General features: G+C 39.1%; 190 protein-coding genes, 8 tRNA genes and 2 pseudogenes (2 of these 200 only partly in view). 134 read left to right on the forward strand and 66 right to left on the reverse strand.

Translation table 11 applies throughout. From position 1 onward, the window contains the following. Together H6607_00480 and H6607_00485 are read left to right on the forward strand one after the other, a co-directional pair. Positions 1-227: the 3' portion of a leucyl/phenylalanyl-tRNA--protein transferase gene (locus H6607_00480; GenBank protein ID MCB9260841.1), read on the forward strand. Its footprint begins 343 nt before the window's first position; 227 of the gene's 570 nt are visible here — the last part of the coding sequence; its start codon lies off the left edge, out of view; the stop codon is at positions 225-227. Between the two features lie 12 nt (positions 228-239). Further along, positions 240-2,126 carry a hypothetical protein gene (locus H6607_00485; protein ID MCB9260842.1) on the forward strand — a complete coding sequence of 629 codons (1,887 nt, stop codon included), beginning with the start codon at positions 240-242 and terminating at the stop codon, positions 2,124-2,126. Here H6607_00485 and H6607_00490 read toward each other — a convergent pair. Both H6607_00490 and H6607_00495 read right to left on the reverse strand, forming a co-directional pair. Beyond that, the gene (locus tag H6607_00490) at positions 2,110-3,051 is read right to left on the reverse strand and encodes a chorismate-binding protein (GenBank protein MCB9260843.1); all 942 of its coding nucleotides are present in this window, start codon (positions 3,049-3,051) and stop codon (positions 2,110-2,112) included. The genes H6607_00485 and H6607_00490 overlap by 17 nt on opposite strands. A gap of 95 nt (positions 3,052-3,146) precedes the next feature. Next, entirely contained in the window at positions 3,147-3,569 is a 423-nt protein-coding gene (locus H6607_00495; GenBank protein MCB9260844.1) for a hotdog fold thioesterase, read from the reverse strand. A gap of 11 nt (positions 3,570-3,580) precedes the next feature. Here H6607_00495 and H6607_00500 point away from each other — a divergent pair, with 11 nt between their 5' ends. Further along, positions 3,581-4,204 (forward strand): histidine phosphatase family protein, encoded by a 624-nt coding sequence (locus tag H6607_00500; GenBank protein MCB9260845.1) that lies wholly within the window; start codon positions 3,581-3,583, stop codon positions 4,202-4,204. A gap of 11 nt (positions 4,205-4,215) precedes the next feature. Here H6607_00500 and H6607_00505 read toward each other — a convergent pair whose 3' ends face one another. From H6607_00505 to H6607_00520, 4 genes are read right to left on the reverse strand one after another with little or no spacing between them, the layout of a single operon-like run. Next, positions 4,216-4,977, reverse strand: a complete 762-nt coding sequence (locus H6607_00505; GenBank protein MCB9260846.1) for a fumarylacetoacetate hydrolase family protein — start codon at positions 4,975-4,977, stop codon at positions 4,216-4,218. Positions 4,978-4,980: 3 nt separating this feature from the next. Continuing rightward, positions 4,981-5,997, reverse strand: a complete 1,017-nt coding sequence (gene dmpG, locus H6607_00510) for a 4-hydroxy-2-oxovalerate aldolase (protein ID MCB9260847.1) — start codon at positions 5,995-5,997, stop codon at positions 4,981-4,983. Between the two features lie 15 nt (positions 5,998-6,012). Next, positions 6,013-6,537 carry an SRPBCC family protein gene (locus H6607_00515; GenBank protein ID MCB9260848.1) on the reverse strand — a complete coding sequence of 175 codons (525 nt, stop codon included), beginning with the start codon at positions 6,535-6,537 and terminating at the stop codon, positions 6,013-6,015. After that, a complete protein-coding gene (locus tag H6607_00520; GenBank protein MCB9260849.1) occupies positions 6,534-7,892 on the reverse strand; it encodes a dipeptidase in 1,359 nt (452 codons plus the stop codon). The genes H6607_00515 and H6607_00520 overlap by 4 nt, the downstream gene beginning before the upstream one ends. 141 nt (positions 7,893-8,033) lie before the next feature. On the opposite strand from H6607_00520, the gene H6607_00525 reads away from it, so the two are divergent. The 5 genes from H6607_00525 (at position 8,034) to H6607_00545 (ending at position 13,178) form a co-directional block, all read left to right on the forward strand. Next, positions 8,034-8,921, forward strand: coding sequence for an Omp28-related outer membrane protein (locus H6607_00525; protein MCB9260850.1), 888 nt, complete (start codon positions 8,034-8,036; stop codon positions 8,919-8,921). Positions 8,922-8,972: 51 nt separating this feature from the next. Then, positions 8,973-9,683: a 16S rRNA (cytidine(1402)-2'-O)-methyltransferase gene (gene rsmI, locus H6607_00530; GenBank protein ID MCB9260851.1), complete on the forward strand. Its 711-nt coding sequence runs from the start codon at positions 8,973-8,975 to the stop codon at positions 9,681-9,683. Next, the gene (gene lnt / locus H6607_00535) at positions 9,683-11,272 is read left to right on the forward strand and encodes an apolipoprotein N-acyltransferase (GenBank protein MCB9260852.1); all 1,590 of its coding nucleotides are present in this window, start codon (positions 9,683-9,685) and stop codon (positions 11,270-11,272) included. Before rsmI ends, lnt begins: the two co-directional genes overlap by 1 nt. Next, positions 11,248-11,913: a lipoyl(octanoyl) transferase LipB gene (gene lipB, locus H6607_00540; protein MCB9260853.1), complete on the forward strand. Its 666-nt coding sequence runs from the start codon at positions 11,248-11,250 to the stop codon at positions 11,911-11,913. The genes lnt and lipB overlap by 25 nt, the downstream gene beginning before the upstream one ends. A gap of 131 nt (positions 11,914-12,044) precedes the next feature. Next, positions 12,045-13,178: an ATP-binding protein gene (locus H6607_00545; protein MCB9260854.1), complete on the forward strand. Its 1,134-nt coding sequence runs from the start codon at positions 12,045-12,047 to the stop codon at positions 13,176-13,178. Between the two features lie 3 nt (positions 13,179-13,181). Here the strand turns inward: H6607_00545 and meaB are convergent, their stop codons facing one another. From meaB to lpxK, 4 genes are read right to left on the reverse strand one after another with little or no spacing between them, the layout of a single operon-like run. After that, the gene (meaB, locus tag H6607_00550; protein ID MCB9260855.1) at positions 13,182-14,168 is read right to left on the reverse strand and encodes a methylmalonyl Co-A mutase-associated GTPase MeaB; all 987 of its coding nucleotides are present in this window, start codon (positions 14,166-14,168) and stop codon (positions 13,182-13,184) included. Then, positions 14,169-15,521 carry a magnesium transporter gene (gene mgtE / locus H6607_00555; GenBank protein ID MCB9260856.1) on the reverse strand — a complete coding sequence of 451 codons (1,353 nt, stop codon included), beginning with the start codon at positions 15,519-15,521 and terminating at the stop codon, positions 14,169-14,171. A 3-nt stretch (positions 15,522-15,524) separates the two neighbouring features. Then, positions 15,525-16,304 carry a 16S rRNA (adenine(1518)-N(6)/adenine(1519)-N(6))-dimethyltransferase RsmA gene (gene rsmA, locus H6607_00560; GenBank protein MCB9260857.1) on the reverse strand — a complete coding sequence of 260 codons (780 nt, stop codon included), beginning with the start codon at positions 16,302-16,304 and terminating at the stop codon, positions 15,525-15,527. Further along, positions 16,289-17,269: a tetraacyldisaccharide 4'-kinase gene (lpxK, locus tag H6607_00565; GenBank protein ID MCB9260858.1), complete on the reverse strand. Its 981-nt coding sequence runs from the start codon at positions 17,267-17,269 to the stop codon at positions 16,289-16,291. The genes rsmA and lpxK overlap by 16 nt, the downstream gene beginning before the upstream one ends. 44 nt (positions 17,270-17,313) lie before the next feature. Between lpxK and H6607_00570 the strand changes: the two genes are divergently transcribed. From H6607_00570 to fabD, 5 genes are read left to right on the forward strand one after another with little or no spacing between them, the layout of a single operon-like run. Further along, positions 17,314-18,414, forward strand: a complete 1,101-nt coding sequence (locus H6607_00570) for a Nif3-like dinuclear metal center hexameric protein (GenBank protein ID MCB9260859.1) — start codon at positions 17,314-17,316, stop codon at positions 18,412-18,414. Positions 18,415-18,424: 10 nt separating this feature from the next. After that, positions 18,425-19,207, forward strand: a complete 783-nt coding sequence (locus H6607_00575) for a hypothetical protein (protein MCB9260860.1) — start codon at positions 18,425-18,427, stop codon at positions 19,205-19,207. 36 nt (positions 19,208-19,243) lie between these two features. Beyond that, positions 19,244-20,755 carry a hypothetical protein gene (locus H6607_00580; GenBank protein MCB9260861.1) on the forward strand — a complete coding sequence of 504 codons (1,512 nt, stop codon included), beginning with the start codon at positions 19,244-19,246 and terminating at the stop codon, positions 20,753-20,755. A 25-nt stretch (positions 20,756-20,780) separates the two neighbouring features. Further along, a complete protein-coding gene (locus tag H6607_00585) occupies positions 20,781-21,335 on the forward strand; it encodes a hypothetical protein (GenBank protein ID MCB9260862.1) in 555 nt (184 codons plus the stop codon). Between the two features lie 5 nt (positions 21,336-21,340). Beyond that, on the forward strand, positions 21,341-22,219 hold the full coding sequence (fabD, locus tag H6607_00590; GenBank protein ID MCB9260863.1) for an ACP S-malonyltransferase: 879 nt from the start codon (positions 21,341-21,343) through the stop codon (positions 22,217-22,219). A gap of 32 nt (positions 22,220-22,251) precedes the next feature. On the opposite strand, the gene H6607_00595 is transcribed toward fabD, so the two are convergent. Continuing rightward, the gene (locus tag H6607_00595; GenBank protein ID MCB9260864.1) at positions 22,252-22,533 is read right to left on the reverse strand and encodes a septum formation initiator family protein; all 282 of its coding nucleotides are present in this window, start codon (positions 22,531-22,533) and stop codon (positions 22,252-22,254) included. Between the two features lie 86 nt (positions 22,534-22,619). Beyond that, positions 22,620-24,146, reverse strand: a complete 1,527-nt coding sequence (locus tag H6607_00600; protein MCB9260865.1) for a glutamate--tRNA ligase — start codon at positions 24,144-24,146, stop codon at positions 22,620-22,622. Between the two features lie 464 nt (positions 24,147-24,610). Here H6607_00600 and H6607_00605 point away from each other — a divergent pair, with 464 nt between their 5' ends. The 15 genes from H6607_00605 (at position 24,611) to H6607_00675 (ending at position 43,175) form a co-directional block, all read left to right on the forward strand. After that, positions 24,611-28,897, forward strand: a complete 4,287-nt coding sequence (locus tag H6607_00605) for a PKD domain-containing protein (GenBank protein MCB9260866.1) — start codon at positions 24,611-24,613, stop codon at positions 28,895-28,897. A gap of 266 nt (positions 28,898-29,163) precedes the next feature. Beyond that, the gene (locus H6607_00610; protein MCB9260867.1) at positions 29,164-33,447 is read left to right on the forward strand and encodes a PKD domain-containing protein; all 4,284 of its coding nucleotides are present in this window, start codon (positions 29,164-29,166) and stop codon (positions 33,445-33,447) included. Positions 33,448-33,544: 97 nt separating this feature from the next. Further along, positions 33,545-34,324, forward strand: a complete 780-nt coding sequence (locus H6607_00615; protein ID MCB9260868.1) for an enoyl-CoA hydratase/isomerase family protein — start codon at positions 33,545-33,547, stop codon at positions 34,322-34,324. Between the two features lie 2 nt (positions 34,325-34,326). Continuing rightward, entirely contained in the window at positions 34,327-35,091 is a 765-nt protein-coding gene (locus tag H6607_00620; protein ID MCB9260869.1) for a TatD family hydrolase, read from the forward strand. Between the two features lie 15 nt (positions 35,092-35,106). After that, positions 35,107-35,193: transfer RNA gene (locus tag H6607_00625), tRNA-Ser, on the forward strand. An 11-nt stretch (positions 35,194-35,204) separates the two neighbouring features. After that, positions 35,205-35,510 (forward strand): DUF4286 family protein, encoded by a 306-nt coding sequence (locus H6607_00630; protein MCB9260870.1) that lies wholly within the window; start codon positions 35,205-35,207, stop codon positions 35,508-35,510. 111 nt (positions 35,511-35,621) lie between these two features. Next, positions 35,622-36,221, forward strand: coding sequence for a DUF4294 domain-containing protein (locus H6607_00635; protein MCB9260871.1), 600 nt, complete (start codon positions 35,622-35,624; stop codon positions 36,219-36,221). Between the two features lie 204 nt (positions 36,222-36,425). After that, the gene (locus tag H6607_00640) at positions 36,426-37,163 is read left to right on the forward strand and encodes a T9SS type A sorting domain-containing protein (GenBank protein ID MCB9260872.1); all 738 of its coding nucleotides are present in this window, start codon (positions 36,426-36,428) and stop codon (positions 37,161-37,163) included. Positions 37,164-37,165: 2 nt separating this feature from the next. After that, complete coding sequence (locus H6607_00645; GenBank protein ID MCB9260873.1) at positions 37,166-37,885, forward strand: T9SS type A sorting domain-containing protein; 720 nt, start codon at positions 37,166-37,168, stop codon at positions 37,883-37,885. A 48-nt stretch (positions 37,886-37,933) separates the two neighbouring features. Then, complete coding sequence (gene bshB1 / locus H6607_00650) at positions 37,934-38,659, forward strand: bacillithiol biosynthesis deacetylase BshB1 (GenBank protein ID MCB9260874.1); 726 nt, start codon at positions 37,934-37,936, stop codon at positions 38,657-38,659. Between the two features lie 95 nt (positions 38,660-38,754). Beyond that, positions 38,755-39,519 carry an outer membrane lipoprotein-sorting protein gene (locus H6607_00655; GenBank protein ID MCB9260875.1) on the forward strand — a complete coding sequence of 255 codons (765 nt, stop codon included), beginning with the start codon at positions 38,755-38,757 and terminating at the stop codon, positions 39,517-39,519. A 3-nt stretch (positions 39,520-39,522) separates the two neighbouring features. After that, complete coding sequence (locus H6607_00660; protein ID MCB9260876.1) at positions 39,523-40,740, forward strand: ABC transporter permease; 1,218 nt, start codon at positions 39,523-39,525, stop codon at positions 40,738-40,740. Beyond that, positions 40,737-41,951, forward strand: coding sequence for an ABC transporter permease (locus H6607_00665; protein ID MCB9260877.1), 1,215 nt, complete (start codon positions 40,737-40,739; stop codon positions 41,949-41,951). Before H6607_00660 ends, H6607_00665 begins: the two co-directional genes overlap by 4 nt. Positions 41,952-41,970: 19 nt before the next feature. Beyond that, positions 41,971-42,657 carry an ABC transporter ATP-binding protein gene (locus tag H6607_00670; protein ID MCB9260878.1) on the forward strand — a complete coding sequence of 229 codons (687 nt, stop codon included), beginning with the start codon at positions 41,971-41,973 and terminating at the stop codon, positions 42,655-42,657. A 44-nt stretch (positions 42,658-42,701) separates the two neighbouring features. Further along, positions 42,702-43,175, forward strand: a complete 474-nt coding sequence (locus tag H6607_00675; protein ID MCB9260879.1) for a biotin transporter BioY — start codon at positions 42,702-42,704, stop codon at positions 43,173-43,175. Here H6607_00675 and H6607_00680 read toward each other — a convergent pair. The 5 genes from H6607_00680 to H6607_00700 form a co-directional block, all read right to left on the reverse strand. Then, complete coding sequence (locus H6607_00680; GenBank protein ID MCB9260880.1) at positions 43,139-43,459, reverse strand: rhodanese-like domain-containing protein; 321 nt, start codon at positions 43,457-43,459, stop codon at positions 43,139-43,141. The genes H6607_00675 and H6607_00680 overlap by 37 nt on opposite strands. Positions 43,460-43,544: 85 nt before the next feature. Continuing rightward, positions 43,545-44,570 (reverse strand): response regulator, encoded by a 1,026-nt coding sequence (locus H6607_00685; protein MCB9260881.1) that lies wholly within the window; start codon positions 44,568-44,570, stop codon positions 43,545-43,547. Positions 44,571-44,829: 259 nt separating this feature from the next. Then, complete coding sequence (locus H6607_00690; protein MCB9260882.1) at positions 44,830-45,405, reverse strand: hypothetical protein; 576 nt, start codon at positions 45,403-45,405, stop codon at positions 44,830-44,832. A gap of 478 nt (positions 45,406-45,883) precedes the next feature. Further along, positions 45,884-46,357, reverse strand: a complete 474-nt coding sequence (locus H6607_00695; protein MCB9260883.1) for a hypothetical protein — start codon at positions 46,355-46,357, stop codon at positions 45,884-45,886. 165 nt (positions 46,358-46,522) lie between these two features. Then, positions 46,523-47,182, reverse strand: a complete 660-nt coding sequence (locus tag H6607_00700) for a hypothetical protein (protein ID MCB9260884.1) — start codon at positions 47,180-47,182, stop codon at positions 46,523-46,525. Between the two features lie 380 nt (positions 47,183-47,562). Here H6607_00700 and H6607_00705 point away from each other — a divergent pair, with 380 nt between their 5' ends. From H6607_00705 to H6607_00750, 10 genes are read left to right on the forward strand one after another with little or no spacing between them, the layout of a single operon-like run. Then, a complete protein-coding gene (locus H6607_00705) occupies positions 47,563-50,031 on the forward strand; it encodes an HAD-IC family P-type ATPase (GenBank protein MCB9260885.1) in 2,469 nt (822 codons plus the stop codon). Further along, a complete protein-coding gene (gene ccoS, locus H6607_00710; GenBank protein MCB9260886.1) occupies positions 50,028-50,198 on the forward strand; it encodes a cbb3-type cytochrome oxidase assembly protein CcoS in 171 nt (56 codons plus the stop codon). Before H6607_00705 ends, ccoS begins: the two co-directional genes overlap by 4 nt. Further along, positions 50,179-52,338: a cytochrome-c oxidase, cbb3-type subunit I gene (gene ccoN, locus H6607_00715; protein ID MCB9260887.1), complete on the forward strand. Its 2,160-nt coding sequence runs from the start codon at positions 50,179-50,181 to the stop codon at positions 52,336-52,338. Before ccoS ends, ccoN begins: the two co-directional genes overlap by 20 nt. Positions 52,339-52,347: 9 nt before the next feature. Further along, positions 52,348-52,521, forward strand: coding sequence for a hypothetical protein (locus tag H6607_00720; GenBank protein ID MCB9260888.1), 174 nt, complete (start codon positions 52,348-52,350; stop codon positions 52,519-52,521). After that, complete coding sequence (locus H6607_00725; protein MCB9260889.1) at positions 52,511-53,422, forward strand: c-type cytochrome; 912 nt, start codon at positions 52,511-52,513, stop codon at positions 53,420-53,422. The genes H6607_00720 and H6607_00725 overlap by 11 nt, the downstream gene beginning before the upstream one ends. Continuing rightward, positions 53,419-54,825 carry a cytochrome c oxidase accessory protein CcoG gene (gene ccoG, locus H6607_00730; protein ID MCB9260890.1) on the forward strand — a complete coding sequence of 469 codons (1,407 nt, stop codon included), beginning with the start codon at positions 53,419-53,421 and terminating at the stop codon, positions 54,823-54,825. The genes H6607_00725 and ccoG overlap by 4 nt, the downstream gene beginning before the upstream one ends. Beyond that, positions 54,826-55,233: a FixH family protein gene (locus H6607_00735; protein ID MCB9260891.1), complete on the forward strand. Its 408-nt coding sequence runs from the start codon at positions 54,826-54,828 to the stop codon at positions 55,231-55,233. After that, entirely contained in the window at positions 55,230-55,904 is a 675-nt protein-coding gene (locus tag H6607_00740; GenBank protein ID MCB9260892.1) for a sulfite exporter TauE/SafE family protein, read from the forward strand. The genes H6607_00735 and H6607_00740 overlap by 4 nt, the downstream gene beginning before the upstream one ends. 1 nt (position 55,905) lies before the next feature. After that, positions 55,906-56,064 carry a hypothetical protein gene (locus tag H6607_00745; GenBank protein MCB9260893.1) on the forward strand — a complete coding sequence of 53 codons (159 nt, stop codon included), beginning with the start codon at positions 55,906-55,908 and terminating at the stop codon, positions 56,062-56,064. A gap of 6 nt (positions 56,065-56,070) precedes the next feature. Then, a complete protein-coding gene (locus H6607_00750; protein ID MCB9260894.1) occupies positions 56,071-57,591 on the forward strand; it encodes a hypothetical protein in 1,521 nt (506 codons plus the stop codon). Between the two features lie 12 nt (positions 57,592-57,603). Here H6607_00750 and H6607_00755 read toward each other — a convergent pair whose 3' ends face one another. Further along, entirely contained in the window at positions 57,604-59,187 is a 1,584-nt protein-coding gene (locus tag H6607_00755) for a PAS domain S-box protein (protein MCB9260895.1), read from the reverse strand. 737 nt (positions 59,188-59,924) lie between these two features. Here H6607_00755 and H6607_00760 point away from each other — a divergent pair. Both H6607_00760 and msrA read left to right on the forward strand, forming a co-directional pair. After that, positions 59,925-60,377 (forward strand): methionine-R-sulfoxide reductase, encoded by a 453-nt coding sequence (locus H6607_00760; protein ID MCB9260896.1) that lies wholly within the window; start codon positions 59,925-59,927, stop codon positions 60,375-60,377. 2 nt (positions 60,378-60,379) lie between these two features. After that, complete coding sequence (msrA, locus tag H6607_00765; protein MCB9260897.1) at positions 60,380-61,048, forward strand: peptide-methionine (S)-S-oxide reductase MsrA; 669 nt, start codon at positions 60,380-60,382, stop codon at positions 61,046-61,048. Here the strand turns inward: msrA and H6607_00770 are convergent, their stop codons facing one another. Genes H6607_00770 through tilS form a run of 3 tightly spaced genes read right to left on the reverse strand, consistent with a single transcriptional unit; the run spans position 61,049 to position 64,918 of the window. Continuing rightward, positions 61,049-62,419, reverse strand: coding sequence for a T9SS type A sorting domain-containing protein (locus tag H6607_00770; GenBank protein ID MCB9260898.1), 1,371 nt, complete (start codon positions 62,417-62,419; stop codon positions 61,049-61,051). A 4-nt stretch (positions 62,420-62,423) separates the two neighbouring features. Continuing rightward, complete coding sequence (locus H6607_00775) at positions 62,424-63,539, reverse strand: T9SS type A sorting domain-containing protein (protein ID MCB9260899.1); 1,116 nt, start codon at positions 63,537-63,539, stop codon at positions 62,424-62,426. Positions 63,540-63,586: 47 nt separating this feature from the next. Next, positions 63,587-64,918, reverse strand: a complete 1,332-nt coding sequence (gene tilS, locus H6607_00780) for a tRNA lysidine(34) synthetase TilS (protein ID MCB9260900.1) — start codon at positions 64,916-64,918, stop codon at positions 63,587-63,589. Between the two features lie 23 nt (positions 64,919-64,941). Here tilS and H6607_00785 point away from each other — a divergent pair, with 23 nt between their 5' ends. The 7 genes from H6607_00785 to H6607_00815 all read left to right on the forward strand — a co-directional run bounded on the left by H6607_00785 (position 64,942) and on the right by H6607_00815 (position 73,041). Then, complete coding sequence (locus H6607_00785) at positions 64,942-66,519, forward strand: hypothetical protein (GenBank protein ID MCB9260901.1); 1,578 nt, start codon at positions 64,942-64,944, stop codon at positions 66,517-66,519. Positions 66,520-66,542: 23 nt separating this feature from the next. Further along, the gene (locus H6607_00790; GenBank protein MCB9260902.1) at positions 66,543-66,893 is read left to right on the forward strand and encodes an aspartate 1-decarboxylase; all 351 of its coding nucleotides are present in this window, start codon (positions 66,543-66,545) and stop codon (positions 66,891-66,893) included. Next, positions 66,890-67,903: a flippase-like domain-containing protein gene (locus H6607_00795; GenBank protein ID MCB9260903.1), complete on the forward strand. Its 1,014-nt coding sequence runs from the start codon at positions 66,890-66,892 to the stop codon at positions 67,901-67,903. Before H6607_00790 ends, H6607_00795 begins: the two co-directional genes overlap by 4 nt. Further along, a complete protein-coding gene (gene rfaE2, locus H6607_00800; GenBank protein ID MCB9260904.1) occupies positions 67,878-68,378 on the forward strand; it encodes a D-glycero-beta-D-manno-heptose 1-phosphate adenylyltransferase in 501 nt (166 codons plus the stop codon). Before H6607_00795 ends, rfaE2 begins: the two co-directional genes overlap by 26 nt. 77 nt (positions 68,379-68,455) lie before the next feature. Beyond that, complete coding sequence (locus H6607_00805; GenBank protein ID MCB9260905.1) at positions 68,456-71,323, forward strand: histidine kinase; 2,868 nt, start codon at positions 68,456-68,458, stop codon at positions 71,321-71,323. 2 nt (positions 71,324-71,325) lie between these two features. Beyond that, on the forward strand, positions 71,326-72,057 hold the full coding sequence (locus tag H6607_00810; GenBank protein MCB9260906.1) for a response regulator: 732 nt from the start codon (positions 71,326-71,328) through the stop codon (positions 72,055-72,057). A 39-nt stretch (positions 72,058-72,096) separates the two neighbouring features. Next, on the forward strand, positions 72,097-73,041 hold the full coding sequence (locus H6607_00815) for an EamA family transporter (protein ID MCB9260907.1): 945 nt from the start codon (positions 72,097-72,099) through the stop codon (positions 73,039-73,041). Here H6607_00815 and sprA read toward each other — a convergent pair. Both sprA and ruvA read right to left on the reverse strand, forming a co-directional pair. Next, entirely contained in the window at positions 73,033-80,145 is a 7,113-nt protein-coding gene (gene sprA / locus H6607_00820) for a cell surface protein SprA (protein ID MCB9260908.1), read from the reverse strand. The genes H6607_00815 and sprA overlap by 9 nt on opposite strands. 104 nt (positions 80,146-80,249) lie before the next feature. Then, positions 80,250-80,834 (reverse strand): Holliday junction branch migration protein RuvA, encoded by a 585-nt coding sequence (gene ruvA, locus H6607_00825; protein MCB9260909.1) that lies wholly within the window; start codon positions 80,832-80,834, stop codon positions 80,250-80,252. Between the two features lie 226 nt (positions 80,835-81,060). Between ruvA and H6607_00830 the strand changes: the two genes are divergently transcribed. The 6 genes from H6607_00830 (at position 81,061) to H6607_00855 (ending at position 85,585) form a co-directional block, all read left to right on the forward strand. Beyond that, a complete protein-coding gene (locus tag H6607_00830; protein ID MCB9260910.1) occupies positions 81,061-82,116 on the forward strand; it encodes a class I fructose-bisphosphate aldolase in 1,056 nt (351 codons plus the stop codon). 27 nt (positions 82,117-82,143) lie between these two features. Next, positions 82,144-83,022, forward strand: a complete 879-nt coding sequence (locus H6607_00835; GenBank protein ID MCB9260911.1) for an acetyl-CoA carboxylase carboxyltransferase subunit beta — start codon at positions 82,144-82,146, stop codon at positions 83,020-83,022. 42 nt (positions 83,023-83,064) lie between these two features. Next, entirely contained in the window at positions 83,065-83,445 is a 381-nt protein-coding gene (gcvH, locus tag H6607_00840) for a glycine cleavage system protein GcvH (GenBank protein MCB9260912.1), read from the forward strand. A 4-nt stretch (positions 83,446-83,449) separates the two neighbouring features. Beyond that, complete coding sequence (vanZ, locus tag H6607_00845) at positions 83,450-83,851, forward strand: VanZ family protein (protein MCB9260913.1); 402 nt, start codon at positions 83,450-83,452, stop codon at positions 83,849-83,851. Between the two features lie 68 nt (positions 83,852-83,919). Then, complete coding sequence (locus H6607_00850) at positions 83,920-84,618, forward strand: energy transducer TonB (GenBank protein MCB9260914.1); 699 nt, start codon at positions 83,920-83,922, stop codon at positions 84,616-84,618. 256 nt (positions 84,619-84,874) lie between these two features. Continuing rightward, positions 84,875-85,585, forward strand: coding sequence for an energy transducer TonB (locus H6607_00855; protein ID MCB9260915.1), 711 nt, complete (start codon positions 84,875-84,877; stop codon positions 85,583-85,585). A gap of 58 nt (positions 85,586-85,643) precedes the next feature. Here the strand turns inward: H6607_00855 and paaJ are convergent, their stop codons facing one another. The 7 genes from paaJ to H6607_00890 are packed head-to-tail and all read right to left on the reverse strand — an operon-like array spanning position 85,644 to position 90,682. Continuing rightward, a complete protein-coding gene (gene paaJ / locus H6607_00860) occupies positions 85,644-86,123 on the reverse strand; it encodes a phenylacetate-CoA oxygenase subunit PaaJ (protein MCB9260916.1) in 480 nt (159 codons plus the stop codon). Then, positions 86,124-86,891: a phenylacetate-CoA oxygenase subunit PaaC gene (gene paaC, locus H6607_00865; protein ID MCB9260917.1), complete on the reverse strand. Its 768-nt coding sequence runs from the start codon at positions 86,889-86,891 to the stop codon at positions 86,124-86,126. Positions 86,892-86,896: 5 nt separating this feature from the next. Beyond that, positions 86,897-87,274 carry a 1,2-phenylacetyl-CoA epoxidase subunit B gene (gene paaB / locus H6607_00870; GenBank protein MCB9260918.1) on the reverse strand — a complete coding sequence of 126 codons (378 nt, stop codon included), beginning with the start codon at positions 87,272-87,274 and terminating at the stop codon, positions 86,897-86,899. Beyond that, complete coding sequence (locus tag H6607_00875) at positions 87,271-88,644, reverse strand: T9SS type A sorting domain-containing protein (GenBank protein MCB9260919.1); 1,374 nt, start codon at positions 88,642-88,644, stop codon at positions 87,271-87,273. The genes paaB and H6607_00875 overlap by 4 nt, the downstream gene beginning before the upstream one ends. 49 nt (positions 88,645-88,693) lie before the next feature. After that, complete coding sequence (gene paaA, locus H6607_00880; GenBank protein ID MCB9260920.1) at positions 88,694-89,680, reverse strand: 1,2-phenylacetyl-CoA epoxidase subunit A; 987 nt, start codon at positions 89,678-89,680, stop codon at positions 88,694-88,696. A gap of 26 nt (positions 89,681-89,706) precedes the next feature. Then, a complete protein-coding gene (locus tag H6607_00885) occupies positions 89,707-90,081 on the reverse strand; it encodes a four helix bundle protein (GenBank protein MCB9260921.1) in 375 nt (124 codons plus the stop codon). Between the two features lie 34 nt (positions 90,082-90,115). Beyond that, positions 90,116-90,682, reverse strand: coding sequence for a TetR/AcrR family transcriptional regulator (locus H6607_00890; protein ID MCB9260922.1), 567 nt, complete (start codon positions 90,680-90,682; stop codon positions 90,116-90,118). 143 nt (positions 90,683-90,825) lie between these two features. On the opposite strand from H6607_00890, the gene H6607_00895 reads away from it, so the two are divergent. After that, positions 90,826-95,058: a hypothetical protein gene (locus tag H6607_00895; protein MCB9260923.1), complete on the forward strand. Its 4,233-nt coding sequence runs from the start codon at positions 90,826-90,828 to the stop codon at positions 95,056-95,058. Position 95,059: 1 nt separating this feature from the next. Beyond that, a complete protein-coding gene (locus tag H6607_00900) occupies positions 95,060-96,880 on the forward strand; it encodes a hypothetical protein (GenBank protein MCB9260924.1) in 1,821 nt (606 codons plus the stop codon). Here the strand turns inward: H6607_00900 and H6607_00905 are convergent. Together H6607_00905 and H6607_00910 are read right to left on the reverse strand one after the other, a co-directional pair. Beyond that, positions 96,870-97,136 carry a hypothetical protein gene (locus tag H6607_00905; protein MCB9260925.1) on the reverse strand — a complete coding sequence of 89 codons (267 nt, stop codon included), beginning with the start codon at positions 97,134-97,136 and terminating at the stop codon, positions 96,870-96,872. The two genes, H6607_00900 and H6607_00905, sit on opposite strands and share 11 nt — an antisense overlap. After that, complete coding sequence (locus H6607_00910; GenBank protein MCB9260926.1) at positions 97,136-97,741, reverse strand: sigma-70 family RNA polymerase sigma factor; 606 nt, start codon at positions 97,739-97,741, stop codon at positions 97,136-97,138. Before H6607_00910 ends, H6607_00905 begins: the two co-directional genes overlap by 1 nt. 139 nt (positions 97,742-97,880) lie before the next feature. Here H6607_00910 and ald point away from each other — a divergent pair, with 139 nt between their 5' ends. Further along, positions 97,881-98,996, forward strand: coding sequence for an alanine dehydrogenase (gene ald, locus H6607_00915; protein MCB9260927.1), 1,116 nt, complete (start codon positions 97,881-97,883; stop codon positions 98,994-98,996). A gap of 78 nt (positions 98,997-99,074) precedes the next feature. Next, a complete protein-coding gene (locus tag H6607_00920) occupies positions 99,075-99,767 on the forward strand; it encodes an alpha/beta fold hydrolase (protein ID MCB9260928.1) in 693 nt (230 codons plus the stop codon). 73 nt (positions 99,768-99,840) lie between these two features. Here H6607_00920 and H6607_00925 read toward each other — a convergent pair whose 3' ends face one another. Next, on the reverse strand, positions 99,841-100,248 hold the full coding sequence (locus H6607_00925) for a hypothetical protein (GenBank protein ID MCB9260929.1): 408 nt from the start codon (positions 100,246-100,248) through the stop codon (positions 99,841-99,843). 200 nt (positions 100,249-100,448) lie between these two features. Further along, a complete protein-coding gene (locus H6607_00930; protein ID MCB9260930.1) occupies positions 100,449-103,361 on the reverse strand; it encodes an insulinase family protein in 2,913 nt (970 codons plus the stop codon). A 158-nt stretch (positions 103,362-103,519) separates the two neighbouring features. On the opposite strand from H6607_00930, the gene H6607_00935 reads away from it, so the two are divergent. After that, on the forward strand, positions 103,520-105,496 hold the full coding sequence (locus H6607_00935) for a carboxypeptidase regulatory-like domain-containing protein (GenBank protein MCB9260931.1): 1,977 nt from the start codon (positions 103,520-103,522) through the stop codon (positions 105,494-105,496). Positions 105,497-105,519: 23 nt separating this feature from the next. Here H6607_00935 and H6607_00940 read toward each other — a convergent pair whose 3' ends face one another. Next, positions 105,520-105,702, reverse strand: a complete 183-nt coding sequence (locus H6607_00940; GenBank protein ID MCB9260932.1) for a hypothetical protein — start codon at positions 105,700-105,702, stop codon at positions 105,520-105,522. 117 nt (positions 105,703-105,819) lie between these two features. Continuing rightward, the gene (locus H6607_00945; protein ID MCB9260933.1) at positions 105,820-106,833 is read right to left on the reverse strand and encodes a WYL domain-containing protein; all 1,014 of its coding nucleotides are present in this window, start codon (positions 106,831-106,833) and stop codon (positions 105,820-105,822) included. A gap of 164 nt (positions 106,834-106,997) precedes the next feature. On the opposite strand from H6607_00945, the gene H6607_00950 reads away from it, so the two are divergent. From H6607_00950 to H6607_01040, 19 genes are all read left to right on the forward strand, one after another. Next, a tRNA-Leu gene (locus H6607_00950) sits at positions 106,998-107,079 on the forward strand. Between the two features lie 28 nt (positions 107,080-107,107). Beyond that, positions 107,108-107,180 (forward strand) — tRNA-Phe (locus H6607_00955). A gap of 620 nt (positions 107,181-107,800) precedes the next feature. Beyond that, positions 107,801-108,892 (forward strand): slipin family protein, encoded by a 1,092-nt coding sequence (locus H6607_00960; GenBank protein ID MCB9260934.1) that lies wholly within the window; start codon positions 107,801-107,803, stop codon positions 108,890-108,892. 136 nt (positions 108,893-109,028) lie between these two features. Further along, entirely contained in the window at positions 109,029-110,264 is a 1,236-nt protein-coding gene (locus H6607_00965; protein ID MCB9260935.1) for a M48 family metalloprotease, read from the forward strand. Beyond that, positions 110,264-115,705: a DUF4011 domain-containing protein gene (locus tag H6607_00970; GenBank protein MCB9260936.1), complete on the forward strand. Its 5,442-nt coding sequence runs from the start codon at positions 110,264-110,266 to the stop codon at positions 115,703-115,705. The genes H6607_00965 and H6607_00970 overlap by 1 nt, the downstream gene beginning before the upstream one ends. Further along, positions 115,705-116,565: a hypothetical protein gene (locus H6607_00975; GenBank protein ID MCB9260937.1), complete on the forward strand. Its 861-nt coding sequence runs from the start codon at positions 115,705-115,707 to the stop codon at positions 116,563-116,565. The genes H6607_00970 and H6607_00975 overlap by 1 nt, the downstream gene beginning before the upstream one ends. A 224-nt stretch (positions 116,566-116,789) precedes the next feature. Next, positions 116,790-117,107 (forward strand): hypothetical protein, encoded by a 318-nt coding sequence (locus tag H6607_00980; GenBank protein ID MCB9260938.1) that lies wholly within the window; start codon positions 116,790-116,792, stop codon positions 117,105-117,107. A gap of 202 nt (positions 117,108-117,309) precedes the next feature. Next, positions 117,310-118,077 (forward strand): nucleotidyltransferase domain-containing protein, encoded by a 768-nt coding sequence (locus H6607_00985; protein ID MCB9260939.1) that lies wholly within the window; start codon positions 117,310-117,312, stop codon positions 118,075-118,077. Then, on the forward strand, positions 118,068-119,123 hold the full coding sequence (locus H6607_00990; GenBank protein MCB9260940.1) for a nucleotidyltransferase domain-containing protein: 1,056 nt from the start codon (positions 118,068-118,070) through the stop codon (positions 119,121-119,123). The genes H6607_00985 and H6607_00990 overlap by 10 nt, the downstream gene beginning before the upstream one ends. 72 nt (positions 119,124-119,195) lie before the next feature. Beyond that, a complete protein-coding gene (locus H6607_00995) occupies positions 119,196-120,362 on the forward strand; it encodes an RtcB family protein (protein ID MCB9260941.1) in 1,167 nt (388 codons plus the stop codon). Positions 120,363-120,435: 73 nt separating this feature from the next. Further along, a complete protein-coding gene (locus tag H6607_01000; GenBank protein ID MCB9260942.1) occupies positions 120,436-121,125 on the forward strand; it encodes an NUDIX hydrolase in 690 nt (229 codons plus the stop codon). 63 nt (positions 121,126-121,188) lie between these two features. After that, complete coding sequence (locus H6607_01005) at positions 121,189-122,025, forward strand: ribose-phosphate pyrophosphokinase (protein MCB9260943.1); 837 nt, start codon at positions 121,189-121,191, stop codon at positions 122,023-122,025. Beyond that, positions 122,006-122,530 (forward strand): O-acetyl-ADP-ribose deacetylase, encoded by a 525-nt coding sequence (locus H6607_01010; GenBank protein ID MCB9260944.1) that lies wholly within the window; start codon positions 122,006-122,008, stop codon positions 122,528-122,530. Before H6607_01005 ends, H6607_01010 begins: the two co-directional genes overlap by 20 nt. A gap of 20 nt (positions 122,531-122,550) precedes the next feature. Then, positions 122,551-124,011, forward strand: a complete 1,461-nt coding sequence (locus H6607_01015) for a nicotinate phosphoribosyltransferase (GenBank protein MCB9260945.1) — start codon at positions 122,551-122,553, stop codon at positions 124,009-124,011. A 117-nt stretch (positions 124,012-124,128) separates the two neighbouring features. Continuing rightward, on the forward strand, positions 124,129-127,167 hold the full coding sequence (locus H6607_01020; GenBank protein MCB9260946.1) for a hypothetical protein: 3,039 nt from the start codon (positions 124,129-124,131) through the stop codon (positions 127,165-127,167). Positions 127,168-127,342: 175 nt separating this feature from the next. Next, positions 127,343-129,784, forward strand: coding sequence for a gliding motility-associated C-terminal domain-containing protein (locus tag H6607_01025; GenBank protein MCB9260947.1), 2,442 nt, complete (start codon positions 127,343-127,345; stop codon positions 129,782-129,784). A 54-nt stretch (positions 129,785-129,838) separates the two neighbouring features. Beyond that, positions 129,839-131,380, forward strand: coding sequence for a peptidase C1 (locus H6607_01030; GenBank protein MCB9260948.1), 1,542 nt, complete (start codon positions 129,839-129,841; stop codon positions 131,378-131,380). A gap of 2 nt (positions 131,381-131,382) precedes the next feature. Next, positions 131,383-132,924, forward strand: a complete 1,542-nt coding sequence (locus H6607_01035) for an FMN-binding glutamate synthase family protein (GenBank protein MCB9260949.1) — start codon at positions 131,383-131,385, stop codon at positions 132,922-132,924. 5 nt (positions 132,925-132,929) lie between these two features. Further along, positions 132,930-133,760, forward strand: a complete 831-nt coding sequence (locus H6607_01040) for a hypothetical protein (protein MCB9260950.1) — start codon at positions 132,930-132,932, stop codon at positions 133,758-133,760. 212 nt (positions 133,761-133,972) lie between these two features. Here H6607_01040 and H6607_01045 read toward each other — a convergent pair whose 3' ends face one another. Further along, positions 133,973-136,408: a CHAT domain-containing protein gene (locus H6607_01045; protein MCB9260951.1), complete on the reverse strand. Its 2,436-nt coding sequence runs from the start codon at positions 136,406-136,408 to the stop codon at positions 133,973-133,975. 65 nt (positions 136,409-136,473) lie between these two features. Then, positions 136,474-138,057, reverse strand: a complete 1,584-nt coding sequence (locus H6607_01050) for a T9SS type A sorting domain-containing protein (GenBank protein ID MCB9260952.1) — start codon at positions 138,055-138,057, stop codon at positions 136,474-136,476. Positions 138,058-138,221: 164 nt separating this feature from the next. Here H6607_01050 and H6607_01055 point away from each other — a divergent pair, with 164 nt between their 5' ends. The 6 genes from H6607_01055 (at position 138,222) to H6607_01080 (ending at position 146,617) form a co-directional block, all read left to right on the forward strand. Continuing rightward, positions 138,222-138,947, forward strand: coding sequence for a sigma-70 family RNA polymerase sigma factor (locus H6607_01055; GenBank protein MCB9260953.1), 726 nt, complete (start codon positions 138,222-138,224; stop codon positions 138,945-138,947). A 1-nt stretch (position 138,948) separates the two neighbouring features. After that, positions 138,949-139,668 (forward strand): tetratricopeptide repeat protein, encoded by a 720-nt coding sequence (locus tag H6607_01060; protein MCB9260954.1) that lies wholly within the window; start codon positions 138,949-138,951, stop codon positions 139,666-139,668. A 70-nt stretch (positions 139,669-139,738) separates the two neighbouring features. Further along, positions 139,739-141,916 (forward strand): hypothetical protein, encoded by a 2,178-nt coding sequence (locus H6607_01065; GenBank protein ID MCB9260955.1) that lies wholly within the window; start codon positions 139,739-139,741, stop codon positions 141,914-141,916. Beyond that, complete coding sequence (locus H6607_01070) at positions 141,913-143,904, forward strand: hypothetical protein (GenBank protein MCB9260956.1); 1,992 nt, start codon at positions 141,913-141,915, stop codon at positions 143,902-143,904. The genes H6607_01065 and H6607_01070 overlap by 4 nt, the downstream gene beginning before the upstream one ends. A 68-nt stretch (positions 143,905-143,972) precedes the next feature. Beyond that, the gene (locus tag H6607_01075) at positions 143,973-145,679 is read left to right on the forward strand and encodes an OmpA family protein (protein ID MCB9260957.1); all 1,707 of its coding nucleotides are present in this window, start codon (positions 143,973-143,975) and stop codon (positions 145,677-145,679) included. Between the two features lie 20 nt (positions 145,680-145,699). Continuing rightward, on the forward strand, positions 145,700-146,617 hold the full coding sequence (locus H6607_01080; protein ID MCB9260958.1) for a hypothetical protein: 918 nt from the start codon (positions 145,700-145,702) through the stop codon (positions 146,615-146,617). A gap of 29 nt (positions 146,618-146,646) precedes the next feature. Here H6607_01080 and H6607_01085 read toward each other — a convergent pair whose 3' ends face one another. Genes H6607_01085 through H6607_01100 form a run of 4 tightly spaced genes read right to left on the reverse strand, consistent with a single transcriptional unit; the run spans position 146,647 to position 151,960 of the window. Next, on the reverse strand, positions 146,647-148,092 hold the full coding sequence (locus tag H6607_01085) for an O-antigen ligase family protein (GenBank protein MCB9260959.1): 1,446 nt from the start codon (positions 148,090-148,092) through the stop codon (positions 146,647-146,649). A 6-nt stretch (positions 148,093-148,098) separates the two neighbouring features. Then, positions 148,099-149,112 carry a hypothetical protein gene (locus H6607_01090; GenBank protein MCB9260960.1) on the reverse strand — a complete coding sequence of 338 codons (1,014 nt, stop codon included), beginning with the start codon at positions 149,110-149,112 and terminating at the stop codon, positions 148,099-148,101. Between the two features lie 37 nt (positions 149,113-149,149). Beyond that, the gene (locus tag H6607_01095) at positions 149,150-150,610 is read right to left on the reverse strand and encodes a polysaccharide biosynthesis C-terminal domain-containing protein (GenBank protein ID MCB9260961.1); all 1,461 of its coding nucleotides are present in this window, start codon (positions 150,608-150,610) and stop codon (positions 149,150-149,152) included. Between the two features lie 3 nt (positions 150,611-150,613). Then, positions 150,614-151,960 carry an FAD-dependent monooxygenase gene (locus tag H6607_01100; protein MCB9260962.1) on the reverse strand — a complete coding sequence of 449 codons (1,347 nt, stop codon included), beginning with the start codon at positions 151,958-151,960 and terminating at the stop codon, positions 150,614-150,616. 305 nt (positions 151,961-152,265) lie between these two features. Between H6607_01100 and H6607_01105 the strand changes: the two genes are divergently transcribed. After that, a complete protein-coding gene (locus tag H6607_01105; protein MCB9260963.1) occupies positions 152,266-153,024 on the forward strand; it encodes a YebC/PmpR family DNA-binding transcriptional regulator in 759 nt (252 codons plus the stop codon). Between the two features lie 172 nt (positions 153,025-153,196). On the opposite strand, the gene H6607_01110 is transcribed toward H6607_01105, so the two are convergent. After that, entirely contained in the window at positions 153,197-154,252 is a 1,056-nt protein-coding gene (locus H6607_01110) for a hypothetical protein (protein MCB9260964.1), read from the reverse strand. A gap of 196 nt (positions 154,253-154,448) precedes the next feature. Between H6607_01110 and H6607_01115 the strand changes: the two genes are divergently transcribed. From H6607_01115 to H6607_01135, 5 genes are read left to right on the forward strand one after another with little or no spacing between them, the layout of a single operon-like run. Beyond that, a complete protein-coding gene (locus H6607_01115) occupies positions 154,449-155,996 on the forward strand; it encodes an acyl-CoA carboxylase subunit beta (GenBank protein ID MCB9260965.1) in 1,548 nt (515 codons plus the stop codon). A 1-nt stretch (position 155,997) separates the two neighbouring features. Further along, a complete protein-coding gene (gene glf / locus H6607_01120; GenBank protein MCB9260966.1) occupies positions 155,998-157,119 on the forward strand; it encodes a UDP-galactopyranose mutase in 1,122 nt (373 codons plus the stop codon). Further along, positions 157,106-157,837 carry a glycosyltransferase family 2 protein gene (locus tag H6607_01125; protein MCB9260967.1) on the forward strand — a complete coding sequence of 244 codons (732 nt, stop codon included), beginning with the start codon at positions 157,106-157,108 and terminating at the stop codon, positions 157,835-157,837. The genes glf and H6607_01125 overlap by 14 nt, the downstream gene beginning before the upstream one ends. After that, a complete protein-coding gene (locus H6607_01130; protein ID MCB9260968.1) occupies positions 157,834-158,481 on the forward strand; it encodes an aquaporin in 648 nt (215 codons plus the stop codon). The genes H6607_01125 and H6607_01130 overlap by 4 nt, the downstream gene beginning before the upstream one ends. Next, positions 158,441-158,851 (forward strand): arsenate reductase ArsC, encoded by a 411-nt coding sequence (locus tag H6607_01135; GenBank protein MCB9260969.1) that lies wholly within the window; start codon positions 158,441-158,443, stop codon positions 158,849-158,851. The genes H6607_01130 and H6607_01135 overlap by 41 nt, the downstream gene beginning before the upstream one ends. A 59-nt stretch (positions 158,852-158,910) precedes the next feature. Here H6607_01135 and H6607_01140 read toward each other — a convergent pair whose 3' ends face one another. Then, entirely contained in the window at positions 158,911-160,173 is a 1,263-nt protein-coding gene (locus H6607_01140; GenBank protein ID MCB9260970.1) for a hypothetical protein, read from the reverse strand. 69 nt (positions 160,174-160,242) lie between these two features. Continuing rightward, positions 160,243-161,424: an FmdC precursor gene (locus H6607_01145; GenBank protein MCB9260971.1), complete on the reverse strand. Its 1,182-nt coding sequence runs from the start codon at positions 161,422-161,424 to the stop codon at positions 160,243-160,245. 318 nt (positions 161,425-161,742) lie between these two features. On the opposite strand from H6607_01145, the gene H6607_01150 reads away from it, so the two are divergent. From H6607_01150 to H6607_01250, 21 genes are all read left to right on the forward strand, one after another. Then, positions 161,743-163,431, forward strand: a complete 1,689-nt coding sequence (locus H6607_01150; GenBank protein ID MCB9260972.1) for a Na/Pi cotransporter family protein — start codon at positions 161,743-161,745, stop codon at positions 163,429-163,431. 109 nt (positions 163,432-163,540) lie between these two features. Then, positions 163,541-164,680, forward strand: coding sequence for an acyl-CoA dehydrogenase family protein (locus tag H6607_01155; GenBank protein ID MCB9260973.1), 1,140 nt, complete (start codon positions 163,541-163,543; stop codon positions 164,678-164,680). A gap of 105 nt (positions 164,681-164,785) precedes the next feature. Continuing rightward, positions 164,786-164,968: a 30S ribosomal protein S21 gene (locus H6607_01160; protein MCB9260974.1), complete on the forward strand. Its 183-nt coding sequence runs from the start codon at positions 164,786-164,788 to the stop codon at positions 164,966-164,968. Positions 164,969-165,021: 53 nt separating this feature from the next. After that, positions 165,022-165,894, forward strand: coding sequence for a tyrosine-type recombinase/integrase (locus H6607_01165; protein ID MCB9260975.1), 873 nt, complete (start codon positions 165,022-165,024; stop codon positions 165,892-165,894). 11 nt (positions 165,895-165,905) lie between these two features. Further along, on the forward strand, positions 165,906-166,208 hold the full coding sequence (raiA, locus tag H6607_01170) for a ribosome-associated translation inhibitor RaiA (protein ID MCB9260976.1): 303 nt from the start codon (positions 165,906-165,908) through the stop codon (positions 166,206-166,208). 132 nt (positions 166,209-166,340) lie between these two features. Beyond that, positions 166,341-166,413 (forward strand) — tRNA-Thr (locus H6607_01175). Positions 166,414-166,421: 8 nt separating this feature from the next. Then, positions 166,422-166,502, forward strand: a tRNA-Tyr gene (locus H6607_01180). A 269-nt stretch (positions 166,503-166,771) separates the two neighbouring features. Then, positions 166,772-166,844 (forward strand) — tRNA-Gly (locus H6607_01185). Between the two features lie 6 nt (positions 166,845-166,850). Beyond that, positions 166,851-166,922 (forward strand) — tRNA-Thr (locus H6607_01190). An 87-nt stretch (positions 166,923-167,009) separates the two neighbouring features. Beyond that, entirely contained in the window at positions 167,010-168,197 is a 1,188-nt protein-coding gene (tuf, locus tag H6607_01195; protein ID MCB9260977.1) for an elongation factor Tu, read from the forward strand. Between the two features lie 57 nt (positions 168,198-168,254). After that, positions 168,255-168,327: transfer RNA gene (locus H6607_01200), tRNA-Trp, on the forward strand. 30 nt (positions 168,328-168,357) lie between these two features. Then, positions 168,358-168,552 carry a preprotein translocase subunit SecE gene (gene secE, locus H6607_01205; GenBank protein ID MCB9260978.1) on the forward strand — a complete coding sequence of 65 codons (195 nt, stop codon included), beginning with the start codon at positions 168,358-168,360 and terminating at the stop codon, positions 168,550-168,552. Between the two features lie 28 nt (positions 168,553-168,580). After that, complete coding sequence (nusG, locus tag H6607_01210) at positions 168,581-169,132, forward strand: transcription termination/antitermination factor NusG (GenBank protein ID MCB9260979.1); 552 nt, start codon at positions 168,581-168,583, stop codon at positions 169,130-169,132. A 7-nt stretch (positions 169,133-169,139) separates the two neighbouring features. Next, entirely contained in the window at positions 169,140-169,583 is a 444-nt protein-coding gene (gene rplK / locus H6607_01215) for a 50S ribosomal protein L11 (GenBank protein MCB9260980.1), read from the forward strand. A 20-nt stretch (positions 169,584-169,603) separates the two neighbouring features. Beyond that, a complete protein-coding gene (locus H6607_01220) occupies positions 169,604-170,302 on the forward strand; it encodes a 50S ribosomal protein L1 (protein MCB9260981.1) in 699 nt (232 codons plus the stop codon). 19 nt (positions 170,303-170,321) lie between these two features. Next, the gene (locus H6607_01225) at positions 170,322-170,843 is read left to right on the forward strand and encodes a 50S ribosomal protein L10 (GenBank protein MCB9260982.1); all 522 of its coding nucleotides are present in this window, start codon (positions 170,322-170,324) and stop codon (positions 170,841-170,843) included. A 35-nt stretch (positions 170,844-170,878) separates the two neighbouring features. Beyond that, positions 170,879-171,262, forward strand: a complete 384-nt coding sequence (rplL, locus tag H6607_01230; protein ID MCB9260983.1) for a 50S ribosomal protein L7/L12 — start codon at positions 170,879-170,881, stop codon at positions 171,260-171,262. Between the two features lie 119 nt (positions 171,263-171,381). Continuing rightward, positions 171,382-175,188, forward strand: a complete 3,807-nt coding sequence (rpoB, locus tag H6607_01235) for a DNA-directed RNA polymerase subunit beta (GenBank protein ID MCB9260984.1) — start codon at positions 171,382-171,384, stop codon at positions 175,186-175,188. A 49-nt stretch (positions 175,189-175,237) separates the two neighbouring features. Beyond that, a complete protein-coding gene (gene rpoC / locus H6607_01240) occupies positions 175,238-179,566 on the forward strand; it encodes a DNA-directed RNA polymerase subunit beta' (protein MCB9260985.1) in 4,329 nt (1,442 codons plus the stop codon). Between the two features lie 74 nt (positions 179,567-179,640). Next, positions 179,641-179,958: a DUF3467 domain-containing protein gene (locus tag H6607_01245; GenBank protein ID MCB9260986.1), complete on the forward strand. Its 318-nt coding sequence runs from the start codon at positions 179,641-179,643 to the stop codon at positions 179,956-179,958. Between the two features lie 80 nt (positions 179,959-180,038). Continuing rightward, complete coding sequence (locus H6607_01250) at positions 180,039-180,626, forward strand: DUF937 domain-containing protein (protein MCB9260987.1); 588 nt, start codon at positions 180,039-180,041, stop codon at positions 180,624-180,626. Positions 180,627-180,884: 258 nt separating this feature from the next. On the opposite strand, the gene H6607_01255 is transcribed toward H6607_01250, so the two are convergent. The 7 genes from H6607_01255 to H6607_01285 are packed head-to-tail and all read right to left on the reverse strand — an operon-like array spanning position 180,885 to position 188,058. Next, positions 180,885-182,309 carry an AAA family ATPase gene (locus H6607_01255; protein ID MCB9260988.1) on the reverse strand — a complete coding sequence of 475 codons (1,425 nt, stop codon included), beginning with the start codon at positions 182,307-182,309 and terminating at the stop codon, positions 180,885-180,887. A gap of 13 nt (positions 182,310-182,322) precedes the next feature. Then, positions 182,323-183,156 (reverse strand): ABC transporter ATP-binding protein, encoded by an 834-nt coding sequence (locus tag H6607_01260; protein MCB9260989.1) that lies wholly within the window; start codon positions 183,154-183,156, stop codon positions 182,323-182,325. Next, on the reverse strand, positions 183,153-183,926 hold the full coding sequence (locus H6607_01265) for a hypothetical protein (GenBank protein ID MCB9260990.1): 774 nt from the start codon (positions 183,924-183,926) through the stop codon (positions 183,153-183,155). Before H6607_01265 ends, H6607_01260 begins: the two co-directional genes overlap by 4 nt. 19 nt (positions 183,927-183,945) lie before the next feature. Beyond that, positions 183,946-185,760, reverse strand: a complete 1,815-nt coding sequence (locus tag H6607_01270; protein MCB9260991.1) for an OmpA family protein — start codon at positions 185,758-185,760, stop codon at positions 183,946-183,948. An 18-nt stretch (positions 185,761-185,778) separates the two neighbouring features. Next, positions 185,779-186,900: a hypothetical protein gene (locus H6607_01275; protein ID MCB9260992.1), complete on the reverse strand. Its 1,122-nt coding sequence runs from the start codon at positions 186,898-186,900 to the stop codon at positions 185,779-185,781. A gap of 10 nt (positions 186,901-186,910) precedes the next feature. Continuing rightward, complete coding sequence (locus tag H6607_01280) at positions 186,911-187,573, reverse strand: hypothetical protein (protein ID MCB9260993.1); 663 nt, start codon at positions 187,571-187,573, stop codon at positions 186,911-186,913. Positions 187,574-187,584: 11 nt separating this feature from the next. Then, the gene (locus H6607_01285) at positions 187,585-188,058 is read right to left on the reverse strand and encodes a hypothetical protein (GenBank protein ID MCB9260994.1); all 474 of its coding nucleotides are present in this window, start codon (positions 188,056-188,058) and stop codon (positions 187,585-187,587) included. Positions 188,059-188,254: 196 nt separating this feature from the next. Between H6607_01285 and H6607_01290 the strand changes: the two genes are divergently transcribed. From H6607_01290 to H6607_01305, 4 genes and pseudogenes are all read left to right on the forward strand, one after another. Continuing rightward, complete coding sequence (locus H6607_01290) at positions 188,255-189,859, forward strand: DUF1800 domain-containing protein (protein MCB9260995.1); 1,605 nt, start codon at positions 188,255-188,257, stop codon at positions 189,857-189,859. 18 nt (positions 189,860-189,877) lie between these two features. After that, positions 189,878-191,476, forward strand: a complete 1,599-nt coding sequence (locus H6607_01295) for a DUF1501 domain-containing protein (protein ID MCB9260996.1) — start codon at positions 189,878-189,880, stop codon at positions 191,474-191,476. A 229-nt stretch (positions 191,477-191,705) separates the two neighbouring features. Continuing rightward, positions 191,706-192,553, forward strand: a pseudogene (locus tag H6607_01300) (hypothetical protein). Between the two features lie 196 nt (positions 192,554-192,749). Next, positions 192,750-193,925 carry a DoxX family protein gene (locus tag H6607_01305; protein ID MCB9260997.1) on the forward strand — a complete coding sequence of 392 codons (1,176 nt, stop codon included), beginning with the start codon at positions 192,750-192,752 and terminating at the stop codon, positions 193,923-193,925. Positions 193,926-193,936: 11 nt separating this feature from the next. Here the strand turns inward: H6607_01305 and H6607_01310 are convergent, their stop codons facing one another. Both H6607_01310 and H6607_01315 read right to left on the reverse strand, forming a co-directional pair. Then, entirely contained in the window at positions 193,937-194,707 is a 771-nt protein-coding gene (locus H6607_01310; GenBank protein MCB9260998.1) for a DUF2807 domain-containing protein, read from the reverse strand. Positions 194,708-194,713: 6 nt separating this feature from the next. Beyond that, positions 194,714-195,790, reverse strand: a complete 1,077-nt coding sequence (locus H6607_01315; GenBank protein ID MCB9260999.1) for an acyloxyacyl hydrolase — start codon at positions 195,788-195,790, stop codon at positions 194,714-194,716. A 383-nt stretch (positions 195,791-196,173) separates the two neighbouring features. Between H6607_01315 and H6607_01320 the strand changes: the two genes are divergently transcribed. From H6607_01320 to H6607_01335, 4 genes are all read left to right on the forward strand, one after another. Beyond that, entirely contained in the window at positions 196,174-197,037 is an 864-nt protein-coding gene (locus tag H6607_01320) for an RNA polymerase sigma factor RpoD/SigA (GenBank protein MCB9261000.1), read from the forward strand. A 117-nt stretch (positions 197,038-197,154) separates the two neighbouring features. Further along, positions 197,155-199,056, forward strand: coding sequence for a DUF4836 family protein (locus H6607_01325; protein MCB9261001.1), 1,902 nt, complete (start codon positions 197,155-197,157; stop codon positions 199,054-199,056). Positions 199,057-199,061: 5 nt separating this feature from the next. Next, positions 199,062-199,691: an ATP-binding cassette domain-containing protein gene (locus H6607_01330; protein MCB9261002.1), complete on the forward strand. Its 630-nt coding sequence runs from the start codon at positions 199,062-199,064 to the stop codon at positions 199,689-199,691. Between the two features lie 2 nt (positions 199,692-199,693). Then, entirely contained in the window at positions 199,694-200,875 is a 1,182-nt protein-coding gene (locus H6607_01335) for an ABC transporter permease (protein ID MCB9261003.1), read from the forward strand. A 3-nt stretch (positions 200,876-200,878) separates the two neighbouring features. Here the strand turns inward: H6607_01335 and H6607_01340 are convergent, their stop codons facing one another. Further along, a complete protein-coding gene (locus H6607_01340; protein MCB9261004.1) occupies positions 200,879-201,730 on the reverse strand; it encodes a pantoate--beta-alanine ligase in 852 nt (283 codons plus the stop codon). 99 nt (positions 201,731-201,829) lie between these two features. Here H6607_01340 and H6607_01345 point away from each other — a divergent pair, with 99 nt between their 5' ends. From H6607_01345 to H6607_01365, 5 genes are all read left to right on the forward strand, one after another. Continuing rightward, positions 201,830-202,645 (forward strand): glycogen/starch synthase, encoded by an 816-nt coding sequence (locus tag H6607_01345; GenBank protein MCB9261005.1) that lies wholly within the window; start codon positions 201,830-201,832, stop codon positions 202,643-202,645. Then, positions 202,620-204,002, forward strand: a complete 1,383-nt coding sequence (locus tag H6607_01350) for a DUF4270 family protein (GenBank protein MCB9261006.1) — start codon at positions 202,620-202,622, stop codon at positions 204,000-204,002. Before H6607_01345 ends, H6607_01350 begins: the two co-directional genes overlap by 26 nt. Before the next feature lie 35 nt (positions 204,003-204,037). Then, the gene (gene aroF / locus H6607_01355; protein MCB9261007.1) at positions 204,038-204,904 is read left to right on the forward strand and encodes a 3-deoxy-7-phosphoheptulonate synthase; all 867 of its coding nucleotides are present in this window, start codon (positions 204,038-204,040) and stop codon (positions 204,902-204,904) included. A gap of 147 nt (positions 204,905-205,051) precedes the next feature. Further along, complete coding sequence (locus H6607_01360) at positions 205,052-206,047, forward strand: aspartate-semialdehyde dehydrogenase (GenBank protein MCB9261008.1); 996 nt, start codon at positions 205,052-205,054, stop codon at positions 206,045-206,047. 21 nt (positions 206,048-206,068) lie between these two features. Next, the gene (locus H6607_01365) at positions 206,069-207,130 is read left to right on the forward strand and encodes a 2Fe-2S iron-sulfur cluster binding domain-containing protein (GenBank protein ID MCB9261009.1); all 1,062 of its coding nucleotides are present in this window, start codon (positions 206,069-206,071) and stop codon (positions 207,128-207,130) included. Positions 207,131-207,140: 10 nt separating this feature from the next. Here the strand turns inward: H6607_01365 and H6607_01370 are convergent, their stop codons facing one another. Genes H6607_01370 through H6607_01380 form a run of 3 tightly spaced genes read right to left on the reverse strand, consistent with a single transcriptional unit; the run spans position 207,141 to position 209,502 of the window. Further along, positions 207,141-207,917, reverse strand: a complete 777-nt coding sequence (locus H6607_01370; protein MCB9261010.1) for a diaminopimelate epimerase — start codon at positions 207,915-207,917, stop codon at positions 207,141-207,143. A gap of 7 nt (positions 207,918-207,924) precedes the next feature. Continuing rightward, on the reverse strand, positions 207,925-208,926 hold the full coding sequence (locus H6607_01375; protein MCB9261011.1) for a hypothetical protein: 1,002 nt from the start codon (positions 208,924-208,926) through the stop codon (positions 207,925-207,927). A 3-nt stretch (positions 208,927-208,929) separates the two neighbouring features. Next, positions 208,930-209,502 (reverse strand): sigma-70 family RNA polymerase sigma factor, encoded by a 573-nt coding sequence (locus H6607_01380; GenBank protein ID MCB9261012.1) that lies wholly within the window; start codon positions 209,500-209,502, stop codon positions 208,930-208,932. 218 nt (positions 209,503-209,720) lie between these two features. On the opposite strand from H6607_01380, the gene H6607_01385 reads away from it, so the two are divergent. Continuing rightward, complete coding sequence (locus H6607_01385) at positions 209,721-211,172, forward strand: Do family serine endopeptidase (GenBank protein MCB9261013.1); 1,452 nt, start codon at positions 209,721-209,723, stop codon at positions 211,170-211,172. Positions 211,173-211,344: 172 nt separating this feature from the next. Next, positions 211,345-212,760: an MBL fold metallo-hydrolase gene (locus tag H6607_01390; GenBank protein ID MCB9261014.1), complete on the forward strand. Its 1,416-nt coding sequence runs from the start codon at positions 211,345-211,347 to the stop codon at positions 212,758-212,760. A gap of 1 nt (position 212,761) precedes the next feature. On the opposite strand, the gene H6607_01395 is transcribed toward H6607_01390, so the two are convergent. From H6607_01395 to H6607_01415, 5 genes are all read right to left on the reverse strand, one after another. Further along, positions 212,762-213,505 (reverse strand): hypothetical protein, encoded by a 744-nt coding sequence (locus H6607_01395; GenBank protein ID MCB9261015.1) that lies wholly within the window; start codon positions 213,503-213,505, stop codon positions 212,762-212,764. Continuing rightward, positions 213,505-214,137: a YdcF family protein gene (locus H6607_01400; GenBank protein MCB9261016.1), complete on the reverse strand. Its 633-nt coding sequence runs from the start codon at positions 214,135-214,137 to the stop codon at positions 213,505-213,507. Before H6607_01400 ends, H6607_01395 begins: the two co-directional genes overlap by 1 nt. A gap of 106 nt (positions 214,138-214,243) precedes the next feature. Beyond that, positions 214,244-216,088 carry a glutamine--fructose-6-phosphate transaminase (isomerizing) gene (glmS, locus tag H6607_01405; protein MCB9261017.1) on the reverse strand — a complete coding sequence of 615 codons (1,845 nt, stop codon included), beginning with the start codon at positions 216,086-216,088 and terminating at the stop codon, positions 214,244-214,246. Positions 216,089-216,109: 21 nt separating this feature from the next. Beyond that, on the reverse strand, positions 216,110-217,381 hold the full coding sequence (locus H6607_01410; GenBank protein ID MCB9261018.1) for a methionine adenosyltransferase: 1,272 nt from the start codon (positions 217,379-217,381) through the stop codon (positions 216,110-216,112). A 123-nt stretch (positions 217,382-217,504) separates the two neighbouring features. Then, the gene (locus tag H6607_01415) at positions 217,505-219,961 is read right to left on the reverse strand and encodes a M1 family metallopeptidase (GenBank protein ID MCB9261019.1); all 2,457 of its coding nucleotides are present in this window, start codon (positions 219,959-219,961) and stop codon (positions 217,505-217,507) included. Between the two features lie 100 nt (positions 219,962-220,061). Here H6607_01415 and H6607_01420 point away from each other — a divergent pair, with 100 nt between their 5' ends. Further along, complete coding sequence (locus H6607_01420) at positions 220,062-220,478, forward strand: hypothetical protein (GenBank protein ID MCB9261020.1); 417 nt, start codon at positions 220,062-220,064, stop codon at positions 220,476-220,478. 19 nt (positions 220,479-220,497) lie between these two features. Continuing rightward, complete coding sequence (locus tag H6607_01425; protein ID MCB9261021.1) at positions 220,498-220,923, forward strand: DUF2071 domain-containing protein; 426 nt, start codon at positions 220,498-220,500, stop codon at positions 220,921-220,923. Here H6607_01425 and H6607_01430 read toward each other — a convergent pair. Then, a complete protein-coding gene (locus H6607_01430) occupies positions 220,824-221,279 on the reverse strand; it encodes an AAA family ATPase (protein ID MCB9261022.1) in 456 nt (151 codons plus the stop codon). The two genes, H6607_01425 and H6607_01430, sit on opposite strands and share 100 nt — an antisense overlap. A gap of 121 nt (positions 221,280-221,400) precedes the next feature. On the opposite strand from H6607_01430, the gene H6607_01435 reads away from it, so the two are divergent. From H6607_01435 to H6607_01450, 4 genes and pseudogenes are all read left to right on the forward strand, one after another. Next, complete coding sequence (locus H6607_01435) at positions 221,401-222,540, forward strand: hypothetical protein (GenBank protein MCB9261023.1); 1,140 nt, start codon at positions 221,401-221,403, stop codon at positions 222,538-222,540. Then, positions 222,537-223,249: pseudogene (locus tag H6607_01440) on the forward strand (DUF2071 domain-containing protein). Before H6607_01435 ends, H6607_01440 begins: the two are co-directional and overlap by 4 nt. Before the next feature lie 97 nt (positions 223,250-223,346). Beyond that, positions 223,347-223,532 carry a type II toxin-antitoxin system HicA family toxin gene (locus H6607_01445; GenBank protein ID MCB9261024.1) on the forward strand — a complete coding sequence of 62 codons (186 nt, stop codon included), beginning with the start codon at positions 223,347-223,349 and terminating at the stop codon, positions 223,530-223,532. Positions 223,533-223,541: 9 nt separating this feature from the next. Next, positions 223,542-223,931 carry a type II toxin-antitoxin system HicB family antitoxin gene (locus tag H6607_01450; GenBank protein MCB9261025.1) on the forward strand — a complete coding sequence of 130 codons (390 nt, stop codon included), beginning with the start codon at positions 223,542-223,544 and terminating at the stop codon, positions 223,929-223,931. Positions 223,932-223,981: 50 nt separating this feature from the next. Here the strand turns inward: H6607_01450 and H6607_01455 are convergent, their stop codons facing one another. Both H6607_01455 and H6607_01460 read right to left on the reverse strand, forming a co-directional pair. Beyond that, on the reverse strand, positions 223,982-224,749 hold the full coding sequence (locus H6607_01455; GenBank protein ID MCB9261026.1) for a hypothetical protein: 768 nt from the start codon (positions 224,747-224,749) through the stop codon (positions 223,982-223,984). 9 nt (positions 224,750-224,758) lie between these two features. Beyond that, positions 224,759-225,226 (reverse strand): VOC family protein, encoded by a 468-nt coding sequence (locus H6607_01460; protein ID MCB9261027.1) that lies wholly within the window; start codon positions 225,224-225,226, stop codon positions 224,759-224,761. Between the two features lie 204 nt (positions 225,227-225,430). Here H6607_01460 and H6607_01465 point away from each other — a divergent pair, with 204 nt between their 5' ends. The 3 genes in view from H6607_01465 to H6607_01475 are tightly spaced (at most 29 nt apart) and all read left to right on the forward strand, a layout consistent with a single transcriptional unit that may run on beyond the window. Continuing rightward, a complete protein-coding gene (locus H6607_01465; protein MCB9261028.1) occupies positions 225,431-227,557 on the forward strand; it encodes a hypothetical protein in 2,127 nt (708 codons plus the stop codon). 29 nt (positions 227,558-227,586) lie between these two features. Beyond that, positions 227,587-229,827 (forward strand): T9SS type A sorting domain-containing protein, encoded by a 2,241-nt coding sequence (locus H6607_01470; GenBank protein ID MCB9261029.1) that lies wholly within the window; start codon positions 227,587-227,589, stop codon positions 229,825-229,827. 17 nt (positions 229,828-229,844) lie between these two features. Continuing rightward, a protein-coding gene (locus H6607_01475) for a hypothetical protein (protein ID MCB9261030.1) crosses the window boundary here: on the forward strand, positions 229,845-230,686 show its 5' portion. It continues 625 nt past the right edge of the window; only the first 842 of its 1,467 coding nucleotides appear in the window; its start codon is at positions 229,845-229,847; its stop codon lies beyond the right edge, outside the window.

Raw genomic sequence — 230,686 nt, forward strand, 5'->3', positions numbered from 1 at the left:
GGCTGTATGGTGTATCAATAAAAAAGGCATTTTTTGGCGAAAGCATGTTTAGCATTGTGCCAAACAGCAGCAAACTTGCTCTTATTTTTTTGGTGGAGTATTTGAAAGAAAACGAATATCTACTGTTGGATATTCAATATCTAAACGACCACACAAAGCAGTTTGGCGGAATTGAAATATCCGACGAAAAATATTTAAAAATGCTAAGTAAAGCAATCGCAGATTAGTTATTATTGCCTGTGATAAAACTTAAAATAAATCAAATATGGAAAGCGGTAGTTCTGTTTTTCATATTCTTTGGTGCAAACAAAGCCTGGTCTCAAAGCCTGACTATAGATTATAGCGATACCGTATATCTAAATACGTCCAACAACAAGTTTCTTGGCTATTCTGTCATGGATTCAAATGAAATAGCCACAAAAAGGGTATTTTTAGCAGGAGAAAATCATACTTTTTTAGAAAGCAACAGCTTGCTGTGGGTGCAAAACATAAAATATTTGCATAGCAATGCAGGGGTTAGAAATGTATTGATGGAAGCCGGAGGGTCTATTGGTTGGCTTGTCAATCAATATGTTCAAACTGGAGATACATTCTATTTATCGGCCATTACCGAATACACGTTTGATGAGTACAGCGAGAGTTTTAAGTCGTTAAAAAGATTTAACAATAAGCTTGACAGCACCGAAAAGATAAAGGTTATTGGCATTGATTTGGAGCGTTCGGCACCATTGGCACTCAAAGTATTGAGCATGCTAATGCCCAAAGATAAAACCCCGCACGACAGCATTTCATTGCATATTGAGGCCATAGAAGGAATGGTAAAATATCAAGAAATAGAGAAGTTGGAAGAATCGGAAGAAGATAAGCAAGATCCTTTCAAAATATTTAAATACTTGGGCAAATCGTATAGAGAAAGACCAACCATAAGAAGAGTTATTGATAATTTTTATGGTCATAAAGAATATTACAAAGATTTTTTGGGAGATAATTTTAACCAGTTTGAAGATGTTGTTTATGGATTAAAAAAAGCTCTTGAGTGGTTTGATATGGAAGAAGATGATGCCACACAAGGCTATATTTTTAGAGAGCAATATATGTTTGGCCGATTTCGGGAGGTGTATGATTCGAATGCAGGCGGCTATTATGGCCAGTTTGGTAGATGCCATACAACCAAAACTAGAGTAGATCAAAATACCTGCAAATGGTATGCCTTTAAAAGTTTTGCCAACCGATTGTCGGAAGACCCAAACCTGGGGTTGGCCGACAAAGTCTTTACCATGGGCATTCTATATAAAAATGGTGATGAAGATGAGGATTTTGGAGAAAGCACCGAGAAGGTAAATGAAATATTTTATGAAATGGATGAATTGCGAGTTTTGTTGGTTGATTTCAAAACCAATGAAGTGCTGGCCTCCACCTTTGAAGCTAATTTTGACATGCTATTTTTCAACACGTGCTTTCCTTCTGAGAAGCATCCGTACTTTCATCGATTTGATGACCCAACAACTTTCAATATATTGGCAGGTCAATACTATTCTTACGATTTTGACCTTACCTCTTTAGCTCAATCCATTCCGGGGGCGATACCTTCAGAATATAGCAATCCAATAACGCTTTATGCCTTTTCGTATTCAAACAAAAATTATTCAGAATCAGGAAGAGTTTTCATGAGCCGATCAGTGATAGGTGGTTTCAAATCCGTAAATCAAAGTACAACTGCAGGAAACTCTACCAAATTGTCCGGATTTATGTGGAACACACACTACTTGTTTGATTTGTTACCAAATGTAAAGGCCGTTGACATTGCACCGGGTCTTAGTTTAGGATACACAAGGCTAAAACTAATGGTGGATAGAACCGATGCAACAGGAACAGCGAGTTTAGACGATGGATTTTTGGGTACCGAGAGCAAATCGATATACTATAATCCTGCAATTACAACGGGTTGGATATTTTCGGTAGGCTTTAATCTGGGAGCATTAAGTTTATTTGGCGAGATGGGTCAGCAATTTGATTTAAGCAATAAAAATTGGAGAGGAAACGGACAATTGCTAACCGGAGGACCTGAAACCAGCATTTCTGGCAAATTTTTTAGTGTTGGTATTGGTTTTAATTTTGAGGGTTAGTGGCAATCAAATTTCCCATTACTTCCATTTTTCGGTTTATTTCTTCCCACTCGGCAGTGGGGTTTGAGTCTTTGTTTATACCGGCTCCGGCATACAGGTTTAGGACATTTCTACCAATTTTCATACAGCGGATATTGACGAAAAATTCGGATTTATGGGTATTTACAATGCCCAAATAACCACCGAAAAGTTCACGGTCAAACAATTCATTTTCGCCAATAAAAGCAATTGACTTTTCTTTTGGGAAACCCGCCAAGGCCGGTGTTGGGTGCATTTTTTCCACCAAATCATCACTGTGCAAATTAACAGGCCATTCGGCAGAAATGTGGGTGCAAAGGTGTTGAATGGTTCCCAAATTTTTGTTTACCGCTTGATGTTGGGCTATTTTTTTAAAACCGTTTTGATGGAGTAAATCTGCAATATATTCACCCACAATTTGATGCTCATCAATTTCTTTTTGACCCCACGAGGTTTGCGTTTCAAATCGGGTTCCGGCCAAAGCCATAGTTTCAAAATGGCGATTTTGAAGTCGAAAAAGAAGCTCGGGGCTTGCCCCAAGCCAGACTTCATTTCTTATTTTCAGCAAATAACAATACGAATTTGGTATGAGTACACAAGCCCGATACCAATCAAAAACATCGATTTCTGAAATAGAAATATTGCGAAGGCCGCCAACCACCACTTTTTCAATTTTGTTTGATTTACACTCATTTATTGCTTTTTCGACAATGGACTCATACTGGCTTTGACTCGTAGTTTCGGTTATTTCTATTTCCGATAAAAGCGTGTTAAGTAGAGAAAATTTCATAATAGCATCCGAGTCAATTTCTATCGAATACGTTATAGATAATTTATTGATTTGTCGTCCATTAAAGGGGCAAAACGCAAAATAAGGAGAGTCGTCAACCACAGTTTTTTCACCCAAAATATAAACTTCAATTTTTGTGGAATCTGGCCTTTTTAAACAGAAGAAACTCTTGCCTTGGAAAATTTCAGAAGAAAAAATGGCTAAATCATTTGTCATTTTTTGTCAATTACAGCCGCAGTAAATCTTGATTTGCAAACCATTTCTCCACTCTCATCGGTTATGTCGATGTTCCAAACCTGAGTGCTTTTGCCCAAATGAATGGCGGTAGCTTTGCCAAAAACCCAACCGGAGCGAACAGACCGGAGATGATTACCGTTTATTTCAAGTCCAACACAAATTTTGTTTTGATTTTGTAAATAAATATTTCCGGCAAAACTGGCCACCGTTTCGGCCAAGGCCATGCTGGCACCGCCATTTAAAAGTCCGTAAGGCTGCACGGTTCTGCGGTCAACGGGCATTTTTATGGTCAAAAAATCAGACCCAATTTCCACCACTTCCATACCCAAAGCCTCAGATAGGGTGTTGCTCAAAAAATGTTGTAGCTCTTCAATTTTAATATTTTTGTGGTCGAACATTTCGCAGAATATTGACTACAAATAAAACGATTTATCTTATCAGACATGGTCAAACCGACTACAATAAGCAAGGAATTATTCAGGGTAGCGGCATTGACAGTGATTTGAACGAAACCGGCGTGCAACAGGCCTATGCTTTCTATAAACAGTACAAGCATGTGGATTTTGAGCAGATTTACATTTCTGAATTAAAACGAACCTTTCAAAGTGTAAAACCTTTTGTGGATGCGGGTTTTAGCCATGCCGTTTTGCCTGAATTGAACGAAATAAACTGGGGAATATATGAAGGCAAAAAGGCTACTTATGAGTTTACACAACGATACAATGAAGTGGTAAATAGTTGGCGAAAAGGTGAATTGCACACGCCCATAGAGGGTGGCGAAAGCCCAATGGAAATGTTTAATCGCCAAAAAATAGGTTGGCAAAGAATTATGGAAGAATCTCACGAAAACGTTTTGATTTGTATGCATGGTAGAGCAATGCGGAGTTTTTTATCACTTATTTTAGAAACACCCCTCAGCCGAATGGACGACTACGACCACAGCAACCTATGCCTCTACAAAATTGAAATAAAAGGGAAGCACAAAAGGTTGGTGGAGGCTAATAATATTAAGCATTTGGCGGGGTTGAGGTAGGAATCCTGAATTTACTCAAAACGCACCCCCACCATCCCCAATCCTTCCACCTCGGCAGAAACAAGGGTGTTAGGGTCAATAAAAACGGCAGGTGTGGCAGCTCCGGCCAATAAAATCGAGCCTTTTGGAAAAGGTTGATTGTATTTTGAAGCCAATCGTGAGGCATTGCAAATGGACAACAACGGGTTATCTAAAATAGCATTGCTACTGTCCGATTCTTTTATTTCCCCATTAAATAAAAGACTCATTTTCAAATCGTTTAGAGATTTGGGGAGAGATTGCCACTCACCTAATACGAAACCGCTTGATGAGCAATTGTCGGCAATAACGTCGGCCAATGAAAATTTGAAATTCTGGTATCGCGAGTCAATTATTTCAATGGCAGCACATGCCGATTCAATGTATTCGGGAATTTCTTCCAAGCTAATTTCTCGGTCAATGTCTTTCTTTACCAAAAAACCGATTTCGGGTTCGGCACGAGGATGTATAAATTTTGATAATGAGACAGTTTCGCCGTCTTTGAACCACATATTTTGCGTAAGCCTTCCCCAAATCATATCATGCACACCCATTTGCTCCATTTTGGCAAAACTGGTAAAACCCAGCTTTAATCCTACAAAACAATCGCCGCGTTTGTATCGCTCTTCCATGGAAAGACGTTGAATTTCGTAAGCATCCTCTTCTGTAATGTTTTGAGAAATAGTTATTTGCTCGATGGCCGTGCAATTGATGGCCGCCGTATCTAGTTTTTGTGCAATATCAATAAAATTCATGTTTTATTTTTTATTTGATGAGTTCAACAAGTCAAGAGCCACGTCAATAATCATGTCTTCTTGGCCGCCAACCATTTTTCGGTTGCCAAGTTCGGTCAAAATTTCTCGGGTATCGAGGCCGTATTTTTGAGCGGCACGTTCGCTGTGAAGCAAGAAACTTGAATAAACTCCGGCATAGCCGAGGCTCAGCGTTTCTCTATCCACCCGAACGGGTCGGGTTTGCAACGGTCGGATGACATCATCTGCCAAATCCATCAACATAAATAAATCGGAACTGTGCATAGCCTCCATTTTGTTTAAAACAGCTATCAACACTTCCAACGGGCAATTGCCCGCACCTGCTCCCATACCTGCCAATGAAGCATCGAGCCGAGTGGCACCGTGCTGCATGGCCACAATAGTGTTGGCCACACCCAAGCCGAGATTGTGATGACAGTGAATGCCAATTTCGGTTTCAGGTTTCAATGTATCTTTAAAGGCTTTCATTCTGTCAGCCACTTCGTCCATTAATAAGGCTCCGGCACTGTCTGTAACATACACGCAATCAGCACCATAGCTTTCCATCAAAACAGCCTGTTCAGCCAGTTTAATTGGTTCGTTCATGTGAGCCATCATTAAAAACCCGCCTACATCCATGCCTAATTTTTTGGCGGCCTCGATATGTTGTTTCGAAATATCGGCTTCGGTGCAATGTGTGGCAATTCGCACAGAGCGGACACCCAAATCGTACGCTTTTTTTAAATCATCAATAGTGCCAATGCCCGGAATGAGCAGGGTAGTTAAAACCGCATGATTCAAATTTTCGGCCACACCTTCCAACCAATCCCAGTCGGTATGTGCCCCAAACCCATAATTAAAACTTCCGCCTGCAAGTCCGTCTCCATGTGCAATTTCAATGGCATCTACATTGGCTTTATCCAATGCAATAGCCAAGTCTCTGATTTGTTGTTTGCTGTATTGATGACGAATGGCGTGCATTCCATCACGAAGCGTAACATCTTGTATGTACAGTTTCTTCATTTTATCTGAAAAAATTTACTTTTTACTTTTTAACAATTCTTCCAATCGTTTCATTTCTGCTTTTCTTTTTTCATCGATGGCCTGGCTTGCCCCATTTAGCATAAGTTTGTAGTACCAACCTTTTGGAGTGAGTTTTGTTTCAGCATTAACGGTGGTAATGCTATCATGCTGCTCCAGGTTAAAAATAGTTTCCATCACTATTTTATTGGCCAAGTTGGTTTGGGTAATGGCTTTTTTTTCTGAAATGACAGAGTCAACCGTATAAATGGCTCGTGAGCGGATTCGTCCATCCAAAAAGTACAAATTTGCTTCAAATGCCGGTTGATTGTAATCCGAACCAATGGCTTCTGTTTTTTCTAATTGATCCATCCATTGGGTAAAATATTCCGGATTCAAGCACATATCCAAACACTGATTGGCCGACATTTTCACCGAAAATGAGGACTGACTTTTGTGCGATGTTTTTACGAAAAGCATGGCTATAGCAGTACCTACAAAAGCAAAAATGACAAAAATGATGAAGAATTTTAATAACTTCATTCGGCAAAATATTTAAAGAAATAAGGGATGGTTTCAATGCCTTTGTAATAATTGAAAATACCAAATTTCTCATTGGGGGAGTGAATGGCATCGCTGTCTAAACCAAAGCCCATCAATACGGTTTTTAAACCCAAAGCTTCTTCAAAAAGAGCTACAATAGGGATGCTTCCTCCACCGCGAGTTGGAATGGGTTTTTTACCAAAAGTTTGTTCCATAGCTCTGCTCGCTGCAATATAGGCTTTGCTGTCGGTGGGTGTCACTGCAGCTTCTCCTCCATGATGAATGTCCACCTTAACTTTTACTGATTTTGGGGCAATACTTTCAAAATGATTTTTGAACAATTCAGCAATTTTGCCCGATTTCTGGTTGGGTACCAACCGCATCGAAATTTTTGCATTTGCCTTGCTGGGCAATACTGTTTTTGCTCCTTCGCCTGTATATCCACCCCAAATGCCATTCACATCAAGCGTTGGCCTAATTCCGGTTCGTTCAATGGTGCTAAAGCCTTTTTCGCCCATCACGTCATTTATTTCTAACTCATTTTTATAGGCTTCCAAATCAAACGGGGTTTTGGCCATTTCCGCACGGTCAGAGGAACTCACCTCCATCACATCGTCATAAAATCCGGGAATAGTAATATGTCGGTTTTCGTCGTGCAAACTACTTATCATATCGCAAAGCACATTGATAGGATTGGCCACCGCACCTCCGTACGTGCCACTGTGCAAGTCGATATTTGGCCCGATTACTTCCACCATAACGTAGCTCAACCCACGCAAACCCGTGTCGATACTCGGTATGTCGTTGGCAATCATGGCTGTGTCAGAAATCAAAACTACGTCGGCAGATAGTTTTTCGGCATGGCTACGCACATAATCTCCCAAATTTATCGAACCAACTTCTTCTTCTCCTTCCAACATAAACTTTACATTGCAATCAAGCGAATTGGTTTGCATCATCGTTTCAAAAGCCTTTACGTGCATAAAGGCTTGACCTTTATCATCGCAAGCTCCACGGGCATAAATGTTACCGTCTTTTATGGTTGGTTCAAATGGAGGTGTGTGCCACAATTCGTTTGGCACAGACGGTTGCACATCGTAATGGCCATAAACCAAAACAGTTGGTTTGGAGGGGTCTATTATTTTTTCGCCATACACAATGGGGTTGCCCGGTGTTTCTTCTAAAACCACATTATCGGCTCCGGCCAATTTTAATTTTACGGCCACATATTCAGCCGCTTTTCGAACATCATTTTTAAAGGATTTATCTGCACTAATGCTCGGTATTTTCAACCATTCCATTAGCTCGTTTAAAAAGCGTTCTTTGTTTTTGTTGATATAATCTTGTTGTGTCATTGCTTAATTTTTGGGCGAAATTAGGGATTAAATCAGTATTGGAATTTGTGGGATAACTTTTAAAAAAAATAGAACTATTTGAAATTTGAGATATAACACTATATTCGTGCTTTATTTCAAAAAATATTGTATAGATAGAATATGAAAAAGTTAATTTTACTAAGTGCCTTATTTGGCACAATGCTGTTTGGCTGTAAGGAGGATAACGGTACAGACACAACTCCAACTCAGGAAGAATTTTTAGCGTCAACTGAAAAACAAAATCGTAATGTTGTTTTGGAAGACATGACTGGTGTGCGATGTGGGTATTGTCCTGACGGACATCAAAGAGCAGCAGATTTGTTGGCTGCAAATCCAGGCAGAGTTTCGGTAGTTGCTGTTCACACAGGAAGTTATGCCGACCCTCAAGCTGGTTGGGGAAATTACACCAACAGTTATGGCAATGACATTCGTGCCCAAACAAAACTGACAGGATACCCAGCAGGTACTGTAAATCGTCAATATTTCGCCTCTTACAATCAAGGTGGCGGTACGGCAATGAGTAGAGGTCAGTGGGCTACGGCAGCCGCAGAAATAATGGCTGAAGCTTCTCCGGTAAACTTGGGTGCAAAAGCAACTTACAATTCTACAACTAAAGAATTGGCAGTAAAAATTGATATGTACTACACTGGAGATCAAAGTGCCAACGAAAACAGATTGAATGTTGCACTTTGTCAAAACAACATGAAAACAACACACGCTGATTACAGTTTACCATCTCCTTACATTCATAATGATTATGTTATGAATCATACAATGAGAGATTACTTGACCGGACCTTGGGGCGAGTTGGTTCCTTCGGAAAAAACAACTGAAGGTTCAAAATATTCGGTAACATACAAATATGACGTTCCCGGTGATTACAATGGTGCAACAGTTCCTCCAGGTGGTGGCGAAGTAGTTCCTGCTGATTTAGAGGTTACGATTTTTGTTGCCAAAGGACAACAAAATATTATTACAGGTATTACTGTTCCTGTAACTGTTCAATAATTTTAAATACATTTCATAAAATACAGGGCCATCGAAAGATGGCCTTTTTTTATGCCTATTTTCAAAACTGATTACCTTTGCTGCGTGTCAAAAGAAACATCACTTTATTTGGTTCCAACGCCTATCGGCAATTTATCAGATATTACCTTTCGGGCAATCGAAGTGTTAAAATCGGTTGATTTGATATTGGCCGAAGATACCCGCGAAACCAAAAAGCTTTTGACCCATTTTGAGATTAGCAATGCCATCGAATCTTTTCATCAAAACAATGAACACCAACGGGTAGCGGCAGTTATTTTCAAAATGAATGAAGGCAAAAAGATTGCCTTTTGCAGCGATGCCGGCACGCCGGGCATTAGCGACCCAGGATTTTTGTTGGTTAGAGAAGCTGTTAAAAATAATTTTAAAGTAGAATGTTTGCCAGGTGCAACAGCCTTTGTCCCGGCATTGGTAGTGAGCGGTTTGCCATGCGAACGCTTTGTTTTTGAAGGATTTTTGCCCCATAAAAAGGGCCGACAAACGAGGTTGCAAAATTTGCAGGAAGAAATCCGAACCATCGTTTTTTATGAAAGTCCACACCGATTGCTAAAAACACTTTATCAGTTTAAAGAATATTTTGGAGAAGAAAGACAAATTTGTGTGAGTAAAGAAATTAGCAAAATGTTTGAAACGCACTATAGAGGCACGGTAAATGAGGTAATTGCCCAATTAGAAGTAGCCACAATAAAAGGGGAATTTGTAATTTGTGTTTCTGGAAAATAATGAGCCAACGTTTCAAATATCTACTCATTCCGTTGCTCGGCGGAGCAATGTTGGGTTTAGCTTGGCCACCAAATAGTTTGCCTTTTTTGCTGTTTTTGGGCTTCGTTCCATTTTTTATTTTAGAAGACTTTTTTACTACCCCAAAAAGCGGAAAATATTTCTTTGGATACCTTTATCTGGGATTATTTCTTTTCAATTTTATTACCACTTGGTGGGTATGGTATGCATCACCCGGTGGAGCAGTTTTTATGCTAATTGCCAACACGGCTTTGATGACCTTGCCCTTTTTGGCTTATCGAATTTTGAAAAGAAACGTGGGGCTTGGCCGAGCGTTATTTGGCTTTATTTTGGCATGGCTGAGCTTCGAGTATTTTCATTTTCGATGGCAACTTAGCTACCCGTGGCTCACACTCGGAAATGCCTTTGCCACCACACCCAATTTGGTGCAGTGGTATGAATATACAGGAGTTTTGGGCGGCTCATTATGGATTTTAGCCGTAAATAGTTTTTTGTTTTACATCGGTAAAAATTACAGAAAACGGCATGTTTGGATAACTGTAGCTTTACTTGTTTTTCCAATATTTTTATCAATCGTGATTTGGTTTGTCGAAATTCTTCCGCATAAAGGAAACCAAGGCAAAAAAGTTTTAATCATTCAACCCAACATTGACCCGTACAATGAAAAGTTTGCCGATGGTGGTGTGGAGGGGCAATTGGAGAAGTTTTTTATGTTGTGCGACCAACAACGAGATGAGCATATCAACCTAATTGTGCTGCCTGAAACCGCTTTGGCCAATTTGATTGACGAAGAGGAATTAGAAAATTATTTTGCCATTCGTCGAATAAAATCGTATCTAAAAAATTACCCAAACCCCGATGTAAAAATGCTCATTGGTGCATCTACCATGAAATATTTACCTAAAACAGAGCAGCCAAGTCAGTTTACCCGAATCAATCCATACAACGGCCAATATTATACATCATACAACACTGCGTTGTTGATTGACAAAAACGGTGTTCAGAAAATATACCACAAATCAAAGCTGGTGCCGGGGGTAGAGGCTTTTCCGTTTCCAAAATTCTTTGCTTTTTTTGATAAACTCTTGCATCTTGATTTGGGTGGCGAGGCCGGAAATTTAGGCAGAGACAGCAGTGCCGTTTGTTTTAATGTAGAAGATGTTTCGGTGGCACCATTAATCTGTTATGAGTCAATTTATGGCGAATATGTGAGCGATTTTACCAATCAACAGGCCGATATGTTAGCCGTGATAACCAACGACGGATGGTGGAAAAATACGGCAGGACACAAACAACATAAGCATTATGCTCGATTGCGAGCCATTGAGCAACGGCGTTGGGTGGTGCGGAGTGCAAACACAGGTATAAGCTGTGTTATTGACGATGCGGGAAACGTGCACCAGGAACTTGGATGGTGGCAAGAAGGTATCATAACGGAATATATTCCAGAGCGAACCAAAACTACATTTTATTCAAAATCAGGCGATTATATCGGAAAAATAGCACAGTATCTTTTTGTATTACTCATGTTGAGTGTTTTTGTAAAATGGAAAGTAAGACAAGGGAAATAAAAGTTGAAGACCTTGGTTTGATTGATTATCAAACGGCTTGGGATAAGCAAAAGGAAATGGTGATAGCTCTTCAGAACGATGAAAGTTCGAATACTGTTTTGCTCTGCGAACACAACCATGTTTATACTTTTGGTAAAAGTGCCAATCGTAATAACTTGTTGATTAACGATTCTTTTTTAAATCAAATTGGAGCTCAAAAATTTGAAATAGAGCGGGGAGGAGACATTACCTATCACGGACCCGGGCAGTTGGTGGGCTATCCAATTCTAAACCTGCATCAATTGGGAATGGGAGTGAAGAAATATGTGGATGTATTGGAAGAATCTATCATTGAAACACTTTTAAAATTTAATATAAAAACCGAAAGAATGGAGGGCTTGACAGGTATTTGGCTTACAGAAGGATTGCCAAGAAAAATTGCCGCAATAGGTATAAAAGTAAGTCGAGGAATTACCATGCATGGTTTTGCATTAAACGTAAACACGGATTTGAGTTATTTTAATCACATGATTCCATGCGGCATTGCTGATAAAGGTGTTACCTCCATGCAAAAGGAATTGCATCGAGCAATCGAAATGAAAGCCGTAAAAGAGGCGTTTGCCAAAGCATTTCTAAAGAATATTGCTAATAATAATTTCTAACAAAAACAAAATTAAGTCATACAATTGACCAAATTAGTATTAATTGCGTCACAAATATTTTTTAATTAATATTAATTAGGGTTGCAATTTGATTAAATTTATATAAATTGCGTCAAATTTGTGACGGCATTATGGAATACTTGCATAGAAAAATAGTAGAAAACATTATGAACAAGCTACAACCCAACAAAGTTGTGGTATTGTTTGGTGCCAGAAGAGTGGGTAAAACAGTGCTACTAAAAGAGGTGTTAAAACAGATTAATGAGCCGATACTTTCTTTAAACGGAGAGGACATAACTGTGCATCATTTGCTTGAGGTGCGAAGCATCGAAAACTATACGCAACTTATTGGAAACCACAAAGTTTTGCTAATAGACGAAGCTCAAAAAATACCGGAAATTGGCCAAAAATTAAAGCTGATGGTGGATGAAATAGAAGGTCTAAAAATCATCATTTCAGGCTCATCGGTGCTGGATGTGGCCAACGATGCAGGCGAACCGCTGACCGGAAGAAAATATACATTTAATCTATACGGACTTGCAGAAAGTGAGTATAACCAAATTGAAAACAGCATCGTAAAACCTGATAAATTAAGGGAACGATTGGTGTTTGGTAATTACCCCGAGCTGTTGCATTTGCCTAATCAGTCGGATAAAATTGATTACTTGAAGGAGTTGGTAAGTTCGTATTTGCTCAAAGATATCCTTGTTTATGAAAACATAAAAAACGCTCAGAAGATATACAATTTGCTTCGAATGATTGCTTTTCAAATTGGGGGGGAGGTTTCCTTACAAGAACTTGGAAATCAATTGGGTATAAGCAAAAACACTGTTGAAAAGTACCTAGATTTATTGAGTAAAGTGTTTATCCTACACAAAGTGGAAGGTTTTAGTAGAAATTTGAGAAAAGAAATAACAAAAAGCTCTCGGTGGTATTTTCTCGATAATGGAATTAGAAATGCGGTTATAACCAATTTTAATATGCCCGAATTGCGAAATGACGTTGGCCAACTTTGGGAAAACTATGCCATCGCTGAACGAATCAAGTATTTGGAATACAACAAAATTTCATCCAGCAATTTTTTTTGGCGAACTTACGACCAACAGGAAATAGACTGGGTAGAGGAGAGAAATGGTGGGTTATTTGGATATGAATTAAAATGGAAACAGGAAACAATAAAAATACCTCCCCAATGGAAAAAGGCTTACCCCGAGGCAGGTTTCGAACTCATAAATCAGCGAAATCTTGTCGATTGGGTGTCTTAACGACTACCCAACCAACATACTTTTTACGAGCTGCACCGCGGCCGTTTTTGGGGATATTTTACCCTCTAAAACGCTGTTAGATAGTTGGTTGTATTTTATTTTCACTTTTTCGTTTTGAAATAAAATCATGTTAAAAACCTCTCCAAGTTGCATTTTAAACTGGGCTACGGCTTGTTTTTGTCGGTTTTTTTGGAACGTGCCATTTTCGGTTGCCAGCATTACATATTGCTGAATTTCATCCCAGATGGTTTCCAAATTTTTACCCGAAATAGCATCCGTCAACAACACTTTTGGTTGATAATTTTGCCGATGTTGAGGCATAAACATGAGGGCATTTTGGTAATGTTTTAGGGCTTCGGCAGCCAAAATTTGGTTTTCTTCGCTTTTATTTATGGCAATCAAATCGGCCATTTCTACAATACCTCTTTTTATACCCTGCAAATCATCGCCGGCACCCGGCAAAAGCAGCAACAAAAAGAAATCGACCATGTTGTGAACCATTGTTTCACTTTGGCCAACACCCACCGTTTCTACCAATAGAACATCAAAACCAGCCGCTTCACAAATTACAATGGCATCCTGTGTTTTGGATGCAACCCCACCTAGCGTTTCACCATTGGCCGATGGGCGTATAAAGGCATTTTTTTGGGCAGAAAGTTCAGTCATCCGGGTTTTGTCTCCCAAAATACTTCCGTGTGAGTTTCTGCTGCTTGGGTCTATTGCCAAAACGGCCACTTTTTTACCATACTCTTCAATAAGCAAATTGCCAAATTGATTGATAAAGGTGCTTTTGCCCACACCCGGAACTCCGGTTATCGCAATTCTTATGGATTTTCCGCTGTGGGGTTGGCAATAATCTAATATTTCCAACGCAGTTTGTTGGTGTTCGGGTTTGGTGCTTTCTGTTAGAGTTATGGCTTTGGAAAGTGCCACAATATCACCTCCGATAATTTGATTACAAACTTCTGCAACATTCATGGAATGAATCATTTATAATAGAAGTTTGCCAATGGTAAAATATAAAAACAAGCCCAGCAAATCATTACTTGTGGTAATAAAAGGCCCCGTGGCCAACGCCGGATCTATATCAAATCTATCCAAAACAAGTGGTACAATAGTGCCGATGACGGATGCAAAAAGAATGACAGACATTAAAGCGATGCTAACGGTGGTCATAATTTCTTGCGAATTGCCGCTGATAAAACCATATCCCATAAGCAAAGCCGAGCAAACCAAACCGTTGATTAGGGCCACCATCAACTCTTTGCTTATCTTTCCCCAAACATCATTGCTGGTAATCGTGTTATTGGCCAAACCTTGCACAATAATGGATGAAGATTGCACACCAACATTGCCTCCCATGGCCATTATGAGTGGCATAAACAAGGCTAATTGTACATTTTCTAACAAATTTCCTTCAAAATTGCCGATAACCAACGAACTGAGAATGCCCCCAAATAAACCCACTACCAACCACGGCAGTCTGGCTTTTGACAATATCCATACGCGGTCGTTTACCTCTACCGATTGAGAAATACCAGAAAGCATTTGATAATCTTTGTCGGCCTCTTCTTTGATATAATCTACGGCATCATCAATAGTTACGCGGCCTACCAGTCGTTTTAGAGGGTCAACAATGGGCAATGCCACCAAGTCGTATTTATTCATGGTGTTCGCAATTTCTTCGGCAGGTGTATAAACATTGCCATAAAGCACATTGCTGTCAAAAATTTGGGATATTTTGGCATTAGCTCTCGATAAAAGTATCTTTTTCAGCGATGCCCAACCCAACAAAATATCATTGTCGTCCACCACATAAACCGTATAAACCCGAGTCACCTCTTCGGCCTGTTTTCTGATTTCTTCGGTGCATTGAGCCACTGTCCAGTCAATGTTTACCTTAATAAGCTCCCCGGCCATCAGGCCACCGGCGGTATCATCAGGATACCTAAGCAGCGTGGTTAAAAACATTGAGTGCGACTTGTCGGGAAGCAACGAAATTATTTCCGAGGCTTGTTCTGACGACCAATCGCTTAATATATCCACCGCATCGTCGGTTTCCATATATTGAATAAACTCTAAAGCTATTTGCTCTTTGGTGTATCCTTCATAAAAGCGTTTTCGTACATCGGGTTCTAATTCGGCAAGCATATCCACCTTTTTGCTCGATGGAAGTAGGGAGGTGATGTAAACCGCCTGTTCAAGGTTTAATTCGTCAAAAAGTTCGGCAATATCTGCGGGGTAAAGCATCTCCAAAGTGGCATACAATTCCTCCTCATTTCTTGATTCGATATGAATCAAAAACTCATCAACAAACTCTTTATTTAGTTGGAAATTTTCCATTGCTCATACCCGATTTTTCTCAATGAAATCAGTGAGTTTATCAAAATCCTGAACCGATAAATTTTCAGCCCGCAATTTAAACAATTCATTTTCTGAAACCCGTTCTTTGGGTAGGTTAAATTTTTTTAAAGCATTCGACAACGTTTTTCTGCGTTGCTGAAACGCCGTTTTCACCACGTCAAAAAATAATTCGGAGTTGCAGTTTATCGACTGGTTTATTTTTTTACCTGAAATGACCACCGATTGCACTTTGGGTGGCGGACTGAAAACAGAGGGAGGAATTTGAAATTCGAGTTTAACTTCATAAAAAGCCTGTACCAAAACAGATAGAATACCATACGCTTTGCTGTGCGGTTTTGATGCCACACGTTGGCCAACTTCGAGTTGAAACATGCCCGCAAAGGCTGGAATTTTGTCTCTATTTTCAAGAATTTTGAATAAAATCTGAGAAGATATGTTGTACGGAAAATTACCGATTACACCAAAATCCGCAGGAAACAAATCGGAAATATCCGTTTTTAAAAAATCGGTTTCCAAAACGGTTAATTGAGGCATGTTTTCGGATAAATAAACCACCGATTCCGTATCAATTTCGACAGCCTTTAATGCAATATCTTTTTTAATTAAGAATTGGGTGAGAACGCCCATGCCAGGGCCAATTTCCAACCAATTTTTTAAGGGATAATTGTCAACCAAATTGGCCGTTTTGGCGGCAATATTTTCGTCCTTTAAAAAATGCTGACCAAGATGTTTTTTAGCTCTGACTTTCAATTTTTTAGTGATGCTATTAACCAATTTCGAAAAGTTTCTTTTTCCAATATCTCAGATTTTACAGGCAAAATAAAAACGCTAAAATCAGGATTTATTTTATCAATCAGTGGTTTCAATTTCACCCAATCTTTGGCCGTGGTAACGATGTTTTTATCAAATTCTGAGGCCATTTTTTCGAGTCTTTTTACGGTGGATGGGTAATAGTTGAAATGATCTTTAAACGAAATGGTTTTAACTGTATCAACATGTTTTTTTACCTCATATTCAAATGATTGAGCATTGGCCAATGCACTCACGGCGAGGCATTTAGTTGGCAATTCACTTTGGCCATAAACAGGTTTCAATTCATCATAAACTAACGTTGAGTGAAAAACTGGAATGTTAAAACCAGCCAATTTTTGGCCGTTAAAATCAGTAAAAATGATGGCATCGGCACGTTTATAATTGAACCAAAACTCTCGCAATCGGCCTGCCGGCATCACCAAGTCTTTATAAAATGGTTTGTTGGCTTTTGATAAAAGTAGAGATATTTTGGGTTTAACATACCGGTGCTGAAATGCATCGTCTAAAATAATGAGGTTGAGTGTGGGAGAAGAACCGATGAGCTCCGAAATGCCCAAAACGCGATTTTCGCAAACGGCCACTTCAACAGATGGATAGGCATTTTTTATTTCGAGTGGCTCATCTCCAAATTGCTCTGCCAAACCACCTTCGGCAACATTCAAGAAACCTTTTGTTTTTCTACCATACCCCCGGCTCAAAATCCCAATTTTATAGTCGTTTTGCAACATTCCTATAAGTGTTTTTACCATCGGTGTTTTGCCCGAGCCACCCACGGCCAAATTGCCAACGCTGATAATAGGTATCTCAAATTCTACCGATTTTAGAATTTTTCGTGCAAAAAGAAAATTGCGAATTTGCATGACACTTCCGTATAAAAAGGCTAACGGCCACAAAAGGTATCTCAACAAATTCATGGTGCAAAGGTGGCAAATTTTGGGGAGTTCTTTAATTTCGCCACATGCTGATTTCTGAGGTTATCGAAATATTAGAAAAAATTGCTCCGCCAACATTGCAGGAGAGCTATGACAATGCCGGATTAATAGTTGGGAGCAAATCAACAATAGTTACAGGAGTGTTGGTCTCGCTTGATGCAACAGAAGACATTGTTAGTGAGGCAATGGCCCAAAATTGCAATTTGATAGTGGCTCATCATCCCATCGTTTTTAAGGGTTTGAAGCAATTGAACGGAAAAAATTATGTGGAACGAACTGTTATCAAGGCTATTAAAAACGACATAGCCATATACGCCATTCACACCAATTTGGACAATGTCTTGCACAGTGGAGTAAATCAAAAAATTGCTCAAAAAATTGGATTGACGAATGTGCAAATTTTACAAAAACGAAAAGGAGATTTGCTCAAACTAAGTGTTTTTGTGCCTCAAAAAGAGGCCGAAAAGGTAATGAATGCCATGTTTGATGCAGGTGCCGGGCATATTGGCAATTACGATGAATGCAGTTTTAAAACAGAAGGAATCGGAAGTTTTAGAGCCGGCAGCGGAAGCAATCCAAGCATTGGCACAGTAGGGGAGAGGCACTATGAAAAAGAGACAAAAGTAGAAGTGGTGCTTCCGGCGTATGCCGCAAAAAATGTGGTAAAAGCTATGCAAAAGGCTCACAGCTATGAGGAGGTAGCCTACGACTTGGTGGCTCTTCAAAACGAATGGAACGCTGTGGGAGCGGGCATTGTTGGAGAACTTTCTGAACCCATAGAGGTTCAACATTTTTTAAAACATCTCAAGCAAAATTTGAGAGCAGAGGTAATAAAGTTTACATCAACCGATAAAAATTACATTCAAAAAGTAGCGGTGTGCGGCGGTTCGGGAAGTTTTTTAATAGGTGCGGCGATGGCCTCAGGTGCAGATGCCTATGTGACAGGGGATGTAAAATATCATGAGTTTTTTGACGGAGAAAATAAGCTGATGATATGTGATGTAGGCCATTATGAAAGCGAGCAATTTACAATAGAACTTTTAGGAGAAATTTTATTGGAAAAAAATTCTAATTTTGCAGTCATTTTTTCAAAAACGGTCACAAACCCGATAAAATACTTTTATTAAGAAATAATAAATGGCAACAGTAGAAGAAAAACTTCGCAGTTTATGGAACCTTCAGTCTATTGATAAGCAAATGGACAACCTGCGTGCAGTTCGAGGAGAATTGCCCATGGAGGTTGCAGATTTGGAGGATGACATTGCTGGTTTAAAAACTAGACTCGTAAATTTTGAACATGAAATCGAGCAGTTTGAGTCGGCAATAAGCGGAAACAAAGAGCGAATCAGTCAAGCAAAACAGCTTGAGAAAAAATATAACGAACAGCTAAACAGCGTTAAAAATAATCGAGAATATGATGCCTTGACAAAGGAAATCGAAATTCAAGGTTTAGAGGTGTTGGCTGCCGAGAAAAAAATCGGCGAATTGCAAAACAGCATTGTGAGCAAGAAAGAATTGATTGAGGAGGTTAAGCACGAGCTTGATGGCCGAAATATTGATTTGGACAACAAGAAAAAAGAGCTTGAAGAGATAACCGGAGAGACTGAAAAAGAAGAATCGAAGGTTGGCCAATCTCGCGAAAAAACGGTGGGAACAATGGATGAAAAATTGTTCAAGGCCTACGATCGAATCAGAAAAAATGTATTCAATGGTTTAGCTGTAGCACCAGTTTTGAGAGGTTCTTGCGGTGGGTGTTTTGCCAAAATTCCACCACAATTGCAATCAGACATTCGTCAACGCAAGAAAATAGTTATTTGCGAACATTGCGGAAGAATTAACGTTGACTCTGACTTGGCAGGCATTGTTGAGGAAGCAGCGGAAGAAAAACCAAAATCAAGAAGAAGAAGAAAAGCTGATTAAAAAGTCGGCATCATTCTTGATTCATTTTCCACCCATGTGAAAAGTGGAATTACATATATCGGTTTTAGGTTTTCAGTAGCCCTAACCTTTCTGATTTTTTTTGGGAAGGGTTTTGCCAAAAATTCAATTGTTTTTAATCAAAAATGTTTGAATGCTCAGCAAGAAATCTATGCTTTCAAATTAACCAGTGCCAACACAACGCTCAATATTGAAGAGCAAATTAATCCCAGTAATGCGGCCGCAGCTTATTTAAAAACAATGGTAAGCGTGCTAAAATACTTGGCCACCGAATCGAGCGGAGATTTTAGCATGATGGAGTCAAACAAAAAGAAAGCTCTCGACTTGTTGGCCGATTGTGACGAGCTATCAGGTTATCGAGATTTTTTGAAAGCAGAGATTTATTTCTATTCATCTGTGGCAAATGGCAAAAAGGGCAATTCACTATCTGCCGGAAATGATATAAGGCATGCCTACAACTTTGCCAATGACGTTTTGAAAAAATATCCAAACTTTGTGGCGGCCAACAAAACTAAAGGCATTATTTCTTCGGGATTGGGCAGTCTGCCCGAAACGTATCGAAAATTGGTAAACGTGTTGGGTTATAGCGGAGGCATGGATGAGGGCATCAGTCTCATCAACAAGTTTAGAAATGCACCATCTTTAAAACCCGAGTTTAAATTGATGCAGGAAGAGGCAAATTTCTATTTGGCTTCCATATATTTATACCTAAAAAATGATGCCACCAAATGCTGGGAAATAGTTGATTCTTACACAAAAAACTTCGCAAATAATCCTTTAAAAGCATTTGCAAGAATACATTTTGCAGAGAAATGCAAAAAAAACGAAGAGGTTATCCGAATTGCCGAACAGTTTCCAAAAGGTTCTGATTTTCAGAAGATTTCATACATTCATTTCGTTCATGGCAAGGCCAAATTGCAACGATTGGACAAAGATGCAGATGTAGTGCTTAAAACATTTATTAAGGAAAATACCGGAAAAAATTACATCAAAAGTTGCTATCAAAAGTTGGCTTGGCATGCATTAATAAATGGCAAAACGGATCAATACAACGAGTATATTTTAAAACTTTCGGGCAACGGAAATACCAACTTAGAAGAAGACGAGCAGGCTCAAAAGGAAGCAGAAAGTAGCGTGAAACCAAACGCTGTATTATTGAAAAGCCGATTGCTTTTTGATGGTGGATATTACCAAAAAGCATTGGAAGGATTGAATGGATATAAGTCGGAAAATTTTGCAACCATAGAGCTAAAAACAGAATACGCCTACCGCAAAGCCAGAATTTACGATGCATTGCACTATGACCCTCCTGCTATAGAATATTATAAAGCAACGATACAAGCCGGGGAGAAATTGAGCAACTATTATGCCTCGTATGCCTGTATATATTTAGCCGAAATTTATGAGCGACAAAAGAATAAGAACGAGGCAATAGCTTATTACAAAAAGGCAACCACCTTTTCTGCCAACAAGGAATACAAAAAAAGTATTGAGTTGAAAGCCAAAAACGGACTCGAACGTTTGAAATAAGGCTTTTGATATTAATTTTGACGCATTGAAAAACAGTACCTACATATTGATTTTAGTTGTGTTGGTAAGTTGCGGAAGGTCAACAAATACGCAACCAAATTCGTTGGAATTGGTTGATTTTCCGGAATTTTTAAGCAAAGAAAAAGAAGCTGTCATGCAGCATAAAACATGGGTTTTGAAGCGGGTAAGGTGGCAAACTTACACCAAGCAAGATTCCATAAAAATAGAAGATTTTGATTGGGATAAAGAGTTGGCTCTTTTTTCTGCAATACACATTAAGCCCTTAGTTTGGAAAAGTGATTTTGAACTGCTCGACTCTATGGATGATGATGGTATGAGATGTTTTCGGTTGGTAGCCGTAAACAAAAAACAACGGATAAAAAATATAGAGTTATACAAATCGTTGCAGACGGGGCAGTTGGTAAGATATGAGGTGGATTTGAATGATGAAGGTAAAATTTCGAAATCCAATCAAAAGTTGAGCTACACAAAAAACGTGGGATATACCATTGTCGGAAATAAAAAAAATGCCATGATGGAAGACGAAACCTATCAAATAGTTGTACAATTTTATCAGTAGAAGGAATGAAAAAGGCTTATGTTTTTCCCGGACAAGGGGCACAATTTTCAGGAATGGGCAAAGACCTATATGAAAATGCGGAAGCAAAAAAGTTGTTTGACAAAGCAAACGAAATTTTAGGTTTTCAAATTACGGATGTTATGTTTAATGGCAGCGATGAAGATTTGAAACAGACAAAAATAACGCAACCTGCCGTTTTTCTTCATTCGGTCATTTTGGCCAAAACAAAGCCTGATTTTAAGCCTGATATGGTGGCAGGGCATTCGTTAGGAGAAATATCAGCCCTTGTTGCAGCGGGTGTTTTGAGTTTTGAAGACGGTTTAAAATTGGTCAGTATTCGGGCTATGGCCATGCAAAGGGCTTGTGAGCTGAATCCGTCAACAATGGCTGCCGTTTTAGGTTTGGATGATGAAGTAATTGAGCAAGTGTGCAGCCAAATAAATAATGAAGTGATTGTAGCCGCAAACTACAATTGCCCGGGGCAGTTGGTCATTTCAGGTTCAAACGAAGGTGTGCGTATTGCCTGCGAAATGCTTTTAGAAAAAGGAGCAAAGAGGGCTTTACCTTTACCCGTTGGTGGTGCATTTCATTCACCGTTAATGGAGCCGGCTCGTGAGGAATTGGCTGCTGCCATTAATGAAGCCGCTTTTAATACACCGGTTTGCCCAATTTATCAAAATGTTTCAACGGTAGCCGAAACCAATCCGGAAACCATAAAAGCAAATCTGATTGCCCAACTGACAGCACCGGTAAAATGGACGCAAAGCGTTCAAAACATGGTGTCAGATGGTGCAACGGATTTTGTAGAAGTTGGTCCCGGAAAGGCTTTGCAAGGCATGATTAAGAAAATACACCGAGAAGCTGAGGTAAGCGGAATAAGCTAAAACTTGAAGTTGTTTGGTTCTAAAAAGACCATTTATTTCTCATCGAGCAGATATAAATCTTCGTCCGGTTTTTTCATCAAATATTCTTCACGTGCAAAGGCTTCGAGCGATTCTAAGTCAGATTCAAGTTGTTTCTTTTTTATTTTAAAAGCCTCAATATCAGCTTTATAAAATTCCTTTTCTTCGTTTAGAATTTTTATTTCTTTACCCAATTTGTATTGATGAACCAAGTTGTGCTCATCAAAAAAAGAAATCCATAACACAAACACGGTAAGGATAATGAGGTATTTGTATTTGACCAAAATGCGATTCATAGCACAAAGCTAAAAGGAATCAAAGAGGAGTAAATTATTTAGAAATAAACACTCGGTGGGAGGTGTCCAAAATTGTATCTACGAAATTACTTCAGCGTGTCAACCGCAAGATTAATTCGAGATACAACTTTTTCTTTACCAAGCAGTTGAAGCATTTCGAATATTGGCGGGCCTCCAGCCATTCCACTTACTGCAAGCCTTAAAGGCTGCATCAAACTGCCAGGAGAAACACCGTTTGTTTCTGCAAATTGTTTAAAACTATCTTCAACAAAAGAAGAAGAAAAGTTGGTCAGATTCTGGAAATGGTCAGCCAATTTAGCCATTAATGCAGGCACATGATCCTTCCATTTTTTGGCCACAACCGCGGTGTCGTATTCTTTTGGATTTTCAAAAAAGTATTGGCTAAGCGGAACAATATCTTGGGCAAAATCCACTTTTTCTTTGAGCAACCCAACAATGGCTACTAGATAATCTTCATTAGAAATATCCCACCCATTGGCCGAAAAATGGGGCTTTATGAGGTTGACTATCTCTTTATTATCCATGTTTTGAAGATATCGATTATTAAACCAGCGAGCTTTGGTGGCATCAAACTTGGCACCACTTTTCGATACTTTTTCTAACGAAAATGCTTCAATAAGTTCGTTCAAATTAAAGATTTCCTGATTGTCGCTAGGGTGCCAGCCCAATAAGGCCAACATATTAATAACCGCATCGGGCAAATAACCCGTTTCTCTGTATCCCGAGCTAATTTCATTGGTTTTAGGGTCGGTCCACTGCAACGGAAAAACAGGGAAACCCAGTCTATCTCCATCTCTTTTGCTCAATTTGCCTTGTCCATCTGGCTTAAGTAATAGAGACAGGTGGGCAAAAGTAGGCATGGTTTCTTCCCACCCCAAATAGCGGTACAACATCACGTGCAACGGGGCAGAGGGCAACCATTCTTCCCCTCTTATCACGTGGGTAATTTCCATTAAATGGTCATCAACCACATTGGCCAAATGATAGGTTGGCAGGCCATCGCCTTTAAGCAAAACTTTGTCATCCATTTGTGTGGTGTTTACCACTACCCAACCCCGAACAGAGTCGTGAAAACGAACTTCTTCTTTGCGTGGAAGTTTGATTCGGATGACATAAGCATCGTTATTGTCTAAACGCTTTTTAACCTCGTCTTCGCTCAGCGTAAGCGAATTTTTCATGCTCATGCGTGAGGTGGCATCATATTTGGCCGACATGCGTGCTGCCTCCATTTTTTTACGCATTTCATCCAATTCTTCGGGTGTATCAAAGGCATAATAGGCATGGCCATTGGCTACCAGTTGGTCTGCATATTGTCGGTATATGCTCATGCGTTCGCTTTGACGATAGGGTGCATGTGAACCTCCTTGTCTCACTCCCTCATTTGGAGCAATACCAAGCCATTCAAGTGATTCGTTGATATAATCTTCCGCACCCGGAACAAAACGCGTTTGGTCGGTATCTTCTATACGAAGCAAAAAATCACCGCCATGTTTTTTGGCAAATAAATAATTATATAGTGCAGTACGCACTCCGCCGATATGCAACGGCCCCGTGGGGCTTGGGGCAAATCTTACTCTAACTCTTCTGTCCATTTGAGGCCGCGAAGATACCAATTAGTTTTTCTATTGGTAGGTGTGGGTATTGCTTTATTTCAAAAAAAAACTAGAGTTTCAGAAGTGGATTTAACACTTGAATTGACAACGAATGTTTCAACAGAATATCTTTTTTGTTTTATCGGGAGTTTAAAGATGTTTTGGTTTCAATAATCTTTTAACAATGCCAAAAGCAAAAATTGAATTTTTTTAATCATGTTTTAGTGTGTTTTGGGAAGAAAAAAATGGGAGTTCTGAGTATAGGATTGTCATTTTTTTCTTAAAGTGGCAGTAGTTATTTTTTAACTTATTTATTTTCATTTAGTTATGATTGATTTTGGATGAAAAAAAAATAAATCTTTTTTGAAAAAAACGTTTGGAAAATGACAGAACTCATTGCACATTTGACGGATTGATGTAGTATTCAACTCATCAATAGTAGGTATTAATTTTAAGTTTTATTAATGAAAAAGCATTACAATTTCACAAAATGGCTTTCGACCCGTTTTACGGGACTTCTTATGTCGGCTGGTTTGCTAATGGCAGGCAGTTCGGCAATGGCTCAGTTGAGTGGTACGTACACCATTAACTCTGCTGCAGCTACTACCGGCACAAACTTTGCATCTTTTACGGCTTTCGCCTCGGCTATTAACACAAGCGGTGTTAGCGGCCCAGTTACTGTAAACGTTGTGTCTGGGTCTGGTCCTTACTATCACACTGCTACCACTACTTTTAACCAAATTTCTGGGGCAAGTGCTACAAACACGATTACCATCAACGGAAATGGTGAAAAGGTGTCATCTAATGCAGGTGCTGCGGTGTTTACACTCTACGGTACAGATTACATGACTTTTAAAAACCTAAAGGTAGAGGCATCGGCAAATGCGGCAAGTGTTAAATGTTTCCACATTTACAATGCTGCCAATTACAACACCATTGACGGTTGTGAGTTGATTATTTCTGCATACACGGGAACGGCAAACTCTACAGGTTACATTGTAATGTCAGCGTCAACAACTGGTAACTCAGCCGGATTGCACGGATCACACAACACATTCAAAAACAACAAAATGTGGAATGGTGGTGCAACGGGTGCCGTAGGCCCTTACTACGGCGTTTGTGAGTATGGTTCATCATCATACTATACTACCACCGGAAACAACCAAGTGTTGAACAATGAGGTGAGAGACGTTTATTATTATTACAACTATTTCTATTACACAAACGGTACAAGAATTGATGGAAATAAATTTCACACGAGCCGTTCTGATGCTTCATACACTTATGTTACGTATCTTTACTATACACAAACTACTACTCACCAAATCAGTTTTAGTAGCAACGAGGTTTATAACTTAAAACCAACCAGCTACTTGTATATGTATGGGTATTATAACACTGGAACAGCTTCAATGCCTGTTTTGTATAATGATAACAAAATTCATGACAATACAGTGGGTTCTTATCTTTACAATTATCTTGGTTACTATGGTCAAAACGTACGTTTTGAACGCAATAAGATATACAATAACACGGTAACAAATTACTTGTATAACCTATATTGTTGTTACTACTCTACCAATGCAATTGTAAGAGATAATGAATTGAACAACAATTATGCAGGATATTACATCTACGGTCTTGGTGCATACTACGGAACCAATGCATTGGTAGAGCGAAATGCAGTTCACGACAACTCAGCAGGTTACGGTGTTTATGGGTACTATATCTACTATATGCAAGGAGATTTTATCAATAACTTGTATTACAACAACAAAGGAGACTATTACAACTACGCTATGTTGGCTGGTTATACGCAAACATCATTACACGTTGCACACAACACATTTGTATTAAATAATGATGTGACGTATTATAGTTATGGTATCTATATGTATATGTATTATTCATTTACAGATGTAGTTTGTAAAAACAACATTTTAGCAATGACTGCCGAAGCCGGCTCTGGATATTACAATTACGTGGTATATATGCCATACAACTACCAAGATATGGAAATTGAGAACAATGACTTTTATGTAAACAACTCATCCACTAATTATTACTATACGAACGGAACTAATACCACAGCGGCAGCCTTTGCAGCGAGTATTGGTAATACCACCAACTTAAACATCGACCCACAATTTACGAACTTAGCTACTGGTGATTTGACACCGAAAAACCCAGCCATTGCCAACTACGGACAACCCGGGTATGCAACATTGGATTATAAAAAGGCAACAAGAACAGCTTGTGGTCCGGATATAGGTGCTTTTGAATTTTATATTGACCACAATGCGTCAAACTTAGTTTTTACAGGTACTAACGAGTGTGGTGGCTACCAAGAACCAATTGGTTTTAGATTTAACAACGGTTCAACAGTTGCTTTAAAAAATGCAAAGGTTTACTATACCATCAACGGTGGAACACCTGTGGTAGAAACCATTGCTAATATCAATGCAAACTCGTATGTTGATTATGTATTCAAAACCATTCCTGAGTTTCACGAGCCGGGCATCAACACAATTGTAGTAGGTTTGTTCTGCGATGACAATTCTTCGAACAATACTGTAACAACTACTATCAAAATTACTCCGGCTCCACATAGCTTTGAGTTGTCAGAAGGTACTGCATTTGCCGGATACTACCAAGCTGGCGGATCAGGCGGTACTAAAAAGAACCCCGATGTAACAGCAGCAAATGTGCAAGTGAATTACAACGTAGAAAACCCAACCAAATATGCAAATAGTGCTTACGGTTCAGGATGGAGTATGTCTATTAACGCTAAAACAAGTGGCGGAACAGCCGTTACCAGTGGAGTAACCTTAGTTTCACCAACCTCAAGCACAAAAGGAAAGATTCAGTTCAAACCTGCAAAATCGTTGGTTGATTCGACAGTATTTTTAGGTATTACTGTAAAAGACAACAACACAGGATGTGACTCAACATTTGGAAGATGGGTATATGTAGCAGCAACACCTGAACTTTCTTGGAATGCACCAAACGCTTGTGACGGTGACGTTATAGCGTTCTCAAATACAACCACCCAAGCAGTAGGAATAGCCGAATACTCATGGAATTTTGACGATCCATCAACGGGAGCGGACAATGTATCGACCATCAGTGACCCAGTACACAAATTTTCGACCTATGGTTCGTATGACGTAACAGTAACTGCATGGAATCATGATTATCCAAAATTCCAATACACATTGACAAAAACAGTAAACGTATCACCTGTACCAACGGTTGACTTTACCGTAAAAAATGCATGTGAGGGAACAGACATTACCTTTACGAATGGTTCAAAATTGCCAACAGGAGTAACCGGATCAATTGATTACACATGGAACTTCGGAGACGGCAGTGCCAAAGTAAAAACATTGAACACCACGCATAAATATGCAAAAGCAGGTGGCTACAAAGCCAGCTTGACAGCATCATTGAACGGCTGTGCAGCGACATTGGTAAAAAATGCAAACCAATTTGCTACACCGGATGCAAACTTTAGCGTAAAAGGCAACTGTAACTTAGAAGATGTAGAATTTACCAATGCATCAACTATTTCGTTAGGAAAAACAGGATACAAATGGGATTTCAACGACGGAACAGTATCAAACTTGTCAAACCCAATGCATGCTTTTGCAGCAGCAGGCTCACACAGTGTAAAATTGGTAGCAATCTCAGAATTTGGATGTAAAGATGAGATAACCAAAAGCTTTACATTGAATGAGTCACCAAAAGCAGACTTTAGCTTCAGTGACCCATGTAGCGAGACAGCAGTTAACTTTACAAGAGGTGGCACATTGCCAGCCGGAGCAACATCAATCTTTGAGTGGGATTTTGACGGAGAGAAAATTTCGACAAAAGAAAACGACAGCTACAAATTCTCGACAGTTGGAGTGAAAACAGTAAGTTTGAAAGTATCATCAAACAATGGCTGTTCAGATATGATCAGCAAAGACATCGTAGTAAAATTGCAGGCAAAAGCAGACTTTGTAGCCAACAACGTATGTGAAGGCGAAGAGGTAGTATTTACCAACAAGTCAGAAGTAGCAGCAGGCAACTTGAACTATGAGTGGAGATTTGGAGATTCAAAAACATCAAACTTAACATCCCCACGACATGCTTATACCTTGAGTACAGTAGGCGAGACAGAGTCATTCCAAGTGACGTTGTTGGCCATAGTACCGGGCGGATGTTCAGACTCAATAGCACGAACAGTAACAGTGAATGCAGCAGCAGACGCAAGTTTTGATGCTAAGATAGATTGGAGGGTATTGAAGATAACCAACCAAAAAACAACAGATCCTGTAAACCACGTTTACAACTGGAGATTTGGAGATGGTGGTCGATCAAACCAAGTAACTCCATCATACAAATACATCACAGATGAAGGCGAGTACACTGTATGTTTGGCCATCATCAACCCAGCAGGCTGTATCAGCGAGCATTGTGAGGATGTGTACCAAGATCCTACAACAGGCATCAACGATGTAATAGCTAACAATCTATTCAGCGTATATCCAAATCCGAACACCGGATTGTTTACCGTAAAAGTTGACGAGCCAAAAGGTATGGTGAACATCACCATCATGGATGCAACAGGCAAAACAGTATGCACCATTGCAGGTGATGCAAGCGGCGAGTACAGTATTGACTTGAGCGAAGTAGCAGGCGGAGTTTACATGGTTCAAGTAACCAATGGTGGCAACACTGCAATGCAACGGGTAACTGTTGCTAAATAAGCAAGAGAATAATTATTTCAATAATTGATTCAGAGCCCCCGCTTAGCGGGGGCTTTTTTTTGACCATTTTAAACTAAAATTCGCATTTTATGAACTCCCTTATGCTTGGTAGTTTTAAAGCCCTAAATTGTTACTAAAAAACCTACAAAATGTCATTTTTTTGATTTTAATCATTTGACATTAATTATAAATGGAGAAACGCATTTATATTCGACCCATCGATATGTCTTAGGTATCGATAAGTAGGTAATTTTTAAATTTTATTAATGAAAAAGCATTACAATTTCACAAAATGGCTTTCGCCCCGTTTTACGGGACTTCTTGTGTCGGCTGGTTTGCTAATAGCAGGCGGTTCGGCAATGGCTCAGTTGAGTGGTTCATCGTACACCATCAACTCGGGTGCAGCAGCAAGCAGCACCAACTTTACGTCTTTTAGCAGTTTTGCAGATTCTCTAAATACTCTAGGAGTAAGCGGAGCTGTAACTGTAAATGTAGTATCAGGTTCAGGACCTTACAGTGAGAAAGTAAGTTTCAATCAAATCTCAGGAGCAAGTGCCACCAACACCATTACTATCAATGGTAATGGAGAAAAGATTGTAAACACTGCCTCATCAGCCACCATTACTTTGAAAGGTACCGATTACATGACCGTAAAAGGTTTAAAAGTAGAAGCAGCCGGAACGGGAACAGGTGTAAGATGTTTTCACATCTACAGTGGAGCAAACTACAACACGGTGGATGGTTGTGAGTTGATTGTTTCTGCATACACAGGAACATCAAACTCTACAGGCTACATTGTGATGTCAGCATCAACAACCGGTAACTCAGCGGCAGCACACGGCTCGCACAACACGTACAAAAACAACAAAATGTGGAACGGTGGGGCATCAAGCTCAGTAGGCCCTTACTACGGTGTTTGTGAGTATGGCTCATCAGCTTACACAAGTACTACCGGAAACAACCAAGTGTTGAACAACGACATGCAAAACGTTTATTACTATTGGAACTATTTTTATTATACAAATGGAACTCGGATTGATGGTAATAAATTCCACAATGGAAGAAGTGGGGCAACCTATGCCTATGTAGTTTATCTTTACCGGACAGAAACAACGACACATCAAATTAGCTTTAGCGGAAATGAAGTGTATAATTTAAGTCCGTCGAGCTACTTGTATATGTATGGGTATTACAACTCAGGTACCTCTTCAATGCCCGTAATGTATAATGACAACAAAATCCACGACAATACGGTAGGTTCTTATTTGTACAATTACTTAGGATACTATGGTACTGAAATTCGATTTGAACGAAATAAAATCTATAATAACTCAGTAGGTAGCTATTTGTATAATATCTATTGCTGCTACCGCTCAAGCAACCCGATTGTTAGAGATAACGAACTGTACAATAATAGTGCAGGATATTATGTATATGGTTTGGGGGCATATTACGGATCCAATGCATTGGTAGAGCGTAACTCTGTTCACGACAACACCGCTGGTTATGGTGTTTACAGCTACTACATCTACTATATGGATGGCGACTTCATTAATAACCTTTCTTATAATAACAAAGGAGATTATTACAACTATGGTATCTACGGAGGTTACACTCAAACAAGTTTGAATGTTTGCCATAATACCATTGTTATTGACGACAACGTGGATTATTATAACTACTGTTTGTATTTGTATATGTACTACACGTTTACTGATATGAATGTGAAAAACAACATTATTTATGTAACTGCTAATGCGGGTTATTATAACTATGTTGTGTACACTCCATACAACTACCAAGATATGGGTATTGAGAATAATGACATTTACGTAAACAATTCATCTACTAACTATTACTACACAAATACGACGAACACAACGTTATCAGCGTTTGCATCAAGTATTGGTAATAGCACCAACTTAAACATCGACCCACAATTTACGAACTTGGCAGCAGGAAACTTAACACCGAAAAACCCTGCCATTGCCAACTACGGACAACCCGGGTATGCAACATTGGACTACAACAAAGCAACAAGAACAGCTTGTGGTCCGGATATAGGTGCTTTTGAATTCTTTATTGACCACAACGCGTCAAATTTGGTATTTACTGGTACTAACGAGTGTGGTGGCTACCAAGAGCCAATTGGTTTTAGATACAACAACGGTTCATCTGTTGATTTGATTGATGCTAAAGCGTATTACACCATCAACGGTGGAACACCTGTGGTAGAAACGATTGCTAAAATCAGTGCAAACTCGTATGTGGATTATGTATTTACCACAATACCTGAGTTTCACGAGCCAGGCACCAACACAATTGTGGTTGGATTGTTGTGCGATGACAATTCAGCAAACAATACATTGACAACTACCATCAATATTACCCCTGCTCCACATAGCTTTGAGTTGTCAGAAGGCAGTTCATTTGCAGGATACTATAAAGCAGGTGGTTCAGGCGGATTGATGAACAATCCTGACGTAACAGCGGCAAATGTTCAGGTGGATTACAACGTAGAAAACCCGACCAAATATGCAGATAGTGCGTATGGCACCGATTGGGGAATGACAGTAAATTCATGGACAAGTGGTGGAATGGCGGTAACAAGTGGATTGACTTTAGTTGCTCCAAGTGGAAGCAGCAAAGGTATGATTCAATTTACTCCAAGTCCGTCGTTGGTGGACTCAACCATTTTTGTGGGTCTTACCGTAACGGATAACAACACAGGATGTGATTCAACATTCGGAAGATGGGTATATGTGGCAGCTACACCAAATATTTCATGGAGTGCTTCTGATGCTTGTGATGGTGACGTTGTGGCAATAACTAATACAACCACCCAAGCAGTAGGAATAGCCGAATACTCATGGAATTTTGACGATCCATCAACGGGAGCGGACAATGTATCTACTATCAGTGACCCAGTTCACAAATTTTCGACCTATGGTTCGTATGACGTAACAGTAACTGCATGGAATCATGATTATCCAAAATTCCAATACACATTGACAAAAACAGTAAACGTATCACCTGTACCAACGGTTGACTTTACAGTAAAAAATGCATGTGAGGGAACAGACATTACCTTTACGAATGGTTCAAAATTGCCAACAGGGGTAACCGGATCAATTGATTACACATGGAACTTCGGAGACGGCAGTGCAAAAGTAAAAACATTGAACACCACACATAAATATGCAAAAGCAGGTGGCTACAAAGCCAGCTTGACAGCATCATTGAACGGCTGTGCAGCGACATTGGTAAAAAATGCGAACCAATTTGCTACACCGGATGCAAACTTTAGCGTAAAAGGCAACTGTAACTTAGAAGATGTAGAGTTTACCAATGCATCAACTATTTCGTTAGGAAAAACAGGATACAAATGGGATTTCAACGACGGAACAGTATCAAACTTGTCAAACCCAATGCATGCTTTTGCAGCAGCAGGCTCACACAGTGTAAAATTGGTAGCAATCTCAGAATTTGGATGTAAAGATGAGATAACCAAAAGCTTTACATTGAATGAGTCACCAAAAGCAGACTTTAGCTTCAGTGACCCATGTAGCGAGACAGCAGTTAACTTTACAAGAGGTGGCACATTGCCAGCCGGAGCAACATCAATCTTTGAGTGGGATTTTGACGGAGAGAAAATTTCGACAAAAGAAAACGACAGCTACAAATTCTCGACAGTTGGAGTGAAAACAGTAAGTTTGAAAGTATCATCAAACAATGGCTGTTCAGATATGATCAGCAAAGACATCGTAGTAAAATTGCAAGCAAAAGCAGACTTTATAGCCAACAACGTATGTGAAGGCGAAGAGGTAGTATTTACCAACAAGTCAGAAGTAGCAGCAGGCAACTTGAACTATCAATGGAGATTTGGAGATTCAGATACATCAAACTTGACATCCCCACGACATGCTTATACCTTGAGTACAGTAGGCGAGACAGAGTCATTCCAAGTGACGTTGTTGGCCATAGTACCGGGCGGATGTTCAGACTCAATAGCACGAACAGTAACAGTGAATGCAGCAGCAGACGCAAGTTTTGATGCAACAATTGATTGGAGAGTATTGAAGATAACCAACCAAAAAACAACAGATCCTGTAAACCACGATTACAACTGGAGATTTGGAGATGGTGGTCGTTCAAACCAAGTAACTCCATCATACAAATACATCAGCGATGAAGGCATGTACACTGTATGTTTGGCCATCATCAACCCAGCAGGCTGTATCAGCGAGCATTGTGAGGAGGTAGATCAGCCAGATATTAAAAATGCAGGCATCAACGATGTAATAGCTAACAACCTATTCAGCGTGTACCCAAATCCGAACACCGGATTGTTTACCGTAAAAGTTGACGAGCCAAAAGGTATGGTGAACATCACCATCATGGATGCAACAGGCAAAACAGTACGCACCATTGCAGGTGATGCAAGCGGCGAGTACAGTATTGACTTGAGCGAAGTAGCAGGCGGAGTTTACATGGTTCAAGTAACCAATGGTGGCAACACTGCAATGCAACGAGTAACTGTTGCTAAATAAGCACTTAAGTAAGAATGCTTTTTTAAAGCATTTAAAATTAATACCACATATAAGGCCAGCCGGGAGGCTGGCCTTTTTTTATTGCTAACTTTGCCCAATGCAATATGTAATCTGGAAAATTAATTCAGACGGAGTTGGTACAATCACCCTAAACCGACCCGAAAAACGCAATGCGTTGAATGAACAATTGGTAATAGAACTTAAAGAGGTACTGGATCTTGCCAGAACCGATAACAGCTGCAAGATTGTCGTCATAGAGTCAAGTGGAGAGGCCTTTTGTGCAGGAGCCGATTTGGAATACTTACAAAAATTGCAAAAAAACAGTTTTGAAGAGAACGTACAAGACAGCACCAACCTGATGGAATTGTTTAAAACCATTTACACATTCCCCAAAATTATTATTTCCAAAGTTGATGGACCCGCCATAGCCGGAGGTTGTGGCTTAGCCACCGTAACCGATTTTTGCTTTGCATCAAACAAGGCAACGTTTGGTTATACCGAGGCAAGAATTGGCTTTGTTCCGGCCATAGTTATGGTGTTTTTGTTGAGAAAAATTGGAGAGGGAAAAGCAAGAGAAATACTGCTGACAGGAGAAGTTTTTGGAGCAGACCGAGCCAAACATTTGGGTCTTGTCAACGAAGTGATAGACGCAGCTGAGCTGAACGACTATGTAAATCATTTTGCAATAAACTTGGTTTCAAAAAACTCAGGCCGGAGTTTGGCTTTAATCAAAGAAATGATTGCAACCATTCCTGAAAAGAACTTAAATGAGGCATTGACGTATGCCGCTCAAAAAAATGCAGAAATGCGAGAGTCTGAGGATTGTAAAAAAGGAATTTCTGCATTTTTAAACAAAGAAAAAATAAGTTGGCGATGAAGTTGATAGACACACATTCGCATCTTTATCTACCCGAATTCAACGAAGATTGGGATGAGGTTATGGCTCGCCTAATGCTTGCAAACGTTGAAAAGGTGCTGCTCCCAAATGTTGATGTGGAATCAATAGAATGGATGAAGACAACAGTTTCAAAGGCACCAAATGTGTTTAAACCCATGATGGGGTTGCATCCGTGTTCGGTAAAAAAGGAAACATTTACGAAAGATTTAGAAGCCATAAAAAATGAGCTTTTTTCGGGAAACTATATTGCCGTTGGCGAGATAGGAATGGATTTGTATTGGGACAAAACCACCAAAGATATTCAGGAAGAGGCACTTAAAATGCAATGTTTTTGGGCAAACGAGCTAAGAATTCCGGTGGCATTGCACACCCGAAACGCCACCAAGGAAGTAGTAGAAATTGTGAAGCAATTAAATCTTGAGGACTTAACCGGAGTATTTCATTGTTTTGGTGATGGAGTAGAAGAGGCCCACCAAATAATTGATTTAGGATTTAAACTGGGAATCGGAGGTGTGTTAACCTTCAAAAATAGTGGTTTGGATAAAGTTTTAGAAAAAATAGACTTAGAGCATTTGGTGTTAGAAACCGATTCGCCCTATTTGGCTCCCGCACCACACCGAGGCAAACGCAATGAATCTTCCTATACTTTTTTGGTGGCTCAAAGGTTGGCAGATGTGAAGCAGGTTAACCTAAATGAAGTGGCAGAAATAACTACAAAAAACGCACAAGAACTTTTTAAGATTTAATACCTTTGCCGCATTGGAGAGATGCCGGAGTGGTTGAACGGGCTACCCTGGAAAGGTAGTATATTCGCAAGGGTATCGAGGGTTCGAATCCCTCTCTCTCCGCTCATTAAGCTATGATTTTATACAACGTTACCTGTTTGGTAGAAGACGAAATTCACGATGAATGGCTCGAGTGGATGAAACAAGTACACCTGCCTGAAGTGATGGCCACCGGAAAATTTATTTCCAATAAAATGTACAGAATAGACCCACACGAGGGTGGCGACAGCGGAACGAGCTACAGCGTGCAATACCACCTCGAAACCCGGGATCATTATGTGGATTATGCACAGAATTTTGCCCCTGCTCTAAAGGCTAAAACCCTTGCCAAATATGGAGATAGGGTTATGGCATTTAGGACTATTTTAGAAGAAATATAAAATTGGTAAAATGTTTAATGGCCATTATTTCACAATAATTGGCATATCATTTGAGATAAAAACAACGTTCGTTTGAGCAAAAGATTAGTTTAACTTTTAACGGGTAAAAAGATGAAAAAGAGTATTATTTTAACATTGTTTATCGCTGTTTTCGCAGTAAGTGCATTCTCGCAAAACACCGTGAAGAAAACAGAAAATAAAAAAGATTCATTCGACATTGTTCAAATTTATATTGATTCGGTAACCGGCGATACCATGTTTTATTACAAATTTGAGGAAGTGGTAATAAAGGATTTTCAGACACCCGAGCAACGTGCTGAATATGCCAAGCTTAAACGAAACGTCAAAAAAGTATTGCCTTATGCCAAACTTGCAGCCTTTCGTATTCAACTAATGGAAGACAACTTGGCCATGATAAGCGACCCCAAGGCTAAAGAAAAATACATTAAAGAAACAGAAAAAGCCATAAAAGACGAATTCATGGAAACCATGAAAAACTTCTCTCGTTCGCAAGGTTTGCTGATGATAAAACTCATACACCGAGAAACCGGAAAAACCACCTACGAAATACTAAAAGGCTACCGTGGCAGCACCGAAACATTCTATTGGAGCATGTTTGCCAAAATGTATGGTGCCGATATAAAAATGGAATACGACCCCATTGTCGATTACCAAATCGACTTGATTATTCGGTCGTTGAACATGGAGTAGCAGGGTCATCTTTTTGTCATTTAGCCTTGATGAATTTGCAAAATGACAGAATGGCTCAGAGTTTTGATGTAATAAAAACCATCATTATGAAATCATCAATCTGGGCTTTTTTATTTAATTTTCCATTTATTTCGAACTCAAGGCCCGTCAACAGAACCGGTAAAACAAGGAATAGAAAATGGCCTCATTAAAAATTAAATGAACATGAAAAAGCATATTAAAAGTTTGTGGTTATTGGGGTTCGTTTATCTACCTAGTATGGTTTTTGGTATTCGTGTCGTTGACCTAAAAACAAATCTATTATCACCCCGGACGGATCAATATATTTATTCTCCTGCGGAAGTTACCTTTGAATATAGGGTGTATAATCAAGGTCCAGATACACTTTTCCCAACAGACACTTTTTTTGGTGCGGTTATATACTATGATAGCAGTCGGCCAAGAGCAAAAAATATCTATCAACCAGTAGGAAGAATAATTGTACCTGGCGATTCCATTGATTTTAAAACAGTTCGGTATTTTAATTTACCTCAATCCGACCCAAAATTAATCGCATACGTTTTTGTCAATTGCCGTGGAAATGAACCAGTTAAAGGAGATAATCGCTGGTTAAGTGGGGAGTTTCACAATACGATAGCTGATAATTCGGCGTATGTAAGGCTAAAACACATAGGAAGCAAAAATTTGGGCATTCATACCATAAAGGATGGAGTTCAAATTTACCCTAACCCGAGCAATGGCTTGGTCTATTTTGTGAGTAAAGATATTGAAATTAGGCAGTGCAAATTATTCAATAAATTTGGTGTAGAAGTAGAGGTAAATCAAATTCAAAATGATTCTGGTTGGGTTTTGGATATTTCCAGTTTATCAAGTGACTTGTACTTTATCAAAATCGAAACTAACGAAGGAATCATAGAAAAGAAAATTTTAAAAATAGAATAAACATGAAAACAAGACAAAAACTATTAATGCTGCTGATGCTATTGCAATCGGCAGCATTTGCACAGCGGGTTGTAGATGCCATTCCGGTTATTCTGTCACCACCAGAGGGATATACATTTAGAAGTCCAAGTGTTGAACGAATAAAGGTTGGTATAATCAATTTGGGGACAGACACTATAAAAAATCACGATGGATTTAGCATGAAATTCAAATTTGGAGGAGTGAATCCGTCTCCAAAGTTTGAAACTTTTGGTAGATGGGTTTCTCCTGGTGACACATTTATTTACGAGCAGGATATTAAGGTAAACTGGGTCGGAAACGTTGATAGCAGCCCAATGTGTGCAGAAGTGACAATTTTTAATTGGAACAGAGGGCAATCTGATAGCCTTGTTATAGAAACCGGAAAGGAGAAAGAAAACAACAAAGTTTGCCAAAATACCAATCACCGAGATTCTACGTCAAAGGTTGGAATTTTAGGAGAGGAATTAACAAATCAGATAATATTTCCTAATCCAGTTAACGGTAACTTTATTCACTTTAAAAGAGAAGTTTCGAGTGTAAAGGTGCTTGATTTTCTCGGTAAGGAAGTTATTAATTATCGAGAAGAACTAGGGCTCGGCCTTAACAAGATTGAAATAGCAAATTTGCCAAATGGTGTTTACTTCGTAATGTATCAAATGGGTGTAAAATCATATACTTCCAAAATAATTGTTAATAGATAAACCCCAAAAACACCTCAACAAAAAATGCCGTAGCTTTGTTAACTCACTATGGCAGCAGAAAAACTTGATATTTTAGCCTTTGCGGCTCATCCTGACGATGCAGAATTGGCCTGTAGCGGTACGCTGCTAAAGCACGTTAAACAGGGCAAGAAAGTGGGTGTGGTTGATTTAACTCAAGGAGATTTAGGCACCCGCGGAACGGTAGATATCCGGATGAAGGAAGCAGAAGATTCTGCTAAAATTTTGGGTCTTACGGTTCGGGAAAACCTAAAAATGCCTGATGGTTTTTTTGAAGAAACGAATGAGAATTTGCTCAAAATTATTTCAGCAATAAGAAAATATAAACCAGAAATTGTGTTGGCCAACGCCGTTGAAGACAGACATCCTGACCATGGACGTGGTGGAAAAATTGTGTCGAGAGCCTGTTTTTTAAGCGGATTGAGGAGAATTGAGACCCGAGCAGATGGGGAAATTCAACAACCGTGGAGACCCAAAAATGTGTATCACTACATTCAATTTCGATATATAAAACCTGATTTTGTGGTAGATATTTCCGGCGAGTGGGAGCAAAAGGTGGCAGCAATAAAGGCATTTAAAAGTCAATTCTACAATCCGGAATCGGATGAACCTGCCACACTAATTGCTTCCGAAAATTTTATGCGTTATATAGAAGCAAGGGCTTTAGAAATGGGTTCGGTAGGAGAGGTAAAATATGGAGAAGGTTTTACAGTAGAGCGACCGATTTTGGTCAACGATTTGTTCAATTTGGGGTAAAATATTTTTGACCCCTATCGGTTAACTTTTGTCGATTTAACTTTTATAACCAAAAAATTATTGCAAAACTTTGAAGCAATCAATTGGCAAAAGCAATGAGATTGAGAAGAAAGTATGCAATTGTTTTGAGTGTGGTTGCACTTATTAGCATGGCATTTACACAGGGTACAGAACCCACGGCAGAGGAGATAATAAAAAAAATGGAGGCCAAGTTGACTTCGCCTCAAATGACTGCCCAAATGAAAATAACCACCATTCGCCCTAAAAAAACCAAAACAATGGAGGTAAAAGTGTGGCAAAAAGGCACAACCAATAGTATGACGTTGATTTTGTCTCCCGAACGCGATAAAGGAACGGTTTACCTAAAAAAGGGAAGTGAAATGTGGAACTATTTGCCCAATATAAACAAAACTGTAAAATTGCCGATGTCCATTCTCAGTCAAGGCTTTATGGGGTCTGATATTTCTGGAGAAGAGGTAATGAATGGAAGTGCCTTGTCGAAAGATTTTACCCATAAAAAATTAGGCAAGGACACCATTTCCGGAAAGGCATGCTATAAAATTGAATCGAAACCCAAGCCGGGTTCTTCTATTTTATGGAGCAAAGTAGAAAGCTGGGTAGATGTGAAAGATTATCTATCTATGAAAACCAAGATATATGATGAAGATGGAAAACTGCTCAGCACCATTACCAGCAGCGAGGTAAAAATGCTCGGAGGTAAAATGATTCCGACAAAAATCACGATAGTTCCTTCGGGAAAGACAGGCTATAGCACTATCGTGCAATACATTTCAATGGATGTGACAACCGCCATTCGCGATGATTTTTTCACTGTAGATAACATGAAAAAGGTAAAATAGACCATGATATTTAAACTTGCGTGGCGAAATATCTGGCGAAACAAGAGGCGAACGTTTATTACTGCCGCCATGATTGTTATGGCCGTAATGTTGAGCATTGTTATGCAAAGTGTTCAACGCGGGGTGTACGATAAAAACATCGAAAACCTCGTCAATTTTACCACGGGGTTTATTCAAATTAATGCCATAGGTCATCAAGAGGATATGAGCCTCGAAACCTCGGTGGAAGTTTCGGATGAGTTGATAGAGAAAATTTCAAAAACAGAGGGAGTAAGCAAAGTCTTTCCAAAAATTCAAACAGGTGGTTTGTTGGCCAACGATAGCAACAGCAAACCCGTTATTATACTTGGTTTTGATACGAAATTGGAGAAAGACCAAACCGATTTACCCAAAAAAGTGATTGCCGGAAGCTATTTTTCTGAAAATAGCAACGGAATACTCGTGTCTTCCGGTTTGGCAAGTTTGATGAACATCTATCCGGGAGATAGCCTAATTATCTTATCGCAAGGTTATGAAGAAAGCAGTGCCAACGGAATATTTAAAGTAGAAGGCATTGTAGAATTAGGTTCTCCGGAGTTGAACAAACGTACAGTGTATATGACGTTGCAAACCGCTCAGGAATTGTTTTATTTAGATGGAATGGCCACCAATTTAGCCATTAAGTTAGATAATAACAGAAACTTTCAGTCGGTGGCTGATGAGTTGACTTCAACACTTGATACTGCTGAATACGAGGTGAAAACATGGAAACAGTTGACCCCGGAATTGGCACAATTGGTTGATGGCGACAAAGCCAGTGGGATGTTGGTGATGATGGTATTATACCTCATTATTTCATTTGGTGTATTTGGCACTATATTGATGATGCTTGCCGAACGAAAACGAGAATTTGGAGTAGTTACCTCAATAGGTATGAAAAGAAGCCGATTGGCGTTGGTGGTAGTGCTGGAAAACTTTATCATCTCCATCATGGGAGCCTTTATTGGCTCCGTAATTGCCTGGCCAATTATTGCCGTTTTGAAAGCAAAACCCATCAGCCTGGCAGGCGATATGAAAGAAGCCTACGAAAAACTGGGTTTCGAACCCGTAATAACAGCCGATTTTTATACGGATGCCTTTATTAACAATGCCTCGCAGGTTTTTATAATTGCCATTTTACTCTCCATCTATCCATTGATTAAAATAATGAAAATAAAGCCCATTGAATATTTAAGAGCGTGATTTTACAGATAGCTTGGCGAAATATATGGAGAAATAAAAACCGCAGTTTGGTGGTATTTTTTGCAGTGGTTGTAGCTACAGTTGCTGTTTTGTTTATGATGGCATTTTCATGGGGAATGACTGAAAGCCGTGTGAGGGATATTATTGAAAAAGAAATTGGCCACATTCAAATTGCCGATACCAATTTTGTAGAAAAACAAGAAGCCAAATACACTGTAAACAGCATCAACAAAATAGACAAATTACTAAAAGCCGACAAACGGTTGAAAGTATACTCACGCCGCGTTGCCACAAACGCCATGGCCTCTACTTCACGCAATATGTTTCCGGTGGAGGTGCTTGGGGTAAATAAACAGGAAGAATTGGCGGCACTAAATCTTGATAAAAGTATGGTTGAGGGCAGTTTTTTTTCTGAAACAAACTATACCTCAGCAGTTATTGGAGAAGATTTGGCAGAGGAGCTAAAACTGAAAATCAATGATAGATTTTATCTAAAATTTCAATCTGTAAATGGACAATTGGTAGAAGAATTGGTAAAAATAAGCGGCATTTTTAAAACAAATAATTCAAAATACAACAAAACAACCTTGTTTGTGCCAATAGATAGATTACGTGCAAAATTGGGCATAAACAACGGATACAACCAAGTGATAATGCTTGCCAAAGATGATGGAGATTTAACAAGCATAGTAAATGATTATAAAATCGACTCAGCCAATGCAGTTCGTAGCTGGAAAGAAATTTCTCCGGAAGTAGCCATTGCCATTGATTCATTTGATAAATCGATGATGATAATTGTTTTCATTTTCTTTTTTGCCGTGGCCATGGTGGTGGTAAACATTATGCTAATGGCTGTTTTAGAACGTGTTAGAGAGCTTGGAATGCTGATGGCTGTAGGTATGAACAAATTGCGGGTTTTTGGAATGATTATGCTCGAAACGGTTTTTTTAGCACTCATTGGGTTGCCCGTGGGTATGTTTTTATCCAAGTTATTAATAGACTCTACCGGCAAATCAGGCATAAACCTAACCAAAATGTATGGTGAAGGATTTTCTGCCATGGGGTATGACAGCATTATCTACCCGAGTTTGCCAACAAAAATCTATATAAATTTGGCCATAACCGTTTTAATCATCGTAATGCTGGCGGCCATTTTGCCGGCTTATAGAGCTGTTAGACTTCGTCCGGCAGAAGCCGTTCGACAATTGTAAAATGTGAAAGAGAGGAGAAATGAATGTTATTGAAACCCATAAGTTAAGCAAAGTTTATGCATCAAAATCAGCGGTTGATGTGAATGCATTGAACCAAGTAGATTTGGTAATAGAAAAAGGGGAATTTACAGCCATTGTGGGGCCAAGCGGTAGCGGAAAAACAACGTTGCTCAATATTATTGGCGGCTTGGATCATGCCACGAGCGGAGCTACAAAGGTTGGTGGAACGGATATTAGTCAACTTTCAGACAATCAATTAATTGATTTCAGGTTAAAAAATATTGGTTTTGTTTTTCAGGCCTACAATCTCATTCCGGTACTTTCGGCCAAAGAAAATGTGGAGTTTATCATGCTGATGCAAAAGTTTCCGAAAAAGGAAAGAGAGGATAGAGCAATTGATTTGCTCAAATCTGTGGGTTTAGAAGAACACATAGACAAAAGACCATTACAAATGAGTGGGGGGCAACAGCAACGGGTGGCCGTGGCACGGGCGTTGGCCAGCAAGCCTCAGTTTGTATTGGCCGATGAGCCTACTGCAAATCTCGACTCCAAATCAACCGCCAACTTGCTTGATATTATGGCCAAATTAAACCAAGAGGAGGAAATGACCTTTGTATTCTCTACCCACGACCAACGGGTTATTGACCGAGCACGAAGAGTTATAACCCTTGAAGACGGCAAAATTGTGCATGACGAAAGAAGATAATGTTGAAGCAAAAAGCTATTCAATTTCTTCTCGCTTTTTTATCGATGATTTTGATAGCCCCGTTATCTATTTCGGTTTATGAAATACCCTTTACACTTCAAACCTTAATCATTTTTGCCAACATATTTTTCTTTAGAGAAATAGGCTTTTATGCCGTATTGGCCTATGTGGTGGTTGGTTTTGTTGGGCTTCCTGTTTGGAGCGGCTATCGGTCGGATACCCACATTTTGCACACCGTTTCGGCAGGGTTTGTTATTGGCTTTTTGGTGGTGTCGGCTCTGCTTCTTATTCTTGTTAAAAAAAAACCGGAAATGGTATTTTGGCAAATGGCTTACAGTTTGTGTGCTGCACACATAACACTGCTAATTTTTGCGTTTTGTTATAACGAATTTATGAATTTGCCGCCGCTGGATTTAGAAAAATTGTTCGTCAAATTTGTCCCGGTGGCAATGGTTAAAAGCCTTTTGGCAGCGGGTTTGGTTTATGCAATTAAAAGCTCTTCTATTTTGCCGGAATAATTGAGTATGCCACCAATAAGATGATAAATGGAACTAAAACCCAACTGATCCATCAATTTTACTGCCGACTTGCTGCGAACGCCCAATGTGCAATACACCAAATAAAGTTGAGATTTGTCCAGTTCGTTTATTTTTTCCATCCAATTGCTATCCATCAAATCTAAATGAAGGGCGTTGGGCAACCGAAACTGACTGAATTCATGTTTTGAGCGAACATCGATAATTATGCAATCGGTTGACTTTAAAAAATCAATGCACGAATCGGTATTTAGCTCAATAATCATGAAATACGGAGGTAGCGAAGTAAGGAATAAGGCAGCATAAAACAACTGACGGAAATCAGTTGTGCAACTGATTGTATTCTGATGATTAGTAAGGGGCAGTTTTCAACTTTTGATAGTTTACCACTGTAATTGTAGCCTTATCCACCTCCACCAATCCATCTTTTTTAAACTCCGAAAGCATTCGAATGGCCGATTCTACAGATGTCCCCGCAATTCCGGCCAAAGTTTCTCTTGAAATGGCCATGCTAAAAGGTTTTGAAGGGTCAGATGTATATGTGTCGGCCAAATAAATCAGGGCGTTAGCCACACGTTTTCTAACCGATTCGTATGCCAACTCCACAATTTTGTATTGCTGCACCAACAGGTTGTTGCTCAGCATTTTTATGAATTTTGAGGCTACATCGGTCTCGCTTTCAATCAATTTTTTAAAATCATCGGTTGGGATAAGCAGTACTTTTGAATCTTCCAAAACTTCCGCATTTTCGGTAGTTTCGGTTTGTTGCAATACCGACCAATACCCAAAATAATCGCCGGGTTTTAGCAAGTCCAAGACCATCTCTTTTCCGTCAGAACTTAGTCGGGTAAGCTTTATTTTGCCACTGATTAGCTTGTAAACATTGGTGGCAGTTTCGCCTTCATGGTACACCAATTCTTTGCGGTCGAATATTTTTTCGTAGCTGTTTTCAAAATCAAACGAAACCTGATGTTGAGCAGATGTTGGTTTGGTATTTTGGCTAATAAGTTCATATTTTTTTAAGCGGTTTTCGATTGCCAAAAGCAAATCCGTTTCGTCAAAAGGTTTTACGATATAGTCGTCTGCACCCAAACTCATTCCCTTTCTAATGTCAACTTTTTCTGTTTTTGCAGTTAGAAAAATAAACGGAATACGCATGGTCATTGGATTACGGCTAAGCATGTGAATAACGCCATAACCATCTAAATTGGGCATCATAATATCACACAAAATCAAATCAGGAAGATGCTCCTGAGCCAGAGCCACGCCTTGTTTTCCGTCTTCGGCAGAAATAACATTGTATCCGTCCAATTCCAAAATTTCGGTAAGGTTTTCCCTGATTTCGAGGTTGTCCTCAACTACCAAAATCGTTTTCATATCAAAACTATTTTATGTTACAAAGTTAGCTACACAATCAAATTTTATGATAAATATCAGGATTTTAATTGGATGAGATTGGGCAGGTGGATGTATGACGAACATCAGTTATGGGCCGTTGTGAAATTTGCAAGCAAAAATTTTTAACTTAAACCGTTACGTTACAAGACATGAAGATGGGGATTTTAATAGTAGATCTATGAAATAAAAAAAGACCCCAAATTCTTTTGGGGTCTCTTGCAAAGGTTCTTAAATTAGTTTATTGACCAAATAAATAGAGTAGTTGCAGAGAAAGCATATTTCTAGAATCCTTTGAGTAGGTAATATCAGGTGTATTCCCTTCCTTATTGAGTCCGATGGTGAAAGCTGCTCTAAGTTTAACCAAATTTTGTTGAACCTCAAACTGTGCTCCACCTGAGAGTTGTGGCCCAAGAATTGAGCCAGACCAGTATTCATCAGCCGCAGCACCAAATGCAAAACCAAGTCCGGCAAATCCTCCTGCATCGGTTACATCTCCAAAGAAAAGTTCACCAACAACAGGCAGTTCAAAACCAAGAGAGCCACCAGATCGTGAATTTAGATTAAATCCTAACATAGGGTAAGCAGCAATGTTGAATGCTGTTTTTCGGTTCACATCAAATGATAGAAAAGGGTTGTAAACGAATCCAGGAATTCCTGTGCTTCCTGATTCATCGGCATCAACAAAAGCAGTTTTGTAGGTTTGATGGTAGATAATGGAAGACAAGCCTACACCACCAGCATGATAAAACGACTGTGAAAATCCCTGAAACGAGATTATCAGCATTGCAGACAGAATTAATAATTTTTGTTTCATATTTCATTTTTTACTAACAATACTAATTTCTTAACCTCAGTTATGAAAGGCTATGTCTCCCAACCCTTTGAAATAAACTCCGAAAAGTGATCAGGTTTTTTTTCTGAATTTCATGTTGCTGGGTTCGCACCTAAAAGTTAACCCAAATATGTTAATTGTTAGTTATTGTTTTCCCCATTTTATTTTTCCAAAGTGCAGTTTTTCTTCTACCATCAGCCGTGTGGTTTATATTTGGCGAGGATAATGTCTGCACTAATAACTTGAATGTTTCACTTTGTTTTAAGAACTTCCATGAAACTGAAAGTAAATTATCCCGAAGGGATAACATATCTATAACAACGCTTGAAAATGGATGTGTGCGACCCCGAAGGGGTCGAATGTACAACTGCCAATTTTTCTATAAACATTTGAATCCTTCGGATTCGGTTTTAGTTGCGATCCTCCGCACTCCCAAAAGACGTTGGTAGAGGTAATATTATTATAATGTTTGATTTTCTATTTCATTTAGAATTTGGTTTATTTTTACCACGAGCAAATTGAACTTTTTAGCGGTATTTAAACCCGTATTCCAATTGGGGATAAACACAAAATCCCCATCTTGTTTAAACTTCTGGGTTTTTAGAACACGTTTAAGGTTTGTGTGGTTGTTCAGTATGGGTTTGTTCGATAAATCAATTTTGAGTAAGAATTTTACCTTCGACTCGCCCTTTACCTCTACAATTAGCTCAATTGGATAACCATTTAGAGTGCCTTTTACTATTCGCTCATCCTCTATTTTAAATCCTAATTCTTTAAAACATTCTTGGTTCTCATATCTATGAATTAAATCGGATTTAACTTTTTTGTTTACCCAAGATTGAAGAAGGTTGAGTCCGGTATATAAAACTCCAACCCCAATCCCGTATAAAATAGATTCCCAAAAGGAATTGTTAATGAGGAATAGTAATATCATAAAAGCCGAAATAATTGCAATTGAATGCAAAATTTTCTTTGGGGATTTTCTCCTAGCTAACACTATAAGGTTATCAACGTTTCATATCAGGGCATGTTGAAGATTTATTATCAACAAGACAATCTGTTTTTTCTTTGTTATACCAGCAAAAGAAAATGACTTTCGTCACTTATAGTGCAATTTGAATTTTTCGAATGTGCTCTGTCCTGGAATGTTTAAAGTCATTATATAATACCCATCTTCTTTAGACAATACTTGATAGACAATTTTATCACCCTTGATGCTAAAGTTCGATCTCGACTCATTATTGCTTTCAACAAAAACCAATTCAAACTCGGTTTCGTTTATCCAATTATAAGTCAAATTAGAAAATGTTTTGTTCGTAAATGAATCTACCCAATTCCCATTTTGCATCTTTACAAAGGTTGTGTCTCCGGCCACTTCAAAATAATAAAATTCATTTCGTTCTTTAAACTTCATTAGATCCTCTGCGGAAATTTTAGATTTAGGCTTTTCCGTTATTCTAACAACTCCTTCCTTTGGAGGTTCTATTTTGTCTAAAATATTTCTAAACTCAACGCAATTACGTTGAAGTCTAAAATAGACTTGTTGACCAATTTTTTCAGTTTTTGATGGTTCGATTGTGGATAGATACGGGAAAAGTTGATTTTGGTATAGAACATTCATTTTGACCGTATCATTTTTGATTCTTAAATTTTTTAGGTAGTCACACATTACGTTTGAGACTGAATCTATCTCTTCGATTGTTTGAGAAAAGGCAGCATTAAAAAGGCTGATGAACAGAATTATGAATAGGTTTTTCATTTTAAGTAAATTAAAGGTGTAGGACGAAAAAAAAATCTTAAATCTTTTGGGTGCTTTTTATAGTCAACAGTTTCGGAGTATAAAGTTGATTTGACGAACATCAGAATAAAACCAATTAAACCAGCCAAAACAAATTCTAAAAGCCAATTTTGAAAGTGACTTTCTAATTTTACAACGGATAGAGTGACTAATTTTTTCAATGTCCAAAATAATTAGAAGAGGATATTATAAACTCAAAAATACTAATAAATCGACAAAAAAAATTGGCTGCATAAAAATTTAAACTTGGGTCGTAGTAAAACAAAAAACGCAAAAGTCAACCTATATTATGATAATCGTCAGTTTTTGTATATTGCCCCCGCTCAACCTTTGCACACTTTATGAAGCCTACCACTTCACATATTAAAAACAACACCAATGACGTGATTTGCGTTTACTGCCACGCCGTTTGCCTGCCAAACGATTTAGTGGTAAAAAACGAAAAACCGTTTTGCTGTCATGGGTGTGCCACACTCTATGAAGTGGTATCTACCAACGGAGAGGGTTTTTTAGACCAAGAAATTTCGATTGAATACAAGCAATTTGATTTGCCTGAAGTTTTCAATCAGTTGGTTGATTTTCAGACGGACGAAATATATAAAATTGAGGTAAATACTCCGGCCATTCACTGCTCATCGTGCGTGAGTTTGTTGGAAGATTTGCCAGAGATAAATCCGCTGATTCATCGTGCCAATGTAAATTTTGAAGAGCGAAAATTGACGGTGGTGGCCGATAAAAAGTTTCCGCTATCTGGGTTGGCCATGTTGCTCAGCAAGTTGGGGTATCCACCCCAGTTTGATGTATCAAAAAAAGCGGCTTTAAAACAAAAAGAACAACAAAAAGTATTGCTCCGCAAGTTGGCAGTGGCTGGTTTTGCATTTGGCAACATTATGATGTTCAGCATGCCCCATTATTTTGGGTTAAAGGTGGGGAGTGACAGTTTTTTTGAAGGTATTTTTAAATATTTCAATGTTGCGTTGTCAATTTTGGTGTTGTTTTATCCGGCACAGGATTATTTAAAGACTGCCTATCAATCACTAAAAGTTAGAAAAAATCATATTGATATACCTATTGCCATTGGCATTTTGGCTATTTGGGGTTGGAGCATGTTCGAGATTTTTACTAATAAAGGTTTTGGCTATCTCGACTCGTTGGCAGGGCTTATTTTCTTTTTGTTGATTGGCAAATGGTATCAATCAAAAATGTATGCAAAAATCAGTTTTGAACGAAATTTGACTGATTTTCTGCCCATTTCTGTTCGCAAAAAACACAACGAAAATGTGCTTTGGCAGCGTGTTGACGAGTTGCATCCTGGCGATGTGGTGGTGGTTAAAAACGGCGAAATTATTCCGGTAAACGGAAATGTGGTATCAGGCAAAGCATTGGTTGATTATAGCTTTGTTACCGGAGAATCTATTGCCGAAAAGGTGGGTATGAATAAACCCATATACATTGGAGGCAAGCAAACCGCTGGAGTCATTGAAATACAAATTACCGAACGTCAGGATTTGAGTAAAATTTGGGCTGCTTGGAAAACTCCAAAAACCAAAAACCACGAAGAAGTTCACTGGACATCGGTGGTGAGTAAATATTTTACTCCTGCGGTATTGATTATTGCCCTTTCCGCTTTGGTGGTTTGGTTTTTTATTGATGCTCAAAAGGCATTGTTTGTGTTCAGTTCGGTGCTTATAGTGGCTTGCCCATGTGCATTGGCCTTAAGTTCTCCGTTCACTTTTGGCAGCATCAGCCGTGTGTTGGGCAAACGGTTTTTCTATTTAAAAAATGCCAATATTGTCGAAAAACTTGCGGGCATCAATCACATTGTTTTTGATAAAACCGGAACATTGACCGATGCAGATAGCGTGAGTGTTTCGGCACTAATTTATAAACTAAATGAGCACGAAGAGAGCATTTTAAAATCGGTTGTTTCTCAATCAACTCATCCACTCAGCCAACTAATTTTTGGAAAATTAAAAGATGCAGAAATTCAAGAAATTGATTCGTTTGAAGAAATAGACGGGCTGGGTATTTTGGCCAATGTGAATGGTATTTCGGTAAAATTGGGTTCTCAATTGTTCATAACTGGCCAACAGGCACAAAATGAAACATCAGTTTTTGTTGAAATGAACGGGGAAGTCAAAGCCAAATTTGTTTTTGCGAATAAATACAGAAAAGGACTTGCGGAATTGCTCGGCAAATTGGGCGAGAATTATAAATTATCTGTACTCTCTGGCGATAACGATGGCGAAGCCGAAAACCTTAAAAAATTGTATCCAAATTTTGAGGTTATCAGTTTTTACAACACACCCGAAAGCAAAAAACAATTTATAGATAAATGCCATGCCAACGGTGATAAAACATTGATGATTGGCGATGGCCTGAACGATCAGGTGGCACTAAACCACAGTGATGTTGGATTGGCGGTGGCTCATAACATAAACGGATTTTATCCGAGCAGTGATGGTATTTTGTTGCCATCCGGTTTTGACCAATTAGCCGAACTTTTACAATTGGCTAAATATTCAAAAAATATATTGAAAACAAGTTTAGCATTTTCTGTTTTTTACAATTTGTTGGGAATAGCCTTTGCGGTTACAGGGGTTCTTACCCCGGTTGTGGCGGCCATACTCATGCCGCTCAGCTCAGTATCTGTGGTAGGTTTGGTAACCGCTTTGGTTTCCCTCAAAAGTAAGAATTTAAACATGAGACAGGAAATGTTAGAGGAGGTGAGTGTCAACACAACAGTCTCATCCCGATTGCAATCGGGACTATCATCTAATGTTTCGGGTCTAAAATCAATCACAAAATGAAAGTGTTAATATTACTCATATCGGCAAGTTTGTTTATGGCATTACTTTTTTTAGCTTTGTTTTTTAAAGCTTTAAAGGCAGGACAATTTGACGACTTAGAATCGCCATCTTTTAGAATTTTAAACGAAAAACAAAAAACTGGTTATAATGCAAAAGGAAAAGTTTAGTTACGACAACGCGATTGTTAGAAACTTTGCAATCGCAACAATGGTTTGGGGTTTGGTCGGCATGTTGGTCGGCCTGTTAATTGCGTTTCAATTATTTGAACCGGCCGCAAACTTTGGCACACCCTACACAACGTTTGGCCGTATTAGGCCCTTACACACCAATGCAATTATTTTTGCATTTGTGGGTAATGCCATTTTTATGGGCGTTTATTACTCACTTCAAAGGCTGTTAAAAGCCCGTATGTTTAGCGACACGCTTAGCCGCATTCACTTTTGGGGATGGCAGCTCATTATTGTGTCGGCGGCCTTAACACTTCCATTCGGTATTACCACTTCAAAAGAGTATGCTGAGTTGGAATGGCCTATCGACATTGCTATTACGTTGATTTGGGTAGTGTTTGGTTGGAACATGATTGGCACCATCTTTAAACGACGTGAAAAACACATGTATGTGGCCATTTGGTTCTATTTGGCAACCTTCCTCACAGTGGCGTTGTTGCACGTGGTAAACTCATTCGAGCTACCCGTTACTTTCTTAAAAAGTTATAGTTGGTATGCCGGTGTGCAAGATGCCTTAGTACAATGGTGGTATGGACACAATGCGGTGGCATTTTTCTTAACCACGCCATTTTTAGGTTTGATGTATTACTATATGCCAAAATTGGCAGATAGACCGATTTATTCTTACAAGTTGTCTATCCTTCACTTTTGGTCGTTAATTTTCTTATACATCTGGGCAGGTCCTCACCACTTGTTATACTCTTCGTTGCCCGATTGGGCTCAAACATTGGGTGTTGTTTTCTCTGTAATGCTTATTGCTCCAAGCTGGGGAGGTATGCTTAACGGATTGCTAACGCTACGTGGTGCTTGGGATAAAGTGCGGGATGATGCCCGATTGAAATTTATGGTGGTTGGTTTGACAGGTTATGGTATGGCTACTTTTGAAGGCCCTATGCTTTCGTTGAAAAACGTAAACGCTATTGCCCACTTTACCGACTGGATTGTGGCACACGTGCACGTTGGAGCCTTGGCATGGAATGGTTTCTTAACCTTTGCCATTCTCTACTATTTAATTCCAAAAATATTCAACACCAAATTGTATTCTAAAAAAATGGTATCAACCCACTTTTGGTTGGGTACATTGGGTATAGCGTTTTATGCCATCCCAATGTATATCGCCGGATTTACTCAAGGTATGATGTGGAAACAAGTGGCAGAAGGCGGCGAGATGCTAAAATATGGCGAATTTTTGCAAACAACAACCGAGATATTGCCCATGCACATGCTGCGGGCAGTAGGCGGATTGCTATATTTTACAGGAGCTATTATGATGGTTTACAACCTTGCTAAAACCATGAAATCAGGTAGTTTGATTGCCAACGAAGAAGCGGAGGCTTACCCATTGGTACAAGAAGAACCAGGTATGATTACGGCAAGCTACTGGCACAGATGGATTGAAAAAAGACCAACCCAATTTATTGTTATGTCCTTTATAGCCGTTGCCATTGGTGGTGCGGTAGAGTTTTTGCCAACATTCTTAGTTGAATCGAATATCAAGAAAATAGAGTCGGTAACACCATACACGGCATTGGAGCTCGAAGGCAGGGATATATACATACGGGAAGGATGTAATGCCTGCCACAGCCAATTGGTTCGACCGTTTAGGTCAGAAACTATGCGGTATGGAGAATATGCAAAAGCCGGCGAAAACGTTTATGATCACCCATTTTTGTGGGGTTCAAAACGTACCGGACCCGATTTGTCTCGTGGTGGTGTAAAAGGAGCAACCACCTATAAAGATGCAGTTTGGCACTACCAACACATGAGAGACCCACGTGAAACCTCACCTGGATCTATCATGCCTAATTATAAGTGGCTCTTAACAAATAAAATAAATACAGCCAACACGGTGGCAAAAATTAAAGCCATGCGAACCTTAGGCGTAGATTATGAGGAGGGCTATGAAAATGAGGCTTTGGAAGACCTTGCCGCACAAGCTGGTGCAGTTCGTCAAGAAATAATGGGTAAAGACGAAAATGCAGAGGTGGTAGAAAATGCTGAAGTATTGGCTCTGATAGCATATTTGCACAAATTAGGAAGAGATATTTCGGTAATGGACGAAACAGCACAAGCCAAATAGTAAAAGGATATGTCAGAGTTAATTGGATACGTAAAAGGAGCTGATTTCTATTTGATTTTGTCCCTTGTCATTTTTATATTGGTATTTGTTGCGGCAACCATATATATGATAGTTATACCAAAAGAAACCGTGAAAACCATTTCAGAATTACCACTAAAAGACAGTATAAGTTATGAAAAGTAAAATGTCAAAAATAGCGGCACTCATAGCCGGATTGTTTATAACCAACGTTGGTTTTGCCCAAAGCTCGGCCGATTTGGCTGCAGCCGGAAACAACTCAATGCACATTACGCTTGCATGGGTAATAGTTGTGGTGGCAGTAGTCATGCTTTTTATAGCATGGGCTATGCTGCGAGTGGCTTCACACCTAAACCGATATGCCAAAGGCGAATTGGCAAAAGAGGGAAAAGATATTCAACCATTTTGGGAGAAAGTTTTTCAGGTTAAGCCCGTTACCAGTGATAAAGACACAGTTATCAACCACCCACACGATGGAATTTATGAGTTGGACAACCCTCCTCCACCGTGGTTTATGTTCTTGTTTTATGGCACTATTTTGTTTGCAGTAATCTATTTTATCCGTTTCAACTTCAGCGAGTCAGGATACACTCAGGCAGAAGAATACAAAGCTGAAATGGATGCGGCTAAAGCCGAAATGGATGCTTTTAAAGCTTCAAAAGGTGGAAGTTTGTTGGATGAAAGCACAGTAAAACTCTTAACGGATAAAGCCGATTTGGACAAAGGTGAGAAGATATTCAAATCAACTTGTGCTGCATGCCATGGAGAGTATGGAGAAGGTAAAATTGGTGTAAATCTTGCCGATGATTATTGGAAATATGGTGGCGATATTAAGAGTGTTTTTGCTACTATAAGCAATGGAACAAGCGGCGGTATGCCTCCACAAAAAATGGCTCTTGGCCCAGAACAGCGGCAGTTGGTATCAAGCTATGTTATTTATCTCGACGAAAAAAATATACCCGCAGGGGTAACTAAAAAGGCCCCGGAAGGTAAGTTGGAGCAAGCAGGCGGAGAGAAAACACCATCAGACAGCACAGCTGCACCCGCCGACAGCACTGGTAAATGAGTAGCGAGATACATAATACCGACAACTATAGAGAGCATTTAGCCAACGTTACCCAAAAAGGGAAACGTATTTGGATATATCCAAAAATAATAAGAGGAAAGCTATATAAAATCAGGTCATATTTGAGCTGGTTTTATTTAGCTTTCTTTTTTGCAGGCCCGTTTATAAAAATAAACGGAAACCCACTTTTACTTCTAAATGTAATGAAACGGCAGTTCGTAATTTTCGGACAGCCATTTTGGCCACAAGATTTTCTTTTGGTCGTACTTTTACTATTGAGTTTAGTGGTTTTTATTGTACTTTTTACTGTTATTTACGGAAGGGTGTTTTGCGGCTGGGCTTGCCCTCAAACCATTTTTATGGAAATGGTTTTTCGCAAAATTGAAAATCTGATAGAAGGCAATTCGGTAAAACAAAAAAAACTGAATGCCATGCCGTGGAACCGCGAAAAAATAACCAAGAAATCACTCAAGTTTGTGGCGTTTTTTGGCATATCATTTCTTATTGCCAATACCTTTTTGGCTTATATTATTGGTTGGGAAAACCTTTGGGCAAAAATAACAGGGCCATTTATGGAGGGTTTTCCTACACTTATAGGCTTGTTGATTTTTACAACGGTTTTCTATTTGGTTTTTGCCAAAGTACGCGAGTTGGTGTGCATTATGATTTGCCCTTACGGCAGGCTGCAAGGTGTAATGTTAGACCCCAACAGTATGGTGGTGGCATACGATGACGTGCGAGGCGAGCCACGAGGAAAAATTAGAAAAAATGAAAACCAAAACGAAAAAGGTGATTGTGTTGACTGTAGGTTGTGTGTGGATGTTTGCCCAACGGGCATAGACATTCGCAACGGCACACAGTTGGAGTGTATAAACTGCACCGCATGCATAGATGCCTGCGATTCGGTAATGGAAAAAATAAATAAACCATTGGGTTTGGTGCGAATCGACTCAGTAAATAATATCAAAAATAAAGTTGGATTTCGGTTTTCACCGAGGGTAATTGCCTATACGGTTGTTATGGTGTTGCTCATGGCTTCTTTTGGTTTTTTGTTAGCCAAACGAACTGATGTAGAAGCACATGTTTTTAGAAAAAGAGGTCAAACCTATTTTCAAGAGCCCAACGATACCATAAGCAATATGTATGAGTTGGGTATGGTAAACAAAACCTTCGAAAACAAAACGTATGAATTAAAAGTAACTACCCCCGGCTTTAGTGTAAAGTTTGTAGAACCAAAAAATATCATAGAAGCCAACTCGGAGGTAAATAGACTATTTTTGATAAAAAAACATAAGAGCGATTTAGAAAAGGCAACCAGCAATATTGAGATGGAAATATATATTGATGGGAAGTTTGTAAAGAAAACGGAAACTACTTTTTTAGCACCTCGTAAAAAGAAATAAATGAATTGGGGCAAAGGTTTGGCCATAGCAATGGCTCTGTTTATAGCGTTTATTGTGGTGTTGGGTATTTTTATGATGCGAAGCACCGACAGTTTAATTGACAAAGATTATTACGAACAGGGCGAAAACCACACCCAAATAATGGAAATGGAAAAATGGGGAAAAAAAGTAATCACTCCTTTTGAAAACAATGTGTTGGAAGTGCAATTTCAAGAAGATGGTGGAGTTGTAAAAACCATCGAACTCAAACATATTGCCGATAGCCGAAACGACCGCATAATAAATAACCAAAACGGCAGTCGAAAATTCGACCTGAGTGGAATGGCCAAAGGGCACTATCAGGCCGAAATAAAAGGAGAAACGGAAGGGCATGCCTTTTTAAAGAAAATTCAACTATCGATACAATGATTTGGACGGCATTTATTTTGGGTTTAGCCGGATCGTTGCATTGTGCTGCCATGTGTGGACCACTTATTTTTTCGGTTCAAGGCAAGTGGGGTGTAAAAGGAATCAATCCCGAAATTTTGCTGTATCATCTTTTTAGAGTGTTGGGTTATGTAGCCTTAGGTTTGGGATTTAGCTTGGTCAAAATTCCCATAAAATTGTTCAACGCACAGCAGTATATCGCCCTGTTTTCGGGTATTTTCTTATTGTTGTTTGTTTTTAAGAACAAAATAAAACCATTGCGTTGGTTTTTTGACGGCATTTCAAAACGACTTTCAATAGCCATGAATATGGGGCAGAAAACCAAATTTGGGCTGCCCATTCTCGGTTTTTTAAACGGCCTTTTGCCATGCGGATTGAGTTATGCAACGGCTGCGGTTTCCATCAACCAAACAGGATATGCCAACATTGCCCTCTTTATGTTTTTCTTCGGAATTGGCACACTGCCGCTGTTTTTGGTAGGTTCTTTTGCAGCCCAAAAAATAAAGTTTCAGTTTTTCAACCGCATCAATCAATACATGAAATACGCACTGGTTTTTACGGGCTGCCTACTCGTTTTAAGAGGTGCAGGCTTTGGCATTCCATATCTCAGTCCAAAAGTGCAACAGGAAAAAGTGAGTTGTTGCCATAAGTAATTTGGCTTTTCCTATTGCCTATTACGAATTAGTCTATTCCGGAAACCATTTAAACGAATGGAGACCCGAAGCTGTGGGAACGTACGCCTATTATATCAAACTAATTGATATTTTTGGAAAGGTGCAATTTCGAAGCGGGGTTGTGACTGTTTTAAAATAATCAGATATGAGAAATTTCGTAAAATCAATCTACAAGGGTGTTCTGCTTTTTGCAGCAATTAGTGTGGCCACCGTATCAAACGCTCAAGACTATGATTTAAACAATTACAAGTTTCGATACCAAAAATATAGGGGCTTAAGCTTTGATTTTTCTTTAAGCAGTGGAGGCAGACAGGAATTTAACAATTCCCAAAATGTGAAAGACAGCAGTGAAGTCTATCAAAATAATGGAACAAACAATAACGGTTTTCGCATAATGCCAACCTATTTTTTGTATGAAAATACTGACAAACTACAACGCAGCACAAGCATCTCTGTGGAAGAAGATTTTGTCGGCACATTCTCCAAACAACGTGTGCCGGGTACTCTTGACAGCCGAAAAACAGGAAGTAACATCCTGAATATTACTTATTCAACAAACAATCGATTTTACACCGGAAATCGGTTTAAATACTTCTACTTCTACTCACGCAATGGAATAGATTTGAATTCAAGTTCCTATAAAGGCAAATCAAATATAGGGGTAGATTCGAAAAGTAAAGGGCAAAGCGTGGGTTATTCTAACAATACCAATGTGTCGTACGGCTTTGGCACCGGAAGGCTAGAATATGTAACGGACGCTGTGCAGGCCATGTTTATTGCAGAAAATCTTAACCTCATAGGAAAGGAGACTCTTACAAATAACCAAATAGAAAAGGTTGCACAAGGAATAACTCAAATAAGAAATGCCCGGTATCTTGACTACCGAATTGGATATAAAACGCAACTGACCATGTTGGATAGTATTTTGCAGGCCAATGGAATATCGGGTGAAAAATCCATTGCTTATTTCACTGTATTGAGTGATAATTGGTTGTATGCCAATAGAATTGGGCGGTTTTCAGGAGCTCGTTGGACTCATTTTATCAATGTCAATGATGATTATCACTTTGTGAAATCGAATAGTTACAGCAAATCTGTATCAGAAGATTATTACTACAATGTTTATCAATCTGCAAATCCCAAAATTACCTTGAACACATCCTACTCAAATTCAACTCAAAAGTCGTTGCATGTTGAGAGAAGCTATGGATTCAATGTTCGCGGAGGCATTGTTTACAACCACATACAAGAGGCGTCTGTCAATCAATCGAGCACTCCCATAAATAAGGATTCATTAAAACTCGGAATTGGAAGTGAGTGGATGATGGCTGAGGTATATTTGGGTGGAAACTATAGTTATCTATTTCAATCTAACACGCGAAATTATTTTACTGTAAATATCTACCCATCAATAACATACAGAACTCGATTGCCGAAATATTCCGGTTCATCAACGTATCATGCACGTGTTATAGAACCAAATTTGGTCATGAGTGCTACCTACTATCATTGGTTTTCGCCCAATTTGGCAATAAATGGTAATTTTAATATTGGCACAAACAATAATCAGTTTAGTGATGCATTCGATGAAAATTGGCATGTAAAAGGCCAAAGAATTAATCCATACTACAATTTGTTTGTTGGAGTGGTGTATCAATTGTTTTAAGGAAATATGGCTTTAGGCAACCCCAATTTCAAACCCAAAAACACTGCCCTTGCCAAGTTCGCTCTTAAAATAAAGTCGTCCGCCAATAAGGTTTATGTAGCGTTTTACGATGTGTAAACCAAGACCTGTTCCTTGAACATTGCCGGCATTAGATGCCCTAAAAAAGCGATTGAACAGCTGTTCTTGGTCTTCTTTACTTATGCCTATTCCGTTGTCTTTTACTTCAATGGTTACACTATTTTGTTGTTGGCAAACACACAGCTCAATTTTGGCCTTATCACCGGAATATTTGATGGCATTGCTTACCAAATTTATCAGTGCGTTTTGGATGATAAACCGATCGGAATGCACCAGAATGTGTTCGTCATTATGAATAAGCTCAATTTGTTGTTCTGTTTTTTTCAAAATCATCATATCGTCGGTCAATTCTTTGATACTTTCTATCAAATCAAATGTTTCGAAACTGGCTGATATGCCTTGATTTTCGAGCTTTTCGAGCGACAAAAAATCATTCAGAATCATGGTTAGGTTTTTAACATTGTTGCCTATGCGTTGGGTATGTTTCGTAATGTTTTCAGTTTGATTTTTTTCGGCATATTTTTTAATAAGCGAGGCCGAACTTTGAATGGTGCTGAGCGGTGTCCTAAACTCGTGCGATGCCATACTCACAAATTTTGATTTTAGTTCATTCAGTTCTTTTTCTTTTTGAAGAGAATTGTAAATGTCCTGCTCTGCATTTTTTTGTTGGGTAATGTTGCTTTCTACCACCAAAATGCGGTTGGTTTCGCCATTTTCGTCGGTAAGAGCCACCGCTCGTACCCTAAAAATAAGGTGTTTAATGCTTATTTCGAAGTTTGTTGGATGGCCTTCAAACACGGGAAGAAGTTGTTGTTTTACATCGTTTTGCACTTCTTCGGGCAAAAGCGAAATAAAGTTTTTGCCAATTAAATGTTGCCCATTGTAGTCCAAATCTTTCAAACCCTGTCCATCGACAAACAAAAAATTAAGGTCTTTGTCCAACACATTTATGGTACCATTCGGGAAATTGTGTGCAATGGCTGCAAACATTTTTTGGCTGTCCATTAGAGCATGTTGAGCATGCACTTTCTCGGCAATTTCCTCTTGCAGAATAGCGTTGGTTTTTGCCAAAAGTTCGGTTCGTTGCTCCACCATTTTTTCCAAATTTTCGGCATATTCTTTCAGCTTGAGTTGTGCTTCTTTTTCGGTAGATAAATCATGAATAATGCCTGTAAACATTCTTTTTCCTTCCAAATTTATTTCACTCACAGCCAGTCTGAACGGAAAGGTTGTTCCGTCTTTTTTCAAGCCATTTACCTCTCTACCAATACCAATTATTTTTGCTTTTCCCGATGCCAAATAATCAGAAAGATACCTGTCGTGCCTTGATGAGTCGGGTTCAGGTATAAGGATGTTTATATTTTTTGAAAGTAATTCAAGTTTGTCAAACCCAAAAAGATTTAAAGCTGCCTGATTGATGTCTTCTATAATTCCACGTTCGTTAATGAGAATGATTCCATCAATGGCACATTCAAAAACAGATTGAAATTTGAGCAATATACTTTTTGATTCAGGCACTTTTTATTTTCAAAGATAAATGCTTTGGATTAGGCATAAAAATTTGTTTATAACCAACTTTGCAGGCAAATGTGTCAGTAAATCAAATCCAAAGCGAACTAATGATTGTTAAACAAAAAAAGATGAAATTCATAAAAAAAACGTTAGGTGCAGCCCTCGGAGTTTTGCTTCTGGTGAATTGCACAAATCAAAAACAACAAAATGCAAATGGTTATATGAACAGCACTGATTTTAAATTGAAATTGGGTAAAACATTAAAAATGGATATAGACAGTTTAAAAAACGTTAATCCAGAATATAAAGCTTGGGCAGATTCTCAGAGTTTTGATGATAAGAATTTTATGGCGAATATTCCCCAAAAGACCCAATTACAAATGGTTTCTCAAACCATAGATGGCTGGAAAATCGGCCAGCCCTACTTTGTTTGTTTTGTTGGCAACCCCGAAGATGAGTTTTATAAAAGAGCCATTGGTTTTTATAAATCATTTTCGGAAAAAATGAGAGAATTTGGTTTGCACGTGGTAGTGGTTTCAAATAAGAAGGTGCCTGAAGTTTCGGAAAATAATTTTAGGCTGGTTTCCGACCCTGAAAATAAACTTGCAGAGAAATTAAAACTCGAAATAAATATTCCTGATGGCTGGATGTCGTTCATGTCTTACAAAGTTGAGGAACTAAAAAGCAGCAGCTATGCTTTTTTAATGGGCGGAAATTACGAAGTATTAAAAACATGGGAGAGTATGGATTATACCGATTTTGCCGAACCGGTAGCTATAAAAACGCAATTGCTTCAACATCTGTTTGATATGCGGGATGGTTCGGTGCAGCGGCCATACAATGATTTGAATGACTTTGAAACGTATGTTATTGAAAATAAGGGTACAGAGAGGGCTTTTACCGGAGAGTTTTTTGATAATCATGCCGAAGGTTTGTACAGCTGCCGACGATGCAATGCCCCGCTATATTGGAGCAAAGATAAATTCGACTCTCGTTGTGGTTGGCCCAGTTTTGACGATGAAATTGAGGGCATGGTGGTTAGAAGTGTAGATGCCGATGGAAGCAGAACAGAGATAACTTGTGCCAACTGTAAGGGTCATTTAGGGCATGTTTTTTTGGGCGAAGGTTTTACCGAAAAAAACACCCGTCATTGTGTTAATTCATCTTCCTTAAAATTTTCCCCGTTAAATAAATAAAAATGAGAACAACGCTTGTTTATTTCGCACTGATTTTGATGTTGCCCTTAGTTGGGTGTTCTCAGAATAAAAAAATAAAAGAAAACAAAGTAGAAATGAGTGATTCAGAAGAAAATTTAGATACCACAGATATAAAAAATATGGATACCGCCACCTTTGGTGCAGGATGCTTTTGGTGTGTTGAGGCTGTTTTTCAAATGATGAAGGGAGTAGAAAAAGTGGAGTCTGGGTATGCAGGTGGACATTTGAAGAACCCAAGCTATAAGGAGGTTTGTTCTGGCAATACGGGTCATGCCGAGGTGGCTCGGATTTGGTTTGATAGTTCAATCATAAGCTATGAAACCCTATTGGATATTTTTTGGCATGCCCACAACCCAACCACATTAAACCGACAGGGAAACGATGTTGGAACACAATATCGGTCGGTTATTTTTTATCATAACGAAAAGCAAAAGGAAATAGCCGAAAAAAGTAAAATAGCAACCGACAGCAGTGGCTTATGGCCAGATTCTATTGTTACAGAAATTTTGTCCGTTCCCGACTATTATTCTGCCGAAGATTATCATCAAAACTATCTCGAGAATAATCCCGGGAACCCTTACTGTTCGGCAGTTGTAGCTCCGAAGGTGCAAAAAATCCGTCAGAAGTATAAAGCACTTTTGAAGGAGTGATTAGTAGAGGATAATAATTTTTCTCTCTAAAGATATTCCCTGAGGGCTAATTATTTCCACAACATAAAATCCATTGGAAGCAAATTTGCTAATATCAACCCCCTGTATTGAACCATTCAGAGAGGTTTGATATATCAGTTGCCCTATGTCGTTGACAATTTTTATTCGGTAACCATTTAGGCTACACCCCTGTTTCGAGTCAATAAAAACAAAGTCATTGGTGGGGTTCGGGTAGATTCTAATTTTACAACTTTTCTGTCCACCTCCAGAGGGATCATCAATATTTATGAACAAGGTGTCCGTGACAGAAATATATACCTTTTCATAAGTGACAACGGTATCATAGGTTGTGTACTTTATGGTGTCGTAAAGAGGAATAATGACATAGGATGTATCATATACTTTTATTTGAATAGTATCATAAACAAATTTCGTTAAATATGTTGTATCAAATACAATAACATGAGTAGTGTCGTATAAAGTAACATAGGTCGTGTCGAAAATTTGAATATGAGTTGTATCATAAACCATGGTGTGGGCGGTGTCATAAACATGAGTTGTATCGTAAAAATGATAAAAGGTAGTATCATTAATAGTTACATAATTTGTGTCAGTCCTTATGCACACTTCACCCATATATAATTTCATAACTTCAATGGGCGTAAGAACCCGATTAAATAGCATAATGTCATCCAAAGAGCCTTGATAATATCTTGGCCCTGCGTTAATTGTGCTAGAAAAATATTGGCTGTGAGCACCAAAAATCCAATGATCAGTGCCGTTGTGCTGTAAACTGTCTTTCCCGTTGGTAAAACCATACCTTTGGTGAGTTTTAGCCGTAACAAAACATCCATCTATGTAAACGTTAAATGAGTTATCTATGGCAGAGTATGTTGAGGTAAACATATGCCACTTATTATCAGCATAAGACTTATTTGTCCTCGCTGACAACCAAGCATCATTTGCCCCACCAGACAAACCGGCTTGAATGCCGCCGTTTGGTTCAAACTTGTATGCGGCTCCCCATTCCCCGCTATTTGAGTTGGCATCGTTGACCATTACTTGAATTTTGGTTGTGTCACTGTTGTACTTAAACCAAAAATTTGTTGTATTAGTGGAAACAAATAAACTTGAGTTATTCCCGCAATCAATGTAGTCTCCATTGCCATCGAAATAATAAGCAGAGCTTGTGTCACCGAAGCGGTCTGTTGTTAATGTTGCATTATAAACCGTCCCATTATTGCTGTTTGAGCTCTCGTCGTTGGCGTTGCCATTAAATGGCCAATAACCAATTAGCCCATTAGAAATTAATTGTCCTTGGGCAAAGAAATAGTTCGTTATGAGGGAAATGGTAACAATGAAAATTCGCATACAACTAGTATATAACAATTTTTTTGGTAGAAATAACGCCTCCTGATGGATCCGAAATTTCTACATAGTATATCCCTTTGGCGGTAAAGTTGGTAAGGTTGACTGTTGTTGTGGTTGATGTGATGGATGATTGGTAAATTGATTTTCCAACATTATCTCTTATTGTTAAGGAATAACCACTGGCAAAAGAGGGAATTTGAGCATCAATATAAATCAAGCCAGAACTTGGATTTGGATACACTTTAACACTTGCAAGAGATTTGTTTCCACCGGTAGAACCCACATTAAATTTGATGTATAAGGTGTCGGTAACTGCCAAACTAATGGTATCGTAATATTTTATGGTATCGTAGATGGTAACCTCTGAAATGCAAACTTCTCCAACATAAAGTTTCATAATTTCTTTTGGGGTTAGTGGGCGGTTGAAAAACATGATGTCATCTAATGAACCGTTGTAATATCTCGGTCCGGCATTGTTGGTAGAAGAAAAATACTGGCTATGAGCACCAAAAATCCAATGATTACTTCCATTGTGAATTAGACTGTCTTTGCCTAGTTTAAATCCGTATCGTTCATTTGTTTTGCCTGTAAAGAAACAGCCGTCTATATAAAGTGCAAAGTAGTTAGTTTTTGCATTATATACACTGGTAAACATATGCCAATCATTATCTGCAAATGATTTTTTTGAGTTAGCTGAAATCCATGCATCGCTTGAGCCTCCACCCATCCCAGACAAAATCCCCCCGGTTGGATCGAATTTAAATGATGCACCAAATTCACCATTAAGCGAATTGGCATCGTTTATCATTTCTTGAATTTTTGTTGTATCGCTGTTGTATTTGAACCAAAAATTTACTGAATGCGTTGAAATCATCAAACTTTTGTCATTTCCACAGTCTATATAATCCCCATTCCCATCGAAATAATAGGCGGAGTTGGATATTCCAAATCTATCGGAGGTAAGTGTTGCTCCAGTAACAGTGCCATCATTGCTGTTGGTGCTTTCATCGTTGGCATTGCCATTAAAGGGCCAATAACCAACCAACCCATTGGTAATTATTTGGGCATTAGAAAAAATGGAAGTAGCCGAAAGTATAAGTAGAATTAGAATGCGTTTCATATTGTTACTTTTTAGTGTGTTGAACATTGATACGAATATATACAAACTTATTTTTTTAAATCAATTCTAAATCTCCCAAAGGTTTTTTCTGTTCTCCCTCTTGCTGAAAATCTTAGTTTTTCGGACGTATTTAATCCTCCAATCCAAATTATTTCGTTGTCAGAATCACAAAAAACGGGAATGTTCTTTTTGTCGAACAATGCAATTTTGTTATCAACTAATATATCGCTCACTAATTTTTTGCCTTTCATTCCAAATGGTTGAATTTTGTCTCCTTTTTTCCATGCTCTCACCAATATCGGGAGTATAGTTTTATTCATGTCAAAAAAACAGGAGCAACAGTCGGAAAAGTCAACTTCTGATTCCGGTATTTTACTAAACTCAATTTGCACATTTTTCCATGTATAAATACCGAGAGTGTCAATTTGGATACTTTCTTCTGATGATTTTAGTGGTTTTATGAAATAACATTCACGGTCAATATTCAGTTTGTGGGTGTGCGAATGGTAAACGGAACCTACAGTTATGTTTTGAGTAATTTCGATACATTGGGCAATACTAAAGCCAAAAGTGTTTAACAAATCATACAACACTAAATGGCTTTGTGGAAAACGTTTAATCTCTACTTTTGGAATTTTAAACTGTTCGCCTTCTTCTATCAAAAGCGGTCTGATTTTTTCGCTTAATAGAAAATTGTAAAGCTCAATATGTTCGGTCACTTTTTGGCTGTTTTTAAAAACAATTTCCTCAATATTAGGTTCAATTTTGGTCAATACGGGCAGCAATTCTTGTCTTAGTTTATTTCTCAAATATTTGTCTGAATCATTGCTCGAATCATTGCGATATTCCCAATTATTTTTGGCGGCAAAAGTTCTTATTTCGGAAGAAGTAAAGCTCAATAATGGACGGATTATTTTTCGATTAAAATCATGCCCTATGCCTTTAAAACCGTGGATACCGCTACCTCTAATCTGATTGATAAAAACCGTTTCGAGATTGTCAGTTTTGTTGTGAGCTACGGCCAAATACAAAAAGTTATGTTCTCTTAACAGCTCAAAAAACCAATTGTATCTCAAGTTTCTTGCAGTTTCTTGTATGGTTTTCTTTGTTCTTTTGGATTCTAATTGTGTGTCAAATGACTGAATGAAATAAGGAACATCGAGTTTCTTGCAAAGCTCGATGACAAATTTTTCGTCACCATCGCTTTCTTCTCCTCTTAAACCAAAATTGCAATGTGCCACCGAAACGTCAATACCAATGGTTTTCATCAATCGCAAAAGCACTACGCTATCAGCCCCACCACTAACGGCTACAAGAATTTTGTCGGATTTTTTCAAACCGAGGTCATTAAAAAGTATTTGCTCCAATTGTTCTTGCACTATTTTTGCCGCTCTGCAATTGTATGAGATTTACAAAAATCGTATTTTCAACGGTCATTTGGTTGGCTTCTTTCAAAATTGCTTCGGCACAGCAACGAAGCGTTATAGAACTTTTGGATGCTGAGTCTATTGAATTTGACCAAGATTTTGTAGATGCCGAGCGGGTAAAGGGGCATGTAAAGTTTAGGCAAGACAATGTGTATATGGATTGCGATAGTGCTTATTTTTACAGAAAGCAAAACCGAATTGAGGCCTTTGGACACATTTATATTCGCCAACAAGATACGCTGAACCTTTGGGGTGATTATGCCGAATATGACGGCGACAAAAAGATTGCACATCTGCGAAAAAATGTGCGATTGAAAGACCAACAAATGGAACTGACCACCGATTTGTTGCAATATGATTTGAACACGAAGACAGGATATTATACCACCGGAGGCAAAATAAACAATGGGCAGGACAAGCTGGAAAGTCGCATAGGTCGCTATCATAGCCGGAGCAAGGAGTTCTTTTTTAAGGATAAAGTAAAGTTAAACAATCCGGAATATACCATGACAAGCGATACGCTGCGATATAACACGGTTTCTAAGGTGGCCTATTTTTACGGGCCAACCTATATTAAAAGTAACGAAAACACGATTTTTTGCCGAAATGGGTGGTATGATACCCGCAACAACACCAGTCAGTTTAGCAAAGGAGCCTGGATAAGCGGAAAGGATAATAAACTCATAGCCGATAGTTTGGCATACAACAGAAACACGGGTGTTGGACAGGCATTTCGCAACATTACTCTTATAGATACGCTTGAACAAATAAAACTACGGGGAGAATATGGCATTAATTACCGAAATGAAAAAAGGACGTTGGTTTCTGGCAACCCGCTGGCTATAAAATATTTAGACGGAGATAGTTTGTTTTTGAAGGCTGACACGTTGATTGACATAACCGAAACTGACGGCGACAGAAAATTGCTGGCCTTCCATCACACCAAAATCCATAAAACCGATATGCAGGGTGTTTCAGATTCGTTGGTTTATAATTTTACTGATAGCACCATTAGTATGTTTGGTCAACCAATTATTTGGACAGAAAACAATCAGGTATCAGGTGATACAATAATTGTTTACAGAAAAGTAGGAGGGTTAGATAAAATGCACATTTTAAACGATGCCTTCATCGCCTCGCAAGAAAAAGAGGATGCGTTTAACCAAATCAGTGGCAGAAATATGTTTGCTTATTTTGTTTCAAACAAACTGAATAGGGTGGATGTGAAAGGCAATGGACAAAGCATATACTATGCAAGAGAAGAAGATTCGAGCTACACAGGTGTAAACCATATTATTTGCAGCGATATGCTTATTTTTTTGGAGAATAATAAGGTAAATGAAATAACCTTTTACACAAAACCAAGCGGAGGGTTTTATCCTGTAAACCAGCTTCCAGAAGATAAAAAACGATTGCCAGATTTTGAATGGCATGATGACAAACGACCCACTTTGCAACAGTTTTTGGAGCAAAAACAACAACAAGAAGACAATTTGCCCGAAGGAGTAAAAGACTTAAACGGCAACAGAAATAAGCCTATTCCCAAATTTTAAAAACAACTACCTTTGCAGCCGAAATGATGATAGAAGTCCTAAAATCGAAAATTCACAACGTAAAGGTTACACAAACCGAATTGCGGTATGTGGGCAGCATAACCATTGATGAAGATTTGCTGGATGCCGCCAATATGATTGAGGGAGAAAAAGTGTTGGTTGTAAACAACAACAATGGCGAGCGTTTGGAAACATACATCATAAAAGGTGAAAGAGGTAGCGGTATGGTTTGCCTAAATGGGGCTGCCGCAAGAAAAGCCCAATGGGGAGATCAACTCATCATTATTTCATTTGCACACATGGATTTTGAGGAAGCCAAAAGGTTTACCCCATACATTGTTTTTCCGGATGCCAATAATCGCATAAATCATTGAAAAAAAGTACGTTAGATATTCTTAAAAAGATATTTTACCCTGTGTTGGCCATCGGCCTTATGGTTTGGGTAGTTTATAAAATTGAGGATAAAGAAAGTGCTTGGAATGCCATAAAAGAAGCCAATTATTTATGGGTTTTGTTGGCAGCCTTTGCAGGCTTTTTAAGCCATTTAATCAGAGCAATACGCTGGAAAATGCTGATTGAGCCATTGGGTTATGAGTCACGAATAAAAACCGGGTTTTATGCCATCATGGTTGGTTACATGGTTAACTATGTGACACCCCGTTTTGGAGAGGTAATGCGGTGTGCTTTAAAAAACAGAACCGACAAAGTGCCAATTGACAAACTTGCCGGAACTGTGTTTACTGAGCGGGTTTTTGATTTGATTATTACAGCCTTGATTACTTTGGCCGCCATTATTTTTCAGTATGATTTAATTTGGAATTTTTTGGTTGACCAATTCAATCAAAACCAACAAAATGGGACTATAAAACTGATTATTTTGGGTGCATTGCCTTTAATGGGAATAGTGGGAATAATTATTTTTAACAAAATAAAATCAAAAGAAATAGCAAATCCCGTGGTTAAAAAGGTAATTGATTTTATATCAGGGTTGCTGGATGGAGCCAAGAGTATTTTTAAACTAAAAAGGCCTTTTCTTTTTATTTTTTATACACTGGCTATTTGGTTCATGTATTTAATGGTTTCATACCTAATCTTTTTTGCGGTTGATGGGACTTCACATTTAGGGATGGATGCAGCCCTTACCACACTGATAATGGCAACAATTGCAGTAATAATACCAGCACCAAATATTGGTGGATTTCATTATTTTGTTCCATTAGGTTTGGCTTCGCTGTATGGCATAAATAAAGATATTGCAACCAGCTATGCTATTATATCCCATGCCAGTCAAATGCTGATGATTTGTATAATTGGCGGTATTTCGTTTTATCTTGTAGGAATAGAAGAAAAAAGAAAAAATGTCATTGCACAGAACATTGATTGATTCAAAAATTGTGAATCAAGAGTCGTTGGTTCAAAAAATTTCGGATTGGAAAAAGTCGAATTTAAGAATCGTATTTACCAATGGTTGTTTTGATTTACTGCACAAAGGTCATGTTGATTATTTAGCAAAGGCTGCTGATTTAGGCGATGTTTTAGTGGTTGGTTTGAATTCGGATGCTTCCGTTTCAAGACTAAAAGGAAAAAACAGACCTATTCAAAATCAAGATAGTCGTGCAGCCATAATGGCATCGCTTGAGTGTGTTTCGGCGGTGTGCATTTTCAATGAAGAAACACCTGAAAATTTGATACAAAAGGCAAAACCTGATGTTCTGGTAAAGGGAGGAGATTATACAATTGAGACCATTGTTGGGGCAGATTTTGTTTTGAGCCGTGGAGGAATGGTAGAGACCATACCATTTCTCGAGGGGTTTTCTACCTCGGCTATTGAAACCAAAATATTACACTCAAAAAAATGATTCGGGGTGTCAACATCAAATTTTATATTTGAGGGTTGACAAAAAAAAATAGGCATATAACCCAATTAGCTTTGCTGGTGATTTGGCTTTTAGCAAACACCACCTTCGTTTTTTCGCAAGAAACAAGATACGTCAACTATACAGTTGAAGACGGTTTACCGAGTGCTGAAGTATATTTTGCCCAAGAGGATATAAACGGATATATGTGGTTTGGCACCGATAGAGGTTTGTGCCGATATGACGGGTATAAGTTTACAACCTTTACCAGCGAAAATTCTGCACTAACCAGCAACACTATTTTTAAATGTTATGAAGCCCCAAATCATGATTTATGGTTTACGTGCTATGATGGGAGTATTGTGGTGTATGATATAGATGTTGGTAAATTGATTCAAAGCCCATTAACAGAGCATCTACAGAGTATTCGATGGTGGACAAAACGTTTAGAATTCAGGGGCGATTTTATTTATGTTCATTTAGTTTTTGATACACAAGGTTTTTATGAGTATTCCACTTCTAAAAAAACGTTCCGAAGAATAGAGTTCGATGAAAATAATATAAGTAATCCAATCAATATTGCAGGAGCTGATTTTTCCATTCGAAAAGATAGGGTTTTACAGGATATATACCTCTACAATTACCCCTTGAAAGAGAATTTTTTCCTGACTGAATTCAGTTTGAAAAAAGATAGCATGGTCTATTTTTTTAATCAAACAACAGTAATGAAAACCGACGGAAAGACTGCTGAATTTGTGGCTGAACTAGATGGGAAGGTCAATACACTTTTTGATTATCAAGGCCAATTGATGGCTGCAACAGAAAAGGGTATAATTAATTTTTCGCAAAAGGACAACTTGCCCATATTGCCGGATGTTAAATTTACATATGTATTCAAAAGCACCGACGGCATAGTTTGGGCAACAAGTTTAAACGCTGGAATTTTTTCTTTTCCACTGCTAAGTTTTAATAATAAAAAAATACAGTTTCAGGATTATAATGATTTGAACACTGGTAAAATAACTTCATTGAAGGCCGTTTCAAACAAACTCATTATTGGCACCTCAGAAGAAAAAATTTATCAGTATTCGGATGTTGGAATGAGGCAGGTGATTGATAAAGTTTATCACAGACCCGAAAGGCTTTCCATTTTGCAAATCGATGTGCGTGGTGATGAATTTTATATAACCGGTCAGTTTAAATACAGGCTTATAAACAACAATTTTACACCACAAAGAATTCATCATCACAGTGCCGGAATCAATTTCCCGCTCAGAGGAGGAAAGATTATTTGTACAGGTTATTCTCCTGGATACATAGTGTTTGGGGGTGCAAAGGATTCGGTCAATGTTGAAACTGAAAATGAAAGATTGATTTGTGTAGATCAGGATGAAAACGGAGTTGTGTGGTTTGGTGGATTGCATGGGCTTTGGTTTGCATCTGAAAACAACCTGACAAAGCCTCAAAGGTTCACAGAATATCAACCACTTAAAACACGAATTAACAATGTTGTGCACAGTAAACAGAATGTCATTGTTTTTGGAACAAGTGCAAACGGATTGATACTAAAAAAGGGAAATGACTACATGATACTAAATCAAGAAAGTGGTTTAAATAGTAATTTTATCAATAGTCTTGAGTTCGAAAACGACAGCATCCTTTGGGCCGGAACCAACAAAGGCATTAGTAAAATTTTACTTAAACCTTCAATATCTCAGTCCAAAGTACTTTTTAGCATGAATACCGATGATGGTCTAAAGTCAAACTTTATAAATGCACTTACCGTTTGGAATGATGAACTTTGGATGGGCACTGATAAGGGATTACAATACTTTAACCTTAAAAATTTAGTACCTACCAACGTCGCACCCCGCCTCAATTTAGAGCGAATCATTGTGGCACAGCAGGATAGTTTTACCTTTTCGGATAATGTTTTTCAGTATTATCAAAACGATATTTCTATTCAGTTTGTAGGAATATGCTTTAAGAAGCCTGTTGGCGAATTTTATAAGTATCGGCTTATTGTTGATGGTGATACTTCTACAGCTTTTACTTTTACAAACAACACCCAGGTAGATTTCTTTAACCTATTGCCCGGGAAATACCGATTTGAAGTTTTATGCCGAAATAAAAATGACCTGTGGAGCGAGGCCAAAGTGTACAATTTTACAATAGTCCCACATTTTAGCGATACGCTTTGGTTTAAGTTATTGATGACTTTTATTGGGCTGGTCATAGCAGGCATTGTCATCTATTGGCAATACCGAGAAATAAAGTCGAAAAATGAAAAGCTAAACCAGATTCGTGAACTTCAGTTTAAGTTTAAAGATTCGGAACTTGCCACCTTGCGAAGCCAAATGAATCCACACTTTGTGTTTAATGCGTTAAACTCAATTCAGTCATACATTTTAGATAATAACACAAAAATAGCGGCCAATTATGTGCAACGATTTTCATCTTTGATGCGTGCCGGGTTGGAATATTCACGTTCAGAATACATTGCTTTAAACAAAGAGATGTCGTTTTTGGATAATTATTTGACCATCGAGCAATTGCGTTTTCCGGATAGATTTACATTCAAAATAGAATTGTTGGGCGATTATGATGCGGAAGACTATTTGGTGCCACCCTTATTGATACAGCCAATTGTAGAAAATAGTGTGAAACATGCCTTTAAACCAGATGAAACCAACGGAAAAATTCTTATTACATTTGAACCAAGAGAAAACTATGTGTTGTGCACGGTTACTGATAACGGAGTAGGAATTAATTCGGGAGGCACAACAAGAAAGGTAAAACATCGTTCATTAGGTATTGAAGTGGTGAAAAACCGCTTAGAATTGCTTGGCAATGAACATTTTAAACCCTCCATAAACTACACCGACCTGAGCGAAGAAAATGAAAATATAACTGGAACAAAAGTGGAAGTGACTTTACCTATTGGTTGATTATGCGTGTAATATTAGTTGATGACGAGATTAACAGTATCAAACTTTTAAAAAACTATTTGGCCGACTACGATGAAAACCTAAAAGTAGTCGGTGAGTTTACAAACCCTGAAAAAGCTATTGAGGAAATAAATTTATTAAAGCCGGATTTAATTCTACTGGATATTGAAATGCCCCAAATTAGTGGTTTTGAACTCATTGAGCGGGTAAATTTGTCGAACACCGAGATTATTTTTATAACCGCCTACGAACAGTATGCTATTCGGGCAATTAAATGTTCTGCAATAGATTATATTTTAAAACCCATTGATTTTGAAGAACTTAAAAATGGTTTGGACAAGGCTAAATTATCGCTTCAAAACAATTCCCTACGATTGGAAGCACTCAAAGATGAAGCCCACAAAGAAACTCCTGATTATATAGTCATTCCGTCACGTTCAGAATACCTAAAACTATTTTTGAGCGATGTGCTTTATGGCGAAGGTGAAAGGGGAGGATACACTACTTTTTATTTAAAGAATGGTTCTAATGTAGTGGCTTCCAAATCATTAACTTTTTATGATGAGCTTCTGGTTCCAAATAACTTTTTAAAAGTTCAACGAGCTGTTATTGTCAATTTGGATGAAGTAAAATCTTTCAATGAACGAGACAGGCAATTGATTTTTAAGAACGGAAAAACGGTCGGAGTCTCCGATGGGAAGCGAAAACATCTGCTGGAGTACTTCAAAAATTAAATCTTTTTTTAGCTCATTATTTTCTTGAATATTTGAGCCATGCTTGATAGGGAGACAAGAGTGGCCTATATAAAAATGCACATGGCCGTTGTGCTGTTGGGTCTTACGGCCATTTTTGGCGAGTTTATTTCGTTTCAAGCACTTCCACTTGTCTGGCATAGACTATGGATAGCTGTTTTGGGGCTACTATTTATTCCGGGAATAGCTATAGGAATAAAAAAAATAGAGCCAAAACAAATACTTATTTTCGCTTCTATTGGTTTTGTAGTGGGCATACACTGGATATGTTTTTATTCCAGTATAAAAACCGGTAACGTAAGCATTGCTTTAGCCAGTTTTTCAACCAGCACCTTGTTTATATCCATACTCGAACCAATCATAACCAAATCAAAATTTCAATGGGTTGAAGCCTTTTTAGGCATTTTGGTTATAGTGGGGCTACTGCTTATTTTAGATGTTGGCAAACTTTATTATACATCCATTATTTGGGGGTTGTTGGCCGCTATCACTTCGGCCTTTTTTTCCACGTTAAACAAAAGATACATTGGCCATTATAATGTATTGTCGATATCTTTAATTCAGCTTGCCGCAGCATTTTTGCTCATTACGGTTATCCTTGGTTTTAAATCAAATTTCAATTTTAGCAACTATTCAATATTCAACTCCAGCCAAATTTCTGAGCACAAATTGTTTGGAGTGTATCTGCACTCGTTTTGGTATTTGTTGGCGTTGGGTTTGCTCTGCACTTCGGTGGCCTATGTGTTGGCTATGTCGGCCTTAAAAAATTTATCGGCATTTAGTGCAGGACTTGCCGTAAATCTTGAACCGGTATATGGCATTTTAATGGCTATATGGTTTTTTAGCGAACACAAATCGCTACCATCCACGTTTTATTTTGGCACGGCCTTAATTCTTCTTTCCGTGTTTTTGCACCCAATTATTTTGCGGGTGCAAAAACGAAGAAATCAAAAAAAATTATTGTAATGTGTATCGCAATGAAACCCCAAAATCAGTAAGTGCCGTTGGAAAACTTGCCGTGTTGGCAGGCTCAGTAACCGTTCGGTTGTAGAAAATTCTGAGGTTGGCATTGTCATTAATCTTATAATCGATATTCGGTTTTATGGTAACAATTCTGTTTCCGGCTTGCGGACTATTGGTTCCCAACTCAATATCTCGTTTAATGGTAATACCATCTCTGATAGATAAATCGAACCGAATGTTTAGATTGTTTTCCAGATAGATTTTTGAACCTCGGTATTTGATAGGCAATCGAACACCTTTGGTTACATAGCCCGTTCCAATTACCCATTCTTTGTTTCGTTGTTCAATCATTTGGAAAGTATTCATAAACAGCGTAACATTTCTATCTCGTTTATATTCTAACTTTAAGGTCAAACCATTTTTCAGGGTCATGTCAATACCCAAAACAGGTGTAAGTCTTTCAATAAGCGAAACACCTTGCTGAAAAATAAACTTCGATTTAAGATTTGCGGTATCCGAAAGGGTATCTATTCCGTAGCTTAATTCGCTATAGTAGCTGTTCAAATTCAGGTTCGAGCTATAGGCGTGTTGCAAACTGATGTTGGTAAAATGTTTTTTAAGACCAAACATGTCTTTTAAACCATTATAGTTTATTTGCCAAGATGGTGCAGGCATTCGTTTAAAGGCATTGAGTGTAATGCTTTTCGCATCTTTGCCACCATAGGCAGAAAGGAATGAATAAAGCAGAACATCTTGTTGGGTTTTGCCATACCCCACGGCATATCCGGTGTTGGGGTCAAGTTCGCCTTTACGGTCGGCATATCTCGAATTTCCTGTGCTAAATTCTTGATCTTGCAATCTCTTAGAAATCTCCAAACGATTGTTTTTAAATTGATCAAAAACATCGGATTGATAATTGTTTTTCTCGTTGCCTAATTTGTCGAACGCCGAGCCCCACGACATAAAAGTAACTGTATATTGCCCCAACTGTTGCAACCCATAATCATCAAAGTCTTGCAAAGATTCAGAATATCTAAAGGTGCTTGACAGGGTATTGCTTGTCCTTTTGGTCATGTTTAGGGTAATCCTAAAATTGTTGAAAGGCTCCAAGGTTGCTCTGCCATTAAAATCTTGAGAACTCGTTTCCATGTATCGGTTAAACTGCAAGGTGTCGTTCGACAAGAATCCGTTTCGAGCCAAATCATACCGAATATTCGGATCTTGCAGCCCAAGAATAAAAGGCCATGAAGGGGTGTTTAAATCAAAGTTATTTCCAAGATACTGAATTTTTTCAGAAAATCCAGGTAGCATTGTTCCATTGGTTTCTGTATAGGTCAGGTTTACCTGCTTCAACATCAAGAAAAAACCGCCTATATTTTTTGCCATTGGCGAGAGTTCGCCTTTCTTTTTGTCTTTCGATGATGGGTCTTTTGGGTCTGTGGCATCTACTTCATCAGTTGTATTCTTCTTTGCGGGTTTTGCCTTTGATACAGTTGTTCGAGCCACAAAGGGTTTTAATTTTTTTGATTGATTATAGAAGTTAGTGAAATTAAGCTGGGTAGTACCGTTCAGAGTTTGACTGTTTTGAATAGTATTTCCAATGCTCGGGAAAGTTGGTGGAGCTATTCCCCAGCTATAGTTTCCACCATATTTAACAGCTGCAGTAATCCATCTTAAACTTTTTATTTGGTTAAACGGGAGTTGATAATTCAAATCAAATGTTTGGTTGAAATTTCGCATAGTACCCAGATTAAGAAAACTTTGCATAATGGAATCTTTCTGCTCCTGAGTGGTAATGGCACCAAAAGGTTCTTTAACCCAAGCATCTGCAATGGCGTTATAATTAAATTTTAAACTTTTAGTAAAGTTCCAGCGGGTGCCGTATGTACGTTTCAAAGTAAACGATTTGTCGTAAAATCTAGGAACAATGGCATCAAAATTATCATTGCTTCGGTTTTGAAGTTCACCGTATCTACGGTCGGCATCAAACTGCACGTTTACACTTTGTGGCAATAAGTTTAGATTGAAGTCCTTAATCAAACTCAATTTATTTGATTTAATCGCTTTTTTAAACGGCTCCCAGGCTTTCATGGAGTTGTTGTATTGATAAGCCAAACTTGCCCTGTGGGTGTTTACAAAGTTTTCTTCCACAATTTGATTTCTTCTATAAATCTTTTGGTAAGAATAGCTGGCGTTGAAATTTTCCAAATCCCAAAGATGCGATTTGCCACCTCCGGTTTTATTTTTCTTAACGTTTGTAAAATTCAAACTGTATCTGCTGGTATAGTCTTGGCTGGTTTGCTTAATTTTAGTTCTTTCTTCTGGTGTCAACGCATTTTGCAACACTTGTTTAAACAAAATGTCGGGGTTTAGTGGGTAATATTTTGGGTTGATAAAGTTTTCATTCCAACCAATAAACATTGGGATTGTAATACCAGATTTTGCCGGAAAGAATTTGCCTAATTCAACGTTCGATGCAATGTCGTATTGAAAAGTTTGATTCAGGCTTCGTTCATTCAAGGTTTTATCAATGCCGCCAAACCCAATGGCAGTATAGTTGCCCGATGCTGTAACCCTGGCAAAGTCGGCCAATTTTGTTGTCATACGGGCGGTGGCAGCCCAGCCGCCTTTGTTGGCAATACCAGAAACACGCAATTCGTCAAACCAAACCTCAGCACAAAGTTTATCTTGACTCGTGGTTCCATCCGGATTCATAATACCAAGCATCATGGTTCTTACTTGACTCAAATCAGGCAATCCAACCACACGCATAACATGGCCATTACCAACTTGCTTTTCATAAGTGGCTGTTTTGCTTCCGGTGGCTGTTTCTCTTTCCAATTTTAGGTCAAACAAATCTTGCAATGCAAAATCTATGTTATTCGTTGTTGGCCAAACATCGTCTTGCAGAGATGCTCCAAACGAGGTAACATTTAGTGGAAGTTTATACTCATAATAGTTGTTTTCAAGGTCGGTACCAATACGTATAAAAGCCCAAACATCCCCATTTTGAAGGTTTTCGCCTTCGGCGTGCAAAAACATTTTCATTCGTTCGTAGTTGCGAATGTCTATTTCTGTAACTCTAAAAGCACCGCGGGCATCACCTTTTTCAAGTCCGCATACTTTTAACGAAAGCGATTGCTCATTTTGCAAAACCTGCGTGGGTTGTGTTGGGTCAACCTCTCTCGACAAACCTGGAGGCAAAACATAAGGAATAGGAACTCGTCGGCTATTTTCTTCAATATTTACGGTACTTACCACAAACTCAACGGGGTCGTTGGGGTCTGGCGGCAATCCAACCGTAGGCGGATATTTGAGGCTTCCGGCATATCGTCTCCAATCGGCACGAATCATTTGCATGTTCAACATTCTCAGAACAATGCTGTCTTCAAAACCTGTCAAAAACAATCGCATAAACCGAATAGACTTAAAGTTGGTAATTCCTCCAACTCGTTTTTGATATTCTCTTATCGGAATTTTTAATTGATAATAGGTTATGCTGTCTGGTTTTTCGCCATTATCTTCCCTCTGTGCCAAAACGCGAATTGAGTCGTAAACATAGCCTTTACCTACCACTAAATCTTCTGCACTGAGGTCAATTTTGTACTGAAAATATTCCTCTGCTTGGTCTAAAGTGTTGTCGCTGTTAATATCTTCATCGTCAGGGTAGGTAGAGATAGATTTTGGTGTTTGGTCGGCCAATCGATCTAAATTGGAGTTGTTTTCGCACTGGTTGTAGTATAAATATCGATGCAAAACAGAGGTTTTGTTTTGATCGTAGGTCTGATCTCTGTGATGAATAAAATTATCTCCCGAAGGGTCTTTGAAAGCATTTTGATAGGCCAATGAATTGTTGCCATGCTTTAATTCTATTTTATTAAGATACGTACTGTCGAAGAAGTTTCTTTCCAAGTCATCACTCAATCCGTCAAGACCTACGTCTTGTGCCAATCGGGCAGCGGGGTCGTTGTCAAAACCATTTACAATGGGTTGAATAAGGCCTACCAATCCACATTCTGTCTTTTCTACGGGCGAATTTGTGCTGTTGGCCGTCGGTAGAGAGTTTTCCATAGAGCGGCGTTTGTCTGGCAAAACGTCCTCGCTGATGCTTCCAATATTAATATAAAGCTGACCAGAATTTTTTGGAGAACCTAAATGTTTTTCGAAAACAAACGGATCCATCATCCAAATTTCGATATAGTCGTAGTTGGCTGCCTCAAAATCGGTGTTTTCAATACGACGGCTAATACCTGCCCAATTGGCCGATGGGTTTTCCAACGTGCCATCTGCATTTAGATTGTCCACTCCATAATTGTATGGGCCTCTTCTGTTTGGATAAAAAGCGAGATCAAAGGTTGGGATTGTTTTGGCAGATGTTTGCTGTATATTTTTTTGAGGAAATGGCTCGTCATAAGGAATGGCTCTCACAAAATGACCTGAACGTTGAGTTGGGTCATTTTTTAAATGTTCGGGCATCCTATCCTGAGCGTTTTGAAGCACTGGGTCTATGCTGTACCAAGCAAATAATGCCCTCCTATTGTTTGGGGCTTTTAAATTACCGGTTGCGGCATCCGGAAACAAATCGGGCTGATGTTGCGGCACACTGGCCAAATGCCAGCGGCTTGGTGTTTTTATTTCATAAGGTGTTTCGGCTCCTTCAAAGTCATCAATCATGGATGTGCCTCTTTCCAATTCTCCAATGCTAATGGGTTTGTGTGGAATAAGGTGGGCAAATTCCCAAGTCAAACCAAAGGTTGATTCTTCTTTAGTTTCAATTAAGGGCAATTTATCAACCCATCGGGTAAGCATTCTTGATTTTGTATTAAACGCCCCGTCAAAGCCATAAATGGTGTTGAGCAATGGCTCTTCGCCAATATTTGTTTTAGGTGTAAGAGGTCTTTCCGTTAAATGCAAAACGGTTCCACCCACAAGCAATTTGTCGGATATTTTATAATCCAACCTCGTGCCCACAAGTGATTTTTGTTGAAGATTAAACAACGAATTGCTTTCGCAGCTTGCTTTTATCAATGCTCCAGAACCCAAAATCCCTTCGTTTATAATGGTTACCATACCAATGGTATAATCAACAATATAATCTACTCCCTCATTCAAAAGAGAACCATTGGCCGTAACCTTCACAGAACCTTTTGGTACATTGAAGCATTGCAGTCTTATTTGGTTGCTTGATGAACCCTTGTAACTTCCTCTCAAGAAAAATTTGTCGTGCTGCACATCTTGCTGGGCATCCCACTTGGTGCTGTCATACAAGGCATCAAAGGCATAGTAGTCGGCATTTTTTCCTTTGGGGTCAATAAATTTATCTCTGGTAAATTGGCCAAAGGGCTGCCGCATGGGGAAAATAATTCTACCCTGGGCGGCTTGTATGGTCACACCCTCAATTAAGTCAAACAATCCATCTGGTTTTGGCTCTTGAAGCCTATTCATGTTGTCGAGGTTATATACGGCATTTAGCTGCTTTTGATACCATTTTGTTTCCGAACTTGAAACCGGTAAATAGCCCAAATCGCCGCCACCTTTGTCGTCCGCATACACTACGTTAAAGTTAAAATCCTCTGTTTGCATATTGTATGCACCGAGGCTGTATATGTTTTTCATCATCAAATTCCATGTTGGCAAATGGGTTTTGATGAGGTTTGATTTTATCAGTTTAACGGTAAGGCTTACCGGAGTTTGGCTGGTTGGTGGCTTATCTCGGGCAAATTCCCCAACAGTATAAACAATACCATTGTAATCATATTGATAGGCCACTGCTAAAACTTCATCTGTATTAAGTGCTTGATTTAAAGAAATATAACCAAGCTGTGGATTGTAGGTAAATTCTTGTGGAGATAATTGTCGGGCATTGCTCAAATCCACATATTCAACACCTACTTTCAATTCATCTCTCAGTCCGTCGGCATTTGTTCGGGCGGCATTAAAGAGGTTGTTTACGTAGTTGTCAGGATATGGGGTGCTGGTGGGCAATTGATATTTGGAGTTGTATGGCTCGGCTTCTCCCAAATCCATAAGTGCCATTAAATTGCCGGTATTACTGTAGCTTGATGCACGGTTGGTTACCCACACTTCGATATACGTAATCCGGGCACTGCTTTGCACAACTGGTAGTCTTGAAAGTGCATTGTCATAATTATCGGCAAAATATTGAGACAAAAAGTAGTGACGGTTAACATCGTAGTCGCTGGCTTGAATGTTGAATTTGGTTATTTGAGCACCACCGTTAACCTCTGTCTCTCTGGTTTCTCCTTTTTGCTGTGTGGCAATAGAAGTAACCGTTAGTTTGCCAAATTGCATTTTTGTCTTAATCCCAAAAAGGCTTTGTCCACCTTGAATTAAGCTGCCGTTCAAGGGCAACGAAACGTTTCCAAGTTCTAATGATTTTAGAATGTCGTCATCTTTTCCTTGCCAGCCAACCCCAGTTTGGTTTTCAAACTCAAAGGTGGCTTCGGTGTCGTAGTTTGTGTTAATTTTTACTTTATCGCCAATTGTTCCTGTAACGTTTACCTGCATTTTGAGTTTAAAATCAAAATTGCCGTTTTTCTGTTGTCGTCGGGTATATATTGGGTTGTCAATTCTGTTAAAATTTCCTCCAAAAATCAATTCTGCCGAACCGCTTGGTCTTATGTCCACCAAGCCATCCATCATTTTGTCATCAAATTTATCAGGAGAAAGTTTTAAATCAGGCAAAAAACCGTTGCTGCGAGTATTGTTGCTCGCCGTAGCTTTTTGTCGGAAGTATTTGTTTAACTCTTCGCGGTTTTGGGTTTTGAGGTAATCCTCGAATGATTGGCTGGTGGGCGAGCCAAGACTTTGGTCGCCTATTTTTCGCTGAACACTATAGGAACTATCATTTGGGTTGTATGATATTTCATTGTGCAGATTCTCCGGATCTTTGAGGTCAAACTGGTGTATCCTCCTGTATTCGCCCGGTTTCCTATCTCTGATAGGATATTTCAACGAATCCTTTTTAGTAGAATCGGTTTCTGAGGTTTCTGTAAAAAGGAGCAAATTAGATTTACTTCCGGCTATTAGATTCAATGCCGCAAAACTGACGGTAACCGCAAGCAATGCTTTTAAACTTTTTTTCAAAACTTTACTTTTTTAGCGTTTCAACAAACTAATTGAATACGTTCTTCAATTCAAATGAGAGTACAATTTTACCTTATAAGCTTGCAAATCAGTTTCGGACAAATTTATAATAATTTTAAACAATTCTTAATAATGTTCTCAGTTGTGGCATTTTCACCCAAATCACTCATCACTTTGTAGGCCACTTTTTCGGCTGCCGCACGGGCAAAACCCAATGCAGTTAAAGCCTCAAGGGCTTCGTAAATATTACCTGATGATGAATTTGATTTTACGAGATTGGTATCGTCAATTTTACCAACTTTATCCCTTAATTCTAATATCATTCGTTGTGCTGCTTTGGGGCCTATGCCTTTAATTGCTTTTAACAACGCCTCATTGCCATTCAATATTGCACCAATTATTTCTTTATGATTTAAGGCAGACAAAACCATTCGGGCGGTGGCAGGGCCAATTCCGCTCACACTAATTAAATGACGAAACAACGACCGTTCGGCATGGTCGTAAAAGCCAAAAAGTGTATGACTATCTTCTTTTACCACCAAATGAGTGAGCAACCTCAGTTTCGATTTACCATTAAATTTTTCAAACGCATTTAACGAAATATGAGCCAAATAACCAACCCCGTTGGCATTAATAACCACTTGGGTTGGAGATAATTCGGCAATTTCCCCTTCAATAAATTCAAACATTTCGGTTGCAATGATAAGGCAAAATGACAAAATCAAATATTTTGGATGTGTGAATAAAAATGCAACGGATGATTAAAAATGGTGGATTTTAAGTGGATGAAGGTGGCAATGACTGGATAATTTCGGAGCCATTGCTCCATAGAAGTTTTCTGTTGTAGTTCGGTGAATAAAAAATTCTATTTTTGCCGACTATTTCAACAGAAAAACGTAAATATTTTATATAAAAATGAGCATTTCTTCAATAGAAAAAATTCTCGACAAAGAAGCCGAGTATCTTTTAGGACACCAATCTAAAACCATTTCAAAAGACCGACTGCATCTTCCTGGTCCAAATCATTTGGACAACGTTTGGGGCGTTTCAAATCGCAGCCCACAAGTGTTGAGAAGTTTAAATCAAATAATGAATACAGGTAGATTGGCAGGTACAGGATATGTTTCAATATTACCAGTAGATCAAGGAATTGAGCACTCGGCGGGGGCAAGTTTTGCACCAAATCCGGATTATTTTGATCCGGAAAATATTGTAAAGTTAGCCATAGAAGGTGGCTGCAACGCTGTTGCTTCTACTTACGGCGTGCTGGCTAGTGTATCAAGAAAATATGCTCACAAAATTCCATTTATCGTAAAAATCAATCACAACGAATTTTTGAGCTACCCGAATAAATTTGACCAAATCATGTTTGGTTCGGTTGAGGAAGCCTGGAATATGGGTGCTGCTGCCGTGGGAGCAACTATTTATTTCGGTTCTGACGAATCGAGCCGACAAATAATAGAGGTGGCTCAAGCCTTTGAAAGAGCTCACGAGCTTGGTATGGCAACGGTGTTGTGGTGCTACCTCAGAAACAGTGATTTCAAAAAAGATGGAGTGGACTATCATGTGGCAGCCGACCTTACCGGACAGGCAAACCATTTGGGTGTAACACTTCAGGCCGATATTATTAAACAAAAATTGCCCGAAAATAATGGTGGATATACGGCTATTAATTTCGGAAAAACGCACAACAAGGTGTATAGCGATTTAAGCTCAGACCACCCAATTGATTTGTGCCGATACCAAGTGGCAAACTGCTATATGGGCAGAGCGGGTTTGATAAACTCTGGCGGTGCTTCGGGCAGCAATGATATGTTTGATGCCGTTAAAACAGCCGTAATAAACAAGAGAGCAGGCGGTTGTGGGCTAATTTCTGGCAGAAAGGCTTTTCAAAAACCGCTGAAAGACGGTGTGCAACTGCTCAATGCAATTCAAGATGTATATCTTACCAATGAGGTAACAATTGCCTAAATTCATAGTAGTTTAAAATCAAAAAATATGAGTTGGTTCAAACGTGTAAAAGACGGCATTCTAACAAAAACGCAAGACAAAAAGGCTACCCCCGATGGTCTTTGGGTTCAATGTGCAGAGTGCAAAGCACCTCAGGCCAGCAAAGATTTTAAGCAAAATTATTATGTTTGTTCCGAGTGTGGGCATCATTCTAGAATAGGTTCTGAAGAATATTTCAGCATATTTTTTGACGATGAAAAATACACCGAACTGTATGACAATATTGTTTCGGCAGACCCCCTGAAGTTTGTTGATAGCAAAGATTATCCAAGCAGAATAAAAGAGGCTCAGGCCAAAACGCACTTAAAAGATGCCGTGCGGGTGGCAGAGGGAAAAATGAATGGTCTTAAAGTGGTTATTGCCTGCATGGATTTTAACTTCATCGGTGGCTCAATGGGTACGGTTATGGGCGAAAAAATTGCCCGTGCCATTGACAGAGCAAGAGAAACAGAAGCACCGGTAATTGTGATTTCAAAAAGCGGCGGAGCCCGAATGATGGAAGCGGCATTTAGTTTGATGCAAATGGCCAAAACAAGTGCCAAACTGGCTTTGCTTGATAAAGCAGGAATACCATTTGTTTCATATCTTACCGACCCAACAACCGGGGGCGTTACGGCAAGTTTTGCCATGTTGGGCGATTTTAATGTGGCGGAACCCAATGCCCTTATTGGTTTTGCCGGACCTCGAGTAATTAAAGAAACCATCGGTAAAGATTTGCCAAAAGGTTTTCAGCGAAGTGAATTTTTGCAAGAAAAAGGTTTTGTTGATTTTGTTGTTGAGCGAAAAGATGCAAAAGACAAAATTTCGAACCTATTGGCAATGGTAACCGATAAAAAACTTAAACATAAAGAGGAGCAAGCATCCTAACAAGACAAATTTTTAACTTAGACATTTTATAAAAAAGATAATATGAATTTTCCTTCAGATTTAAAATACACCGCCGACCACGAGTGGGTAAAAGTAGATGGAGACACAGCTACCATTGGTATTACTGATTTTGCCCAAAGTGAATTGGGCGATGTTGTGTTTGTAGAAATTGAAACACAAGGTGAAAACCTGAATGCAGGAGATACTTTTGGAACAGTTGAGGCGGTAAAAACAGTTTCCGATTTATATATGCCGGTGGCTGGAGAAATCATCGAGGTAAATGCTGAATTAGAAGCCTCGCCAGAGAGTGTTAACTCAGATCCGTATGGAAATGGTTGGATGATAAAGGTAAAAATGGCAGACATGGCCGAGGTGGACGGTTTGATGGATGCCGAAACATACAAGGCCAGCATAGGTCACTAAATCAATGGCAAAAAGCTACAAACTCACCGTTTTGATTGCTGTAATCATTGTGGTTTTGAGTTTGATGCACATCAACAATTTGCCAAAAGTTGGAGTAAAGGCAATCGATAAAATTGGCCATTTTTTGGCCTATTTTGGGTTGTTTTTGGTGGCTGCGTTCGAAACAATGGCAAAATTCCGTTGGTCAAATGTACGCTACCGTTCGTTAATTGTCATATTCATATTGTGCAGTGGTTTTGGAGTGCTAATGGAAGTTTTGCAGGCATGGTTAACCACCTACCGACACTTTGATTATTTAGACATGACGGCAAATATGACAGGGGCTGGCATTGGGTTTGTGTTTTTTTCAATTGGGTTTAAAACCATTAAAAAGAATTGGGATAAATTTAAAACCACCGTTTACTAAAGATTTTTTAACAGTATGGAACTACAATTTTTGATATAAATTTGTAGAACCTTTAAAAGAGAAAAGACATGGAAGCTAAAAAGAACAAAAAAGTTGACGTAAGCAGTTATCGCTTAATGTTGTTCCTTTTGGGAATGTGTATTTCGTTGGGTGGTGTTTATGCCTTGATGAAATATGAAAAAGAAAAAGTGAACGTAAACACCCAAAATTTGGCAAAACACGAAGAGGTAATTGCCGAGGTGGAAAACACCGAGTTTGAACAAGAAATTCCGTTGGAGCCTCCTCCACAGCAAGAAGAAGAATTGGTGGAAATTCTAAAAGAGGTGGATGACGAGGTGGTTATTCCTAAAGTTGAATTCAAAGCACTTGAATTTGACGAAGATGAGATGAACAAAGGAAATCTTTTCAAAGATGATGGACCTGGCGAGGATAATGAGACCTATGAATGGTATAGCGTTTCTGAAAAAGCTGAGTTCCCTGGAGGAGATTTGGAAAGGGAAAAGTTTATTCAACAAAATATTTCAATACCTGATTTGGCTATTAATGAGTCGGATGGCGGAACTGTTTTCGTGAGCTTTATTGTCGAAAAGGACGGTAGCATAAAGAATGTGAAAGTTGTAGAAGGCGGTAGAAAACTTGGTTATGGTTTGGAAGAAGCTGCGGTGGAAGTGGTAAAAAAATTCCCGAAATGGTCGCCGGCAAAGCAAGGAGATAAACCAGTTAGAATGAATTTTCAGGTACCTATCCGTATAAAGATTGATAACTGATTTTTATAAAATATTTCTACAAAGGGGAGTCAAAATTTGACTCCCCTTTTTTGTTTCCGTTGGTAAAACGATAGTTTCCGTTATTAAACCAAATCAGAACAAATTGAGGCGGTTTTGAAATAAATATGTGTCACAATTAATTGATTATTAATTATTTATAATCAAATTCTATTTTGTTCATACAACTAACGCTCCATTGCCGAAAATACTATTTAACTCTTTTGCTTCGTAATTTTGATAGAAAGAATTTAAGATTATGGAAACGAAAAAAAGTAAAAAAAGCGATATGCGAAAACTGCGTTCAACCCTATTTTTTTTGGGAATGTGTGTGTCTATTGGCAGCGTGTATGCCATGATGAGTTTTACCAAATATAAGTATGTTCAAAAAACATTGTCGTCAGAGCCCATAAATGATGCCATTTATGAGAGTCCGATGATTACCTACCAAACGCCACAAGTAACTTGGAAAAAACCCGACACGAAAATAAACAGCACAAATCCAAGTATTTTAACATCAGTGAGCAACGGGGTTTCAATTTCAAAACCAACAGTAGAGCAGGGGGCTGTGACAGAAATGCCAGATGGTTGGAGACAGAATAGTGTACCTGATGATAATCTGGAAGATGTGGATAAGATTTATTCTCTGTGGGGTTTGGATGTATCAGACAGAGCAAAATTTCCAGGTGGAGAAGAGGCAAGAGTGAATTATATTCAACAAAATTTGATTTTTCCAAATGATTTATCGGATGCCCCTAACGGAACCATTTTGGTTACCTTTATCATAGAAAAGGATGGCAGTATAAGTGATGTTAAGGTAAGTCCAGAATCTCGAAGGTTGGGCTTTGGGTTGGAGGAAGCTGCAATGAATGTGGTAAAGCAAATGCCCAAATGGATTCCTGCAAAACAAATGGACAAACCCGTTAGAATGAGACTGACAATGCCCATTCGGATTAACATAGGCAACTGAATTGTGTTTTAATACTTTTTTTTTAGAAGATCCGGCAGGCATTGTCGGATTTTCTTTTTTAAACCGGTTTGAAACCCTCAAAGGCTTGAAGACAGTTGTTGCAATAATGCAGACTTCGACAAAGAGTAGGGCCAAAAGGGCTTTTTAATTCGGTATTTCGGCTGCCGCAATATGGGCAGGGCGTGTCTGATAAAACATCCAACTCCAAATAGCCCGGATGCGGTTTAGGCGGTGCTAATCCATGCTTTAGCAACGCTTTTCTACCTTCCTCGCTTATCATATCGGTAGTCCAAGTGGTTTCGAAGTTCGTTTTTACTTCCACGTTACCTATTCCCACATATTCCACCAGTCGGTCTTTGACTAATTTTTCTAAAATTTTCAGTGCCGGGCATCCCGCAAACGTCGGTGTAAGCGTGACTTCAACATTGTCGTCGTTGATAGAAACCTTTGTGACAATGCCCAAATCAACGACCGAGATGGTAGGAATTTCGGGGTCTTTAACCGCTTGAAGCCATTCAAGAATGGAGGTCTCCGTCATTTACCAATCGGCAGATGGGTCAATGCTATATACCTCGCACATTTCATCCAGCAACGGTTGCAAATGAGGCGTATGATTTCCGGTTCTTCCACCAAAAACAGGCTTTGAATCGGTCGGAATTTGAAGATTGCAGGCGTTGAGTAATTGGGTAACTTCTTTTAGCCATTTACCTTTTAAAGACTCTTCGCCTTCAAAAATTCCGGCTTCTTTCAACGTATCTTCGTGTTGTCCGGGTTCGAAAATGCCAAGAGCAAAAGGCCAAATCTCATTGAGTGAGCTTTGCATACGGGCTTTGCCTTCATCATTGCCGTTAGCTAATTGTTTCACCCAAGCGTGGGCGTGCATGGTGTGGTATTTTATTTCGCCTTTAAATTTTCGTGCAATGTTTGCCAAACCTTCGTAGCCCGAATGAGTTAAGGATTCGAAACGCACTGCTTCTGCCATATCAAACAAAAAATGACGCATTAAGCTAAAATCATATTCACCAATAGGTAACTCCACCAATTGGCTGCAATGAAATTGATTAGCGTTTCTGGTAAATGCCACTGTGTCGGCATCGGCCTCGCCAAGTTCGTGCAATAAATTGTATAAGTGTTCGCTTTGTCCAATTTTGTCCTGAGCCATGCTGCTAAAAGCAATGTCCTCTTCGAGTAAAGGGCCAAGTCCTGTCCATTCGCTGTTTCTATGTCCGATTATAAGTTGGTCGTCAGCCATTTTGTAGAGTAAATCTTTGGCTGCTTCAACATGCTTTTCATTAAAAAAATCCATATTCCTTAATTCGCTTTTGTTCGTTCTTTATATGCGTTAATTCTGTCAATCACCTTGTACGTTCCCGGGTCGCGATAGGTTTTTTCGTTGGTTGTTTCAAAAATATCCGAGTCGAGATATTCTGTGGCCATAACCTGATTGGAGGGAACCACCCAAAGATTTGAAGTTTCACCTCTACGGGCATATTGTTCTTTGGCATACATCAAAGCCATTTCGTGGTTTGGGGCATGCACAATGCCAACATGCACATGTTGTTGGCCTCTTTTTGATTGATGAAAAACCTCGAAAGTAGGCAATTGATCCAACTCGGCCAACGGTGTAATGGTGTTGTCAAGTGATAAATTGGCCCGGTCAATTCGTGGATCTAAAGATTTGTGTATCATTGTTTAACAATAATTTTTGAAGTGTTAATTTTTAAACCATTTACCTGCAAAATATAAAATCCTGCAGGATGGTCTGTCATATCTATTACGGTGTTTTGGTCGAGAAGTCCTTCCTTTAAAGTTTGACCCATCATGTCGGTCACTGCATAATTAGAACCCCATATTTGGTCAAAACCTTTTACCGAAAAACTGTTGTTGAACGGGTTTGGATAGACAGCAAGTTTATTTACTCCCAAATCAAAAACGTGGGCAGGAACATCTGTTAACCTAACATCGTCAATTAAAAGCCAAGTGGTTTCTCCTTTTGGATTGTCAGGATTGCAGGAGGCAATAAAAACGGTTGCACTGTCGGGAATATCCGTTGAAAAATAGGTTATTTCCTCAGCAACTTGGGTGTAATTGTTTGCAACATCTCCAATTATTTTTTGAACAGTGCCAATGGCTGCTCCATTTTTAAACATTATCAAACCTATACGAGCGGAGTCGCCATTTTGTGGTTTGTAGGCATAAAAAAATTCAAGATATTTATATCTGCCCGATATAGGGAAGCTGGGGGTCTCGAAGGTTTCAATATCTGTTCCAGTAAACATTACTCCAGGCATTATGTCATTCCCCAATTTGGTGTTGGTCATTTCTACTGCCAACGTTCCTCCTCGCCCTTTGCTTGATTTGGCCACAATAGGCTTGGGTAAAATGGTGCCTGTGAGTTGATACAAATATTCATCGGTGGTAAACCAATTGGCCAAAGTTTGCCGTGGATTGTTTTGCCATGTTTCAAAATTTCCGTTGGGCACGGCTTTGTTTCTGGTAGAAATAGTGGCAAAATGAAAATCGTCAACGATAAGGTACCCGTCATTTTTGGCAGAAGCAGAATCCATGTTTAATGAGCTTATCAAAACAGCCACAGAATCAGGATTGGTGCTAAGTTGCCAAGTAATTGGGTATGAAAAATATTGAAACGTGTCAGCACTATTTCCTTCAATCGACTCATTGACAAAAGCCAAAGGAGTACCATTTAGATAAAACAAAACGGCCACCTGAGCCGCATCGCCGGCAGCCAAATCATACTTGGCTCTAAAACGAACACTTAAAGGTTGCTCATTGTATGCAAAACCTTTAAGATTGTTGTTTACGAAAGGACCGCTGGCCACAAAACCACGTTGTTGGTTGTCGCTTTTATTTTCTAACTTAATGGCATACGTGCCTTCATATACATCGGTAGATTGAGAAACATTGCCGGCAGAGACCCATCCGTCTAAAACCTTATGTTGTATAACTTGCCAGTTTTCAAAATTTCCATTGGGGATATTTTGAGCAAATCCGCACAAACTGAACAGCCAAACAGCGATAAATAATAACGGTCGAATCATTTGTTGAAAAATTGAACTAATCAAAGTTACGGCAATAGTTTTCAAAAAATCAAGCAAACGGTGTCACATATTCAGCATCTTGCTTTAAGATGGCATTTCTTACCCATCTACCTTTTTCTTCGGCCATTCGTCGCACTGCCAAACGCTCGGCATTGCATGGTCCATCACCATTGATTACTCGCATAAACTCATCCCAATCAGGTTCGGTAAAATCCCACAAACCAGTGGCTTCGTTTTTCTTTAAGTTCGGGTCGGGAAGCACCAAGCCTAAATCCCAAATTTTTGGAACGTACATGTTTAAGTAGGTTTGACGCATATCATCGTTTGATGCCATTTTTACCTTCCATCGCATCAACACCTCTGTATGAACAGAAATTTTGTCGCTTGGGCCAAAAAAGTGCATGATTGGCGGCCACCAACGGGTAAGAGCTTCTTGCACCATTTGACGTTGTTTTGGGGTTCCGGTGGCTAAGTGCACTACATTGTCGTGACCATATTTAAGGTGAAAAGATTCTTCGTAACAGATTCGTTCCAATGCACGGCAATAGGGGCCGTAGCTACCTTTTGAGTTGGCCAATTGGTTTACGATTGCTCCTGCATCAATAAGCCATGCAATAATGGCCGAATCGGCCCAGGTAATGGCCGGATAGTTAAATACATTGCTGTATTTGGATTTTCCTGTAATCAAATCATTTATCATAGCCTCACGGCTTTTGCCAAGCGTTTCGGCGGCAGAATAGAGCAATTGGGCATGACCCACCTCGTCTTGCACTTTGGCCATCAGAGCCAGTTTTCTTCTAAAACCAGGAGCACGGGTTATCCATGTGCCTTCGGGCAACGCACCAATAATTTCGGAGTGAGCGTGTTGCTCAATCATCCGAATCAGTTGTTTTCTATATAAAGCCGGCATCCAGTCTTGTGGCTCAATTTTTTCTCCGGCAGCAATGCGTGCTTCAAATTCTGCCAGTCTCACCGAATCTTCATCTTTCAAGAAATCCGGTTTTTCGTTGGGGTCGATATATGCGTTTCCGTACATGTTGAGATATTTAGATTGTGTGATGCTTAGTGGCTTAGTTTTTTTAATAGACCATTAAGCATTTTCGATATTTCTATATAATTTGTTGTAATTTCCTCTGTATTAATGTTGTAAAGGTTGTTTACAATTTCGAGTTGAGTTAATACTTCGTGTGTCGAGCCGAAAGCAATTTTGATGTGATTAGAAAACGCTTTATTACTTTTTCTTGCCCAGCCTTCCGAAAGATTGGAAGGTATTGAAATGGCCGCTCTTTTAATCTGAGCTGCGAGAATAAATTCCTCATTTTTTGGCATTTCGCCACAAATGGAGTAAATATTATTGATTAAGCACATAGACTTTTGCCAAACCAACAAATCACGATAGGTCTTAAAATTGTTCGTATTTTCAAATCCATCTGTCATTTCTAACACTCTAATTATCAAAGCATCTAAAGAACTATCCGTTCATTCCTTTAAGCAAAAAGTTGTATAACCTTTCCGAAATTTCTTTGGGAGAGAGGTTGCCATCGGCTTCATACCAATCCACAATCCAGTTGAGGCTGGAAAGGATGGTAAGTGTGGCAAATTTAATGTCCACTTCGGCAAAAATGCCTTCGTCAATTCCGGTTTTAACAATTTCTCTAAAACCGTTTTCGTATTGGTTTCGGAGTTTTATAAAATCGGTTTTTCGGTCATCGCTTAGGTGTCGCCAATCACGCTGAAAAACGTAGGCTGCATTTAAGTTTTGGGTTAAAATTTCGATGTGCGAGTCAACGGCCATTTTTAGTTTTTGAGCTCCATCAAAGTAAATGTCATTTACTTCAGCAATGGCCGAAATAAATTTATTAGCCATTTCAAAACACGTTTGGTCGAGCAATTCTTCCTTCCCGTTGATGTGGCTGTAAAGGCTTGCAGGCTCTACGCCGGCAGCTTTTGCAATGTCTCTCACAGATGTGGCCGCATAGCCATTTTCTCTAAAAAGTTGTTGAGAAACTTGTAGAATTTCAAATTTACGCTCTGTCATAAAACGAACATTCGTTAGGCAAAAATAATTTGAATTTTTCTATTTTCCAAACCCCATTCCCCAACTCCGGCCTACCATTCATAAAAAATAAAATCACCAACCAACGTTTTGAGTTTAACTTTACACATTATTAGAAAAACGATATGATGGTTCGCTCTAAATTGTTGGCTCTTCTCCTTTTTTGTGTAATTGTTTCGTTTACACAAGACCTAAATCAGTCCAGATATGAATCGGATAAACTATTTGTTAGTACCGACCGCTATTTTTTCGAACCGGGAGAGCAATTGTATTATACGGTTTTCGTAACCAATGAGGAGAATAAAGTACAAGACCAGCACACCATGATTAAGGTGTTATTGCAAGATGGGCAAGGAAATACCATTGATTCTATGGTTTCGCAATGCACCAATGGCCGTTTTTCGCAGATGTTTAATTTGCCTCAAAAGGGTGGAATTTATTACATAAAAGCTCTTACCCGTTGGCAGCTAAACGACAAAAAACAGCATTTGTTCAGCAAAGAAATATTTGTGCAAAACACAGTGAAAAAGCACTTTTTTATTGCTCAAAAACTCGACAAAAACAGCTATTCAGCTGGAGATAATTTGGAAAGTGAAATAACGATGAGCAAAAGTCAAAGCGAATTTTTAGATAATTTACCTGTTAGTGCAACCTTGGTGGTAAACGACGTGGAAGTGGAACAAAAATCCGTTACCACCAACAAAAGCGGGTTGGCCAAAGCGACATTTAATTTGCCGAATCAGGAAATTGCTTCGGCATTTGTGATAATAAAAGCCGAATATCAAGGCAATATCGAAAGCCACAGCGAGCGAGTGCCGGTGCTGAGCAATGATTTAGATTTTGCCGTTTATTTTCAATCAGGAAATGGAGGTTTGGTGGCCGATGTTGAGAATAATTTGGTGATAAAATCGTTCGACAAATTAGGCAACCCCAAGGATGCAAGCGGTCATATTGAACAAAACGGACAAACCATTGCCGAATTTAGCAGTTTGCACGATGGTTTGGCTTCTACAAGTTTTGTCGCAACCAAAAAAGGAAATTATACGGTTCATGTAAAAGGCTCAAAAAACAACATCGAGCTGAAAGCCGATTCCAATGCGGTGGCTTTTTCCATCACACAAAATGCAGAAAAATTGGCTCTTTCTTTTGTCGGGAACAAAAAGAAAATTGCATCCATTGTTATTTCCGGAAATGGAAAAAACTTTGTAAATCAGGCGATTACAAACCCAACGTTATTCGAAATTGAATATCGAGCCATGCCTTTTGGGGTTTATTCAGTTGCCCTTTTGGATGCGTCAAATAATGTTATTGCTCGGCAATTGTGGATGAACAAACCAACAAAGTATGATGTAGAGCTAAAAACCAACAAACAACAATATAATCCAAATGAAGGCATTAAAATTGACGTAAACTCGCACAACGAAAAGGCTTATTTTAGCATGAAATTGATTGACGAGCAAAGCCTTAACCAAATAAAAGACCGCTCGCACAGCATTGAATCGTGGATGTATTTGGGCAATGAGTTTGAGTGCGACATTGAGGAACCGACCTATTATTTTAAAGATGAAAAAAAGGCAGGTAATGCCTTAAACTTATGGTTGGTGGCCAATCAACACAATTGGCGGCGAGATTTTAGAACAGGAGAAATTGAAAACAATGGCATAGAATATTACCGAACCTCGGCAAGAATAAGCGGAACAATTCAAGATTCTTATGGAACAAGATTGACTAAACCGGTAAGTGTGACAATTAAAAACACCAGCTATACGGTAAAAGCCGACAGCAATGGCAGGTTCTTTTTTGACGATATAATAGCTGATGCACTAAAAAAACCGGTAGTATTGGTGGTACGGCAAGGCACAGAAAAAATAGAATATGAAGTCAGCGAAGCCTACATTGCGGTTAACGCCCAATTTGCTCAAAAAATTAAGAAGCCTGAAACCTTTGATATGAAATTGGGATCGGTGGAGCGGCAAAAGGGCAGGGAAAATTATGAGGCTGGAGCAGAAAAGGATGCTATTTCGTTTTTGGGTGCGAGAGCAGATGCCACTCCTATTTATATTGATGGGGTAAAGATTAGTGGGAATTACGATTACAATACAAGCGAAAGTATGGATGGGGCATATTTAAGTGTTTCTACCAATTCATTGGAGTGTATGGTTACGATACCCAACTATGCAATTAATTATGTATATAATTGGAATTATGGATACACACTTGTTAGTCCGTCATACAATGGCTACCAGCAACCTTTTTATATAAATTTAGAGTACAACTACCAAGATAATGCTCAAACATTAAGTGGCGAGGTACGACCATACAAAAAAACCGTTTTTTGGCAAGGCGAATTGGAAACTTCGGTAAGTGGAAAATTAGAAAAGGCAATTTACGGGCCGAATAAAAACTCCAATTATTTGCTTGTTTGTGAGGGAATTACGGAGTCGGGAAAATATTTTACATCCACCAAAAATATAAAAGTGCAGGACGAGGTGGAAGTATTTAGCAACTTGCCCACAAGCCTTACCAAAGGCGATGTGGCCATGCTCGACTACACGTTTAAAAACAATACCAACGAAGCCAAAGAGGTAGTGTATTCTTATCAAATAGGTGCAGAAAAACATACTGACAAAATCTTTTTAAACCCAAACGAACAGCGTGTGGTAAATGTAGAATTGGCATCGGGCAGTACTGCAAATTCTGTCTATTGTGGTTTTTCGTATGTATTTGATAAACAATCAAGAACGGTGCATAACCAAAATGTTTTGGTGTTGGATAAAGGCCATTTGCGAAATGAAGTGATTAGCGGAAACCAAACCACAGAGAAAAAAATAATAGAAGTATCACAATTGGTCGAAAATTCGGCGGAAATAACAATTTCGATAAGCAGCGATTTTAATGATATGTTGGAAAGCACTGCTCAACGCATGATTAGGCAACCTGGGGGCTGTTTTGAGCAGGTTTCATCAAGCAATTACCCTAATTTGTTGGCACTAAAAACATTGCAAAAGGGTGGTAAGGATTTTAATATGAATGATTTGATCAGCAAGATAAACGATGGATACCGCCGATTGGTAAACTATGAAACATCAAAAAAAGGATTTGAGTGGTATGGCAATGCACCACCGCACGAAAGCCTTACGGCGTATGGCTTGTTGCAATTTTTTATTATGCGAAGCTTAAACCTAAAAATTGATGAAAAAATGTTTGACCGAAACTTAGAATGGCTAAAAAGCCGACGAAACCACAAGGGCGGCTTTGAGTTTCACTCAGGGAAATACGGTTTTGGCAGTGCCAACGAAAAAATTAACAATGCCTACATTACTTGGGTGCTTTCACGCATAGAAAAAACCCCGTTATACAGCGAAATTACGGCCATCGAAAACGATATAAACACAGAATTTGATGCGTATAAATTGGCATTATTGGCCAATATTTACGCAAATCAGAGTGAGGGCGTAAAGGCAAAAGTAGCCATCGAAAAGCTGTACAACCATTTTGTAGAACAAGGTTTTAAAGATTTAAAATCGAATGGAACGGTAATGTATAGTCACGGAACATCGAGAGATGTTGAGATTTTATCCCTGGGCCTCATGGCCATGAAAGCCATGAATGTAGAAATGGACAAACAAGTGAAAGTGGTTTCTACAATTGTATCGAAACAAACGGGTTATGGCTTTGGAAATACGCAGGCCACGGCGTTGGCATTGGAAGTGTTGAGCGATTATACAGACTATTTTAGGGGTCTTGAACGAGAAATTAATTATTATGTATGGCTGGATAATGAAAGAATTATGGATTTTAGTCCAAGTCCTAATAAATCAACCAAAAAAATTGTGCTAACGGCAAAACAACTAACCGCAGGCACACATCAACTTTGGGTGCAAACTGCAAGAGACCTAAGAGCCACGCCGTTTGTTTGCGAAATAAATTGGATAGAAAACATCGAAAAAAAGGAACATGCCGAGCTTGGCTTTGACTATACGTTCAGCAAAAACACTGCACAAAAGGCCGACGTAGTTTTCGCTCAAATAAACATTGAAAACAAAACCAATCAAACCAAACCGCAAACTGTTGCGGTAGTTAAGATTCCCGGTGGATTTACCTATTCAATGGATGAATTAAGACAATTAAAAAAGGATGGGGTTTTTGAGCATTTCGAATCGAAAAACGATGAATTGGTTTTTTACTTTTTAGGCTTGTTGCCCAACGAAAAGAAGAACATAAAATTGGCGTTGCGTGCCGTGGTGGCCGGCACCTATTCGCCTGCCGAAAGCTATGTATATCAATATTATTCACCCGAAATACGTAGTACAATGTTGGCTAAACCTGTTATAATTAGTCCGGTTGTTGAACCTTAAAATGGAAAGTGAAAATATGGTTTTGAACCGTTTATTAAAAAATAGAAATTGGATAAAATGCGGCTTTTTGGGGCTGCTATTTTCGTCAGGTTTGTTAGGAAATGCCCAGAATATAACTTCCCCGTTTTACCTCAAATACCTTTTTACGGAAAACGATTATTTTAAAAATTTTAACCTTGATGGTTCTCGAATAACTGGCAATGCCAACAAGCAGTTTTTATCCACTCATTTAATAAACGCCAACATATTGAGTAGTACTTCTGTCAATCCGGCTGAATTTTATGGGATTGAATCATCCGGCCAAACCTATTCCTATTATTTAAATTGGCCTGAGTATAAGAAGAAGGAATTCAGCTATGTTCGTGCTGCCTCTATGAATCAAGCGTATGCGGCTATTAAAGTTCCTATAAAATATAAAAATGGCAAATTGCCCAATTTTAATTGGCAGGGATTTGCGGCTTTTCAGAATCAGGACAATTCTAGGTTTCAAGGTACATTGGATAACCTCAATTTAAATGCACAATCCATAAATGCGGGTTTGACATTGAATAATATGCACTATAGCTTAAAACAAAATTTTAGAGCTAAATTGCACTACGTGGGTGGAAACACTTCTGGCACTTATAACATAAACAATGCTTTATCATGGCAACAACGAAACATAAAAGGCGATTTTTTGGTAGCTGATTTTGACTACACCCGAAGGTGGTCGAGAAATCATACATTGAAGGCAGGAATAAATTCTCAGCTTTATCGCCAAACGTCTCAGTTTGCCCGCAGCTATTTTGTACATACAAATCAATCAAACTTTTGGTTGAACGACGTTTTATACAGAAAGAAAAACAACTACGAAGTAGGGGTGAGGCTAACTCAAAATTCGGCCAAAACGGATGTTTTTGGCGATACTTCTGTCAACTATTTTGTTGGCCACTTTTATACCACTTACAAGCATTGGTTCAAAGAAGATAAAACGATGTTTGAGTTTAGCCAACAGCTCGGTTATCATTCAGAAGAAAAAGTATTTTGGAACCCATTTTTGCTTTTTTCAAACAAAGTAAAGGATGACTTGACTGTGCAACTTGGAGCGATGCAGCAAAAACGAACGCCGGGTTTGCTGTTTGAGTTCCAATCTTTTTTTAACCAAATTCGGCCAAATCAACTCGTAAGTGGTACTTACATAACAACAATGCAAGAAACCTACAAACAGGCGTTTGTGAATTCAAGTTATAAAGTAACACATTATCAAACCCTCGAAATAAAATACATATACAATGAGTTGCCCGATAAATGGTTGTTAAAGGCTAAAAGCAATATGCTTGAGCGAGGATTGATGAAATATTCTACTTTACTGGTAAAACATCAATGGTATAGAGTCAGAATAAATGGTTGGCTTTTGTATCAAACCAATATTGCCGAAACGTACAATGCAGAGATGCTGCCCAAACATTTGGTTCATGGGTATTTTGAAACTCGTGGAGATCAAAAACATATATGGAGAAATATTCCATTTTTTGACCATTTTAGATACTTCACACCCAAATTGAAAATTGAGACTGCTTACCTTTCTAAATATTACATGCCCATGCTTCAAAATCAAAAAATGATTGAGCAAAGCGGCGGTCTGTTTTTAGATTTATTGGCCGAACTAAATTTTAGAAATGAATATTACTACAAAGAAAACTATAATGTAAAAAATATAACACTCCAATTTGGTATAACGAATGCCCTAAACGAGGGGCAGTCCAAAACGTATGCCGAAACATCGCTATACCGGCCCATTGCCCCAAAACGAATGCTGGTGGGCGTTTCGGTTAGTTTTTAGGGTTGTTGGTTAATGCAGCAATGGTTTTAGACTTTAAATCATCAGTGGGATAGTCTGTTTTGGATAAGTTCATTTCATTAATATTTCGCTCAATAAAATCAACCTGCTTTTCAAATGTTTTACAGGCCGAGCAAATTCCGGTATGCACCTTTAAAAGACATTTTTCGGAAGTGGATAAGCCAACATTGTGCTTTTTGTGCATAAGCTCCACTGCCTTTTGGCATGATAACCATAGTTTTTGAAATAATTTTGTCATTATACTCTTTCAAACCAATTTTTGGTTAAACAATCACGAAGCTGCGTTCTGGCACGTTCCAACATTTTCCAATAGTTGGCTTTGCTTAATCCAATTTCTTCAATGGTTATTTCTGATTCTAAATATTTTATCATAACAGATTGTTTCCAGCGTTCAGGCAAATTTTCGATGCAAAAGGCAAAGGTTTTTCTAAATTCCAAATCATCCAATAGATTGTCGGTTTCCCAGGGTTGTGGGGCAAACTCCGATTTCCAATGTCCTTTTTCGTCAAACCAATCAGTTGAATCTTGTTCTGAGAAAGTCTCCTTATTTCGATAAACCTGACGTAAATAATCCAGAATTTTATTTTTTAAAATGGAAAACAACCAGGTTTTAGGCGAACTCTTGTGTTGAAATTTGTCGAATGATTGATGGGCTGCCAAAAAGGTTGTTTGCACTAAATCTTCAGCCACCTGAACATCATTTATACGTTTAAGAGCATACGAAAACAATGCATCTGTGTGTTCATTAACCCATTGAGTCAAAATGTAGTTCGAGTTGTTTTCTGCACCGCCAACCGCCATGGCTGCGAAAATAGAAAGGATGTATAGAACCCAATATTGCATTTTGGATAACTGACAGTTATATTACCAATGCAGTAAAAAGTACCAATGGATCCAAAACGTTGTTTTTACTTTTCATTTTTTCACTTGTCACTTGAAAGGTAAATCTTAATTTTGCTCACTTTTTTTAATATAACAGGCAATGATAATCGGAGTACCTAAAGAGATTAAAAACAACGAAAACCGAGTGGCATTAACCCCAGCAGGTGTGGCAGAATTTAAAAAGCACGGACACACTGTTTATGTGCAATCAACAGCTGGATTGGGCAGCGGTTTTTCGGATGAAGAATATGTAAAAGCCGGAGCACAAATGCTTCCAACTATTGAAGAAACCTACGCCATTGCAGAAATGATTATTAAGGTTAAAGAACCTATTGAGTCGGAGTATGGTTTGATTAAAAAGAATCAACTTTTATTTACCTATTTCCACTTTGCAAGCTATGAGCCATTAACACATGCCATGTTGAAAAGCGGTGCTGTTTGTTTGGCCTACGAAACGGTAGAAAAAGCCGATAGAAGTTTGCCTCTATTGGTTCCAATGAGCGAAGTAGCCGGAAGAATGAGTACTCAAGAAGGAGCAAAATATTTGGAAAAACCGATGGGCGGAAGAGGTATTTTGCTTGGTGGTGTACCCGGTGTTAAACCAGCCGAAGTATTGGTGCTTGGTGGCGGAATTGTTGGTACGCAAGCCGCAAAAATGGCTGCCGGATTAGGTGCTCATGTTACAATGATGGACATCTCTTTACCTCGATTGAGAGAGTTGGATGATATCATGCCCGAAAACGTAGATACTGTTTACAGCAACGAATACAACATCAGGGAAGCAATCAGAAAGGCTGATTTGATAATTGGTGCAGTATTAATTCCTGGAGCAAAAGCTCCTCACCTTATCACTCGCGATATGTTGAAAGATATGCGTCCGGGAACTGTTCTTGTTGACGTGGCCGTTGATCAAGGTGGATGTTTTGAAACCACCAAACCCACCACCCACCAAGACCCTACCTATGTAATTGACGGAGTAATACACTACTGTGTGGCTAACATGCCGGGTGCTGTGCCTTATACTTCAACATTGGCTTTGACTAATGCCACCTTGCCGTATGCTCTTCAATTGGCAAATAAAGGTTGGAAACAAGCATGCAGCGACAATAACGAATTGAAGTTAGGTCTAAACGTAGTTGACGGAAAGGTATGCTACAAAGGTGTTTCTGATGCCTTTGGTTTGGATTACTATCCTGTTGACGGGTTTTTGAACTAAGAAAAAATCTTGCATCTGAACTATAAAAAATATGGCGATTCACAGAGCGTCATCGTAATAGTTCATGGGCTTTTTGGAATGTTGGACAATTGGCACAATATTGCCAAAAAACTTTCTGAAAAATTTACCGTTTATGCCGTGGATGTTCGCAATCACGGTAGCTCCCCTCACTCTAATGAAATGTCTTACAACTTGGTTGCCAATGATTTGCAAGAATTTATGGACGACCATAACATCCAAAAGGCACATTTTATCGGTCATAGTATGGGCGGCAAGGCTGTTATGAAAATGGCCGATTTGCATCCTGCAGCCATTGATAAAATGATTTTGGTGGATATTGCCCCTAAACGTTATAAACCAGGGCATAATGAGTTGTTTGATGCCATGTTTGGTTTGGATTTGGAAAATATCGAAACTCGAACAGAAGCAGATCAAAAGTTGTCGGAATCAATTAAAGATGCGGGAATTCGCTTATTTCTTTTAAAAAATATAGAACGGAAAAAAGAAGGCGGATTTCAATGGAAAATGAATCTACATGCTCTTTACCATAATTATGATTCAATTATTGGAGAGGTGCAATTGGCTTGGCCATTTTCCAATCCTTGTTTATTTATTAGGGGCGAAAAGTCCAATTACATCTTACCATCTGATGAATCAAAAATTTTGGAGAAGTTTCCAAATGCACAGTTTGAAACCGTGGAAAATGCAGGACATTGGGTGCATGCGGATAATTCGGAGAGGTTTTTAAAATTGGTGTTAAAATTTTTGTAGGAACAGGCCTTTTAGGAACGCTGTAGGAACACGCTGTAGGAACACGCCTCGAGGCGTGTTCCTACAGCGTGTTCTATTTTTGATTATTCAACGGATGTTCCTTATCTCGTTCCCAATTTTTAACGTTGTGTTCGATGTAATAATAAATTCGGTTGTATTCTTCCTCATCTCGAATAATCCTATCATGAAAGCGAGCCTGCCATTTGAAATCGATAAGTCCATTTTCTCTACAAGTACGTGTAATCTTACCCTTAAAATGATTGACAAACGAACCCAAAGAACCTTTTTTTAATGGAGATAGATGCCCATATTTTGATTGAGATTGCGGTGGTTCGGCAGATTTTGATTCATTTTTTAACTCTATAATCAGATGAATATGGTTGGGCATTATAACCGACTTCTGTATTAAAACATCATCCTTAAATGCGGAAACGTTTTGGATGTTTTGATTTACAATTTCCCCAATATCTGACAATGTCATCTCAGAATTTGCGATTGAACCCAAATACGGAATCCGATTAGCACAAACAATGGTAATAAAATAGCACCAATTCGAGCTATAATCAAAATTCGGTAATCGGTATTGTTTGGTTTTTTTATACATGAAAAATAACGATTAACTGTAGGAACGCCTTGTAGGAACACGCCTCGAGGCGTGTTCCTACAAGACGTTCCTACAAATCAATACCCAAACAATTCTTCCAGTGAAAGAATCTTCACTGTACCAAGCGATTTTAGGTATTCCATATCCAGTTTTTCATCAGAGCCCAAAACAACGAGAATATAGTTGCCGCCCACACGGTTCTTATGGAACTCTGCCAAATCATTGAGCGAAATAGTCTCTAAACGCTGAGCAAGTTGGGCACGATTATCTTCCTCAATCCCCAATTTCAAACCTCGGTCATAGGCAAAAATAATTCCCATTTTCAATTGTCGGCCAGTTTGCAAACCTTGTTGCAATGCATTTTTGCTGTTGTTAAAAGTCTGGCTATCAAGTGGTATGGTGGTTAGCAAGTCGGTCATTGCCTCAATACTTTCTTTTAGTTTGTCTGCCTGTGTTCCCACATAACTCATCATATAATTATTTTCGCCAAGTTTTGAGGCAGAAACATAATAGCCATAGCATGAATAGGCCAAAGCCTTAGATTCTCTAATCTCTTGGAAAACGATACTACCCATGCCGCCACCAAAATATTCATTGAACACAGAAATATCTGCTGCATCATTGGGGTTTACCAAATTCGATTTTTTAATCCAATTAATTTCGGCTTGCACCATGTCGTAGTGGGCAAAATAGACAACTGGATTTGTTGGCTCTTGCATTACATACTGAACCGGATTGGGTGTTTGAAGTGGTGTTTTAACTTTTGGGTGATTCTTTTTCAATGATTTAACTAATGCTTTGGTTGATAATGGGCCACTATACCAAATTTTATGCGGGTATTTGGTCAAGTTTCGGATATAACTTGTCAATTCCTCTGCTTTTATAGATTTCAATTGTGATTCAGAAAGCAGGTTGTTTGCCGGATTTTTTTCGCCATACATAGCATACGAACGCAGTTTTGACATGATTGAATATTTGCTGGTTTTGGCATCAGCTCTCGATTTTAAAACTTGATCTACGAACTGATCTAATTTGGCTTGATCCGGCTGCACATCGGCCAACAAATGCTCAAAAAGAGCAAGGGCTTCGTTGTAGCTCGAAGCCAAACCGTTTAAATAAACATAGCTCTGCTCCGCACCTGCCGATACCCCGTAATTGCAAGCCAATTTGTAAAACTCAGAAGAAATTTCATCCGTTGTGTATTTACTTGTACCTAAAAGTTCGAGGTATTGAACAGCCAAGGCCAATTTTTGGTCGTGACGCGAACCCAAATCCAACACATAATAGAGGCTAAACAATTGCTCATCGCCGTTCTTTACTTTCCAAATGGGCGTTTTTCTAACATTAGAAAAAATGATTTCTTCCTTATAATCAAGTATTTGAGGTTGAATAGGATTTGGTTTTGTCGCTAAAACAGCAGCGGCAAAGTCCGAATTTTTTCCTCGGTTTACTTCCACCTTATTTATTTCAGGTTTTTCAATTTTTACAGATTCAGGTTTGTCGCCTTGTCTTTTATAAACAACAACATGACCATCTACATAATATTTTTTTGCAAAGTTTATAATGTCTTCTTTGCTGTAAGTCAGCATTTTATCGAGTTTGGCAAGTTCTTCTTGCCAATTGCCAACGATAAAACCATCCAACAAACTGTAGGCCGTGCCTTGATATGAATCAAAACGAGAAATGTTGCTCACTTTTTCATTTAACACAATGCTTTTTATCAATTCCATATCAAAATCGCCCGATTTTATTTTGGCAATTTGATCATAAAAAAGTTGCTCAAGCTCTTCCAATGTTTGTCCTTCATTCGGTTCGCCCGAAAAATAATGTAAACCACGTTCTTTTAATAACATTGGGCTGCAATATGCTTCCAAACACTTCTGAGCCTTAACCATGTTTACATCTATCAAACCGGTTTTGGAATTGGCCAATATCAAATCTACCAACTGCACCAACGTGGCTTCATTGCTCAGTGCGTCTGGCACGCGGTAGCCCATGGTTAGCGACTCCGACTCGGGCCCAACAACTTCTATTATTTTTTTTGTTGCAAGAGCTGTCTCATCATCAAAATTCTTAGTTGGAACAGCCTTGTTTTGCATGTAGGCAAAATTCTTTTTAATCAATTCGAAAGTGCTTTCATAGTCTAAATCTCCGGCCATGATTATGGCCATGTTATTTGGGACATAATAGGTGTGAAAATATTTTCGTATCTCTACCAAACTCGGATTTTTAAGATGCTCTATGGTGCCAATGGTGGTTTGTCGGCCATAGTTGTGATTTGGAAATGATGCTTCAAACAGTTTCTCGTAAACTTGTCGTCCTTCATTGTCCATGCCAATATTTTTCTCCTCATATACTGCCTCTAACTCAGTATGAAACAATCGCAAAATGGGGTTTCTGAATCGTTCTGCCTCAATTGTTAGCCAAGTTTCAACCTGATTAGCCGGAATATCATTAACATAAACTGTTTCTTCAAAACTGGTAAAAGCGTTGGTGCCATTGGCTCCAATGCTTTGCAGCATTTTGTCATATTCGTTGGCAATAGCATATTTCGATGCTAATCCAGAAACCGAATCAATGGCTCGATAAATTTCTTTTCGTTTTGCCTCATCGGTGGTATGATTATAGGCTTCATACAAATCATCAATTTGTTTAAGATAAATAGATTCTTGAGCATAATCAAGCGAACCAAATTTGTCTGTTCCTTTAAACAGCATGTGCTCTAAGTAATGAGCCAATCCGGTGTGATCAGAGGGGTCGCTGCTGCTTCCGGCTTTGGTGGCAATTAATGTTTGAATGCGAGGCTTGGTTTTATTCTGTGCCAAAATTACAGTCAGGCCATTCTCCAACTTATACCATCGGCTATTGCTTGGGTCGTTGGTGTAAGTGGTGTAGGAGTTTCCGTTTGCATCGGTGTTGGTTTGAGCCTGTTGTGCAAGAGCCATGTTCAAACCCATGGCAATTAGGATGATTGATAAGAGTTTTCTCATTCTTTTTTTTTCTTCAAAAAACGGAAAATTTGTTACAGTAAAAAAGTAATTAAATCAAATACGAAATATAATCATACAACGTTTTGCGATTTGTTTGGCACTTTCATTTACCTTTCATCCATAAATTGCATGAAGGTAGGCATTAAAATTTTAGGCAGATGAAGAAATTAGTTGTATTTTTTTGGGTTGTTAGCCCTCTTTTTATGGTTCAAAATGCATTTGGCCAATCAATTAGCGGCAATGTTAAATCAACTTTTGAAGATGAGAGTTTAAGTTTTGCCAACGTAGATATATACTTGGGAGATTCGTTGGTGGCCAATGTGTTGACCGATATTGACGGAAATTTTAATGTCAAACTAAAGCCCGGCACCTATCGTTGCGAAATAAAATATGCCAGTCATGATGTTTTGACTAAAACCATAAAGGTAGAGAAAGACGAAACCATGAACGCCGAATTAAACGCCAAAGAAGAATATAAAAAAGGGTGGAGTTTTGGTGAAAATTCTGGAGGTAAAGATATGTCGGATTCTGAGGTGATTTCAAGAGATATATACTCCTACTCGGCAAAAAGATCAAAAGGACGATCACCAAAAATGGCAAAAACGTCTATGGACTATGATGCGGACTACGACGGCAGAGCATACGAATCGGCTTATGAAACGATAGCTGTCAGTCCAGCAGCTGGCATATTAGGGGAATCGCGTTTACCAATGAAAGGCGATATGTATGGGTACAACAATATTGCCGAAGCCGGAAAACTTACAGCAGGCGAAATAAATGATTTTAGCAAATGGACTTTGTGGACAGACCTCACAGAAAACGAACTCGAACAACACAAAAATCTTTGGAAAATAAATCCAAGCGGGCGTTTTAGTGTGCAAGTTACCAACCAAAACAGCCTTCCGGTGGCCAATGTAGTGGCAAAACTTATTGACGAAAAAGGAACAACAGTATTTCAATCAAAGACTGATAATACAGGTAAAGTCGAACTTTGGGGTAGCTTGCTTGGTAGTATTTCGGGAAATTTTCAGGTTTTGGTAGAACACAACGGCAAAACAACTAAGCAAAAAGTGCATAGCTTCGAAAAAGGGGTAAATTTTGTTAAACTAAATTCTGAATGTTCTCAGAGTGAGGCAGTTGACATTGCTTTTGTGGTGGATGCCACGGGCAGTATGGGCGATGAGATTGAGTTTTTGAAAAAAGAAATCAGTCAGGTTATTTTTCAATCAAAACAAATAAGTAGTACGCTCAATTTTCAATTTGCCAACGTATTTTATAGAGATGTGAATGATGAGTATGTAACCAGAACTCAAGATTTTACTCGTGTGTTGAGCGAGGCCAATTTGTTTATTTCTAATCAAACAGCCGGTGGTGGTGGCGACTATGAAGAAGCTGTTGAAATGGCCTTAGACACGGCCATAAATTATTTAAACTGGCGGGAAGAAGCCAGAACAAGAATACTGTTTTTGGTGCTGGATGCACCGCCACACAACAATCCGGAAATTCAAGAAAAACTCAGAAAATTGGGCGAAGAAGCTGCAAAAAAGGGCATTCGTATTGTGCCACTGGTGGCCAGCGGCATCAATAAATCAGCCGAATATTTGTTTAGAAGTTTGGCCTTAACCACCAACGGAACCTATGTTTTTCTTACCGACCACAGCGGCATCGGCGATTCGCATATAGCCCCTTCAACCGATAGTTATGAGGTAGAATTGCTCCAAAACTTGATGGTGCGGTTGATAAAAAGTTACACCTATATGCCGGATTGCAATCAACAAATTCCGGAGTTAAATCTTCATTATAATGACTCCACAATTATTGTTAATCAAATTACGCAAGATTCGACAATTAATGGCTCCGGCAGTTTACAAGCGGGTCAAAAAACAGATACGTTGAACATTGTTTGGAGTTTTTATCCAAACCCAACCACAGGGCTTGTTTATGTAAAATCCAATCAACTTATTAAAGAGCTTTATGTGACGGATTTAACGGGTAAAGTGCTACAAATTCATAAAGACATAAATAACGAAAGTCCGTTAGAAATTGACCTAAGCAGCTATGCCAGTGGGGTTTATCTAATTCGATACCCTTTGGGAAAACAGTGGGTAAGTGGTAAGGTGGTGCTGGCGAGGTAATATTTTTAGAAAAGAAAACAAATTCATTTTTCTACTCTAAATCGGCAAATTTCCAAGATAACAAGTAATACCATGGCTGTGCAAGTTATCAGATAAATACCCAACGGATATTCAAATGATTTTATAAGGCTTTCAACGGCAAACCCTCCAAAAAACAACATTATAGCAACCATTAACCATTGAAGCATAGCTATTCTTTTTTTCATGGAACAATAATAACCGAAATCTTAAATGCCGATACAAGAAACGGCAATTCGAGAATTAACAATGCGGTATCTAACTATGAAAAATGGTAGGTAAGTTGCAAGTGGATATTTTTAGTTCTAGTTAACCTCATACAGACTTGTTGAATTTTGAATTCTTCTTTTAATTGCATTTCTAAGTTTTTCGGGTTTTAAAACGTGCATTTGGTCACCAAACGATAGGATTTCCTTTTCCAATTCCATATTGTGTTGCACGTGAATGGTAAAAATAACCCCGGTGTCATTTGAAGAAACCTCGATTTGAGAGTGGTGGAGCGGTTTGGTACGTATGTATGGGGCATGCTTGGTGTCAACCAATAACTCAACGGTCATGGGTTGCAAGTTGCGAGACACAGTAACACCTATCACGTCGTTGAAATAGGTTTTGGGGTTAAACTCAAAATTATGCTGAAACGGAGCGTTTGATTTGTTGATGTCGAGTATTCGGTCAAGGGCAAGGTTAAAAATGGCATCAGCCGCCGATTTTTGACCAATTACAAACCACCTATTCCGAAATTCTTTGAGCAAATACGGATGAAAATCGAACGAATCTGGCTTTCGGGCTTTAAACGATTGATAGGTTATGCAAATACAAACCTTATTTTTTATAGCATTGTATAAAGCATCCAAAAATTCTAATCCTTTCAAATCTTCGTTTTTCTCAAAATCAATAATAGGAGATTCGTGTGTTCGTTGTACATAAATATGGTCTTCCATTTTTTGCACCATGCTGTCAAGTTCGCGGAAATGAGAAAACCCCTGAAACTGTTTCATAAAATCTACAACCTCAGTAAGCTTTTGCAAATCTTGCGATGACAGAGGTGTGTTGGTTATTGAATAATCCTTGTCTTCGTAGGTGTAGTATTTTTTATCAATTACCACAATAGGGGCAAAATAGCCAAGTTTTTCGCTTCGCATTATTTGAATATCAGCTTGCACCGTGCGTTTGCTTACACCTTTATCAACTCCTTCGTACTCGTACAATGCGTCCGAACACGCATCAATGAGGTCTTCCAACGTCCATTGTCGGTAGCGATTTTGCAGACATTTATCAATGGTTTTGTACCGAATGAGGGCATTTTTGTTTACAGCCATAAAAAAAATTAAATTTTTTCAAAAATATTTCGTTCTACGCAAAAAGATTGCGTACATGGGTTAAAATCTTTGTATCGTCAAACAAAGCAATGAAAGCTATTTCAACCTCGGTTGAGGTAAGAGGCCCCCGGATTCCTCCATGAGGTCCGGGGTTATTGAAACAAGCCCTGGTGTTGGAAATGGTAGTCATGAGGGTCTTAGAAACCTTGGCCGAAAGGCGTGCAGGTTCGAGTCCTGCCTGGGGCACAGCACAGACCGGCTTGGTCTGTAAAATGGAAGCATAGCAAAGTGGGTCTATGCGTTGGTTTGAAAAACCAAAGATAAAGGTTCGATACCTTTTGCTTCCACAAACTATGTGTCCCGACTCACTAAAAGTGTTGGAGTGAGTCGGGTAGTGGTAAAGACGATACGTCAAAACATACGGAGCCCTGTAGAGAGTTTCTGCACAACTCCTTAGCACTCAAAATATTATTGAAGAGTGTTCTGCTTTTGTATGAATTGATATATCCAGCATAACAACGGGGTCGCGGGTTCAAATCCCGTTTCCAATGGCATTGGAATAGCTCAGGTGGTTAGAGTACGTTGCTGTAAGTTGTGGGTTCGAGTCCCACTTCCGACTGAAAATCGGAATAGCTCAAATAGGTAGAGTATCAGAAAGTCACCCTCAAGAATGGGTTAATTCTTATTTGTTGGCTCAAAGCGGTTTTGACCAACCAAGTTGGAAAAGTTGAAGAAATTTAACAAACCAATATTTGACAATTTGTTCATAACCCTGAAAATAGCGGATACCGCTAAAACACTTTGTTTTACAATTCGCCCAAGTTGCAGTCTTTGAGTTTGAAGATGTGCTCATGGTCAGAATTCTAAAACCGAGAGGTTTGGCTTAACCTGTTTTCCGTTGCGAACGAAGGTTGAAACGGCTGCGAGCCTTTTTTTTAAAGAAATGTAAAATTAAAATATATGAATCATGTTTACGGTAAAAATCAAATTCGGAAAAATTGGTCTTGTTTATCGCTATGACGAACTTGTATCGGTATTGACCCAAGGAAAACACTTTATTAATCCTTTCACAGAAAGGGTAGTGTTGCACGATGCAGAGGGGCAGTTAAACTTGCCAATTCAGATTGAAGAATTGCTTCAAAATGAAAAAATTAGAGCAATATGCACTCTGGTGGAAGTGGCAGACAACAACATTTGTTTGGTAACCAAAAATGGTTTGTATGAGGTTGTTTTAAATCCGGGACGATATTTGTTTTTGAATGAAACCAATGTTTTTACTTTTACAAACATTGACCTGTTCAATTCAGAACGTGTAACGGACGGAGCTGTACTTAAATATGCCGAAAATCAGTTGTCAAACTATGTGCGAAAACTGGAGGTTGATGTGCACGAAGAAGCCCTATTGTTGGTAGATGGAGAATATAAAACCGTGCTACAGGCAGGTAAATATTTCTTTTACAAAAACAATGTTAAGTTGGCCATTCAAAAGGTTGACACACGCATGCAGGCCATGGAAGTTGGCGGACAAGAGATGCTGACCAAAGATAAGGCTAACCTGCGGCTAAATTTCAACTTGCAATACCGTGTTACGAATACCTTTAAAGCTGTTCTCGAAAATCGGGAGTACGAAAAGCAACTCTATTTGATAGCTCAGTTGCTGCTTCGCGAAATTGTGGGAACACTAACGCTTGACGAATTACTTGAAAACAAGGAAGTCATAACAGAATATGTGATGACCAATATAGTACAAAAAGCAAGTTCGTTGGGTGTAGAAGTAATCAATGCAGGTGTAAAAGACCTGGTGCTGCCAGGTGATATGAAGGAAATTCTCAATCAGGTGTTGGTGGCACAAAAGAAAGCTCAAGCCAACGTAATTACACGTCGCGAAGAAGTGGCCAGCACACGAAGTTTGCTGAATACGGCAAAATTGCTCGAAGAAAATGCAACACTTATGAGGTTGAAAGAAATGGAATACCTGGAAAGAATTGCAGAAAAAGTTGGAGAGATAACCGTTGCTGGTGGCACCGATGTTCTGAAACAACTAAAAGCCATTTTTTGATAAACGCGAGCCAAAAGGTTCGCGTTTTTTTGTTTAGCCAAAAATATTACAAACAATTGTCTGATTAACCAAATTACGTGCAGAGTATTTTGTTTGGAAAAACATAAAAATACTATCTTTCGCCAGATTAAAAGTGATGGATTCAACTGAACAAACAAGCACGATTCAATTAAGCCCGTTTCCCTATCATTTGGCACTTCGCAATCATCTTTTGGCCAGAACCAAAACCTGGGAATGGTTTTCTAAAGAGGACAATAGAGAAAAGCAAAATGAGGAAACAAAAAAAATGTTGCTCAAAAATGCGTACCGTCTGGATAGGGTATCCAGCTCTCAACTCTACGCTATTGCCGATGAAGTATGCAAAATTCTTGCAATAGATGCCCAAGTGGTTATGTATCAAGAAATGAACAGCCTACAGTTAAATGCCGGTGTGGTAATTCTTGACCAAGAGGCTCATATTATTCTTTCGGGTGGTATAATTAATTTGTTGGACAATGACGAGATGAAGTCGATATTGGCACACGAACTAAGCCACTATCTGTTTTATAAAACAGATGAGGGACAATTTGAGACGACAAACCGAATTATTGTGGCAATGGCAAACGACAGCGGAAGCGAAGACGCAATTATTGAAACGGCTCGAATTTACAAACTTTATATGGAGCTTTTTTGTGATACAGGTTCATTAAAAGTGTGCAATGATTATCAAACCGTCATTCGGGCATTGGTTAAGCTCGATACCGGTTTGACCAATGTAGATGCCTCAAGTTTTTTGGAACAGGCCAACGAAATTTTGGCAGGAAGCAACGAGGTTACGGGAGATTATACACATCCTGAATCATATATAAGGGCAATGGCCTTAAAGCTAAAGTCTGAAAACCATCCAGAATATTTGTCAACAGTCAAAAACTGGATAGAGGGCAAAATAGACATTGACAGACTCGATATTTTTAAGCAAAAAGAAATGCAAACCCTTACCCATGATATTATTCAACTTATAGTGAAACCTGCATGGATATGCAGTGCCACTGTGCTGAATATGTGCGAACAGTATTTTCAAAATTTTAGCAAATCCGAAACAAAACCTTTGGAAAAGGTTTCTACTGTTACTTCTACGGCAGCGGAGTCAGTAAAAACGTATCTTTCCTATGTTTTGTTCGATTTTAGTAGGGTGGACTCAAGTTTGGAAAATAACCCAATGGCTCACACATTTGAAATTGCAGAACAATTGGGAATGCATGAAGATTATGAGAGAATTATTCGCAAAGAACTAAAACTGTCTGTTAAAGAATTTAGAAACTATATTTCCTTAGCTATCAAGGAGTTGCAACAAACGAAAGAATCGAGTAACGAAACCATTTATAACGAATAATGAGCGACCACAATAAAAACAATGATTTTTTTGGTTTAATCCATAGACTATTAGAGTTTGGATTTACCAAAAACCCAGATTTTATAGCCTTCACTATTCCTTTACTTGAGCAAGTGAAAGGTTTTCATGAATTGAATAGAGTTGCTAATATTCTTCAAATTGACGATGTGGTATTTGAAGATAATGTGCTGAAAGTTTCAACCTCCCCTGGTTTCATCAGGCTGGCAAGCAGCAAAATTTTTGTAAAACCGATACAGAAATCAGGTATATTGGTTGACCAAGGATATGTTGAGCGAAAAGATTTGGATTCGTTTACCACACAATATTCCAACAAACATATTCGCTACGATGATGATGTACCGATAAACGAGCCGGTTTATATCAAAAATTACAGAGCGTGGGAAACAGAATTGGGTCATAACGACCCATTGACAGATATTTATGTTTTAGGTTTGATTCTGGCCTCGGTGGCTTATGGGTTAGATTTTAGAAATCAAGAAGACCTTGAAAAGTTTGTTAATAATCGGAACAGCCTTTATTTTCTCAATCCCTCGTTGCATGCCACCATGCACGATGTCATTTTTCAGATGACGCAGCTGTATCGAGAAGATCGAATACCGAATCTGCAAGACGCTATTGACAGAATCGTAAATTATCGAGAGTATAATCCGGAAAATCTGACCGACCTTACCAAAACCGAAGGATTTAGAAAGCAAGACATCTCCAATAGAAACAGTTGGATATTGTCAAAGCTCAAAAATAGATTGTTTGATACCAGCAGACGAAACAAATTGCTCTACTTCAAAGAACAGCTGAATTTCATGAATTTGACCATAGCCTCTGTGCCTTTGCTGCTCGATTACAAAAATATCAGAGAGAAGGATTTGATTTTTTGGAATGAAACTATCAAGAACAAAATCGTAAAATCAAAGAAATTGGTAGCCAATGATTTTATTGATTTTGAACAAAACCGATTTTTAGAACCAACCTTAAATCAAATCCGACTTGATGCCCAAAAGAGCCTTACGGAGTATGGTTTTAGCCAGCTAAGAATTGTAGTTGCATTTTTGCATTGGTACAACTTTAAAGAAAATGAAACCGAACGGATAACCTCGCCATTGCTGTTGTTGCCGGCCACACTATCTAAAAAGAAAGGAGTGCGAGATAGGCATATTCTTGATTTTGAGACTACCGAGGCGGAGGTAAATCCTGTGTTGAGTAATTTTCTGAAAGAATTATACGGTATTCAACTGCCCGATTTTGTGGATTTAGAGTCAAGCGACTTAGAGGATTTAATTCAAGGTATTGAAAAACAAATTGCTGCCGGTGGAACCGGAATTAGACTTGAGCTGCGAAAAACTCCAAAAATTAAACTCATTCACAGCATTGCCCGAAAAAATTTCAATTTAAGAACGGATAAATTGATTCGGCGAACATCTGGGCTTAATGTGCGAAGCTTTAACTATTCTTATCAAAAGGATGAATTTGTGCCGTTGGGGCTTCAAATATTCAAAGACAGGATAAAGTATAAAAACAATTCACTGGAATACCTCATCAACGAAGATTTGTCTCCGAGAAATAACATGATTCAGGAAAAAGAACGGGTTTTTTACGCCAATGATAACGAAGGAGAGCTGAATCCTTTGGTGTGGGAAGTGGATGCCTGCAACCTGACTCTTGGAAATTTTAATTATCGAAAAATGAGTCTGGTAAGAGATTTTAACCAGATAATAGACTCCAAAATAGAAGATAAGCTATTTGAACAACTTTTTAGTGAGTTGCCTTTGACCGCCAATAATGGTAACGAGGCGTTAAGTAGAAGTTCTCTGACTCAAAATTACCCCATCATATCAGCCGACCCAACCCAAACAAACGCTATTGAATTAGCCAGATCAGGCACAAGTTACATTATTCAAGGACCTCCGGGTACCGGAAAATCGCAGACTATTACCAATCTGATAGCCGATTTTATTGCACGCGATAAGAAGATATTGTTTGTGTGCGAAAAAAGAGCAGCCCTCGATGTGGTTTTTCATCGATTAAAAAACAAACAATTGGATGAATTATGTTGCCTTATCCATGATTCGCAGGCAGATAAAAAGCCGTTTATCATGAACCTGAAAGATACCTACGAAGGGTTTATGAAAAGCAAAACGGAAGTGAGCGAAACCACTCGCTATAGGCAGGTTGTTATTCAGGCAATAGAACAGGAAATGGATGTGCTGCAAAAGTTTCACTCTACCATGAAAACCGGAGACCATTCTCCGATTAGGCTGTTTGAGATATTGCATGCCTATAAACCAAATAAAGAATTTTTAATTGAATCAGAACTGATTCGCCTACCCGATTATGCGGAGTGGAATGAACATAAAACATGGATTTCCGAATGGATGGAGCAGTTGAGGCTAAGCGGGCTGTCGCCTGTTGTGGCTCAATATGCTTTTAGGGCAGTTGCCCCGGATGTGGCCAACTACCCAAATTCAAAATTAACGATAACCGAACTTCTGCATTCATGTATTCAACAAATGGATTATTGGCTCGAATTTGAAGACGACTCCGATGTAGAGCAAACCACAGTGGAAAAATGGCAGGAATGGTTTGCTTTATCCAAACGGGTAAAAGGGATAGTTTCTTGCGGAAAAATGTCGGTTTTTGATGCAAAAAGTGACGATGCAAAAGAGTTGCTCAATAGGATGAATCAAGTAAATCAATTGCAGGCAGAATACGAAAAGGTAATTGAAAAAAACAAACATTGGATAACCAAATGGGAATATGCTGATGTAGATCAGGCAATGGCTCAATGGCAAAATATGGAGAAGTCAATTTTGCGATTTGTCAATCCCACATTTTATCGAATTAAAAAAGAGCTGAAAGCATCTTACAACTTTAGTGCTCATAAAATAAAACCGGATATTTCAGCCATTTTAGCCAATCTAAATGAAGAACACCTAACAAAACAGAGGATAATAGACACCAAGCAATTTGTGATTGGCGAATTTGGGTTGAAGAATTGGGAGGAAGATGTGCATTGGATACAACAGCAACAGCGTCAACCAAGCGAAACGCTAAGGTCGTGGATGGGGTCAACCCAGATGGACTGGATTCAAAAATTAGTTGAAAATGAAGAATCGTTTGCACAATTTTTAAAAGATTGTGAAATGATTTTGGGCAATATCTCTACAAAAACATTCGATGAGGTGGATGCCCAGCTTCAACTTTGTTTGAAACAACTTCCTTCTTTTACCGCAAATGTTCCTTTTATTCAAAAACTTGGACGGGTAAATGAAAATTTGAAAAACTGCTTGTTACAAAAAAACTGGGAAACCTCTGATTTTGAGTTTCATACGGCCTATCGATCATTAAAAGATATTTACGATCGTCAAACAAGCTTCTCAATTACCAGTGGAGAAACGCTCGATACAAGTGTGCGGCGAATAAATGGATTGCTGTCAAAATATTATGAAGCCAATGTGCAAAGCATAAAGGCACAAATGATACACAAATTCAAGGATTCGGTTAGAATTACAGAAGCGGTAGCTGCCCAGTTGACAACCGATGAAAAGGTTAGAAAAAAAGAGCTATTGAATGCACGCCGCATATTGGAAAACGAATTCGGAAAAACAATGAGGTATAAATCCGTCCGCGAGTTGGCGGCAGATGCCAATAGCATGTTGACCATTTTAAAACCTGTTTGGCTTATGAGCCCTCTGAGCGTGAGCGATACGATGCCAATAGACACAAGTATGTTTGATGTGGTAATTTTTGATGAAGCAAGCCAAATAACAGTAGAGGAAGGTGTACCTTCCTTATTCAGAACAGGACAAACAATCATTGTGGGAGATGAGATGCAAATGCCGCCCACCAATTTCTTTGGGTCGGCCACTACAGATGACGAAGACGATGCTGAATTGCATGCCGGAATAACTTTGGATGCTGATAGCTTGTTAAATCAAGGTGCTCGCAAACTTCCATCCGTAATGTTAGGTTGGCATTATCGCAGCAGACACGAAAGCTTGATTAGCTTTAGCAATGCAGCATTTTATAAACGCGAATTGTTAACTATTCCAGATGTGAACTTTCATTCCGACAGTTCTCAGAAGTCAAAGCCCGTTGTGGATATAGAAGCAGAAATTGATTTAAAAGATATTTTGTCAAAAAGCATCAGTTATCATTTTTTAGAAAACGGAACCTACAGCAAAAGAACAAATTCAGACGAGGCCAGATACATTGCCCGATTGGTAAAAATGCTTTTAAATCATCCAGAAAAAAGAAGTATTGGCATTGTTGCATTTTCTATGGAACAGCAATCAGAAATAGAGTCAGCCATAAATAATTTGACCATTCAAGACAAGGATTTTGAGAGCAAGTTAGAGGCCGAATATAAACGAATGGACGATGACCAATTCAACGGTCTGTTTATAAAAAATCTGGAGAATGTGCAGGGCGATGAGCGAGATATCATAATTCTAAGCATCTGTTATGGCTACAATACTTCGGGTAAAATGCTTATGAACTTTGGTCCAATCAACAGACGTGGAGGTGAAAAACGACTAAATGTGATTTTTTCCAGAGCACGGAAAAACATGATAGTGGTAACCAGTATTCAGGCGGCAGACATAAAGAACGATTATAACGAAGGGGCAAATTATTTTAAACGATTTTTGGCCTATTCACAGGCCATTTCTGAAGGAAGAATTGACGCAGCCAACGGAATATTGGACTCTATGACCCGACAAAGTGAGGAGGTAATTTTAGCTAACAAACCAATCATTCAGCAAATCAAAAATCGAATTCACCAACTGGGCTATCAAGCTGATACGGGCGTAGGGCAATCGTATTTTAAGTGCGATTTGGCCGTTCGTTTTGATAGTCAAACTCAATATCGGTTGGGCATTTTAATCGATCATGGGCTGCACTATAAAGTGGATGATGTTGTAGAGCAATACTGTCAAAAGCCCGAAATTCTTAAATCATTTGGATGGAAAATACTACGCGTGTATTATAAAGATTGGTTGGACGACCCTAATAGGGTAATGGAAAGGGTAGTGCATATTCTTGAAAACGATAAAGATGAATTTGAGGTTGTGGAGGAAAACTTATTGATTAATGAGCAAAAAATTGACGATTTGATTGTTGAACTACAACAAAATGAACCTGCCCAATTAGTGGAAGAAACTATTGAAGAATTGAATGAAATATCCGAGAGAAAATCTGAGGCCACTGGACAAATGGAGTCGTTTCAACGTTTAGAGTTTAGTGAAGGTACAAGCAATAAATATTGGGAAATTGGGGTAAACCAAAATCGCGTAATTGTTCGTTACGGACGCATTGGAAACAACCCCCAAATCAACGAAAAGGAATTTGACTCGCATGAAATAGCTCAACGTGAGAAGGGAAAAATGATTGAAAAAAAACAGGCTAAGGGATATAAAAAAGTATAATGAAAATTTTTACCATCTGGGCAAAATATGAACAGTTGATGCGTGTTCCTATCGAATTCCAGAATTGGCAACCGGTAAAATTTGGAAATGAGGTATATACCTTTATTGGAGGCTCAAATCAATCTTACGAAGACGCGTTGAGTAAAGCCGTGGCAAAAGCTGATATCGTTTCTGCCAGAATTGAAGGCAAAAGAATCCCGTCCAAACCGCATTACTACGAAGTTGAGATAAGAGAAGAAATAATTGCAACCATTGATGAAAAAAATATAATTACACGAAACCGTTACGGTGCTTTAGTATTGAACTCACAGAATGTGATGAGCATTGATATAGATTCGGATTATTTTTTACAGGCCACCGCAAGGAGGGGTTTACGCAAATTATTCAAATTTATATTCGGTATATCAGAGTCTGACCCCGATATCTTATCGCAAATCGAAAAGATTATAAAACGTTTGGATTCACCGCTCACCTTTCGCATTTATCAAACATTTGCTGGATACCGGTTGCTGGTAATGGGTCATAAATTCGAGGCAAATCATTTTCAAACGAAAGAATATTTTAAAATATTTCATTCCGACCCTTTGTACGCCCATTTATGTTTCAAACAAAACTGTTTCAGAAGTCGCTTGTCAGCCAAGCCATGGAGAATAGGCTTGAAACGGAAAAAAATTATTTTTCCTTTTAGAACAGAAACGGAGAATGAGGAACACACAATTTGGGTGAGAGGCTACCATCAACGTGCAGATCAATACAGTGTGTGCCGATTTGTGAAACAAATAGGACCTGATTGCTCCGACAAAGTGATTGACTACCATGATAAATTCTGTAAAGTGCACAGTTCTTTGCCATTGGCTTAGGGAGAATATTTAATATTATTGTCATACTTGTAAAAACGATGTCCAAAAGAAAATCAATAACCTACTTTTGCCGCTCATGATTTTAAAACAACATATAGCAAGCAAATATTTTGAGCTGAATGGCTCAATGCTGAGGTTTGGAGTATAACGATTAGACAATTGTAATATGAAGACCCGGCCGCAACCGGGTCTTTTTTTTTGATTAAAAATTTTAGAAAAAACAAATGAAAACAACACTTACAAAAGGTTTTTTGACCAATCGAGATGAGACTGGTCGATTCATTGTGAAATCAATGAAAACGGGTAAAGTGTATTTTGTAGAACCCATTGATGATAAGCCTTTACAAAATCATTGGGGAGATGTGGACATTGCAGCAAAAAAATTAACCGGAGATTATGGGCAAAAATATCAAGGCTCAGTAAAATCCAACGAATCGCTGATAACAGAGGCCAATGGGTTTCAGAACATTTTGTTGCTCAACGGAAGCCCGTTTAGTGAAATTGAACGAAGAGAAGAAGCATATTTAAAATCAATTCAATAGCAAGAATTGAGGATTATAAAAGCCCGTCTCTTCGTTGAGTCGGGCTTTTTTATTTTCAAACAATTTGAGATTTCTTGGGGTAGGTATATCTACCGAAGCACGGGTGGGTGAAACAGTGCTTACCTTTTTAAGGTATTCAGGGGACAGGAAATCGAATAGTATGAAAATAATAGTATGGTTTTAATCATTAGATTGCAACAAAATGGAAATAACTAAAAAGCTCGAGGAGATAGAAAATCAACTCGGCATTAAAATTTTGTGGGCTTGCGAAACGGGCTCAAGAGCATGGGGTTTCCCTTCTCCGGATAGTGATTTTGATATACGATTGATTTACGTTCACCGTCCGGAGTGGTACTTTACTGTTAAAGAAAAGGAAGACCACCTTTCCTTCATGATGGAGGATGGAATGTTTGATATTACCGGTTGGGAGCTCAGAAAAAGTTTGCGACTGTTGTTGCGTTCAAATCCGCCTTTGCTCGAAAGACTTCAAAGCCCGATAGTTTATAAAAGTATGGAAGGGTTTCAAGCTGCAATGCTTGATTTAGCCAAACAGTTTTATTCTCGTCTTGCCACCATGCATCATTATTTGAGTATGGCAAAAAAGGGAATGGAGCATCTTGAATCGAATCAAACATTCAAACTCAAATCCTTCTTTTATGTGTTGCGATGCAGCGTGGTGTGCCGGTGGGTGGAGCAAAGAGAAGACATACCGCCAATAGTGTTTCAGCAGGCCTTGAACGGGTTAGATGTGGATTCTTTAATACATAGTGATATCCATCGGTTGGTAGAGCTAAAAGCAAATCAAAAGGAGGATTACAGACATTGCGGAGAAGAAAGATTGATGCATTTTGTAAAGGAAAACTTAAAAATGGCCGAGAATGTGGTTGGTTCGTTGAGGGTAGCCAAGTGTGATGTGAAACAGCTTGACAAATTCTTTTTTGAAACTGTAAACGGAATAAAATGGACTTAAATTCACTTGAACGAAGAAAATTGATTTTGCTTAAATGTGTGAGCGGGAGTAGGGCTTATGGCCTTGACACAGCAACTTCTGATGAGGATATCAGAGGGGTGTTTTATTTACCCTTCCATGATTTTTTTGGATTGAACTACACTTCGCAGATATCCGACGAACGAAACGATGTTGTGTTTTTTGAACTAAAACGATATGTAGAATTGCTCTGCCTCAACAACCCGAATATGATGGAATTGCTTGCCACTCCGCCCCAGTGTGTGCTTATAAAAAGTAACCTTCTCTCTGAGTTAACACCAGAGGTATTTCTTTCGAAGCGATGCAAGCAAACCTTTGGCAATTATGCAATTTCTCAAATTCAAAAGGCTCGAGGATTAAATAAAAAAATCATGAATCCGATGGATAAAGAGCGGAAGTCGGTGGAGGATTTTTGCTATGTAAGTTTTGGAGGTGGTTCATTGCCTTTGAAGCTTTATTTGCAAAATAATCAATGGATAGCAGAAAATTGTGGGTTAGTCAATATACCAAATATGCCCAATGTTTTCGGACTCTATTACCATAAAAATGGAGGTTATAATGGAGTTTCAAGTGGAGAAAATGCCAATGATGTTTGTCTAACTTCAATACCAAAAGGGGAAAATCAGATAACAATGTTGTATTTCAACAAAGACGCATATTCGGCATATTGCAAAAACTATAGGGAATATTGGAATTGGGTAGAAGTGAGAAATGAGGAACGCTTTAAAAACACCATGTCGCATGGAAAAAACTATGATGCAAAAAACATGATGCACACATTTAGATTGCTTGATATGGCCATAGAGATTGGCAAAGAGGGTAAACTAATGGTTCGACGGCCAAACCGCGATTTCTTGTTAAAGGTTAAAAGAGGGGAGTTTGAGTTCGATTATTTGATGGGATTAATTGAGGAGAAGCAACATGAATTGGAGGAAGTTTACGCACAATCTCAGCTACAAGAAGAACCGGATTTGATAAAAGCAAATGAAATACTTGTGGAAATAAGGAAGGAATTAATGCTTTTATGAAAAAAAATTATTGCTACGCAAAAACCTTGCGTACATGGCTTTTTGTTTTGAACCATAATTAATAAAAAAGATATGAAAAAGGTAATTTCCACAGAGACAAAACCCATCAAAATGTGGTTGGAAGAATTGGAAGACAATGCACTTGCACAAGCAAAAAACTTGGCAAATCTGCCGTTTACGTATAGTCATGTGCCAATAATGCCCGATAGCCACGCAGGTTACGGAATGCCCATTGGCTCGGTGCTTGCCACCAAAAGTGTGGTGGTGCCAAATGCAGTTGGTGTAGATATAGGTTGTGGAATGTGTGCCATGCCAACCGAATTAAACGCCGATGACATTGGGTCGGGAGAGTTAAAAGCTATTCTTTCTGAAGCCAGAAAATTGATTCCGTTAGGATTTAACTGGCACGACGAAATGCAAGATGAAACCTTAATGCCTGAGGGCTATGAACAACTTGAAATTGTGAGTCGGGGTTACATAAAGGCTCGAAAACAAATAGGCACACTTGGTGGAGGAAACCACTTTATTGAAATTCAAAAGGGCGATGATGGCAAAATTTGGGTTATGATTCACTCTGGTAGTCGAAACCTTGGTCACTCGGTTGCCAGCCACTACAACCAAATGGCAAAAGTACTCAACGAGCGATATTTTAGTTCGGTGGCTGCCGGATTCGATTTGGCCTTTTTGCCCATAGAAACACCCGAGGCCAAGGCATACCTAAAAGAAATGAACTACTGCATAGAGTTTGCTCTTGCCAACCGTAAGCTCATGATGACACGAACATTAGAGGCAATGAAATCCGTTATTGGAGAATTTCCTACCGGAGAGATAATCAATAAATCGCACAATTTTGCTGCTTGGGAGAACCACTTTGGCAGCAATGTGCTGGTGCACCGCAAAGGAGCCACACAAGCAAGATTGAATGAGTTGGGAATGATACCCGGTTCGCAAGGCTCTAATTCATACATTGTTAGAGGTTTGGGAAATGCTGATTCGTTTGAATCATGCTCGCACGGAGCTGGCAGAAAGTTGGGCAGAAAACAAGCACAACGCGAGTTAAATCTTGAAACCGAACGGAAGGTTCTTGACGAGAAAGGAGTTATTCACTCGGTGCGAAACAACCGTGATCTTGATGAAGCTCCCGGAGCATATAAAGACATCGATGAGGTAATGGCCAACCAAACAGATTTGGCCGAAATAGTGGTAAAATTAGAGCCACTTGCCGTATTGAAAGGCTAATGAAACGGCGGGAAAACTCCTGCCGTTTTGTTGTTAATGACGCAAAGTGATATTTTTGCGTAATAGGTACGCAATGAAAGAGCAATCTATTAAAGTGGCTGTAGATGCCGTGGTTTTGGGCTATAAAGAGGAGCAGTTGTATTTGCTTTTGGTTAAACAACGTTTTGGATCTTTTGCCGGACAATGGGTTATTCCCGGTGGATTTGTGTTGAATGGTGAAGGCCTGTCGGATGCCGTAAGACGCGAGGTGCGAGAGGAGACAGGTATTGAGGTGGACTATCTCGAACAATTATTTACCTTTGGCGATGATGTTGCCCGCGACCCGCGGGGTCAGGTTATAAGCGTTTCGTATTTGGCTTTGGTGAACCCCGAAAAATTTTCGCTAAATCCCGACACAGATGCCATTGGGGCAGAATGGTTTCCGCTAAAAGAAATTCCAACACTACCCTTTGATCATACGCTCATAGTGAAGAAAGGATGGGAAAGATTGCAGGCAAAACTTACCTATAAACCAATCGGATTTGACCTTCTTAAAACAGAATTTCGGTTTTCTGATTTAGAAAAACTGTATCAAACCATTTTAGAACAACCACTTGACAGGAGAAATTTTAGGAAAAAAATTCTGAGTTTTGGTTTTGTGGAAGAAACAGGCGGCGTGAGTGTTGATGGTAGTGGCCGACCTGGGAAACTGTATCGGTTCAATACGGCAAAATACAAAATGTTTGAAGACAAAGGATTTCACTTTGAAATTAAATTTGCGTAAAAAAAACGCAAAAAATTTGCGGATTATATTTTTAGTTTTAATTTTGTGTACAAATTACGCAAAATGATACTAAATTTAGATTCCGATTTTAAGCCAATTCGCAATCAAAAGGAAATTCAATACGAAAGATTTACCTTTTCAGGTGGCGAGCCACACATACGAATTACCAATGAAATTCCTTTAAACACAGAAGTTACACTTACCCATAGAATTGGCTCATTCAATGATATGGGATTGCTTTTATTAGCTGTAGATGCTCTTCGTCGGATGGATGTTAAAATAATCAACGCATTCATTCCTTATTTTCCGGCTGCACGACAAGATAGAGTCATGACATTTGGTGAGCCACTTTCTGTAAAAGTGTATGCCGACCTAATCAACCACTGTGGTTTTGCAAAAATCACCGTTTTCGATCCTCACTCCGATGTGGCACCAGCATTGCTCAACAATTGTCAAATTTTATCCAATCACAACTTCATAAGCAAGGTCATAGAGCGTATAGGTTTGCCCGTTTCATTGGTGTCTCCCGATGCCGGAGCATTAAAAAAGTCTTACCAATTGGCCGAATTTTTACAAATGGAACATTTGATTGAATGTAGCAAACATAGAGATGTAAAAACAAGAACACTTACCGGTTTTAAGGTATTGGAGTCTTATTTAAAAGGCACACCGTGTTTGCTCGTAGATGATATTTGTGATGGAGGAAGAACGTTTATAGGCTTGGCCAAAGAATTAAAACAAAAAGGAGCCGGTAAACTTTTTTTAGCCGTGAGTCATGGCATTTTTAGTCAGGGAGTGGAAGAGTTGCAGTTACATTTTGATGGAATTTTTTCGACCGACAGTGTTGCTAATAATGTTCATGTTCATAAAATCAATTTGCATGAAATACTCAGTTATTAAGGGTGATATTACCAAAGTACATTGCGGGGCAATTGTAAACGCAGCAAACAGTTCGTTACTGGGTGGTGGAGGGGTTGATGGAGCGATTCACCGAGCAGGTGGGAAAAAGATTTTGGAAGAATGCAGAAAGATTATTGCTCGGCAAGGGTCGTGCAAAACGGGCGAGGCAGTTTATACTACAGCAGGAAATTTGCCGGCAGAATTTGTAATACATACGGTTGGGCCGGTTTGGAACGGAGGTAATAAAAGCGAAAAAGAATTACTTAAAAACTGCTACCAAAATAGTTTGCAGCTGGCAGACCAACTCGGTATTGCTAAAATTTGCTTTCCAAACATTAGTACAGGAATTTACAAATTTCCGAAAATTGAAGCCGCTCAAATAGCCCTTGAGGTCTGCTTTGGGTATGAGTCTCAATCCATTGAAGAAATCATTTTTGTCTGCTTCGATGAGGAAAATTATCGATTATATACCCAAATGGTCCATAAAAAAAAGTTTAATCATTAAGTTAAAAAAACGAAAATAAAATGAATCCTTTAATTCTTACCGATGGTTACAAAGTGGATCACCGAAGGCAGTATCCACCACAAACTACCTTAGTTTACTCCAACTGGACTCCAAGACGAAGCCGTATTGACGGAATCGATGAGGTGGTCTTTTTTGGCTTGCAGTATTTCTTAAAGAAGTACATTCTTGGGCAATTTCAAACCGAGTTTTTTGACAAACCAAAAAGCGAGGTTCTGTCAAAGTACGCTCGAAGAATTAACAACTATTTGGGGCCAAATCAAGTGGGTGTTAATCACATAGCCGATTTGCATGATCTTGGCTATATTCCAATGGTTTTTAAGGCAGTTCCCGAGGGTGCAAGTGTGCCAATAAGAATGCCCATGATGACCATGTATAATACCCACCCTGATTTTTTTTGGCTAACAAATTATTTTGAAACATTGCTCTCTACCACCATTTGGTTACCATGCAATTCGGCCACAATAGCTCGGCAATATCACATTCTTTTAAACGATTATGCTGCCAAAACATCAGATATAGCCGAGTTTGTAAATTGGCAGGCACATGACTTTTCTATGCGTGGTTTAGGCGGGCTGGAAGCGGCATTAATTAGTGGTGCTGGGCATTTATTGAGTTTTAATGGCACCGACACCATACCGGCTATCGATTTTTTGGAAGACTATTATAACGCAAACTCAGATACCGAACTAATTGGTGGTTCCGTAGCAGCCACCGAACATTCGGTAATGTGCATGGGCACAAATGTTGGTGAGGAAGAAACCTTCAAACGATTGATTACCGAAATATACCCATCCGGCATTGTATCCATCGTTTCTGATACATGGGATTTGTGGAAAGTGCTAACCGTGTTTTTACCAAATCTTAAAGAAAAAATCCTTGCTCGGGACGGGAAAGTAGTGATAAGACCCGATAGCGGTAATCCTGCCGATATTTTATGCGGAAACCCCAATGGAAAATCGGAGGCAGAGCAAAAGGGTGTTGTACAATTGCTGTGGGATGTTTTTGGAGGCCAGATAAATACAAAAGGCTTCAAACAATTAGATACTCATATTGGAGCCATTTACGGCGACAGCATTACGTTAGACAGAGCAAAGGAAATTTGCCAAAGGCTGATGCAAAATGGCTTTGCTTCTACCAATGTGGTGCTTGGCATTGGCTCGTTTACCTATCAATACAACACACGCGACACTTTTGGTTTTGCCATGAAAGCTACTTATGGCGAGGTTGATGGTATTGGTCGGGAAATTTACAAAGACCCCATAACCGATGATGGCACAAAAAAATCTGCCAAAGGTTTGATAAAACTCGAATTGCAGAATGGACGATATAAAATGTTTGACAGAGTTTCTTGGCAAGAAGAACAGAAAGGGGAGTTGAAAGAGGTATTTCGAGATGGTAAATTATTGGTAGATCAAAAGCTGTCGGATATTAGAAGCAGAGTGCAAAACAGTTTGAAATAAAAGATTGGGATTATTTATTGTTGACTTGATAATCTTATAATTACGAAATCACAAAGACCGCTTCGCTATGTGCTATACTTTTTATAGTTTTGATTTCTCAAAAATAAAAGTGGCTCAATGGCTAAAATAGTTGATAAAAAGAAAAAAAATACCACGGTATCTGTCAACAGAAGTATCTGTTTTTTGATTACCGGAGTTGATACGGATGAACTGAAAAATGCAGCCAATTCAATTCAGAATCAGGCCGTTTTAATGGTCGGAAAATCAGCTAATTCGCTCGATGAGGTTTTGCAAAAATTAGCAGAAATGACCGAAGAGCTTGTGGCCGTTTTGAATGTAGCCCACGTTTCGGATATTTCAAAAATAGCACAAGCTGGCCGCAGTGCGAAGGCATCTGAGTCAACGGTCTATTTACCCGTATCGAAAAATAAACCAAGTTTTGGGCAACGAATCGGTCGATTTTTTACCAAATTGGTTGGTTTGGTAGAAAACAATGGTTTTGAAAGCGGTATCGCCATTTTTGAACGAAAAACACTTATTGAAAAAAACATACTCGACCAATTTGTGTTGAGTCACACCGAAACACAATTAGCCAACAGAGCTGTTTTGTCAGGTTTGTCGGCAAAAACAGTAGAGTATTCGGGTGCTGAAAAAGCCAAAATACCTTACATAAAACATATACTTTCTGCGTGCAGTGCCAGATGGAATTGGTTTGTTACCAATCCAATAAAAAATCTTAAATCGTCCAATTTTAGTAATGGGAATTCGGGTATATACAGGCTCAGTTTTGTGCTTATTGCCTTGATAGGTTTGGTTATGCTGCCGTCATTGAGTTTTGATTATAGTGCAACATGGGATGAACATGAGGATAGAGATTATTTTAAAGAAGTAATCAACTATTTTGAAACCGGAGGGGAAGACACTCGATGCCTTGACACCACCCGAAAATTGCACAACCATTTAGTAAACTACGGTCCTTTTGTAAACCTTACCTGCCAATTTGCCGAAGATTACATTTCTCCATTTGATACCTACGAAACCCGCCACATCGTGCTGAGTTTGTTTGCCTTTCTCGGTCTGCTATTTACTGGTTTAACAGCACGAAAAATAGGTAGTTGGCGAACAGGGGTTGTGGCACTTTTATTACTTCTGTTTACTCCTACCTTTTGGGGACATGCGGCCAATAATCAAAAAGATTTGCCCTTTATGGCTTTCTACATAGTCAGTTTGTTTTACATAATTCGCATGGCCATCGAAATGCCAAAAATAAAGGTAAAAACACTGGTAATGACAGGCTTAACCATGGGAATTTTATTCAGCATACGGGCAGGAGGTATGATGGTTTTTGCCTATTTAGTTATGTTTTTAGGAATTAAATTTTTAGCCCAACTAAAAAACGGCAAGTCTTTCGGCAGCATCGGGAAATATCTATTTGGCGGCGGATTAGCCATTGCCATAGCCTATTTTATTGGCATTATTTTCTGGCCATCGGCGTTGCAAGCTCCATTCAGTCATCCGTTTTTGGTATTAAAAAGACAAGCCGATTTTGATTTAGTACACATTTACGAATTGTTTGAAGGGCAACGCTACTATATGAAAGATTTTCCGTGGTATTATGCCCCAAAACTCATGGCAATAACACTGCCCATCGTAGTGGTAATGGGTCTTGTTTGGTTGATAGTCACGGCAATTACTAAATTTAAAAACTACAAAAAATGGACAATGGCCATGCTGGTATTTGCCATTGTGTTTCCGGTGGCGTATATAATTTACAAAGATTCAGCCCTATACAACTCATGGAGACACGTATTGTTTGTATTGCCCGGCTTGGTAGTGCTTGCCGCAGTGGGTTGGGATACACTTTTACAGTTTAAAAACAAAATTGTTCGATTGGCTTCAACCGCATTTTTGACAGTGGGCATATTGTGGGTGGGCATTTGGATGTACAAAAACCATCCATACGAATACCTTTATTTTAACGAATTTGTGGGAGGTGTAAAAGGAGCTTACGGTAATTATGAAATGGACTACTGGAATCAATCGCCGAAAGAAGCCATAAAATGGTTGTTGAAGCATGAAGATTTTAAGGGTGAACGAAAAATTGTTCGGTCAAACAACGAAATTTTTAGTATGCAGTATTATGCCGATCGCTACCAAGAAAATGGCAAAGAAATACGAGAGTTACGCAGAAAAATAGAGCGGATAGATGATGAAATTGACCGGTTAAATCATTACAAAAAAGAGAACTTGCTCACAGAAGCCGAGACAAAGCCTCAAATAGAAGAGTTGCAAAAGGAACGGAAACCATTGGCAGAGCAATTGAACAAATTGCAACCTATGTTTGTAGATTGGAGCAAAGATTTGGAGTGGAATAAAAAAGAGTGGGATTATGCAATATGGACCACCCGAACACTGTCTCCCACGATGATAAAAAACGGGTATTTCCCACCAAAAGGCACCATTCAAACCATAGAAGTTGATGGGGTTCCGATTGCCGCCATTGTAAAAAGGGAAAATCATAACTTACAGATAGCTAATGATTTGTTGGCAAAAAACCAAGTTGATTCGGCTGAAAAATTGGTGGCAGACTACATTCAATACGACCCTGCCGAACCCGAAGGCTATAGAACCATGGCTTTGGTAAAACTGAGTCAAGGAAAATACGGTGAGGTAAAAACGTGGGCAGCAAAAAGCATAGAACGATGCCCTGAAGATTTTTATAGCTACATGTATATGGGTCGGGCATTATATACCGATGCATTGACCAATCAGGCAGACGGAAATCCGCAGCAAGTTTTGGCCGAGGCAGAAAGCAATTTCAAAAAGTCGTTGGAGCTGAAACCCAATTTTAGTAGTGCTTATGCTGGTTTGGGAGATATAGCCTATGCCAGAAACGATATGTTCAATGCCCTAAAAAACTATCAGGAAGCATTCAACAATGGAGGGGCAAATTATCAATTGGCGTTTAGAATGGGCGAAGTCTATTTTAATCAAAAGAAAGATCAAGAAGCCGCTGGATATATGGAATACGCCACAAGGATGAACCCCAATTTTGCACCACCCTACAACTATTTATATCAGATTTATACAAGAAACAATCAACCTCAGGTGGCAATGCAGTTTTTGGAAAAATACAAGCAACTTAGCGGTATGTAGATTTTTGGTTAAAGAATTTGTGCCGTTACTCAAATGTGACAATAAAGCGAATCAAAAGTTATTTATTTTTGTGTAGGTTTGAAATATGAATCACGGAGTGACGTTCAAAAACAAAACACAACCTTAATTGAAGAAAGCCTTTTTAGTATCGATTTGTCTAATTGCATTTTTTGCGGTGCAAGCCACCCACATTGTTGGGGGAGATTTTTATTACAAAAAGATAGGAACAGATCAATATTTGGTAACCTTAAAACTTTATATAGACTGCCAAAATGGTGACTCAACGGCTATTCGATCAGATGAAACTGCAATTGTAAGTATTTGGGATGCAGGCTCAAATTCTTACATACGGCAAGAAGATTTTTTCAGAACGGGGCCAACCTATTTAAGCAAAATTCATTATCAATGCCTTATACCCCCGCAAGATGCCTGTGTTAGCCAGTATATTTACACCAAATCGATTGATATAAATCCTGGAACATCAGGCGTAATTTTGGCTTTTCAACGGTGCTGTAGAAACCATACCATAAACAATATCGTGAACCCCGAAGCCACCGGAGCTACCTACTGGGTAAAAATTCCGGGAACAGAAACAACAACATACAACAACAGTGCGGTGTTTAAGGAGTTACCACCAAATTATTTGTGTACAGATGCCCCATTAAAATTCGACCACTCGGCCTCAGACCCCGATGGAGATAGTTTGGTATATGAGCTTTATCAGCCTTATTCGGGTGCCTCACAAGATCGGCCTCGACCCGATAATAAGGGTGCTGGTTTGTTTAAAGCACCACCATTCAACAACATAATTTGGGGAAATAGTTTTGCCACGAGCAATCAGGTAACCGGAAATCCGAAAATGGAAATAAACCCCAAGACGGGGGAGATTACCTTGCTGCCAACCACCGTGGGTCAATACGTTATCGGTATTAAAGTAAAAGAATATAGAAACGGAGTGTTGGTTGGCGAAACCTATCGAGATTATCAATTTAACGTCCGAGAATGTACCACTACCTTAGTGGCAAATTTTATTACGGCCGCAGGGTCATCGGCATTTACATACAATTGTTCCGACACCGTAAACTTTTTGAACAAAAGCTTAAAAGCCAAAGAATATCGATGGGAATTTGGCGACCCCACCACAGATGCCGACACAAGTCACGACGTAAACCCAACATGGATATATCCAGGAAACGGGACATACACTGTAAAGTTGCACGCCAAAAACGATTTGTGCGAGGCCGACTATGAATTTAAAGTAAACATCAAATCTAAAATTGATATAAAACTGGGGCCAGATCAGTATTTCTGCGACAGTTCGGTAAATGTTTTCTTAACCCCAAACATATTCGATGCAACCAAAATAGTTTGGAACAACGGAAAGATAACACCCATTTTGTCTGTAAATAGAATTGGAAGATATGTTGCCACAGCCTATTATGGAAATTGTAAAGGTTCAGATACAATAGACTTAAAGCTCGATTTGCCTGTGTTTACCATTACCCCCGATTCATTATTTTGCTCCGAAGAAGCAATAGACCTCGATTTGGTGGCCACCGGTCAGCCAAACTACAAATACCTTTGGAGTACCTCAAGTGTAGATACTTTTTCAAAAGTTCATGTTGGTAAATCAGGGTATTATTGGGTAAAAGTGACCAACCCAAGAGGTTGCTCAAAATATGATACTTCTTTGGTTTATGTTTCGTACAAACCCAATTTGGGGCCAGATTTATTTATATGCAATGAGTTTTCGAAAATATACGATGCAGGTAAACGACCCGACACCTATTTGTGGAACGATGGCTCTACCGGAAGATTTAAAGAAATAAATGCAGAAGGAAAATATTGGGTAACGGTTTGGGAAAAACATTGCAAAAGCAGTGATACATTTTATATTGAAAACCCAATTATTCGTTTAGAATTGGGCAATGACACCAACTACTGCGATAATTTATACCGACTAATGGTTGCCCCCCCAGCCATGGCCGAATATTTGTGGTACGACAATTCTACTCTGGAAACAAACACGGTAACAACCCCCGGCAAATACTATGTTTGGGTAAAAGATACCAATGGCTGCGAAAAATCTGACACCATAAGGCTTACCTTAACTAATTCGCCTGAATTTGAGTTGGGCAATGATACGGCCATTTGTTTACGCGAAGCGGTTACCATTGGAACACCCAAAAAGTTTTTGCACTACCAATGGAACAGTGGGTCGAATGAACCATACATTACCACCCAAGATTCCGGAAATCACATACTAAAAGTGGTTGACGAAAATGGGTGTTTTACCTACGACACCCTTCATGTGGCCATAGATGTAAATGCCATGCCCAACGAGTTGTTTATTGCCAATGCTTTTAGCCCCAATGGCGATGGACTAAACGAAACATTTCCCTTTTCCGAAATAATTCTGCAACCCGAATACCATTTTAGAGTGTTCAACCGCTGGGGCGAAAAACTTTTTGATACCGAAGATAGTGAAGCTCAGTTTTGGGATGGAACGTACAAAGGCAAAAGGGTTAAGTTAGACGCATACATCTATTTAATTGATTATCGTGCTTGCAACGGAGAGTTTAAGAGAGTAAGCGGTACGATAAATGTCATGGAGTGAGTTGTTTTGACGCAGAAAAATTATTTTTGTTTCGTACTAAAAAAATAATTTGCTATGCCTATTAGAATGGTGGACGACCCACAAGAACCGAAAAACAACGACACTGGAGGAAAAAGAGGTGGAATACCCCCAATTCTTCTATTATTTCTACCCTATATTTTCAAGTTTTTAATAAAAAAACCGAAGTTGCTTTTGGGTGTAATAGCCATAGGAGTTTTGTTTTATTTTTTTGGTGGAAATCTTTTAGGTGGAGGCGAAACCGCCGATGCCGATATAGTTTCGCCATTCTCCCGCGGGTTGGATATGAAACAGGAAGTCTATGAACAAGGAGAATTGTATGAACCTTTGGCTACCAACTACAAAAGTGGTCTTCCGAGCAGAGTAAGTTTAGAACAGTTTTGTCCTCCACGGCTAAATCAGGGGTCGCAGGGTTCGTGCGTGGCTTGGAGTAGTTCGTATGCTGCTCGAACCATTCTACATGCAAAATCAAAAGGAGTAAGCGGCAAAGAAGTGGCTTTTAGCCCATCATCACTTTATAATTTTATAAAACTTCCCAATTGTCAAGGTGCTTACATACACAATGCCATGCAGCAAATGCAGCAATATGGGGTTTTGCCGTTCAACGAGTTTAGCTATGATGAATATGATTGCAACAGAACGCCATCGCAAAACCAAATGGCAATGGCCACCCAATACAGAACAAGAGGCTTTCAAAGGTTATGGGAAAACGAAGGAGGAACCGACATTTCAGCCATCAAACAAAATCTTTCGCAAGGCGGGCCGGTGGTAATAGGTATGTTGGTAGGAGGCTCGTTTATGAGTGATATGATGGGTAGAAAAATTTGGCATCCTACAAGCAGAGACCGAAATATGGCCGGATTTGGCGGACATGCAATGTGTGTGATTGGGTATGACGACAACCTCGAAGGTGGAGCTTTTCAAATAATGAACAGTTGGGGAGAAGACTGGGGAGACAGAGGCTTGTTTTGGATAAAATATTCTGATTTTGAGTATTTTACAAGAGAAGCTTATGGACTATACCCAATGGGTAATGCACCTGCCCTCGACCCCAATAAATTATCCGTGGATTTTGGATTGGTTACCTCCGACAATTTAAAAAACATTCCTTTAACCCATTTAGGAAATGGAATTTTTAGAACCTCGAACAACATTGCCAAAGGAACGCGATTTAAAATTGAAGTAACCAATAGCATTGAATGTTACATTTATGTTTTTGGTGAAGAAACCGATGGCAGCAGTTACGTTTTGTTCCCAAATCCTCAGAAAAAAAATCACTCAGCCTATTGCGGAATAACCGGTACTCGGCTTTTCCCTCGCACCGAATCATTAATGGCCGATAACATAGGAAATGCCGACCGCATGGCAGTAGTTGTAAGCAAAGTGGAACTTGACCACGGCGAATTAAATAGGCTAATCAATCAAGCCACCGGCAATTATGCTCAAAAGGTGCAATCCGTGTTAAGTCAGTATGCCATGACAGGGGTAACGTTTCAATCAGGAGCCAACGTTCATTTTGATGCGACTATTGGCGATAAAAAGACGGTGGCCATGGTTATTGAGGTTACAAAACAATAAGTATGGAATATTTTAAAAATATTTCGTGGTGGGGTTGGATATTGGTATTCGCCTTTTTGGTGGTTATAAGAGATGTTTTTTTCAATAAGAGACACGCCATATCACACAATTTTCCGTTGGTGGGTCATTTTAGGTATATGCTCGAAAAAATTGGCCCAGAGCTTCGTCAGTATATTGTTGCAAATAATCGTGAAGAATTGCCTTTCAACAGAAGCGAACGCAGCTGGATATATTCAAGCTCAAAAAATGAGAATAATTATGAAGGCTTTGGCACAGATAAAGATATTCATGAGCCAAATTATCATTTTATAAAACCGAACCTTTTTGGTTTTAAAATGCCCGATGAACACCCGAATTTGGAACACAAAGATTTTGTGCCATGTGCCAAAGTTATTGGATTGTATAACAACAGAAAGAAACCTTTTCGTCCGGCCTCTGTAATAAATATTTCGGCAATGAGCTATGGTTCATTATCTGGCAAAGCCGTTGAGTCGCTCAATAGAGGTGCAAAAAAGGCAGGCTGTTATCAAAACACAGGAGAGGGAGGGCTCTCCATTTATCATAGCACAGGAGCTGATGTTGTTTTTCAATTTGGCACTGGATATTTTGGAGTAAGAAATGACGATGGGACATTTTCTTTGGATAAATTAGAAAAGCTGGTTGAAAACAATCCATTTGTAAAGGCCATCGAAATAAAACTATCTCAGGGGGCAAAGCCTGGAAAAGGAGGCGTGCTTCCAGCTGCAAAAATTACCCCTGAAATAGCCCAGATAAGAGGAGTTTCGTTGGGTAAAGATGTTATTTCTCCGGCATTTCATTCGGCGTTTGACGATGTGGATGGTTTGTTAAATTTTATAGAAGAAATTGCCGAAAGAACTGGCTTGCCTGTAGGCATTAAGTCTGCAGTAGGTCGAACAGAGCAATGGCATTATTTGGCCGACAAAATAAAAGAACGCGGCACAGGACCTGATTATATTGCCATAGATGGAGGAGAAGGAGGCACGGGTGCTGCTCCGCCAAGTTTTGCCGACCACGTGTCGTTGCCATTGTTTTATGCCTTCAGCACGGTGTATAAAATATTTAAAGAAAAAGATTTGGCCGATAGAATAGTTTGGATAGCCGGCGGAAAACTTGGGCTTCCGGCTCAGGCGGCAAAAGCTTTTGCAATGGGTGCCGACCTTATCTATGTGGCACGCGAAGCCATGATGAGCATTGGCTGCATACAAGCCCAAACATGCCATACCAATAGATGCCCAGCAGGAGTGGCCACCCAAAACAAATGGCTACAGTCGGGCATTAATGTGCCTTTAAAATCGGATAGGTTTTACAACTATGTAAAGGCTTTTAGAAAAGAGCTTTTGGAATTGGCCATGGCTACTGGCCATGAACACCCAAGCCAGTTTACCATGACCGACATAGAAATAAGTATGGGAGATGCCAATTTTACCAAAACACTTAAAGATTGCTTTGGCTATGACAAACAACGTGTTAAGTTTGAAGGGGCATCCGCCATTATGAATTGTAAATATTTAGGTGGAAAATAAGTTGTATGACAAATAAAGTTTCAGTAAGCAAAGCACACCGCAGGGGCGTTTTCCGAATATTGGTATTGCCAATTATTATCGTAACAATAGTCCTGTCGCTGCTTGTTTGGGGTTTGGTTGTTCAATACATTACTCCCGTTTTTGCATTAATAACCCTATTAGCAGTTGGTGTATTATTATTTATTTTCTGTCTTTGGCAGGTGGCTTTATGGAAAAAATGGATGGTAGAACATTCGGCCAATCCAAAAACAAGTGAAGAGCTGGCCAAAACATCCTTCTTGAAAAGATCAATGCTGGCCAACACTCCATTTTTATGGGGCAAAAAGAAAGCGGCTTACCAAGAAAAATATAACCAAAGGTTGGAAGAAATAAATAGGGCTAAGTTGGTTTCTGCCTCCAAAAAATATGGTGGTGATGACGTTATTAAAATTCATCGTAGTTTAGGCATAATGCCGTGGCTTTCTGTCTTTTTTATTGGTCTTTGTTTGGTCACTATTTGGATTTTTCGATCAAATGAGGATGAAACTACCAAATTGATTGCTGCCGCAACACATGTTGCCTCGCTGGTTCTCTTAGTTTTATGCGTTCAAAGCATTATTCGTCGTTTAAGAACCGTGATAAAAATTGATGATCGCGAAATTTTAATCAAAAAGGAATTGCTTAAATGGAGCCAGTTAGAGCATATCGATGTGATAAAGGATTCGATTCTTGAATATCGAAAAACGGGCGAAAGCCAATCCAAGACACTAAAGGTTTCCAACCTAAATCTATCACCCGACTATATTGATGAGCTAATTACGTTCTTTAAAACTATAAAGGACAATTCGTTGGGATAGTTCGTCTAACAAAATAGACAATAAGTTTCACTTTCTTTTAGCGGCATTATTTTTTAATATACTGATTATCAGTATTTTTTATTTTTTTCTTGAGTTTTAAATCGATTGGAACAATATCTGAAAAAGGATAAGTGTAATGTGATTTCATAATGTTAAGTAAATATTAATTGAAAGAAAAGATTAACACGACACAATAATTCATATTCATTCAATTAGGGTCTGAGGGGCTGCCGGGAGGCAGCTCTTCTCTTTTTATAATGGTTTTTTAACCAAAATATCCCAAGTCCAAAAAGTATAAATAAAATCAGCCAAACCCATATTCTGCTCAGCAAACTTTCGGATGGATGAATATATAGTGTATTGGTATATAACAATTGACCCGCCCAATAGTAGGGCTGCTTTTGATTATCCATTATATTTTTGTTTGCTAACCAAGCAAGTTTTGCATCTTTTAGATTTTGGCTAGCAAAAGGCTTTTTATGGTAATCTTCTAAGAACCGGGTGGTAAGATTATCCGTGGTAAATTGATTTAAATTCCAAAGTGAGTTTAAAACATGTGAGGATCCGGCAGCTGAAAATGCCCAAGAAACGCTGGTAATTCCTTCGCCGGAATATTGTTTTCCTAAGCCTACCTTACATGCATTTATCACACACAAATCGGTCTGGTAGTTCAAATTCAAAATATCCGAAACATAGAATTTGCGGTCCGCTAAAACAATATATGAAGCCGCAAAGGCAGAATCTATTGATTGGCCATGGGTGTAATAATGAATAATCTTTGAGTTGGTGGTTGAAACCGCTCGGTGATAGTTAGCCGCCGCCCGAGTAAAAGAGAGGCCTTTAAAAGTGGAGCTAAAATTATTGATTAGTCCTTCGCTGTTGGGCAACGAGGCAAAGTCATGGTTGTAATTTGTCGGAGCAAAACCGACATATGTATATGAAAACTTTGCAGTTCGTGGGTTTGAAGAGATCAAGGCTTCTGCAGAAAAGGCGTAACTTATGGTGTATTGATTCATCAAATAGTTGATTCCGCTCCAACTTTTTCCGGTTGGTGCAGTGGGTAATGCCTCAAATGGAAGAAAACTTAGTTCCTGGTCGGGTATAATTATTAATTGTTGGATGTCTTTTCCATTGCCCAGCAAGGGTTCTATAAAATCATTGAAGATTGCATAACCTATTGTTTTAAATTCATTTAGAGAAGAATTGGGCGATTGACAAAGTTGATAAAACTTAGGAATCGATGTTAACAACCGTTGATCCAAAATTTGATAGGTAATGTTATTTTTTTGAACCAAAAAAGCATAAACCGCAAAATCTGAATGGGTATAATGCAAAACAGCCTGATTATCGGCCATTTTTGATTGTAATAGTTTTACCAAAAAGTCTTTTTGGTTTGCATTTATTGCACCAAACAACTGCTGATTTATCGAATCTAACGAGGCTCTGAGTTTCGTTTTTTCGCTTTGTTCAGATTCATTTATTTGGTAAAGCAATTGCATTCGTTTGGTAACAAGTGCCGTTTGGCTGTTGTTATTTGTAATTCTATTTAAGGCCAATCGCTCTTTGTGCACATTTGATTTGGATTGATCAGCAAATTCGATGGCTTTTTCCAACCATTTTTGTTCCGAACTTTGACGGTATAAATTGAGGCAAACCTCTATCCCCAATTCCAAATTGACTCTCCTAATTTCGTTTAAAAATAATTTTGACTTGTCAAACTGATAAAGCTCATGAAAATATTTTGATTGTTTTTCAGATTTGTTTACAAACTCGTATGCCAGTTGATTATTTTTTTCGGCAACGGATATTTTGGCAAGCAGCATATATGTCTCAATCAGATAAGGATCTTTTGCGTTCGGGTTGTTTTTTAAATCATAAAATTCAAGGTTTTTTACCAATTGATTTTTAGCCTTTTGAGGATACGTATTTATTAGCAAATGAGCGTACTCCATCCTCACATGAACCAATTTTCGTTCGTTCAAATCATTTCCGGCAAGTATAGATTTTTCGAAAAAAACACCAGCCTGTTCAGTATCATTTTGTCGTTTGTAAAACAATGCCTGGTTGAAATAAAAATAGACCAACTGGATATCTTTGTCCTTTCCTTTTGTTGAGTTCAACAGGTTTTCCGCTTGTTGAAGATAGTTTTTTGCCGAAACAAAGTCTTTCAAAGCAATAGAGGAAAAGCTGAGTCCATCCAGCATATCAATTTTTTCAGAAATCAACTTATTTTTTTCGGCAAGTTGATAGCCTTTTAAGAAGTGGTTATAAGCACTATCGTGTTGACTTTTGTTTGTAAAATAAACTCCCAAATCGTTATGACACCACATTTGCTCAATGTCGTTCTTTTGTTTGGTAAAATACTGTAGGGCAACATAATTCATCTCAATGGCACGGTCAAAATCGCCAATATTGCTGTATAAATGAGCCAAAGTGTAGCCCAAGGAGATATGCTTAAAAAGTTCGTATTGGGGTTGCGTCGGAATGGTAGAAATCAACTTTTGAAGTTGGTTTATTTGAACCACCAACCCTTCTCCCGAATACATGATTTTTTGTTTCTGTTTTTTTAACTCTTCAAGGCTTTGGGCAGACACACCAAAAATGCCTGCAAAAACGAGAGCTAATATGCCAAATGCAATTTTTTGCATAAAAAAAGAGTGCCAATAATAAGCACTCTTTTTTAGAATCTCTCGAATTGAGCGGAATTTAAGACTTACAATTTCATAATTCGGGAAGTGTAAATAGTGCCTTCGGCTTCCAATTTTAACAGATAAAAACCCTCCGCCAATTGGCTCATATCCAGTTCATGATTTTTTATTTCAGCAAAATATTGCCTTCCAATTGCGTCTATCAATACAGCTTTTTCTACACCCAAAACAGGTATTTTCAACTTCACTACATCGGTTGTTGGGTTGGGGTAAACCAGCAAATAATTCATTTCATTTTTGGGTTTTGAAATTGAGACCTTTCCACCGTTATGGTTGGAAGTGTTGCCGCAAACTATTTCGTAAAGTTTTCGATTAAGAGAGTCATTCACATCGGGTAAAAAACACCCTTTTCCACCAATGGGTATCACATCGGCTTCGGTTTCAATAGGGTCTAAATCTTCAAACCAAATGGTGGCCTTGTTGGCTAGGCAATAGCAACTGTTGTTTCTGTTGTATTGCAGGGTATCTTCTTTATCAATATATGCCGAAAATTTTACCCAACCTTGTGTTTCATTAATTGGCACGATGCCATTTTGATTGGTGCCTCTAATATTTACCCGAGAGTTGGTCATGTTTCCAATTTTCCAAACCAACTTTTTTTGATTTGGATAATAATTGAAGGCAGTAACGGCGTGGCTGCTTCCGGTTGGGCTAAAAAAAGTTAAATGTGGCGGCAATTTATCTTCAATAGTAATAGAATCAACAGGGCCTCGGCCAATGTTTTGGTAATGAATAGTGTATTCCACCAAGGTTTGATTTTGGCGAGCGGCCATATCTAGGTCCACATTTATGCCGGCCACATCCGCCTGTTTGTAGTTGGGGTCGTATGGGCCAATGCTAATGAGGGCTGTTGCCTCCATTTCTGTACACGGCACGTTAATCGGATTGCTAATCGTATATAAAAACATTGCACTGTCGCCATCATTGCCCATCACATTAAACCGAACGACCAGTGTTTGCTCTGCTGTTGCCGTTCCACTATAGTCAAAAGTAATTCTGCCACCTATAATGGGGTCGAAATGCAAATTTGGCAACGTGTTCATAGGGGTTGGATTGCTTAAAAGCATATCATCAAAAGTTAATTCATAAAGATATGAATCTAGTTTTGGGCATTGCCCTCTAAGCGGTAAAATAACATACAATTGCTTTCCTACTTTGGCTTCCGCATGAAACCCAATCGGAGCATTGGTGTAGTCTCCGTTTAATCCTGTGCCGGTGTTTGTAACATTAATGGTATCAATAAAAACAACTTGCCCCACTGTTTCGGGTCGCTTTCGTGGAGTTAAAACCAGTGTAACTTCATGCGAACCTATATTATGAAAAATAAACTTTGCAACTTGCGAATGGCTCACTATTCCTTCATCGGTTATCCAAAAATAACTCCAACCTTCATCGGGCATTTGTCCGTTGGCATTCTCATAATAACCTGGGTAATCATTTTCATGGTTAAAAGTTATTTGGGTGGTGTCAGGTAGTAAAGTTGTTGTTGTAAAATCGGCGGACCATGCTAACGATATGGCAAATAGCAACATTAACGCTGTTACAGCTCTTAGTTGCAGATTTTTGATAATTCTTGTTGCGTAAATCATTGTTTTATTTTTTGGGTTAAGTACCTCAACATCACAAAACCTAATTTGCTGATGCGAAAAATCCGAAAATACTACGTTTTATTTCAATACTAAAAATTTGAATGGTTTTTCTCTTAAAAAAACAAACCTCATGTTAGATTCTTTGTCATTGCCGTACTATACCTATGAAATCAAGAAAAATGATTGAAAATGATTTTGTAAAATATACGGCTTATGCACCCTTGCACACATTTCAGACAGATGCTACTCACCTTTGCTATTCATTTTCAGAAAGGTTAATTTTGACCTTTGATTATATGTTTCGCAAAAAAGTAATTAGTCCTTTCCCTAATGATGACAGCTTAATTTTTGCCATTAAAGGTAATGAAGCCGAGCGAAACATTGCCGTGCTACATATTTTGAATCAAGAAGGCGATAAAATTAAAAGTACGCTTTTATCACTTGTTCAGGATAAAGATGAGGTGGATGACATTTTTTATGAAGGCATGGCTGCTTTTGTGCTCAATGTGCGAAAGGGCTTGTTTGAGCAAAACAGTAAAATAAGCACCTATATTATTGCTATTTGCAAACGAATTTGGTTTAAGAAACTTCGCAAAAAACAGGTTCATCAAAAATGGGAAGAAACACAGGATAATGAAATTTCCTACGAACACAGCTTTCCGCTGATTTCAAATGAGTTAAAACAAAATTTAAATAAAGTGCTTAGCACACTTAAAGATAAATGCAAAGAAGTGCTCAACCTTTGGGCATTGAATTACAACATGACCGAAATTGCCGAACAACTTGGTTATCAAAATTCGCAGGTGGTTATGAATAAGAAAAATCTTTGCCTGAAAGAAATAAGAATTCAAATTCAACAAAACCCTTCAATTCTTGATTTATTGAACTAAAATGGAAAATTACGAAACATTGATTGAGAAGTATTTTGATGGAGTTATTAGTCCAGACGAACTGACTCTCTATAAAAAATTATATGCCCAAGATGAGAATTTTAGAAAAGAAGTGGCACTTTTTGAGGCAGCTCATAATGTAGCAAACGCCCAAACTCTTGCCGATTTAAAAGACCAAATTAGGCAGTTTGACAAACCCATTGATAAACAGAGTTATGGTTGGCTAAAATATGCAGCTTCGCTATTGATTGTGGGTGCTGCCGGTTTAATTTTGTATGCCAATTGGCAACTTACAGAAAGTAAAATTTACCGTTCATCCTATTCGTCAGTTCCTGATTATGTAACGGTTTTGGGGGGAGAAAAAAGTTTGGTTGACTCCGCCATGGAATATTACAACACCCAACAATTTGAGAAAGCTGCCAAGGTTTTTCAGACTATTCAACCTGCAAATGATACCACATTATTTTATGGCGGAATGTGTTTTATGGAGCTGAGTGAGCCGGAAAAAGCCATCGAAAATTTGGGAAAAGTAAAAGGTATGTGGTTTGATATTGCACAATATAATTTGGCTTTGGCCTATTTAAATCTAAAGCAAAATGAAAAGGCAGAAAATGTTCTAAGCAAATTAATAGAGTCAAACTCAACCGATGAAGTAATTAAACGAAAAGGCCAAAAGCTGCTCAACAAATTAAGAAATCCGTTGAGAAAATTGGTGTTTTAAAATTTTTCAAAAAAAAATCTCAAACTCAGGTTAGGTTTTTCATTGCAACCGTACAAACGGTAAAAATGTAATGAAAAATATCGTTGTAAATTTCCAGAAAGGGAAAAATCCGCCGCTACTCAGTTGGTCAAAATGGGTTAAGCTATTTCTTCCCCTTTTAGTTTTGATTGGTGCTTTCAATACTTCTTTAGCACAAACAAATTTGACCGTTAAACCCTATGTTGGTTACAACAAACCCTTAGGTAATTTTAGAGATTTTGCTCAAAATGGTTACGATTTTGGTCTTTCAATTGATTATCTTTTTTCCAAAAATTTTGGGTTCGGTTTTGATTTTAATCAACAAAACAACAACCCCAAAAATCCATTTGATTTTTCTGTAATTCCTTACAATCCGGGTTTATATACGGTTTCAAACACACAAAGTGGGAAATGGCAGGCAACTACCTTTGGTTTTGGGCCTGTTTACTATTATGCAGTATTCTCACCAAACTTTGGAACGGAGTTGTATATAAAACCGGGAGTTTCTTTCGTAAAAATCCCCAAGTACCAAACCACGTTTAACTATCAAGGAATTTCGAGAGATTTATTTAACCTCAATCAACACTCGGTTTCAACTTTTGGGCTGACAACCGGAATAAGATTTAATTATAAAATTGGCAACAATACCAAGATTTTTGTTAATCCGCAGCACGTTTACACCGCAGCCAAGGTCAATTACACCTACCGAGAAGTGAACAATGCTTTCCGTGTTGACCAAAATGGGCAGGTGCAGTTTAATCCAGGATTGTTGGTTGAGCAACCAGCCATTGAAAAACAATTTAACGTATCTTATTTTAACCTGAATTTAGGAATTTCACACAATTTCGGAAAGTCAAACGCTGCAAGTAACCTTAGTGAAAAAAAAACCGATTGTAGAGCAGCCAATCTAAAATCGCCACCCGACCAAAAAAATTATTATTTATCCGAAAAAGAAAGGCCAGATTTTGAATGGAATGATGACAACAGAAACACTCCGAAATTTTATGTCCTCAAAATAGTTGATGATAAAAACAACCTAATTTATTCTACCCAAACAAAAAAGCAAAGCGTAAAGCACAACAGGGAGTTGGAGTCCGTCTATCAGGCACATTTTAACGAAAAAGGAAAAACGCTTGGTTGGAAGGTAGAATCGCATTTTGACGAGTGTGGGATTTTAGAAAGCGAAACCCAATATATTCAAGGCTATACAAGAAGTGTGGGTTTAGTTGCCGATTTACTTGAGGTAGAATGCAAACCAGCAGCCTTTGACACGCTTGGCTTTGTTCATTACTATGGCAGAGTTTGTTTGAAAAATGCAGGCACCACCAATATAGTTATTCCAAGTCAGACATTTTATGCAAAAGACCCCACAGGAACGAACCCCGACCAAGTTGCCAACCCTGTTTCAAGAAATATTGGTGGCTTGTTGACCCCAGTTCCGGTGCTCCCAATAACCTTAATCCCTGGGCAAAATATTTGCTTTTGGGTGGAGTTTAAACGTCCCATTGGCGAGCAAAACACCGAATTTTATCTGAACTACCAACAGCAAAATTCGGCCACGGTATTAAATGAAATTGCTCCGGCAAAATTGCCGTCGTGCATTTGCAACGTGTGTAAAGGTTGGAAAATAGTTTCGACAAATGAGAAGTTTTGGCAACTTAATACCAGCAAAACCAACATGAAAATACGAACCGATTTTCAACTATTGAATGCCAACCCAATTAAAGAAATAAAAGCCGAAATAATTAGTGTAGAACACAATGTAAATGATGAGCAATGCCGCACTTGCACAAAGCATGATGAGCAAATGGGGCTGTTTTATAATGGTTATGGATCTGGAAGAATTTATTCAAGCAATGGCTGGCAAAATAGCGGGCAAGCACAAAACTCCGACGGCAGCAACGATAATTATTTCAACGAGTTTACATGGGTTGCCCAAACGAGTCAAGGTGTGGACATGTCTGTTCTTCCTGCCAAAATGATTATGATGAATTTGAATTTGCCCCAATTGAGCAAATTAGAATGTTGCACAGGCACTTACACTGTCTGCATTCGCTACACATTTACCGACATTAATTGTCAAACCTGCGATACAGTTATCTGCTATGAGTATAAAAGCAATCAAAACTCCGGCAATGGAACCGGAACCGGACAAGATGGGGGACTGGACACCGATGTTTCTCAAAATGAAAAAGATGAAGTTTTAACTCCTAAAAAATTAAAAAAATGAAGAAGATAGTAATAGTATTAGCATTGGCTGCTTGTCAACTGACATCCTTTGCCCAAACAACTTGTACAAATTTTGACAATGAGGCTACAACTGGACTAGTCGGACAAGTTGGAACAAACGCCGCCGTTGGAGCAACATTTGGTAATTGGATGCAAAGATGTGGTCTAATGGCAATAAGAAGTGACGCTAATTCACTTGCACCTGGAAACAATTACTTGTATCTCCAAGATGTGGGTTGTGGCAATGGTTCATCATTGGTATGGAATTCCATAGATTTTTCAGGAAATTGGACTCAATTTAACAATTGTTTTTGTTACGACTTTAATGTAATAAATAACGGTAATGCTGCACCTCCACCACCATCTATTTTGACAATTTATAGTGGTAATACACCAATTGGAGCAACATTATCCGCAAAATTTGTTTTAAACTCTCCAATGATTGCCGGTTCAGGATGGAGAACTATTTGTCCGCCAATCAGCTTATCCGATGGAGCTGGTAATCTACCTTCAAATGCTCTGGGTGGTTGGGTTATGAATAATAGCGGCACAAGTGCAGATTGGGATGCACTGATAACCAACGTTGGAGGAATAATGTTCAATCTCGATATTGGTGGTAGTCCTACAGAACAATACGGTGTTGACAACATTTGTTTTCAACAGTGTCCGCCAAACCAACAACCTAATCCTCAAATCCCAAAGGTTACCAATTGCCACTGCACACCACTCGACATTTGGAACTATTGGGGGACACCAGATCCATTGCCAGTACAAAACGCCACCGTAAATGGAGTAAATTTATCTTATGCCGAAGAAACGTTTGAATTACACAGAAATTCTGCTATTCCAATTACGGAGCTTAGGGTGGATATCACCGATATAGATTTTGAATATGAATATGAGCAGTGTGCTCAATGTGTAAACAATCCCGCACTTTGGGGAAGTATTTATAGTTCGGATAATGCCATTGGTACTGCACCAAACAGTTTAAACCAAAACCCACCTTTTACTTTAACCAATTGGGCAAATAACACCACAAGCGGCGTGAATGTGCGAGAAATAAAGTGGCAAAATCCAAACGGAGCTATGCTGCTCAGCGGCGATAAATTTAAAGTAAGCTACGTTTTGCCACCCATATCAGAAATACCATGTTGTGCCACAAAGGTTAAAATTTGTGTTAAAGTATCGTGGAAAGATGCCAACTGTTGCCAGAGTGTGGTTTATACCTGCTCCAACATTGATTTATCAAACAAAATAAAATCGCTTGGCATAATCAACAAAGCCAACGGTTGCTGTGAGAGAACATTGGTTGCCGAGACAGATAAGCCTGCTACTTATTTGTGGAATACGGGAGCCACATCGCAACAAATAAATGTTTCTGAAAACGGAATATACACGGTTACTGCCACGGCTGGCGGGGCTTCCATTACCCAAACGATTGTTGTGTCCGACATACTGAAAGGAAATTTTCCTACCCTATCCTATTGGCACACCGCTACACCCGATTTGGGCAACAATTTTATTATCAGGGATTACACCAAAGCCGATGGAGCACCCATGTCGTATAACGCCACAAAATACACTTTGTGGATTTTTAGCCGATGGGATACCGACCCCTACAATGGAGCTTTTCGTAAAATTACCGGAACTGCAAGTTGCGGTGATGGCCTAAAAAATGGGGTGATTCAATGGGATGGAAGAGATGACCAAGGGAACAAGGTTCAATCAGGGATGTATAATTTTGTTTTACGACTCGAAAACTGCGACCATCCATGTTCGGATAATGTAAATCTCTGCAACGAGTGCCACAACTACGAACGATACCATTATGGCAGCACCAGCGGTTGCAACAATCCTAAGAACTGCCAATACGATTGCATTGACTGTGTTAAAAAATGGAAATTTCCGATTCCATGGCCTATTTGGGTTTGTGAAGATGGCTGGGGAATTTCTCAAAATAGGGTTGGTGTGATAAACCTTCAATGGTAGAAAGGAAAAAATCATAAAAAGTTGAGTTAGGTAACGAAATCTTAGGGTACTAATCCAAAAAACAAAAAATGAAACATTTAGTAAAATTATTATTGACGATGCAATTGTGCTTTATCGGTTATTTGTCTGAGGCACAATTATCCTTGCAACCCCTTAATGGGCCTGCAGTAATTTTTAGCCCAAGAATTGGGTATGACATTCCATTTTTTAACAACAATACACCGTATATTGATTACAAAGGTGGTTTAGAGTTTGGTGCATCCTTGGATTATTATTGGTCTTGGTTTGGGATGGGTTTCGACTACGATTATATCAAAAATAAAACCCACAGCACGTATCCTACTGCCAATATTTACAACCCAAGTTTAATCACCAATTTTAGTTTAACGGAGGGCAAAATTACTCGAAGCTTTTATGGCTTAGGGCCAGATTTCATGTGGGCACATCCTGCCAACAGATTTATGATAGAGTTAAACACGAGAACAGGATTAGGAAATATTAAAGGTGGCCGAGTTTTGCTATATGATGCAGTGGCTGGCGATGTGCTTAATTTTCATGCCGGATATAATGTAAAAAATAAGTTTGCCACTAAGGCACAAACACGCTTTACTTACTTTTTTAATAACTATATTGGCATCAACGCCGGAGTGTATTACATCCGACATTTTGGAACTTCCGAGTTGACAGAAATGGGCGTTTCTTCGGCATATCAGCCACTAACATCTCCACAATCAGGCATCAATATTTTTGACGGAAAACTACAGACACGCGAATATTGCAACTGCGATGTATCATCGGTCGGATTTTTTGGAGGGATTACATTCAAAATTCCAATTACAGAAAAAGAAGAGTGCAGCACCTGTTGCAAAACGTATGCCTTGGCCGTTACTGCAAGAGACAAATACACTGGGCAACTTTTGGCCAATACGGATGTAGTGGTGAAAAAATCTGATGGTTCTGTGGTGGCTACTGGAACCACTAATAGCTATGGTGTGGTGGTTTTTGACCCTATTAAGCCCGACAATTATACCATTGAAGGTAAACTGTATGAGGTAGCGTTAGAGCCAACCTCGACACGAAAAGAAGAATTTGTGCACGGCGAAACACTACAAAAAGAAATACTTTACACCAATCAGGATTTTATTTTGGAAGGAACCGCAGTTATATGCAACACTTCCACAGGTTTATCAGGGGTAAAAGTAACACTCAAAAACACCACGCTTGGTGAACAAAAAAGCACCATGACCGATCAAAACGGTAAGTACATTCTGCACGTTCAGCAAAATAGGATTTACTCTATCTATGGCCAAAAGTTGAAATATTTTTCGCAAACTGAAACAATAAATACATCCGATTTTAATAGGAATACCACGCTTTTTGTAAAGTTGGAAATTTGTCTTGAAGAGGCTGATTGCGGTGCATCTTTGGCTCTGAAAAATATTCATTATGATTTAGACAAGTATTACATAAGAGACGATGCTAAACCCGAATTGGAGAAAGTAGCTCAGTTTATGTTCGACAATCCAGATGTAAAAGTGGAACTTTCCTCTCACACCGATTCTAGAGCTTCAACAGAATATAATCAAACACTTTCGCAAAACAGGGCAAATGCTGCGATAGATTATTTGGTAACAATGGGCGTGTCAAGAGACCGACTCATCGGAATAGGCTATGGCGAAACAAGATTGCTCAATGGTTGTGCTGATGGGGTAAATTGCACAGAAGCTCAACACCAAATAAACAGACGAACCGAAATAAAAGTGATTTGTAATTAACTTTTAATTAAGAAAATAATATGAAAACAAGAATAGTAAATTGGAAAACATATAGGGTGGGAACAATTGTTTTGTTGTTGATCTCGCTTTTTTATCAGTGTAGAGTTGATAATTGTGAATACATAGAACGTGATTGTGAGACTTGCCGCGACAGTTTTGAAAAAAATCCTAACTCAGGTTTGTGTGAGCGTACTAAAAGTGAAATGGCCGTACTAAATGGCAATTTGGTAACTATTAGCAAAGGCGATGAAAACAATTCGTATTCTTCAGGCGGGGCAAATCTTTATGCAACTGTTGACACGCTCATGCCGCTTAGCACCCAAGCTTCTGGTAACAACACTTACGACAAAAATGGGACAATTGTACCCGTGGTTGCCAACATTCGGGGTATTTGGACAAACGGTTCAACAGGAAAAACACGATTAAACGAAGTAGGCGTTTGGGGAGGTGTTGGAAACAACCAATGGGCAGGATTTTCCACTTGCATTGAGTCAAACACCACAAAAACAGTTTGTATTGGCGTTGGTGCTGACAATATGTTTCGGCTAAAAGTTAATGGCCGTTTGATTGTGAATTTTATCAATTCCAACACGTTTAACTTTGCATACTGGCATGTTTTCGAATATACCTTACCTGCCGGAAAAAACATCATCGAAATGGAGGGATTAAATACAGGTTCTCTTGCTGCTTTTGGTGCGGAAATTTATGATGCTTCATTGGCTGATATTCAAACTTGGACAAGCCCCACAGATATTGACAATCATCTCATTTTTTCAACTAAAAATCAGGTAGGAAAAACCTTTCAAACCGGAACTGTTAATGGCTATTCTTGCCCACTTGGTTATGCCATTGATTTTTGCTCGGGTGATACCATTCCAATTTGCACATTAATAGAACGAGAAAAACCTGTTGATTGCCCGAAACTTATCTTGAAATAACTTTATATCTAACTTTTTTGAGCCTGTAATTACATTGCAGGCTCTTTTTTTTCCTCCCTCAAATGATACCTTCTCGCAGCAACAATAACGGCCATAAAACCCCACATGGGAACGGCAATTTTGTCAAACTCGCTGTAATTGTTGAGAAGGCCATGAACGAAATAAGTGATTAGACCCAGCAAACAGCCTAAAACAAGACCTTTTATCCGAATGTTGGCAGCTTCGTAATAAACCAGAAATCCTTGTTGAATGGTGACAATGACCAAAATCAAAAATAAAATACCTCCAACAAAGCCGGACTCCACAAATGGGCGAAGGTATTCGCTGTGTACATTGCCCAAATCACCTGAGTTGGTGCTAATAATGGTCATTTCATAAGGCAATTGGTATGAACCATACTCGTAGGTATATGTTCCTGGGCCAAAACCTAAGATTGGCTTATCTTGAAACATTCTATACACACAGCTCCAACGATTAAGTCGTTCAAGATTTGATGGGTCGGTGCTGATGTTGGAAAAAGATTGTAGGTGTGCAGTAATGTCATCGTCGGAATCTTGTTTATTTCTACTTAACTCACTAAAAATAAGACTCTGGAACAAAAGAAACACTGCAAAAATGGAAATACCTACGGTTGCCACGGTTTTAAATTTAACCTTTAGCCAAAGCAAGCCCCAAACTCCAAAGGCAATGATAATACTCAGCCACGACGCTCGGGTAAACGAAAAAATAACGCCCAATAAAACAATCAATGCGATACCTGCTGCCACAGTCTGCCAAAACGGGTTCACCCGCATTTTAGATCCAAAAAGAGCAATGACCAACATAGGTGGTATGGCAAATGAAATGGCTGCTGCATACATGCCATGGTCGGGCAAAAATGGTCGCATGGCGGTGTATGCATAAAGTCTAGTAAAACTCTCGGCAGCATGATTTTTTAGGGTGTAGAGTGTTAAAAATGTGGTTGCAATGGCAAAGCACCAGATAAATATAGAGATGCTTTTTTCATTTTTAAAAAAATGCGAAAGAGTTAACAAAAACACGGCCACATACCATGTGTATGCCAGTGAATATTTCATGCTAACGATGCCATGTGTGCTGCTAATGCTGGTAATGTAAAGCCAAAGCATATTTATCAAAGCCACCACCACGATGGGGTTTTTCAAAATATGTATGTCAAATGTTTTTCCACTAATCAGTTTAAAAAGCACTCCGGCAAATAGCATTACAATGATGGGCTCGGTGGGAACGCTCATGCCAATGCCGGCTCCAATATCTTTTAATGGTATAGAAATAGGTGTGGCAAACGCAAGAAAATAGATAACCTTGTCGGTGTGATGAAACAGCAAATAAAGAAATAACGGAACAATTGGCAGTGCAGCTATGTAAAAAAAATCAAAGGCAAAGCACACCAAATTGATTGCCAAAAAAAGCAACCCAACAAGGTAAAACCACGTTATGTCAGCCTTTTTTAACACAAAAAATTAGGCAGTTATTTTTTTGCGTTGCTCGGTATAAAGCAAATAAAGGCATGCGGCAAATAGGGAGGCCAGAGTGCCAAGCACCACAAACAATTTTCTGTTTGGCAACGCCTTCTTTTCTGGAGCCACCGCAGATGATACAGTAAACTTTTGCGGAATGGTTTTTTCTACGTCAATTTTGGCCTTGTTATAGCGTTTTCTCAATTCGCTGTATTCTTCCAGTTCCAAAATCAATGTTTCGTATAAGTTGGTGTATTCCGAACCGTATTTGGCCAACGTATCTTTCTCCGACCGAAGTGCTGCTACAGAAGCACCTGTGGCTCCGCGGGCTTGCAATGCATAATAGGCTTCGGTAACAGATTGTGCCTGTTTTTCAATATCCAAAATGCCTTTTTTTCCCAAATCTTGTAGCCCGAGTTTTAAATTCCAAACCTCTTTTTCTTTGTTTTTAAATTCTTCTTCTACAATAATAAAAGCAGGTTGGGCTATTTCTCTTTGAATTTCGGTTTTAACGCTATCGTAAAGATTGGCAATTCCATTGGCCAAAGATGCAGCCATTTTTGGGTCTTCGTCCAATACTTTTATTGAAATAGACAAATAGCGTGTACGATTAAAACTGATGTTTTTTTCTATTTTCTTTTGAAGTTTCGTGAGCGGATATTTGCCGTTAGGGTCAATATCATAGTGCTTCATCAAATCAAAATTTCGGATTAATCGAGAAGTCAATTTTTCCGATTTCAAAATTTGAAGTGCATTTTCTGCCTCTTCTTCCTCCCCAAAGGCCAATGGGTCAGCCTCACGTTTATTCATTTCTGTAAACATGGCATTACCAATAGAATTGATGGTGGAGGGGTAAAAAACATACTCGGCCTCATAGCGGGGTTTTACCAAAAAGGAGGCTGCAGCACTCAATATGGCGGCAACAATACCAATGATAATGAGGTGTTTTTTCCATCGAATCAAAAACGAAAGGATGTCGGTAAAAGTAAAATCAATAAAATTTTCTTGTGTGCTCATATTTTAGCCATTCAAAAAAAGGGTCTGCAAAAATAGATTAATTGTCTGAAGCATTTTGGGTTTTACGACGACTCAGCAACTTCAGTGTGTTCGAACCTATCAAACCAAAGCCTACGACAAGCAAAATGGCGATTAAAATGCCGAACATTATGGTAACGAAGGGTTGGTGTAAAAATTGCAAAAGCACAAAATAAAATAATGTAAAAATTCCAAAAACGACTACAAGTTTCAGCAAGTATTTTTTTGAAATTTGAAATTCAAAATGTTTGTAACTTGCAATTAAACAGCCTATTGCAAAAATAAATTGGGTAATTAACGTGGCTATGGCTGCCCCCGAAATGCCTTTAGTAGGAATGAGCAAATAGTTTAATATGATGTTGAGCAATGCCGAAGCGGCAGCCAAAATGTTTAACGATTTCAATCGATGAGCGGCCGTTAAAAGTGTACCAAAAATAAATACAGAACTGGAGGCTATAAAGCTAAAAAGCAGGTAAATAAAAGTTGTTTCGGAGATTAAATGTACCTTGTCCGGAAACATAAATGCTAAAAGGGGTGTGGCCACAGGTGCCAAAATAATGCAGCTCATTACTACCGGAATGAGCAATATTTTAGTACTTAAATAGACCAAATTTTGCACCTCAATTTTGTTGGTAATAATTTTGGCAAACATGGGCAACAGCATACCCGAAAACAAGGCTGCCATCATATTGGCTGCATCTAACAATCGGTAGCTCATGGCATATCGATAGGTTTCTTCCTGATTCAGCATGTTGCCAATCATAATGGCATCAATACGAGTAAAAACCACCATGAGCGTAATGAGCAATGCATACGGGAGCGAAGATTTTATAATTGTAAGAACCGACAGGCTTTTTTCTTTTTTGGTGTAAGCCTTTAGTTTTGACTGATTAAGCCAAAGGCCAACGGCAAAAGTGAATGCCACACCCAACACCTGCACCAGCACAAAATTTTTGATGGTAAGCAAATGATGAAAGGCCGGAACAATCAACCAAATACCCAAAACTAAAATGGCCAACAATCGGTCGGCAAGAGCTAAAACGCCATCCATTTTAAACAAATGCATGCCGGCCAAATTCGACCTAAAATATTGATTGTAAGAGTTTAATATTTGAAATGCAGCCAATGCCGAAAGCAAAAGCCACTGTTTGCCATTAATATGCAAAAACCATCCGGAGGTCAAAAGCAGGGCAACATAAACGAGGCTAAGCCAACATTTTGCTACCAAAAATCGAACAAAATTGGTTTTGAAATATCCTACATCTTGAGCCACCAGCTTGCTGTTCATATTTTGCAAACCCATGTCAAGAAAAATAACAAATAAGATGGATTGACTTAAAAGCCAATAATAAGAGCCATAATCTTTTGCCGGAAGCAGGTTTTGCACCGCCCGATCAATAACCAAAATCCAAACAATTTTAACCAACAGGTTTAACCCCTGTACAAAAAGTAGGTCGGATAAAAATTTCCGTTTTTGCATAGGCTACGCACTCGGCAAATCGCGTTGTTCCATCAATTCCAGAACAAATGTGCGATTTGTGATGCGATCTTCCCAGCCATTGGCAATTATTTTTTTCACTAATTTGGTATTTGCTTCGCCTTTCACTTTAGCCTCATAGTAAGGAATGTTCGTGAAAGTTACCATTTCGTATTGCGATTGAAACAAGTCGGGGTGCAGCTCACACAAATCGTGCTCAATGTTTTTGTAATGCAAAAACTCTTCATCACCCACTAAATCACGCATTTCTACGAAATTTTGCAGAGCCAAATCGGCAATAGAATCGGCATTTATTTTTCTTAATTTTTGATATTCGGCAAATGCGGCTTCCACGTTGTCGTTGTGTTTGGTAAGGCATTCGTCAAGAACCACGCAATCTTCGAAGGCACAATTCATGCCTTGACCAAAAAATGGAACTACGGCATGGCATGCGTCTCCAATAAGTGCGGCTTTTTCCTTTACCCACGGGTAGCAACGCACGGTTACCAAACTTCCGGTGGGGTTGCTGAAAAAATCTTCGGTAAGCGTAGGCATCATCGGCACCGCATCATGAAAATGTTCGTTGAAAAAATTCATCAAATCTTGTTCTGTTTTGATGGTGTCAAAACTGTTTTTGCCTTCAAACGGGTAAAACAATGTGCAGGTAAATGTTTTGTCGGGGTTTGGCAGGGCTATCATCATATATTCGCCTCTGGGCCATATATGCAAAGAGTTAGGCTCCATGGCAAATTGCCCGTCTTTGGTAGGAGGAATGGTCAATTCTTTGTAGCCGTGATCTAAAAAATCTTGCGAAAAATCCATACGGCTACTGGTTTGCATGGCCATACGCACAGCCGAAAAAGCCCCGTCACCACCAATAATAAAGTCGGATTTTTCTGTAACTCGTTCTCCGTTTTCATTTTCAAAAATGGCTATCGAATTTTCAAAATCAATATCCAAACATTTGTGGTTGAAAAACAATTGAACATGTTCATTTTCATCAGCTAATTCGAGCAACTGAATGTTGAGTCCACCTCTGGAAACCGAATTAATATATTGACCTTCGGTGCCATAAGGTTGGTATGAAAGTTCACCCGTTTCGGAGTGCATGGTGCGGCCATTCATGGGTATGGCATCTTTTAAAATATCCTCTTTCAGTCCTACTTTTTCCAACGCCCGCAAACCACGGGTAGAAAGAGCCAAATTGATGGATTTACCGGCACTGATGTCGGTGTTTCGCATATCGGGTCGGCGTTCAAAAACCTTTACTTCATAGCCTCGTTTGGCAAAATATACGGCCATTAGCGAACCCGCAAGGCCACCTCCCACAACTGTTATTTTTATTTTTGTCATACTGAATGCAAGTTTAGGAAAGTATTTTTAGAAAACGCAAGTTTTGATTTTTATCATAAAAAAGTGGGGGTGCGTAAAAGCGTCTTTTTTTAACCATTAAGAAATTTAGGTTCATTAAGTCTTAATTTTCTTAATGCCTGAATGGTTCAAGAAATAACACAATTTGAGTATCATGCTTTTCCACCTTTGAGGGGACGCGATACCACAGATTATAGTTTCTAACATCGCATAGCAGCTAATTCATTGCCGAGAACTAACATCTCTACCAAAAACTTCACTTAATTTGCAGCACAAAGAAAAAAAGCATGGCAGGCCATAGCAAGTGGGCAAATATCAAGCACAGAAAGGCGGCACAAGATGCCCGCCGCTCAAAGGTTTGGACACGGATAATAAAAGAAATAACCGTGGCCGCTCGCGATGGTGGAGGCGATATTGCCTCCAACCCAACGCTGCGATTGGCCGTGCAAAATGCCAAAGGTGCCAACCTGCCAAAAGATACCATCGAACGTGCCATCAAAAAAGGGGTGGGCGGCGAAGGTGCCAATTTGCAGCCTATCAATTATGAAGGGTATGGGCCAAACGGCATTGCCATTTTTGTAGAAACCATGACCGACAACCTCAACCGAACAGTGGCCAATATTCGCTCCATTTATACCAAAAGTGGCGGAAGCCTTGGCACCAATGGCTCATTGAGTTTTATTTTTGACCAAAAAGGTGTTTTTACTTTTTCTAAAGAAAATATTGCCAAATGGAATGCTGAGGAGCTTGAATTGGAATTGATTGAAGGTGGAGCCGAAGAGATAGAGCCAACCGATGAAGGCCTTTCTGTTACCGTGGGTTTTGAAGATTTTGGCATGATGCAAAAAAAACTGGAAGAAATAGCCTTAGAAGCCACCAGTGCCGATTTGCAGCGAATACCCACAAGCACCACGGCCTTGGATGTAGAATCGGCCAAAAAAGTACTGGCCACCATCGAAAAATTTGAAGAAGACGACGATGTAACCAACGTATATCATAATCTTGAACTGACCGACGACCTTTTGAACGCTCTTAATGCACAATGAATAAAGAACAAAAAAGAGAAAAGCTGCTTCGCAAACGCACCGAATCGAAACTGGGTGGGGCGAAAAACGCATCGAATCGCAGCACAGCAAAGGAAAACTGACTGCCCGAGAGAGGTTGGATTATTTGCTTGATAAAAATTCGTTTGAAGAAACTACCATTTCTAATAAAACCCTACTTAACTTGTTCCGCCTCGTTTAGCCTGTACAAATACGCTCCGTATTGGAGCAAAATTTGGTGATTCGACAATTGGTAGATTGTAACCATTCTTGTCCTAAGCCTAAATACATTTATTTTACCCGGTGGTAGAGTTTCATTAATCTCAAAAAAATCGTTTAATGCTTCGCTCTTTTTCTCCTCTTTCAAGTGTTTAAAATAAAGTTCCGAACTCGGAAAAGTTAGTTGTTGAATGTAGTCAAATCCCAATTCAGTATTATTTATTTTCATCGATTTTTCTATGATTTCGATGGGTGTTTCATGGTTCAATTTTTCAATTACTGGTTTCTTTTTGAGTTCAGAAATACCTGGTTTTACATACCAACAATCGTATTGGGTTGTGGTATCCAAAACATATCCTATCAAAACCGGCCGCCAGTTTCTACAAATTTCTTTTGGTATTTTTTTTATATCGTTCCAATTCTGGCAACAGTTTTCTGCTATCATACTGTCAGAATCATTGCCACAGGTAATGTTGAATGTTTCAATAAATTGAGCTATAATATCCTTAAACTTATGCGAATAAGGTGAATTAAAATGATGCCAAATGAGTATTTTTCCATTTCGAACCACATAATGATCGGTTTTATCTATGCCAAAATCGTAGATGTGCTGCTGGGTGTATAAGTCGTTAAAAAACCATTTTGCACTATCTCTTGATTTGAATTGATAAACACTAAACCGTGTGTTTAAACTTCTCCATTTTTTTGACAATTCAAAACGATATTCAATCCTAGTAAATATTTCATTATCAAGTGTATCGCACACCAATTTGTATCTCAGTTCAGAATCAACATATCGAAACAAACTATCCAATTTTTGGCGATAAATGCTTAATCGGCTGTTTGAAAATTGATCAACATAGATTGACTTAGGCGATGCAATAATCGTATCAAACCTTATTGAGTCGGATTTTTTTTCTATGTAATTGCCCTCAGTATTGGTTGAATTATTTACGCACGATAAATAAACAATTTGAAGCAAAAATATTTGGAATATAAACTTTACCTTCATTTTACCTTTCAATACAACCAATAAAGTTGAGTATTATTCTCTCTCAACCTAAAAAAAACAAAACATTTTGAAGGTAACTATAAATTTCGGGCCGATTATCTACTTTAAATTATTTAATGATGTAGCCCACAAAATAATCATTTTGAATTTAATTTGTAGCCGAACATTTGAAACCGCTATCCGCTCTTAATGCACAATGAATAAAGAACAAAAAAGAGAAAAGCTGCTTCGCAAACGCACCGAATCGAAACTGGGTGGAGGCGAAAAACGCATCGAATCGCAGCACAGTAAAGGAAAACTGACTGCCCGAGAGCGGTTGGATTATTTGCTTGATAAAAATTCGTTTGAAGAAATTGGTGCTTTTGTAAAACACCGAAGCACCGACTTTGGACTGGATAAACAACATTATTTGGGCGATGGAGTGGTGACAGGTTATGGCACCATCAACGGACGATTGGTTTATGTTTTTTCGCAAGATTTTACCGTTTTTGGTGGCTCGTTGTCGGAAACTCATGCCGAAAAAATTTGCAAAATCATGGACATGGCCATGAAAAACGGTGCCCCGGTTATTGGACTCAACGATAGTGGTGGGGCTCGGATTCAGGAAGGCGTGGTTTCATTGGGCGGCTATGCCGATATTTTTTATCGAAATACATTGGCCAGCGGGGTTGTTCCACAAATTTCGGCCATCATGGGGCCTTGTGCAGGTGGTGCGGTTTATAGCCCAGCCATTACCGATTTTATTATGATGGTGGAAGACACTTCGTATATGTTCGTAACGGGACCAAACGTAGTAAAAACCGTTACCAACGAGGAGGTTTCGAGCGAAGATTTGGGGGGTGCTTCTGTGCATTCCACCAAGTCTGGGGTGGCACATTTCACGGCAGCCAACGAGGTGTTGGTGTTGGAGCAAATCAAAAAATTGATGAGCTACATTCCACAAAACTGTGAAGAACAAGCACCTCAAAACGAGTATAACGTAACCGCTGAAATTCGACCGGAATTAGACAAAATCGTTCCTGAAAATGCCAATCAGCCGTATGATATGCGAGATGTGATAAACGGGGTGATAGATGAGGCTTCTTTTTTTGAAGTGCATAAAGATTTTGCCGAAAACATTGTGGTAGGTTTTGCCCGATTGGGTGGCCGAAGCATTGGGGTTATTGCCAACCAGCCTGCTTTTTTGGCCGGAGTTTTAGACGTAAAATCGAGCCAAAAAGGGGCGAGATTTGTGCGTTTTTGCGATGCGTTTAACATCCCATTATTGGTGTTTGAAGATGTTCCCGGATTTTTGCCCGGCACCGATCAAGAGTGGAATGCCATTATTACCAACGGAGCAAAGTTGCTCTATGCCTTTAGCGAAGCCACCGTGCCGAGAGTAACCGTTATTACCCGAAAGGCTTATGGCGGTGCGTATGACGTGATGAATAGCAAACACATTGGTGCCGATATGAACTTTGCATGGCCGAGTGCCGAAATAGCTGTAATGGGTGCAAAAGGTGCTGCGGAAATTATTTTTAAGAGAGAAATATCGGAAGCTGCCAACAGCGAGCAGGCATGGAAAGACAAAGAGGAAGAGTATGCCAATATTTTTGCAAACCCCTATCGGGCGGCAGAAAGAGGTTTTATCGACGAGGTGATTTTGCCCGAAGAAACCCGTGCAAAGCTGATAAAAGCCTTTAAAATGTTGGAAAACAAGGTGGATAAACTACCTAAAAAGAAACACGGAAATATTCCTTTGTAAGATGACGAAACAGTACGACATCCTCATTGTAGGAGCAGGACCGGTGGGCTGTGTGGTGGCCGAGCGATTGGCCAAAACCAAGGGTTGGAGCTGCCTTATTATTGACAAACGCGACCATATTGCCGGAAACTGTTACGACCGAGTGCACGAAAGTGGTGTGCTGATTCATCAATACGGCCCGCATTATTTTCGATCAAACAAAAAGGAACTGATTGACTATCTCGGGCAATACACCGACTGGATACCGGGAAATTATGAGGTTAAGAGTTATTTTAATGGAGAATTATATCCGTTCCCTATCAATTTACTCACGCTGGGACAGTTTTTTAATCGAGAATTTACGGCAGAAGAAGCCGAGGCTTTTTTAAACGAAATTCGTGATGAAAATGCCGACCCCAGAAACTCCGAAGAGTTTGTGCTATCAAGAGTTGGTAAAGAACTGTATGAGGCATTTTATTTAAACTATACGCTTAAACAATGGGAAACACATCCAAAAGATTTAAACAAATCGGTATGCGGCCGAATACCTGTTCGGTTTAACAAAGACATTCGGTATGTTGACCACGAATATCAGCTTACACCAAAGGCAGGATTTACCCAAATGTTCCACAACATGATTGACCACCCGTTGATAGAAGTGCAGTTGAACACCGATTTTAACGATGTCAGAAATGAAATAAAGCCGCGTATAGCCACGCTTTATTCAGGCCCTGTTGATGCGTATTTTAATTTTGAATTGGGCAAATTGCCATGGCGGTCGCTCGATATTTCGTTTAAAGAATTTAAGGAAGAGTACAAACAACCTTGTGTTCAAATAAATTATCCAAACGATCACGAATACACCCGTTCGGTAGAAATAAAACATGTTACCGCCCAAAAAAGCGACAATACGGTTATTTCGTATGAAGTGCCAACCTGGGATGGCGACCCTTACTACCCAGTTCCGGCAGACGAAAATGCTGCACTTTATGCAAAATACAAGGCCCTGGCCGACAAGGAAAATGCCGAAAATAAAGTCTATTTTGCGGGCCGTTTGGCAAGGTATCTTTACATTAATACCGACGAAGCCATTGAAATGGCTCTTGAAACTGCCCAACAAATAATGAAAGATGCAGCAAAATGAGTTGGTTTGGGTAATAATGCCCGTTTACAATGAAGAGGAATCGTTAGCCCACGTTTTAGACGAGTGGCTTCCCGTATTCAGAAAAAATCTGAACAACTTTGTTTTTTGCGTTTTAAACGATGGGTCGAAAGATAAAAGCCTTGAAATTGCCAACCAGTATGCGGCACAAAACCCTGAAATAAAAGTGGTGGACAAGCCCAATTCCGGACACGGACAGTCGTGTATTTTTGGGTATAAGCTGGCTATAGAAAATAATGCCGATTGGGTTTTTCAAATGGATAGCGATGGCCAATGCAATCCCAATTATTTTGCCGACCTGGTAAAGCAATCTTCTCAAAATCAGGTGGTTTACGGCTACCGAAAAACAAGAGACGATGGCATGAAACGGTTTTATATATCGCGAATAGTGAGCATTTTTATTTGGTTTGCTACCCGAGTTTGGGTAAAAGATGCCAACGTTCCTTATCGGTTTATGCATATTTCTACCTTAAAAAAAGTGGTTGACCATGTTCCGAAAGACTTTCATTTAGCCAACATCTTAATCAGCACGTATCAAAAAAATACGTTTGGTATAAAATGGGTCAACATCCACTTTAACGACCGATTTGGTGGAGAACCGTCGGTAAAGTTATCGCTCTTTGCACACCACGGTTTGGTAATGTTTCGGCAGTTGAAAGCGGCGTATAAGGCTGTGAAAGCATTGCAGAAATACAAATGATACGGAGTTATTTGTCAGAATTTTTAGGAACTTTTTTGTTGGTCTTAATTGGCTGTGGTGCAGAGACAATCGGCAAAACCTGGCCTTTAGTTTTTATAGCTATTTCATGGTTTTTGGCCGTTTTAATTCCTATTTTGACTATGAAAAAATTAGGTTCTACCCATTTTAATCCGGCTGTATCATTGGCATTTTGGGCAAAAGGCAATCTGGCAAGCAAGAACCTAATGGCTTTTTGGGCAGTCCAATTTGTTGGGGCGGTGCTGGCTGCCTTTACTATAAAAATGTTCTTTGGAAATCCGGAATTGGTGGGCAATAATATTCCGAAGGTTAATGCCGGATGGCAGTTTTTGACCGAGTTTGGTTTTAGCTTTACTTTGATGCTTACCATTTTGTTTACAGAAAAAATGGAACGCTATGCCCCTTTTTTGGTAAGTTTAGTTGTGGGTGTAAACGTATATTTGGCCGGACTTTATACCACTTTGGGGATGAACCCGGCACGTAGTTTTGGCCCGGCGTTGGCCACCAACAATTATACGCAGTTGTTGATTTTTATTTCAGCTCCCATGATGGGAATGCTTCTTTCAATATTCATTTTTAAAAACTATGCAAAAGAAAAACCTGCTGGTGCTCTGCACCGGAAATAGCTGCCGAAGTCAAATGGCAGAAGCCTATTTTCGGCTTTATCACGGCGATAGATTTGACGTTTATTCTGCCGGAATAGAAAAACATGGCCTTAATCCGTTTGCCATGGGCATATTACTGGAAGACGGAATTGACCTTTCAAAACACGCATCCAAAACAATTGAAGAATTGCCCAAAATAGATTTTGATTTGATTATAACCGTTTGCGACCATGCCAACGAGGTTTGCCCCATTTTTTCAGGAAACGGGCAACGCATTCATCACAATTTTAAAGACCCGTCAAAGGCTGAAGGCACTGCCCAGCGGCTTATCGCAGCGTTTAGAAAAACCAGAGAAGAGATAAAAACATTTGCCAAAGATTTTACGGTTTAAGCAAAAAAAAGGCTGCCTCATTCAATATGAGGCAGCCTTTTTTATGAAATTGAAAAACGTTAGATATTTACTTGAAACTGCAAGGTGTACATACCTTTACGCTCTGTTTGCTCCATCAAGCCGGAGGCATTTGATGTGTAAACCGGTCTATTTTGATAACCTAATGTAAACTTCGGACCTAATTTGTCTTGAAGATAAAAGTTTACCCCGGCATCATACATATTCATCGGAGTTTTTAGAGCTTCGAAGTCACCCATTTCAACACTAATATACGGTTGGATTCTGTGGTCGTTTTTGTCAGATTTATCAAACAAATAGCCAATCTGTGCGTACAAAACACTTCCGGTTCCGATGCCAAAAAATCCGTTTCCTGCCCCTTGTGTGGCAGGATTTGGAGTAGCAATGGTTCGTAAATAATTGGTTCCAAAATTCATATTGGTGTAGGCCGTGTAAATGGTAATGGCTCTGCCGTTTTCATTTAATTTTTTTTCCATAAAAACATCTGCACCCAAAATTTCCATATTAGACAAACTGGTGTCGGTGCCATTTAATCTGGCCATGGCATCTTTTTGGTGCATATAGCCCAACGCTACATTAAAAACATCCTTTTTGCCCAAATAGGTAGCTTTTGTAAAGGGTTCTGCAATCGATTCTTTTTCCCAAAACTGATATTCCACTCTACTTAAATATTGTAGGTTGTTGCCTTTTGGGTTGGCGTTTGTAGAAGCGGTAATAGAATTGGTATAAACATAAGGGTTGGTTACTGCCACCACATAGTTGATAGATTTTACAGTGCCTTTGGCATAAGCCGATATACCTCGGTTACCGTAGATGCCAGAGGGGTTATATTGCTGATAAATTGGTGCATCCAATGTTAGCTGCGAACTGCTGCTTTGGGCGGAATATCGATTTACTCCGGCTCCCCAGCCTGTGAGACCACCGCCAATATGAAGGTTGTCTGAAAAATGATATTCTGATAAGCAATCGAATAAGGCCAACGGAGCAATATTGGGTGAACCATTTTTAAAATCGACATTGTTTTGACCCAACTGAATGTGCATAAACACCTTGGGAGTTACCATACCCAATGCTTGAATTCTCAAACGGCGAATAACCAAATCGGGGGCACCCGCCACAGAGTTGTTTCTAAGCATGGTGCCGGAGTTAAACTCGGTATATCTCCCCCATATTTGTAGGTTTCCACCAAATTTTAACCAAGCACTTCCGTCTTGATTGAGATTTACTTTTTGTGCATTTGCGAACAAATGTCCGGAAGCAACAAAGATTGTAAATAGAATTCTAAAATTAATACCTTTTCCCATTATAAAAAATAAACTTAAGTTGAAAATTAAATACCTAACATTTGTGCAAAATTTTAGAGATTTTAAAATCTAAAATTGCATTTCCATTTGAAATCTTAATCTATAATTTGGTTTCATTCCACCATTGTCAATCATAGAATAATCTGTTTGAATTTTTAATGAGTGACCAACCAAATATTTTGATAAACCCAGAGTATATTCACTAAGTTCTTTTAATGCTGAAAAGGTTTTGTCATCGGGTGTTTGATTTGAAAATCTGGCAGCAAATTCCCAATTTGATTTTATCAGATAGCCGGCTTGAATGCTCAGCCCAGTACCCGTAATAAACTTGCTTGACAAATTGTTTAGTTGCTTTTGTGCACTTTGGGTTGCATACTCGGCCAATACAGAAAATCCAGAATATTTGAATACTAAATCAGCTTCAAACTGCTCTAAAGTGTTGGCTACAAATTTGCCCAGTGAGTCAGTAACAAAACTTCCCAACTGACCTTGCTGTCGGATAGCGTTAACATTTTTGTTATAGGTCATACCCATTGCCAACTTAGGCTTTTGTTGACGGGTTAGATCACTTAATACGTAATCTTGATTTTTGCCTTCAAACGATCCAAAGGGCAATATTTCTAGTCTTGAAGTATAACAAGAGCCTCCATGATTACCTTCTGTTAAATCTCTACCCTCACCATTGCTTACCGAAAATATTGGTCGAACAACAATTTTCTTAATATTAAACTTACCATGCAATTGAATACCCATATCTCGATCGATATTAAAAGAGCCATTTAGAATAGATCTATCGACAAATTGAAGGTTTGCGGAAGAAACAACCCGCTCTCTGTTGCTTGGTAGTTTGGTTTGTCCAAACCAAACCTGCCAGTTTTTATTTAGCTGGTATTTAAAAACCGCATCCAAAATGATTCTCGATGCATCTTTAGTTTGTCCAGCTTCTTTATTTACGCTTATATCGTTGCTGGTAAGGCCTAGCTCCAATTTATATTTTAGTCTTGGATTAAAGGCAAAACCATCAAATTTTAGTCTTGATCTACGTACCATGGCATTTTGAGACCAAGAATTATCACTAGATGAATAATTAAAAGTGTAAAGATTTTGGATTCTAAAGTGAAACAAAAGACTCGCAGTCGAATCTTGATTGACAAAAGAAAGTCCTTTTCCAAATTTTGTTTGGGCTTTTGATGAAACATGCGTAAGCAAGAGGCAAACAAAAACAGAACTTGCAATTTTGAACAATTTCATAACAATTTTTTAATGTACAATTAATGTGGTGCAAAAAAGCAGCGTTTTGCTGGCTTCAAAAAATTTGAAAGGTAAAGACTTTCCACAACCACACAAAAGGCATGCTTGAGTATAAGTGTATTGTAATCAATAATTTAGAAAATATAGAAAGTTAAAATATTGTCAAAAAAGGAGCATTTTGTTGTTTCTTAACACAAATTTAACATTACCTAAATGGGTTAATTGAGTCAAGATTAAGCAAACTATGACTTTATTTGCAGCGATAAAAAAGGGAGTATGTAACTCCCAGTAATTTTATAAAAACAATTCAAAAGTAAGATGGAATTTGGTTTTAGTAATGTAATTCAGATTTTAGGTTCGTTAGCTTTCTTTATTTATGGTATGAAGCTGATGAGTGAAGGTATTCAGCGAGCGGCGGGAAATCAGATGAGAAGTATTTTGAAAAACATGACCAAGAATCGTTTCTTGGGCGTTTTCACGGGCTTTATCATCACAGCTTTAGTGCAATCATCCTCAGCAACCACGGTGATGACCGTGAGTTTTGTAAACGCACAATTATTGTCGTTGATGGAGTCTGCCGGAGTAATGATGGGAGCCAATATCGGAACTACTATAACCGGATGGTTGGTTTCTTTGTTGGGTTTTAAAGTGAAATTGGAGGCATATTCCATTCCGCTTTTGGCTATTGGTGTTCCGATGCTTTTTGCAAACAAAGGAAAAGTCAAATTTTGGGGTGAGTTTATTATTGGTTTCGCAATATTATTCTTAGGATTAAATTATTTAAAAGATTCAGTACCAGACTTAAAGCACAATCCTGAAGTATTAAGTTGGTTGCAGAATTTTTCTAAACATGGCATTTTCTCAAGGTTGTTTTTTGTATTAGTTGGTACGGTTTTGACCATCATTATCCAATCATCAAGTGCGGCCATGGCTATTACATTGACCATGTGTACGCAAGGGTGGTTACCGCTTGATGTGGCCGCGGCCATGATTCTTGGAGAAAATATTGGAACAACAATAACTGCCGAATTAGCCTCTTTGGTTGGCAGCACCACTGCAAAACGTTCAGCTCGTATTCACTCTTTGTTTAATATTATTGGTGTGGCCTGGATGGTTACAATACTTCCGCTGTTCTTACCACTTTTGATTAAATTTTTGATATATATTGGGTTTGAAGATCCAACTCAGGCCTCTGGAATGGCTTTAGGATTGTCCGCTTTCCACACATCGTTTAATACACTAAATGTTATGCTGCTAATAGGGTTTGTGCCATGGTTGGTAAAACTTGCCACAAAAACAGTTAAAGAAAAAGTGGATGAAGACAGCCATGTTGAGAAGTTGACATACATTTCTTCACCCATCATTACACCTGAGTTGGCTATCACTCAGCTACAAAGAGAATCGACTCATTTTTCGCAAGTAGCTGCCAAGATGAATGACTTTTTGGGGCAATTGATAGAAGCAAAAAATGACAAGGAGCGTAGAGATTTAAGAAAGAAAATAAGCAAATACGAGAGTATCACCGATCGTATTGAAATAGAAATTGCGGAATACATTACCAAACTGTCGGATAAGGAAATAACCCCGGAAACATCGGTAAAACTCCGCTCATTCTTAAACATTGCCAATGATTTGGAACGTATTGGTGACATTTATTTTCAGATGGCCAAGACGCTTGAACGAAAAAATGAGGAGAAAAAATACTTCTTGCCTGAGCAACGTGAGAATTTATTGGCCATGCAGCAATTAATAAAAGAGGCTTTTGAAATAATGATTGCCAATGTTGGCAACGATGATTACGATGAAGTGTCGAAACAAAAGGCCAACGAGTTGGAAACAAAAATCAACAAGTTGCGAAACAAACTTCGCAATCACAATTTGGATTTGATTGGCACCGAAAACTACGATGTTGAAACGGCAATGATTTATAACAACATTTTCTCTTCATTAGAACGTGTTGGCGACCACATTATCAACGTTACTGAAGCGGTGGTTGGCGAAATATAGAGCTGTTTTCATGTCCTGACAACGTCAGATATTTTCCTAAGTTTATCCAAAAGGTTTAATATTTTTGGGCATAGTCCTAAATTCGCGAACTCTTAATCACAAATTCAAAATGAATTTTGAACAAACAGAAAATCAAAAAATGATTGCTGACATGGTGCGGCAGTTTGCGGAAAAAGAAATCAGACCATACTTTATGGAATGGGACGAAAATCAACATTTTCCTGTGGATACCTTCCGAAAAATGGGTGAACTCGGCCTGATGGGGATTTTGGTACCTCATGAATATGGAGGTTCGGGCTTTGGCTATTTTGAATATATGACCGCCATTATTGAAATGTCGAAAGTGTGCGGAAGCATTGGTCTATCAATGGCTGCACACAACTCGCTTTGCACCGGTCATATATTGGCATTTGGCAACGAAGAACAAAAACAAAAATATTTACCAAAGTTAGCAACAGGACAGTTTATAGGAGCCTGGGGTCTTACAGAAACCGGAACTGGAAGTGATGCCGGAGGTATGGCCACTACGGCGGTAAAAGATGGAGAGTATTGGGTGCTGAATGGCTCTAAAAACTTTATTACCCACGCCATCAGTGGAGATGTAGCTGTGGTCATTGTTCGAACCGGCGAAAAAGGTGATTCTCATGGGATGACTGCCTTTGTAATTGAAAAAGGCACACCTGGATTTTCCGGCGGCAAAAAAGAAAACAAACTTGGAATGCGGGCATCGGAGACGGCCTGTTTGTTTTTCGACAATTGTCGGGTGCATCAATCAGCCATGTTGGGCAATGAAGGAGAGGGATTTATACAGGCCATGAAAGTGTTGGATGGTGGCCGAATAAGCATTGCATCATTGTCCATAGGCATTGCACAAGGAGCTTATGAGGCAGCGTTAAAATATGCAAAAGAGCGAGAGCAATTTGGCAAACCAATTGGCGAACATCAAGCCATAGGCTTCAAATTGGCGGATATGGCTACCAAAATAGAATGTGCCGAATTATTGACTTTGCAGGCTGCATATTTAAAAAACTTGAAAAAACCAATGACCAAAGAGTCGGCCATGGCAAAATATTATGCCAGCGAAATATCTGTTGAAGTTTCAACCGACGGGGTTCAAATTTTTGGAGGATACGGATATACAAAAGACTTTCCTGCCGAAAAATATTATCGCGACTCAAAACTTTGCACCATAGGCGAGGGTACGTCAGAGATACAAAAGTTGGTAATTGGTAGGCATATACTTAAATAATGAAGAGGTTTGGGGTAATATTTACCCTTCATAAAAATAAAACATTTGCAAAGTGTAAAAAATAATTGCAACTTTGCAGCCCTTAAAAAAAATCGGAGAGACAATATGTTAGTTGTACAAGTAAAAGAAAACGAATCAATTGAAAAGGCTTTAAAGAAGTTCAAAAAGAAATTTGAGCGAACTGGTGTTATGCGAGAATTGCGTGATAGAAAGCAATTTACCAAACCATCGATTAAAAAGCGTCAACAATTGATTAAGGCTCGATACAAACAAAGCCTTAATAATTAATTTTAACACCGGTTTTTTTCAAATAAATAAATCGTATCTTGCAGCTATTGTTTATGGCTGCTTCCGACTACATACATCCTTTTTTGGATTATTTGAAATATCAAAAATCCTATTCCCCCAATACGGTTGAGGCATATAGCAAAGATTTAGATCATTTTGCTTCGTTCATAGAAATACATGCAGGCAACGTAAATCTTTTGGAAGTAAAGCCAAACCAAATCAGAACGTGGGTTGTCAGCCTATCCGACCAAAAACTCAAGCCCACATCCATTAATAGAAAACTAAGCACGCTCAAATCCTTTTATCGATACCTTGTTCGGCAGCAATTCATTCAAGCCAATCCCGCAACAGAGGTGCGAAATTTGAAAGTTCCACAACGAATACCTCAGTATGCTCGGGTTTCGGAAATGAATCAATTTTTTGATGCACTTAAAGATTCCGAAATTGGCAATTTGGAGGTTGCGGTAATTAGCCTTCTTTATGGAACCGGCATCAGACGTGCAGAACTAATTGGTTTGAAGACCCGGAATGTTGATTTGAGTGCAGGGCATATAAAAGTTTTTGGAAAAGGAAAAAAGGAGAGAATTGTTCCAATCGGACAAGAACTTGTTCAAATTCTAAGTGCATACCATGCTCAAAATTATTCGTCCGACAATTTCTTTGTTTTACCGAAAAGCGGAAAACCTCTTTATGATAAATGGGTTTATAATTGCGTTAACAAAATGCTTACGAAATTTTCAAAAGTGTCAAAAAAAAGTCCTCACATATTGCGGCACAGTTTTGCCACACACCTCCTACAAAATGGGGCTGAAATTTCGGCAATTAAGGAACTTTTAGGTCACAGTAGTTTGGCATCAACACAAATTTATGCCCAAAGTGATATTGTACATTTAAAGAAAATTCATAAATTACACCCCAAATCCTAATTACTAATAATATGCGTATAGAAATTCAATCAATTCATTTTAAAGCCGACCATAAACTTGTTGAGTACATAGAAAGAAAATTAAACAAATTGGAACAGTTTTCTGATTCAATTGTCGATTCGCAAGTTTACCTGAAACTCGAAAACAATCACACTAAGGAGAATAAAACCGTAGAAATAAAGGTAAATGTTCAAAATCAGAGCATATTCAAAACACAAACTTCAAATAGCTTTGAAGCCGCTACAGATATGGCCTTAGAGGCTTTGAAGGTTCAGATAAAAAAGTATAAGGAGCGGGTCGTAACCGTCTCATAAAATATTTTTTATTTTTTGTTGATAACAAAATAAATAAAGTGTACTTTTGCCATCCCAAAAAAAGAGGGGCTATTTAAAAATAGATTCTAAGGCAAAAGTCAAGAAAGTATTTTTTATAGCTTAAACATAAAAGCCACCTTAGCTCAGCTGGTAGAGCAGCTGATTTGTAATCAGCCGGTCGTTGGTTCGAGTCCGACAGGTGGCTCTTGTTTTGGGGAGGTACCAGAGCGGTCAAATGGGACGGACTGTAAATCCGTTGCTTCGGCTACGTAGGTTCGAATCCTACCCTCCCCACAACATTGTTTTTTGAAATATCCAAAGGAGTTAATGAGGATTCCTCTTTTGGAGACTGAAAAAAGCTAATGCGGGAGTAGCACTCCCAACATCCTTTTGCTTTAAATCAATAAAAATTGGAATTAAGCGAAGGTTGAAATCGAAATCTCTCTAAAATCGGGATGAAGGCAAATGCGGGAGTAGCTCTCCCGATAGTTATCGGGATGGTAGAGCAGAAGGGTAGCTAAAAAAGAAACTAAGTCTCGACTAAAATCGGGATGAAGGCAAATGCGGGAGTAGCTCAGTTGGTAGAGCGACAGCCTTCCAAGCTGTAGGTCGCGGGTTCGAGCCTCGTCTCCCGCTCGTGATGCCGATGTAGCTCAGGGGTAGAGCGTTTCCTTGGTAAGGAAGAGGTCGTGGGTTCAATTCCCATCATTGGCTCTGAGCAAATCGCAAAAAGTTTAAAATAATCCTCACAATTTGATAGGTATAAAAATTTTAAAAAGAACAGTAATTTATTTTTAAGTCATGGCTAAAGAAACATTTGACCGTTCCAAACCCCACGTAAATATTGGAACAATTGGTCACGTTGACCACGGTAAAACAACTTTGACAGCTGCAATTTCAAACGTATTGGCTAGTAAAGGTCTTGCTGAAAAGAAAGACTTCGACACAATTGACTCTGCACCTGAAGAGAAAGAAAGAGGTATTACAATCAACACGGCTCACATTGAGTATCAAACAGAGAAGAGACACTACGCTCACGTAGATTGTCCAGGTCACGCTGACTATGTGAAAAACATGGTTACAGGTGCTGCTCAAATGGATGGTGCTATCTTGGTGGTTGCTGCTACTGATGGACCAATGCCTCAAACAAAAGAGCACATCCTTCTTGCACGTCAAGTTGGTGTACCTCGTTTGGTTATCTTTATGAACAAAGTTGACATGGTTGATGATGAAGAATTGTTAGAATTAGTTGAAATGGAAATCCGTGAATTGTTGGATTTCTACGGTTTCGACGCTGACAATACACCAATTATCAAAGGTTCGGCTCTTGGTGGATTGAACGGTGACGCTAAATGGGTTAGCAGCATTGAGCAGTTGATGGATGCCGTTGACGAATGGATTCCACTTCCTCCACGATTGGTTGATCAAGATTTCTTGATGCCAGTTGAGGACGTGTTTTCTATCACAGGTCGTGGTACTGTTGCAACAGGAAGAATCGAAAGAGGTGTTATTAAAGTAGGTGAGCCAGTAGAAATTATTGGTATGGGTGCCGAAAAACTTACTTCAACTGTAACAGGTGTTGAGATGTTTAGAAAACTTCTTGACAGAGGTGAAGCTGGAGACAACGCTGGTTTGCTTTTGAGAGGTATAGAAAAAACCGATATCCGAAGAGGTATGGTAATTGTAAAACCAGGTTCAGTAAAACCACACGCTAAATTTAAAGCCGAGGTTTACGTACTTTCAAAAGAAGAAGGTGGACGACACACTCCATTCTTTAACAAATACCGTCCACAGTTTTATTTGAGAACAACCGACGTTACTGGTGAGATTAAATTGCCAGAAGGAACAGAAATGGTTATGCCAGGTGATAACGTAACAATCACAGTTGAATTGTTGAGCACCGTGGCAATGGAAAAAGGTTTGAAGTTTGCGATTCGTGAAGGCGGTAGAACCGTTGGTGCGGGTCAAGTAACTGAAATCTTAGACTAATAGCAAAAAACAAAATGTATTGTATAGCCGATGGTTTTCCGTCGGCTATACCAATATAGGAGAGTAGTTCAATTGGTAGAGCAGCGGTCTCCAAAACCGCAAGTTGCAGGTTCGAGTCCTGTCTCTCCTGCAAAACGTTTTACCGAAAGATATTTTCATAATGGAGAAGCTAAGAAATTTATGGTACACAACCAAGGATGAGTTGCTCAACAAGGTAAGTTGGCCAACTTGGGATGAATTGATGCAAAGCACAAAGATTGTATTGGTGGCATCATTGGTTTTTGCCGCCATAATCTATATCCTTGACAAAACCTCCGACCTAATAACAGGAGTTATTTACAAATTTTTAACCTAAATAAATTTGTAGTTAAATTTATAGATTAATGGAACAAGTATCGAGCGATTTTAAATGGTATGTGGTTAGGGCAATTACCGGACAAGAAAAGAAGGTAAAGGCCATGATTGAGTCGGAGTTGGCATTTGAAAAACTGACCGACTATGTTCCTCAAATATTGATACCAACCGAACGAGTTTATGAAATAAAAAACGGAAAAAAGACCTCAAGAGAGAAAAATTATTTTCCGGGATACATATTAATCCATGCCAACTTAGTGGGAGAGGTATTGCCAACCATAAAAGCAATTAACGGAGTGGTTGGTTTTTTGGGGGATGAAGATGGAAGCCCCATACCAATGAGACAATCTGAGGTAAATAGAATTTTGGGTCAGGTTGACGAGGCCAACGAAACTGGAGGAACAATGATAGAACCTTTCATTGTTGGAGAAATGGTGAAGGTGAACGACGGGCCGTTTAGCGGTTTCAATGGCGTAATTGAAGAGGTTAACGAAGAAAAGAAAAAATTGAAAGTAATGGTGAAGATTTTCGGAAGAAAAACGCCATTAGAATTAAACTACGTTCAAGTAGAAAAAGAATAATAAAGAAATGGCAAAGCAAATTACAGGTTACGTAAAACTGCAAGTTAAAGGTGGAGCAGCAAATCCAGCTCCTCCAATTGGACCGGCATTGGGTTCTAAAGGAGTAAACATTGTTGATTTTTGCAAACAATTTAATGCAAGAACTCAAGATAGACCTGGTAAAATATTACCGGTTGTAATTACAGTTTACCAAGATAAATCATTTGACTTTATTATTAAAACTCCACCCGTTGCATCGCAACTTTTGGAGTTGACCAAATTAAAAGGTGGGTCGGCAGAGCCTAACAGAAGAAAAGTTGCTAAGGTAACTTGGGATCAAGTACGAACCATTGCAGAAGACAAAATGCCCGATTTAAATGCATTTGAAGTAAAATCGGCCATGCGAATGGTGGCAGGAACTGCTAGAAGCATGGGAATAACTGTTACCGGACAGTTTCCGGAAGATAACTAATAATTATCGTTTAAAAAGTAATGGCAAAAATTTCTAAAAAAAGAAAACAAGCCCTTGCTAAAGTTGATAAAGAAAGGCTTTATAGCTTAAGTGAGGCATCGAACTTGGTAAAGGAAATTACCTTTACAAAGTTCGATTCATCGGTAGATTTAGACGTTAAATTGGGTGTTGACCCACGTCAGGCAAATCAAATGGTTCGTGGTGTAGCTTCTCTACCTCACGGAACTGGTAAAGACGTTAGAGTATTGGTGCTTTGCACCCCCGACAAAGAGGAAGAGGCAAAAGCTGCCGGAGCAGACCACGTAGGTTTAGATGATTTCATCGAAAAAATTAGTGGTGGTTGGGTTGACGTTGACGTTATCATTACCATGCCCAGCGTTATGGCCAAATTAGGTCGTCTTGGTAGAATTTTAGGACCAAGAAACTTAATGCCAAACCCAAAATCAGGAACCGTAACCATGGAAGTGGGCAAGGCGGTTACCGAGGTAAAAGCGGGTAAAATAGATTTCAAAGTTGATAAAACTGGTATAATTCATAGTGCTATAGGAAAAGTATCCTTTAGTCCAGATAAAATTCAGGACAATGCCAAAGAATTTATCCAAACCCTTCACAGATTGAAACCATCTGCGGCAAAAGGTACGTATTTTCAGTCTATTACAATGTCTAGCACAATGAGTCCGGGCATTAAGGTTGACGTTAGTAGTGTTCCAGGAATTTAATTTTTTAAGCTAAAAGAAAATGACACGAGAGGAAAAAGACCAGTTGATAGACCAACTTGTTGATAGTTTTAACAAGTATGAGTTTATATACGTTACCGATAGCTCAGAGTTAACAGCAAATTCAAACAATGAGCTAAGACGAATGCTCCACAAAAATGGAGTTAAAATGCAAGTAGCTAAGAATTCCCTAATAAAACAGGCATTAGTGAGAGCCGAGAAAGATTGGGGAGATCTTACTGATACCCTTAAAGGGACAACAGCACTCTTATTCGCTTCCAATCCAAAAGCACCGGCAATTGCTATTAAAGACTTTCGCAAGAAAGGAACTAAACCGGTGTTGAAGGGTGCATTCCTTGATAGCTCTGTATATATTGGTGATAACCAATTAGAAGGACTTATCAATTACAAATCTAAAGAAGATTTGATTGGAGAAATTATCGGACTTCTTCAATCACCTGCCAAAAATGTTATTTCAGCACTTCAATCAGGTGGTGGCACATTGGCTGGGCTTCTTAAAACTTTATCCGATAGAGAAAATTAATTTTATTAAGTAAAAACTTTATTAAAACTAAAAAAATGGCAGATTTAAAATCATTTGCAGAACAGTTGGTTAACCTTACCGTTAAAGAAGTAAAAGAATTAGCCGACATTTTGAAAGACGAATATGGCATTGAGCCTGCAGCTGCGGCTGTTGCTGTTGCTGGACCTGCTGCGGCAGGTGATGCTGGTGCTGATGCAGCTGAAGAGAAAACTGAATTTACAGTTGTATTGAAATCAGCAGGTGCTTCAAAACTAAACGTAGTTAAGGTTGTAAAAGAACTTACAGGTTTAGGTTTGAAAGAAGCTAAAGAAATAGTTGACGGAGCTCCAAAAGAAATCAAGGAAAACGTAGCTAAAGACGAAGCAGACGCTTTGAAAGCTAAACTTGAAGAAGCTGGAGCAGAAGTTGAAATTAAGTAAGAAAACAAATAATTAACAGAGAAAGACCCCGGAGAAATCCGTGGGTCTATCTGTGTTTTTTAGCATCCTACTTTTAACTACTCCATAAATTATTTCCTAATCCATTAAATATTAAAGCCTTGTCAACAGTTCAGAACAAAAAACAAAGAATCAATTTTGCACGAATACCGGAAGTGGTAAAATACCCTGACTTCCTGGATGTGCAGGTGAAATCGTTTCAAGAGTTTTTCCAACTTGAAACATCATCAGAAGATAGAGTTAATGAAGGACTCTTTAAGGTGTTTAGCGAAAACTTTCCTATTACGGATTCGCGAAACATATTTGTGTTGGAGTTTTTGGATTATTTCATCGACCCCCCACGTTATACCATTGCCGAATGTATTGACAGAGGCTTAACCTATGCCGTGCCTCTAAAGGCTAAACTAAAACTTTCGTGTAATGATATAGAACACGAAGATTTTGAAACCATAGTTCAGGATGTTTATTTGGGTACGCTACCCTATATGACTCCTCGAGGAACATTCATTATTAATGGTGCTGAGCGTGTTATTGTTTCACAACTACACCGTTCGCCAGGGGTGTTCTTTGCTCAAAGCTATCATACCAACGGAACAAAACTTTACTCTGCAAGGGTAATTCCGTTTAAAGGTAGCTGGATTGAGTTTGCTACTGACGTGAACAACGTTATGTATGCATATATTGACCGTAAGAAAAAGTTTCCGGTAACAACTCTTTTACGTGCTATTGGCTACGAAACTGATAAAGATATTCTTGACATCTTTGGCTTGGCCGAAGAGGTAAAAGTTTCAAAAGCAGCTCTAAAAAGATGTGTAGGAAGACGACTCGCTGCAAGAGTTCTAAGATCATGGATTGAAGACTTTGTGGATGAGGATACTGGAGAGGTTGTGTCTATTGAGCGAAATGAGGTAATCATTGAGCGTGACACCATTATTGAAAATGAGCATGTAGATGAAATCATTGATGCCGGCGTTAAAACCGTTATTTTAAGTAATGAAAGCAATAGCAAAAATGATTTTGCTATTATTCACAACACACTCCAAAAAGATACCTCCAATAGTGGTAAAGAAGCCGTCGAGCATATCTACCGTCAGTTAAGAAACACTGATCCACCAGATGAAGAAACAGCTCGTGGTATTATTGACAGATTGTTCTTTTCTGATAAAAGATATGATTTGGGGGATGTTGGTAGATATAGAATCAACAAAAAACTAAAATTGAATACTCCTGATGATATCCGAGTTTTAACAAAAGAAGACATCATCAGCATAATCCAATATCTGATAGAGTTGAGTAACTCTCGTACGGATGTGGACGATATTGACCATTTGAGCAACAGAAGGGTGCGAACCGTTGGTGAGCAACTTTACGCTCAATTTGGTGTGGGCTTAGCTCGTATGGCTCGAACTATTCGCGAAAGAATGAATATTCGGGATAACGAGGTATTTACCCCAACAGATTTGATAAATGCAAGAACCCTTTCTTCGGTTATCAATTCATTTTTTGGAACCAACCAGTTGTCTCAGTTTATGGATCAAACCAATCCATTGGCAGAGATAACGCACAAAAGAAGAATGTCGGCACTTGGACCCGGTGGTTTATCGAGAGATAGAGCCGGTTTTGAGGTTCGTGACGTTCATTATACCCACTATGGTCGGTTGTGTACAATCGAAACACCAGAGGGACCAAACATTGGTTTGATTTCTTCGCTATGTGTACATGCAAAAATCAACAGCATGGGCTTTATCGAAACACCTTATCGAAAAGTAGAAGGTGGAAAGGTTGCCGATGATGTTACTTTCTTGAGTGCAGAGGAAGAAGATGGAAGAATCATTGCTCAAGCCAACGCCCCATTGACAAAAACCAACGAATTTGCCAATGGTGAGGTAAAAGCCAGAAACGAAGCGGACTATCCGATTGTAAAACCGGAAGAAGTCGATTATATGGACGTAGCTCCAAATCAAATCGTTTCTATTGCAGCATCATTAATTCCATTTTTGGAGCATGACGATGCCAACCGTGCGTTGATGGGTTCTAACATGCAACGTCAAGCTGTTCCATTGCTTCGTCCGGAAGCACCAATTGTTGGAACAGGACTTGAGCAAAAAATTGCAGAAGATTCTCGAAACCTTATCAATTCAGAAGGTGACGGAGTGGTTGAATATGTTGATGCCAACGAAATAAGAATTAGATACGATTTAGACGAAGATCAAAAAACCGTATCCTTTATTGGCGAGGTTAAATCATATCCTATTACCAAATTTCAACGTACAAACCAAAATACTTGTATCAACTTAAGACCTATTGTTAAAAAAGGTGATAGAGTATCGAAAGGACAAGTGTTGTGCGATGGATATGCCACAGATAATGGCGAGCTTGCATTGGGTAGAAACCTAAAAGTAGCTTTTATGCCGTGGCAAGGATACAACTTTGAGGATGCGATTGTAATTTCAGAAAAAGTTGTTAAGGATGACTATTTCACTTCAATCCATATCGTTGAATACGAACTTGAAGTTCGAGATACAAAACGAGGAGAGGAAGAGCTAACCAATGATATTCCAAACGTAAGCGAAGAGGCAACAAAAAACCTCGACGAAAACGGTTTGATTAGAATTGGTGCTCGTGTAAAAGAAGGAGACATTCTTATCGGTAAAATCACTCCAAAAGGCGAGTCAGAACCATCTCCAGAAGAGAAACTTTTGAGAGCCATTTTTGGTGATAAAGCCGGTGACGTAAAGGATGCCAGTTTAAAAGCCTCGCCATCTACGGCAGGTATTGTTATCGACAAAAAACTATTTTCTCGGGTAAAGAAAGACAAAACCATCAAAGCGGATGACAAAGTGAAATTGTCTAAACTTGATGCAGAACACGAGAAAAATGTAACGAAACTTAAAGCCGTATTGGTTGAAAAACTTTTCAAAGTGGTAAACGGAAGAACCTCACAAGGAGTTTCAAACTTATACTTTGAAGAGGTAATACCAAGAGGAACAAAGTTTACTCAAAAATTATTGGCAGATATTGATTACAGCACTGTTTCATACAACGGCTGGACATCAGACGAATCCAAGAATAAGTTGATTTCTGAAACCTTAAACAACTTTAAACTTAAGTTAAACGAGGTTACAACCGACTACAAACGTCAGCACTTTGCTATCAGTGTTGGAGACGAGCTTCCAACGGGTATCCTTCAAATGGCAAAGGTTTATTTGGCCAACAAAAGAAAGTTGAAAGTGGGAGATAAGATGGCCGGTCGCCACGGAAACAAGGGTATTGTTGCCCGCATCGTTCCAGAAGCCGACATGCCTTTCTTGGAAGACGGAACTCCGGTAGATATTGTTTTGAACCCGCTGGGCGTACCTTCACGTATGAACTTGGGTCAGATATATGAAACCGTTTTGGGATGGGCAGGAAAAGAGTTAGGATTAACTTTTGCCACACCAATTTTTGACGGAGCCACAGAAGGAGACATCGAAAAGTATGTGAAAGAATCTGGAATCCCGACAAACGGTTCAACGTATTTGTACAACGGTTTGACAGGTGAACGATTTGATCAAAGAACCACGGTTGGTGTGATATACATGCTGAAACTTGGTCACATGGTTGACGACAAAATGCACTCTCGTTCTATTGGGCCATACTCATTAATTACTCAACAACCACTTGGCGGTAAAGCACAATTTGGTGGTCAGCGTTTTGGTGAGATGGAGGTTTGGGCATTGGAAGCTTTCGGTGCTTCAAACATTCTACGAGAAATCTTGACCGTAAAATCGGATGATATTGTGGGTAGAGCCAAAACATACGAAGCAATCGTAAAAGGCGATAACAGCGTTGAACCGGGATTACCTGAGTCATTCAACGTATTGTTGCACGAATTGCGTGGTTTGGGTCTTGAAATGACTTTCGATTGATAACCGTATTGTTTGTGAGTTTTTAATATCAACCTTAGAGAAAACAAAAATGTCTTACAACAGAAAAGAACAAAAAATAAAAAGCAACTTTAAAACCGTTCGTATTGGACTTTCTTCGCCAGAAGTAATCCTACAACGTTCGAATGGTGAAGTTATAAAACCAGAAACGATCAACTATCGTTCATACAAACCTGAAATGGGCGGTTTGTTTTGCGAGAGAATCTTTGGCCCAACCAAAGATTATGAATGTCATTGTGGAAAATACAAACGTATTCGATACAAAGGCATTGTTTGCGATAGATGTGGCGTTGAGGTAACAGAGAAAAAAGTGCGTCGTGAGCGAATGGGACACATTGATTTGGTTGTTCCCGTTGCACATATTTGGTATTTCCGTTCGTTGCCAAACAAAATTGGTTATTTGCTTGGCCTTCCTTCTAAAAAATTAGATATGATTATTTACTATGAAAGATACATAGTAATTCAATCTGGGGTTAAAGAAGACGATGGTGTAAATTACCTTGATTTCTTGACAGAAGAAGAGTATTTAGACATACTCGACACGCTTCCCAAAGAAAACCAATATTTAGACGATAAAGATCCAAACAAGTTTATTGCAAAAATGGGTGCCGAAGCCATTTCGGACTTATTATCTCGCCTAAACTTGGACGAATTGTCATACGAACTACGTCATCAAGCGGCCAACGAAACCTCGCAACAAAGAAAAGCAGAAGCCCTAAAACGATTAAAAGTTATAGAAGGTTTCCGCGAGGCCAACAAAGAATTCGAGAATCGTCCAGAGTGGATGATTTTGAAAATATTACCGGTCATTCCACCAGAATTACGTCCGTTAGTACCTTTAGATGGTGGCCGTTTTGCTACTTCTGATTTGAACGACTTGTATCGAAGAGTAATCATCAGAAACAATCGTTTGAAACGACTGATGGAGATTAAAGCTCCCGATGTGATTTTGCGGAACGAAAAACGGATGTTGCAAGAAGCTGTTGACAGTTTGCTTGACAACACCAGAAGAGCAAATGCCGTAAAATCAAGCGGAAATCGTCCGTTGAAATCTTTGAGTGATATGCTTAAAGGTAAACAAGGTCGTTTCCGTCAAAACCTTCTTGGTAAAAGGGTTGACTACTCTGGTCGTTCGGTTATCGTTGTTGGTCCAACTCTTAAACTTCACGAGTGTGGATTACCAAAAGGTATGGCCAGCGAGCTTTTCAAACCATTCATTATCAGAAAACTGATTGAAAGAGGAATCGTTAAAACGGTAAAATCTGCCAAGAAAATAGTGGATAGAAAGGACCCTGTTATCTGGGAAATTCTTGAAAATATTTTGAAAGGACATCCGGTTCTTCTAAACCGAGCCCCAACACTTCACCGTTTGGGTATTCAGGCGTTTCAGCCAAAACTGGTAGAAGGAAAAGCGATACGTTTGCACCCATTGGTTTGTACCGGATTCAACGCCGACTTTGACGGTGACCAAATGGCGGTACACGTCCCACTTGGAAATGCCGCAATTTTGGAGGCTCAAATATTGATGCTTGCTCCACACAACATTCTTAACCCTGCCAACGGTGCCCCAATTGCGGTACCATCGCAAGACATGGTTTTGGGACTTTATTACTTAACAAAAGGTAGAAAAGGCACAAAAGACAGAAAAGTTGTGGGCGAAGGTCAAACCTTCTATTCTGACGAAGAGGTGCGAATAGCTCACAACGAAGGTAGAGCGGATTTACACGCCGAGATAAAGGTAAAAACCCATACTGTTGAGAATGGTCAACCGGTTGAGAAAATTATCGAAACAACCGTTGGACGTGTTATTTTCAACAAGTTCGTACCAAGAGAAATGGGCTACTTAAATGTTTTACTTACCAAAAAATCGCTTCGAAACATTATCGGAGACATGGTTAAAGAAGTAGGTATTGCAAAAACAGCCGAATTCTTGGATAATATTAAAGACCTTGGTTTCCAATATTCGTTCAAAGGCGGATTGTCATTTAACATCAACGATGTTGTATTGCCAGATGAAAAAGACAATTTGATTGAAGCTGCAAAAGCAGAAGTGGACGAAATTTGGGATAACTACAACAACGGTTTTATTACCAATAATGAGCGATACAACCAAATCATCGACATCTGGACTCGTGTAAACTCAAGAGTTTCAGATGCTTTGCTTAAAAAATTGGCCAACGATGATCAAGGGTTTAACCCGATATACATGATGCTTGACTCAGGTGCGAGGGGTTCGAAAGAACAAATTCGTCAGTTGGGCGGTATGCGGGGATTGATGGCAAAACCACAAAAGAAAACAGGTCACGGAGGAACAGGAGAGATTATCGAGAACCCAATCTTGTCGAACTTTAGACAAGGCTTGAGCATCTTGGAATACTTCATTTCTACACACGGTGCTCGTAAAGGTCTTGCGGATACGGCTCTTAAAACAGCTGACGCGGGTTATTTGACTCGTCGTTTGCACGATGTGGCACAGGACGTGGTAATAAACGAAGTGGATTGCGAAACATTGCGTGGTATAGAAATATCTGCACTTCGCGAGAACGAAGAAATTGTAGAAAGCTTGTACGACCGAATTTTGGGTAGAACAAGTTTGTATGATATCGAAGACCCAACAACAGGAGAAATCATTGTAGAGGCTGGTCAAGAAATTTCTGAAGATGTTGCCAACAGAATTGAAGTAGTTGGTATTGACACCGTAGAAATTCGGTCGGTAATGACATGCGAATCACGACAAGGCGTTTGTACAAGATGTTACGGAAGAAACCTTGCAACAGGTAGAATGGCACAACGAGGCGATGCAGTAGGCGTAATTGCTGCTCAGTCAATCGGTGAGCCTGGTACACAGCTTACACTTCGAACATTCCACGTGGGTGGTACGGCATCAAACATTGCTTCTGAGTCAGAATTGCATGTAAAATATGATGGTACACTTGAGTTTGACGAGATAAAAACCGTTACTCGAGTGTCTGACGATGGCGAAAAAGAAGAGGTAATCATTGGTCGATCAGGCGAGATTCGTGTGATTAACCCAAAAACAAAAGAAATTCTTAATACATTAAACGTACCTTATGGTTCTATTTTGATGGTTGAGGACAAAGCCAAAGTAAAACGTGGCGACATGATTTGTAAATGGGACCCATACAACGCTGTAATTGTTAGTGATATTGAAGGTAAAATCGCATTTAAAGATATTATCGACGGCATTACTTACAAAGACGAAATTGATGAGCAAACCGGATTTAAGGAGAAAGTTTTAATCGAAAACAGAGATAAAAAGCTGATACCAGCGGTGTTGTTGTTAGATAAAAAGGGTGAAATCCTAAAAGAATTCAACTTGCCTGTTGGTGCTCACATTTCGGTTGATGACGGCGACAAAATAAAAGGCGGTACAATCATTTCCAAAATACCACGTGTGCTTGGTAAAACAGGCGATATCACGGGTGGTTTGCCACGGGTAACGGAGCTTTTTGAGGCACGTAACCCATCAAACCCTGCTGTTGTTGCAGAGATTGACGGCGTGGTAAGCTACGGAGGTATTAAGAGAGGTAACCGTGAGATTGTTATTGAATCAAGAGAAGGAGTTGTAAAACGCTACTTAGTATCGCTTTCAAAACACATTTTGGTTCAGGATAACGACTTCGTAAAGGCTGGAACTCCTTTGTCCGACGGTTCTATCACTCCAAAAGATATTTTGGCAATTGAAGGACCCACCGCTGTTCAAAATTATATTGTGAACGGAATTCAAGAGGTTTACCGATTGCAAGGTGTAAAAATTAACGATAAACACATTGAGGTTATCGTGCGTCAAATGATGCAAAAAGTGACCATTGTAGATCCAGGAGACACTAAGTTTTTGGAGGGTGAAGGTGTTGATAAATTTGAGTTTCAGGCAGAAAACAACATGATTTACGATAAAAAAGTTGTTACGGATGCCGGAGATTCAAATGAATTAAAACCAGGGCAGATAGTTAGTTTGCGTAAACTACGCGATATAAACTCTGTATTGAAGCGAAAAGACCTAAAAACGGTTGAGGTAAGAGATGCAGTTCCTGCAACCTCCGAGCCATTGTTGATGGGTATTACAAAAGCTTCATTAGGCACACAGAGCTTCTTGTCGGCAGCATCTTTCCAAGAAACCACCAAAGTATTGAATGAAGCTGCAATTAGTGGGAAAATTGACTTGATGACAGGTCTGAAAGAGAATGTTATTGTAGGCCACCTTATTCCGGCCGGAACAGGTATGCGGGATTATGAAGATATCATTGTGGGTTCGCAAGAAGAATACAATATGTTGATGAGTTCTAAAGAGGATGTCTCTACTGACACCACCGTTGGAGAAGTAAAGGCATCAAACTAAAACAAAAAATAATTGTTTAAAATTTTGAAATGCCCCAACATTGGGGCATTTTTGTTTAGAGTTAAAAAAAGAAAATGGAAGAGAATCAAAACAAAAAAGGCAATCAAATAGATATTGAGCTGAGTGAGGAGGTTGCCGAAGGTATTTATTCAAATTTGGCCATCATTGCCCATTCGAACTCCGAGTTTGTTGTGGATTTTGTGCGGTTATTGCCGGGCGTGCCAAAAGCAAAGGTAAAACAACGAATTATTCTGGCACCACAACATGCCAAACGATTGATGTTTGCCCTTACAGAGAATATAAGAAAATTTGAAGATAGCTTTGGAGAGATAGAAGCTAATGATCAACCTCCGTCATTTCCAATGAACTTTGGGCCTGCTGGAGAGGCCTAAAGTCGAAAAATACATAAACCCAACCACCTTAAGTTTAGTAACAATTAAAAAATAATATTATGGACTTTACTCAGATGATTATGTCGAAACTTGGACAAGGCGGATTGGATGCCATGGCCGAAAAAATTGGAGCCACCCCACAGCAAACAAGTACGGCATTAGAAGGCATCGTCCCAACGTTGTTGGGTGCTATGTCGAACAACGCTAAATCAGAAGGTGGTGCCAGTGGCCTTTTAGGAGCCCTAGACAGAGACCACGATGGAAGCATTTTGGACGACATTACCGGATTTATCGGAAACAGCGATAGCGGCCCAGGAGCCGGCATTTTGAAACATGTTTTGGGTAATAATCAAACCTCAGTTGAAAATGGTTTGAGTGCAAAAACAGGTTTATCATCTGGTCAAATTGGAAACCTTTTAAAAATAGCGGCTCCCTTATTAATGGGTTATTTAGGCAGGCAAAAGCGTCAAGCCGGTAGTGGAGGTTTCGACATCAGCAGCGTTGCCGGACTGTTGGGTGGTTTGGCCTCGACCAGCGACAAAAGCACTGGACTTGATTTGAGTGATATTCTCAACATGGTAGGAGGCCTTACAGGAGGTGGAAGTACCAATCAATCAAGCGGTGGCGGCCTTCTTGGCGGCTTGCTTGGCAAGTTGTTTAAGAGATAGATTTAACAATTTATTTTGCATAAAGCCTCTGATTTCGGGGGCTTTTTTTGTTGAAATCTATTATCGAGTACAAATCATTACGGTAAGGCTTTTGGGATACTCCAAAGTAAGGAACGATTCAAATTTATTAATCATGTGAATTGTTCTATTTTGGGGAGTATTATAGTTAGGGAAATTCAAGAAAACAGTAAAAAGAAAAACGTATTGTTAAAAATCAACACTTCTTTCTGCTGCAAAAGAAAACAATATAATTCCCCTCTACTTCGTCAAAAAAACCTCGTCAATCATTTGTTTTGGTTCAGGAATGTCTTCTTCTTCCAAAAGCATGAGGCGTTCTTTGCTGACACGTTTGAATTTGGAAAGCCTATTGGCTTGATTTTCGATGCACTGCTCAAAAATGTTGCGTACCACGCGGGCGTTGCCAAAGCCTTCGTCCCGTTTTTCGTATAATCCATCCCATATTGCCTCAAGCTTTTCTTGAGCATCGGAAGTAGGTTTAAAATCTGCTTTTTTGCAGAATAAAAGGAATATTTCCATCATTTGTTTGGCACTAAAATGATCGAAAATAATGTATCGGTTAAACCGCGAACGCAAGCCTGGATTGCTCTCTATAAATTCCTTCATCGGTTCGGTGTATCCGGCCACCACCACCGCCATGTCGGTTCGTAAGTCTTCCATGCGTTTTAGCAACGTGTTGACGGCCTCTGAGCCGTAGTCGTTGCCCATCACTCCTTGATTGAGGGCATACGCCTCATCGACAAACAATACTCCGCCTTTGCTTTGCTGCACCACTTCGTTTACTTTGGTGGCCGTTTGCCCTACATAGCCTGCCACAAGGCCTTCCCTGTCTGTTTCAATGCATTGACCGACAGTAAGATAACCCAAATGTTTGTATATGCGACCCAACAAGCGGGCAACCGTTGTTTTTCCGGTTCCCGGAGGGCCTAAAAAAACATTGTGAAGACTTACTTCCACATTTTGCAACCCTTTTTCGGTGCGTATTTTTTGAATTTTTAACAGATTTATTAGGTCGTTGATGTCCTTTTTTACATTGTCCAGCCCAATTAATTCATTCAGTTCTTCCATCACTTTTTCCAACGAATCGTTGGGTGAGATAGTGGGGTGGTTGGTCTTAGCCTTATTCAACTTAAAGAAATCTTTTTTCTCTTCATCCGATTTGAAATTGAGGCCGAACGCCAGCCGAATAAAAGTAGAATAATGAGTCAACAGTTGGTCTAATTTGGCTGAATCTCCGGTAAATTGGTGGGTAAGTACAAAATCCGGCTTTCGATAGGCACTCAGTGTTTTTTCGAGTTTTTCAGAAAATGTTTTCTCTTTGGTCAACGATAGCCAGGCCTCGAGATGCTCGGTTTCGGCGTATTTGTTGTTGATGAGTGCATCGTAGTAATAGGCCAAAATAAACACCGATTTGGCACTTGATTTTGAGTGGAGGACATCGGAGATATGCACCAAATCGGCCAAAAATAATTGGTTAATATCTATTGATGCGGCAATTTTTCCGGAAGCTATATTTTTTTCGGAAGCTAAAAAGGTGATACAATCTTTAACCGCTTTTTCCAATTCGATGGCAAAATGATTTCCAATTTCAGGTTTTGAATTTCCCTTTACACCGTCCATCAATGACGTTAATGCTTCTTCTAATAATCGAATCGGATTTTTCATTCGGTGTTTTATGTTAAGAGTCTAACATGCTCTGAACAATTTGTTTGTGCAACTCAATATGTTGTGAGCCATATTCTTGCCAAGCCAAACCGAGTTCACGCAAATCGTATTTGGCCACAATGGTGCCGTAGTTTTGCTTTTCGTTGTTGATGGTTGGGTAGCCGATTACATATATAACCTGAGCCAATTCTACGGCCAACTCAATGTCGTGAGTGGAGAAAATAATGGTGTTTTCCTCCGACGTTTGGCCTAATAAGTCAAACGATTTTTTTACCTCACGAATATTGCCCACGTCCAAGCCCGAAAATGGTTCATCCAAGATGATAAATTTGTCAGACGAAAATAGCTGCTCTATCACAGCGGTGCGTTGTCGTTGTCCGCCCGATAGTTCGTTTGGGTATTTGTCGGCACATTGCGAAAGTCCCCATTTTTCAAGGTATTCGGCAATTTTTGTTTTCTTTTCTTCGGCAGAGATAGATGATTTTCGCATGGCAAAAAGCAGAGCTTGCGATACGGTTTTGTGCCGAAACAATGTGTATTTCTGATCTACAAAGCCAATGTCTCCTTCTTTTATTTCTTTGGCCGCATCCGTGTTTTGTGCGTTAAAATCTTTTATCAAAACTCTGCCGGAGCGAAGTGGCACAAGTCCGGTCAAAGCTCGAAAAAGGGTTGATTTTCCACGACCCGACCTTCCCACAAAAGCAATGACTTGTCCGGTGCTTTTATGTCCTGCACGCACCACATCTTTTTCCGAAAAGGAAATATCCTTAATAATTAAGTGGTCATCATACGCTACGCTCAAATTTTCTACGTAAAGCAGCGTGTCTTTATATTCAAAACCTGTCATATTTTGGAATATCTGAATAAACTTTTACGTAAGAAATTGATAAACCAATCCAGAAACAAACCAATGAGTAGAATAACCAATTGCAGGGCAATAATTCGCCCGTGGTTCATAAACTTATCTGAATTTTTTATGAGAAAACCCAATCCACCAGAGGCTGCCACCACCGATTCGATGGTTACGAGCATCATCCAGGTTATCGCCAAGTTTTGCCGTATGGCTTCGATAACGTAGTCAATTCTTCCTAAAATAATAACCTGCCACAAAACTTCAAATCGCGAGCATTTTAATGATTTTGCGTGGTCAAATTCTTCGTCAGAAATATCACGAATAACCGAAATGAGCGAGGTTGTTAAAAAAGTGGTTAGAAATATAACCATAATCCAAACCTGCATGGTTCGCGAATCGTGCACAATCATCGAAATATAGAAGGATATTCCGGTGAGGGGCAGATAGCGAAAACGGGTAATGATATTGGCAACCGGTTTTAAAAGCGGTATGGGCCATGTGTAGGCAAATATCAACGATATTAAAACTGCCAAAAGTATCGAGGTAAAACACAGCCGGAGCGAACTGAAAATGTGGGTTACCAACCCTTCTTGCCAAAGCTCTTTTAGGCCAATAAAAACCTGCTCTGGATTTGGAAATAAATGCTTTGTTCCGGCGGTGGTAATAACCCACAAACCCACCAAAATAAGCACCCAAACAGCGGCAATGATGTACCGTTGTTGGGAGCTTATTTTTTCAAACGGGGTAACTAATTTTTTTAACAAAATGCTGTTTTGTTAATGTCTAATTTAACAACGTAATAACAACTCGTCGGTTTTGAGCTCTACCGTATTCAGAACCATTGTCGGCCACAGGCTGGGTGGCTCCTTTACCGTCTATAAGTTGAAATCTGGATGATGGAATGCCTTTGTTAGTAAGGTAAGCTACAACCGACTGAGCCCGCGATTTTGACAACGGAATGTTGGTTGCATCGCTACCCACATTGTCCGTATGTCCAACAATCGAAAGTTTCGTATTTTCTGCCTGAATTAGCAGATTGTAAATAGTCTCCAAATCTTTGTTTGACGAGCTTGAAAGGACTGCACTTCCGGTGTTGAAATTAATCTTCCATTCGCCGGATGCCATTACGTCTTTTGCCTCGTTGGTGTAATCCGATTTGTCGGCCTCGGTGGTTTGAATATCGTTGATGTTTTTAACAAAATAGAGGTTTACGGCTTGGTCGTAAGGAACCACAAAACCAACGTTTTCGTTGTAACCAAACGGATTCAGCTGGGTAAGATAATTGCCCACCTGGTTGTAAACGGCTTTGTATCGGTTCACTCCATCGCTCAAACCAAAATACTGCATGGCATCGTTATAATTAAATACTCTGGAGCCTCCCATGTTATATTTAATACCACCTTTGGTGCCAGTTTGTCCTTGAAACATTTTATACCAATAGTCGGCATTTTCTAATTGATAGGTTTCTGCCACGGCCTCTGCAGCTCTGTGTCTCCAATCATCATAGTTTTTCATTTGGTTGGAGGCAGTGAAAGAGGCTTTTAAAATTCCGGTAACAATATCCGGATTTTTCTCAGCCCATTCTTTTACACCAATCAACGCCGTTGGCATTTGGTTGTTAAATTCTTTCGTTGAAACTACATCAATAAAACCATCCAATGCATCAAAAACTTGTTTGTCGCCAGGAGTCCAAGTAGCACATCCGTCAATTTTTCGGTTTACTTTTTTGCCTGTAAGTTTTCCGTTTTTAACTTCTTTCAACTCCACTGTCCAGCCCGATTTTTGAGATTTAATCAACTCTTCGGCAGATTTTATGTAATCATCATTTTCTGATGGGTAAATGTTTACGGCATCGGCATCGTAAGTAGATGGGTCAGGATTTACTTTAAGCCCGTTTACAAAACAATAGTTCACCGTGGTAACCCAGTCGCCATCGCCCAATACAGCCGAAATAACTGAACCTTTCATGCTTTGCGGATTGGTTTTCCAGCTAACGGGTCCAATAAGTTTATCTTCGCCATAGCTCATACCCACAGCTCCCAACACTTGCAGGTGGTATTTGTCTTTGCCATATTTATCATCCAATGCTTTTTGGGCAGAGCTGATATAGAAAGGAGCTCCGTCGCCCATAATCATAATGGCAAAAACGCTTTTGTCGGATGAAGGATAGGCAGCACCTTTATCAAATTCTTCCACAAATTTCATTTGCATGTTTCGCAATTCCGAAAGCCAGTCCTGGCGAATGATTTCCAAATTCACGCCATTTTGTTCCATCAATGAGCCTTTGGTTGTTTTGGGGCCACCGTTGGCTACAATAATTCCCGATTGAGCGTTCCATGCATACCCGGCAATTCTTACCTGAGGTTTAGAGCTAACGCTTGATGAAGCCGATTTGGTTGGAAGGTCAATTTTTGGTGCGTTCATCACATTGTTTACCACATCTTTATTTAGGTCTATTCCATCCATTTGTTTTGAAATGGCTGTTCGTAAACCCGGCGATAAAAAATAGACAGCGGCCAAAATACTGCCAATAAGCAGCACTACAATTAAAAACTCAGAAAGTGTAGTTAATTTTTTTGTTCTTAAAATCTTTCCCATTTTTATTAAATATTAAAGTTAAAAAATATCGCCAAAACCTCCGGCGTTTTGTTTGTCTTCTTTGGTAGGTTTATAGTTTGGGTTTCGGTATTTGGTCGAGTCTGGAATGGCTTCGCTGCCCGTCTGAATTTTGTCGGCAAGAGAGTCTAACCGAGCATAAAGCTCGTCGCTATCAATTGAATATTGAGAGGTGAGCGAATCAATATCAACCAGATTTTCAGAAGTTTGGGCTATGTCTTGAGCAATGGTTGAGGTAACCACTTCGAGAGCATACTCCAACTCCCATTCTTTGGTAAACATCATGGCACTTTTTGCACTTTCGGTTGCTTTTTTGGCATTGTGTGCAAACTCATATTCTTTTCTCAACATGGTAATGGTGGTATCAAAATCGGCAATTTTAATATCAATAGCTGTTCCGGCAAGCGTAAGTTTTCTGTCCATTTTGCCCAAAACATTGGCACGCATACCATATTTAGAAATAAAGTTTTTGCTTTGATTGTATTGATTTGAAACGCGTTGAGATTCGCTCAATTTTTTGGCTAATTCACTTTGCAGTTGCACGTATTCATCGGTGTCTTTGCCTGCCACACCTTTGGTTTTAACTATGTCATCCATTGCAAGTTTAAGGCGTTCGCACTGCCGTTTAAGGCTCAACACTTCCTCTTCAAACTTATGGGCTTCCGACTCCGATTTGGAGGCTTCCATTTCCATTTCGCCTTTCAGACTTTTTAGTTTTGATTTGGTTTGTTTAAAAACATCTCGATTCTTCATCATCTTTTGCTTTTGCTCTTCCAATTCGCCAAAAGGATTGCTTTTTATCAGAGCTTTATGCAAATTTTTGGTGGCAAATCGCAGTCCTTTTAAAATAACCGGAAACATCATGACCAAAAAAATCAAAAATATGGCCAACGCAGAAAATGCAACGGCCTGTCCAAGCATGGTAAACAGCGGCGGAATGACATACATCCAAATGGCATAACCGCCTACGCCAAGCAATGCCAACGACAAAAAGTAAAATAATCCTTTTTGATTTTTCTTTAATTCATCCGCTTTAAGGGCTATCTCACCTTTGGCTTCATCAAAATGTTTGAGAATGGGAAGCTCTAAAAGTGTACTTTTTTCTTGTTCTAACTTACTCATTTACAATATACTACAAATAATTCTTAATTCCGTTTACCACTGCATAAATCGAGTCCAATAGTTTTGTTTTGGCCAGATTGTTGGCTTCCAATTTTAATTGAACTTCGGTATATTTTGCCTCGTTTTGGTCGTCCATTTTCTCTAATCGGGCTTTGCTTGAATCCAATTCTTGTTGCAACTGACTAATTTGTTTTTCAAGTTCTTTTATTCGGTTGCTCAACGTTGATTTTTCGGCACCCAACGTACTGTCGAGCTCCATTTTTTTTGAATTACCCGTTTGTTGATATTGGGTGTGAACTTTTTCTATTTCAATAATATAGTAATTGGCCTTGTCCAACAAAAATTCCTTTGTCAAATCCGGTTTGATAGACTGACCAATGGTAAAAGCCATTTGGTAGCTTTGCTGACTATTTACGCCAGTGGCCATCACAGATTTATACAACTCAAAAAAATCGAAGTCGCTAAGATTAAGTGTGTTAAATCCATTTTCATAAACTTTAAGAATCTCCTCCAAATACGGATTAGTTTGCAAAGAGTTACTTTTTTCTGAATTTATTGCATTATTCTCCGGAAAAGATACCTGTTTCGGAGTTTCGGACTTTTCATTGTGTGCATTGGTGGCTTCATCTTCGTTTATAAAGAGTTTTTTCCAATTAAAACTATCTTTTGACATGTCTTTAAAATTTAAAAGTTATAAGTAAGGCCGGGGGTTACATACCAAAAATTATCCCAATTGCTGGCTTGGGTAAAAATGCCCCAATTATCATTAAGCATATAGGATGCCCCCAATCCGTATTCAATAAACGCCCTTTGGGTAGAAAAATAAGAGCCAATTCCGGCCAAAGCGTACCCACTGGCAGAGCCAATAGGGAAGCTAATGGCTGCTTTTAACTCATACCAATAGTCGGAAGCGGAGCTTTTGTTAAAATCGGCAAAATTGCTTCTTCCTAAAACCAAACCAACGCTTGTTGATTTTTTCATGCCGCCAAATTCGATGGACGGGTAGGAAGTGCGGGAAAACGTGCTTCCTGCCGAGTTTCCAACCGATAAGCCAACAGAGCTATACCATGATATTTCGCTGTCTTGAGCAAACGATGGAAAGTAGCAAAGTGCAAGTGTGATGATAAGATAAAATCTTAGGGTCTTTTTAATCTTCATGTTGGGCAAAAATAAACTCGAAACTATATTTTTTAAGTTAAAAACTGCAATAAATCGACAATATGAAGTAATAATTCTTGGAAAGCCCACTTTTTCTCCAAAAAATTAATTGGGCAATAGTTTATAACCCTACTGCAAATTCCAAAATCTTCTGTACCTTAGCATTGTTTTTTACGTTCATAATTAATTCATAAATATGATATCAGCAACTCAAAAAACGGCTCGTACCCAATCCGGAATTTCGGCATACAGTGGTTCGTGGACAGAAAAAGAGGTAACACATTTGTTGCGAAGAACCATGTTTGGTGCCGCTATGGATGATATTGCTTATTTCAATCAAAAATCCATGTCGGATGCGGTTGATGAGCTTTTGGCTCCGGTTTCTTCCAAACCTGCCCCTCCCGTAAATGCATATAATAATGATAGAATAACCGACCCTGATATTGCACTTGGACAAACATGGGTGTATGGCCCGTATAATGCAAACTTAAACAATGTGCGTCTCAATTCTCTAAAACAATGGTGGACAGGGCTTATGATTCATCAGGATAGAAGCATTTTAGAAAAAATAACACTGTTTTGGCACAATCATTTCTCTACCGAAACGGAGGTTTATCGCGACCCAATCTATGGCTATAATCATCAACAATTGTTGAGAGACAATGCGTTGGGAAATTTCAAAAATCTGGTAAAATTGGTAACACTTGACCCTGCTATGCTTGCCTATTTAAACGGGAGTGCAAACACCAAAAATGCTCCTGATGAAAATTATGCCCGCGAGCTACAGGAGTTGTTCACATTGGGCAAAGGCCCTGATTCTAAATACACCGAAAGCGATGTGCAGCAAGCTGCAAAAGTGCTGACAGGGTGGAGAATTAACAGAACAAATTATACCACCTATTTTAATGCCAGTTTGCATGATAGCAGCGATAAAGTGTTTTCTACATTTTTCTCCAGCACAACAATTTCTGGAAAAACCGGAGCTGCCGGTGCCACAGAGTTGGACGTTTTGTTAGATTTAATTTTTTCGAGAGAAGAAGTGGCCAAATTTATATGCCGAAAGCTGTATCGCTGGTTTGTATATTACGAAATTGGCGAGGCCGAAGAAACCAATGTGATTGCTCCATTGGCCGATATTTTTAGGAATAATAATTACGACATAAAACCCGTCTTAGCGGCACTTTTAAAAAGCGAACATTTTTTTGATGTGGCCAATCAGGGTTGTTTAATAAAAAGTCCGGTAGATTTTACGGTGGGTATGATGCGGCAGTACGACATCGTTTTTCCGGATAATTCATACTTAGAAGAGCAATACTACTTTTGGTCGATTGTTTGGCAGGCGTGCGTTATTCAACAACAAAATATTGGCGACCCGCCAAACGTGGCAGGATGGCCAGCCTATTATCAGGTGCCTCAATATCATGAAATATGGATAAACACCGACACCTTGCCCAAACGAAATCAGATAGGCGATATTTTGGCATTGGCCGAAGTGTCAAGAAATGGATTGAGTATCAAAATAGAGCCTACTGCAGTTGCCGAAATGTTTCCAAAACCCGAAAGTGCTACCGATTTGGTAAACGATATGGTTAAATATTTCTTTACCCTTGATGTGAGCAGCGACCAAAAAGAATACATGCGTTCTTTTCTACTTTCAGGGCAGGCCGAAAGCTACTGGACAGCAGCTTGGAACGATTATCAGGCCGATAAAACCAACGCTGTAAAGAAAAATGTAGTCACGCTGCGATTGCGTGGCCTTGTAAAATACATCATGAATTTGGCCGAATATCAATTGTCGTAAACTATAAAGGAAAGAAAAATGAAACGAAGAGAGTTTATAAAAAATACAGTTCCGTTTGCGGCACTTCCCATTGTTCTCAATGGTTTGCCCATTACTGCCCTGGGCAATCCGGATATGATGAACGCCTTGAGTGGGGCTTTTGTCAATACCGACCACGTGCTGGTACTAATTCAGTTGAGTGGCGGAAATGATGGGCTGAATACGGTTATCCCAATCGACCAATACACCAATCTTGCCAAAGCACGGTCAAACGTAATGATTCCCATATCAAAAGTGCTGGTTCTGAATGGGGTGGATAGCACGGGTTTTCATCCGTCTATGACACACATGCGGTCGCTATTTGATAACGAAAAATTAAGTGTGGTGCAGGGCGTTGGTTATCCAAATCCAAACTATTCGCATTTTAGGGCAACAGATATTTGGCACACGGCCTCTGATTCTAATGAGGTGCTGACTTCCGGTTGGGTGGGCAGATATTTGTCTCACGAGTTTCCCAATTTCCCTAACGGATTTCCAAACACAGATATGCCCGACCCATTGGCATTGCAGGTGGGTTCGGTGGTTTCTACCGTTTGTCAGGGAGTGAGCGTAAACATGGGCATGGCCATCAGTGACCCATCGGCCTATTACCAGCTTTTGACAGGAAACTACACTCAATCGCCCACAACAAAAGCAGGCAAAGAGTTGGATTATGTGCGGCAAGTGGCCGAGCAAAGCAATGCCTACGGACAAGCCGTTAAAAATGCGGGCGATAAAGGAGCCAACAAAAGCACAAAATATCCAACTACAGGGCAAAATAGATTGGCCGATCAGTTGAAAATTGTTGCCCAATTGATTTCCGGCGGTTTGAAAACCCGTATTTATATTGTTACTCAGGGCGGATACGACACCCATGCCGCACAGGTAGATGCCACCGCGGGCAATGAAAAAGGCTCGCACGCCAATTTATTAGGTCAACTCAGCGAAGCCATAGATGCTTTTCAGGATGATGTGGAACAATTGGGTTTGGCGGATAGAGTTTTAGGCATGACCTACTCCGAATTTGGCCGCCGAATTATGTCTAACTTCTCTTTAGGGACCGACCACGGAGCAGCGGCACCGTTGTTTTTGTTTGGTAAAAATGTAAAACCCGGTATTTTGGGCAAAAATCCAACCATTGCCTCTACCGTTGAGGTAAATGACAATTTACCCATGCAGTATGATTTTAGGTCGGTATATGCCAGTGTGCTAAAAGATTGGTTTTGTCTGGAAGATACCGAGGTGGATTCGGTCTTACTAAAAACCCATCAGCAATTGCCATTGGTAAATGAAAATGCCTGCACAACAAGTTCGGTAGAAAGGGCAAGGTTGCGAAAATCGGGCGATGCGTATGTTATGAATTACCCGAATCCGGTAAGAGATTTTACCACCATTCGTTTTGAATCTACTGGAAACCATATTCTACTGCAAATTTTTAACAGTCAGGCACAACTGATCGAAACGTTGGTTGACTCCGAAATGCCACACGGCGAACACGAGGTAATTTTCAACGCAACCGCACTTGCCTCCGGCACTTACTATTATCGCTATCAAAACGGCAGCTTGCAACAAACAAAAGCAATGGTGGTGGCGAGGTAGTAGGGGGGGAGAGAATATCGGTGGGAAGTTTTTTGGAAGTCGAGTTGTTTGGAATACCGTTTTGTTGTGATGTTTGTGCTGGTTGCAATACAGCGAAACAACGCCAATACTCACTCTTAGATAAAGAATAATTGTATATAAAACGTTCTTCGCACAATGATGTGGACTTGACTTGCACCGAATAAGAAAAGAAGTGACTCAAGATTTTTATCAAGTAAAAAAGAGGAAGATGAAAAAGGATATTTCGATAAAGCTTTTTGAAGAAAAAAAAGTGCGTTCGGTTTGGAATGAAGAAACTGAGAAATAGTATTTTTCGGTGATTGATATTGTTGCCGTATTAACCGAACAAGTGGAGTATAAAAAAGCACAAAGCTACTGGACTGCATTAAAAGGCAGACTTAAAAAAAGAAGGTAGTGAGATTGTCACAAAATGTGACAAACTGAAATTAATGGCTGCCGATGGCAAAAGATATCAAACCGATGTAGCCGATATAGAAACTATTTTTAGATTGATACAAAGGATCCCTTCACCCAAAGCAGAACCCTTTAAACTATGGATAGCCAAAGTAGCTCGTGAGCGGATTGATGAAATAGAAGACCCTGAAATAGGTATAAACAGATTGATGGATAATTATCTAAAAAGGGCTATAGCAAAGAATGGATAAATCAAAGGCTCAAAAGTATAGAGGTTCGCAAAGAACTTACTGATGAGTGGGAAAACCGAGGTGTATAAAAAAGGCCAGGAATATGCCATACTCACCGATGAAATTACAAAAGCATGGAGCGGATTTTTAGTAAAAGCATATAAAAAACACAAAGACCTAAAAAAGGAAAATCTGCGAGACAATATGACCAATTTTGGAATTGATACTCAATATGTTGGCCGAAGCCACCACTACCGAAATAAGCAAGGAATAGAAGCCTAAAACTTTTTGTGAAAACAAACATATTGCCAAGCAAGGTGGCACTATTGCAGGCAACACACGGAAAGAAATTGAGGAAAAAACGGGCAAAAAAGTAGTTTCTAAATTAAACTCAAAGAATACTTTACCAAACCCTCATAAAGAAATTGAATAATGGCATTTCTGCACGAATATTCAATAATCCGTTGCCAAAGGAGCATTAGGACAAGTTGATGTACCCCAAAAATCGCATTCAATCAAGAATGTACCAAATACCGCTCTAAATGGAGCTAATCATTCCAACCAAAACCCAATGTTTGTCATTCAAAAAAAGGGAACGTAATTTGCGGCAAAACGAAAAAAATTACCGTATGAATAATTGGATTAGAGCCGGAAGGGTTTTTTTAGCAGTGATGTTTGTGTTTTCTGCACTTTCAAAAGTCATTTCTATAGGCTTTTTTGATGGTATGGTGGCCGAGCTGTTTTTAGGGCAAAACTGGCCTGAAAAAGAATCGCAATATGTTTGGATACAATGGTTTACGCGGTTCGTTGTGGCCGGGGAGTTGGTGCTGGGAGTGGCTTTACTCCAAAATTATAGGTTCAAAAAATTGGTGTTGCCTGCGGCCATTTTGCTGCTGTTACTGTTTACAGTTCATCTGTTTTATTCGGGTATAACAAGCGAAAAGGGCTTTATAGAAGGCAACTGCGGCTGTTTTGGCGATATTCTTCCGATGAATAATTTGGAAAGTATTCTTAAAAATGTGGTGGCAATGCTGGTTGGATTTTTTGTTTGGAAAAAATATAAAGACGAACAACAACACGGCTTGGCAGGCTGGGTAGCACCGCTGGTGGTGGGCTTAGTTACGTTCGGTACGCTCGGTTTTTCAGTACGCTATCCTTACACTCCAGGGGTAAATGAAATACTAACCGATTCATTGTTTGTTGATACCTCATACCATGAAACCATTGACACATTAGCTAACAAGCAGCCAGTGGATACAGCTACCAAACAGCCAACCAAAGTGACAACCGACAATGTTCCGAATACGGTAGAAGCCGTTAAGAAAATTGCCGTGCTTTCAGCTCTTGATAAATTTGGGAATTTCTCAAACAATAAGAAATTTGACCCATCAGGCACCAAATTGCTTTGCTTTTTTAGCATGACCTGTCAGCATTGTCAAGAAAGTTTTAAAGAGTTAAATGAAATGAAGCAAATGGGTGGTTTGCCCGAAATGTATTTGGTGGATTATGGTAGAGAAAATGAGCAAGACTATTTCTTTCAGCAAGCCGGTGGATACAAACCTCCGCACATTCGCACAGAAGATTATTTGTCGTTCAATAAACTATTAGAGGGCAAAGGCTTTCCGCGAATGTTGGTAATAAAAAACGGGAAAATAGCTCAAGAGTGGGGGCTGGATACCTACAACAAACAAGTAGTGATGGACTATTTTGGTATTAAGGAAAAACCAAAAGACGATGGATTGATAAAGCCCAAAACCGGGGACACTTGGGGCGATGATTTGGATAAAAAGAATCCGTGGGAATAGCCAGATTAGGTCTATTTTAACAACAATAATCGGCCGTTGCGTCTAGCCTCTTTCACGGCCAGCACCTCGCTTGGCTCTTTTACATAATATACGTTTCCATTGCCGTATATGCCCACATAAATAATTTTGGTGGCGTTTATGTAGCTATCAAGCGGGCTGTGATTATCAAAAATTACTTCATCGCAAATCAGATTTCGGGCATCTAATTCGGAAATTTCTTCGATAGACCCTGACAACTTAAATGCTCTACCGGCAATAATGGTAGCACCCGAGTTTATCGACTCAACATTTATTTCTCCATCCGTATTTACCAGCAAATTCACATCATTGAGGGCGGTATGGTATAGCTTCAATTTGGACAAAGACAGTGTATCGCTGCACGAAATGCTCGAAGCACCTTCACAAAAAATATCGTCAATGGATTTAATAAAAACCTCTACTGTTATTTTTCGGTCGTATGAACGGACAAAGTTGCATTTGTTGCAGTTTTCGATTTTTAATTGTCCGTTTTCAATTTTGGTCGATACCCCTTCCAACACATTTTTTCCACCCGTTATTCGTACTTTTTCCGTATGAGAAGTATCTTGAGTTAGCACCAAATCAAACTGGTTCGTTACATAAATGGAGTGAAACGATTCCAATGTTCTTTCCACAGTTTCGTCTTTTCCGGTGCTGCTAAAGCAATCATTCATTTGCTCTTTTTTACACCCATTAAAAAGCAGAACAAGCAATAGGATACCGGAAATGATTTTGAGTGACGGGCGAAGAATACTGTAGTACATTTTTACTTAAAATTTATATCCCAAACCCCATGTAAAATGATCGGCAATGCCAAAATGCGTTTTTAAAGCCAACACGGCATACCCTTTTTGGTTGAAGTGATAATTGAAACCGATACGCTGATAAATGCCATATTTAGAACTGGTAGGTTTGTATAAATAGGCACCAAAATCAGTAATAAAATAAACCCGGCTTATCAGCAACTGGTGTCCGGCAAAAAGCCCGCATTCCAATTGTTCGAACAAACCCAATTTTTGAGAATTGTCCACTGAGGCAGGGTCAAAGTGGTAGGTTCGATCTCTATAAAAGTCTGTTCCAAAACGCCAGCCTCGTTTGATGTTTATTCGTTTTATTCGTACAGCTTCTATGTTAAAAATATGAAAGCCTGTGGTGTTTGTAAGACTTTGCTCTTTAAATCCATAAGCAAAGTGTACCTGCCATTTATTTGGTTTAAGCGTATCCACAATGGGGTTTTGTTCGTTCGATTGATCAATTAAATAGTGCAGGCCAAAAGTAAGTGATGGCATATTTACGCCCAAATTGGGTATTCGAAAACTGCCGTTGCTAAAGTGTGTAAGCCCAATGCCCACGTGGCTTTGAAGCGGTAAGTTGTTGTATTGATGCTCCCAAAGCAAAAGGCCCTGCATTACACCATTCACATGACTTCCAATGGCCAAATTGTGCCTATTGGTATAAACATCAAATTTTTTGGTTAGGTAGGCCAACCCCGTGCTAAACCGCATTCTCAAATTACTTTTTGTTCTGTTTGTTAGCGAGGTTTCAAATCCGGGCATGGCTGCAAAGGCTTTTCCGGTGAGCTCGGGTCGGCCCAAATCCATATATAAAAAACCCATGCAAATTTTGGGTTTGTTATAAACCGACGCCCACGGTTGTACAGATTGTTGTTTTGAAATTTGCAGTTGAAACCCATGTATGTGAGCTTCTAGATTTTGAGCATCCACGCGATGAGCCACCAAAAACCCCGGATAATAATTCATGCCAACGGCCATTTTGGGTAGCTCCTGAGCAATTGCCAATACTGATTGGCATACCAACAAAAACAAAAAAACTACCGATCTCGACATTATCATTAACAATTTCAAAAGTATGATTTTGAAACACAAATGCCGAAAAAACTTCACAATTCAAAAAATGTAAACCAGCGGGTTTCAAAAAGATAAATCAAGTGTGAAAGGCCAAAATCAATTCCAAAAGTGGATGCCGGAGAGGGTTAAAATGGGAAATTAAATTTTTTTTTATTTTTTTTTTGCTAAGGGTGGAGTTTAGTTGCCAAAATTATTTGTAGAAATGATGTGCATTTGCGGCTGAGATATTAGTGTTTATCGTGGTTTGGCAAGATATTTGATATGCGAGGAGCGAATGAATTTTGACAAAAAGCATCAAACAAAATGCTACCTTTGCCAATTCTTTTTTGTAGTAGCATTAAAAGCAAAGTTATTTAAAGCACATGAGACAGCTTAAAATCAGCAAACAGTTTACCAACCGTGAAAACAAATCTTTAGACAAATATCTGAACGAAATCAGCAAAGTGCCGATGATTGATGCCCAAGAGGAGGTTGTGTTGGCACAACGAATCAGGGAAGGAGACCAAGCCGCACTTGAAAAGTTGGTCAACGCCAACTTGCGTTTTGTGGTTTCTGTGTCAAAACAGTATCAAAATCAAGGACTTACGCTTGGCGATTTGATTAACGAAGGAAACCTGGGTTTGATAAAAGCTGCCAAACGATTTGATGAAACCCGTGGTTTCAAATTCATTTCGTATGCTGTTTGGTGGATTCGTCAAAGCATTTTGCAGGCTTTGGCTGACCAATCGCGTATTGTACGTTTGCCATTAAACAAAGTAGGTTCTATTGGTCGTATCTCTGCTGCCGCTGCCAAGTTGGAGCAAGAGCATGAGCGTGAACCAACGCCTGAAGAAATTGCAAAAGAACTGGATATTCCGGTTACCGAGGTTGAAAATGCCTTCCGAACCTCCGGCCGACATTTGAGTATTGACGCACCTTTAACCGAGGGTGAAGACAATACATTGTTGGGTGTTTTGGATAACAACGATGAGCCGGATCCGGATAATCCGTTGTTGAACGAATCATTGCAAAAGGAAATAAACCGTGTTATTTCTACGCTTTCAGAAAAAGAAAGAGACGTATTGAAATATTATTACGGTCTTGATGGGGGGCCTGCACACACATTGGAAGATATTTCTGAGAAAGTGGGATTAACCCGCGAGCGTGTTCGTCAAATAAAAGAAAAAGCCTTACGACGACTTCGCAAATCATCAAAAAGCAAAATTCTTAAAACCTATTTGGGATAAGAAGTTGAAGATACCAAAAAAGAAGGCGGAGCATTTGTTCCGCCTTTTTTTTGATTTATTTCTGTTGATGGTTAAATTCGTCCCAAACAAAGTCCAATAGTCAATAAAAATTTTCGTATGAAATTTACCAAAAACATAAATTTATCATTCTTAATCAGTCTGGCTGCTTCATTGTTCTTTGCGTCGTGTAGTAGAAAACCTGCAGGGCTTTCGCCCATTCCAAAAGATGCCAATTTTGTGATGGTGGTTGATGCCAAAAGCATGCACAAAAAAGGCGAATTGGGCGAATTTGTTAATTCGAAGGTGTATAAATGGCTTCGTCAGGAGTTTAGAAAAAACAACAAAAAGTTGAGCGAAATTTTGGAAGAAGCCATTGAGGATCCCAAAAAATGTGGCATTGATTTGAGGGATGAAATTTTTGTGTATGTACTCAACGAAACAAAAAGCAAAAGCTACACCTGCGTTTCACTTTCTATGAGAGATAAGGAAACTTTTGAGGATTTTTTCGAGAATATTTTAGACAATACCAAAGTGCGAAACTACGATGATTGGGAAGATAGAGGCGGTTTAAAACCATTGCATTATACCATGGATAATCAGGAAGATTATGATTATTTCATCATTGGCAATAATGAAATGGCCGTTGGCTATGACGATGATAAGATTGTGGCTGTGATTCCAAATGGTTTTCGAACCAAAGATTTGGATGTGATGGTGGAAGATGCCATGACAAATACGAAGGATAATGGCATGATGGCGAACAAAGATTTTGAGGAGTTTATTGACGAACATGGCGATATAAGTGTGTGGTTTAACACCAGTTTGATAGACGAGAATATATCCAACTATGAAAGAAAAAACATAAAAGTGAACTTGGCGGATAATTTGGTAATGCTTCACACAAACTTTAACGATGGCGAAATTGCCGTTACAACCCATTACAAACCAAATGAAGAAATGTCCGAGTTGTTAGAGAAGCACAAATATTGGGACCATGCGTTTAACAGCGATTTGCTGGATTTGCTGCCCGAAAAATCATTCGGGTTGGGTAGTTTTTCTATCAACATGGAAGATTATTATCATCTGTTAGAAAAGCAAATGGACGTAAAGGACATTGAAGATGGCCAAATTGATATTCAGGAAATTATGACTGCCTTTGGTGGTAGTTTTCTATTTAGCATGTATGATTTTGACGATTTAGAATATGCTGATTATGATTATGAATACGGCCTATGGAGCGAGGAAGAATTAAGTGGGGAAATGGAGATGGAAGATGCGGAAGAAGTGGAGGAGTATGACATAGAAGAGGAATTGCTCCGAGGTACGAAATGGCAGAATTCTGATGAGTTTTATGTTATTCCTGTTCAGGAAAATCCAGGTGAGAGGTTGAGGAAATTATTGGAGGATAGAGAGATGAACGATTTTAACTTTAAAGTACCTCCACGAAGTCAAAATGGAAAAAGGTATGGCTACAAAAAAGTGAAAAAAATCAAAAAAACCCTGATGCCCTATATGGCTTTAGCCTTTGATATTGCCGATGAAAAAGTATTTGAGGACTGGATTGAAAAAATGGAAAAGAAAGTGGAGAAGAGGGATGGGTATTATAAATATTCATTGTTTGAGAAATACGCCATTTATTTTGCCATAAAGGATAAAAAATGCCTGATAACCAATGACGACAAAGTCATCAAAAAATTTGAAGGCGAAAAACAGTTTGACAAAACCTTGGCCGATGGTGATTTTAAAGATGAGCTGACCAAAAGTATAGCTTTCGGGTATTTTAATCTGAATGTGAGCAAATATCCACGAGAGGTACGAAACCGAATTGAAAAGGATATGGACGCACAAGAGGAAACGATGCTCGATATTTGGAGTGATGTGGTGGAAGGAATTCAGTTTAAGTCCACCAAAATGAGTGAGGCCGAATTCAAATTTTTACTCAACGATAAAAAGCAAAACAGCATAAAAACCTTGTTGAATGCCACAAACGACAACTGGAACAAATTTGTGGACAGGTAGCATCAATGAAAGTTGAGTTTGACAGCGTAAAACCGACGTATTTGTCGGCTGCGGATATTGAGTTCTCGGAAGTGTATCTGCAACCCGGCTTGCAGTTTCAAGAAGGCAAAAAATACCTCATAAAAGCTCATTCCGGCAGAGGCAAGTCGTCTTTTCTAAATTTGCTATATGGCAAAACAAGAAATTTTGATGGTAACATAAAATATCGAGGGTTTGAACATAAAGAGTTGTTTTCACTCCGAAAAAGTGTGATTTCGTATGTATTTCAAGATTTAAAATTATTTGGCGAGTTGACCGCTATTCAGAATGTTCAATTAAAAAACAATTTGACCAATTGTCAATCAAACGAACAAATAGTTGAGTGGTTTAGCATGTTGAATCTGGAAGACAAAATTCATCAAAAAGCAAAAACTTTGTCAATGGGGCAGCAGCAACGTGTGGCCATAATCAGAGCCATGTGTCAACCTTTTCAACTACTTTTGCTCGACGAGCCTTTTAGTCATTTGGATGGGGATAACATTGCACTATGTGTTGAAATAATCAACCAGCAGGTAGAGAAAAACAGTGCAACGCTCATCTTGACGAGTCTTAGCGATGATAGTTTGTTTGATTATGATTTTAAACTAAAACTATAGCTATGCTCAGAAAACTATTAGCCCAAACCCTTGTGCCAATACAAATTGTAGGATATGCATTCACATTGTTGGTGGGGTTGTCGTTATTCTTATTGCTGCTTCAGGGGTTTATAGACATCAAACCCATATTGGAAACTCAAACAGAAGTATTTGGAAAAAATGCGGCAGTGGTGAGCAAAGAAGTTTCTGTTTTTGCATCGGTAAATCGGAATGCTACCTATTTTACGGAAGAAGAAATTTCGGAAATAAAAGAGCAAAAATTTGTAAAAAGCATAAGCGAATTTAAAAGTGCCACGTTTAAAATTGACGCATTTACATCCGCATCAGATAATGTTCCATTATTTCATAGCGATTTGTTTTTTGAAAGTGTTCCGGATGATTATATCGATATAGAAAATGAAGATTGGAATTGGCAGGAAGGGCAAGAGGAAATTCCGATAATAATTCCTAAAAACTATTTGGATTTGTATAATTCTAGTTTTTCTCAAAGCCAAAATTTGCCTGTTTTGTCAGAAGGGGTCATCTCTATGATACGTTTTGGTGTGCGGCTGAGGGGCAATAATAAAACCGGATTGCACAAAGGCCGAGTGGTGGGTTTTTCGTCAAAAATAAATTCCATTTTAGTGCCGCAATCATTTTTAGATTGGGCAAACATTGAGTATGGGCATGGCAATGTTAAACGAACAAATCGGTTGCTTGTTGAGTTTTCGAATCCTGCGGACGCAGCCTTGCTCCGTTTTTTTTCTGATAGAAGCTACGAGGTTTCAAAATCGGAATTAGAAACTAGCCGACAATCATTTTTTGTTCGAATAATCTTCTATACCTTGTTTTTTGCCACCATTTTAATGGTGGTTTTGGCCGTTTCGTTTGTGTTTTTGAGCGTCAGTTTAATGCTGCAAAAAAATATAGATGTAATAAGAAACCTCTATGATATTGGGTTTTCGGTAAAAGAAATTGCCTTGTATTATCAAAAAATAGTGATAGCTATTTCCATAGCTATAGTTGGTTTGGGCATTACAATAGTGCACGCGGTACGCAAATTTTATATGGAGTATGCGGGCAATTATTTTGAAGTAAGTTTCCCGAAATCTGTTTTTATCACTATTGGAGTTGTTTTCGCTTTAGGTCTTTGCATTTTATATTTTTTTGCTATTCGCCAAAAAATAAAGCGGCTGGTGGCCTAAAGTTTAGGGTTGTTTGAGAATTATATTATCCAACAGTCGCACACCTCCATATTTCACCACCGTTAAAGCCACCACATACTCAGCTTCAGCTAATGATTTTACCTCCTGCATGGTGTTGCCATCCACACAAATTAAATATTCGAGCTCGGCATCTTTCAGCGAAGTCAGGTATTTTATACTGCTTTCAAGCGATTCGGCCAACGGTTTAAACCGAGTTCGTTCTTTGAGCTTTAGAAGCGATTTGTAAATAAACGAGGCACGTTCACGTTCATCGGGGCTAAGCCTTTGATTTCTGCTGCTCATGGCCAGTCCGTTCGGCTCCCGCATAATGGGACAAACCACCATATTAATATTGAAATCATAATTCTTTATGAGTGTTTTTAGAACCACAGTTTGTTGAAAATCTTTTTGTCCGAAATAGGCATTGTGCGGTTGAACAATTTCAAAAAAACGCTTTACCACTTTGGCCACACCTTGAAAATGCCCGGGTCTCAAAGCACCTTCAAACATAGTGTCGAGACCATCCAAGTCTATTTCTTCATCGGTATAGTCTTCATTATATAAATCATCGCTTGATGGGTGAAACAAGTAGTCAACCCCGGCAGCAGTCAGCATTTTAATATCATCCTCAATAGGCTGCGGATATTTGTCTAAATCACTTTTGTCGTTAAATTGTTTCGGATTAACGAAAATACTGCAAACCGTAATGTCGTTTTCAGATTTGCACCGTTCCATAAGCGAAATATGTCCGGCATGCAAAGCACCCATAGTAGGCACAAACCCTATTTTAAGGCCATTGTTTCGCAGTGTTTGCAGCCTGCTTTGCAATAAACGAGCAGTTTTAAGGATAAACATATAATAAAAAATTAAATAAAATACAAGTATAACGTGCGGCAAAAAAGCCAATAATGAGGGCTACCTTTGCACTCGCATAATAGTAAAAACACTTTATTTATGGAAAACAACAGAAAAAAAGTATTATTCATTTCATCAGAAATGAGTCCTTTTTTAGAAAGCAACCCCTTGTCAGACATCGCCAGAATGTTGCCACAAGCCGTTCAAGAAAAAGACAATGAGGTAAGGATTTTAGTTCCCCGATTTGGTGTAATTAATGAGAGAAGAAACCGGTTGCACGAAGTAGTGCGTTTATCCGGAATGAACATTACCATTGACGACAACGACAATCCATTGACTATCAAGGTTGCCTCTATTCCAAGCACTAAAATGCAAGTTTATTTCTTAGACAACGAAGATTTTTTTCACCGAAAAAGCGTTTACGGCGATGAAAATCAAGAGTTTTTTAAGGACAATGACGAAAGAACAATTTTCTTTTGTAAAGGAGCATTAGAAACCGTAAAAAAATTGGGTTGGTATCCTGATATTATTCATTGCCATGGATGGATGACCAGTTTGATACCACTTTATTTGAAAACTATCTATAAAGACGAACCGGTATTTTCTAATTCAAAAGTAGTTTACAGTGTATTTAATAACGAGTTTCAAGCCTCTTTGGGAGAAGATTTTTCTCGAAAAGCGAGTTTGAATCATATTGAAGATAACGAAATGAAACCTTTTGAAAATGCAGATTGCTCAAGTATGTATATTGGTGCAATTGCAAATAGCGATGCGGTGGTAAAATGTCAGGAGCTGTCTCCCGATGTGTTAAATTATCTAAACAGCAGCAGTGATAAACCCGTTCTTGAACACAACGGTGAGAATATCGCTGTGGACTATACAGAATTCTATGATACACTATTGGCTAGAAATTAGCCGTAAGGCTGCCCGGAGGGCAGCCTTACTTTTTTCTTTTAGCATTACGGTTTTTGTTGGTTGCAAAGAGGCTAACGACATTGTCGGAGAAAATTTTATTGATAAAGATTTGTATTTAAACACTTCCTTAATCGATACACTTGCAGTAAAAACATACACCATAAAAGAAGATTCTTTAAAAATAGATTCACTATCGGCCACGCTTTTAGGGGCTATTCATGATGGTGATTTTGGAATTAGTTCGGCAAGTGCCTATCTGCAAATTTTGCTTCGCGAAATAAATGTGGATTTTGGCACAAACCCGACCATTGACTCGGTGGTGCTTTCTATTGCCAAGCATACTGGAGTGCCGAGCTATGGCAGCTCTGCTTCAACAAATGAAATGGAAGTATTTCAAATGGCTGAAATAATTCAATCAGAAAAAAGCTATTATTCAAACTACAAGCCAAAACTCGGAAACAAAATTGGCGATTGGAAATACAATCTTCGATTGGCTGATACGGTTTGGTTTGAAGAAGATGGTCAAATGAATTGGTTGATAAATACCTATCGAATCAGGTTGGATAAATCTTTTGGTGAAGATTTGGTGGCCAATGGTAATTTTGGAAGCAACGAAGCCTTTTTGCAAACCTTAAATGGCATTGCCATTGTTCCCAAGTCAAGCTCATTGGCAGTGGGCGAAGGTTCGATTGTGGCATTAAATAAAAATTCCGATCAGTCAAAATTGATTGTCTATTACAATGGAAATTTGAGAAAAGAATTTGATATTACTTCTGAATCTCAAAATATTTCATCTTATGAGGTGGTTCACACCAATACCGAGTTGTTAAATCAGATTTCCAATCCGGGTACAAACTACTCAAAATGTTACGTTCAATCTATGGCCGGATGCAAAATGAAAATAGAAATCCCGGGTTTGTTAGATTTAGCTAAAACAGGTGGGGAATACGCCATTAATGAAGCTGAAATAACGTTTAAACTTGAGAGCGGTTCTGTTACCGACCATTTTTCGGCTCCTACCCGTTTGTTGTTGGTTCAACCTTCAGAGGTGGACGGTTCAAATGCCTTTATTCTTGATTTGGTTGACCAATTAATTCCACCAACAAGCCAATGGCTCGGTCATACCACCTACGGAGGGTCGTATAACGCTTCTAATCAGATATATACATTCCGATTTACACGTCATCTTCAACAATTGTTTGACGAGTATAAAACAACGGGCAACGATAATAACCGAGGTTTTTATTTAATTATTCCTTCCGACAACCCAATTACTCCGAGTCGAGCAATTATAAATACTGGCAACACAGGTACGGTTAAAAATTTAAAGGTTAACATCAGATACACCAAACTTTAAGAAAATCTTAACGTTAATTTGCATAAACAAAAAGGTTGAAAGAAAATCCTAAATACAAGTTGGCTGGAAGGCACTGGAAAAACAACAAAACGGTTGTTGATGTGCATGATTGTCAAATTGGCGGCGATGAAATTTTTATGATTGCCGGACCTTGTGCCGTTGAAAGCGAAGAACAAATAGATGAGATTGCTCAGTTTGTTATTGGTTTGGGGGTTAAATTTTTGCGTGGAGGAGCTTTCAAACCAAGAACATCGCCATACAGTTTTCAGGGGCTGGAAGTAGAAGGCCTAAAACTGTTAAATGGCGTGTCCAAAAAGTATAACTTAGGAATCATAACTGAAGTGTTGGATTTGAGTTTGCTGGATACTGTTTACCCCTATGCCGATATTCTTCAGGTGGGAGCCCGCAATATGAAAAACTACCATTTCCTCAAAGAATTGGGCAAAACCGATAAGCCAATTATGTTGAAAAGAGGAATGGATGCCACGGTGGAAGAATGGCTTTTGGCTGCAGAATACATTTTGTTGGGTGGAAACGAAAATGTCATTTTATGCGAAAGAGGCATCCGAACGTTTGATGACAGCAACAGAAACACCATGGACATTGCTGCTATTGCACTGGCCGCTCAGTTGACCCATTTGCCTATCATCGCCGACCCAAGTCAGGGAACTGGAAACAGAAACTTAATTGGTGCGATGAGCAAAGCTGCCGTTGCTGCCGGAGCCGATGGATTGATGATTGAAGTTCATAACAATCCAAAAACGGCATTAAGCGATGGGCCACAATCTTTGTACCTGGAACAGTTTGCCGAAATGCTTCCCGAAATTGAAAAAGTGGCATCGGCCATAGGAAAAACATGCTCATGGCGTGTAAACTCGGAAGTGATAAATGCCGAATTTTAATTTTTACTTGATTTAAACCTGTTATCATCAACATCGTTTGAGTGAAAATAAAAGATGTGCCACAAAACGCTAAATAACCCAATTCCACTGAAACGTTAGACTAGTTCGTATGATATTTCTTTTCTTTGCACATTATTTTTAGAATTTATGAGAATAGCCCTTGTGGGAGCCACCGGAATGGTAGGCACAGAAATGTTGAAAGTGCTTGATGAGAGCCGCTTAGCTATTTCTGAAATTATACCCGTTGCCAGTGAAAAATCAGTGGGGAAAGAAATTAATTTCAGAGGTAAGAATTATTCATGCGTTGATTTGGCAACTGCGGTTTCTATGCACACAGATGTGGCATTATTCTCAGCCGGAGGAAGTGTTTCGTTAGAGTGGGCTCCAAAATTTGCCGAGGCAGGCACGTATGTTATAGACAACTCTTCGGCATGGCGAATGAACGAAGAAATTCCATTAATCGTTCCCGAAATAAACGCTGGAATTTTAACCGAAAACAATCGGATAATTGCCAACCCCAATTGCAGCACCATTCAAATGGTCATGGCACTCAAACCGTTGCATGAAAAATATGGCATCAGTAGAATTGTGGTCAGCACCTATCAGTCGGTTTCCGGAACGGGTTATAAAGCAGTCAATCAGATGAACGCCGAGCGAATCGGGCAATCGGCAGAAAAAGCCTATCACTACGAAATTGATAAAAACTGTATTCCGCATTGCGATTCATTTTTAGATAACGGATATACCAAAGAGGAAATGAAATTGGTTAACGAAACCAGAAAGATTTTGGGCGACTCAACCATTCGTATAACCGCCACTGCTGTGAGAGTACCCGTAGATGGCGGACACTCTGAGGCGGTAAATGTGGAGTTGAAAAAACCATTCGAGATTGAACAAATAAAAAAGGATATTTCTGAAATGCCAGGGGTAACCCTGCAAGATGATTTGGCCAATAATATCTACCCAATGCCAAAACTCAGCAAAGGAAAAAATGATGTGTTTGTGGGAAGAATAAGAAGAGATGAAAGTGCCGAAAATACACTGAATATGTGGGTTGTGGCCGACAATCTTCGCAAAGGTGCGGCCACAAATGCAGTGCAAATAGCCGAATATTTGGCCGAAAACAATTTAATAAAACAATAAATTTTCGCTTAAAACAATACGATGCCTTCAGGATTTTTTAAATTAAAAGTTGATAAAATAACCCGAGAAACAACCGAGGCAGTAAGCATCCGTTTGCTTATTCCGCCACCTTTAAAAGCGATGTTTCAATACAAAGCCGGACAGTATTTAACACTTCATGCCATGCTAAATGGCGAAGATGTTCGTCGGTCATACTCCGTGTGCAGCAGTCCTTTTTTGGATGAAATGCCAACAGTTGCCGTAAAGCAGGTTTCAAATGGCAAAATGAGTACGTTTCTTAACAAGGATTTGAAAGAGGGAGACCTCATTGATGCAATGCCGCCCATGGGCAAGTTCTCTGTAGAGCCCAATGAAAATGCTCAAAAACTCTACATGTTGTATGGTGGTGGCAGTGGTGTAACACCAGTAAAATCAATTGCTTTAACAGTTTTGAATAAAGAACCGAAAAGCAGAGTAGTGTTGGTTTACGCCAACAAAAATGAAGATTCTATCATTTTTAAAAACGAATTTGACCAATTGGAAACCGAATTTTTGGGTCGGTTAAAAATAATTCATTCGCTTGATAATCCTCCGGCAAACTGGTCAGGGCTGTCGGGTATGCTAAATGCGGAAAAGATTATAGATATTGTCAATAAAAACGCCGTTCAAAGTGTCGTTACCGAGCATTTCATTTGCGGCCCAACGGGTATGATGAAAATGATAGAAGACACCTTGAAGCAAATGAATGTCAAGGCAGAACATATTCATTTGGAGTATTTTACGGCAATTGTAAAAGAAAAACCTGAAAGCGAAACCGTAGAGTTTACGGGTGAAAGTAAGGTTAAAATCAGTGTATTTGGACAAGAAAAAACGGTTTCTGTAAAACCAAATCAAACCATTTTGGAAGCTGCTCAAGACGCAGGGTTAGATCCTCCATATTCTTGCACCGTGGGTGTGTGTACCACATGTCGAGCAAAGGTGTATAAAGGTGAAGTGAAAATGGATGAAAGAGAAGGCCTGAGCGATGCTGAAATTGATGAAGGATTTGTGTTGACCTGTCAATCGCACCCTGTTTCGCCAGAGGTAGAGTTGAAATACGAGTAAAATTGATTTTCTAAATTTCTATCAGGCCGGAGAAGGTCTTTTTTGCAGGGCCAATTAAATATATTTCGGTAAAATGGTTACCACTCTTGGTAAATTCGACCGTCAAATTACCTCCCTGGCTTATAACCGGAATGCGATGAAACCCATCGTTTAAATTTAACTTTAAAGAGTTGGCAATGGCCGCTGCTGTAACACCAGTTCCACAACTCAATGTTTCATCTTCAACCCCTCGTTCATAAGTTCTGATGGATATACCGTTCTGATTTTGACCAACAAAATTGACATTAATTCCTTTTTCGGAAAACCGGTTGTTGTATCGTATTATGTGTGCTTCTTCAATTATTTTGATGTCAGAAACGGAAGGACAAAAACGCACAAAATGTGGAGATCCAGTGTTTAAAACAATATCTTCTCCCAAATATTCTGCTTCCAACACATCATGCATTTTGAGCTTTACCAAATCACCTTCTATTTCGGCAAAGTGAGTGCCATCGGTCGATAAAAAATGGGTGGTGTGCCCAATTATACCAAGACTTTTGGCAAACATTACGGCACATCGGCTGCCATTTCCACAAAAACTTTGACTGCCGTCAGAATTAAAGTAAATCATGTTGAAATCCAGATTTTCGAGCAGTTCAATCACAATTAAGCCATCGGCTCCAATGCCAAATCTCCGATTGCAAATTTGGGCTATTGGCAAAGTTGATACATCAAACAACGCCTCTCGATTGTCTATCATTACAAAATCATTGCCCGTGCCTTGATATTTTTCAAACGAAATATTCAAAAAGGAATTAGTTATTAAGAGTGTTAATCAATTGGGTGTCAGTAATTTTGGTCAAGGGTCGTGCGGTGTTGTCTGCAATAAGCAAATAATAAGAACTTCCTTTTTTCAAATAGGTTTGCCCGTTGTATTGAATGAGCTGCAGATTGTCAGAAACAATGTCGTATAGCCTTAATCTTTGACCGTTATACAAATAACCCTTAAACCCAACAATGCTATGCCAAAACTCAATTTTTTGTGTTCCCGCGGCATTTTTCAGCAAACTGGGTTTTTCATCCAATGCCTTTTCCTCAGAGGTTTCTACCTGTTTATTGGCTGCTTCCTTATCAGCAGTAGTTGCGGCTATTTTGGCCTTTTCCGCAAGCACATAAACAGCGACATTTCTGTAAGCAGTTATCGAATCGCGGTTAACCGATGCCTTGTCCCCATCAAGTTTGCTTTCGTCTTCACGAAGTTTCTGGAGCAAATCATCATCGCTTTCTTGATTAAAGGAAGCCGAATTGTCATTAGTAACTATATCAGCATTAGCTTCAGAAGTTTGAGCATCTGCTAAAATTTCTTTTTCTGTATTTGCAGCAGGGGCTTTCTCTTTATTGGTAGAGTCTTGTTCGTTTAAGTTTCCTACAATATCAGGCTCCCTGTCAGATTGGTTGATATTTTGATTTGTGGATGTTTCATTTTTTGCAATTCCCGATTCTTGCGTAGGTAGCATTATTTTTATGGATAAACCAATGGCAATAATGGCTAAAAACGAAGCGGCCATTGTAAGTGACTTTCTATTAAAAGGAATAACGAGGCCTTTTTTCTTGGCTTGCGTGCCAAGCATCGCTTTTAGCTCGGCGTGTCGGCTTTTTTCGATGTTTTTAATGATGGCTTTTTGAACTTGCACCTGATACAAAAAGTCGGGGTCGTCTTTAAGTTGAATTTTGAATTTATCTAATTCTTGCCCTATCAATTCGCCTCTAAGGTATTGGTCAATCAACTCAAAAGTTTCTTGCTCGTTGGTATTCATAGCTTAAGAATTAAAAAAATCAGACCTCGAATACTGAGCCAAAACAGAAGTTTGAAGGCGTTTAAAACATTGGTATTTTTTTGATTTTACGGTATCGGTATTTGCAAATCCGAGCTTTTCGGCAATTACCTTGTTGTCGTAGCCATCAAAATAAAAAAAACTTAACAGTTTTTTACAGGTTTCATCAAGCTCAGAAACCAATTGATGGATTACTTTATGATCGAGATGATCCGTGCTGATATTGTCGGCAGAAATTTTTTCCTGAAACGATTCGTCCACCACCGTAAATCTTGATTTCTTTTTTAATCGTTTAAACCAAAGGTTTTTTACAATAGCCATTAAATAGGTACTCATTTTTACGGTAAGCGTAAAATCGGGCTTATTCACATTTCGCCACACCGCAATGAGTCCGTCTTGGTAAACGTCGTCAATTTCTTCTTCCGTACCATTGTTTTTAAGTATAAAGCTCTTTACCATAGAATAATACGTTTTGTACATACTAACAAGTGCTTCTTCGTTGCCGGTTTTGATTTGTTCAACCAGCTGCGAGTCCGAAAATTTATTTCGTAGAAGCATTTTTATAGAGCCTTTATATTAATTAATCGAGAAAGGTAAAAAGCTGAAATAAAATTTAACTTTTAAAACGTTACAAATATCGAAATTTATCGCACAATTTGCCGAAGGTTCTATAAAGTGGTTGTTGATAGTAGAAATTATTGGACGTAGGACTAGGCAAAGGTTTGATGAATAAAGATAATTATTAATAGGTTAATGTTTTTTAAATTAGTAAGAAAATGAGAAAAATTATTGGAGTTTTAGCAATTGCTGTGGTTGGAGGTTTTGTGGCTTTGGGGCTCAACCATTATTTTTTTAAGGATAGCAATAACCCCAAAAGTTTTGAAGAGCAGCAAAAAGCGTATTTCACCAGCCAACATTCGGCTTTGGAGTCGGGGGTTGGAGATTTTGTAGAAGTATCAGAAAGGGCAACCCCCACGGTGGTTCACATCAAAACACAAATTGAGGTGGCTCAATCTGCACAACCCGATATGTATGACCCATTTGGTTTTTTTAATGATCCAAGATTTCGGAATCAAGGGCCACAAGAGGCATCCGGTTCAGGGGTTATTATTATGAAAAATGGGTACATCGCAACAAACAATCACGTAATTGAAAATGCCACTAAAATTGAGGTGATTTTGAACGACAAAAGAAGCTACAATGCCGAGTTGATAGGCAAAGACCCTGAAACCGATTTGGCTTTGCTTAAAATTGAAGAAGACGATTTGCCGTTTTTGCCCTTTGGCAATTCAGACGATGTAAAAGTGGGTGAGTGGGTAATAGCCGTTGGCAACCCTTTTAATTTGACAAGTACCGTTACGGCAGGAATTGTAAGTGCAAAAGGCAGAAATATCAACCTGCTTCGCCAAAACAGTGAGTATGCCATCGAAAACTTTATTCAAACAGATGCCGCCGTAAACCCTGGAAACAGTGGTGGTGCGTTGGTAAATACGCGAGGCGAATTAATTGGTATAAACACGGCAATTGCCTCACAGACAGGTTCTTATGCAGGGTATTCGTTTGCTGTTCCGGTAAATATTGCCAAAAAGGTATTGGACGATTTAAAGACGTATGGGGAAGTGAAACGAGCCATTTTGGGTGTAAGAATACAGGATATAACCGCCGAATTGGCGGCTGAAAAAGGATTGAAAAACGTGAAAGGGGTGTTTATTCCGGAAGTGGTAGATGGTGGAGCCGCCGACAAAGCCGGAATCAAAAAAGAGGATGTAATCTTAAAAATAGATGGGGATGAAATAAACAAGGCCAGCGAATTGCAAGAAAAAATCAGCAAATATCATCCCGGCGACGAAGTGAAAGTGACCATCAGGCGAGATGGCAAAGAAATGGACAAAACCATAAAATTATTAAGCAAGGATGGTAAAAAGGAGATAAGTACGGCAACCGACCGAGAGGAAAAAACAGTGCTTGGCGGAACACTCGAAAACCTTAGCCACAGCGAAAAATTGGAGTTGAAATTAAGCAACGGCGTTCGAGTGAAAAAGGTAGGGAAAGGAGCGTTAAAGGACAAGGGTGTGCCGGAAGGATTTGTAATAACACAAATAGACAGGCAACGCGTTTATACTACTGCCGATGTGGAGAAAATACTGAAAGGCAAAAAGGGGTCGGTATTGATAGATGGCAAAAAGCCCGATGGTAAAGAAGAATCGTATGCCGTAAGAGTGGAATAATTTCTTGAATTTTAAACTAAATAAAAGAAAGGACATCGGATGGTGTCCTTTTCTTTTTGTCAAAACTCTAATTTTTTGGTTCAGACATCATAGGATTTTACCTGTCAAAAAAGGCAATATTATCTTACAAACCACTCAATTTTTTGTAACCTTGCATTTCAATTATTAAACAATGGCTAAAATTAAATTTTGTGGAGCGGCTCAAACAGTAACAGGAAGTTGTCATTTACTTACTCTCGATGACGGAACAAAAATTTTGTTGGATTGCGGGCTTTATCAGGGTAATGAAGAAAAATATGAAAACTTCAATCGAGAGTGGCTTTTTAATCCGCATGAGATTGATTATATGATACTTAGCCATGCTCATATTGACCACAGTGGCCGCATACCAAAATTGTGCAAAGACGGCTATCAAGGCGATATAATCTGCACCAGTGCCACCCGCGATTTGGCCGCCATTATGTTGATGGATAGTGCTTTTATTCAAGAAAAAGATGTGGTATATGTAAACAAGAGTAAAGAGCGATTGGGATTAAAACCACTCAATCCACTTTATACGGTAGATGATGCACAAGCCTGTATGGAGCAATTTGTTGGCATAAGCTACAACCGATGGTTTAGAATCAACAACACCCTGAGTGTTATGTTTAAAGATAGCGGCCACATTTTGGGAAGTGCCAGTGTAACCCTCAGAATCGATATGCCAGACGGATACAGCAAATTCATTGGGTTTACAGGAGATATTGGCCGACCAGACAGACCGATTTTACGCGACCCCCAACCAATGGATAATGTGGATTATTTGATATGCGAATCTACCTATGGTGGGGAAACGCATGGCGGTACGCCAGACAACAAGGCTGAATTGTTGGAAGTAATAAATTATACCTGCGTTGAGAAAAAGGGGAAACTGGTAATTCCTGCTTTTAGCGTGGGGCGAACACAGGAAATTGTCTATATGCTCGACCAGTTAGAAAATGAAAAAAAATTACCTAAAATACCAGTGTTTGTTGATAGTCCGCTGGCGGTAAATGCCACCGACATTTTTACCATGCATCCCGAATGTTTTGATGGCAGCATTTTGGAATATATGAGTAAAGACCCCAATCCATTTGGGTTCAATAATTTGAGATATGTTCGAAGCGTGGAGCAAAGCAAAAAAATAAATGAACTAAAAGGGCCGGCAATTATTATTAGTGCAAGTGGTATGATGACGGCAGGTAGAGTAAAGCACCACCTGGCGAACACCATTGAAGACCCTAAAAATACAGTTTTGGTGGTTGGTTATTGCTCTCCCGGAACATTGGGAGGCTATTTGCGAGATGGAGCCAAAGAGGTTCGCATTTTTGGATTAACGCACAAAGTAAAGGCCGAAGTAAAAGTGCTTGATTCGTTTAGTGCTCATGGCGACCAACAAGAAATGCTCGATTATTTGGATAATCAAAACCGGCATAAATTGAAAAAATTATTTTTGGTTCATGGCGAAATTGAGCGACAAGAAGTGTTTAAAAATGCACTAAGAGAAAACAAGTTTCAAAGTGTTGAAATTCCGCACTTGGGTCAAACGTATAATATTGATTTAGAATAAATTAGTGAATGTTATAATTGCCATCAGGATTAATTATTACATCTAACAATTCGCCTTTTTGTTCAAAATGTTCATACACTGGTTTTAGACTTTCCCAAAAGGCATGCAAATCTGTTTGAGGAAATTGTGTTTTTAAAAGAACCATGTTTGAATAATTTAAACGAGTTGGGAAAATATGCACAGGTATTAAATTTTGACCGCTATTTTTTGCCAAAACGAGCATCAGATATAATTCTTCAATACATGAGTCTGTAATGGGAATACAGCCCACTGTTTCACAACCTCCATGAATATATATATCTCCTCCAAGATTTTCCCTTTCACCTTTTATGCTGTCTGCTTTGTTTGGGTAGTTTACCTTTACCGACAGATGGTAGTTGCTCTCGGGGTTAAATCGTGAGATTTGATAAAATCCTTCAGGAATCTGCAAATCACCTTTTTTTCGTTTGGGTCCAGGAATCCCAACATTGCTGCAAAAATTGTAGGATTCTATTAGCCGATAAGTGTCCTCGTTTATGTTTTTGCCCCAGGCCTCAAGCACTCCTTCACGCTTAAAAATTCTTACATATATATCAAAACTGTCTTGATGTATCCGTGCCAGACCTATTTTAGTTTTAACAAGAATTTCTTTTGACTCAAATGCTTTTTTTACTCGGCTATAACGCATTTGTTTTGATTTAAAACTTTCGTCACAGACAAAGGCTAAGCTCAAAATGGAAACGAGAATTATTAAATAAGGTCGCATTATTTCAGTTCAATTTTATCTCCCAAAAAATGAGGTTTTTTGTTAAAAACGATGTCCAACACGGCTTTTACTCGGGCCAGTTTTTCTCGTGCATGAACCCGCAAGCCATACACACTTGTTATGTCTTTTGCATTGAGGCCATAGGCATCAATGCCTTTTTTTCGTGCCAAATAAACCGCTCTTTGATTGTGAAATTTTTGAGAGACAATAATAAAGCCATCTTGCCCAAAAATTTCTTTCATTCGCACAACGCTATCGAGGGTTCTAAACCCGGCGTAATCAATGAAAATAACTTCGGCAGGAATACCTCTTGATATTAGAGAGTCTTTCATGGCGGTTGACTCGTCATAGTCCTTTCGGCTATTGTCGCCACTCACTACAATGTATTTTACTTTTCCTGATTTGTAAAGTTTTACGGTGGCATTTATTCGGTAGGTAAAATACCAATTTGGCTTGCCACTTTTGAGGGTAGGCGAGGTGCCCAACACCAAAGCTGATTTACTTTCGGGCAATTGTTCAACCTCATCAAAAATGCGATTTTTTGCCAACGCTTTTACCTGAAAATCACTGTAAACGATGAAGATTGTTATTAAAATGGCGGCGGCAACAATCCATTTCAGATGCTTTTTTATTTTACTCAACATACATTTTTGGCAATGAATTTTTTGATTCCCGATTCACTATTAACAACAACTTATTGTTCAAATTAGTATGTTGAAATTGGCAAAGAAACAGATATTATTCGACCGTTACCGATTTGGCCAAATTTCTTGGTTGATCAACATTGCAACCACGCATTACGGCAATATGGTAGGATAACAATTGCAGCGGAATGGTGGCCAAAATGGGTACCAGAGTGTCTTCTGTGTCAGGTATTTCGATACTGTAATCGGATATTTCTTTCACTTTGTCATCGCCTTCAGTAACAATAGAAATGATGTTTCCTTTTCGGGCTTTAACCTCTTGAATGTTGCTCAAAACCTTTTCGTAGTAACCTCTTTTTGGGGCAATTACTACAACGGGCATATTTTCGTCTATAAGAGCAATGGGGCCATGTTTCATTTCGGCAGCTGGGTATCCTTCGGCATGAATGTAGCTGATTTCCTTTAATTTAAGAGCACCTTCTAATGCCACAGGAAAGTTTACACCTCTACCCAGATAAAGAAAATTGTTTACGTCTTTATATCGTCGAGAAATTTCTAATACTTTGTCCGAACATGATTTTAGAACTTGCTCAACTTTTTCGGGAAGTGTATCAAGTTCTGTGAACATTTCTCGCAAACGCTCTTTTGAAATTTTTCCGCGTATGTCGGCTATACCCAATGCAATTAAGGTTAAAACAGTAACCTGAGCTGTAAAGGCTTTTGTGGATGCCACCCCAATTTCGGGGCCTGCGTGTGTATAGGCTCCGGCATCAGTAAGTCTTGGAATAGACGAACCAACCACATTGCAAATACCATAAATGGTAGCTCCGGCTTTTTTTGCCAACTCCAAGGCTGCCAGCGTGTCTGCGGTTTCGCCTGATTGACTAATGGCTATTACCAAATCATCTGCTGTAATAATCGGGTCGCGGTATCTAAACTCGGAGGCGTATTCCACCTCCACAGGAAGTCGTGCAAATTCCTCAATCAGGTATTCACCTACCAAACCTGCATGCCAGCTGGTGCCACAACCTACAATGATTATTCGCTTTAAATTCTTGATTTTCGACTCGTATTCGTGCAAGCTACGCATGGCAAATCGCAAACTGTTTTTGTCGAAACGGCCACGCATACTGTCGTAGATTGATTTGGGCTGCTCGTATATTTCTTTTAGCATAAAATGCTCAAAACCACCTTTTTCAATCGCTTCGAGTGTTACCTCAAGTTTTTGGATATAAGGGGTTGTTTCAACATTTTGAATGGTTTTTATTTTAAGGTCATTACCCTGAATATGGGCTATTTCGTTGTCTTCAAGATAAATAACATCGCGGGTATATTCAACAATCGGAGTGGCATCGCTGGCAATAAAAAATTCGGAATTTGCTTTGCCAATACCCACCACCATTGGGCTACCTTTTCTGGCACCAATCAATGTGTTTGGGCTGTCGTTGCTAACTATCACGATGGCATAAGCACCCACAACTTCATTCAAAGCCAATCGAACCGCCTCTAACAAATCCACCTTTTCGTGTTCTTTGATGTCTTCAATTAGATGAATCAGAACCTCAGTGTCGGTTTCACTTTCAAAGGTGTGGCCACGCTTTAACAGGGCTTCTTTTAAGGTGGCATAGTTTTCAATAATTCCGTTGTGAATTACGGCCAATTTGCCACTTTGGCTTACGTGAGGATGGGCGTTTACTTGATTTGGCTCACCGTGAGTTGCCCAACGCGTATGTCCCATACCTAAGGTTGCCGACTGGTCGATGGATTTGGTCATATCTACCAAATCCTGCACCTTACCTTTTTGTTTATAAACGTGCATTCCGTCTTTAACCAAGGCAATTCCGGCACTATCATATCCTCTGTATTCAAGCCGCTGAAGGCCTTTTATCAAAAAAGGATATGCTGCATTGGGACCGATGTAGGCAACTATTCCGCACATAAAAGTTAAAAAATTAAGTTATTACAAATTAAAACTTGCTTTTACCTTGTCAACGTAATCAAGTTTTTCCCAGGTAAACAATTCTACTTCAACCTCGGTGCGTTGTCCGGCGTTTTCAAACACTTTTTTTACAATTCTCGATTCTCTACCCATGTGGCCATAGGCAGCAGATTCAGAATAAATAGGTGTTCTAAGTTTTAATCGTTCTTCGATGGCATAGGGTCGCATATCAAAAATTTGCTCCACCTTTTTGGCAATTTCTCCATCGGTCATGTTCACTTTAGCAGTACCGTAAGTGTTTACAAAAATGCCGCACGGTTTGGCTACACCGATAGCATAACTAACTTGCACCAACACTTCGTCGCACACACCGGCTGCCACCAAGTTTTTGGCAATATGTCGGGTGGCATAAGCTGCCGAGCGATCCACTTTTGAAGGGTCTTTTCCAGAAAAGGCACCACCACCATGGGCACCTTTTCCACCGTAGGTGTCCACAATAATTTTTCTTCCGGTTAGGCCGGTATCTCCGTGTGGGCCACCAATTACAAATTTTCCTGTTGGGTTGATGTAGTATTGAATTTGGTCGTTGAACAACGCTTGAATTTCAGGTTTAAGCTGAGCTTTCACTCGAGGAATAACCAAATTAATCATGTCTGATTTTATTTTGTTCAGCATGATTTCATCTTCCGCAAAATCATCGTGTTGTGTCGAAATTACGATGGTATCTATTCTCACGGGTTTATTATCGTCAGAATATTCAATAGTTACCTGCGATTTTGAGTCGGGTCTTAAATACGTAATGTCTTTATTTTCTCTACGCATATTGGCCAGTTCCATCAAAATTTTGTGCGACAAATCCAATGCAAGTGGCATGTAGTTGTCGGTTTCTCTGGTGGCATAGCCAAACATCATACCCTGATCGCCGGCACCTTGTGCATTGGCTCTTGCCTCAAAATCATTACCCGAAACGCGTTCAACGCCTTGATTAATGTCGGACGATTGTTCGTGAATGGCAGAAACGATGCCACAGCTATGGGCTTCAAACATATAATCGGCTTTGGTGTATCCGATTTTTTTTATCACCTCTCTGGCAATAGATTGAACATCAAGGTAAATAGACGTTTTTACCTCTCCGGCAAGCACTACCAAACCAGTAGTTACCAATGTTTCGCATGCTACTTTCGAGCTTGGGTCGAAAGCCAAAAAATGGTCAATTAATGCATCTGAAATTTGGTCAGAAACTTTGTCGGGATGCCCTTCAGAAACCGACTCGGATGTAAATAGATATGACATGTAAAAAAAATGTAGTTTTTAAAATTTGCTGCGAATTTAGAGGTTTTTTCTTTGGTATGGGCATGAGATATTAGACAGAAGATTTCAGACTTCAGTCAAAATTCCTCAATACTCCAACCAAAACTACTCCACCAGTTTTGCTTTTCGCAGTTTTTCCTTTTGTTCATCGCTCAATTGGCTCTGCTCAAATACGGTCTGAATGGTGTTTTTTATTGCATATTGCTGACTATACCATCTCAAAACCTCAGAGGCAGGAGAGGCCAATCTGCCATTTTTACTGGTGGCTGCATCCAACATTCCCTCAATAGATTCGGCACTCAGGTAGTTGAATTTTTTGATAACATTCATGGCATTTGTGCGAGTTCTAAACTCATACAAATTGGTGGTATATGAAGACAGCTCATTCAAATACGTGTAATAATTGCTCGTTTTGTCGTTCATCATTTCAGCCGAATCCGATTTTAGTTGGTCAATTTTATAGGCCAACCATGTGATTCGAATATTATGCGATTGACCAAGAATAGCCTTTGTTCTGTCAAAATAGGCATCTTTGTTTTTACTGTTTGTTTCGCAGAGTAGTTGCAAGGCTTTTTCTATATTGATGTATGATTTGTCGCTGAGTGAAGATTCAATGATGGTTCTATAAGTCTCAACGTTCTCCACATTTTGTAATAAAGTTCTCTTTACCCGCACGTCGGCTTTTGGTAAATTACTTATCAAAAAAGAGTTACTTTTTGCATCGTTCAACAGTTGTTTTACAATTTCAGATTGCATGGCATAAAACGTTTCCTTTTGGAAAGTCTCCTGCAAAGCCGAGCGTTTTGTTTCGATATCTACCTCTGCCAGACCCAATAGAGCATCGTATCGGTCAATCATGTTTTTTGCATTTTTCAATTGCTCAATCAGCTCCTCTGCCGATTTTTTAAAAGTAACTTGTTTTAAAATTTCGCTGTTTATGTCAAATAAAACGTAGGCTATTTGTTTGCCATTATCATGTTCAAAAACAATGCTTTCCGTTTGATTTTCAATCCATTCTGTTTTTTCGATAAATGTTCCGTCGGTAAAATAAACCCCACATTTTATGGGCATTTTAAATAAACCTGTGGTCATGTCTTGTTGTTGAATTTGCTCAATGGTCATTACTGTTTTTTGCCCATAGTTTTGATAGGAAACTTGGTAGTGTGGCTCCCCACCTCTGTAAAGCCATTGATCAAAAAACCAATCCAAATTCATCCCTAATACATCTTGTATGGCCTGCACCAAATCATTGGTTTCCACATTGCCAAAACCATGTTTTTGAAGGTAGTAATTAATTACACGTTTGTATTCTTCATCGCCCAACACATACCGAAGCATGTGCAGCACCGTGCTGCCTTTTGGATACACTCTTGCCGAACCCGAATGTGCATGAGCAATTGGGAAATTGTCTGATTTTGACGCATTTAATGCACTGTTTACCTCGCCTCTCATTTCCCAACGATATTCGTCCGGACCGTAAATGCTACCCATAAACAATTTGGCATAATAGGTGGCAAAGCTTTCTTGAAGCCATGTTCCGGTGTTGGAGCGGGCTGTCACCAAATCGCCAAACCACTGGTGGGTGGCTTCGTGGGCATTTACCGAAACATAACTTCGGTCGTTAAAACTGTATTCGTCCACATTAAAAAAATCGCCAAAAATGGTGGCCGAAGTGTTTTCCATGGCACCATACATAAAATCCTGAACCATCACTTGGCTGTAACTTCCCCAAGGGTAGGCAAATCCGGTTTCGTCTTCCAAAAACTCAATTATTTTTTCACTGTAAAGGCTGCTAAGTTCCAATTTTTCGGGATGTTCGGGATAATACCAAAACTGAATTGGTGTGCCATTTTTGGTTTTTGTTTCTTTTACTGCAAAACGGTCTATAGCCAACATTAGCAAATATCCGGCATGAGGTTTTTGCATTTTGTAATGCCAAGTTGTGGTGTTGTCTTTATTCTTCTTTTCGCTGAGTTTTTGACCGTTAGAAAGTACCTTGAACTCTGAGTTGAACGAAACAATTGTTTCGGTGGTAAACTTGTCGTTCATGTTGTCGTACATCGGTATCCAGTGGCGGTTGTCAATGCCCTGGCCCTGTGTCCAAATCTGTTGTCGGGTTTGATTTCTGGGGTCGGTTATTTTGGGTGAATTCCAGCCGATAAAATAAATTCCTTTTTGGGGAGTGGCATCGTATTCAAATTGCAACATATAGGTTGCATCCCATTTCAAAGGAGATGCAAAATAGGTAATCACACCATCGTCAGTCGTTTTAAACTTTAAGTCAATGGTTTTGTCGCCAACCAATTTGGCGGATTTTATGGCAATTTTTGGGGCATCCCAAAAAACAGAATCAACCGTTTTGCGAAGCGGGACGAAGGTATGTGTTACCACTCCGTGAACCATTCCTTTTTCGGGTTCAAACTTCACATTTACGGCCATGTGGGTTATATCCAACTGATGCTCTCGCACCCGCCCGTCAGGGTCGGCGATGTAATGATTGAACTGTTGAGCAACGGCCTGTGTGGCTATAAAAAAACATAAAACGAATGCCAATTTTTTCATGGCTCGAAGATAGGGGGAAATTTATATACGGAATAAATTCTTGAAACCACTTTCAGTAGGTGTCACAAATTGTGTATTTTCGAAAAATTATATAAGCGAGATGAAAGTTGAAAAATCAATTCTATTTTTTGTTCTTCTCACTTTGGTAAACACATCATGTCTTACTTTATGTGGTGGAGACGGAGATGATGTAATAATGGAAGGTGGATGTATGGGTCAGTATGTTCTGGCAAATCAGTCAGGTGCCGATTTATTTGTAAAAAATCACTTTGGAACCTTGGTTGAAGTGCTGCGAGGAGACACGGTTGTGTATGATTCGATTTGGGGATTTAATTCAATGGGCGAACCATGGATAGATCAACCGTATTTAGAACTCTACCAATCCAAAAACGATAGCCTGCTGCCCGTGTATGAAGCCTATTTTGATAAAGATACAATCTGGATTACCGAGCTGATAGATGGGCAGACTTACTGTGCCCGATATACCTTTCCGGTAAATGATTCGATGTTGAAGTAAGTAAGAATTGCCATAACCAATGACCTTTTTAAAAGCAGAATGGAGAAAATTGGCCATTGCCAACTACGTGGTGGATGCCAACGTGCTATTGGATTATATTCCTGCCGGAACCGAATTGGATTTGTGGAATGGCAAGTGTTACGTCAGTTTGGTGGGTTTCATGTTTCAAAACACCAGACTTTTAGGCATCAAAATTCCGTTTCATGTGCATTTTGAAGAGGTTAATCTTCGGTTTTATGTAAAACGATTTGATAACGGAATTTGGAAACGAGGTGTGGTATTTATCAAAGAAATTGTTCCGAAAAGGGCATTGACTTTTGTGGCAAACACCGTTTACAACGAAAACTACGAAATCCTGCCCACCCCAAAAGATGGCAGCTCTGCCAATGCAAATTCCAAAAGCGAACCTGCAGCAATGAGGTGCAAATTGGGCAATTTTTCATAAAAATAGCGTAGAGAGGAAATGGCAGGTAAACAGGATTGAATTTCATCAAAAAAAAGGAGGGTGTTCCCTTCTTCAATCGGAGTTTTTGTGAGTAAAGACAATTGCTCACATATTTCTATGGGGTTTTGTGTGCCAGAAAATAGTTTGCACAAATCCGCGTTTTCATCAAAATTAACCTCAATAAAATGGTCAAAATTCTGTGCAAAGTGGCGTACCACAGAAGATTTTCCAACTTGTCGTGCACCACGCAATAGAATGGGTTTTCGATTATTTTGCCCCTTCCATTCAAGCAATTCTGTTTCGATATTTCTTTGAAAATACATTTTTCCAAACCAATAATGACTCCAAAAATACATTTTTCCAAACCAATAATGAATGATAAATTGCAAAAATCCAAACCGAAGTGGGTCTAAAAATGTATTTTGTTATGAAATAATTGGCAATTTAAAACGGGACTCTCGATTATATTTGCACGAATTGCCTCAACAAAGAAAATATCGAAACCCTTCTCATTATTCTATTCGGGAAAAACAAATTTTGGAACAAAAGCATAGACCTCTGTTAAAAGCCGAGGCTCATGTTACCACTTCAATTTTCTTCGTAATAATTCAGTTAGTCGGAGGTGTTACCTTTACCTACATTGGTTATGATGTGTTTTTAAAAAATATTTTCGAATCTTACCCACAAATCTTTATTGTATTTTTAGGCAGTTTGTTCAGTATTTTAGGAATTTCTGCATTGCTCGGAATCTACTTTCTTCGAAACACTTACTTTTTTGAAGACAGAATTGAAGTGAAGCATATTTTTGGCTTTACAATCATAACCATAGCCTATAGCGAGCGAGTTAGTTGGGCAGAAGTAGAGGAAAGTTCGGATAACATAGAGTGGAAAAACCTGATAATCTATACAAAAAAGCATAAGTTTAAAATTTCTTCCTCGGTTCATTATAATTATGAATATGCAAAAAAAATACTTACTGCCGGAATACCAAGAGATGAAGTAAAGGAGCAGCGGTGGTATGACAAAAAGTTATTATTCTTCTTTGGTGGGTTTTCTCTGATGGCTGGGTTACTGTTATTGTATCTGATTTATTCAATGATTACAACCGACAAACAAATGAATTACAATGAGTTGCAGGAAATAAAGGAAGTGATTGTAAATGAAGCGAAAATCACAAGATTGAGAGCAGGTGCATATATTAAAATGGAACTAAAATCGTATCCAACTTTCTCTTTTAAAATGGATGAAGCACGATATTCTGCTTGCAACGCCCAAGATTATGTCAACAATGTAAAAACTGGAGATACGCTGACACTTTTTGTTTCCAAAAAGCAATATCAAACGAAATTGACCAAAGAAATTCCGCTTGATTTCTTTGGTAAAACGATTGGCTACCATCAAATACCGGTTTATGAACTCGAAGACAAGAACCAAACATACCTCAGCCTCCAAGATTACAATGCCGAAGCAAAAGGGCAGAGGATAGACCATATTGTGGTACTGTCAATTATAGGGTTAATCTTTTTGGTATGTTTTTCCATATTCGTTTATATTTTGATTGGAGAATTGAGAGGTAATTCGGAAAATGAAGAACCCATAAACACGAAATACCAATGACCTTTTTAAAAGCAGAATGGAGAAAATTGGCCATTGCCAACTATGTGGTGGATGCCAACGTGCTGTTAGATTATATCATGCCGGAACCAAATTGGATTTGTGGAATGACAAGTGTTACGTCAGTTTGGTGGGTTTCATGTTTCAAAACACCAGACTTTTAGGCATCAAAATTCCGTTTCATGTATATTTTGAAGAAGTTAATCTTCGGTTTTATGTAAAACGATTTGATAACGGAATCTGGAAACGAGGTGTGGTATTTATCAAAGAAATTGTTCCGAAAAGGGCACTGACTTTTGTGGCAAACACCGTTTACAACGAAAACTACGAAACCCTGCCCATGAGCCATGTTTGGCAAGAAGCTGAAACGGGAAACACAATAAAATACAGTTGGACTAAACAAGGTTTTGAAAATTCCATTTTGGTAAAATCTCGTTCAAATTCTTTAGAAATAGAACCCGACAGCGAAACCGAATTTATAACCGAACACTATTGGGGATACGCCAAAGTGAACAACCAAAAAACCAACGAATATGAGGTGACACATCCAAAATGGAAGGTGTATGACGTGATGGATTATGCCATACATGTTGACTTTGGGTTGGTGTATGGAAAACAATTTCAATTTTTGAACCACCTAAACCCGATCTCCGTTATGCTGGCCGAAGGCTCAGAAATAAGCGTGAAAGGAAAGAGGATTTTGGAGGTTTGACAACAGTTTTTTTATGTCATTACTAATCGAATTTTTGAATAAATATTTCCCCTTAAAGTAAATAATTATTTACTTTTGTTGAGCCATTGTGTTAAAAATGAAATGTTCCGAGCTATACAGACTTTTGATAAAAGATGGATGGTATCCAATTTCTCAAAAAGGTTCGCATGTTAAATTGAAGCACGATACAAAACCAAACGTTTTAATATTTCCAAATCATGGAAGCCAAGAACTTGGAAAAGGAATGGAAAACAAAATTAAAAAGGATGCAGGTATAAAGTAAAAGAATAAAATGAAAGACAAAAAAATATGCTTGATAGTTGAAAAAACGGACACCGGATTTTCGGCCTTTTGCCGAGATTACCCAATATTTACTACGGGTAAAACGGTTGCAGAACTATTTGAAAATGCACTTGAAGCATGCAATTTTTATTTTGATGAAAAAGCAGTTGAATTGACTCATGAAAATCTAAAATTTGAAATTGATTTCAAACAGTTTTTTCAATATTACAAAGTGTTGAATTCAAAATTTTTGGCCGAAAAGATTGGAATGAACCCCACTTTATTGTCTCAATACGTTCAAGGGCACAAAAAACCATCCAGCACCCAAACCGAAAAAATTCTATCCGGAATTCATAAAATTGGACAAGAATTATCGGAAATCAATTTGATATATAGTTAAACGAGGAATAATGCATTACCAAACTCATTTCGACCCTTTGTTCTCTTATTTTACCAATTTATTTCCGGAGCTGCTATCGGCGTATTGACAGGTAAATTGGAAACCACTTTTTTCTCTTTTCCATATTTTTTGCGAACCAGTTTGTTCAGGTATTTCTCATAAACTTCCCAAGTACGGTTGCCATTGCAGGTTCCACACCAATGAGGCATTTTTGATAGAAGCTTTTCGTTTTCAAACATTAAATTCCCTGTACACGTCGAGATGTTTTCGTAATAACTACAATATACTTTTCGGGTAGAACCGCGAAAATAATAAGATTGAATCTTGTACCCATAAACCATCCAAGGTGAATGAGATAAAGAATCCCATTTTCCAGAATAACCTCCAACTCGCGAATTGGATTTATATCCAAGAGTAATATTCCTAAGAACATGTGAATAGTAATAATTGGTTGAATATAGATTTATTTCTATTAACCGGTCTTTGTAAAAACTAAGGATAAACCATAAACCTTTGTAAATACAAGAGTCATAAAGCAAATAACTTTTGACATTCGGGTAAATCAAACCTGCTTCTTGAAAAACATTGTATAAATAGTCGGAATAGAGTGAATCAAAAAGATTTATAGTATCCGTCTTGCGAACAACAATTCCCGAATCATCAACCAAATACAAATTTTTGATGGAATCTTTATGCATCAGCAAATCAATGTTCTTGTTTTTTAAACAATCATCACAAAATCGGGTGTCCCATAATTGAGCAAAGCAATTGCTTGAGGCAATCAAAACCAAAAGAAGTATCAGTTTGGCTTTTTTCATTTCCATCTACTACTTCGTTGTCTTTCCGCCCATTGCAGTAAAAACGCTGTCAACGGGTTCCCAAAGCTCAATTTTGTTGCCTTCGTTGTCCATAATGTGAATGAACTTTCCGTAGTCGTAGGTTTCCATTTCGTCAACGATAGTTACCCCATTGGCTTTTAGTTTTTCAATCAAGCCTTCCAAATTATGTACACGGTAGTTTATCATAAACTCCTTTTTGGAAGGTTGAAAATAGGCGTTTCCGGTTTTGAATGGACTCCATTGCAAATAGTTTATTTCCTCTGGGCGGTGGGCATTTCTAAACTCAAAGCTCGAGCCGTATTCGCTGGTGGCAAGACCAAGATTCTTGGCATACCATTCTTTCGATTTTTCAGGGTCATCGGAAAAAAAGAAAATACCGCCAATTCCTGTTACTCTTGGGGTGGTGTCTTCTGCGGGTTGGTTTGAGGTTGGGTCTTTATCGTTCATTGTGTTCATATTTTTTGAAGATGAGTTGCAACCAAAAATGGCCGAGCCAAGAAGAAAAGTTAATATGAAATGTGCGATTGTTATTTTCATTGAATATTCCTTTTAAGTGGCAAAGCAACAAATATAACCCAGTGTTTTAAGAGGGCAACAAATTGTTAATCCAATGTTAAAGGCAGAAGTTAAGTTAATGTTTAAATTTGCTGCACTTTACGCATGAAAGTAGTATTTGTAGCTATTGTTTTATCATTTTCTGCTGCCGTTTTTGGCCAATCTTCGTTTGAAGAAAAAACCACAACGGCATCCAATGTTCGGTTAAATGTAACCAACGTTGGCACCTTTGGCAATGCCTTTCGGGGGTACAGAGATGGTAGCGGAAATCAAAGCTGTGAATATCCTGCCGGTTCTGGCATCGAGCATTTGTTTGAAGGTGGCATTTGGGTGGGCGGATTAATTGATGGCTCGTTAGTGGCGGTATCCACCTCGGCTTATGATGCTCCAAGTGGATATTCTACCGGACGGGGTGGTTTCGAGTTTACCGCAGAGGTTGGCAGCACATTGCGTCAGCGTTCCAGCTTGTTCGAAAGCCCTTTTTTCTCTCCAGATGCCGTATCGCACGAAGATTATGTGGCCCATTTTTCGGATAGCAACTTATTGGTGCCCGGCACAAATATTCCTATTAGCGGCCATTCTCAACCCTTAAAATTGGGTGTTAAAATGGAGTCGTTCAACTGGAACTATGCATTTAGCGACTTTTTTGTGATTGTTAATTTTGAAGTGACCAACAACAGCCCAAGCACCATAGATAGCGTCTATTTTGCACTTTGGACCAATACCGTGGTAAGAAACACCAACGTAACTCCAGCCGGAAGCGGGGGCTCGGCTTTTTACAACAAAGGTGGAAACGGCTTTTTGGATTCGCTTTTTATGGCTTATTGCTATGACAATGCCGGAGATGTAGGTTTTACAGATAGCTATATTGGTCAGAAATTTCTGGGTGCAGAGGATAAAACCGGATTTCGCCATCCGTTGATAACCCCCAATTTTAAAGTGCATTACAACGCATGGGAATTTAACAACGTGAGCAATCCTGTTTTCTTTTTCCCTTCTACCGAGCAGGCTCGATACATTAAAATGACGAATGGGTTAAATTTTAACCAATGTTGGGATAAAAACTCTACCCAAAATGCCAATTGCGGAAGCAAAAGTTTTAAGGAACAATTGAACGATGCCGGAAATAGGAGTGACTTGGTGTCGGTTGGGCCCTTTGCCTCACTTGCCCCGGGCGAGACCATTAAGTTGGCCTATGCCTTTGTGTTGGGCAAAAAATTGGAGGATGGGTTGCCAAACAGCGACAACAATCATTATCAGCAAACTATTTTAAGAGATAATGCCGATTGGGCTCAGGTGGCATTTAATGGGGAAGACAAAAACTTTAATGGTGTGTTAGATGCCGGAGAAGATGCCAATGGCGACGGAAAGATTACCCGATTTATATTGCCGGCACCACCCAATATTCCCAAAACCAAAATTGTGACCAATCAAAACAGTATAGATGTGTATTGGAGTAACAATTCGGAAGAAAGTATAGACCCGATAACGTTGGAGAAGGACTTTGAAGGATATCGCATATACAGCACGCAACTTGGCTTTGATGTAACACAGGTGCAAAATTTGGCCAACGATTTAAAAAAGATTGGCGATTGGGATTTGGCCGGAAACAACCTATTTAACGAAACCGGTTTTGAGAGCATTAAACTGGCAACTCCGGCAACGTTTGGTGGCGACCCAACCGTTTATCATTACAAATACACTATCAATAATATTCAAAACGGATGGCAATATGCCATTTCAGTTTCGGCCTACGATAGAGGCAATAAAAACAGCAATTTAGAATCTTTAGAAAGCAGTTTGTTGAGCAATAATTATCGTGCATTTGCAGGAAAACCGGCCAACGCCAATCTCAAAACCAATTTGCCTTTTGTATATCCAAACCCCTATTACTCTGGAGCGGCATGGGAAGGCAAAAGCAATTTTCAGGAGCAAAGCCGCAAACTCTATTTTGCCAATCTTCCTGCCCATTGCAGCATACGAATTTTTACGGTGGCCGGCGATTTTATTGATGAAATTGAGCATAATCAGGAATATAATGGTAACGACATAAGGTGGTTTTCCACCTTTGGGGCAGAGGATGCCGACAAAAATGTTTTTAGCGGAGGCGAACATGCTTGGGATTTGTTGAGTGGCGAATCGCAAATTATTGCTCGAGGGATATATATTTTTACGGTAAAGGATAACGAAACCGGAGAAATGTTTCAGGGCAAGTTTGCCATTATTAAATAGTATTTCAATAATTTGATTTTAGATAAAAAATGAAAAAATTAAGTTTCAAAATTAGTATGTTAATGTTGCTAATGGTAGGCGGATTGCACGCCATGGCTCAGTATCCAAAAATTACCATCAAGCAATTGCAGGAGGTTCCACAGGCAAAATTATTAGCCTGCAACGATTCATCCTCTTACTATGGAGATACCGTAACGGTTGTTGGCGTTGTAACTGCCGATGCCAACCTGATTGATGTTCCGTCGAGTTCTGTACAAGGTGGTTTTCGTCCGTTTGTGCATATACTTGATACAGCCAATAGCGGCATGGGAGGAGATTTTCATGGCCTTCAAGTAATGGGTGTTTATACTGATGCAGGAGGGGCTTCATTACCGGTAACCGATGTTTACAACCTTTATGCCGGCATGATAGTTGAAATTACAGGAAAGGTAAACCGCTATCTGGGCGAAACCCAGTTAGAAATTCTTAACAATTCATCCATGAATGTAATAGGCACACAAGCCAAGCCACAACCCGTTGTGGTTGATTTGGGCGATTTGAACGATAACACTCGAACCAATAAACTCCCCACAGGCGAGCAGTATGAAGATTCGTATATCGAATTGCAAAATCTGACGGTGGTGAATGTTCAGAATTTTAATGGAAACCGTGTTAGCTTTGATGTGGCAGATGCAAATGGAAATCTAATTAATGTTTCAGACCGATTTTTTGTTCAAAAAACAGCATCTTACACCACTACTCGAAGCAGTGCTCCTGTAAAACAAGGCTCGTTTGTGGCTCCGGTAGTTGGCACAAAATACGATTATATTAGAGGTATAATTATGCACAGCGAAAACGGTTGCACGGGAAACAGTGGAAGAGGATATGAACTAAACCCAACCGACATAAGCGATTATAAAAAGGGAAAAACACCTCCAAGCATAACCAATGTAGTTCGCACACCATTGGTGCCAAAAGATGCCGAAAGTGCGGGAATTACTGCAAAAATCATTGATTTTGATGGTACGGTGGCTACTGCTGATTTGTATTATAGCAGCAATATTAGCGACACCTACGATAAGTTTACGAAAGTTACCATGACCATAAAGTCAGGAACAACGGATACCTATGAAGCCACTATTCCGGGAATGAGCGAAAATACGGTGGTAAGATACTACATCTATGCAACCGACAATATTGCCCAAGGCAGCTATATGCCATATTCTGCAAGTGCAGCCACCAATCCCGACTTTATGTTTTATACTGTTCGAAACGGTGGTTTAACTATTTCGGATGTGCAAAAAGTGCTAAACGTGGCCAACGATGCTTCTCCGTTTAATGGTCAGGTGGTTACTGTTACCGGGGTGGTTACGGCCAGTGCAAAGCAATATGATTTAGAAAATATTTACATTCAAGACCCAAATGCAACCGAATATGCCGGTATAAAATGTCAGGGAAACAGTGATTTGATAAAGTTGTTTAGAGGACAAGAAGTTACCGTTACTGGCACCGTGGCCGAGAGCTTTGGTTTTACAGTATTGAATGTGACCAAAGTGGTAAAAACGGGAAATGTATTGGAAGTACCCATTACCACCATCGACCCAAGCGACAGTGCTTTTTACTTTAGCAAAGCCGCCGAAAAATATGAAGGCATGTTGGTTGGATTGGTAAATCCTGCCGGAGGAAAAGTGTATGTATCCAACCCAAGATTGAGCAATTTTGGTGAGTACTTGATTTCTACAGATGAAAACAATTCTTATGGAAAATCAAGAAGAGTACAGGCCGGAATTCAAAACACAAACAACCATAGCAGTTTATGGGTTTCCATCGTTTCGGATACAACATTAAAAGACGTTGATGGCGTGATGAATGTGGCTCCAATTAAAGCAGAAAAAGGAATGTCTTTCGATACTGTTGTTGGAGTTTTATACTATGGTTTTAGCAACTACAGTGTGCTTCCAAGAAACGATGACGATTTTAAAGGAGCGAGCGTTACCTTACCAGAAACAGACTATCCACCGATTGTTTCTGTTAAAAATGTCGAGGCTCAAACTGGGTTTGTTTCATTTTATCCAAATCCTGCCAACGAGTTTGTAACCATTGTTATTAAACAAAACGGAATTACCAAAGTTGAATTCGTAATTACGGACATTACCGGAAAGGCCGTGAAATCGGGCAATTTGGTGGATGCCGAAAAATGCGACATCAGCAATTTAAACGCTGGAGTTTATATGATTTCAACCAGCTCAAATGGGCAGGTTTTAGGTAATTTCCGATTAATCAAAAACTAATTTTAAGAGAGCAAGTCTTGTTCAAAGCACAAAAAAATAAGAAAGCAAGCACGGCAATTATTGCATTAATTGGCGTGCTTTTTGGCTTTCTGTTAGATGGTTGCAAAGAAGACCAATTGCTTGAAAATCAAACACCCGACACCCATCTGTCTATCGAAAAAATAAACCTCACCGGAGAAAATAGGCTGAATAGCAGCGTATATATAACTTGGTACGGCACGGATGTGGATGGAAGAATTATCGGCTACGAGTTTTCTACCGACAATTCCAATTGGTTTTTTACTACCCGTCGCGATAGTGTATTTCGCTTTGATATTGAACCGGGAAAAGATACCACTGATATTGATTTTTATGTGCGGTCTATTGATGATAAAGATGCCCGAGACGAAACGCCGGCTCATTTAAAAATACCTTTGCGAAACTCAGCTCCCGAAGTGCATTTCGATGACGAAAGTATGCCTGTTGACACGGCTTTTAGCGTGGTAACTTTCAGGTGGAATTTTAATGACCCTGATGGTAACCATACAGTGATAAAAGCATTGTTAAAAGCAAACAACGGCAGTTGGGTAGAAATTGACCGAAGCAAATTCATGCTCAGTATTCGACCACAAAATGCAAAGCAAACCGGGGTGGTTTCTGCCAATATTTATTACAATACCGATATTTCAAAAGTTGGAGCAACAATTGACGGCATTAACAACAACGGCAATAATACTTTTTATCTAAAGGTAATAGATTTTGCCGGAACCGAGAGCGTTGCAGACACCTCAGAAAGCATTTTTGTTAAAGCTCAAAATTCTGATTTACTGCTCATTAGTGGCCAGCCAAGCAACGTAAACCAGGCATACGGCAGATTGGT

The sequence above is a fragment of the Flavobacteriales bacterium genome (assembly GCA_020635395.1).
In the GTDB taxonomy this organism is placed as follows: domain Bacteria; phylum Bacteroidota; class Bacteroidia; order NS11-12g; family UBA9320; genus UBA987.

What these genes read in the sequence shown, in the direction of transcription:
- rsmI (MCB9260851.1), top strand. Translation starts at nt 8,973, where the DNA reads ATGCCTATTTTCAAAACTGATTACCTTTGCTGCGTGTCAAAAGAAACA.
- H6607_00670 (MCB9260878.1), top strand. Translation starts at nt 41,971, where the DNA reads ATGAATGTTATTGAAACCCATAAGTTAAGCAAAGTTTATGCATCAAAA.
- H6607_00960 (MCB9260934.1), top strand. Translation starts at nt 107,801, where the DNA reads ATGTTTACGGTAAAAATCAAATTCGGAAAAATTGGTCTTGTTTATCGC.
- H6607_00760 (MCB9260896.1), top strand. Translation starts at nt 59,925, where the DNA reads ATGGATTATACCGATTTTGCCGAACCGGTAGCTATAAAAACGCAATTG.
- H6607_01290 (MCB9260995.1), top strand. Translation starts at nt 188,255, where the DNA reads ATGATATCAGCAACTCAAAAAACGGCTCGTACCCAATCCGGAATTTCG.
- H6607_01285 (MCB9260994.1), bottom strand. Translation starts at nt 188,058, where the DNA reads ATGAAGATTAAAAAGACCCTAAGATTTTATCTTATCATCACACTTGCA.
- glmS (MCB9261017.1), bottom strand. Translation starts at nt 216,088, where the DNA reads ATGTGCGGAATAGTTGCCTACATCGGTCCCAATGCAGCATATCCTTTT.
- H6607_01095 (MCB9260961.1), bottom strand. Translation starts at nt 150,610, where the DNA reads ATGCAAAAACGGAAATTTTTATCCGACCTACTTTTTGTACAGGGGTTA.
- H6607_01080 (MCB9260958.1), top strand. Translation starts at nt 145,700, where the DNA reads ATGAAAACAAGAATAGTAAATTGGAAAACATATAGGGTGGGAACAATT.
- H6607_01110 (MCB9260964.1), bottom strand. Translation starts at nt 154,252, where the DNA reads ATGAAGGTAAAGTTTATATTCCAAATATTTTTGCTTCAAATTGTTTAT.
- H6607_00885 (MCB9260921.1), bottom strand. Translation starts at nt 90,081, where the DNA reads ATGACAGATGGATTTGAAAATACGAACAATTTTAAGACCTATCGTGAT.
- H6607_01140 (MCB9260970.1), bottom strand. Translation starts at nt 160,173, where the DNA reads ATGGGAAAAGGTATTAATTTTAGAATTCTATTTACAATCTTTGTTGCT.
- H6607_00890 (MCB9260922.1), bottom strand. Translation starts at nt 90,682, where the DNA reads ATGACAGAGCGTAAATTTGAAATTCTACAAGTTTCTCAACAACTTTTT.
- H6607_01065 (MCB9260955.1), top strand. Translation starts at nt 139,739, where the DNA reads ATGAAAAATATCGTTGTAAATTTCCAGAAAGGGAAAAATCCGCCGCTA.
- H6607_00925 (MCB9260929.1), bottom strand. Translation starts at nt 100,248, where the DNA reads ATGACATTGTCAGATATTGGGGAAATTGTAAATCAAAACATCCAAAAC.
- H6607_00720 (MCB9260888.1), top strand. Translation starts at nt 52,348, where the DNA reads ATGTCAGAGTTAATTGGATACGTAAAAGGAGCTGATTTCTATTTGATT.
- H6607_01320 (MCB9261000.1), top strand. Translation starts at nt 196,174, where the DNA reads ATGAGACAGCTTAAAATCAGCAAACAGTTTACCAACCGTGAAAACAAA.
- H6607_00545 (MCB9260854.1), top strand. Translation starts at nt 12,045, where the DNA reads ATGGAATACTTGCATAGAAAAATAGTAGAAAACATTATGAACAAGCTA.
- H6607_00810 (MCB9260906.1), top strand. Translation starts at nt 71,326, where the DNA reads ATGCGTGTAATATTAGTTGATGACGAGATTAACAGTATCAAACTTTTA.
- msrA (MCB9260897.1), top strand. Translation starts at nt 60,380, where the DNA reads ATGAGAACAACGCTTGTTTATTTCGCACTGATTTTGATGTTGCCCTTA.
- H6607_00705 (MCB9260885.1), top strand. Translation starts at nt 47,563, where the DNA reads ATGAAGCCTACCACTTCACATATTAAAAACAACACCAATGACGTGATT.
- H6607_01450 (MCB9261025.1), top strand. Translation starts at nt 223,542, where the DNA reads ATGAAAGACAAAAAAATATGCTTGATAGTTGAAAAAACGGACACCGGA.
- H6607_01225 (MCB9260982.1), top strand. Translation starts at nt 170,322, where the DNA reads ATGACACGAGAGGAAAAAGACCAGTTGATAGACCAACTTGTTGATAGT.
- H6607_00505 (MCB9260846.1), bottom strand. Translation starts at nt 4,977, where the DNA reads ATGAATTTTATTGATATTGCACAAAAACTAGATACGGCGGCCATCAAT.
- rpoC (MCB9260985.1), top strand. Translation starts at nt 175,238, where the DNA reads ATGTCTTACAACAGAAAAGAACAAAAAATAAAAAGCAACTTTAAAACC.
- H6607_01020 (MCB9260946.1), top strand. Translation starts at nt 124,129, where the DNA reads ATGGCTAAAATAGTTGATAAAAAGAAAAAAAATACCACGGTATCTGTC.
- H6607_01070 (MCB9260956.1), top strand. Translation starts at nt 141,913, where the DNA reads ATGAAGAAGATAGTAATAGTATTAGCATTGGCTGCTTGTCAACTGACA.
- mgtE (MCB9260856.1), bottom strand. Translation starts at nt 15,521, where the DNA reads ATGGAAAATTTCCAACTAAATAAAGAGTTTGTTGATGAGTTTTTGATT.
- glf (MCB9260966.1), top strand. Translation starts at nt 155,998, where the DNA reads ATGACGAAACAGTACGACATCCTCATTGTAGGAGCAGGACCGGTGGGC.
- H6607_01105 (MCB9260963.1), top strand. Translation starts at nt 152,266, where the DNA reads ATGGCAGGCCATAGCAAGTGGGCAAATATCAAGCACAGAAAGGCGGCA.
- H6607_00735 (MCB9260891.1), top strand. Translation starts at nt 54,826, where the DNA reads ATGAATTGGGGCAAAGGTTTGGCCATAGCAATGGCTCTGTTTATAGCG.
- nusG (MCB9260979.1), top strand. Translation starts at nt 168,581, where the DNA reads ATGGAACAAGTATCGAGCGATTTTAAATGGTATGTGGTTAGGGCAATT.
- H6607_01445 (MCB9261024.1), top strand. Translation starts at nt 223,347, where the DNA reads ATGAAATGTTCCGAGCTATACAGACTTTTGATAAAAGATGGATGGTAT.
- H6607_00940 (MCB9260932.1), bottom strand. Translation starts at nt 105,702, where the DNA reads ATGAAAAAAAGAATAGCTATGCTTCAATGGTTAATGGTTGCTATAATG.
- H6607_01220 (MCB9260981.1), top strand. Translation starts at nt 169,604, where the DNA reads ATGGCAAAAATTTCTAAAAAAAGAAAACAAGCCCTTGCTAAAGTTGAT.
- H6607_01060 (MCB9260954.1), top strand. Translation starts at nt 138,949, where the DNA reads ATGGAAAATTACGAAACATTGATTGAGAAGTATTTTGATGGAGTTATT.
- H6607_00930 (MCB9260930.1), bottom strand. Translation starts at nt 103,361, where the DNA reads ATGAGAAAACTCTTATCAATCATCCTAATTGCCATGGGTTTGAACATG.
- H6607_00920 (MCB9260928.1), top strand. Translation starts at nt 99,075, where the DNA reads ATGTTGGACAATTGGCACAATATTGCCAAAAAACTTTCTGAAAAATTT.
- H6607_01125 (MCB9260967.1), top strand. Translation starts at nt 157,106, where the DNA reads ATGCAGCAAAATGAGTTGGTTTGGGTAATAATGCCCGTTTACAATGAA.
- H6607_00685 (MCB9260881.1), bottom strand. Translation starts at nt 44,570, where the DNA reads ATGAAAACGATTTTGGTAGTTGAGGACAACCTCGAAATCAGGGAAAAC.
- H6607_00575 (MCB9260860.1), top strand. Translation starts at nt 18,425, where the DNA reads ATGGCAACAGTAGAAGAAAAACTTCGCAGTTTATGGAACCTTCAGTCT.
- H6607_00995 (MCB9260941.1), top strand. Translation starts at nt 119,196, where the DNA reads ATGAAAAAGGTAATTTCCACAGAGACAAAACCCATCAAAATGTGGTTG.
- lipB (MCB9260853.1), top strand. Translation starts at nt 11,248, where the DNA reads ATGGAAAGTAAGACAAGGGAAATAAAAGTTGAAGACCTTGGTTTGATT.
- H6607_00790 (MCB9260902.1), top strand. Translation starts at nt 66,543, where the DNA reads ATGATGATAGAAGTCCTAAAATCGAAAATTCACAACGTAAAGGTTACA.
- H6607_01345 (MCB9261005.1), top strand. Translation starts at nt 201,830, where the DNA reads ATGGAAAACAACAGAAAAAAAGTATTATTCATTTCATCAGAAATGAGT.
- H6607_01470 (MCB9261029.1), top strand. Translation starts at nt 227,587, where the DNA reads ATGAAAAAATTAAGTTTCAAAATTAGTATGTTAATGTTGCTAATGGTA.
- H6607_00970 (MCB9260936.1), top strand. Translation starts at nt 110,264, where the DNA reads ATGAGCGACCACAATAAAAACAATGATTTTTTTGGTTTAATCCATAGA.
- ccoS (MCB9260886.1), top strand. Translation starts at nt 50,028, where the DNA reads ATGAAAGTGTTAATATTACTCATATCGGCAAGTTTGTTTATGGCATTA.
- H6607_00690 (MCB9260882.1), bottom strand. Translation starts at nt 45,405, where the DNA reads ATGAAACAAAAATTATTAATTCTGTCTGCAATGCTGATAATCTCGTTT.
- H6607_00990 (MCB9260940.1), top strand. Translation starts at nt 118,068, where the DNA reads ATGGACTTAAATTCACTTGAACGAAGAAAATTGATTTTGCTTAAATGT.
- H6607_01145 (MCB9260971.1), bottom strand. Translation starts at nt 161,424, where the DNA reads ATGAAATTGTTCAAAATTGCAAGTTCTGTTTTTGTTTGCCTCTTGCTT.
- H6607_00945 (MCB9260933.1), bottom strand. Translation starts at nt 106,833, where the DNA reads ATGGCTGTAAACAAAAATGCCCTCATTCGGTACAAAACCATTGATAAA.
- H6607_00660 (MCB9260876.1), top strand. Translation starts at nt 39,523, where the DNA reads ATGATATTTAAACTTGCGTGGCGAAATATCTGGCGAAACAAGAGGCGA.
- H6607_01380 (MCB9261012.1), bottom strand. Translation starts at nt 209,502, where the DNA reads ATGCTTCTACGAAATAAATTTTCGGACTCGCAGCTGGTTGAACAAATC.
- H6607_01135 (MCB9260969.1), top strand. Translation starts at nt 158,441, where the DNA reads ATGCAAAAGAAAAACCTGCTGGTGCTCTGCACCGGAAATAGCTGCCGA.
- paaB (MCB9260918.1), bottom strand. Translation starts at nt 87,274, where the DNA reads ATGATACACAAATCTTTAGATCCACGAATTGACCGGGCCAATTTATCA.
- H6607_01305 (MCB9260997.1), top strand. Translation starts at nt 192,750, where the DNA reads ATGAATAATTGGATTAGAGCCGGAAGGGTTTTTTTAGCAGTGATGTTT.
- H6607_01035 (MCB9260949.1), top strand. Translation starts at nt 131,383, where the DNA reads ATGGAATATTTTAAAAATATTTCGTGGTGGGGTTGGATATTGGTATTC.
- H6607_01015 (MCB9260945.1), top strand. Translation starts at nt 122,551, where the DNA reads ATGAATCCTTTAATTCTTACCGATGGTTACAAAGTGGATCACCGAAGG.
- lpxK (MCB9260858.1), bottom strand. Translation starts at nt 17,269, where the DNA reads ATGAATTTGTTGAGATACCTTTTGTGGCCGTTAGCCTTTTTATACGGA.
- H6607_01130 (MCB9260968.1), top strand. Translation starts at nt 157,834, where the DNA reads ATGATACGGAGTTATTTGTCAGAATTTTTAGGAACTTTTTTGTTGGTC.
- rfaE2 (MCB9260904.1), top strand. Translation starts at nt 67,878, where the DNA reads ATGTCATTGCACAGAACATTGATTGATTCAAAAATTGTGAATCAAGAG.
- H6607_01395 (MCB9261015.1), bottom strand. Translation starts at nt 213,505, where the DNA reads ATGCGACCTTATTTAATAATTCTCGTTTCCATTTTGAGCTTAGCCTTT.
- H6607_00815 (MCB9260907.1), top strand. Translation starts at nt 72,097, where the DNA reads ATGCTTGATAGGGAGACAAGAGTGGCCTATATAAAAATGCACATGGCC.
- H6607_01280 (MCB9260993.1), bottom strand. Translation starts at nt 187,573, where the DNA reads ATGTCAAAAGATAGTTTTAATTGGAAAAAACTCTTTATAAACGAAGAT.
- H6607_01155 (MCB9260973.1), top strand. Translation starts at nt 163,541, where the DNA reads ATGAATTTTGAACAAACAGAAAATCAAAAAATGATTGCTGACATGGTG.
- H6607_01030 (MCB9260948.1), top strand. Translation starts at nt 129,839, where the DNA reads ATGCCTATTAGAATGGTGGACGACCCACAAGAACCGAAAAACAACGAC.
- H6607_00570 (MCB9260859.1), top strand. Translation starts at nt 17,314, where the DNA reads ATGCTGATTTCTGAGGTTATCGAAATATTAGAAAAAATTGCTCCGCCA.
- H6607_01325 (MCB9261001.1), top strand. Translation starts at nt 197,155, where the DNA reads ATGAAATTTACCAAAAACATAAATTTATCATTCTTAATCAGTCTGGCT.
- H6607_00830 (MCB9260910.1), top strand. Translation starts at nt 81,061, where the DNA reads ATGAGCATTTCTTCAATAGAAAAAATTCTCGACAAAGAAGCCGAGTAT.
- H6607_01430 (MCB9261022.1), bottom strand. Translation starts at nt 221,279, where the DNA reads ATGTATTTTTGGAGTCATTATTGGTTTGGAAAAATGTATTTTCAAAGA.
- H6607_01000 (MCB9260942.1), top strand. Translation starts at nt 120,436, where the DNA reads ATGAAAGAGCAATCTATTAAAGTGGCTGTAGATGCCGTGGTTTTGGGC.
- H6607_01160 (MCB9260974.1), top strand. Translation starts at nt 164,786, where the DNA reads ATGTTAGTTGTACAAGTAAAAGAAAACGAATCAATTGAAAAGGCTTTA.
- gcvH (MCB9260912.1), top strand. Translation starts at nt 83,065, where the DNA reads ATGAATTTTCCTTCAGATTTAAAATACACCGCCGACCACGAGTGGGTA.
- H6607_00695 (MCB9260883.1), bottom strand. Translation starts at nt 46,357, where the DNA reads ATGATATTACTATTCCTCATTAACAATTCCTTTTGGGAATCTATTTTA.
- H6607_01260 (MCB9260989.1), bottom strand. Translation starts at nt 183,156, where the DNA reads ATGACAGGTTTTGAATATAAAGACACGCTGCTTTACGTAGAAAATTTG.
- H6607_00850 (MCB9260914.1), top strand. Translation starts at nt 83,920, where the DNA reads ATGGAAGCTAAAAAGAACAAAAAAGTTGACGTAAGCAGTTATCGCTTA.
- H6607_00725 (MCB9260889.1), top strand. Translation starts at nt 52,511, where the DNA reads ATGAAAAGTAAAATGTCAAAAATAGCGGCACTCATAGCCGGATTGTTT.
- H6607_01075 (MCB9260957.1), top strand. Translation starts at nt 143,973, where the DNA reads ATGAAACATTTAGTAAAATTATTATTGACGATGCAATTGTGCTTTATC.
- H6607_00680 (MCB9260880.1), bottom strand. Translation starts at nt 43,459, where the DNA reads ATGATTATTGAGCTAAATACCGATTCGTGCATTGATTTTTTAAAGTCA.
- H6607_00595 (MCB9260864.1), bottom strand. Translation starts at nt 22,533, where the DNA reads ATGAATCGCATTTTGGTCAAATACAAATACCTCATTATCCTTACCGTG.
- H6607_01365 (MCB9261009.1), top strand. Translation starts at nt 206,069, where the DNA reads ATGCCTTCAGGATTTTTTAAATTAAAAGTTGATAAAATAACCCGAGAA.
- H6607_01310 (MCB9260998.1), bottom strand. Translation starts at nt 194,707, where the DNA reads ATGTACTACAGTATTCTTCGCCCGTCACTCAAAATCATTTCCGGTATC.
- H6607_01410 (MCB9261018.1), bottom strand. Translation starts at nt 217,381, where the DNA reads ATGTCATATCTATTTACATCCGAGTCGGTTTCTGAAGGGCATCCCGAC.
- H6607_01005 (MCB9260943.1), top strand. Translation starts at nt 121,189, where the DNA reads ATGATACTAAATTTAGATTCCGATTTTAAGCCAATTCGCAATCAAAAG.
- H6607_00770 (MCB9260898.1), bottom strand. Translation starts at nt 62,419, where the DNA reads ATGCGAATTTTCATTGTTACCATTTCCCTCATAACGAACTATTTCTTT.
- dmpG (MCB9260847.1), bottom strand. Translation starts at nt 5,997, where the DNA reads ATGAAGAAACTGTACATACAAGATGTTACGCTTCGTGATGGAATGCAC.
- H6607_01165 (MCB9260975.1), top strand. Translation starts at nt 165,022, where the DNA reads ATGGCTGCTTCCGACTACATACATCCTTTTTTGGATTATTTGAAATAT.
- H6607_00740 (MCB9260892.1), top strand. Translation starts at nt 55,230, where the DNA reads ATGATTTGGACGGCATTTATTTTGGGTTTAGCCGGATCGTTGCATTGT.
- H6607_00610 (MCB9260867.1), top strand. Translation starts at nt 29,164, where the DNA reads ATGAAAAAGCATTACAATTTCACAAAATGGCTTTCGCCCCGTTTTACG.
- H6607_01100 (MCB9260962.1), bottom strand. Translation starts at nt 151,960, where the DNA reads ATGACAAAAATAAAAATAACAGTTGTGGGAGGTGGCCTTGCGGGTTCG.
- H6607_01090 (MCB9260960.1), bottom strand. Translation starts at nt 149,112, where the DNA reads ATGAGCACACAAGAAAATTTTATTGATTTTACTTTTACCGACATCCTT.
- fabD (MCB9260863.1), top strand. Translation starts at nt 21,341, where the DNA reads ATGAAAAAGGCTTATGTTTTTCCCGGACAAGGGGCACAATTTTCAGGA.
- H6607_00835 (MCB9260911.1), top strand. Translation starts at nt 82,144, where the DNA reads ATGAGTTGGTTCAAACGTGTAAAAGACGGCATTCTAACAAAAACGCAA.
- H6607_01375 (MCB9261011.1), bottom strand. Translation starts at nt 208,926, where the DNA reads ATGAATACCAACGAGCAAGAAACTTTTGAGTTGATTGACCAATACCTT.
- H6607_01245 (MCB9260986.1), top strand. Translation starts at nt 179,641, where the DNA reads ATGGAAGAGAATCAAAACAAAAAAGGCAATCAAATAGATATTGAGCTG.
- H6607_01330 (MCB9261002.1), top strand. Translation starts at nt 199,062, where the DNA reads ATGAAAGTTGAGTTTGACAGCGTAAAACCGACGTATTTGTCGGCTGCG.
- H6607_00600 (MCB9260865.1), bottom strand. Translation starts at nt 24,146, where the DNA reads ATGGACAGAAGAGTTAGAGTAAGATTTGCCCCAAGCCCCACGGGGCCG.
- H6607_01255 (MCB9260988.1), bottom strand. Translation starts at nt 182,309, where the DNA reads ATGAAAAATCCGATTCGATTATTAGAAGAAGCATTAACGTCATTGATG.
- H6607_00645 (MCB9260873.1), top strand. Translation starts at nt 37,166, where the DNA reads ATGAAAACAAGACAAAAACTATTAATGCTGCTGATGCTATTGCAATCG.
- H6607_00975 (MCB9260937.1), top strand. Translation starts at nt 115,705, where the DNA reads ATGAAAATTTTTACCATCTGGGCAAAATATGAACAGTTGATGCGTGTT.
- ccoG (MCB9260890.1), top strand. Translation starts at nt 53,419, where the DNA reads ATGAGTAGCGAGATACATAATACCGACAACTATAGAGAGCATTTAGCC.
- ald (MCB9260927.1), top strand. Translation starts at nt 97,881, where the DNA reads ATGATAATCGGAGTACCTAAAGAGATTAAAAACAACGAAAACCGAGTG.
- H6607_00750 (MCB9260894.1), top strand. Translation starts at nt 56,071, where the DNA reads ATGAGAAATTTCGTAAAATCAATCTACAAGGGTGTTCTGCTTTTTGCA.
- H6607_00640 (MCB9260872.1), top strand. Translation starts at nt 36,426, where the DNA reads ATGAAAAAGCATATTAAAAGTTTGTGGTTATTGGGGTTCGTTTATCTA.
- H6607_00910 (MCB9260926.1), bottom strand. Translation starts at nt 97,741, where the DNA reads ATGCAATATTGGGTTCTATACATCCTTTCTATTTTCGCAGCCATGGCG.
- meaB (MCB9260855.1), bottom strand. Translation starts at nt 14,168, where the DNA reads ATGATTCATTCCATGAATGTTGCAGAAGTTTGTAATCAAATTATCGGA.
- H6607_00895 (MCB9260923.1), top strand. Translation starts at nt 90,826, where the DNA reads ATGATGGTTCGCTCTAAATTGTTGGCTCTTCTCCTTTTTTGTGTAATT.
- H6607_00520 (MCB9260849.1), bottom strand. Translation starts at nt 7,892, where the DNA reads ATGACACAACAAGATTATATCAACAAAAACAAAGAACGCTTTTTAAAC.
- H6607_01455 (MCB9261026.1), bottom strand. Translation starts at nt 224,749, where the DNA reads ATGAAAAAAGCCAAACTGATACTTCTTTTGGTTTTGATTGCCTCAAGC.
- H6607_00875 (MCB9260919.1), bottom strand. Translation starts at nt 88,644, where the DNA reads ATGATTCGACCGTTATTATTTATCGCTGTTTGGCTGTTCAGTTTGTGC.
- rplL (MCB9260983.1), top strand. Translation starts at nt 170,879, where the DNA reads ATGGCAGATTTAAAATCATTTGCAGAACAGTTGGTTAACCTTACCGTT.
- H6607_00605 (MCB9260866.1), top strand. Translation starts at nt 24,611, where the DNA reads ATGAAAAAGCATTACAATTTCACAAAATGGCTTTCGACCCGTTTTACG.
- paaJ (MCB9260916.1), bottom strand. Translation starts at nt 86,123, where the DNA reads ATGACGGAGACCTCCATTCTTGAATGGCTTCAAGCGGTTAAAGACCCC.
- H6607_00935 (MCB9260931.1), top strand. Translation starts at nt 103,520, where the DNA reads ATGAAGAAATTAGTTGTATTTTTTTGGGTTGTTAGCCCTCTTTTTATG.
- rplK (MCB9260980.1), top strand. Translation starts at nt 169,140, where the DNA reads ATGGCAAAGCAAATTACAGGTTACGTAAAACTGCAAGTTAAAGGTGGA.
- H6607_00785 (MCB9260901.1), top strand. Translation starts at nt 64,942, where the DNA reads ATGAGATTTACAAAAATCGTATTTTCAACGGTCATTTGGTTGGCTTCT.
- H6607_01350 (MCB9261006.1), top strand. Translation starts at nt 202,620, where the DNA reads ATGATACACTATTGGCTAGAAATTAGCCGTAAGGCTGCCCGGAGGGCA.
- ruvA (MCB9260909.1), bottom strand. Translation starts at nt 80,834, where the DNA reads ATGTTTGAATTTATTGAAGGGGAAATTGCCGAATTATCTCCAACCCAA.
- H6607_01050 (MCB9260952.1), bottom strand. Translation starts at nt 138,057, where the DNA reads ATGATTTACGCAACAAGAATTATCAAAAATCTGCAACTAAGAGCTGTA.
- H6607_00905 (MCB9260925.1), bottom strand. Translation starts at nt 97,136, where the DNA reads ATGACAAAATTATTTCAAAAACTATGGTTATCATGCCAAAAGGCAGTG.
- H6607_01115 (MCB9260965.1), top strand. Translation starts at nt 154,449, where the DNA reads ATGAATAAAGAACAAAAAAGAGAAAAGCTGCTTCGCAAACGCACCGAA.
- H6607_01390 (MCB9261014.1), top strand. Translation starts at nt 211,345, where the DNA reads ATGGCTAAAATTAAATTTTGTGGAGCGGCTCAAACAGTAACAGGAAGT.
- H6607_01385 (MCB9261013.1), top strand. Translation starts at nt 209,721, where the DNA reads ATGAGAAAAATTATTGGAGTTTTAGCAATTGCTGTGGTTGGAGGTTTT.
- H6607_00980 (MCB9260938.1), top strand. Translation starts at nt 116,790, where the DNA reads ATGAAAACAACACTTACAAAAGGTTTTTTGACCAATCGAGATGAGACT.
- H6607_00675 (MCB9260879.1), top strand. Translation starts at nt 42,702, where the DNA reads ATGATTTTGATAGCCCCGTTATCTATTTCGGTTTATGAAATACCCTTT.
- H6607_01295 (MCB9260996.1), top strand. Translation starts at nt 189,878, where the DNA reads ATGAAACGAAGAGAGTTTATAAAAAATACAGTTCCGTTTGCGGCACTT.
- paaC (MCB9260917.1), bottom strand. Translation starts at nt 86,891, where the DNA reads ATGGATTTTTTTAATGAAAAGCATGTTGAAGCAGCCAAAGATTTACTC.
- H6607_00965 (MCB9260935.1), top strand. Translation starts at nt 109,029, where the DNA reads ATGGATTCAACTGAACAAACAAGCACGATTCAATTAAGCCCGTTTCCC.
- H6607_01250 (MCB9260987.1), top strand. Translation starts at nt 180,039, where the DNA reads ATGTCGAAACTTGGACAAGGCGGATTGGATGCCATGGCCGAAAAAATT.
- H6607_01150 (MCB9260972.1), top strand. Translation starts at nt 161,743, where the DNA reads ATGGAATTTGGTTTTAGTAATGTAATTCAGATTTTAGGTTCGTTAGCT.
- H6607_01040 (MCB9260950.1), top strand. Translation starts at nt 132,930, where the DNA reads ATGACAAATAAAGTTTCAGTAAGCAAAGCACACCGCAGGGGCGTTTTC.
- raiA (MCB9260976.1), top strand. Translation starts at nt 165,906, where the DNA reads ATGCGTATAGAAATTCAATCAATTCATTTTAAAGCCGACCATAAACTT.
- bshB1 (MCB9260874.1), top strand. Translation starts at nt 37,934, where the DNA reads ATGGCAGCAGAAAAACTTGATATTTTAGCCTTTGCGGCTCATCCTGAC.
- vanZ (MCB9260913.1), top strand. Translation starts at nt 83,450, where the DNA reads ATGGCAAAAAGCTACAAACTCACCGTTTTGATTGCTGTAATCATTGTG.
- lnt (MCB9260852.1), top strand. Translation starts at nt 9,683, where the DNA reads ATGAGCCAACGTTTCAAATATCTACTCATTCCGTTGCTCGGCGGAGCA.
- H6607_00775 (MCB9260899.1), bottom strand. Translation starts at nt 63,539, where the DNA reads ATGAAACGCATTCTAATTCTACTTATACTTTCGGCTACTTCCATTTTT.
- H6607_01055 (MCB9260953.1), top strand. Translation starts at nt 138,222, where the DNA reads ATGAAATCAAGAAAAATGATTGAAAATGATTTTGTAAAATATACGGCT.
- H6607_01275 (MCB9260992.1), bottom strand. Translation starts at nt 186,900, where the DNA reads ATGAGTAAGTTAGAACAAGAAAAAAGTACACTTTTAGAGCTTCCCATT.
- H6607_00635 (MCB9260871.1), top strand. Translation starts at nt 35,622, where the DNA reads ATGAAAAAGAGTATTATTTTAACATTGTTTATCGCTGTTTTCGCAGTA.
- H6607_00515 (MCB9260848.1), bottom strand. Translation starts at nt 6,537, where the DNA reads ATGAAGTTATTAAAATTCTTCATCATTTTTGTCATTTTTGCTTTTGTA.
- H6607_01420 (MCB9261020.1), top strand. Translation starts at nt 220,062, where the DNA reads ATGAAAGTTGAAAAATCAATTCTATTTTTTGTTCTTCTCACTTTGGTA.
- H6607_01010 (MCB9260944.1), top strand. Translation starts at nt 122,006, where the DNA reads ATGAAATACTCAGTTATTAAGGGTGATATTACCAAAGTACATTGCGGG.
- H6607_01415 (MCB9261019.1), bottom strand. Translation starts at nt 219,961, where the DNA reads ATGAAAAAATTGGCATTCGTTTTATGTTTTTTTATAGCCACACAGGCC.
- H6607_01425 (MCB9261021.1), top strand. Translation starts at nt 220,498, where the DNA reads ATGACCTTTTTAAAAGCAGAATGGAGAAAATTGGCCATTGCCAACTAC.
- H6607_01335 (MCB9261003.1), top strand. Translation starts at nt 199,694, where the DNA reads ATGCTCAGAAAACTATTAGCCCAAACCCTTGTGCCAATACAAATTGTA.
- H6607_00900 (MCB9260924.1), top strand. Translation starts at nt 95,060, where the DNA reads ATGGAAAGTGAAAATATGGTTTTGAACCGTTTATTAAAAAATAGAAAT.
- H6607_00495 (MCB9260844.1), bottom strand. Translation starts at nt 3,569, where the DNA reads ATGTTCGACCACAAAAATATTAAAATTGAAGAGCTACAACATTTTTTG.
- H6607_00855 (MCB9260915.1), top strand. Translation starts at nt 84,875, where the DNA reads ATGGAAACGAAAAAAAGTAAAAAAAGCGATATGCGAAAACTGCGTTCA.
- paaA (MCB9260920.1), bottom strand. Translation starts at nt 89,680, where the DNA reads ATGTACGGAAACGCATATATCGACCCCAACGAAAAACCGGATTTCTTG.
- H6607_01465 (MCB9261028.1), top strand. Translation starts at nt 225,431, where the DNA reads ATGAAAGTAGTATTTGTAGCTATTGTTTTATCATTTTCTGCTGCCGTT.
- H6607_01460 (MCB9261027.1), bottom strand. Translation starts at nt 225,226, where the DNA reads ATGAACACAATGAACGATAAAGACCCAACCTCAAACCAACCCGCAGAA.
- H6607_00630 (MCB9260870.1), top strand. Translation starts at nt 35,205, where the DNA reads ATGATTTTATACAACGTTACCTGTTTGGTAGAAGACGAAATTCACGAT.
- H6607_00985 (MCB9260939.1), top strand. Translation starts at nt 117,310, where the DNA reads ATGGAAATAACTAAAAAGCTCGAGGAGATAGAAAATCAACTCGGCATT.
- H6607_01340 (MCB9261004.1), bottom strand. Translation starts at nt 201,730, where the DNA reads ATGTTTATCCTTAAAACTGCTCGTTTATTGCAAAGCAGGCTGCAAACA.
- H6607_01360 (MCB9261008.1), top strand. Translation starts at nt 205,052, where the DNA reads ATGAGAATAGCCCTTGTGGGAGCCACCGGAATGGTAGGCACAGAAATG.
- H6607_00525 (MCB9260850.1), top strand. Translation starts at nt 8,034, where the DNA reads ATGAAAAAGTTAATTTTACTAAGTGCCTTATTTGGCACAATGCTGTTT.
- tuf (MCB9260977.1), top strand. Translation starts at nt 167,010, where the DNA reads ATGGCTAAAGAAACATTTGACCGTTCCAAACCCCACGTAAATATTGGA.
- secE (MCB9260978.1), top strand. Translation starts at nt 168,358, where the DNA reads ATGGAGAAGCTAAGAAATTTATGGTACACAACCAAGGATGAGTTGCTC.
- H6607_00615 (MCB9260868.1), top strand. Translation starts at nt 33,545, where the DNA reads ATGCAATATGTAATCTGGAAAATTAATTCAGACGGAGTTGGTACAATC.
- H6607_01315 (MCB9260999.1), bottom strand. Translation starts at nt 195,790, where the DNA reads ATGTCGAGATCGGTAGTTTTTTTGTTTTTGTTGGTATGCCAATCAGTA.
- ccoN (MCB9260887.1), top strand. Translation starts at nt 50,179, where the DNA reads ATGCAAAAGGAAAAGTTTAGTTACGACAACGCGATTGTTAGAAACTTT.
- H6607_01270 (MCB9260991.1), bottom strand. Translation starts at nt 185,760, where the DNA reads ATGGGAAAGATTTTAAGAACAAAAAAATTAACTACACTTTCTGAGTTT.
- H6607_00700 (MCB9260884.1), bottom strand. Translation starts at nt 47,182, where the DNA reads ATGAAAAACCTATTCATAATTCTGTTCATCAGCCTTTTTAATGCTGCC.
- H6607_01045 (MCB9260951.1), bottom strand. Translation starts at nt 136,408, where the DNA reads ATGCAAAAAATTGCATTTGGCATATTAGCTCTCGTTTTTGCAGGCATT.
- H6607_00655 (MCB9260875.1), top strand. Translation starts at nt 38,755, where the DNA reads ATGAGATTGAGAAGAAAGTATGCAATTGTTTTGAGTGTGGTTGCACTT.